Origin of the sequence: Streptomyces sp. AHA2 (genome assembly GCF_036857595.1) — a bacterium.
Lineage (GTDB): Bacteria > Actinomycetota > Actinomycetes > Streptomycetales > Streptomycetaceae > Streptomyces.
Map to the genome: position 1 here is coordinate 111,272 of NZ_JAUQWJ010000001.1, position 227,706 is coordinate 338,977.

A 227,706-nucleotide genomic window follows, 5' to 3' on the forward strand; every position below is an offset into this window, starting at 1 on the left:
GAGCTGCTCCCACTCGTCGAGCAGGCTGGAGTCGACCTGGCGGACCATCTCGCCCAGCCACTCGATGAGGTCCTGCAGGTCCTCGGACTTGAGGTCGTCGGGGACGGTGTGGTCGAGGGCCTTGTAGGCGCTGGCGAGGTAACGCAGCACGATGCCCTCGGTGCGGGCCAGCTCGTAGTGGGAGACCAACTCGGTGAAGGACAGCGCGCGTTCGTACATGTCCCGGATGACGGACTTCGGCGACAGCGGGTGGTCGCCGACCCAGGGGTGGCTCTTGCGATACGTGTTGTACGCGTGGAAGAGCAGCTCCTCCAGGGGCTTGGGGTAGGTGATGTCCTGGAGGCGCTCCATGCGCTCCTCGTACTCGACGCCGTCCGCCTTCATCTGGGCCACGGCCTCGCCGCGTGCCTTGTTCTGCTGGGCGGCGAGGATCTGCCGCGGGTCGTCCAGGGTCGACTCCACGACGGAGACCATGTCGAGCGCGTACGACGGCGACTCGGGGTCGAGCAGTTCGAAGGCGGCGAGCGCGAACGTGGACAGCGGCTGGTTGAGGGCGAAGTCCTGCTGGAGGTCGACCGTGAGACGGACGATGCGCCCCTCCGCGTCCGGCTGGTCGAGCTTCTCGACGATGCCGCCGTCGAGCAGCGAGCGGTAGATGGCGATGGCCCGGCGGATGTGCCGCAGCTGCTGCTTGCGCGGCTCGTGGTTGTCCTCCAGCAGGCGGCGCATGGCCTCGAACGCGTTGCCGGGCCGGGCGATGACCGACAGCAGCATGGTGTGCGTCACGCGGAACCGGGAGGTCAGCGGCTCCGGTTCGGAGGCGATGAGCTTTTCGAAGGTCTGCTCGGACCAGGCGACGAACCCCTCGGGCGCCTTCTTGCGGACGACCTTGCGGCGCTTCTTGGGATCGTCACCGGCCTTGGCGAGGGCCTTCTCGTTCTCCACGACGTGCTCGGGTGCCTGGGCGACCACGAAGCCCTCGGTGTCGAATCCGGCCCGGCCGGCGCGGCCGGCGATCTGGTGGAACTCCCGGGCGCGCAGGGTGCGCACGCGGGTGCCGTCGTACTTGGTGAGGGCCGTGAACAGCACGGTGCGGATGGGGACGTTGACGCCGACGCCGAGGGTGTCGGTGCCGCAGATGACCTTCAGCAGACCGGCCTGCGCGAGCTTCTCCACCAGGCGGCGGTACTTGGGCAGCATGCCGGCGTGGTGGACGCCGATGCCGTGCCGGACGTAACGGGAGAGGTTGCGGCCGAACTTGGTGGTGAAGCGGAAATTGCCGATCAGTTCGGCGATCTGCTCCTTCTCCTCCTTCGAGCACATGTTGATGCTCATGAGCGCCTGCGCCCGCTCCACCGCCTGCGCCTGCGTGAAGTGCACGATGTAGACGGGCGCCTGCCGGGCCTGGAGCAGATCGGTGAGCGTCTCGGTGAGGGGGGTGTAGCGGTACTCGTAGGACAGCGGCACCGGGCGGGTGGCCGAGCGGACCACCGCCGTGGGGCGGCCGGTGCGACGGGTGAGGTCCTTCTCGAAGAAGGAGACGTCACCGAGCGTCGCCGACATCAGCACGAACTGCGCCTGCGGCAGCTCCAGGATCGGGATCTGCCAGGCCCAGCCGCGGTCACCCTCCGCGTAGAAGTGGAACTCGTCCATCACCACCTGGCCGACGTCCGCGTCCTTGCCGTCGCGGAGCGCGATCGACGCCAGGACCTCGGCGGTGCAGCAGATGACGGGGGCGTCGGCGTTGACCGAGGCGTCACCGGTGAGCATGCCGACGTTCTCGGTGCCGAAGATCTTGCACAGCTCGAAGAACTTCTCCGACACCAGTGCCTTGATCGGTGCGGTGTAGAAGGTGACCTCGTCGCGCGCGAGGGCCGCGAAGTGCGCGCCCGCCGCGATCATGCTCTTGCCGGACCCGGTGGGCGTCGACACGATCACGTTCGCGCCGGAGACCACCTCGATCAGCGCCTCCTCCTGGTGGGGGTAGAGGGTGAGCCCCCGCTCGCCGGCCCACGACTCGAAGGCGTCGTACAAGGCGTCGGGGTCGGCGGTCCGCGGCAGCTGATCGATGAGGGTCACGCCCCCATCTTGCCCGGCCCGGTGCCCGATGCGGGAATCGGCTGCCGCCTTGAAGATCACGAACGCTACGCTGGGGCGCCGACCGCACGTCGGCGCCTCCGGTCAACTGGACAGCGGCACACGAGGAATGGGGCGGGCACGGCCATGATGGGACCAGCACACTCACTGTCGGGCGCCGCCGCCTGGCTCGGCGTCGGTGCGGCCGCGGCCGCCGCCGGGCACCCGATGCCCTGGCCGGTCCTCCTGGTCGGCGCGCTGATCTGCGCCGGTGCCGCCCTCGCCCCTGACCTCGACCACAAGGCGGCCACCATCTCCCGGTCCTTCGGGCCGGTGTCGCGCTGGCTGTGCGAGATCGTCGACAAGCTGTCCTACGCCGTCTACAAGGCGACGAAGAAGCAGGGCGACCCGCGACGCTCCGGCGGCCACCGCACGCTCACGCACACCTGGCTGTGGGCGGTGCTGATCGGGGCGGGCACGTCGGTGGCGGCGATCACCGGCGACCGCTGGGGTGTGCTCGCGGTCCTCTTCGTGCACATGGTGCTGGCCATCGAGGGCCTGCTGTGGCGGGCCACCCGGGGATCCAGCAGCGAGGTCCTGGTGTGGCTGCTGGCCGCGACCACCGCGTGGATCCTCGCCGGCGTGCTGGACCAACCGGGCAACGGGGCGGACTGGCTGTTCACCGAGCCGGGACAGGAGTACCTGTGGCTGGGGCTGCCCGTCGTGCTCGGTGCGATCGTGCACGACATCGGCGACTCCCTCACCGTCTCCGGCTGCCCGATCCTGTGGCCCATTCCCGTCGGCCGCAAGCGCTGGTATCCGGTGGGGCCGCCGAAGTTCATGCGGTTCAGGGCGGGCAGCTGGGTCGAGCTGAAGGTGCTGATGCCGGCGTTCATGCTGCTCGGCGGGGTGGGGTGTGCGGCGGCCCTCAACGTGATCTGAACGCCCGGCGGGCGGCGGGTGTCAGCCGCCGCTGCCGTAGCGCCGCTCGAACGCGGCGACGCGGCCCTCCGAGTCCACCGTGCGGGCCTTGCCCGTGTAGAAGGGGTGGCTCTCCGAGGAGATCTCCACGTCCACGACGGGGTAGGTCTCGCCGTCGTCCCACTCGATGGTGTGGTCGCTGGTGGCGGTGGACCGGGTGAGGAACGCGTACCCGGCGGCGCGGTCGCGGAAGACGACGGGGTGGTAGTCGGGGTGCTTGTCCTGCTGCATGGATGCTCCTCGTGCGACTCGTGCGACTCGTGCGACGCGGGCGACGCGGGCGACGCGGCGGCTTGAGGGCGGCCGGCGGGGCGTGGCCCCCGGTCAGCCGGGCAGGGCGTCCTCGTCGACGATGTGCACGGCGGCCTCCTCGGCCGACGCCGCGGCTCCGTCGATGCCCACGTCCAGGGCGACCAGTGCGGCCTCCTCGTCCTCGTGGGCGCCCTCGTCGGGGGCGACCAGCCGGCCGGAGCGGACTGCGCCGACCTCGTTGTCCAGGAGTTCCCCGTCGGTGCCCTCGCAGTCCCCGAGACCGTCGCCGCCGTAGGCCGCGCCGTCCGGGAGCTCCTCCGCGAGGCGTTGGTCGAGCGTCTCGCCGCGCAGCCGCTCGGCCGCCGTGACGCCCAGGTGCTCGACGGCCCAGGGCCGCTCCGGAGGGGACCAGCCCCGGTCGAGGGGATCGTCGACACCGTCGTAGTCCAGGGTGTCCTCGGAGTCGAGCACCCCCGTGTCCTCTCTCTGCTCGTTCTGTTCCGGCTGGTAGACGTCGTCTCCCCAGCCGTCGGAGCTGCTCACGGGTACCTCCAGGGGGTGGGGACGGCCCCGCTCGCACCAGGGCCGCGCCGGCCGCCGCCGCACCGGACGGGACACCGGCCTGTGCCCTCGGCTGAACCGGGGCGCACGGGGCGCCGCCGCTGCCGCGCCCCTTCGGGCTTCCCCGAGCCGGTGCCTGCTTCCAGACTTCCACCGAGCCTCGGGACCGCGCAACGCCAGGGTGTCCGCGTCGGCCGCGCCCGCCGCGTCACCGCTCACCCGTGCCAGGACCGCCACAGGGCCGCGTACGCACCGTCCGCCGCGACCAGCTCGTCGTGGCTGCCCAGTTCGCTGATCCGCCCGTTCTCGACCACGGCGATGACGTCCGCGTCGTGCGCGGTGTGCAGCCGGTGGGCGATGGCGACGACGGTGCGGCCGTCGAGGACCCGGGCCAAGGAGCGTTCCAGGTGGCGGGCGGCGCGCGGGTCGAGCAGGGACGTCGCCTCGTCGAGGACCAAGGTGTGCGGGTCGGCCAGCACCAGGCGGGCCAGCGCGATCTGCTGGGCCTGGGCGGGCGTGAGTGCCAGGCCGCCCGAGCCGACCTCGGTGTCCAGGCCGTCCTCCAGCGCCCGGGCCCAGCCGTCCGCGTCGACCGCGCCCAGCGCGGCCCACAGCTCGGCGTCGAGGGCCCCGGTCCTGGCCAGCCGGAGGTTGTCGCGCAGGGAGCCCACGAAGACGTGGTGCTCCTGGTTGACCAGGGCCACGTGCTCACGGACGCGTTCGGCGGGCATCCGGGACAGCTCCGCCTCGCCCAGGGTGATCCGGCCGTCCCGGGGCGCGTAGATGCCGGCGAGCAGCCGCCCCAGCGTGGACTTGCCCGCGCCCGAGGGACCGACCAGGGCCAGCCGGGTGCCGGGGGAGACCTCGAGGGACACCTTGCGCAGGACGTCCACCCCCTCCAGGTAACCGAAGTGCACCCGGTCGGCGTGCACGTGCCGTCCCTCGGGGGCCACCGTGTGGTCGCCCCGGTCGGGCTCGATGTCCCGCACGCCGACCAGCCGGGCCAGGGACACCTGGGCCACCTGCAGCTCGTCGTACCAGCGCAGGATCAGCCCGACCGGGTCGACGAGCATCTGGGCGATGAGCGCTCCGGTGGTGAGCTGGCCGACGTCGATCCACCCCTGCAGGGCGAACACGCCGCCGATCATCAGCACCGAGGCCAGGACGGTGAAGTGGGTGACGTTGATGACCGGGAAGAGCACCGAGCGCAGCCAGAGCGTGTACCGCTCCCAGGCGGTCCACTCCCGGATCCGGCGCTCCGACAGCGCGATGCGGCGCTCGCCGAGGCGGTGAGCCTCGACGGTGCGCCCGGCGTCGACGGTCTCGGCCAGCGCGGCGGCCACGGCGGCGTACCCGGCGGCCTCCGAACGGTAGGCCGAGGGCGCCCGCCGGAAGTACCAGCGGCAGCCGGCGATCAGCAGCGGCAGGGCGACCAGCACGGCGAGAGCCAGCGGCGGCGCGGTCACGACCAGTCCGCCCATCAGCAGGACCACCCACACCACACCGATCGACAGCTGAGGCACGGCCTCGCGCATCGCGTTGCCCAGCCGGTCGATGTCGGTCGTGATCCGCGACAGCAGATCGCCGGTCCCGGCCCGCTCCAGCACGCCGGGCGGCAGTCCGACCGACCGGACGAGGAAGTCCTCGCGCAGGTCGGCCAGCATCCGCTCGCCCAGCATCGCGCCCCGCAGCCGCACCTGGCGGACGAACAGGGCCTGCACGATCAGCGCGGCCAGGAAGAGACCCGCGGTGAGTTCCAGCCGCAGCTCGCGTGCCCCGTCGGAGACCCGTTCCACGAGCCCGCCCAGCAGCCACGGCCCGGCCATCGAGGCGACGACGGCCACGGTGTTCACGGCGACCAGGGCCGCGAACGCGCGCCGGTGCCGGCGCAGCAGTTCGGTGACGTAGGCGCGGACGGTCGCGGGGGCGCCGACCGGCAGGGTGCTCGCCGTCGTGGGAGCCGCCGGGTCGTGGGCCGGTGGTGCGACGCCGATCATGCCTTCTCCTCGATCTCTTCCAGCTTGCGCATCACGTCCGCCTCGATCAGCTCCGCCCGCAGCACGTCGGCCCGAGGGCCGTCGTCCTGCGCACGGCCGGCCGGCCGTGCGTCCTCCCGGTGCACGTCCGCCGGGACGGCCGAATGCCCGGAGCGGGCCGATCGGCCCGGCGCCGCGCCGTCCGTCTCGCGCGTGACCACCGCCCGGTAGCGGAGTTCGCTGAGCACCAGCTCCCGGTGGGTCCCGGTCGCCGCGACCTCGCCCTCGTGCAGGAAGACGACCCGGTCGGCCCGGTCCAGCAGCAGCGGGGAGGAGGTGAAGACCACCGTCGTGCGCCCCGCGCGCACCTCTCGCAGGCCCGCGGCGATCCGGGCCTCGGTGTGCGAGTCGACGGCCGAGGTCGGCTCGTCCAGCACGAGGACCTGCGGGTCCGTGACCAGTGAACGGGCGAGTGCGAGCCGCTGGCGCTGACCGCCGGACAGGGACCGGCCGCGTTCGGTGATCCGCGCGTCCATGGGGTCGTCGGCGTCCAGCGAGCCCTGCACCAGTGCCGCCAGCACGTCGTCGCACTGCGCGGCCGCCAGGGCCCGCCGGGGCTCGACCTCGCCCGAGGCGGGTACGTCGAGCAGTTCCCGCAGTGTGCCCGACAGCAGCACCGGGTCCTTGTCCTGGACCAGGACGGCCGACCGGGCGTCGTCCAGCGGGAGTTCGTCCAGCGGCACGCCGCCGAGCAGGACGGAAGTGCCCTGCTGCGACGGGTGCCCGCCCAGGCGTTCCGCCAGCCGGCCCGCGATGTCCGGGTCGCCGCACACCACCGCCGTGAGCTGTCCGGCGGGGGCGAGCAGCCCGGTCTGCGGGTCGTGCAGGTCTCCGCAGAGGGCACCGGCCGTCCGCGTGCCCGTGCTGTCCGTCGCCCGCTCCAGCCGCAGCACACCCGCGGCACGCCGTGCGGAGGGCCGGGAGAAGGAGTACGCCATGGCGATCTCCTCGAAGTGGCGCAACGGGTAGCTGAGAATCATCACCGAGCTGTAGACGGTGACCAGTTCACCGACGGTGATCCGGCCCTGGCGCGCCAGGTGCACGCCGTACCAGACGAGGCCGACCAGCAGCAGCCCGGGCAGCAGCACCTGGATCGCGGAGATCAGGGCCCACATGCGGGCGCTGCGCACGGCCGCGTGCCGGACCTCCTGGGAGGCGTCGCGGTAGCGGTCGAGGAACAGTTCCTCGCCGCCGATGCCGCGCAGCACGCGCAGGCCGGCGACGGTGTCGGAGGCCAGCTCGGTCGCGCGGCCCGCCTTCTCGCGCTGCACGTCGGCCCGCCGGGTGGCGCGCGGCAGCAACGGCAGCACGGCCAGGGCCACCACGGGCAGGCCCGCGGCGACGACCACGCCGAGCGCGGGCTGGTGGATCAGCAGCGCGGCGCAGACCAGCACGACGGTGACGACGGCCGCGGTGAACCGGGACAGGGCCTCCACGAACCACCCGATCTTCTCCACGTCGCCCGTGGAGACCGCCACCACCTCGCCGGCGGCCACCCGACGGGTGAGCGCCGAGCCCAGCCGGGCGGCCTTGCGGGCGAGGAGCTGCTGCACCCGGGCCGCCGCCGTGATCCAGTTGGTGACGGCGGCGCGGTGCAGGAAGGTGTCGCCGACCGCGCTTCCGGCGCAGGCCAGCGCCAGCAGGCCGCCCGCCAGGGCGAGTTGCGACCCGGAGCGGTCGACGACGGCCTGCACGGCGACGCCCACGCAGAACGGCAGCGCGGCGACGCAGGTGAAGTGCAGCAGGCCCCAGGCGAGCGCCTTCACCTGCCCGCCCAGCTGGTTCCGGAACAGCCACCACAGGAAGCGTGAACCCGAACGCGTGTCCGGCACGCCCGGGTCGGGATACGGAAGGTCTTGGATCTGCATGACGTCCCAGGGGCTCGTGTCAGGCGGGAGGGGGAGGGGGAGGGTGCGGGCCGAAGGCTGCAAACCGTGACAGGTTCGCGTTGCGACGCGGCCGGAGGCAAACGGTTTTCCCGCCGACGGCCGGATGGACCACGACGGTTGCGGGTGCGACCCGGTCCGCTTCCGCCCGGAGCGCGGTGCGACCATGGAGCGATGCACAGTGGTGGCGTACGACGAGCGGTGACCGCGACGACGGCCCTCGCCGCTTTCCTGACGGCTCTGTCCGCCTGCGGTGGCGCGGGAAGCGGCGGTGGGAGGGACGCCGAGCGCCCGGCGACCCCCACCCACGGGGCCGCGGCCGATCCGACACAGATCCCCGGCGTCGGCGACCGGCTCCAGCGGCGGATCCCGTCCGGCTCCCGCCAGGTCGTCGCGGTCTACGGCGACGGGAAGGACTCCGCCGACTCCACGGTCGTCCTGTACACCAGGCACGGCTCGACCTGGCAGCGGGAGCGCGGCTGGGCCGGGCACAACGGCAAGAAGGGCTGGACCACCGATCACCGGGAGGACGACGACCGCAGCCCGGTGGGAGTGTTCACCCTGAGCGACGCCGGCGGTGTGCTGCCGGACCCGGGCTCCCGGCTCCCGTACACCCGCTCCGCCGCCTTCGCCGCCCCGCGTTGGTGGGCCAAGTCGCACTGGCACGACTTCGACCACGTCATCGCCATCGACTACAACCGCGTCAAGGGCACCCCGCCGAACGATCCGACCCGCCCCGAGGGCCGGCAGAAGGGTGGCGGAATCTGGCTGCACATGGACCACGGCAGCGGCACGTCGGCCTGCGTCAGCGTGCCCAGGTCGGCGATGAGGTATCTGCTGCGCACGCTCGACCCGCGACAACAGCCCGTGGTGGTGATGGGGGACAGGGCGGACCTGGCGGAGCCCGCCTCATTGCGCGGGTGACCGGGCACCCGTGGAGCGGGAGCACCGGGTCGACACCGAGGCACCGCCGGTGAGCGCGACCGGTCGTGGGGTTGGCACGGCTGCCACGACCGCACCCTCGCGACCGAGCAGGGGGTGCTGACCGCAGGCCGCGGCCGGTGCTGACCGGGAGATGCCGTTCGCCCCGCAGCCGCAGGAGCGCCGCGCGCGGTCAGCAGCGTTCCTGCGGCGTCCCGTCGATCAGCGTGTCCAGCAGCTCGCCCAGCGTCCCGCGCTGGTCCTCCGTCAGCGGAGCGAGGATCTCCTCCGCCGCCGACCTGCGCACGGCGTGCAGTTCGCGCAGCGTGGACCGGCCCTCGTCCGTGAGCTCGATGCGGATGACGCGCCGGTTGGCCGGGTCGGGGACCCGCCGCACCTTCCCGCTCGCCTCCAGTCCGTCCACCAGGGTCGTCACGGCGCGCGGCACCACCTCCAGCCGCTCGGCCAGATCGGCCATGCGCGGCGGCGAGCCCCAGTGCGCGAGGGTGCGCAGCAGGCGCGACTGGGCCGGTGTGACGCCCAGTCCGCGCTGCTGCAGATGGCGCTTCTGGATGCGGTGCACCCGGCGGGTGAGCCGCAGCAACTGCTCGGCGAGGAGTCCGTCGGGATCGGGCGTGGTCATGCGGGAACAATATCAGGATGCTGTTCATTGTGAGTTTAGGTAACAATGAACGCGATCCCTCCGCCGGACCCCGGCGGCATCACCCGCGAAGGAGCCCATGCGTCCCGACCACGTCCCCGCCTGGACCCCGCCCGAGGGCATGCAGGAGCAGCCCCGGCAGGTCCGCCGCATCCTCGGTCTATTCCGTCCCTACCGGGGCCGCCTCGCGATCGTCGGCCTGCTGGTCGGCGCCGCGTCGCTCGTCTCGGTCGCCACGCCCTTCCTGCTGAAGGAGATCCTGGACGTCGCGATCCCGCAGGGGCGCACCGGCCTGCTCAGCCTGCTCGCCCTCGGCATGATCCTCAGCGCCGTCCTCACCAGCGTCTTCGGGGTCCTGCAGACCCTGATCTCCACGACCGTCGGCCAGCGTGTCATGCACGACCTGCGCACCGCCGTCTACGGCCGGCTCCAGCGCATGTCCCTGGCGTTCTTCACGCGCACGCGCACGGGTGAGGTGCAGTCGCGCATCGCCAACGACATCGGCGGCATGCAGGCCACCGTCACCTCCACGGCGACCTCCCTGGTCTCCAACCTGACCAGCGTGGTCGCCACGATCGTGGCGATGCTCGCCCTGGACTGGCGGCTGACGATCGTCTCGCTGCTGTTGCTGCCGGTCTTCGTGTGGATCAGCCGCCGCGTCGGCGACGAACGGCGGAAGATCACCACGCAGCGCCAGAAGCAGATGGCGGCCATGGCCGCCACGGTCACCGAGTCGCTCTCCGTCAGCGGCATCCTGCTGGGGCGGACCATGGGCCGCTCCGACTCCCTGACGAGGACCTTCGCCGACGAGTCAGAGGAACTCGTCGACCTGGAAGTGCGCTCGAACATGGCCGGCCGGTGGCGCATGGCCGTCATCACCGTCGTCATGGCCGCCCTGCCCGCCGTCATCTACTGGACCGCCGGCATGGCCCTCCGGCTGGGCGGCCCCGAGGTGTCCATCGGCACGATCGTGGCGTTCGTCTCGCTCCAGCAGGGCCTGTTCCGCCCCGCCGTCAGCCTGCTGTCGACCGGGGTGCAGATCCAGACCTCGCTCGCGCTGTTCCAGCGCATCTTCGAGTACCTCGACCTGCCGATCGACATCACCGAGCGCCCGGACCCGGTCCGCCTCGACCGCGTCGAGGGCGAGATCCGCTTCGAGAACGTCTCGTTCGGCTACGGCGACAAGGGCGGTCCGATCCTGGACGGCGTCGACCTCACCGTGCCGGCCGGCGGCAGCCTCGCCGTGGTCGGCCCGACCGGCGCCGGCAAGTCCACGCTCGGCTACCTGGTGCCCCGCCTGTACGACGTGACCGGCGGCCGCGTCACCCTCGACGGGGTCGACGTGCGCGACCTCGACTTCGGCACCCTGGCGCGGGCGGTCGGCGTCGTCTCGCAGGAGACGTACCTCTTCCACGCCTCGGTCGCCGACAACCTGCGCTTCGCCAAACCCGACGCCACCGACGAGGAGCTCCGGCGGGCGGCGAAGGCGGCGCAGATCCACGACCACATCGCGTCCCTGCCCGACGGCTACGACACGGTCGTCGGCGAGCGCGGACACCGCTTCTCCGGTGGTGAGAAGCAGCGTCTGGCCATCGCCCGCACCATCCTGCGCGACCCGCCGGTCCTCATCCTCGACGAGGCCACCAGCGCGCTGGACACCCGTACCGAGGCGGCCGTCCAGGAGGCGATCGACGCCCTGTCGGCGAACCGCACGACGCTGACCATCGCCCACCGGCTGTCCACGGTGCGGGGCGCCGACCAGATCGTCGTGCTCGACGCGGGGCGCGCGGTCGAACGCGGCAGTCACGAGGAGCTGCTGGAGCAGGACGGCCGGTACGCCGCCCTCGTGCGCCGGGACGCCCGACTGCAGACGACAAAATGAAAATATGCCGGGTTTGTGACGATATGCGGGTTACCGTGCCCGCATGCAGAAGAACACTCCGCCACGGAGCACGATTCGACTGACGCGCCGGGGCCGCATCGCCCTCGTCGTGACCGGAGCCGTCGTGGTCGGTACCGCCGTGGCGGTGCCGCTGCTGACCCTGACGCCCGAGGAGGACCCCCGGCCCACGGCCCTGGTCGTCCCGGAGGGCTGGCGGGCGAGCCAGGTCTACGCGGCCGTCGACAAGGCCCTCGAACTTCCCGCGGGCAGTACGAAGAAGGTCGCCGCGAAGGCCGCGCTGAAGCTGCCGAACGACGCCGACGGCAACCCGGAGGGCTATCTCTTCCCGGCGACGTATCCGCTGGGCGACAAGACGACGCCCGAGAAACTGCTGTCGCTGATGGTCGACACCGCGAACGAGAAGTTCAACGGCGCGCCCATCGCCGCGGGGGCCCAGCGCAACGCCATGAACGTCTACCAGGCCGTCACCATCGCCAGCATCGTCCAGGCGGAGGCGGCCACCAAGGCGGACATGGGCAAGGTCGCCAGGGTCGTCTTCAACCGCCTGGAGCGCGGCATGCCCCTGCAGATGGACTCCACGCTCAACTACGCCCTCGGCCGCTCCACCCTCCGCACGACACTGCGCGACACGCGACTGGACAGCCCCTACAACTCGTACCAGCGCATGGGGCTGCCGCCCACGCCCATCGACAACCCCGGTGAGCAGGCGATGCGCGCGGCCGTCGACCCGCCCCCGGGCGACTGGCTGTACTTCGTCACCGTCCGTCCGGGCGACACCCGCTTCACCGCCGACTACCGGGAACACCAGCGCAACGTGGCCGAGTTCAACGCCCGGCAGAAGAGCGCGCAGGCGCGGGCGGCGGGGTGAGGCGACGGCGGCGCGGCGAGGTGAGGGCGGCCGGCCCGACGCGGCCTCACGCGGCAGCCGGCTCCCGGTCCAGCAGGCGCCGGATGTCGCGGACCGCCGCGCGGCCCGCCCGGTTGGCCCCGATCGTGCTGGCCGAGGGGCCGTAACCGACCAGGTGGATCCGCGGGTCGGCGGCCGTGCGCGTGCCCTCCATGCGGATGCCGCCGCCCGGGCCCCGCAGCCGCAGCGGTGCCAGGTGGTCGATCGCGGCGCGGAAGCCGGTGGCCCAGAGGATGACGTCGGCGTCGACGTGCCGGCCGTCCTTCCACTCCACGCCCGTGGGGGTGATGCGGTCGAACATCGGCTGCCGGTCGAGCACACCTTCCCGAATGCCCCGCCGGATCGTGTCGTCGAGCGGCAGGCCGGTGACCGAGACGACGCTGCGGGGCGGCAGTCCCCGCCGCACGCGTTCCTCGACGAGCGCGACCGCCGCCCGGCCGGCGTTCTCGTCGAAGGGCCCCTCGCGGAACACGGGCGGACGCCGCGTCACCCAGGTGGTGGCCGCCGCGTGACCGGCGATCTCCAGCAGGTGCTGGGTGCCCGAGGCACCCCCGCCCACCACGACGACCCGCTGCCCGGCGAACGCCTCGGGCCCGGGGTACTGCGCCGTGTGCAACTGCCGCCCGCGGAAGAGCTCCTGCCCCGGGTAGCGCGGCCAGAACGGCCGGTCCCAGGTGCCGGTGGCGTTGATCAGGGTCCGCGTCGACCAGTCGCCGTCCGAGGTCTCCACCCGGAGCCGGCCGCCGGCGCCCTCGCGCACGGCCCGCACCTCGACGGGGCGCCTGACCCGCAGGTCGAAGACCCGCTCGTAACGGTCGAAGTACTCGCTGATCACCTCGGCGGACGGCCGCGCGGGGTCGGCGTCCGTGAGCTCCATGCCCGGCAGCGCGTGCATCCCGTGCACCTTGCCGTAGGTGAGCGACGGCCAGCGGAACTGCCAGGCGCCCCCCGGGCCGGGGGAGTGGTCGAGCACGACGAAGTCGCGGTCCGGCTCGAAGCCGGAGCGCCGCAGGTGATAGGCGGCCGCCAAGCCCGCCTGGCCCGCCCCTGTGACGACCGTCTCGACCTCACGCAGGTTGTTCACGCTTCTACCAACGTTGCCGGGGGGCGTGGATCTTCCCACCGGGCGGGGTGACCGGGCGGACGAGGGCGCATGGGCCAGGATGGAGGGCATGTCTGATGCCTTCACCACTCGAGTCCTGAACGTCAGCACCGGATCCACGGAGAGGGTCCTCGACATCACCGGCGACTGCGAGGCCTTCCTGCGCGAGGCCGCCGCCGGGCGCGACGGCCTGCTCAACGTCTTCGTCCCGCACGCCACCGCCGGGATCGCGGTCCTGGAGACAGGCGCCGGCAGCGACGACGACCTGCTGTCCGCGCTGCACACCCTGCTGCCCGCCGACGACCGCTGGCAGCACCGGCACGGCAGTCCCGGCCACGGCCGCGACCACGTCCTGCCCGCGCTCGTCCCGCCCCACGCGACCCTGCCGGTCGTCGACGGCCGGCTGGAGCTGGGCACCTGGCAGTCGGTGTGCCTGGTGGACACCAACAAGGACAACCCGGACCGGAAGGTGCGCCTGAGCTTCCTGGGATGAGCCCGCCGGCGTCCTGGCGCCAACTCGCCCGTGACCGGCGCCCGATGCGTGAAACGAGGGCGGTCTCCGGTACCCCACCCCGTCGCCGCCCGCCGGTTGGGACTCGGGTAGGGTCCCCACCGTTTCCGGTCACCGCCTGACGGTGATCCGGTACAGGGCGTGTTCGAAGGGTGGCAGGGCAGTGGACTCCCAGTGGGACGACGGCGGATCCGTGGACGTGGACGGCACCGGGCTGGAGACCCTGAATCCCGAACCGCTGCTGACCCGGGACTACGAGACGCGCCCCGCACTCGTCTACGAGCGGCTGCGGGAGCGGCACGGCCCGGTCGCCCCCGTCGACCTGCTGGGAGTGCCCGCCTGGCTCGTCCTCGGCTACCGCGAGGCGCTCCAGGTCCTCCAGGACGACGACCGCTGGCCCAAGGGCCTGGAGAACTGGCGCGCCCGCTCCGAGGGCCGGATCCCGGCCGACTGGCCGCTCGGTCCGTCCCTGGAGGTCAACCACGTCCTGATCCAGGGCGGACCCGGCTACCGCCCCCTGCGCACGGCCTGGGACGCCGCCCTCAAACCCTTCCAGGACCCGCGACACCCGCAGGCCAAGCGCCTCAGGTCCGCCGCCACGGCCTACGCGGACGACCTGATCACGCTGATCGCGCAGGGCGGCAGCACCGGCGTGGCCGACCTGTCCGCCCAGTTCTCCCGGCCGTTGCCGCTGATGGTGGCCAGCCACCTGCTCGGCTTCCCCGGATCGCAGGGCGACGACGCCCTGATGGACATGTGGCGGGTGCTGGACGCGGGCCCGGACGCCGAGGCCGCCCTGGAGCGCCTGCTGGCGGCCCTGGCGGAATTGGCCGCGCTGAAGCGGCAGAAGCCGGGCGACGACTTCCCCTCGTACCTGCTGGCCGCGCACCCCGACCTGTCGCTCGACCAGTTGGCCCGTGAGCTGTTCATGCTGCTGGGCATGACCTCCGACCACGTCGGCATCCTGATCTCCAACACGGTCGTCGAGGTCGTCTCGGGCGAGGGCGGGGTGCGGGCCAGCCTGTCCGCCGGGATGGTCCGGGAGACCATGAACCGGGTGGTCATGCGCAAGCCGCCCCTGGTGAACTTCGTGCCGCGCTTCGCCGCCGAGGACACCGGCCTGGGCGCCTACACGATCCGGGCCGGTGACCCGGTGTGGGTCTCCTCGGCCGCCGCGCACGCCGACCCGCTCTTCGCCGGCCACGTCGCCTCCGGCACCGCCGTCAGCACCCGGGCGCACCTGTCGTGGGGCGCCGGCCCCCGCCAGTGCCCGGCCCGGGAGCTGGCGTCGACGGTGGCCGCGGCCGGGGTCGGGTGCCTCGCCGAGCGGTTCGACCACCTCGACCTCGCCCTGCCCGCCGACCAACTGCCGTGGCGCTCCTCACCGTTCATGCGAGGGTTGCGTTCCCTGCCGGTGCGCTACGCGCTCGCCCCGGCACCGCCCGTGCGGCCGGTGGCGGACGAGCCGGTGCCGGGAGCAGCCGCGGAGGACCTGCCCGATCCGTCGGCCCGGCAGCGCTCCTCGCTGTGGCGTTACCTGACCGGTCTCATCCGCGGCGGCCGCTGACACCCGGCCCCGGGGACGAGGACCCGGTTCCGGGCGGGGCGAGCCGAACGCCCATCCCGTACCGGCGTGCCTGCCGGGGCGGGGGGCGACGGCTCCCCGTCGAAGACGTGACAGGCGGTGCTGGTCGGCGGCCTGCCCCCTCTGCCATGCTCGTGGCAGACCCCGGGACCGAGCGCGAGGGCCCGCGGGGGTGGGGCCGGGCAGGTACACCTCGATGACCTGCCCGGCCGCTCCTCGGCCCGGGGGCGTTCAGGGTCGCTCCCGGGCACGCGGGGCCGCAAGGGGCCGGGCGTTCAGACCGAGCCCGACTCGGTGCGCTCCGGACGGCGTCGATGCGGTTGCGGCCGCCCGTCTCGCGTGATCGCGGGCAGGTCGTTGCGGACCGTCGCCACGGACCGGCACAGCCGCCCGGCGATCCCCCGCGACGGCGTGCGTCGGCGGTCAGCCGCAGCACCTCCACCTCGCGCGGGGTCGCCGGATTCCCGCCCGCGTCCGGCGCCGCCGGCGCGAACGCCGGGTCCACGAACCGCCCCCGCGCACCGGTGGGGCGGGACCTTCGGCACCGGCCGACCGGCACCCGGTCACGCCCCGGGCCGGTCGAGTGGTGAGGCCCAGGAGGCGGGCGTACCGTCGAACGGTGGACACCGCAGGCAGCAGCCCGCAGCCGGCCGCACCACAGGCGACCACCACCAGCGAACCCGGTGGTGGTGGAAGCGCGATGGCGCTTCTGGTCATCGCCTCGTGTCAGCTGATGGTGGTTCTCGACATCACGATCGTCAACATCGCGTTGCCGCACATCCAGAGCGACCTCGACTTCTCCACCACGAGCCTGTCGTGGGTGGTGAACGCCTACACGCTCACCTTCGGGGGCCTGTTGCTCCTCGGAGGCCGGGCCGGCGACATCCTGGGCCGGCGGCGCGTGTTCATCTTCGGCGTGCTTCTCTTCGTGTTGGCCTCCCTGCTCGGCGGGTTCGCCCAGAACTCCGGCCAACTCCTCGGCGCACGCGCCCTCCAGGGTGTGGGCGGCGCCATCGCGTCCCCGACCTCCCTCGCGCTGATCAGCACCACCTTCCGCGAGGGACCGGAACGCAACCGCGCCTTCGGGGTGTTCGCCGCGGTCTCGGCGGGCGGCGGCGCGATCGGCCTGCTGGCCGGCGGGATGCTGGTGGAGTGGCTCAACTGGCGCTGGGTGCTGTTCGTCAACGTGCCCATCGGGCTGCTCATCGTGCTCGCCACCCCCAAGTGGATCCGCGAGTCCGAACGCCACCCCGGCCGCTTCGACGTCACCGGAGCCCTCACCTCCACCGCGGGCATGGTGCTGCTCGTCTACGGCTTCATCCGGGCCGCGCAGGACGGCTGGCGGGACCCCCTCACCCTGGCCTCCTTCGCCGGAGCGGTCGTGTTGCTGATCGCCTTCATCCTGGTGGAGCGGCGCTCCAGGCAGCCCATCACGCCGCTGCACATGTTCGCCGACCGCAACCGTGCGGGCACCTACGGCATCATGCTGTGCCTGGCCGCCGCGATCTTCGGGATGTTCTTCTTCCTGACGCTGTTCGTGCAGAACGTGCTGGGCTTCAGCCCCTTGGCCGCCGGTCTCGCCTTCCTGCCGGTCAGCGCGGTCATCGCCGTCGGCGCCGGACTGGCCTCACGGTTCCTGCCCGTCTACGGGCCCAAGCCGTTCATGGTGACGGGCGCGATCCTGGCGGCGGCCGGCCTGGCCTGGCTCACCCTGACCGACGTGCACTCCACCTACGCGGGCAGCGTCCTCGGCCCGATGCTGGTCTTCAGCCTCGGCATGGGCATGGAGTTCGTCTCGCTGACCTTGATGGCCCTGTCCGACGTGCCCGCCCCCGAGACCGGCGCGGCCTCCGGGCTCCTCAACGCCACCCAGCAGGTGGGAGGTTCCCTCGGGCTGTCCATCCTGGTGACGATGTACGGCACGGCCAGCACCGACGAGGCCGGGAAGCAGGTCCCCGACTTCCTGCGCCAGGCGACGCCGGTGGAACGGCTGCGGTTCGAGCGCACCGGGCAGCTCCCCAAACCCTGGTCCGACGAGATCCTCACCGCCGGCGTCTCGTCCGCGTTCGTCATGGCGGCCGTCTTCACCGCCGTGGCCGCGCTGATCGCCCTGGTCGTCATCCAGGTCCGCCCTTCCGACCTGGAACGGCTCAAGGGCGGACCGGCACCCGGTCCCCTGTGAGCCGGCCGGGCCCGGGCGCGGTTTCACCGCCCCGGCCGTGGCGAGGTCCGCAGGGCGTCGGCCAGCCCGGCGGCGTCGGTGCCCAGTTTGCGGTACACCGAGGACAGTTGCCGGCGCACGCCCTCCTCGGTGATCCGCAGTTCCTTCGCCACCGCCGGCGCCGGATGTCCCCGGGCCGTCATCTCGGCGGCCCTGCGCTCGTGAGCCGTGAGCAGGTCGGACTGCGCGTACCGCAGGGGCAGCGGCCGCATCCCCGCCGCCGACAACTCCGCCCTGGCCCGTGCGGCGAGGGCCTCGGCGCCGCAGTGCACCGCCCCCTCCAGGCCCCGGTAGAGCCGGTCGGCCGCCGTCTGCACCCGGCCGTTGCGCGACAGTGCCGCTCCGTGGCCGACCAGGGCGCGGGCGAGTTCGTAGCCCGCGGGCGACCGTTCGAGATGGTCGACGGCCTCGTCGTACAGCGCGAGCGCGGCCGGCCCGCCGGTGACGTCGGCCAGTGTGTGCAGCGCCTGTCCGACGATCGAGGCGGCACCGAAGTCGCGTGCGCGGCGCACGGCCTCCTCGGCGTGGCGGACGGCCTCGTCGGGGGCCGTCGCGGCGAGCGCGGAGGCCAGGTCGAGCTGCCACGGGCACCAGGCGGGGTTCCGCCAGGCCCGCCGGTCCAGCCAGGCGCCGACCCCGGTGAGCAGGGGCACGGCCTCCGCCTGCCGGCCCTCCGCGATGAGCAGCTCCGCGTACACGGTGCGCGGGTCCGGGTAGATCACGGCGTTCGGCACCTCGGTGGCATACCGGGACCCGTCCGCCAGCCGGCGTGCCTCGGTGACGCGCCCGCGGGCCAGCAGCGTCTGGATGAGGACGCCGAGCGCGAACCACCGGGCGGGGACCGCCCCCTCCACCTTCTCGGCGATCCGCAGGCCCTCCCGGACCAGGTTCTCGGCCTCGGCGAGACACCCCCGGCGGTAGCGGATGTAACCCGCCAGGGTCTGCCCCAGGGCCAGGTGGGAGCCGCGCCAGCCCTTGCTCACGCATTCGGCGATGCCCTTGCTGAACAGCTCCTCGGCCCGCCGCGGCCGGTCGCCGTACATGAACACCAGAGCGACGGAGACGGGGACTTCGAAGCCGCGGTTCTCGTCGGTCCAGCTCATGCCGCCGTCGAGCGCCTTCTCGGCGAAGGCGAGGGAGGTCTCCCGCGGTTCGCCGCGCTTCATGGCGTCCCAGGCGCGCAGGCCCAAGATGCAGCGCTCCTCCAGGCTGCGGCCGGGCAGTTGCGCGGCCAGCCGGGTCAGGGCGCGGGAGTGGGCCGGTGAGTCGACGTCGTCCGTGCGGACCATGCTCCACACGAAGTGGTCGGCCTGCATGCGCAGTCGCACGCGGGGGTGGGCGGCCTTGCGCGCCTCCTCGGCGGCGACGGTGGCGGCCTCGGCCAGCTGGTCGGTGTGGGCCAGCGCCTGGGTGAGCGTGTAGACGATGGAGGCGTGCAGGTCGGGGTCGATGCCGGGTTCCGCCAGGGCCTCGCGCAGGTGGCGCACGGTGGCGGTGGGTTCGATCAGGAAGGTGCAGCACGCGAGTTCGTACAGGACCGAGGCCCGGTCCTCCGGCAGCGGAGGCTCCTGCAGCGCGCGGGTGAGCAGGCGTCGCGCGGCCTCGGTGGCGCCCGCGCGCAGGCTCTCGCGGGCGGCCTCGCGCAGACACGCCACCGCCTCGGGTCTGCCCTCGCAGGGCACTTCCAGCAGGTGCCGGGCGGCCGCGGTGGGATTTTCGCCCGCGGTGCGCAGCGACTCCGCGGCGAGGTTGTGCAGAAGGACCCGGAAACCGGAGCGGATGTGCCGGTAGACCGAGGTGGCGACCAGCGGGTGGACGAACTCCAGCTCGCCCTGCGGGCCCTCCCCGTCGGCCAGGATGCGGGCGGCGCGCAGGTCCGCGATCGCCTCGGCCGTGTCCTCCTCGCCGAGCACCGCGATGGCGGCGGCGCGCCGCGGGCAGAAGGGGGAGCCGAGGACGGCGGCGGTCTGCGCGAAGCGGACGGTTCTCGTGTCGAGCCGTTGCAGCCTCTCGTGCAGGCCCGGGCCCTTCACCGTCGCGGCGATCTCCCGCATGGCGGACAGGTCGCGCTCCGTGCCCCGCAGCTTCCGCTCACCCAGCCGGATGGCGAGTTCGACCGCCTCGAAAGGGCTGCCTCCGGTGACCGACCAGCACTCCTTGCAGAAGCGGTCCTCGGCCTCCTGCCCGAGTTCGTCCCTGACGATCCGCGTCACGCCGTCCGCGCTGAGGCGTTCCAGGGTGAAGGAACGTCTGCCGTGCCGTCCGGTGAGCGTGCGGAACGCCGCGCCCTCCGGCGGCAGTTCGTCGGGCCGGTAGGCGGCCACGATCAGCAGGGGCAGATCGTCGACCCGCGGGGCGAACGAGGCGAGCCAGCCCAGGGACTCGGCGTCGGCCCAGTGCAGGTCGTCCAGGAGCAGGACGGCGGGCGCCCGGCGGACGACGAGGCGGGTCATCACCCAGTCCAAACCCTCGCGCACACAACCCGGGTCGGGCAGCCGGGCGGCGCCCCCGGCCTCCAGGCCGAGGGCCGCCGAGACGATGTCGTACCAGCTGCCCAGGGCCTGGCGCAGTGTCTCCGTGTCCAGCGCCGCCAGCGAGGGCTGCACGAGCTGGCGCGCCACGTGGAACGCCAGCTTCTGGTCCTTCTCGCCGCCCCTGCCCGAGAACACGGTGAACCCGCGCGCCACGGCCCGGGCGCGGGCCTGTGTGACCAGCGCCGTCTTGCCGAGCCCCGCCGATCCGGTGAAGGCCAGGAGCCCACTGGTGCGGGGGCGCGGCACACCGTCGACCGCGTACCGCAGTTCCGCCAAGGCAGTGTCGAGGGCCCGCAGTTCGCGCGCACGCTCGAGCAACGGCCGGGTCTCGGGTAAGGGTTGCCCAAGATCCTGCTCCATGTGCCGCACCACTTTCTGTCGTCGGCCTCCGGGAGACAGGGCCGAGCGTATGCCCGTACAGGTGCGGTAATGGCCTGATATGACGGTCGCTGCAACTGGAAAGGATGAATCATGCGGAGGAGCGGCGGCCGGCTTCCCTCCTTCGGGTAATGTCGGTCAACCTTTCTTGCCTTGAGGGGACGGATCCGACCTCAGCGGTTCCGACGCCGCGTCCGCGTAGCGCGGCACGGTGCGGGACCAGTGGTAGCAGCCGCCGATCCAGCCGGTCAGTGCCTCCACGTAGCCGGCCCCGGCGGGGCTCAGCACCGGTGAGACGACGGCCCGCAGCCGCTCGACCTCGCGGATCGTGTCGTTGATCTGCCGTACGGCCAGCAGGACGGCCGCGGGCAGGGAGCACCGCCGGCTGCGCTCGTAGGCGAGCGCCACATTGATGACGCCGCCGGACCGCCGCTCCTTCACCGCCGAGAAGAGGTCGGGTATCCAGACCGCGGCGTCGGCCGACAGCCGGCTCAGCCGCCGCACCGCCGGATGGTGCAGCTCCTCGGGCAGCAGTTCGGCGGGCTGCGCCGCCTCGCACAAGGGGTGGAACGGCTCGACGCCGGCGGTCAGGGACCGTATGGAGCCGCACAGGTCGACCCGGGGCGGACGGGAGCCGGCCTGGGCGACCGCCTCGTACAGCAGTCCGTGCACGTACTCCCGGCTCTTCCAGGCCCAGCGTGCGGCCTGCGCCGGGGTGCAGCGCAGACGGACCTGGTCGAAGAGGTCGGCCAGGGCGGCTCCCAGCGCGGTGACGGGCGGCCGGCCGTCCCGCAGGACGCCGACGCTCTCGGTGAGCATCGGCAGCAGCGACTCCGGTGACTCCCGCCCGATCTCCTCCGCGCGGTCGTCGAACACGAACTGGTACGCGATCTGGTTCGCCGCGATCCGCAGCAGACCGGCGTCCATGTCCGGGCCGTTGTACGAGGCGAGTTGCGCGGGACGGGTCCGCGCGATCATCGCCGCGACCTCCGCTTCGCCGGTCAGCCCGCACTCGGCCAGCCAGAGGTCGACGCCCGCCGCCGCCTCGGCCTCGTAGGGGTTGCGGCGGAACGGGTAGGGCATGTGGAGGTGGGCGTCGATCAGCTCCACCAGGCTGGAGGCACAGGCGTCGCCCGGCTCTCCTACGGAGGTCTCCTCATGCGTGACCGACATGGCCGTCACCCGCCGTCCGTGCGCCCGGAGTATCGGTGGGAACCGCCTGCGCGGGCCGCGGCGCGCGGGCACGCGGCTCACAGGACATCACCAGGTCCCGCTGTCCGAGGGTGATCGCCGGGCGTTGCCGTTCGGCCCGCCCCGGCAGATGCCGAAGGCGCAGGCGGCTCGCGATGGTCGCGAGCACCAGCGTGGCCTCTGTCAGGGAGAACTCGTCGCCCAGGCACTTGCGGCCACCCGCGGAGAACGGCATCCAGGCGCGGCGCTGCTCGGCGGTGGTCCGCCCCGGCAGCCAGCGCTCGGGGAGGAACCGCTCGGGCTCGGGGAAGGTGCCGGGCGCGTGGTGCAGGAGGTAGGGGCTGTACAGCACCGTCGCCCCGCGGGGCAGCCGGCGCCCGGCCAGCTCCGTCCGTCCGGTGGTGACACGGGTGAAGAGCCAGCCCGGCGAGGTGTGGCGCAGCGTCTCGGAGATCACACAACGGGTGTAGGACAGACGCGGCAGATCGGCGGGGGTGGGCCGGGGCCGTCCTTCCAGCACGCTGTCGATCTCCTCGTGCAACCGGTGTTCCGCCTCCGGGTGGCGGCCGAGGAGCGCGAAGGCGTCGGCGAGACACAGGGCGGGCGCCTCGACGCCGGTGAGCAGCAGCGTGACCAGGTGGTCGTGGATCTCCTCCGCGGTGAGGTCCGGTGCACCCTCCTCGCCCCGGGCCGCCAGGAGGGTGCCCAGCACGTCGTTGCGGGGTGCGCCGCCGCTGCGCCCGGCGACGGCCGTGTCGATGATCGCGTGCATGCGCGCCACCGCCCGCCCGTAGCGCCGGTTGGCGGGGAGGGGTAAGCGGAAGAAGGCGTCGACCGGGGCTATCGTGCGGATGAACAGGCCGCGGACGATGACGGTCAGACAGTCCCGCACCTCCGCGGCGGTGGCCTCGTCCAGCGAGTCGGACAGCAGGACGCGGCTGATCACCCTCGTCGTCAACGCCGTCATCTCCGCGCTGACCGCGATGTCCCGCCCCGGCTGCCAGGTGCGGCAGGCGGCCTCCGCCTCCTCGACGATCAGGTCCGCGTACCCGGCGATCCGCGAGGGCCGGAAGGCGGGCTGCAGCATTCTGCGCTTGCCGCGGTGGGTGTCCTGACGGCAGGTCACCAGGCCGTCCCCCATGAGTTTGCCGAGCCTGTCGTACAACGGGCCGCCCTTGTCGAAGGTCCTGGTGTCCATGAGGACCCGGTGGACCAGCTCGGGGTGACACACCATCCAGGCGCGCTGCGGGCCGAGGCGCAACTCGACGAGATCACCGTGCTCGGGCAGGGAATTCAGAAACGCCAGCGGCCGGCGGGCCAAGGCGATACCGTGACTGAGGAAAGGGAATATGCCTGGTGCAGTACCGGCGGTCCACACCCGCTCGGTCTGGGAATCGACGCCGCTCATCGAAAACCACCTGTCCTGGTCGGCCGGCTCATTCGGTGACGGTTTCACCGACTCGATGCTCACCGAGTCCTGCCCAGTCCGCACGGGCCGCCGATCTGGCGAACCCTTTCTGCGAGGGGGCGCACGGATGCAAGAGGAAGCGCTGGGAGATCCATCGTCGAAGCGCGTTCGCGCGGGGATCGCATTCCGTGCGCCAGGTGAATACCCCGATGGCACCGCCCGCCCGGCATCGTGGAATTCGGCGAGGTTCCGAAAACGTTTCGGGCCGGCTGTCACCGGCCGGCCCGGGACCCCTCGGGCTACGCGATCCCGTCCGCGCCGGTCGGCAGGGGCGGCTCCGACTCGATCCGGCTCAGTTCCCCGTCCGTGAGGAGGCGGGAGCGCAGCAGGAAACGGACACCCTCGGGAGCCTCCAGCGAGAAGCCGCCGCCACGGCCCGGGACGACGTCCACGGTGAGGTGGGTGTGCGACCAGTAGCGGAACTGGTCGCCGCTCATCCAGAACGGGGTGTCACCGCCCACCCGGCCCAGCAGGACGTCCGAGGCGCCCACCCGGAACTCACCGCGCGGATAGCACATCGGCGCGCTGCCGTCGCAGCAGCCGCCGGACTGGTGGAACATCACCGGCCCGTGCGCGGCGGTCAGGCGCCGCAGCAACTCCTCCGCCGCGGGCGTCAGTTCGACACGTCCCGTACGCACGGTCATGCGGTCCCTCCCGGACACGGCGGGTGGCCAGTCGTCCAGTATCGGCACGCACGGGTGCGCGTCCGCAAGCCCCGTGCGCCGCCGCGCGCTGGTTGAACGGTGTGCGGCGATGTCGTGGTCGGGCAGGCCCGAGGGGCCCTGGCCACGGTGCCCGGCAGCGAGGCCGTGCGGCGCCCGGTGTCGCAGGGCGACGACCGGCCGCTGTGGCGGGGCCGGGCACACTTCCCCGACGCGCTCGCCGCCTGCGGCGAACGCGCAGTCGGCCGCCACGAGGAGGGGCTCGCCGCGCACGTGCCCGGCCTCGCCGGTGTCGTCTCCCGTACGGTCGACGCGCTGCGGGGCCCCGCCCGGCCGGGCGCACAGCCTCCTGCACCGGGACCTCGTGCCGCCGAACATCCCCGTGGACGCAGCGGGCGGGCCGGTCGCCGTCCTCGACTCCGGCTTCTGCACCACCGCCGGCGACCCCGCCTTCGACGCCGCGGTGACGGCCGCCGCCTGGGACATGCTCAGGTCCCGTCCGCCGACAGCGCCTGCTCGGCCCAGATGGTCTTGCCCGTGGCCGTCTGACGGCTGCCCCAGCGCTCGGCGAGCTGCGCGACGAGCAACAGCCCGCGTCCGCCCTCGTCGAAGACCCGGGCCCGGCGCAGGTGCGGTGCGGTACTGCTGCCGTCCGACACCTCGCAGATCAGGCTCGCGTCGCGGATCAGCCGCAGCTCGATGGGGGCGCCGCCGTACCGCAGCGCGTTGGTGACGAGTTCGCTGACGATCAGCTCGGTCGCGAACTCGGCCTCCAGCAGCCCCCATTCGGCCAGCTGCTCACCCGCCATCTTGCGTGCCCGGGCCACCGCGGCGGGCTCCGGCGGCAGTTGCCAGGTGCGCACCCGCCCGGCGTCGAGCGCGGCCGTGCGGGCCAGCATCAGCACGATGTCGTCGGCGGGCCTGCCGTCCAGCAGGGTGTGCAGAACCCGGTCGCAGGTCTCGTCCAGCGTGCCCGCACGGTCGCCCAGCGCGCGGCACAGCAGGCCGACACCGTTCTCGATGTCGTGCTCCGGAGTCGTGACGAGACCGTCGGTGTAGAGGGCGAGCAGGCTGCCCTCCTCCAGTTGCAGCTCCACGGCCTCGAAGGGCAGACCGCCCAGACCGAGCGGCGGCCCGGCCGGCAGGTCCATCAGCCGCACCGCGCCGCCGGGGGTGACCAGCGCGGGTGGCGGGTGCCCGGCGCGGGCCGCGGTGCAGCGCCGGGAGACCGGGTCGTACACGGCGTACAGGCAGGTGGCGCCCACCTGCCCGGACTGTGCGCCGGACCCGCGCGCATCGGGCCCCTCCTCCCGGTCCAGCCGGATGACCAGGTCGTCCAGCTGGGTGAGCAGCTCGTCGGGCGGGAGGTCGACGTCCGCGAGCGTGCGGACGGCGGTCCGCAACCGGCCCATCGTGGCCGAGGCGTGCACGCCGTGCCCCACCACGTCCCCCACGACCAGGGCGACCCGGGCGCCGGACAGCGGGATGACGTCGAACCAGTCGCCGCCGATGTCCGCGCCGGAGCCGGTCGGCAGATAGCGGTAGGCGACGTCGACGGCCGCCAGCCGCGGCGGTCTCCGCGGCAGCAGGCTGCGCTGGAGCGCCAGTGCCGTGCGGCGTTCGCGGGTGTAGCGGCGGGCGTTGTCCACGCTGACCGCCGCTCGGGTGACGATCTCCTCGGCGAGCAGCAGATCGTCCTCGCTGAACGGCTCCGCCGTGCGGTGCCGCAGGAAGTGGACCAGGCCCAGGGTGACTCCCCGGGCGCGCAGCGGCGCCAGCATCACCGAGTGGATCATGTGCCGGGCCACGCTCTCGGCCCGGGCGGGGGAGGACGCGATCCACTCCCGCAGCTCCGGATCGCCCGGCCGGTGGCGCGTGGCCCGGCCCCCGGCCAGGGTGCGCAGCGGAAGCGTCCCCACCGGGTAGCGGGTGGTGCCGCCGGAGGGGACCACCGACTCCGGGCAGCCCTCCAGCACCGACCGCTGCGCGGTGCGCCGCACCGTCACGGATGTGTCCCGCGGCAGCGGCCCCGGCTCGTCGCCCACGGCGACGGACTCCAGCAGGTCCACGGTGACGAAGTCGGCGAACCCGCCGGCCACGGCGACCTCGGCCAGCTCCTCGGCCGTCCGGGTGACGTCGAGGGTGCTGCCGATCCGGGTGCTGGCCTCGTTGAGCACGACGAGCCGGCGGCGGGCCCAGTACTGCTCCGTCGTGTCGAACACCGTCGCCGACATGCCCCGTACGGCGCCGGTCTCGTCCTTCAGCGGCGACATGAACATCGACCAGGCGTGCCGCCGGATCTCGCCCGGCGCCTTGCTGCGTCTTTCGTGGAAGATCGTCTCGCCGGTGCGCAGGACCTCTCGCTGGAGTCGGTCGTACTCGTCGAAGGGCGGGTTGGGCTCGATCTCCCACAGGGTCAGGCCCTTCATCTCCTCCTCGGTCCGGCCCATGACCTCGGCCATGGCCTCGTTGGCGGCCACCAGCCGGGCGTCCCGGTCGTAGACCGCCACCGGCACCGGCAACTGGGCCAGCGCGAGGTCCCACAGGGGGAGCGTGGCCGGCTCCACCGGACCGGTCCGGTGGACCGGCGCCGTCCCGGTCACGAGCCACAGCCGCCCGCCGTCCGCGTCCAGCAGCGGCGTTCCCTGCAGCCGGACCACGACGCGGTCGCCGTCCCGGTGCCGCAGCGCCACCTCACCGGCCCAGCGGCGCCCGTCGGCCAGATGCCGCCGCGTGGACTTCGGGAGCCCGGCGGCGAGCAGGTCCGTCACGGGCCTGCCCACCACGTCGGCGGAGTCGAAGCCGAGCAGCAGGCGGGCGCCGTCGCTCCACACCATGACCGCCCCGCCGGCGTCGACGACGACCGCCAGGCCCTCCGGTACGCGTCCCTCCACGGTGCCTCCGCTGTGACGCCTCTCGACCGCTCACGGGTTCCTGCCCCGATTGTCGCGCCACCGGCCGCCGCGGGCGCGCTCGCAGCGGGACTCTCCGGCGACCGGCCCGGCGGCGGAACGCGCGGAGGCTCTCCGCGACCGCCGGGCGGCGCACGGCTCAGGACCAGGCGGCCGTCAGGCGCCCGGCCAGCAGGACGGCGCCGATGCCGATCATCAGCACCCCGGAGACCCGGGTGACCGCACGGGCCGCGGCCGGCCGGGCCCGGAGGACCGTACGGGCCAGGACGCCGACGGCCAGGTACACGACGGCGCACACGGTCATGTGCAGCGCGCCCAGCAGACCGGTCTGCCCGGCGACGGGCCAGCCGCCCGCCGGGTCGATGAACTGGGGGAACAGCGAGAAGTACAGCAGCAGGGCCTTGGGATTCAGGCCGCTGGTGCCGGCACCCTTGAGCATCACCCGCAGTGGCGAGGAGCCGTCCGGGCCGCTCGCCTCCCCGGCGGGAGCGGGCGCGGCGGGCTGCCGTAGCTGGCTCGCGCCGAGCCACACCAGATAGCCCGCCCCGGTGACGGTCAGGGCGGTCAGCAGGGTCGCCGACCCGGCCACGACCACCACCAGGCCCGCGACCGCCAGCAGGGTGTACCCGGCGTATCCCGCCACCAGTCCGGCCACCGCGGGAACGACCGTCCGGTCCCTCAGACCGGCGGTGACGGCGTAGGCCCAGTCCGCGCCCGGGGTGAACACCAGCAGCAGATCCATGGCCAGGAAGGCCGCCAGCGTCGTCGTGTCCATGAAGCGTCCCTCTCACGTGCCGTGGTGCGAGAGGAAGGCTAGGCCGGACCGGGCCGAAAGTGTTCCTTTCTTTACTCCTTGATCGCGGGATCTGAGGCAGAATCTTCTCCATGGATGCCCTGGACCGGAAGATTCTCACCGAGCTGCAGCGGGACGGCCGTCTCACCGTCACCGAGCTCGCGGCCCGCGTGCAGCTCAGCGTCTCGCCCTGCCACCGCCGGCTGCGCGATCTGGAGCGCCAGGGTGCGATCCGCGGGTACCGCGCGGTGGTGGACCCCGGGGCCGTGGGCCTGAACTTCGAGGCGCTGGTCTTCGTGACGCTGCGCTGGGAGGACGCCGACACGGTCTCCGCGTTCGAGGAGGGCGTCGCCGCCGTCCCGCACGTCCTCCAGGCACAGCGCCTGTTCGGCGACCCGGACTACCTGCTGCGGGTGGCCACCACCGATCTCGCCGCCTTCCAGCAGCTGTACGACCGTCAACTCGCCCGCCTGCCCGGCGTGCAGCGCCTGAACTCCACGCTCGTCATGAAGCACGTGGTGGACGACCGCCCGTTGCCCGAGTGACCCCGGGCAGGTCACCGGCCGGATGTGCCCCGACGTCCGGGCCGACATCCCGGCGATCGACGTGCCCGCGCTGGCTGCTGTGGACCCACGCCGAGGAGGTCGACGCGGCGGTCCTCGCCTTCCCGGCCGAGTGAGCGACATCCCCCTCGATCCGTTCCCGCACCGCCGCGGCCGGGCCGGGTGACACGGTGGGTTCCAGCAGGTCCGTGTCGTCGGCGACCGCCCCCGGCCCGCTGCCCGCACGAGCTGGTGCCAGGCGGAGGCGGGACCGCGGGGGAGTGGCTCCGGACGCAGCGGCCGGAGGGCGTGATGTCCCGCGAGCGGCCGGGGCGGGCCCGTCCGGCACGGCCGGCGCGATGGCGTGAACCGCGCAATCCCGTGACGCGGAAGGGAACACTTCCGTCCGCCCCCTCGTTTCCCCGGGGCTCACCCTTGCCGCCGACTCGAGGAGCGTCATGCCCCACACCGCGCCCGCCCCGTCCACCCTCCTCCCCGCGCTTCCCGCCCCGAGCGCCCAGGCGGAACGGCTGATCGAGCTGGGAGTGCATGACATCGCCGGACTGGCCGCCGACGCGATCCGCGACTTCGCCGCCCGCGCGGGCACCGAGGGCTCCCTCCTGGCCGTGCACCCCGACCTGGCGCCCGCCTCCGCCCTCGCGCCCCTGCTGCGCCGGGACGGCAAGCAGGGATTCGTGGTGGTCGACATGCCCGACGTGGACGCGTTCACGCCCTGCGCCGTCGAACTGCCCGACGCCGCCCTGTACCTCGTCTCCGGAGTCGACCGGGGCGACCACATGTCCAACTGGAGCCCGGACGAGGCGCTTCCCGCCCTTCAAGCGGAGCACCGCACCCCGCTCGTGCTCACCGAGGGCATCCACTGGATCCTGCAGCGGCCGGAGGTCCTGGAACGCAACCGCTGCTTCATGACCATCGGCTCCCGGCTGCGCAAGGCCGACGGCACCCTGGACGCCCGCACCCCGGCCGTGTGGATCAGCAACGGCACCGGCCGCGACGGCCGCGAGCGCCGCAACGCCCCGAAGGTCGGCTGGTGCTGGTGGAACAACCGCCACACCTGGCTCGGCTTCGCCTCCGCGGCGGGCCGCGACTGAGCCGGTCCGGCCCGGTCCGAACCCGGGGGCGGCCCGCCCGCACGGCAAGTGGATGATCTGTCACCCATGCCTACACTCTTCCCATGGCGGAGACAGTGCGTTGGCTGACGTCCGAGGAGCAGCGCGCGTGGCGCGGCTTCGTCCGCTTGCAGGAGCGGCTCGGCGGGCGCCTGGGACGGCTGCTGCAGTCGGAGTCCAAGATGTCGTCGGCCGACTTCGCGGTGCTGGTCCACCTCACGGACACCCCGGACGGGCGGCGGCGTCACCAGGACCTGGCCCGCGCGCTGGAGTGGGAGAAGAGCCGCATGTCCCACCACATCGCGCGGATGGCCGGGCGCGGCCTGGTCGTCCGGGAGGAGTGCCCCGAGGACGGGCGCGGCGCGTTCGTCGTGATCACCGACGCCGGGCGGGCGGCGATCGAGGCCGCCGCGCCCCGTCACGTGGCGGCCGTGCGCGCCCTCTTCCTGGACCACGTCACCCCGGCCGAACTCCGCGTGCTCGCCGAGCTGTCCGAGCGGGTCCTCGCCGGGATGGACGAGGAGGACGGACGCCGCCGGGCGAACGGGGAGCGCGGACGCCGTCGCGCGGACGGGGAGAGCTGAAGCCGCCGGGGAAACGGGCGGACACTGCCGGGCGACCGGGGGGACGGGCGCCGTCAGGCGCGGCGCACGGGGTGCCCGCTCATGACCGACACGCGGTTGAACGCGCCGATGGTGATCGCCACCCAGATCGCCGCGGAGATCTGCTCCTCGGTCAGCACCTCGCGGGCCGCCGCGTAGGCGGACGTCTGCGCGGCCGTGTCCGTGGGGTCGTTCGTCGCCTCGGCGAGTTCCAGGGCCGCCCGCTCCACGGGAGTGAACACGTCCGTCTCCCGCCAGGCGGGCAGGACCCCCAGCCGCTGTGCGGACTCACCCGCCTCGAGGGCCTTGCGGGTGTGCAGGTCGAGGCAGTAGGCGCAGCCGTTCAGCTGGGAGACGCGGAGATTGACCAGCTCCACGGTCGTGCGGTCCAGCCCCGCCCCGGCGGCCGTCGCCTTGACCGCCTCGGAGGCCCGCACCATCGCCCGGAAGGCCTGGGGACTCTGCTTGTCGACGAAGATCCTCGGATGTGCGGGGCCGGTGGTCCGGTCGCTCACGTCACGCCTCCCTCGGGGTCGCCCGGACGCGGCTGCGCTGTGCCGTGGCCTCCGACCTGCCTGCGTGGCATCATAGTTGATGTGACAACCAGAGCGGGCGAGGGGTGGTCCCGGTGAGCAACGTGGAAGCCGAACCGGTGGCGCTGAAGTGCGGGACGACGGCCCGCGAGGCCGGCGCCGGGCACGGCGCCGCGGTCGAGGTGCTGTCGGCGCGGGAGGTGCCGCTGGGCGGCCCGCGCGCCCTCTTGGTGCGCCGGACCCTGCCGCAGCGCGCCCGCACCCTGATCGGGGCCTGGTGCTTCGCGGACCACTACGGCCCGGTCGACGCCTCCGGCACGGGCATGGACGTGCCGCCGCATCCCCACACCGGGTTGCAGACGGTGAGCTGGCTGTTCAGCGGGGAGATCGAGCACCGCGACTCGATCGGCACGCACGCTTTGGTCCGGCCCGGTGAGATGAACCTGATGACCGGCGGGCACGGCATCGCCCACTCGGAGGTCTCCACCCCCCGCACCACCGTCCTGCACGGTGTGCAGCTCTGGGTGGCCCTGCCCGAGGAGCACCGGCACGCCGCCCGTGACTTCCAGCACCACGTGCCCGAGACGGTGCGCCGCGACGGGGCCGAGATCAAGGTCTTCCTCGGCTCGCTCGCGGGCAGCACGTCACCGGTGCGCACCTTCACACCCCTGCTCGGCGCCGAGATCGTCCTCGGGCCGGGCGCGGCGCTCACCCTCTCCGTCGACCCCGCCTTCGAACACGGCCTGCTCGTGGACAGCGGAGACGTCCGCCTGTCCGGCACGGCGCTGCGCCCCACGGACCTCGGCCACCTTCCCTGCGGCACGGACAGCCTGACCGTGGCGAACGACTCCGCGACCCCGGCGCGCACGGTCCTGCTCGGGGGTCCCCCGTTCGAGGAGGAGATCGTCATGTGGTGGAACTTCATCGGCCGCAGCCACGAGGACATCGTCCGGGCGCGCGAGGACTGGCGGGCGCAGTCCGACCGCTTCGGCAGGGTCGAGGGCTACCCCGGCGGTCGTCTGCCCGCCCCCGCCCTGCCGAACGCCGTCATCACCCCGCGCCGCAACCCCCGGCGCCACTGACCCCGGCCACCGACCTGCGTACGAAAGGCGTTCCATGACCGAGTCGCCCTCCGCCGTCCCCGCCGTGCAGCGGGTGGACGAGCGGCAGCGGTACGAGATCCTCGTCGACGGCCGGCGTGCCGGGCTGACGGCCTACCGCGACCGCGGCGAGCAGCGCGTCTTCTTCCACACCGAGATCGACGACGCCTTCGCCGGCCGCGGTCTGGCCTCGGAACTGGTCGGCCGTGCGCTCGCCGATGTGCGCGCGTCGGGCAAACGGATCGTGCCGGTGTGCCCGTACGTGGCCAAGTACCTGAAGAAGCACGGGGAGTTCGCCGATATCACCGACCCGGTGACACCGGACGTCCTGCAGTGGCTGGACGGCGAACGGCGCTGAGCGCACCGGCTGCGCCGCCGCCGCGGGGGGCGTCCGCGAGGGGCTCGGGCACGGCGTGGCCCTGGTCGGGCAGGACGACCTCCGCCGTGTCGTCCTGCCCGAACGCGACCGGCCGGCCGGGACGCCGCCGACGACGCGGACGCCGGGGTGGGCCCGCGGCGTCCGCGTGTCGGGGCGTGTCCGGTGCGTGCGGCCCCCTCAGCGAGCGGCCGCGGAACGCAGGGTCAGCAGACCCGGGCGGTAGGGCAGGAGGCCGTAGTCGCCGCCCGAGGCCGGGTTGCGGCCCTGGTAGAGCAGTTGCAGGTTGCAGGGATCGACGGTCATGGTCTGGTCGGCGCTGGTGCGGAGCAGTTCACCGTGGCTGATGTCGTTGGTCCAGGTGGCGCCGCTGTTGGCCTTGCCGGCGAAGGGGTTGGTCTCGGTCGCGGCCTGGGGCGTCCAGGAGCCGTTCAGGCTGGTGGCCGTGAACGAGCGGAAGTACCGGCCCTGCGAGCCGATCGCCTCGACGATCATGAGATAGCGGTTCTGCCCCTGCAGCTTGTAGACCTGGGGGGCCTCGAAGAGGTTGTTCGTCGTGTCGCTCATGACCACGGTCGAGGTCGAGCCGAAGCTGCCCGGGAAATTGCCGATGGGCATACTGGCGCGGTAGATCTTGCCGTTGTCGCCGGCGAAGAACAGGTACATGTTCGTGCCGTCACCGATCAGTGTCTGGTCGATGGGCCCCGTTTGGGAACCGGAGATGCTCCCGGAGAAGAGCACCTGCTCGGACGACCAGCCGTTCGGGTTGGTGGGGTCGTTCGACGTCCGGTAGGAGAAGGCGGTCCGGCCCCACTGGTAGGCCAGCACCCAGACGTTCTTCGGTGCGAAGTGGAAGAGCGTGGGTGCGACGGCCGAGTTCGCCATCGCGTTCTGGCCGGCCGAGGCCATCTCCGACCAGTTGCCGAACAGGCCGAAGTTCATCGAACCCCACCGCGTCCCCGTGTCGTGCGTGGTCGCGTAGACGAGCTGCCTGCCGTTGTAGGGCGCGACGGTGAAGTCCTTCAGTGAGACCCATCCCTGCCTGGGCTGCGCCAGCGCGCCCGTCGAGCTCCAGCGGTAGGCCGACGGGAGATCGCACGTGCCGGGTCCGCCGCCGGCACCGACCTTGACGAGCTGCCACTGCTGGTTGGCGCCGCCCCAGTCGTCGTACTGGACGACGTCGGCGTTGTCGGCGGTGGAACCGCCCTGCACTTCGAGGGCCTTGCCGCTGTGGCGCGAGACGAGCCGCACGTGGCCGTCCGAGCTGTCGGCCAGTCGCCACTGCTGGTTGGCGCCGTTCAGGTCGGTCCACTGCACGATCGAACCGCCGTTCGCGGTGGACCGGTTGTGGACATCCAGGACCTTGCCCGAGTGGCGGGACTTGATGCGGTAGTAGCCGCCTCCCGAATCGACGAACTGCCACTGCTGCTGGTTCTGGTCGTTCCTGGTCCACTGGGTGATGCGGGCGCCGTCCTCGGTCGCCAGGTTGTGGACGTCCAGGGCCTTGCCGCTGTTGCGGTTGATCAGCACGTAGGAGGCGCCGGGGTCGACGGTCGCCGCGCCGGCGGGCTGGGCGCCGAGAAAGGTGGCCACGAGAAGCAACGGCGTGAGTACGGCGAGCAGGCGTCCTGTTCGGACCGGTAAAGGATGGCGAAACCACATCGCAGGGCCTCCTCGGGGCGCTGTCGAAACTTTCGATCGATCTCCGAATGTGTGACGCCACAAGCTAGGAATCCGGGGTGCACCGGTCAAGACCTGACGCGGATGTGGCCGCAAACAGCCCCTGCTTACAGGGCTTCGAATGTTTCGGTCGAGAAAGAGAAAGTTTCCCTGTGCCCAGGTGTTGACGAGTCACCGTCAATCGCGCACTCTTCCCACCGAAGACCCGGCCGCAGTCCGAAATGCCGAACATGCGCGGCCGGGCAGTCCTCGCCGGGCGATGTCTTCCCCTGCGCATCCGACATCCCGTGATCTCTACCCTGGAGGCACAGCCATGGGCTTGTACGCCCTACCCGGACCCGCTGTCCGCCGGACGATCCGCCGCCTGCTGCTCGCGCTGGTGGTCGGCGTCCTCTGCGCGGTCGCCGCACTGGTCGCACCCCCGCCCGCGCACGCCGCCGAGAGCACGCTCGGTGCCGCGGCGGCGCAGAGCGGCCGCTACTTCGGCACCGCCATCGCCTCGGGCAAGCTGGGCGACTCCGCGTACACGTCGATCGCGTCGCGCGAGTTCAACTCGGTGACGGCCGAAAACGAGATGAAGATCGACGCCACCGAACCGCAGCGGGGCCAGTTCAACTTCACCGCCGCCGACCGCGTCTACAACTGGGCGGTGCAGAACGGCAAGCAGGTGCGCGGCCACACCCTGGCCTGGCACTCCCAGCAGCCCGGCTGGATGCAGAGCCTCAGCGGCAGCCAGCTGCGCCAGGCGATGATCAACCACATCAACGGGGTGATGGCCCACTACAAGGGCAAGATCGCCCAGTGGGACGTCGTGAACGAGGCCTTCGCCGACGGCAGTTCCGGAGCCCGGCGCGACTCCAACCTGCAGCGCACCGGCAACGACTGGATCGAGGTCGCCTTCCGCACCGCGCGCGCCGCGGACCCGGCCGCCAAGCTCTGCTACAACGACTACAACGTCGAGAACTGGACCTGGGCGAAGACCCAGGCCATGTACGCCATGGTCCGTGACTTCAAACAGCGCGGCGTGCCGATCGACTGCGTGGGCTTCCAGGCGCACTTCAACAGCGGCAGCCCCTACCACAGCAACTTCCGCACCACCCTGCAGAACTTCGCCGCCCTCGGCGTCGACGTGGCCGTGACCGAGCTCGACATCCAGGGCGCCCCCGCCTCGACCTACGCCGCCGTGACCAACGACTGCCTGGCCGTCCCGCGCTGCCTCGGCATCACCGTCTGGGGCGTGCGCGACACCGACTCGTGGCGAGCGGGTGACACGCCGCTGCTGTTCAACGGGGACGGCAGCAAGAAGCCCGCCTACACCGCCGTCCTCAACGCGCTCAACGGCGGCTCCACCACGCCCCCCACGGGCTCCGGGCAGATCAGGAGCGTCGCCTCGGGCCGCTGCCTGGACGTGCCCGGCACCAGCACCACCGACGGCACCCAGCTCCAGCTGTGGGACTGCCACAGCGGCACCAACCAGCAGTGGACCCACACCGACACCGGAGAACTCAGGGTCTACGGCAACAAGTGCCTGGACGCCGCCGGCACCGGCAACGGCGCCAAGGTCCAGATCTACGGCTGCTGGGGCGGCGACAACCAGAAATGGCGCCTGAACTCCGACGGAACCATCGTCGGCGTCCAGTCCGGCCTCTGCCTCGACGCCGCCTCGGCCGGTACGGCCAACGGCACCCTGATCCAGCTGTACACCTGCTCCAACGGCGGCAACCAACGCTGGACCCGCACGTGACGGACCCCGTCCCAGGGCCGCCCGGCGCGCAACGTGCCGCCGGGCGGCCCGACGTCCGGGCTCTAGAAGAAGCTCTAGAAGAAGCCCAGCTTCTTCGGCGAGTACGACACCAGGAGATTCTTCGTCTGCTGGTAGTGGTCCAGCATCATCTTGTGCGTCTCGCGCCCGATGCCCGACTTCTTGTAACCGCCGAACGCCGCGTGCGCCGGGTACGCGTGGTAGCAGTTGGTCCACACGCGGCCCGCCTTGATCCCGCGGCCCAGGCGGTAGGCGGTGTTGCCGTCGCGGGTCCAGACGCCGGCGCCCAGACCGTACAGGGTGTCGTTGGCGATCTCGAGGGCCTCGTCGACCGAGTCGTAGGTCGTGACCGACACGACCGGGCCGAAGATCTCCTCCTGGAAGACGCGCATGTCGTTGGTGCCGCGCAAGACGGTCGGCTCGACGTAGTAGCCGCCCTCCAGGCCCGGCACGGTCCGGGGGTTGCCGCCGGTGACGACCTCGGCGCCCTCCTTCCTGCCGATGTCCAGGTAGGAGAGGATCTTCTCGTACTGGTCGTTGCTCGCCTGCGCCCCGATCATGGTGGCCGGGTCCAGCGGGTCGCCGCCGACGACGGCCTCGGTGCGGGCGACGCAGCGGGCCATGAAGTCGTCGTAGATCGACGAGGGGATCAGCGCACGGGACGGGCAGGTGCAGACCTCGCCCTGGTTGAGGGCGAACATCACGAAGCCCTCGATCGCCTTGTCCAGGAAGTCGTCGTCGGCGGCCATGACGTCGGGCAGGAAGATGTTCGGGCTCTTGCCGCCCAGTTCCAGCGTCACCGGGACGATGTTCTCGCTGGCGTACTGCATGATCAGGCGGCCGGTCGTGGTCTCCCCGGTGAACGCCACCTTCGCCACCCGGGGACTGGAGGCCAGCGGCTTGCCCGCCTCGGCGCCGAAGCCGTTGACGACGTTGAGCACGCCCCGCGGGAGCAGGTCGGCGATCAGGTCGACGACGTAGAGGAGGCTCACCGGCGTCTGCTCGGCCGGTTTGATGACGACGCAGTTCCCGGCGGCCAGCGCGGGCGCCAGCTTCCAGGCGGCCATGAGGACGGGGAAGTTCCAGGGGATGATCTGCCCGACCACGCCCAGCGGTTCGTGGAAGTGGTAGGCGACCGTGTCGGCGTCGATCTCCGCGATGCTGCCCTCCTGGGCGCGGACGACCCCGGCGAAGTACCGGAAGTGGTCGACGGCCAGGGGGATGTCGGCGGCCAGGGTCTCACGGACCGGCTTGCCGTTCTCCCAGGTCTCCGCGACGGCGACCCTCTCCAGGTTCTCCTCGATGCGGTCCGCGATCCGGTTGAGCAGCCTCGCGCGCTCCGCGGTGGAGGTGCGGCCCCACGCGTCGGCCGCCCGGTGCGCCGCGTCCAGGGCGAGGTCGACGTCGGCCGCGGTGGAGCGGGCGACCTCGCAGAACACCTCGCCGGTCACGGGAGTCGGGTTCTCGAAGTAGCGGCCCTCGACGGGGGCTGTCCAGTCGCCGTCGATGAAGTTGTCGTAGCGGCGGGCGAAGGTGACGATGCTGCCGTCCGTTCCGGGCTGCGCGTACACCATGGCGGCTCTCCTCGGTGAAGGACTGGCGACGGCCCCGTGCCGTCGTGACGCCGTTCACTGTGCTCCCGGGAGGTTGGCGCAAGGTTGGTGCGCCGGACACCGGTTGCCGGAGGGACCGTCAGTCGCGCAGGGCCGCCGTCAGCCGGCCCGCAGCGATCGCGCGCCGGGTGTCCCGCGGCCCGAGCAGCCCGAGCGCGTGCTCGTGGACCTCCGTGTCGTACGGGGCCCGTTCGCCGTAGCGCAGGGCGTGCTCCGGGCGGGTGCTCGCCAGCACGGCCTCGCGCACGGCCACCTCCAGGCGGGTGCGCCACTCCTCGATGCCGGGAGCCTCCGAGCGGGGCAGGAGCGGACCGCCGTAACGACGCAGCGCGGCGTCGGTGTCACCGTCCTCCAGCGCGCGCAGCACCTCGACGGCGTCACAGGCGACGGGGACCGTCAGGGCGTAGCGCCGGGCGGACACGCCTCCGCCGAGAGCCCGGCGCAGATGGGAGATCTCCGCCTTGAAGGTGGAGGACGTGACCGGCCGGTCCCCGTAGAGAGCGGCGCGCAGCCGTTCGGCCGAGAAGCCGTCCGGCTCCAGCGCGAGCAGGGCGAGGATCTCCAACTGACGTGGGCGCAGGGCGAGTCGGCGCCCTCCCTGGACGGCGCGTGCGGCACCCAGACAGCTGATCCGCAACCGGCCCGGCCGGTGCGGCTCGGTCGTCAGTCGGGCCTCGACGGTGGACGCCAGGGTCCGTACGGTCGACATCGCCAGCGGGTGCGAGCGGTCCCAGGTGGTGGACAGGTCGAGCACGCCGAGGACCCGGCCGTCGGGAGCGCGCACGGGCGCGCAGTAGCAGACCCAGCCGTGCAGGGCGGACACCAGGTGCTCGGCGGAGAAGACGGAACTGGGGCGGCCCGTGCGCAGCGCGAGGGACAGGGCGTTGGTGCCCATCGCCTGTTCGTCCCAGCGACCGCCCGGGGCGAAGTTGACCCGCTCGGCCCGCCGTCGCATGGTCGGGCCGCCGCAGGTCCACAGGATGGTGCCGGACTCGTCGGTGACGGCCGTGACGAACCCGGCGTCCTCCGCGATGCTGCGCAACTCCCCGGCGAGGCCGGTGACCGGCCCGTACAGCGGTGAGGACGTCCACCGCCGGTGCACCGCCCCGCCCTCGGCGAGCGGGGCGCTGTCCCGGCCCGGGTCGACACTGCTCAGGGAACGCGCCCAGGACTCCGTCACCTCGTGCCGCAGGGCCGCGCTGCCGCCAGGCCGCGCGCCCGGGACGCTCAGCCGCGGCACCCAGCGTGACCACTCGTGCTCCAGCACACTCCTGCGCTGTCGGAGGTCAGGGCGCTGTGACATGGCCTCTCCCTGCCGTCGTACCGTCGTCCCGGCGTCAGGTCAGTGTTACCGGATGCGACCGTCCCGGTCGAGCAGTCCGGCGGGGCGAACAGCCCACGGTCCGGCCGCCTTCCCGCCCGGGCGCGGGCATCACGTCCCGCTCGCACGCCCGGCTCACCGGCGCCTCACCAGCCGTCCCTCACCACCGGCTCCGCGCTGACCGGAGCCAGCACGGCGAGGGTGCGGGTGGCCTCCCGCAGGGCCGCCTCGAGGGTGCCGGGCGGGTGCAGCGCCCCGGAACCGTCCGGCGGGACGAGCCACTCCAGCCGCCCGGCGGGCCGGTACGGCGGGGGCACGGCGATCCAGGAACCCCGCCCCACGTGCCGGACCCCGTCACCGACCCATTCGCTGACCGGGTCGGGCGGCAGGAAGAACCCCACCCTGCGCGCGGCGGAGTCGACCAGCGTCGGGCCGGGCAGACTCAGCGGGTCGCGCCACAGGATGTCCAGCGCGAGCAGTCCCAGCCGGTCGGGAACACTGAGCACGTCCCAGTACCGCCCGGCCTCCACGAGCATCGTGCCCGCGCCGTGGTCCCACTCCCGCTTGCACGCCTGGGGGTCCGTGGCGGCCGCGGCGAGCCACTCGACGGCTTGTTTCCACATGACGCTCCGCATGCTCACCCCGGGCACAGTCGGCGGCGCCGCGTCCGCGGGCACGCGGGACACGGACCGGGAGGTGGGCGGCGTCCGCGTCCCGCCCGGCGTAGCCATGCTGGTAGATATTTCTACGGCCCGGAAGGGGTGGCGCGGCCTGGCGTTCGGGCCGGTCGGGCCGGCGGTCGAAAGCGGACGGCCGAGGGGGCTATCCGTAAGGCACCGGTCAACTCCGTGCGCCCGCGACCACCTCGCGCCCGGCGGCTCACCGGTCCGGACCTCACTGCGACGGCCCCGGCCGGGGGACCGGTCGGGGCCGTACGGGAACGGGCCGGGTCAGCCGCGCTCGGCGTTCTTCTTCTTGATGCGGGCCGCCTCCTTGCGGACCTCCACCTGGGTCGCGCGCTCCCGCTGGAGCCACTCGGGGTTCTCCTGCTTCAGCGCCTCGATCTGGTCGGTCGTGAGCGGCTCGGTGACGCCGCCGCGGGCGAGGCCCGCGATGGAGACGCCCAGCCTGGCGGCCACGACCGGGCGGGGGTGCGGCCCGGTGCGCCGCAGCTCCCGCAGCCACTGCGGCGGGTTCGCCTGAAGCTCGTTCAGCTCGGCGCGTGAGACCACACCCTGCCGGAACTCGGCGGGGGTGGCCTCGAGGTACACACCCAGCTTCTTCGCCGCGGTGGCGGGCTTCATCGTCTGGGTGCTCTGGTGCGACGTCATGCCGTCCAGCGTATCGACCGTGCGGCGCGCCTTCGACCACGGCCACCGCGCGGGGCCGGCCGGCAACGTTCCGCCCGTCACGGCCGCTGACCTGGGCCGGTAACCTGGCCGGGTGACAGACTCGGCAGCATCCCCCTCGTTCCGGCTGGCCTACGTCCCCGGGGTGATGCCCGACAAGTGGGTGCGCGTGTGGAGCGAGCGGCACCCCGGCGTCCCGCTGGCACTCACGCAGCTACCCGCGCCGGACGCGGCCGGGCGACTGCGCGAGGGCGACGCCGACGCGGGCCTCGTCCGGCTGCCCGTGGACCGCGCGGTCTTCAGCGCCATCCCTCTCTACACCGAGCAGACGGTCGTCGTCGTGCCCAAGGACCACCTGGTCACGGCCGTCGACGAGGTCGCGCCGGAGGACCTGTCCGACGACATCGTGCTCCACCCCCTCGACGACGTCCTCGACTGGGAGCACGGCCTGCCCGGACGGCCCGCCCTCGAACGGCCCGCCACCACGGCCGACGCGATCGAGCTGGTCGCGGCCGGCATCGGCGTCCTGGTCGTCCCGCTGTCGCTGGCCCGTCTCCACCACCGCAAGGACCTCACCCACCGCCCCCTGAAGGACGCGCCCGCCTCGCGCGTCGCCCTGGCCTGGCCCGAGGCCGCGAAGACGGACCTGATCGAGGACTTCATCGGCATCGTCCGCGGCCGGACGGTCAACAGCACGCGGGGACGTACGCAGCCCCCGGCCCAGGACACGTCCCGGCGCACGGACCAGGGCGCGGCGCGGCGGAAGCCGGCGGCGGCCGGACGGCCGGGCGCCGACCGCCGCGGGAGCGGCACCGGCGGCACCGCGAAGAGCGGCACCGCGAAGGGCGGCGGGGGTGCGCGGAAGGCCGGCGGAGGCACGGGCAAGGGCGGCGGGGCCGCAGGCAAGGGCGGCAGGCGCGGCAAGCCCCGTCGGCGCTCCTGACGCGGGAGGGGCGGACGGCGCCCCGCGGCGACGGCCGGCCCGGCTGCGTCCCGCCCCGGACCGGGACGCAGCCCGGGCCGATGACCGCGCTTCGGCCCGGCCCCGGGTTCCGCCGCTTTTGATCAGCCCGTCGTGGGAGACGGCTGCGGCTGCGCGAAGGACGGGTTGGGGGCGACCGTCTGGAAGTCCTTCAGGTTCTCGGGGACCGGCAGCACCCGGACCGGCGCACCCGCCTGCGGCGGCGGAGGCGTCGTCTGGTCCTGCGGCAGCTTCGCCGGGGCGGTGATCTGGAAGGCCACCTGCTCGTGATTGACCAGGCCGGTCTTCTCCAGGATCGTGATGTGGTCGAGCACGGTGTCGTTGGTCTGGTCGGCGAGTTCCCGCACGAGGCTGTTCCGGGTGGTCGCCCGGATCTTGGCGATCGTCGGGAAGATGCTCCCGTGCGCGACGCGCATGATCGTCACCGCCGTGGAGTCGAACTCCTTGCCGGAGGCGCTCTCCGCCGTCGCCACGAACTGCTGCTGCTGCGGGGACGGTTCGTTCGGCAGCGTGATGCCCAGGTCCGTGCCGAGCTTGCGGCACGACGCGTCGAGCCGGCCGTGTCCCACCAGCAGGTGCTTGGCGACCTCCTTCATCGCCGGCGTCGTGCCCTTCTCCATCGCCATCTGCCCCAGCGGGTACTCCCACAGCCCGGCCGCACGCACGCGGACCACGAAGTCGCGGTCCGCCTCGGTCAGCGGGCCCCACTGGGTGTTCGCGATGATGCGGTCCTGGCCGGAAGCCGTGTTCTGCACGCCCAGCATGCTGGGATAGGCGAGCGCGGTGAGCGTGAGGATCATCGCACCGCCCACGAACGCGGTTCCTGCCGTGCTGCGCGAGATGCGCATCGTGCCTCCTGGAGATGAACGGCCCAACAGCAGGAGGTACGGACGGCGGAGGCGAAACAATCACCTCCGCCGCAAAAAAGTTCCAACGCCCGCACGGTCCTCAGGAAGAGGCTGCCGTATCCACGAGCCAGTCGTACGCGGTGCGTGCCCTGAAGTCCTTCTGCCCGCCCCGCAGGAGGAGGCCGGCGGTGGCGAACTCCGGGGCATCCGCCTGCGCCGGGACGTACGGCACGGCGATGCAGCGCATGCCGGCCGCGTGCGCGGCGGCGGCGCCCGGCGCCGCGTCCTCCAGGACGACGCAGTCGGCCGGGGACGCACCGAGGCGGCGGGCCGCCTCCAGGAAGACGTCGGGTGCCGGCTTGCCGTGCGCGACCTCGTCGGCGGAGACCACGGTGCGCAGGTGCGCGTCGAGCCCGGTGCCGGCCAGCACCGCCGCGATCGCCTCCGGCGAGGAGCCGGAGGCCACGGCCATCGGCACGTCCTCGGCGGCCAGGAGTTCCACGAAGGCGCGCATCTGCGGGTAGGCGCGGGTGGCCCCGCGGGCCAGTTCCAGGTAGCGCCGGTTCTTCGCGGCGAGCAGCTCCTCCACCGTGGCCGGCAGGGCGTACCGGTCCTTCCAGTCCGCGACCGTCTCCTGCGTGCTGATGCCGACGTACCGCTCGTGGTCCGCCCAGGTGAAGTCCGGCACGCCGTGGGCGGCGAGGGTCTGCCGGCCGGCCTCGTAGTAGTTCGGCTCGCTGTCCACCAGCGTTCCGTCGAGATCGAAGATGACCGAAGTGCCGCGGAGCCTGCTCATGCCGCCATGCTCTCAGAGGTCGTTCGGGAGGTTCGGAGAGGTCATCCGCGGGCCGACCGCCCGATCGACTCGACCAGCGGCAGCAGCCGGTGCGCGACGCGTTCGCGCAGGGCGACCTCCGTGCGGGTGCGCACGACACCGGGCATGCTGATCAGCTTCTGGACGACGTCCTCCAGGTGCGCGTTGTCCCGCGCCACGACCCGCGCCAGCAGATCCCCGCCGCCCGTGATCGAGAACGCCTCGACGATCTCCGGCACGGCCGCCAGCGCGTCCCCCACCTCGTCCAGGTGCCCCTGGGTGACCTCCACGTGCACGAACGCCAGTACCGGATGCCCGAGCGCCGCGGGGGAGAGGGCCGGCGCGGTGCCGGTGATCACACCGGTCCGCTCCAGCCGGTCGAGCCGCGCCTGGAGCGTGCCCCGGGCGACCCCCAGGATCCGGGCGTACTCGCGCACGCTGGTGCGCGGCTGCTCCAGCAGCAGCCGCAGGATGCGGGTGTCGAGCTCGTCCACGGGCATCGCACGTCCTCCTCGTCCGATGGCTCTGCCGTGGCTGCTTCCGTGCCGCCCCGGCTGTGCCAATGGCCCAGTGTAGAAGCGGCGAGTTGAGCCACTGGCGATCGGGATGCTCATATAGGTGAGTCGATGGCGCTGCGGACCCCGTGGCGCCATTTTCATGCTCGCGCGACACGCGGTGACGAAGGGGGCGGTAAGCGGTGCTGAAGAGGGTGTTCACGGCTCCGGATCCGGGGCGGACGCGGTTGCGGTTCGCCGCGCGCGCGGTGCTCGGCATCGCGCTGGCGGTCGCCCTGTGCGGCCTCGCCGGGCACTCCCTCACGGGCGCCGTCACCGGTGGCCTCGCCGCGCTGCTCGCCCTGTTCACCGTCACCGACGCCACCGTCCGCGGCCAGGCCGCCACCACCGCGCTGCTGCCCGCCGTCGGCCTGCCCGTCCTCACGGCGGCGGCCGTGCTCCACGCGTACCCGGTCGCCCGGGACCTCACCTTCCTGGCCGTGGTGGGCGCGGGCGTGTACGCGCGCCGGTGGGGCCCTCGCGGCCACAGCCTCGGCGTCTTCGCCTTCATGAACTTCTTCGTGGCGCAGTTCCTGCACGCCACGACCGGCCAGTTGCCCGAGCTGTACGCCGCCGTCCTGCTGTCCGTCCTGGCCGCCGCCGCGGTGCGCTTCGGCCTGTGGTGCTACGAGCGCCGCCTGCCCCTGCCCGTGCCGCCCGCCCCGCCGGGCGGCACCGGGCTGGCCCGCGTCACCACGCGCCAGGCGGTCCAGGCGACCGCGGGCGCCGGCTTCGCCCTGATCGTGGGGCAGCTGGTGTCCGGTCAGCGCTGGTACTGGGCCGTCGGCGCCACCTGGTGGATCTTCGTCAACACCACCTCGCGCGGCGAGACCCTGGTCCGCGGCTTCCGGCGGCTGCTCGGCACGGTCATCGGCATCGGCCTCGGCCTGCTGGTCGCCGTGCCCGTCCACGGGGACCCGGTCGCCACCGCCCTGCTCGCCGCCGTCTGCGTCTTCGGCATCTTCTACACGGCGGCCGTCTCCTACACCTGGATGATGCTCTGGGTGACGCTGCTCGCCGGGCTGCTGTACGGCCTCCTCGGCGTGCTCGGCCCCGGCCTGCTCGCCCTGCGGCTCGCCGAGACGGGGGTCGGGGCGCTGGGCGCGGTCCTGGCCGTGATCCTCGTCCTGCCGGTCACCACCCACAGCGTCACCGACGCCTGGATCCGGCGGGCCCTGGCGTGCGTGCACGCCTGCGCCGCCGAGACGGCCCGCCGCCTGGCCGGCGTGCCGGAGGCCGACCCCGCCCCGCGGGTGGCGGAACTGGAGCAGCTCCTGGCCCGGGTGCGGCTCTCGGTCGCCCCGCTGGTGCACCCGCTCAACCCGATGCTCGGCCGCAAGCGCCGGGCCCGGCATGTGCTGGACCTCCTCGACGACTGCGCCCGGGAGATCCGCGGCCTGGTCGCCGTCGCCGCGGACCCGGAGGCCTCCCACGACGCCCGCCTGGCCGCGGCCTGCCGGCGTGTGGAGAACGCGGTCGAGGCCCTCACCGAGGGCCGGGACATCGCCCTCGACGCGGACGGGCCGTCCGTCGCGGAGCCCGCGCTGGCCCATCTGCACGGGCTGGAGCGGGCTCTCGCCGAACTCGCCCGGCCCCTGCGCACCCCCTCGGGCTCCCCGCTGGTCGGGGCCTGACCCCTCGCCGGGCACCCTTGACCCGTTGGTCTAGACCGCGCATGATCGGCTGCGCGGTCCTACCGGACGGCTCGGGACGAGAGGGGACAGCGGTGACGGACGGCAGGCGGGCGTACATCGGGACGTTCACGACGGCCGGTGGTCCCGGCATCGTCACCGCGGACGTCGACCCCCACAGCGGCGCACCGACCGTCCTGAGCAGTCTCGACGACGTCCCCGACCCCTCTTACCTGGCCCTCTCGCCGGACGGCGGCACCCTGTACGCCGTCAGCGAGACCTCCGAGGGCGCGGTGGCGGCGTACCGGCTGGGCGGGGACAGGCCGCAGCAGGCCGGGCCTGCCGTCCGGGTCGGCGGCGGGCCGACGCACCTCGGCCTGTTCGCCGGGCACGTCCTCACCGCCGACTACGGCTCCGGAAGCGTCACCGCCGTCCCCCTGCGCCCCGACGGCGCCCTCGCCGGGAACGCGTCCGGCGTGCTCCGGCACACCGGCTCCGGCCCCCGCCCGGACCGCCAGCGGGAACCGCACGCCCACCAGGTGCAGTCCGACCCGAGCGGACGCTGGGCCGTCAGCGTCGACCTGGGCACCGACTCGGTGCGGGTGTGCACCCTGGCCGACGGCTCCCCGGTCCTGCACCGGGAGATCGCCCTCGCGCCCGGCTCAGGACCCCGGCACCTGGCCTTCCACCCGGACGGCACGCGCGCCTACGTCGTCCACGAGCTCAGCCCGACCGTCACCGCCTGCCGCTGGGACGCGGACGGGGGAGCGCTCACCCCCCTCACGGCTGTCGGGGTCCTGCCCGGCGCACCGGCGGGCGACGCCTACCCGTCGGGCGTCGCCGTGTCGTCCGACGGCCGCTTCGTGTGGACCGCCACCCGCGGCGAGGACGTCCTGTCCGTCCTCGCCGTCGAGGAGGAGGGCCTGCGGCTGGTCACCACGGTCGACTGCGGGGGGCACTGGCCGCGCGCCCTCACCGCCCACGGCCGTCACCTGTACGTCGCCAACGAGCGCTCCGGCGACGTCACCTGGTTCACGGTGGACCCGGACACGGGCGTCCCGCAGCGCGCCGGCTCCGTCGAGGTCCCGGCGGCCTCCTGCGTGATCATCGGCTGACCGGCCGCGCCGACGGCGAGGCTCCGCACGCACGGAAGGCCCGCACCTTCACCGAAGGCCCGCACCTGTGGCGAAGGCCCGCACCAGGACGAAGTCCGCCGCAACGGCGAGGCCCGCTCCGGATCGGAGCGGGCCTTCGGCATGCCGTCCTGCGGCGCGTGTCAGCGCGCCGGGGTGCTCTGCGCCGGCTGCGGCGTGATGCCGAGCGCCGTCGTGTACTTGGCGAGGGCCAGCTTCCCGATCGCCGGGTAGGCGCCCAGCGACTCCGCGGCGGAGCACCCCGCCTCCTTCGCGGCCTCCTGGACCAGCCCCGGCTCGATCTCCGGGCCGATCAGGTAGGGCGCGAGGGCCAGCTGCTGGGAGCCGGAGGAACGCAGCTGCTCGGCCACGGACGCGATGGAACCCTCCTGGTCCAGGGCCGCCGCCATCACCGGCACCGCCAGGCGGGCGGCGAGCAGCATGCCGGTGATCCCGGCCGCCTGCACCGCCTCGTCACCGCCCACGGACGCCAGGACGATGCCGTCGGCGGCGGTCGCCACCGTGAACAGCCGGGCCCGGTCGGCACGCGCCAGACCGGCCTCCGACAGCCGCACGTGCAGCGCCTCGGCGAGCAGCGGGTGGGGGCCGAGCACGTCCGTCAGCTCGGCGGCGATACGGCTCTCCATGACGGCCTGACGGACCCGGCGCAGCAGCGCGCTGTCCGGACCGGCGAGCAGCGGCACGACGACGGCGACCGGCCCGTCCGGCTCCCGCACGTCCAGACCCGCGGCGCGTGCCTGCTCGAAGCGGGCGGTGCGCTCCTCGGCGGCGTACGTGAGCACCGACTGCAGCGTCGGGAACTCCTCGTTGTCCCCGTCCAGGTACCCGATGCGGGCGTCCAGGCCGGGCAGCTCGGAGCGCGCGATGCTCACGACCTCCTCGGCGAGCCCACGCGTGGCGCTGCTGGGCGTGCCCGGGACCGCGAGGACGAGCGCGGGCGCGCCCTCGGGAGCCACCAGCGGCTCGGGGCGGCGGTGCCGTCCGGGCTGGCGGGGGCGCGGCATTCGTACTGGCAGGCCGGACGCGGGCCCAGTGGGGGAACTCATGGCGTCGCATGTTACTGGCTTCCTGGGCTCCCCTGTTCGGGGAGGGTGCAGGTGAGCGGTATCCGTCCCGTTTTGTCGGATGAGTTGCGTACGGTTCGGGTGTGATGGGGTCAATCGCCCGTCAGGGTGGTGACGCTGAGCATGGTCCCGTCACCCGGCAGGGCCAGGGAACCGGTGCTCAACTCGCTTGCCAGCCGCACCGCGCCGTGCAGGGGGTCTCCCTCCGCGGGCACCCGGCGCGCCCGCGGCAACCGCCGCGCCAGCTCCTCGTCGAGCGGTCCGAGGAGTGCCTCGCCCAGTTTGAACAGTCCGCCGGTGGCGGCCACGCACGGCTCCCCGCCCGGCGGGCACACGGCCGCCGCGGAGTCGGCCATGTGGCGGGCCGCCGCGCGCAGGATGCCCGCCGCGACCGGGTCCTCGTCCGCGCAGCCCGCCACCCGGGGCGCGAAGGACGCGAGGACGGCGGGCCGGTCGGGACGCGGGTACAGCGCGCCGGGCAGCCCCGGCGCGGGCCCGAAGACCTCCTCGGCGCAGGCCAGCAACCGGGTCGAACCGCCCTCCCGGCCGTCGTGGGCGCGCAGCGCGGCCTCCAGCCCGGCCCGTCCGATCCATGCCCCGCCCCCGCAGTCGCCCAGCAGGTGCCCCCAGCCGTCCGCCCGGCGCCAGCCGGTCAGATCCGTACCGACCGCGATCAGGCCGGTGCCACCGGCGACGACGGCACCCGGACGGGCACCGAGGGCCCCCGCGTACGCCGTCACCGCGTCGGCGGCCAGCGCCACCCGCCGCACGCCCAGCTCCCGCGCCAGAGCGCCCGGCAACCGAGCGCGCAGCGCCTCGCCCAGGGTGGCCAGCCCGGCGGCGCCCACGACGGCGGCGGTCAGCCGGAGTGGACCGGCCTCCGTCGTCGACGCGCGCACGAGGGGGAGGAGTTGCTCCATGAAGTGCTCGGGGTCGATGCCCCCGGCGCCGGTGCGGACGGGCTCGGCGGAAGCCCTCCGGACCAGTGGTCCGCGCTCGGCGGTCCCCACCACCACCCGGAGGCCGGACCCGCCGGAGTCCACGGCGAGGAACGCGCGGTCCACGGGATGCGACACGGCCCCTCCTTCACGGCGGTCCGGCCGCGCCTTCCGCTCGGTCCGGGTCCACGGTCTCGACGGGGAGGAAGACTAGCGGCGCGACCGCGGACGTGGGCGACGACCCGAGGCCGGCGCCCGTGCCCCGTGTCTGCCAGTAGAGTGACGCGTCGTGGCACCACGACCGTTGCACGAACTCGTCGAAGCGGGCTGGGCGAAGGCCCTGGAACCCGCGGCCGAACGCATCGCCGCCATGGGGGACTTCCTCCGCGCCGAGATAGCGGCGGGCCGGACCTACCTGCCGGCCGGCGCCAACGTCCTGCGCGCCTTCCAGCAACCCTTCGACGACGTCCGCGTCCTGATCGTCGGCCAGGATCCCTACCCCACACCGGGGATGGCCATCGGCCTGAGCTTCGCCGTGGCGCCCGAGGTGCGTTCGCTGCCGGGGAGCCTGGAGAACATCTTCCGTGAGATGCACTCCGACCTCGGCCTGCCCCGTCCGTCCAACGGCGACCTGACTCCGTGGACCCGGCAGGGCGTCCTGCTGCTCAACCGCGCCCTCACCACCGCACCGCGCAAACCGGGCGCGCACCGCGGCAAGGGCTGGGAGGAGGTCACCGAGCAGGCGATCCGGGCGCTGGCCGCGCGCGGGAAGCCGCTGGTGTCGATCCTGTGGGGCCGCGACGCCCGTAACCTGCGGCCCCTGCTGGGCGAACTCCCGGCGATCGAGTCGGCCCACCCCTCACCGATGTCCGCGGACCGCGGCTTCTTCGGCTCGCGCCCGTTCAGCCGGGCCAACGACCTGCTGGTGAAGCTGGGTGGCCAGCCGGTCGACTGGCGGCTGCCGTAGCCTGCGGGACCGCCCGCGGCCCTTTCCGGACCGGGGCGGTCCGTCCTCGGCTCAGCCGACGACCGCGGCGCGCACGCACAGCACGTCCGGCAGGTGCGCGGCCAACTGCTGCCAGCTGTCGCCGTCGTCCGCCGAGGCGAACACCTCGCCGTTGCGGTTGCCGAAGTAGACGCCCGCAGGGTCGGCGTCGTCCGTGCACATCGCGTCCCGCAGCACCGTGCCGTAGTGGTCGTCCCGGGGCAGGCCCGCCGACAGCGGTTCCCAGCTCTTGCCCGCGTCCGCCGTCCGGTAGACCCGGCAGCGACGGTCCGCGGGGACCCGGTCGGCGTCGGCGTTGATCGGGAAGACGTACGCGGTGTCGCCCCGGTGCGGGTGGGCCGCCGCCGCGAAGCCGAACGTAGACGGCAGGCCCTCGCCGATGTCCGTCCAGTGCGCGCCGGCGTCGTCGCTGCGGTACACACCCCAGTGGTTCTGCAGGTACAGGCGGTCCGGGTCCGCCGCGTCCCGCGTGACCTTGTGCACGCACTGGCCGAACTCCGGGTTCGGGTCGGGCAGGAACACCGCCGACACACCGGAGTTGGAGGGCGTCCAGCTCGCGCCGCCGTCCAGGGTGCGGAACACCCCGGCGGTCGACACCGCCACCGTCACCGCTCCCGGGTCGCGGGCGTCGGTGAGCACGGTGTGCAGCCCCTCACCGCCCCCGCCCGGCACCCACTTCGAGCGCGTCGGGTGCTCCCACAGCGGCCGCACGAGGCCGAAGGTCTCGCCGCGGTCCTCCGAGCGGTACAGCGCGGCCGGCTCCGTGCCCGCGTACACCACGTCGGGTTCGGCCGCCGCCGGGTGCAACTGCCACACCCGCTCCAGGGACGCGCCGGTGTCCTTGGGGAACTTGACGGCCGGCCGGGCCGGTTCGGTCCAGGTCCGGCCGAGGTCGTCGGAGTGGAACACGGACGGGCCCCAGTGCGCGCTGTCGCCCCCCGCCAGCAGCCGCGGGGACGCGGTGCGGGTGTCGATGGCGACCGAGTACACGGCCTGCGCGTTGAAGTAGGGACTCTCGTCGAACTCCCAGGCCCCGCCGCCCCTGCGGCGCCCGATGAACAGGCCTTTGCGCGTGCCCACGGCGAGCAGTACCTCGGTCATGCCGATCACCTCCGCGGCGTCACCGTCGACGCCTTCTCCTGCGACATCGGCCAGTCTGCACCCCACCACTGACAGTCACCTCCGGACCGGGTTGCGGCGCAGGTCAGCGGGGTGTCGCGGCCCGGGACGCACCGGCCCGGACCGCACGGTCCCCGGCGTCGCACGGCACTGGGAACCGGTCGTTGCACCCGGTGGACGCCCAGCACCGCCGGGGCCTTCGGATCGCGCCGGGAACGCCGGCCGGCGCGCCCCGTCGGCGTGTGGACGGACCTGCCGGGCCGCCAGGTGTCCCGGCCGCTGACCGCGTCCCGGGCGCGCCTCCGCGCGGTGCCGACGGGTGGGACGGCGGGAGTCCGCGCCGCGACCGTCCGCTGCCCCTCGGCGGCGCGTCGGGCCGCCGCCTGGAGCGCCGCCGTTTCGCTTCCGGGACGCCCGGTGGTCCCGCGTCGGCCCGATGCGGGGCCGCACGACGGCGGGGGACGGCCGGTGACGCGCCTCGCCCCCTCCCGGCTCAGCCCCCGCCCCCCAGCGCCTCCCTGCACGACCGCAGCAGCGCCAGGTCCTCGTGGAGGACGTGGCTGCCCGGAAGGTCGGCTCTGTGCCGTCGCGAGGAGGAGAGTTCCGCGCGCAGGAGGTCGTGCAGGGGCGCGCCCCGGGGCCCCAGCGCGGCGGTACACCCCGCGATCACCGGCCGCGTGTGCGGATGGCCGGCCCAGACGGCCCGCAGGACGGGCAGCACCGGGTCCGGTTCACCGGTGCTCCGCCACAGCGCGCACGCCGCCGCCGCACGGTCCGACGGATCACCGGAGCCGGCCATCCGGCGCAGCACCGGCAGGGCCGGGCGGGCCGCCGGACCGAGCCGGGCGAGGACGGCCGCCGCGCGGCGCCGCCGGTCCCTGCCCGGCCCCGCCACCTCCCGCATCAGCGTCGGCACCACCGCGTCCGCGTCGCCCGTGACCGACCACAGCGCCTCGGCGGCGGCGACCGCGGAGCTGGTCCCCAGCAACGTCCTGAGGTCCGGTGCCGCCTCGTGCGCCGCGTCACCGAAGGCACCCAGGACGCGGACCGCCGCGTCCGTCACGGCGTCACGGCCGCGCGTCCGTTCCGGCATGCCGCGCAGCAGCCGCAGCACCGACGGCAGGGACGCGACGTCGCCCAAGGCCCCGAGCGCGGACAGGAGGGGGACGGCCTGCTCGTGGGGGCAGGACCCGTCGAGCGGCACGCGGGCGAGTCGTCGGCGCAGGGCCGGAGCCAGAGGCACGGCCGCCCGGCCCAGGTGGGGGACCACCCGGCCGAGATCGTGGGGCACCACCGGGCCGGCCAGCACCTCCGCCAGCAACGGCGCGGCCCGTACGTCCCCGGCACCGGCCAGGGCCTTGAGCGCACCGCCCAGGGCGGGGGCGCCCCGCTCGCCGTGCCGTACGCGGAACTCGGGGCGGGACGTCACCAGGGCGTGGAGACGGTCGGCGGCGGGCGCGGCGAGGGCGTGGAATCCGGCCAGGGCGGTCACCGCGGCGTCGTGCAACCGCTCCTCGCGAGCGCCGAGTTGGGCGCCGATGAGGGCGACCGGCCGCTCATGGCCGTCGCGCCACTCCCGGACGAACCCGGCCGCCATCCACACCCCGTTGCACCGGTCGAGGGGATCCGGGCTGGTCAACTGGCCGCACAGCAGCTCGACCCGGTCGGCCACGCGGCACCCGAGCGCGGAGTGCAGGGTGCGCAGCAGCCGGGAACCCTCCTCGTCGGAGGGGCGCAGCCGCCGCAGCCGTCCGGCGAGGGTCTCGGGGGCGGGACCGCCGCAGGCGTGTCCGGTCGCGGCCCGCCGAGCGGATCTCTCCCTGAGCAGCCCGACGGCGACCGGGACCAGGCCGGTGGGCAGCCGCTGGGGGGCGCACCCGGCGAGCTGACCGAGTGCCGCGAGCCGGAGGGCCGGACCGTACGGAGGCCCGCTCAGCGCCTCCAGCAGACTCACGGCCTCGGCGGCGTGGCCGGCGCCCCGGCGTGACCGGTGCCGACGGGAGGGCCGGGCCGCCGCCGTGTGCCGGCGGACGAACAGGCCGAGGGCCTCCACCAGGGACGTCAGGACCCGGTCGTCCCGTTCCACGAGGATGCGCTCCCGCAGCAGCGGCAGTACCCGGGCCGGCCCGAGGAACCGCACGAGCGCCCCCGGCACCACGCGGCGCACCCCGCTGTCGGCGTCCCCGGCGAGCCGTACGAACACCTCGGCACGCGCGCGCAGCGCGGCCCGGGCCCGCGCGGCGCGTTCGTCGCCGTCACCGCCGAGGTCGTCGATGCCGATGAGGAGCTCGACCACCCCCGCCCGGTCGGGCACCTCCTCGCGGACGGCGAGCGAGAGGAGGAGCGGGACGCAGGCGAGCACGGCGTCGTGCCCCTCCCCCCGGTGGTGAACCGCTCCGTACATCCCGTCGAGCGCGGTCTCCCGCTCGGCGGGGTCGGCGGAGGCCAGTCCCCGCAGCAGCTCCAGCACGTCGTGCGCACTGCCGTCCGCGTGCCGCAGCGAGGCCCGGCCCGCCTCGTCGATCCCCCTGAACACGGTGTCCTCCCCCAGGCGAAGTGCCCCACTGACGGGGAGTCTGCACCACGGCACCGACAACGAAGGGGGACCGGGGTGTGACTGTGCGCGATCTGTGTGCTGGTTGGCCGACTGTGGGTCAGTCCCCGGGCAGCGCCCGCGCCACGACCGCGTCCAGGGCCGCCCCCTCGGGCAGCGTCCCGAAGGCGTGCCCCCAGTCGCCGCCGAGCCGGGTCGTGCAGAAGGCGTCGGCGACGGCGGGCGGGGCGTGCCGCACCAGCAGGCAGGCCTGGAGGGCCAGGGCCATCTCCTCCACGAGTCGGCGTGCCGTCGTCTGCGTCGCCTCCGGCAGCCGCTGCTTCAGCCGTGCCACGGCCGCGTCCAGCCGCGCGTCCGCCCCGTGCGCGAGGGCGAGTTCGCCGAACAGGGCGTCCGCCGTGCCCGGTTCACGGCTCAGCGCCCGCAGCACGTCGAGTGCGTTGACGTTCCCGGAGCCCTCCCAGATGGACAGCAGGGGAGCCTCGCGGTAGTGCCGGGGCATGCCCGAGTCCTCGACGTAGCCGTTGCCGCCGAGGCACTCCAGGGCCTCCGCCGTGAAGGCCGGACCGCGCTTGGTCACCCAGTACTTGCCCACGGCGGTGGCGATCCGGCGGAACGCGCTCTCGCCCGGGTCCCCGCGCACGGCCCGGTCGGCCGCCCCGGCCAGCCGCAGCGTCAGCGCCGTCGCGGCCTCGGACTCCAGCGCGAGGTCGGCCAGCACGTTGCGCATCAGTGGCTGGTCCACCAGCCGTGCGCCGAAGGCGCTGCGGTGCCGTGTGTGGTGCCCCGCCTCCACGAGGGACTTGCGCATCAGCGCGGCCGACATCGTCACGCAGTCCAGACGGGTGCAGTTGACCATCTCGATGATCGTCCTGACGCCCTGTCCCTCGGGGCCGACCAGCCAGGCGACCGTGCCGTCGAACTCGGGCTCCGAGGAGGCGTTGGACCGGTTGCCCAGCTTGTCCTTCAGGCGCTGGATGCGGAACGTGTTGCGCGTGCCGTCCGGCAGTACCCGCGGCACCAGGAAGCACGACAGCCCGCCCGGGGCCTGGGCCAGCACCAGGAACACGTCGCACATCGGCGCCGAGGTGAACCACTTGTGCCCGCGCAGGGTGTACACCCCGGGCTCGGCCGTGGGTGTGGCCGCCGTGGTGTTCGCGCGCACGTCGGAGCCGCCCTGCTTCTCGGTCATCCCCATACCGGCGAGCAGCCCTCGTTTCTCGGCGGGCTCGCGCAGGGCGGGGTCGTACTCGCGGCTGGTCAGCAGCGGCTCGTAGAGCTCGGCCAGCTCCGGCCGGCGGCGCAGGACGGGGACGGCCGCGTAGGTCATCGAGGTCGGGCAGCCGTGCCCGGCCTCCGTGTGACCCCAGACCAGGCCGCCGGCCGTCCGGGCGACGTGGGCGCCGGGCCGGTCGTCCGCCCAGGGTGCCCCGGCGAGCCCTTCGGCGACGGCCGTGCGCATCAGGTGGTGCCAGCTCGGGTGGAACTCGACCTCGTCCACCCGGTGGCCGTACCGGTCGTGGGTGCGCAGTTCCGGCTCGTGCCGGTTGGCCAGATCGGCCCACTCCTGCGCCTGGACGCTGCCGGCCTGCCGGCCGAGCCGCCGCAGGTCCGCCTCGGCCCACCCGGCGCCCTCCCGCCGCAGCCCCTCCAGCAGGGCCGTGTCGTCCGAGGCGTCGTACGGGGCGAGGGGCGGGGCCTGGTTGGTGACGTCGTGCGTGGCGGGTGAGCCGTACGCCCGCTGTTCCTCGGATGTCGAGACCATGCCCGAGTGTTGCACTTCTGGTGCGACCGCAGCAACGATGCAACGGCGAGGGTGCCGCGTACAGTACGTGACCATGCCCAGGAACGTGCCCGCGCCGGCCGGCGCGCTCGATCTGCGCCCCCTGTCCGCGCGGTCGGTCGTACTGAGCGTGCTGCTCGGAACGCACCCTCCCGAGCTGGCGGCGAGGGAGCTGGTGCTGCTCGTCGAGGGGTTCGGCGTCGGCGGCTCGACCCTGCGCGCCGCGCTCAGCCGGATGGTGGCCGCCGGCGATCTGCGCCGCACGGACGCCGGTTACCGCCTCAGCGACCGGCTCCTGGACCGTCAGCGCCGTCAGGACGACGCCGTGCGGCCGCGCACGCGCGCGTGGGACGGTGACTGGGAGATGGCCGTCGTCACCGCGACCGGCCGGGGACCGGCCGAACGCGCCGCGTTGAGGGCCCGGCTGACCGGCCTCCGGCTGGCCGAGCTGCGCGAGGGCGTCTGGCTCAGGCCCGCCAATCTCACCCGGGACCTCCCCGCGGACCTGGGGGAGGTGATCCAGCGCTACACCTCCCGGCCCGACCGGCCCGCGCGCGAGCTCGCCGCGTCCCTGTGGCCGCTGGACGCCTGGTCCGGCACGGCCCGGGAGCTCCTCGCCCACATCGCCGGGGCGGACCGGCCCGCGGACCGCCTCACCGCCTTCGCGGCGGTCGTCCGGCATCTGCTCGCCGACCCCGTGCTGCCCCCCGAACTGCTCCCCGCCGGCTGGCCCGGAGGTGAACTGCGCGCCGCCTACGCCGCCTATCGGCTGGAGTTGACCGGGGAGGTGCGCGCACGCGTGCACGGCACCTGAAGGGCGCGCGCGTCAGTGCACGAGGCGGGTGGCGTGATCCGGACGACCTGACGGGGACGGCCGTGCGCAGCGCCCGCCGGGACGCTCCGCACGGCCGCCGCCACCGTGGGGGGAGGACCTCCCCGGACTACCGGTAGGTGATGTCCGAGGCCGAGTACAGGCAGTTCTTGCTGTCCGGACCGGACCCGACCGCCGTGTTGTTGTTGTACTTCTGGCAGGGGACGACCTTGCGGGCGGAGTCGTTGCGGATCGTGATGCCGCGCAGGGTCGCCACGTCGTTGCGGTTGACGTTGATGCCGACGAGCCGTGCGGTGGACCCCGTGCCGGTCACGTCGACGGTGTCGAGGTTCACCTTGCGGGTGTACTGCGTGGAGCAGTCGCCGCAGGAGCGGTAGAGCGTCTTGAACTCCTGCACCGCGAAGTCGGAGATGTTGACCGTGCCTCCGCCGTTGTGCTGGAAGACCTTGTCCGCGGCCTTCTTCGCGCCGCCGCCGATCACGTGGTACGTGGCACCGGTCCCGCCGCGGAAGGTGGCGGCGTCCTCGCCGACGTCCTCCCACCAGACGTTCTGCAGCGTGCAACTGCCCTCGCAGTGGATGCCGTCGGCGGCCGGGGCGCCCAGGATGACGTTCTTCAGCACCGCGCCGTCCGCGAGCCGGAAGACGGGGTCCTGGCCCTCCTCCTGGCCGTCACCGGCCAGGTCGCCGGTGCCGTAGAACCGCTTCATCCCGTAGTCCTTGGTGCCGGAGACCGAGATGGTGGCGGAGGTGCCCTGGCTGCCGTTCGGAGTGGGCCAGGTGGCGGCGCTCGCCGTCGGGGCGTTGGTAATCATGATCATGCCAACCGAAAGGCCCAGGGTGGCCAGTGTGCCGGTCAGTGCACGCCTGCGGGCGCGCGGTCGGGTCGCGGAAGTCATGTCCCGATTCCTCCTGTCGTGGGGGCGGATCAGATTCGGGTGCGTCAAGTACATGAACGACGGTCATCCCCTCGTCCGTTGCGGGCTGCGCGTGGGTCCCGGTTGCCGTCCGTCCCGGCCTCAGGGTGCAGTTCCTGGGCCCGGGCAGGCTGGGCGCGCGCCCCGCTGGGGTGCTCCCGGGGTCAACCCGCTGAACGGAACGTAGACGGTAAGCGCTTTCTGGTCAACGCCTCTCGCAGAACACATCCAGCCGGTTGCGACCCGGATCCGCGAAGGGGAGAACGCTGTCGGGCGAAAAGACGAACCGGCCGCGCTCGCGCCCCGGAGGGACGGCGTACGCGGCCGGTCGGCGGCAGGCGGGGGTGGGGGATCAGACGGAGCGGTGGTACTGGTCCGGCACCCTCACCTCGCCGCCGAGCTCCCGCGCCGCGTGCCGCGCCCAGGACGGGTTGCGCAGCAGCTCGCGGCCCAGCAGGACGGCGTCCGCCTCGCCGTTGGCCAGGATCTTCTCCGCCTGCTCCACGTCGGTGATCAGACCGACCGCGGCGACCGGAAGGCCCGACTCGTTGCGCACCCGGGCGGCGAAGGGCACCTGGTAGCCGGGGCCGGTGGGGATGTGCACACCGGAGGCGTTGCCGCCGGTGGAGACGTCCAGCAGGTCCACGCCGTGGGCGCGCAGCTCGGCGGCGAAGCGGACGGTGTCGTCCGCCGTCCAGCCCCCCTCGTCGAGCCAGTCGGTCGCCGAGATGCGGAAGAACAGCGGCTTGTCGTCCGGCCACACCGCGCGCACGGCGTCGACCACCTCGAGCGCGAAGCGGGTGCGGTTCTCCCAGGAGCCGCCGTAGGCGTCGGTGCGGTGGTTGGAGTGCGGCGAGAGGAACTCGTTGATCAGGTAGCCGTGGGCCCCGTGGATCTCGGCGATCTCGAAGCCGGCGGCCAGCGCGCGGCGGGCCGCGGCCGCGAACTGCTCGACGACGTCGCCGATCTGCCCGGCCGTCAGCTCGGCCGGGACCGGGTGCCGCTCGTCGAAGGCCAGCGCGCTCGGGGCGACGGAGCCCCAGCCGTGGGCCTCCGGGCCGACCGGGGCGCCGCCCTTCCAGGGCCGCTCCGTCGACGCCTTGCGGCCCGCGTGGGCCAGCTGGACCGCCGGGACGGTGCCCTGCTCCCTGAGGAAGCGGGTGATCCGGCGGAAGGCCTCCACCTGCCTGTCGTTCCAGATGCCCAGGTCGTAGGGGGAGATGCGGCCCTCGGGGGACACGGCGGTGGCCTCGACGACGATCAGGCCCGTGCCGCCGGTCGCGCGGGCGGCGTAGTGGGCGAAGTGCCAGTCGGTCGGGGCGCCGGCCTCCGGGCCCTCCGGTGCGGCCGAGTACTGGCACATCGGGGGCATCCACACGCGGTTCGGGATCGTCACATCGCGCAGGGTGAAGGGCTCGAAGAGCGCGGTCACGGCACACTCCATTCGTCGTCACGGGGCAGGGGCCTGCTCGTACGATAGACATCGTAGTACGGCGAGTGTCAAACTACGATGGTTCTCGTACCATGGGAACTCTCCGAGGAAGTGAGGCCGCCGTGACGACCCCCGCCGTGAGTAGCCGTGATCTGCCGCATCCCGTGCGGGACGAGGTCCGGCTGGAGGGCGTGCTGCACGCGCTGTCCGACCCCATGCGGCTGCGGATCGTGCGGGAACTCGCCGCCGCGAGCGGGGAGTTGTCCTGCTCCCACTTCGAGCTGCCGGTGACCAAGTCGACGACGACCCACCACTTCCGGGTGCTGCGGGAGAGCGGGGTCATCCGGCAGGTGTACCGCGGGACGGCCAAGATGAACGGACTGCGGCGCGACGACCTGGAGGCTCTGTTCCCCGGCCTCCTGGACGCACTGCTGGAGGCCGCGGCCCGACAGGCCGCCCGGCTCGCCGACTGACGGTTCGAAGGCGTCCGCAGCCTTCCGGCCCGGGCGGGCGACCGCTGCGGCTGCGCTGACAGGGTGCAGTGCGGCGCCCAGGGCGCGTGTCCGATCTGTAGGGAATGTGATCATGCGGTTACGTTCCGTGTGTGCTCGAAGCATCCTTTGTTCATCTTTCTGATCGCTCTCCGGTGGACGGTGCCGTGTCCGTGCGCCCCGCGTGGGAAGTGCGGGAGAGCGAGGGCGCCACGCGCTGGTTCGAGTTCCGTCTGGCCTTCCCGGACGGGGCCCGTGTCGACGCGCTGGCACTGGTGGCCGGCGGAAGCGTCTGCGTCGAGGAGGTGCGGGCCCAGCCCGCGCTGACCCTGGACGACCTGGCGGTGCTCGCCGACTGGATCGAGGAGGCGGTCGCCGGGGCGTGCGCCGCCGGCTCCGGGTCCGGGGGGAGCGGCTCGGGCCGCCGCGCCCGGCCGGTGCGCCCGCGCGGAGCCGAGGGGCGGCAACTCGTCGCGCGGGAGTACCGCGCGGCCCAGCGGGACGGAACCGATCCGGTCCTCGCCGTGATGTCCGCGACCGGTCACGGCCGCCGCACGTCTCTGCGGCTGATCGGCCAGGCCAGGGACGCCGGCCTGCTCCCGGCGCGCCGGACGAGACGCTGACCCGCCCGCACCGGTACGGGAGTTCAGGGCAGGAGCCTCACCGGCCGGGCGCCGGAGGGGCGTTCGGCTTGACGTTCAACCTCACGGGCAGTTCGCGCATACCGTAGGCACGTGACCGATATCGACGCCGAAACCCTCGGGTGGGAGCTCGTCGGCTGGGACGGTGATGAGCGAGCTGCTCATGTCACTGGCCTGACCCGGGTCGAGATCCTGAGTCTCCGGGACCTGTTCCCCCGCCGCGACGACGACTTCCTCGCGACCGCGGTCTACGAGGTTCCGCCCGCGCTGTACCCGGCGATGCGGAGTGCTGTCCCGCACCTGGAGTTCCGTGAGGGGCTGGAGTACCAGATCGCTGGATTCCGCCTGTCCGGCTGAGCTGGGCGACCCGCCGGTGCGTCGGGGTTTCGTGCCGACCTTCTGGTGTGCGGGTCGGCTGTAGGACTCGCCGGTGGCCAGGACTCTGCCCACCTCGTAGCGGGCGGCGGAGGTCGGCGACCAGCGGCCGGGCGGGGCGGAGCTCGGTGTGCGCGGCGATCACCGGCCACGTTCGAGCATGTTCCGCATCCGGGTGATCTCGCTCGTCTGCTGCGCTGTCACCTCGTCGGCCATCTCCTCGACGCGGATGTTGTTGCCCTGCCCCTTCACCTCCGTGGCCATGGTGATCGCGCCCTGGTGATGGGTCGTCATCAGGGTGAGGAAGAGGCGGTCGAACGCGCTCCCCTCGGCCGCGCGGAGCTTGTCCAGCTGGGCCTCGGTCGCCATGCCGGGCATCGCCGCGTGGTCGTGCCGTCCGGCCTCCAGCGGCTTGCCGTACGACTTCAGCCAGCCCTTCATGGCCTCGATCTCGGGTTTCTGCCCGGCCGCGATGCGCTCGGCGATGCGCTCGACGTCCTTCGACCCGGCCCGTCCCGGGACGAGGTCGGTCATCACCAGCGCCTGCGCGTGGTGCTCGATCATCATGCGCACGTAGGAGACGTCGGCGGAGTTGGGGGAGTCGTTCTCCGCACGCCGGTCCGCGGCCTCCTCGGCGGACAGGGTGCGGTTGGCCTCGCCCGGCTCGCCCGGCGCGATCACCGCGGGACCGTCCGACGCCGCCTTCCCGTCCGAACCGGAGTCGCATCCTCCCGTCCCGAGCACGGCCAGGGCGACCAGTCCCGTCGTGACCGCGGACGCGCGGGACGTACGGGACGCACGGCGGAAGAGCACAACGACCTCCTGGGGCGGACGGGTTGGGGCACACCTCGTGGTGCGGACGCGTACTGGCACGCTTCCGCGGGTCATTGATCGCAAAACTTCATTGCGATTTCGTTGCCCCCTATTGGTATGTGCATGGCGAAGACGATACTGCGTGGTGCGTGAACCGTTCCGCAGTGAACGGAACCAGGGAGGAAAACAGTGATCCTGTTGAACGACCGCAGAACACGCCGCAGACGACTGGGAGTCGTCGCAGCCGCCGGTGGACTGCTGGCCGCGCTTCTCACGGCGGCTCCGGCAGGGGCCACCCCCGACCCCGGAGACGCGCCGCCCGCACCGAAGGAGGTCTCCAGGAGCGCCCAGGCCGAGGTGCGCGAAGCCATCCGCAGCGGAGACATGCCCGGCCAGGACGAGATCGTCCACTCCGACAACATCCGGCACCTGGCCCACGTCCCCAAGGACGTGCTGCAGGGCACGAACTCGGACCTCGCCTTCCAGGGCCGGTACGCCTTCGCCGGCAACTACGACGGCTTCCGCATCTTCGACATCAGCAACCCCAAGGCGCCCAGGACCGTCGCCCAGGTCCTGTGCCCCGGCTCGCAGAACGACATCTCCGTCTCCGGTGACCTGCTGTTCCTGTCGACCGACTCCTCGCGCAGCGACAGCAGTTGCTCCAGCACCACCCAGCCGGCGACCGAGAAGTCCTCGTGGGAGGGCATGAAGGTCTTCGACATCAGCGACAAGCGCAACCCGAAGTACGTCGCCGCAGTCGAGACCGCCTGCGGCTCGCACACCCACACGCTGGTGCCCGAGCGCCGCAACGTCTACGTGTACGTCTCCTCGTACTCGCCGAACGCGGCCTACCCCGACTGCCAGCCGCCGCACGACGGCATCTCCGTCATCAAGGTGCCGCGCCACGCCCCCGAGAAGGCCGAGGTCGTCGGCTTCCCCGTGCTGTTCCCCGGTGAGGGGCCGGACGGTGGCGGCAACCCGGGCGGCCCGGTGAACCCGGGCGTCTCCAAGACCACCGGCTGCCACGACATCACGGTGCTGCCGTCGAAGGACCTGGCGGCGGGCGCCTGCATGGGCGACGGCATCCTGTTCTCCATCAAGGACCCGGAACGCCCGAAGGTCATCGACCAGGTGCAGGACAACGTGAACTTCGCGTTCTGGCACTCCGCGACGTTCAACCAGAAGGCCGACAAGGTCGTCTTCACCGACGAACTGGGCGGCGGCGGCGCGGCCACCTGCAACGCCGAGGTCGGACCGGACCGCGGTGCCGACGGCATCTACGACATCGTCGGCAAGGGCGACCAGCGCAAGCTCGTCTTCCGCAGCTACTTCAAGATCCCCCGTCACCAGGCGGACACCGAGAACTGCGTCGCCCACAACGGCTCGCTCATCCCGGTCAAGGGCAGGGACATCATGGTCCAGGCCTGGTACCAGGGCGGCGTCTCCGTCTGGGAGTTCACCGACTCGGACAAGCCGAAGGAGATCGCCTACTTCGACCGCGGTCCGCTGACCACCGACACGATCAAGTCGGGCGGCTCCTGGTCCGCTTACTACTACAACGGCTACATCTACTCGAACGAGTACGCCCGGGGCTTCGACGTCCTGAAGATCGACGACCGGCGCACGGATCCGGCCCGCCGGGTCCATCAGCGTGAACTGAACGTGCAGACCCAGCCCGACTACTTCGACTGATCCGGCGGGCCGCACCGCGGTGCGGCCCCGGTCGCGAAGAACCGCGACAGATCCCCGTCGCCGCTCCCGCCGGAGGCCCCGGCCTCCGGCGGGAGACCCAGCTCCCAGTCGAGCCGGTAGCGCTTGAACAGCTCGGCCCGCAGCACCGGGACCGGCATCGGCGCGCCCGGCACCAGGGCCGCGTACACCGCCCCCATCAGCAGGGCCCGCATCATGGGGTAGTCGCGGTCGACGTCCCTCGAACCGTGCCGCGCCATCGTGTCGCGCAGCAGCTCCGCCAGCCGGCGCTGCTCCGGGCACTGCACGAAGCCCTCGGTGTCCAGGATCCCCGCCATGTGCTGGCGCATCAGCACCGGCCGGTCCCGGGCCAGGCCCAGGATCGCGTCGATGGCCCGGGCCATCCGCTCCCGGCCGTCCTCGGTGCGCGGCTCGCGCTCCAGCGCCTCCTCCAGCGTGCGGTGCATCAGCCGGTGCACGGCGGACTGCACCAGCTGGCGCTTGCCGGGGAAGTAGTACGACACCAGACCGCGCGCCGAACCGGCCCGGTCCGCGATGTCGCCCAGGGTGGTGGCCTCGTAGCCGCGCTCGCCCACGAGTTCGACCGCCGCCTGCAGGAGCCGCTCCCGGGAACGCCGCCGCAACTCTTCATTGACCGAGGCGCTGCGCGGGGACATCCTGGAACTCCTGCGTTGACTGGCTGCCAGCCAACTATACTCGGAAGGCGTCCGGCCAGACCTCCCGGTCTGGGCCGGCGATGCCGTCTGCCTCGGGCGACGCGGGGGATCGTCCGAGGCAGACGTGCGAACGCCCAGGTGGTGGCCCCGGGCTACCAGTTCACGTCGACGGCCGGGCGCGCCTCTTCTGCCGCGCCACTCTCAGCCCACCAGCTCCAGCACCGGCAGCAGTCCGGCGGGCCGGTCGGTCACCGGCAGGTGGTCCACGAAGTGCACCCCGCAGCCCAGGGCGGTGGCGCCGCCGTCCGCCTCGCGGTTGTCCCCGACCATGAGCGTCCTGCGGGGATCGGCGCCCAGCGCCTCGCACGCGGCCGCGAACAGCCGGGGGTCGGGCTTCTGGATGCCGTGCTCGAACGACAGGACGTAGGTGTCCACGTAGCGGTCCAGGCCGTGTTCGCGGAAGACCGGCCGCGGGTCCCAGCCGATGTTGCTGACCACGCCCACCGGGATGCCGCGCTCCCGCAGGACCCGCAGCACCTCCGGCGCGTCCGGGTAGGGGGCCCAGGCGGCCGGGGTCATGTGCCGGTCGTACAGCGCGTCGTGCAGTGCCGGGTCGGGCAGCGGGACCTGGCGGGACAGGCCGGTGTAGGCGGCCCGGTGCAGCGCGGCGCTGCGGTCGCGGATCTTCCAGACGCCGGCCAGTTCCTTTGGGATGCGCGCAGGCTCGCCCCCGCCGGGCAGCGCCCCGACCGCTTCCAGCGCCCGCGCCGCGGCGGTCAGCTCGGCCTCGGAGAGAGGGCTGCGCATCCCCGCCATGACCCCGCGCAACCAGGCGTCGGTGGACTCGACCCGGAAGAGGGTGCCCGAGAAGTCGAACAGCACGGCGTTCATGGGGTGATCCTACGAGGAGCCGCCGCGCGGCCGCCGGTACTTTCGGGAGGCCGAGGGCCGCCCGGTCCGCGGCGGCCGGTGAGGCCACCCGGTGCCGGCCGGGACGGGAGCGGGGAGTCCCTCACCCCTCTCGTCACGGCGGGCCGTCGCCGCAGCGGCCTGCGCAGGCGCGGCACGGGGTGCCGGGCCGGACGCGGCCGGGAGCCGTTCGCGCCCGTGGGTGAGGCCACGTGGTGCCCGGCCCGGCATGCGCCCGGACTCAGTCCCGTTCGTCCGCCCGCCCCGGCTGCCACCGGGTGTGCGCCCACACCGCCAGGGCCACCACCGTCGCCCCCATCAGCCAGCCGCCCACCACGTCCGACGGCCAGTGCACCCCCAGCCAGATCCGGGTCAGGCCGACGCCCACCACGGAGACCACGGCCACGGCCAGGGCGGTACGCCACAGCGCGCGGGTCACGCCGTGGCGGTGCAGCAGCCACAGCAGCAGTCCGCACACCACCGTGGCGGTCATCGCGTGCCCCGAGGGGAAGGCCGCGTAGTGGGCGGAGTCGACCGGGTCGGGCCACACGGGACGGGGCCGGTCCACGGCCGCCTTGACGCCCTGCTGCAGCAGGGTGCCGAACGCCACCGCCACGGCCAGCCACACCGCCGTCCAGCGCGCCGCGAACCGCACCACCAGTGCCACGACGACGACCGCGCACAGCAGCCGCATCGTCCACGGGTCCCAGACCCAGTCGGTCAGGATGCGGCACGCCTGGGTCACGCCGCCCGCGTCGACCGCCCAGTCGTGCGTGGTGGCCGCGATGTCGCCGTCCGCGGTGACCAGCGGACTCCATCTCGCCGCGACGAGGATCAGCAGCAGGGCCGAGCACAGGGCCAGGGCACCGGCGAGCGTCGCGGTGGTGCGGTGCTCCCGACGGGGCGGGGAGTCGACGGACGAGGTGTGCATACAGCGATACTCGCCGGACCCCGGGTTCCGAAACCAGCACGGGACGATCTCCCGTCACCCGGGTGACGGGTCCCGGACACCACCCGTCCATCCGGCCGGGGTGCCGGCCGCGGTCAGCCCAGGGCCCGCAGCCCCGGTACGAACGCCACCAGCACCGGTACCACCGGCACCAGCGCGGCCGCCGCCGTCAGGCGCAGCCGCCGCGAGGGGGAGAGGCGGTCCGGGGGAGTGAGCAACCGGTGCACCCGGGCCGGGACATGGGCGTGCGGTGCCGGGCATGGGCCGAACACGCCACGGTGCTCGTTCAGTTCCACCAGGGCCAGAGCCGTGGTCAGACGGCCGAAGCGCCGCGAGGCCGTGTCGTCCGCGGCGAGTTCGACCAGGCGGTGCATCTCGTCGCGGAACGCGGCGAACACCGGCACCTGCGGGAAGCCGCCCGCCAAGGCCGAGGAGCAGTTCAGCAGCCAGTCGTGCCGGGCGCGGGCGTGACCCTGCTCATGGGCCAGGACGGCGTCCAGTTGCCGGCCCTTCAGCCGGTGCAACGCCGCCGTGGTGACGACCAGTTGCGCCGGAGTGCCGGGCACCCACCAGGCGTCGGGCCGCTCGCTCTCCAGGACGACGAGCCGGCCGGAGACGGCCACCTCGCCCGGCATCAGCGGGGCCCGGACCAGGAGGTCGGCGCGGCGCCGGCGGCGCCGGGCACGCGCCCGGCCGATCTCGCGGGCCAGCATCGCCGCGCTCCACAGCCCGCCGCAGGCCAGCGCCACCGCGGTGCTCGCCGCCCAGGTGCCCGCCGTGCCGAGGGCGTAGGCCTCGACGACCGGGCCGGGCGCCGTCGCGAAGACGTGCCCGCCGACCGCGTGCCAGGCCGCCGCCGCGCTCAGCGTCATCGACAGGGCACAGCACACCAGCACGGCCGCCACCACGCACTGCCAGACCCACAGCGCCACCACCGGCTCGCGGTCGGGCCAGTCCGCCCGGGCGAGCAGCCGCGGAGCGACCACGGCCGTCAGGGCACCGAGCAGCAGCAACGCCGCGGGGAGCATCATGGCCGCAGCCTATGAGCCAAGCGCCTCGCTGCGGTACGGCTCCCGGAGGCAAAGTGACGCAGGCAACGGAATCCCCAGCCGGCCCGCGCCGCTCGAGGAGCGCCGGGCCGACGCCGCCGCCGGTGCACGACCGGGGCCGCCACGCGGGGACGTGGTCTCCCGCGTCGATCGGAACGGCCGTCACACCCCCGTCGGGCGGCCGAAGCCGTGGGCGCGCCCGGCCGCTGCCAAGCCTGAGCACGCCGCGAGGGAGCGCACGCCGCGAGGGGGTGGCGGCACGATGTGGCCACCGCGCTGCCCTCCCGTACCGGCGCGCCCGTCCCGCCTGCGCACCGTGCGCCGTCCCGGTCGACGCGCCGGCGCGTCGATCCGGTGTCACACCGTCAGCAGCATCGCCACCATCGCCATGCCCATGGACAGGCGGCAGGCCCGCGCCAGCTCGGGCCGGTCGCCCCATCCGGCCGCACCCGCGCCCCCGCTCCCGGCCACGGCCGCCACCGGCACCAGCCGCACACCGGCCAGCAGCACGTACCCGGCGAAGTACAGCAGTAGCGCACCCGTCAGCAGCGGGATCCCCGAACCGCCCCCGCCGTGCGCGTGCGCGGGGGAGCCCGCCATGACGAGGGACATGTAGACCATCGCCCCGGCCCCCACCAGATGGTGCAGGTGGTGCGCCCCGGACCGCGCGGCCCACAGCGCGTGCAGGCCCGCCGCCCCGAACACGACCGCGTACGCGGGCCAGGCCCACGCGGGCGGTGTGAACACCGCGGCCGGGACCGCCATCCCGGCCATCCCGAAGCCCATCAGCGCCTCACCGCCCGCGGTCCCGCGTTCCCCCTCGGCTCCACTGCGCATCCGCAGCAGGCAGTAGGCGCCGGTCACCGCGCAGAGCGCCACCAGCAGCCAGCCGGACGATGCCGGTCCGTGCACGCGTACCTCCCCCGTTCGGCAGTCGGTCATTCGATGCCCGGACCGGACGGTGCGCACGCGAGCGCAAGGGTGTACACGGGGAGCACTCCGGGGAGCACGGCAGCCCGGCGGCGGTATTTCACAAGTAAAACACCTGTTAATCTGGATGCTGTGAGCACTGCGCCCCCCACCACCTCCCCCGCCACGGCTCCCCGGCGCCTTCCCCTGGCGGGCGTGCTGCGTCCCGGCCGGCCCTCCGAGATCTGGTTCAAGCCGGCGCTGAGCGTGGTGGTCTCCACGGCTCCGCCCAACCTGACGCTGCTCGCCCTCGGGCGGCTCGACCTGGCGATGTACACCATGGCCGGATCCCTGTGCGCCCTGTACACCCACAACCGGCCCTACGCCGCCCGGGCCCGCGCACTGGTGCGGGTGGTGCTCGGCATGCTCGGCGGTCTCGCCGTCGCCCTGGTCGCCGCCTCGCTCACCGGCAGCGCGGTCGTCCTGGTCACCGTCGGCGCGCTGCTCGCGGCCGCGCAGAAGGTCCTGTGCGACGCCACCCGCGTCGGCCCGCCGGGCAACGTCGTGCTCACCTTCGTCACCTCGGCGTCCCTGTTCGTGCCGCAGAGGCTCGCCCAGGTCCCCGGGCATCTGGCCCTCGCCGCCGCCACGGGGGTCTGGGCCTGGCTGGTCTGCATGGCGCCCGGACTGCTGCGCCCGCACGGCCCGGAGCGCCGTGCCACCGCCGCCGCGCTGAAGGCGGCCGCCGCCTGTGCCGCCGCCGGGACGGACACCGGCCGGGCCCGGGCCCGCGCGGCCGGCTACGCCGCCGTGCAGGCGGCCTGGCAGTCACTGCTGTCCACCCGGGCCCCCTCCCGTACCCGGCGGGCACTGGAGCGGCTCGTCGTCCGCGCCGAGGTGGCCCTCGCCGCCCCGGCGGAGGCGGACGCCGGCCGGCTGCGCGCCCTGGCCGACGAGCTGCGCGGTACCGGGCCCGTGCCCAGAGCCGGTCTCCCGCCCGCCGCCGCCGGGGAACTCCTCGGCGTGGAGGCGACCCGGCCCCTGCGGGCCCGCCCGGGCCCCCTGACCCCGCTGGCGGCCCGCACGGCGCTCGGCTGCGCCCTCGCCGGCTACGCCTCCCTCGCCCTGGGCATCGGCCGCCCGTACTGGGCGCTGGTCACCGCCGCCTCCCTGTACCAGGCCAACATCACCCTCACCTGGGGCCGCGCCGTGCAGCGCGTGGTGGGCAACGTCGCCGGCGTCCTCGTCTTCCTGGCCGTCGTGCCGCTGGCCCACCTCGGCCCGGCGGCCCTCGTGCTGAGCTGCCTGGCGTTCGGCTTCGGCGCGGAGGTGCTGATCAGCCGCAACTACTGGCTGGGCAGCGTCTGCGTGACGCCGATGGCGCTGCTCATCACGGAGTTCGCGGGGTACCGGGCACCGGGGGAGCTGATGAAGGAGCGCGTCGCGGACACCGTCGTCGGTGCGCTGGTCGGGTTCGCCGCCGCACTCGTGGTCACCGACCGCCGCGCGGGCGACCGGGTGGAGCGCGCTCTGGCGGCCGCCGACCGGGCCCGCGCGGACGCCGCCCGTCTGCTGGCCGGGCCGGACCCCGATCCGGCCGCCCTGGAAACGGCCCGCCGCGCACTCGCGGTGGCCCTGGCCGATCTCCGGGCCACCGCCGACGCCGCGGCCGGCGAGTGGTGGCAGAGGGCCCTGCCCCAGGAGAGGGTCGTGCTCACCGAGCAGTCCGGACACCGTACGCTCGCCGCTACGGCACGACGCCAGGGGCTGCTCCCGCAGCGGAGCGCGGGCACGGAGACGGAGGACGCACGGGCATGACGCCGACCGAGGGATCGTCACCCGGAGGGAACGGGCCGGGGGCCGGACCGCGCCGGGGGGTCGGAGGAGACGCGGCCGCGCCCGAACGGCCGTCCGCGGCGGAGCAGGCCGCCGCAAGCCCGCGAAGCGGCTCCGCCGGGGGCCCGGCTTCCGGCAGCGAGCCCGGGGCGGCGCGCCGCGCGGACGACGGGACCGCAGCCGACCCGGCCGCCGGCCGCCGGGGCGACACCGTCGCCGCCGTGGTCCGGCAGTGGCGGTCGGTGCACCCCGAACTCGACACCGGCCCGATGGAGGTCATCGGGCGGATCAACCGGTGCGCCGCGCTCCTCCAGCAGGCCGAGGACGCGCCCCTGCGCCGGGCGGGACTGAGCCGGCCGGAGTTCGATCTGCTGGGCGCGCTGCGCCGGACCGGGCACGAGCTGACCCCCGGGGAGCTGGCCCGGGAGACGTTCTCCTCCGGCGCCGCCGTCACCAAGCGGCTCAAGCAGCTCGCGGAGCGCGGTCTGGTCCAGCGCCGCGGTGACGCCCGTGACCGCCGGGTCGTCCACCTCCGCCTCACCGACGCCGGCCGCGACCTGGTCGACGCCGTCCTGCCCTCCCAACTCGCCTACGAGGCCGCCGCGCTGTCCGGTCTTGGCGCCCCCGAGCAGGGGGAACTGGCGGTGCTGCTCGGGGAGTTGCTCGGCCAGCTGGAGGGCCGCCTGGGCGCACTGCGGCCCTGAGAAGGCCATCGCCCCCGCCTCCCGCGCCAGGTGAAGGCACCGGTGGCAGGCCGCCGCGCCGCCGCGCCCGGACTAGAACCCGTGCTCCGCCGGATACACCCCGAACATCGCCCCCTGCGGATCACGCAGCACCGCGATGCGCGGACCGTCGGGGACGGACGTCGGGACCATCAGGACCGTGCCGTGCCGCTGGACGACGGCGGTCGTCCCGTCCACGTCGGCGACGGCGAAGTAGGGCAGCCAGTGGGGCGGCACCTCCGGCGGGAACTTGTCGTCCATCGTCACCATGCCGCCGAAGTCCGCGCCGTCCAGCCGCCACCGCGTGTAGCGGTCCGAGGCGTTGACGCTCCAGCCGAACACGCGGGCGTAGAACGCCACGGCCTGCTCGGGGTCCCGGGTGAACAGCTCCACCCAGCCCAGCGTGCCGGGCGCGTTGACCAGCCCGGCGCCCGGAAAGGTGCCCGCCTGCCAGAGCTGGAACACCGCGCCGCCCGGGTCGGCGGCCACCACGAGGCGGCCCGCGTCGAACACGTCCACCGGGCCCAGCAGGACCACCCCGTCCGCCTCCGTGACCGCGCGGGCCGCGGCGCCCGCGTCCGTCACCGCGAACGACACGTTCCACGCCACCGGCCGGGAGGGCTGGTGGAGGGGAGCGAGGGCGGCGACGGCCGCGTCCCCGAGGTGGGCCACGGTGTAGCCGCCCGCCTCCCGGCGGGGGTCCGTCTCCGGCCGCCAGCCGAACAGGCGCGTGTAGAACCGCCGGGCCGCCTCCAGGTCGCTGGTGCCCAGCTCCACCCAGCAGGGCCCGCCGGTCACCGGTGCGTCGAGCTTCATGGCGTTCCTTCCGCAGGAGACCCCCTCCAGCACGCTAAGCCGCCGCCGGGAGCGGGTGCCATCCGGGGACGCCGGCGGAGCAGCGGCCCCGTCGCCTCAGATGCCGGGCCGGTAGCGCATCGGATGGTCCGCCGGGACCTCGACCAGCACGATCGGGGTGCCGTCCGGATCGGCGATCCACATCTCGACCAGCCCCCACGGCTCCCGCACCGGGGGACGCACGATCTCCACGCCCTTCGCCCGCAGTTCCTCCTCGGCCGCCGCCGCGTCGGCCACCTGCAGCCACAGCCGTACCGCCGGCTCCGGGCGGGAGGCGGCCCGGCCGGACACCTCCAGGAAGCCGCCGCCGAGGAAGTAGACCGTGCCGCGTTCGGGACCCGTGCCGAACTCCCGGTACACGGCGAGGCCGAGCTGCTCGCCGTAGAAGGCCCGGGACCGCTCGGGATCGGTGGGGTGGAGCAGGATCCGGCTGCTGAGTACATGCACCATGCACGGGAGCCTAGCGGCGGAGCCCGGCGGCGGGGTTACGCTCGTCCCTGCCCGAGCCGCGCCAGGAAGACGGAGACGCACGCCCATGAAGACCGCCGCCACCGCATTGACCTTCCGGGACGCCACGGACGCCGACGTGGACGAACTGGTCGCGCTGATCGAGTCGGCGTACCGGGGCGACGCCAGCCGGGCCGGGTGGACCACCGAGGCGGACATCCTCGCAGGGCAGCGGACCGACCCGCAGGGGGTGCTGGAGGTCATCGAGTCGCCCGGCAGCAGGCTGCTCGCAGTGGAGCGCGACGGCCGGATCGTCGCCTGCTGCCAGCTGGAGCACCGGGGCGGGCACGCCTACTTCGGGATGTTCGCGGTGAGTCCGGCGCTCCAGGGCGGCGGGCTCGGCAAGCTGATCATCGCGGAGGCGGAGCGGCAGGCCCGCGAGGCCTGGGGCGTGACGGAGATGCACATGACCGTGATCTCCGTGCGCGAGGACCTGATCGCCTGGTACGAGCGGCGCGGCTACCGCCGTACGGGCCGGATGACCCCGTTCCCGTACGGCGACGAGCGGTTCGGCGTCCCGCAGCGCGACGACCTGCAGTTCGAACTGCTGGTCAAGCGGCTCGGCTAGCCACCCGGAGCCGTCGGGTCCCGGCCCTACGCCGTGAAACGGCCCGTGCGCTTGATGTCCGGGTGGTCGGTGGTCGCGCCGTCGAGGCCGAACGCCCGGACCAGACGCAGGTGGTCCTGCGTGTTCACCACCCACCCGATGATCCGCAGGTCCGCAGCCCGGGCCAGCTCCACGATCTCCAGGGTGAGCCGTCGGATGTTCAGGCAGACGGTCGCGGCCCCCACCGCCACCGCGCGGTCGACGACGTCGGTGCCGTAGCGGCTGGCCACCAGCGCGGTGCGCACGCCGGGCACCAGGCGGGCGATCTCCGCCACCGCCTCGTCGTGGAAGGAGGACACCTCCACCCGGCCGGCCAGCCCGCGCGCGTTCATCACCCCGGCCAGGGCGCGTGCCGCCCGCACGTCCTTGATCTCCGCCTGGAGGGGCGCCCGCACGGCTTCCAGGACCTCCTCGAAGACCGGCACCCGCTCGCCTCGGCCCGCGTCCAGCGCCCGCAGCTCCGCGAGGGTCTTCTCGGCGATCGGCCCCGTACCGTCGGTGGTGCGGTCCACGGTCGTGTCGTGCATGACGACGAGCGCGCCGTCCTTGCTCAGGTGCAGGTCGAGTTCGATGGCGTCGAGCCCCGCCTCCTGGGCGGCGACGAAGGACCTGAGGGTGTTCTCGGGCTCCACACCCATGACTCCGCGGTGACCGATCGTGAGGAAGTTCACGAAGCAACCCTCTTCCGTCGACAGGCGGCTGTGGGGGCCTGTGGGCCCACCCGACCGTATCGCCTGCACCGGCCCCGTGCGCAGTGGTGCGGGCATGCCCGGCTCGGTGGCGGGCACAAGCATGGTCGACAGGAAAAAGTGCGGTGAAGACCCGGGTGAGGCAGGATAATTTCCCGAGGCGGCCCTTGCTGGACGGAACCTCGTGTGTATACGGTCTGCATACGTGAGATTCTCCCGTGGAGGGTGTGACATGACGGAAATTCTTGTGCAAGTGGGTTCGGAGGAAACGTTTCCTCCCGTGACCAGGGTGGTGGAGCACCCGGCGTGGCCCGTGCTCAAGGATGCCGTGGAGCGGATCCGGCCCTGGCAGTCCAAGGACGGGTCCATCGACTTCGACGCCGAGGGCGCGCCCGACGCCGCCGATGCCGAGCTCGCCGTCCGCCAGGTCGTCGACGCGGTCCTGGAGCTCTCCCCGCTGCTCCCGCACGACCGCGCCTACCACGAGGCCCTGGCCAAGGACCTCACCCGCTGGGCCGACGGCGGTTTCCAGGTGCCGGACTTCCTCGACTCGCTGCTGGCCTTCCAGCCCGCCGCGAACCGGGCGGACGGGCTGCAGCACCTGGTCGTCTTCCCGATGTACACGCAGAACGGCAACCCGGACCGCAACCTGGAAGCGGTCGTGCTGCGCATGGTCTGGCCGGACTGGCTGGCCGAGCTGGAGCGCACCCGTTACGACAACCCGCTGTTCTGCGGCATCAAGTTCGAGGACTTCACGGCCGGCTACGACACCAACTCGGCCGTCCTGTTCCCCGAGACCATCGCCGTGCGCGAGGCCCCGGAGCGGTTCACCTGGGGCGGTATCTTCTGCGACCGCGAGGCGGCCCGCTTCCGGCGCGTCACCGACGCCGCCGTCGACATCCTGGGCCTGGAGCTGCCCGAGGACGTGGCCGCGATGGTCCACGACCAGAAGCGCTGCGAGGAGGCCTTCGTCCTGTGGGACATGGTCCACGACCGCACCCACAGCCACGGCGACCTGCCCTTCGACCCGTTCATGATCAAGCAGCGCCAGCCGTTCTGGATGTACGGCCTGGAGGAGCTGCGCTGCGACCTCACCGCCTTCAAGGAGGCCGTGAAGCTCGACCGGGACGGCGTCCCGCAGGCCCGCGACGTCCAGGTCGCGGTCCTCTTCGACCGCATGTTCCGCTTCCCGGTCACCGGCGAGCGGGTCCGCAACTACGACGGTCTCGGCGGCCAGCTCCTCTTCGCCTACCTGCACAAGCACGACGTCGTCCGCTGGACCGACAACAAGCTCACCATCGACTGGGAGCGCGCCCCGCAGGTCACCAACCAGCTGTGCGGCGAGATAGAGCAGCTCTACCGCGACGGCATCGACCGCCCCAAGCTCGTCCACTGGTTCGCCGGCTACGAGCTCGTCTCGGCCTACGTCTCCCCGCACCCGGGTTCCAAGTGGGCCAAGGGCCCCGACGCCCTGGACCTGACGCAGCCGCCGCGCAGGCTCGTCGATGACGTGCTTCCGGACGAGTTTCCGCTGAGCATGTTCTATGAGGCACTGTCCAAGAAGCTGAAGAACGTGATCGCCTCCACCAAGGGCATCACTGCGGACAGCACCGAGCGGATCGCCGCGTGAGCGATCGGCGTACCGAGAACACTGCTCAGGAGGCGAAGAACATGGCGGGGAACGGGGCGCTCAGCGGTGCGGTGATCGCGGTGGCCGGAGCGGGCGGGCCCGCGGGCCGGGCCGCACTGCTCAGGCTGGCCGAGGCGGGAGCCACCGTCATCGGCTCGGACAACGATCCGGAGCGGCTGGCGGAGGCCGTCGACGCGGCGAGCTACGCCACCGGCGGCGCGACCGTCGCCGGTGACACGGTCGACCTGCTCGACCTGCAGGCCACCCGCGACTGGGCCGACCGCATCGAGAAGGACTTCGGCCGGGTCGACGGCCTGGTCCACCTTGTCGGCGGCTGGCGCGGCAGCGAGACCTTCACCAGGACGAGCCTCGACGACTGGGACTTCCTGGAGATGCTGCTGGTGCGCACTGTGCAGCACACGTCCCTCGCCTTCCACGAGGCGCTGCAGCGCAGCGACCGCGGGCGCTACGTGCTGATCAGCGCCGCGGGGGCGAGCAAGCCCACCGCGGGCAACGCCGCCTACGCCGCGGGCAAGGCCGCGGCGGAGGCGTGGACGCTGGCCATGGCCGACTACTTCCGCAAGGCCGGGGGCCCCGAGGGCCCGACCTCGGCGGCTGCGATCCTGGTGGTGAAGGCGCTGGTGCACGACGCCATGCGCGCCGACCGCCCCAACGCGAAGTTCGCGGGCTTCACCGACGTCAAGGACCTGGCCGAGGCCATCACCGAGGTCTGGGACAAGCCCGCCGCCGAAGTGAACGGAAAACGTCTGTGGCTCACCGAGAAGCCGTGAACCCGCCGAAGACCGACGCCCGGCGCCACCACGACCCCGAGACCCGCGGTTTCGCCAGCGACAACTACGCCGGCGTCCACCCGGAGGTGCTCGCCGCCCTGGCCGTGGCCAACGGCGGGCACCAGGTCGCCTACGGCGAGGACGCGTACACCGAGAACCTGCAGCACCTGGTACGCAGCCACTTCGGCCCCACGGCCGAGGCGTTCCCGGTCTTCAACGGCACCGGCGCCAACGTCGTCGCGCTCCAGGCGGTCACCGACCGCTGGGGCGCGGTGATCTGCGCCGAGAGCGCGCACATCAACGTCGACGAGTGCGGCGCGCCCGAGCGCGTCGGCGGCCTGAAGCTGCTCACCGTCCCCACGCCCGACGGCAAGCTGACCCCCGAGCTGATCGACCGCCAGGCCTACGGCTGGGACGACGAGCACCGCGCGATGCCCCAGGTCGTGTCGATCACCCAGGCCACCGAGCTGGGCACGGTCTACACGCCCGACGAGATACGCGCGCTGTGCGACCACGCCCACGCGCTCGGCATGAAGGTGCACCTGGACGGCTCCCGGCTGGCCAACGCCGCCGCCACCCTGGACGTCCCCATGCGGGCGCTCACCAACGCGGCCGGTGTCGACCTGCTCTCCCTGGGCGGCACGAAGAACGGCGCCCTGTTCGGCGAGGCGGTCGTGGTGATCAACCAGGACGCCGTGAGCCACATGAAGCACCTGCGCAAGCTGTCCATGCAGCTCGCCTCCAAGATGCGGTTCGTGTCGGTGCAGCTGGAGGCCCTGTTCGCCCGGGACCTGTGGCTGCGCAACGCACGGCACGCCAACGAGATGGCCCAGCGCCTCGCCGAGGGCGTGCGCTCGGTGCACGGGGTGGAGATCCTCCACCCCGTGCAGGCCAACGCGGTGTTCGCGCGGCTGCCGCACGACGTGAGCGAGCGCCTGCAGAAGCGGTTCCGGTTCTACTTCTGGGACGAGACCGCGGGCGACGTCCGCTGGATGTGCTCCTTCGACACGACCGAGGACGACGTGGACGCGTTCCTCGCGGCGCTGAAGGAGGAGATGGCCCGCTAGCGGCCCCCGGCGGCATGCGCCGCGCCCAGCATCCACGCGTCCGCCGCGCCTCTCCCTCAGAGGCGCGGCGGACGGCGTCGCGCGGTGGGAGGGGGCCGATGCGCGGCACCGTGCGTCCAGTTCACTGAACTTCCTGGTCCTGTATGCTGCACCGCAGCGCGGTCGCCCTGCGATGCCCTGCGAGCGGCACCCGGCCGGCCCGCCCCGACCGCACCCCCGAGGCAAGGCCCCACCATGACGCTCACCCTGACCGTGTCGGACGGCGTACGCGCCCTCGCGCCCGGCTTCACCCATGTCGCGATCGAGGCGCACGGCCTGCTCAACGGGCCCAGTACGGAGGCGAGTTCGGCCCTGCTGGACGACGCGGCCCGTCGGCTCGCGGCCCGGCTGGGCGGCCGCGCCCCGCACGAGGACCCGCACATGGCCGCCTGGCGCGAGACGTACACGGCCTTCGGCTCGAAGCCGTCCCGCACCCGCAACTCCGCCGAGGCACTGGCCAAGCGGGCCCTGTCGGATACCGGACTGCCCCGCATCAACCTGCTGGTCGACCTCTACAACGCCGTGTCCGTCGCCCGTCTGATCCCCGTCGGCGGCGAGGACCTCGACCGGATCGAGGGCGGGATGCGCCTGATCCGCGCCACGGGCGGGGAGGAGTTCGTGACCGTCGCCGGCGGTGAGGAGAGCGTCGAGCACCCGGACGCGGGCGAGGTCGTCTGGTGCGACGACCGGGGCGTCACCTGCCGGCGCTGGAACTGGCGCCAGGGGCCGCGCACCCGCCTGACCGAGCGGACGACGTCCGGCATCTTCCTGCTGGAGAGCATGGCGCCCCTGCCCGTCGCCGAGGTGCAGGAGGCCGCGGGGGAACTCGCCGAGCTGCTGGCCAAGTTCAGCCCGGGCGCCGAGATCGACGTACGCGCGCCCGAGTCCTGCGCCTGAGCCGGGGCCGCCCGGGCGTCAGTGCGCCTCCGCCTCCCGGACCTGCTCCGGCGTCGGGGCGGTGCCGCCGAGGTGGGCCGGCATCCACCAGGTGTCGTCCGGACCCTTCGGGCGGACGGGGTAGGCGCGCTGGGCGGCCTCCAGCAGCTCCTGCACGCGCTCGCGCAGCTGCCGGGTGAGCGCGCCCGCGTACTTGTCGCGGGAGGCCTCGATCGCCTCGCCCACCCGGATCGTGATCGGAATGTGGCTGCGCTTGAAGTTGCGCGGGTGCCCCTTGGTCCACAGGCGCTGCGTGCCCCACACCGCCATCGGGATGAGCGGCACGCCCGCCTCCTGCGCCAGGCGGGCGGCGCCCGACTTGAAGCTCTTCAGCGTGAACGACGGCGAGATCGTCGCCTCGGGGAACACCCCGACGATCTCGCCCGAGCGCAGCGAGTCCAGGGCGTGCGCGTACGCCGCCTCGCCCTGCTTGCGGTCCACGGGGATGTGCTTCATCCCGCGCATCAGCGGGCCGGAGATCCGGTGCCGGAAGACGGACTCCTTGGCCATGAACCGCACCAGGCGCTTCTGCGGCAGCGCGGCCAGACCGTTGAAGACGAAGTCCAGGTAGCTGATGTGGTTGCTCACCAGCACGGCGCCGCCCGAGCGCGGGATGTTCTCCGAACCCTGACAGTCGATCTTGAGGTCCCACACCTTGAACAGCGTGCGGGCGAAGCCGACGACGGGACGGTAGACGAGCTCTGCCATGGGCGGTTCGGACCCTTCCTGCTCTGCCTGGGAAGGGATTCCCAGCGGACAAGTTACGCAGCCGTAGGTTTACGGCTTGTCGCAGATGGTGCCCCAAGAACGGCCGGGTAGCCAGTCCTCGTGCCCGTGGCCGGAGAGATTCTCGTCACGTCGCCCGTGGATCTCACCTCGTGCTTTTACGTGCGCATTACTCCGCGCGCACCGTCGCGCGCCGCGCGAGCAGGTACAACTCGCAGCCCAGGCAGTACCCGAACGCCGCATTGAGGAAGGCGGCCGCGAGCGCCGCGCCGGTCGCCGCGAGTCCCAGCCACCCGGGTCCCACGGTCAGGCCGACGAGTCCGAGCCCGGCGAAGAGCAGACCGACCGCCTGGGCGAACCGCGGCGGTTCGGGCGCCTCGAACGCGGTCGGCGGCCCGAGCCGGGGCCGCACGAGGCGGGTGAACAGCACGCCGTACGGCGAGCGCCGCACCCCGCCCGCCGCGCCCAGCAGGAACGCCAGCGTCTGCCACGCCAGCAGCCACGCGCTGCCCGCGATCAGGACGGCCGCCAGCACGACGGTCGTGACCACCGCGCCGAAGCGCGGCCCTCTTGCATCGATGTCCATGGGAAGCAAGCATTCCGCAGCCGGGCGCGGTGGTGGGGGCGGGAATCTTTGCGGTCTCGTGAACGCTTGCAGCAGGTGATGACCGGACTGGTGGTGTGCGTGGCGGTGCTCGCGGCGGCGAGCGCCTTCGGGATGCTGCACAAGCGGCGGAGCGGGAGAGTGCGGGTGCGCGGGCGGGACGACGGCAAGCGGCTCGATGCGGCGGACCTGGGCGCGGAGCTGGGGGAGCGGGCGACGCTGGTGCAGTTCTCCAGCGCGTTCTGCGCGCCGTGCCGCGCGACCCGGCGGGTGCTCGGCGAGGTCGCCGGGCTGGTCCCGGGCGTGACCCACGTCGAGATCGACGCCGAGGCCCACCTGGACCTCGTACGCCGGCTCGACGTGGTCAAGACGCCGACCGTGCTGGTCCTGGATGCCGGCGGCCGGGTGGTGCGCAGGGCCGCCGGCCAGCCCCGCAAGGCGGACGTGATCGCCGCGCTGGGCGAGGCGGTGGGTGGGGCGTGAGACCGTCAGTGACTCATCTCCCACCCCACGGAACGAACTTGACTGCGCCGACCATTTATCGTCAGCCTGACCGCATGCCTGCGGACCTCCTGACCACGACCGGCCTGCTGCGCTCGGTCTTCCGGCGGCACGCCGCGGGCGTCGCCGTCGTCACCGCCCGTGGCGAGGAGGGCCCGGTGGGCTTCACCGCGACCTCCCTGACCTCCGTGTCCGCCGAGCCGCCCCTGTTCTCGTTCGGTGTCGGCACCGGCGCCTCAAGCTGGTCCGCGATAGCCGAGGCCGGTCATGTCGGCGTCCACGTGCTGGGCGAGCACCAGCAGGAGCTGGCCGCCACCTTCGCCCGCAGCGGGGCCGACCGCTTCGCCCCGCCCACCGTCTGGCACGAGGGCCCCGAGGGCGTCCCCGTGCTCGACGGCGTGTCCGCCTGGCTGGTGGGCCGGATCGTGGCCCGGGTGCCGGCCGGGGACCACCGGATCGTCATCGCCGAGGTGGTGCACGGGGACGCCACGGGCACCGGCCGCCCCCTGCTTTATCACCAGGGCTCTTTCCACCGGCTCGGCGGCTGAACACCGCTTCCCACCGGGCTGCGCGACCGTCGAGTTCCGGTTACGCTGCGTTGCGAAGGTCACAGTTCAAAGCGCTTGCTTAGCGGGAACGAACTCTGTGTACTGACGAGTAATATTTCGCTCGGAGCGTGGGTCGCCCCGACCGGGATCGGCCGCTTGAGGCGCCTATGCTGCCTGCAAGAGGCAGCCGAGAAATGACGATGCAGTAGGAGAGCCGGCGTGAGCTTGAGGATCGTTGTCACTGTGAAGTACGTGCCCGACGCCACTGGCGACCGGCACTTCGCCGATGACCTGACCGTCGACCGGGACGACGTGGACGGTCTGCTCTCCGAGCTCGACGAGTACGCGGTCGAGCAGGCGCTGCAGATCTCCGAGAACTCCGACGACGACGTGGAGATCACCGTCCTGACGGTGGGCCCCGAGGACGCCAAGGACGCCCTGCGCAAGGCGCTGTCCATGGGCGCCGACAAGGCGATCCACGTCGAGGACGACGACATCCACGGCACCGACGCCATCGGCACCTCCCTGATCCTGGCCAAGGCGATCGAGAAGGCCGGCTACGACCTGGTCATCTCCGGCATGGCCTCCACCGACGGCACCATGGGCGTCGTCCCGGCGCTGCTCGCCGAGCGCCTGGGCGTCCCGCAGGTCACCCTGCTGTCCGAGGTCTCGGTCGAGGACGGCACGGTCAAGGGCCGCCGCGACGGCGACGCCGCCTCCGAGAGCCTGGAGGCCTCCCTGCCGGCGGTCGTCTCCGTGACCGACCAGTCGGGCGAGGCGCGCTACCCGTCCTTCAAGGGCATCATGGCGGCCAAGAAGAAGCCGGTGGAGTCCTGGGACCTGTCCGACCTCGACATCGAGGCCGAGGAGGTCGGTCTGGAGGGCGCCTACACGGTCGTCGACGGTGCGGCCGAGCGCCCGGCCCGTACCGCGGGCACGATCGTCAAGGACGAGGGCGAGGGCGGCAAGCAGCTCGCCGAGTTCCTCGCGGGCCAGAAGTTCATCTGAGCCCGGCATCCGCCGACCGCCCCTCATCTTCCGCAAGCAGGAGAGAAGAAGTCCCATGGCTGAAGTTCTCGTCTACGTCGACCACGTGGACGGTGCCGTCCGCAAGCCCACCCTGGAGCTGCTGACCCTCGCCCGCCGCATCGGCGAGCCGGTCGCCGTCGCGCTGGGCAACGGTGCGGGCGACACCGCCGCCGCCCTCGCCGAGCACGGCGCGGTCAAGGTCCTCACCCACGAGGCCGCCGAGTACGCCGACTACCTGGTCGTGCCGAAGGTGGACGCCCTGCAGGCCGCCCACGAGGCCGTCTCCCCGGCCGCCGTGCTGGTGCCGTCCTCCGCCGAGGGCAAGGAGATCGCCGCCCGCCTGGCGCTGCGCCTGGGCTCCGGCATCATCACCGACGCCGTCGACCTCGAGGCCGGCGACGAGGGCCCGGTGGCCACCCAGTCGGTGTTCGCCGCGTCCTACACCACCAAGTCCCGTGTCTCCAAGGGCACCCCGGTCATCACGGTCAAGCCGAACAGCGCCGCCGTGGAGGCCGCCCCGGCCGCCGGCACCGTCGAGGCGCTCAGCGTGTCCTTCTCCGCCCAGGCCACCGGCACCAAGGTCACCGGCCGCACGCCGCGTGAGTCCACGGGCCGCCCGGAGCTGACGGAGGCCGCGATCGTGGTCTCCGGCGGCCGTGGCGTGAACGGCGCGGAGAACTTCGCGATCATCGAGGCGCTCGCCGACTCCCTCGGCGCGGCTGTCGGAGCCTCGCGTGCCGCGGTGGACGCCGGCTGGTACCCGCACACCAACCAGGTCGGCCAGACCGGCAAGTCGGTCTCGCCGCAGCTGTACATCGCCAACGGCATCTCCGGCGCCATCCAGCACCGTGCCGGTATGCAGACCTCGAAGACGATCGTGGCGATCAACAAGGACGCCGAGGCCCCGATCTTCGACCTCGTCGACTACGGCGTCGTCGGCGACCTGTTCGACGTCGTCCCGGCCCTGACCGAGGAGATCAAGGCCCGCAAGGGCTGATCGCCTCCCGGCGGCAGCAGGGCCCCCGTGACCGGCCGGTCACGGGGGCCCTTCCTCATCCCAGGGTCATCGAGGCCTGTACCGGCAGATGGTCGCTCGGGTACGTCCCGTCCAGGCTGAAGGTGTTCATCCCGGCCCAGTGCGTGGTCACCCCGGGGGTGGTGAGGATCCAGTCGATGCGCCGCCCGCCGGGCACGGGCGCCCGGTAGCCGTGGTAGGTCCCGTACGCGGGACCCCGCGAGGCCGCCGCGTCCCAGGTGTCCACCAGGCCGATCCCCAGCATGAGGTCGTACACCCGGTCGTGGTGGGCGGCCGCGTTGAAGTCGCCGGTGACGATGACGGGCAGCGACCGGTCCCAGCCGGCGACCGTCTCGCCGATGAGCCCCGCGGAGCGTTCCCGGGCGTACTGGCTGACGCTGTCCAGGTGGGTGTTCAGGACGTAGAACTCCCGTCCGCCGTCGGCGAGATCGGCGAAGCGGACCCAGGTCACCATGCGCAGCCAGTCCGCGTTCCACGTGTTCGACGCGATGGTGTACGGGGTGCCGGACAGCCAGAAGTGATCGAACTCGATCGGATCGAGTCTGCGAGTGTCGTAGAAGACCGCCATGAACTCGTCCTTGCTGCCGCCGCCGCGACCGGTGCCGATCCAGTCGTAGTGCTCGCCCAGATCCGTCTCGATCATGCGCACCTGCCGGTAGAGCCCTTCCTGGGTGCCGATGACGTGCGGCCGCTCGCGGCGCAGCAGTTCCCGCATCACCGGCCGGCGCACGGACCAGCGCGGTGTCCCGTCGACGACGGTCGCGAAGCGCACGTTGAACGTCATGACGTCCAGGGCGCCCGCGTGCCCGCCGGCGGTGGCGGACCGGGTGGGGCCCGCGGTGGTGAGCAGCGGTCCTGCGACGGCGGCGGCGGCCGCCGCCTTGAGTCCGCGGCGGCGCGTCACTTGGGCCTCGTTCGGCACGTGGTCCACTCCCTTGCACGTCGGGATGAAGGTTGCCTGCTGAATACGGAAGATGAGGTCGGGACTGCAGCCACTGGGACGCACGGATACGGAATCGCACGTCACGACGGTGTTGACCAGGCCGCAGGTCGGCCGATAGCTTCGCTCTACGGATTGTTGATTCCGCAGAGCGGAAAACGGGAGGGTTCGGGATGGGTCAGGGCCAGCAGGAGAAGGTGGCGACGAGCCTCGCGGGCGCCGTCAGTGAGGAGATCAGCGCCTCCCTCGCGCCGGTCGACGCCGAACTGGAGCGCCGCTACCCCGGAGACCCCGGCACCCGCCAGCCCGTGCACACCGTCTACGTGCCCGGTGACGCCTTCGCCGCCGACACGATCCGCGCCTGGGGCGACCGGGCCCTCGCCGCCCTCGACGAGCACGCCCCCGACCCCGCCTCCTTCGCCGCCGTCCTCGGCATGCCCGAGGAACTGGCCGGGCCCGTCCACGCCCGGGTGCGCGCCAAGCTGGAGCGGGAGCCGATCGAGGACCTCCGCGTCGACTTCGAGGACGGCTACGGCAACCGCCCCGACGCCGAGGAGGACGAGGCAGCCGCCCGCGCCGCCCGGATCGTCGCCGAGGCGGTCGCCGACGGCACCGCCGCCCCGTACACGGGCATCCGCATGAAGTGCATGGAAGCGCCCGTGCGCGCCCGGGGCATCCGCACGCTCGACATCTTCCTCACCGGCCTCATGGAGGCCGGCGGCCTGCCCGCCGGACTGGTCCTCACCCTGCCCAAGGTGACCTACGCCGAGCAGGTCACCGCCATGGCCCGGCTGCTGGACGCCTTCGAGGAGACCCACGGCCTGGAGCCCGGCCGGATCGGCTTCGAGATCCAGATCGAGACCAGCCAGTCCATCCTCGCCGCCGACGGCACCGCGACCGTCGCCCGCATGATCCAGGCCGCCGAGGGCCGCGCCACCGGACTGCACTACGGCACCTTCGACTACAGCGCCTGCCTCGGCGTCTCCGCCGCCCACCAGGCGAGCGACCACCCCGCGGCCGACCACGCCAAGGCCGTCATGCAGGTCGCCGCGGCGGGCACGGGCGTACGGGTCTGCGACGGTTCCACCAACGTCCTGCCCGTCGGCCCCACCGAGAAGGTCCACGCCGCCTGGCGCCTGCATTACGGCCTCACCCGCCGCGCCCTGGCCCGCGCCTACTACCAGGGCTGGGACATGCACCCCGGCCACATCCCTACCCGGTACGCGGCCGTCTTCGCCTTCTACCGCGAGGGCTTCGAGCAGGCCGCCGCCCGTCTCACCCGCTACGCCAACCGCTCCGGCGGCGACGTCATGGACGAGCCCGCCACCGCCAAGGCCCTCAGCGGCTACCTGCTGCGCGGCCTGGACTGCGGCGCCCTCGACATCGGGGAGGTCGCCCGGCTGACCGGTCTGACCCGCGCCGACCTGGAGGCGTACGCGATGCCCCGGCGCGGGGACCTGACGGCGTCCGCCTGAGGACCGGCGGCACCCGTACGTACCGGCCCTGTCACAGCTGCCCGCACCGGCCGGGCCCGCCACCGCCGCCCCGTAATCTGTACGCCACACCGGCGCCACAGCCGGTCCGACGGGTCACGGGAACGGGGCAAGCGGTGTCGACGGGGGAGTACGGGCACGACGAGGGAACCGGCCGCCTGCTGGCGGGCCGCTACCGCGTCACCGGCCGGCTGGGGCGCGGCGGCATGGGGGTCGTGTGGAAGGCGGTCGACGAGGTCCTCGGCCGTGAGGTCGCCGTGAAGGAACTGCGCACCTACACCGACGTCGCCGGTCCCGAACTGGCCGCGCTGCGCCTGCGCATGCAGCGCGAGGCACGTGCGGCGGCCCGGGTCCGCCACCCGGGCGTCGTCGCCGTGCACGACATCGCGGAGGCCGACGGCCGCCCGCTCATCATCATGGAACTGGTCGACGGGCCGTCCCTGGACGACGTCCTGCGCGAGCGCGGCACGCTCGACCCGCGCGAGGCCGCCGGGATCGGCGCCGAGGTCATGGACGCCCTGGCCGCGGCCCACCGGGCGGGCGTGCTGCACCGGGACGTGAAGCCCGGCAACATCCTGCTCGACCGCTCCGGCCGGGTCGTCCTGACCGACTTCGGCATCGCCACCATGGACGACCCGGGCGACGGCTCGGCCACGCACCTGACCCGCAGCGGCGAACTCGTCGGCTCCCTCGACTACTTGGCCCCCGAGCGCGCCCAGGGCGCCGACCCGGGGCCCGCCTGCGACATCTGGGCGCTGGGCGCCACGCTGTACGCGGCGGTGGAGGGCGCCTCGCCCTTCCGCCGGACGTCCACCTTCTCCACCCTCGCCGCGATCGTCAACGAGCCGCTTCCCGAGCCACGCCGGGCCGGTCCGCTCGGTCCCGTCCTGCGGCGGCTGTTGGACAAGCGCCCGGAGTGCCGTCCGGAGGCCGGCCGGGCCCGCGCGCTGCTCGGGTCGGTCGCGGACCCGGGCAGCCCCGACAGGCCGACGTCCACGCTGCGACGCGGTGCGGCAGCCCCGTCCCCGTCCCCCGGGACCGAACGCGGCCTGCCCTCCGTACCGCCCGGCTTCGGCCCGCCGCAGCCCGTCCGGCCGCGGACGTCCCAGCCGGATCAGCCGGTTGATCAGGGGAGTGCGGCGCCGGGCCCCGGGTCCGAACGGTCCGGCGAGGCGACCCGGGGTTCCGGGCCCGGGGTGTCCGGCCGGCAGGAGACGTCCGGGCCGGGGGTGAATCCCGCCGCCTTCGACGTCACCGCAGCGAGCCCGGCAGCCGCCGCCCCTGCCCGGCCGGGGCAGTGGCCCCCGGCCGGGCAGGGGCCCATGCGCTCCGCGCCCCGGCGCCGCAGGTCCCGGGCCCTGCTCGCCGCCGCGGCCGTCACGGCCGTCCTCGCCGCCGCCGGGACCACGGCCGCCCTGCTCGGGGACTGGGACGGCGCCGGGCCGGATGCGCGCGCCGACGCCGCGGCCTCGCAGCCCGGCCGCCCCGACGACGGATCCAACGCCCTCAGGCCGACGGCACAGCCGGACGGCGGCAGGACCGAGCCCGCCGGCAAGGAGGGGTCACGATCTCCCGGGCAGTCCGCAGCGCCGTCGCCCGAAAGGTCGCCGGAGGGCAGGACGCGCGGCGACACCCCGGACGGCGACGACTCCGCCACCTCCACGGCCGGCACCGGCGAGCAGGGCACGACGGGCGGCGGCAGGGAGTCCCAGGCGCCGGCCTGCCACGCCGTCGGCGGCGGCAAGTACAACTGCCACGTCTGGAAGACCGCCGCCTCGTACACCGCCTCGGGCACGAAGGCCGGCATCCTCAACGCGGGCACCAACTACTTCTACTGCCAGCAGAACCTCGGCCGCCGGGAGACCGACGGCCGCTGGACGAACGTCTGGTGGGCGAAGACCGACGACGACAGCGGCAACCGAAACGTGTGGGTCAGCGACGTCTACGTCAAGGGCGGCGACAACGACGCGCCGGTCCCCGGGCTGCCGTACTGCTGAGCGCGCGCCGACCACACCGCCGCGTACCGCTCGAGCCCCGAGGACGTCACCAGCTCCTCCTCGGCGAACAGCCGCGTGCCCCGTTCGCACAGCCGCCGGTCGGCCCGGGCCCGTGCGCAGAACTCCTCGGGCAGTGCGCCGAACAGCCCCCGCAGGCGCGGTAGTTCCGCCAGCAGGCTGCCGAGCAGCTCCCGCTGACCCGGGTGGAGGCGGGGCGCGCCGGTGCCGTCGTGCAGGACGCCGTGCCGGTTGACGTAGGCGAACACCCCGGGCAGGCGGCTGCCGTCGGCGAGTTCGACCCGAACGCCGGGGTCGGGCAGCCACGCCCGGTCGAAGTTGCCGCCCGGCATCGGCACGCCCTCGCTGGCGTCGATCGCCGCGAGCTGCCCCCCGTCGAGCCAGAGGACGAACAACCGCCGTACCGCGCCCGGCGCGAGGACCGGGGAGGCCGAGACGTACCCGGCCAGGCTGACATGGGCCGACACCCCGGCGTCGACGCCGGTGACCCTCGCTCTCACCATCGGCAGCGGCGACGTGGCCCCGGCCGCCCGCAACTTGTGCCGCAGCTGGCCCGGGCAGCCGTTGGAACCGATGGCGAGGACCGGTGTGCGGTCCTCGTGGCGGAGGCGGTCCAGCGGCAGGTACCGCTCGCCGTCGAGCAGTCCGGAGTCGGCGGGCCAGGCGCCGGGATAGAGCAGCGGCTCCTCGCGCGGCACCCCGTCCAGTCCGAGTGCCCGCAGCGTGCGGTCCGCGTCCTCGCCCATCGGCCGCTCAGTCCGCCGGTGGCAGCTCGCCCGAGCCGCGGGTGATCAGACGGGTCGGCAGCTCGATGCGCTCGGGTGGGACCGCGGAGCCGTCGAGCTGCCGGAAGAGGCGTTCCGCGGCGGTGCGGCCGATGGCCGCGGCGTCCTGGGCGACCACCGTGACGCCCGGCTGGAGCAGGTCGGCCAGCTCGATGTCGTCGAACCCGACGAGGGCCACGCGGCGGGAGTGCTCGGCGAGCACCCGGATCACGGTGACCGTCACGCGGTTGTTGCCGGCGAATATCGCGGTGACCGGATCCGGGCCGGCCAGCATCTCCTCGGCGGCCCTGCGCACCCGCTCCGGGTCGGTGACCCCGAGGGACATCCAGGAGTCCGCCACCGGTATGCCGGCGTCCTCCATCGCGGCCCGGTAGCCGCGCAGCCGCTCGGCGGCCGTGTGGATACGGGGCATGTCGCCGACGAAGCCGATCCTGCGGTGGCCGTGGGCGATCAGGTGGGCGACCCCGTCGCGGGCACCGCCGAAGTTGTCCGACAGCACCACGTCGGCGTCGATGTGCCCGGCCGGGCGGTCCACGAACACCGTGGCGACACCCGCCTTCAGCTCCGGCTCCAGGTACCGGTGGTCGTCCCCGGCCGGGATCACCACCAGCCCGTCCACCCGCCGCGCGCACAGGGCCAGCACCAGCTCCTGCTCCCGGTCCGGGTCCTCGGCGCTGGAGCCGTTGATCAGCAGGGCTCCGTGGGCCCGGGCGACTTCCTCCACGGCCCGGCTCAGCGGACCGTAGAACGGGTCGGCGAGGTCCTCCAGGACCAGTCCGATGCTCGCGGTGCGGCCCTTGCGGAGCACCCGCGCGCTGTCGTTGCGGCGGAAACCGAGGGCGTCGATCGCCTCCTGGACCCGTCGCTCCGTCTCCGGCGTCACGCCGGGCTCCCCGTTCACGACCCGGGAGACCGTCTTGAGGCCGACCCCGGCCCGGGCGGCCACGTCCTTCATGGTCGGACGGTTGCCGTAGCGCGTGGCGGATCGGAGGTGGGTCTGGGGCACGGTGCGGTGTCCTGTCCTGTCGTCCACGGGGTGCGTAGGTCCGGGGTTTTGTATGAGGATGTGGCGTCGAGCATAGAGCCTGGACAACGTTGTCAGCCTCGGGAGAGACTGTCCACCGCAATCTCCGGCCCGCCCCGCACCGGGGAGCCGGTACGTGGTTTGCCCTGCTCGATGGCTGTTCTCGGCATTTTTCACATGGTTAACGGGGAGATCCGACACTGATGCACACCGACCTAGTGGCCGCGCTCGACATCGGCGGCACCAAGATCGCGGGCGCTCTCGTGGACGGCGGCGGCCGGATCCTGGTCCGCGCCCAGCGGCCGACGCCCGCCCGCGAGGACGGCGACACCGTGATGCGGGCCGTCGAAGGGGTGCTCGGTGAACTCACCGCCTCGCCGCTGTGGGGTCAGGCCACGGCGGTCGGGATCGGCAGCGCCGGACCCGTGGACGCCTCCGCGGGCACGGTGAGCCCGGTGAACGTCCCCGGCTGGCGCGACTACCCGCTCGTCTCCCGCGTCCGCGCCGCCGCCGGGAACCTGCCGGTGGAGCTGATCGGCGACGGTGTGGCGATCACGGCGGCCGAGCACTGGCAGGGTGCCGCCCGCGGCCACGACAACGCCCTGTGCATGGTGGTCTCCACGGGCGTCGGCGGCGGTCTGGTGCTCGGCGGGCGGCTCCACGCCGGCCCCACGGGCAACGCCGGCCACATCGGTCACATCAGTGTCGACCTCGACGGCGATCCGTGCCCGTGCGGCTCGCACGGCTGCGTGGAGCGCATCGCGAGCGGCCCCAACATCGCCCGGCGCGCCCTGGAGAACGGGTGGCGGCCCGGTCCCGACGGGGACACCTCCGCCGCCGCGGTGGCCGCCGCCGCCCGGTCCGGCGACCCGGTCGCCGTGGCGTCGTTCGAACGGGCCGCACAGGCCCTCGCGGCGGGGATCGCGGCCACGGCCACCCTCGTGGAGATCGACGTCGCCGTGATCGGCGGCGGCGTGGGCAAGGCGGGCGAGATCCTCTTCGACCCGCTGCGCAAGGCCCTGGGCGCCTACGCGACCTTGTCCTTCGTCCGGAACCTGACCGTCGTCCCCGCCCGGACGGGCACCGACGCCGGGCTGGTGGGCGCCGCCGCGGCGGCCCTGGCCAAGCGGACGGACCCGGCGGGCGCGGGCGTCTGAGACCGGGCAGGAACGTTCAGGCGCCCGCTCCGCCCGCGCAGCTCGCGGAAAGACGACCACCACCGCGCCACGGCCTCCCACCCGGCGCGGGCGTCCTCCTGGCGTTGTCCGGGCCGGTCCTCGCGGACGGCCGGTCCGGGCCAGGGATGACGGGTCCGTTCCGGAACACGACCGCATGTCCGTGCGATGTGGCACGATCGCGCGTGTGAGCAGCAGACCCGTCCCGGAGCAGCGCCTGCGCGACCTCGCCCGGCTGCGCCGGGTCAAGGACCGGATCGACCGGGAGTACGCGCAGCCCCTGGACGTGGAGGCGCTGGCCCGGGGCGTGCACATGTCGGCCGGGCACCTCAGCCGCGCGTTCCGGCAGGCCTACGGGGAATCGCCCTACAGCTACCTGATGACCCGGCGCATCGAGCGGGCGATGGCACTGCTGCGCCGCGGCGACCTCGGCGTCACCGAGGTGTGCTTCGCGGTCGGCTGCTCCTCGCTCGGCACCTTCAGCACCCGCTTCGCGGAGCTGGTCGGCATGCCGCCCAGCACCTACCGGCGCGAGGCCGCGCGCGCCACGGCGGGCATCCCGTCGTGCGTGGCCAAGCAGGTCACCAGACCGGTCAGGAATCGAGAAGCGCCCGCAGCGAGCCGAAACTAGCGTGATGGCCATGGACCTCACCATTCACGCCAGCTTCCTCCCGCACGACGACCCCGACGCCTCCCTGGCGTTCTACCGCGACACCCTCGGCTTCGACGTGCGCAACGACGTCGGCTACGGGGGCATGCGCTGGATCACCGTCGGCCCCGCCGGCCAGCCCGACACCGGCATCGTGCTGCACCCCCCGGCCGCCGACCCCGGTGTCACCGAGGAGGAGCGCCGCACCGTCGCCGAGATGATGGCCAAGGGGACCTACGGCGGCATCGTCCTGGCCACCTCCGACGTCGACGGCGTCTTCGAACGGCTGCAGGCCGGCGACGCCGAGGTCGTGCAGGAGCCGGTGGACCAGCCGTACGGCGTCCGCGACTGCGCCTTCCGCGACCCCGCGGGCAACATGATCCGCATCCAGGAGCTGAAGCAGCAGTAGCCACCCCACGGCACGCACCTCCCACCGCGCTCCCGTGGCACCACGGGAGCGCGTACCCCTCGCCCCCTGCCCGCCGGCCCGGCGCGGGGGACGGATCGTCCGAGCGGGGCAGGCCCGCCCGACAGATGGAGACACCATGAGCAAGGCCAGGACGGCGGACGGACAGCCGCCCGAGCCGCACGTCGCCGACAGCCATGACGTGATCCGCGTGCACGGCGCACGCGAGAACAACCTCAAGGACGTCAGCATCGAGATCCCCAAGCGCCGGCTGACGGTCTTCACCGGTGTCTCGGGATCGGGCAAGAGCTCGCTGGTGTTCGACACGATCGCGGCCGAGTCGCAGCGGCTGATCAACGAGACCTACAGCGCCTTCCTGCAGGGCTTCATGCCCAACCGGGCGCGCCCCGAGGTCGACGTGCTCGACGGGCTGACCACCGCCATCGCCGTCGACCAGCAGCGCATGGGCGGCGATCCCCGCTCCACCGTCGGCACGGCCACCGACGCCAACGCCATGCTGCGCATCCTCTTCAGCCGCCTCGCCGAGCCGCACATCGGCCCACCGAGCGCGTACTCGTTCAACACCGCCTCCGTCAGCGCGTCCGGCGGCATCCGCGTCGACCGGGGCGCGGAGAAGACGAAGACGGTCAAGGCGACCTTCTCGCGCACCGGTGGCATGTGCACCCGCTGCGAGGGCCGCGGCAAGGTCTCCGACATCGACCTGACCCAGCTCTACGACGACTCGAAGTCGATCTCCGAGGGCGCCTTCACCATCCCCGGATGGAAGTCGGACAACGTCTGGACCGTCGGCCTGTACGCCCAGTCCGGCTTCCTCGACCCGGACAAGCCGATCCGGCGGTTCACCAAGAAGGAGATGCAGGCCTTCCTCTACGGCGAGCCGACCAAGGTCAAGGTCAACGGCGTCAACCTCACCTACGAGGGCCTGATCCCCAAGATCCAGAAGTCGTTCCTGGCCAAGGACAAGGAGGCGATGCAGCCGCACATCCGGGCCTTCGTGGAACGGGCGGTCACCTTCACCACCTGCCCCGAGTGCGACGGCACCCGGCTCAGCGAGGCCGCCCGGAACTCGAGGATCGGCGAGATCTCCATCGCCGACGCCTGCGCCATGGAGATCAGGGACCTGGCCGAGTGGGTGCGGCGACTGACCGAGCCGTCGGTGGCGCCGCTGCTCACCGCGCTGCAGGGGACGCTCGACTCGTTCGTGGAGATCGGCCTCGGCTACCTCGCGCTCGACCGTCCCGCGGGCACCCTCTCCGGCGGCGAGGCCCAGCGGGTCAAGATGATCCGGCACCTGGGTTCCTCGCTCACCGACGTCACCTACGTCTTCGACGAGCCCACCGTCGGCCTGCACCCGCACGACATCCAGCGCATGAACGACCTGCTGCTGCGGCTGCGCGACAAGGGCAACACGGTGCTCGTCGTGGAGCACAAGCCGGAGGCCATCCAGGTCGCCGACCACGTCGTGGACCTCGGCCCCGGCGCCGGCACGGCCGGAGGCACCGTCTGCTTCGAGGGCACGGTCGAGGGCCTGCGCTCCGCCGACACCGTCACCGGTCGGCACCTCGACGACCGGGCCAGGATCAAGGAGAGCGTCCGCAAACCCACCGGCGCCCTGGAGATCAGGGGAGCCTCCGCCAACAACCTGCAGGACGTCGACGTCGACGTCCCGCTGGGCGTCCTCACGGTCGTCACGGGTGTCGCCGGCTCCGGCAAGAGTTCCCTCCTGCACGGGTCGCTGCCCGCCGACGCCGGTGTGATCGCCGTCGACCAGAGCCCGATCAAGGGCTCCCGGCGCAGCAACCCCGCCACGTACACCGGACTGCTCGACCCCATCCGCAAGGCGTTCGCCAAGGCCAACGGTGTGAAGCCGGCCCTGTTCAGCGCCAACTCCGAGGGCGCCTGCCCCACCTGCAACGGAGCCGGGGTCATCTACGTCGACCTGGGGATGATGGCCGGCGTCGACACACCGTGCGAGGACTGCGAGGGCAAGCGGTTCCAGCCGTCCGTGCTGGAGTACCGCCTCGGTGGCCGGGACATCAGCGAGGTGCTGGCGATGCCGGTGTCCGAGGCCGAGGAGTTCTTCTCCGCCGGAGAGGCCCGCACCCCGGCCGCGCACCGGATCCTGGAGCGGCTCGCCGACGTCGGGCTCGGCTACCTCACCCTCGGCCAGCCGCTCACCACGCTCTCGGGCGGCGAGCGGCAGCGGCTGAAGCTGGCCACGCACATGGCCGACAAGGGCGGCGTCTACGTCCTGGACGAGCCGACCACCGGCCTGCACCTCGCGGACGTGGAGCAACTGCTCGGCCTGCTCGACCGGCTGGTCGACTCCGGCAAGTCGGTCATCGTCATCGAGCACCACCAGGCCGTGATGGCCCACGCCGACTGGATCATCGACCTGGGTCCCGGGGCCGGTCACGACGGCGGCCGGATCGTCTTCGAGGGCACCCCGGCCGACCTGGTCGAGGCCCGCTCCACCCTGACCGGGCAGCACCTCGCGGCGTACGTGGGCGCCTGAGGCGCCGCGGCGGGCCCGGCGGCTCCGGCCGCCGGGCGCGCCGGGCCGCCGCGCAACCTGGCCGGTCTGCGCGGGTTCGGTCGAACGGCCCCCTCCGGAAGGCGCCGGGCGCCGTCCCCGCCGAACCTGGTGGCATGGCTTCCGCGAAACCCGTCGTGGTCTACCCGCCCGCCGCGGACAACGGCAGGCGGGTACGCGTGGACGACCAGTTCCTGGGGATCGCCTACGGGCTGCTGGACGTCGCCGAGTTCCTCCGCCGGGCCGGCATCGAGGACGCCGACGAGGCGTACGTCGCGGCGTCGGGGCTGATCGAGTGGCGCGGCGGCGGACCGGACGCCTGGGACGGTGACTGACCGTCACACCCCCGTCGGATCCCCCGGTCGCGGCGACTGCGTGACCCCGCAGCGGGTCGGGGCGTTGTTCCGGGCATGAAGAAGCGCAGCATGCTCGCCATCGCCTCCCTCGCCACCGGCTTCGTCGTCGCGGCGGTCACCCCGTCGCACGCGCTCGGGGACGGCCTCGGAAACCTGAACGTGGACAAGGCCCTCAAGACCCTCGACGACACCGTCGTCGCCAAGGACAGCCTGTCCCTGGACCGCGAGGACGGTAACCAGGCGAACAAGAAGGGCTGACGAGCCGCCCTCCGGCCCACGGCGCCGGCGCCCCCGCACCGCGGGGCGCCGGCGCCGTCGTCGTGCGCCCTCAACTGGGGCTGGTTTCCGTGGCAGGGTGGAGCGGGCAAGCCTCAGGGGGCCAACAGAAGAGGGGGACCTGTGACCGTCGTCTGGATCAACGGCGCGTTCGGTGCGGGGAAGACGACCACCGCACAGGAACTGATCGAACTGATCCCGAACAGCACGCTCTTCGACCCCGAGGTCATCGGCGGAGCGCTGCGGCACCTGCTGCCGCCCAAACGCCTCGCCGAGGTGGGCGACTTCCAGGACCTGCCGATCTGGCGGCGGCTCGTGATCGACACGGCGGCCGCGATGCTCGCCGAGCTCGGCGGGACACTGGTGGTCCCCATGACCCTGCTGCGCCAGGAGTACCGGGACGAGATCTTCGGCGGTCTGGCCGCCCGCAGGATCGCCGTCAGCCACATCCTGCTCGCCCCGGCCGAAACGATACTGCGCGAGCGGATAACCGGGCGCGAAGTCCCCCCGGGCCCGCCCGACGGCGAGGAGCGCCTACGCCAGTGGTCCTTCGACCGCATCGAGCCCTATCGGGCCGCCCTCGCCTCCTGGCTCACCGCCGACGCCCACCCGGTCGACACCAGCCACCTCACTCCACGACAGGCCGCCGCCCGGATAGCGGAGGCGGTCACCAGCGGTGCGGCGCCGCTGTGCGACATCGTGCAGACGCCCGAGCCCACCGCCGAGACCCTCGCCGCCGGTGTCCTCCTCTTCGACGAGCGCGACCGCGTGCTGCTCGTCGACCCCACCTACAAGGCCGGCTGGGAGTTCCCCGGCGGGGTGGTGGAACCCGGCGAAGCCCCGGCACGCGCCGGGATGCGGGAGGTGACCGAGGAGACCGGCATCCGCCTCGACCAGGCGCCCAGCCTGCTCGTCGTCGACTGGGAACGCCCGAAGCCGCCCGGATACGGCGGTCTGCGGCTGCTGTTCGACGGCGGTCTCCTCGACTCCGCCGACGCCGCCCGGCTGCTGCTGCCCGGCCCGGAGCTGCGCGACTGGCGCTTCGTCACCGAGGAGGAGGCCGCCGGCCTGCTGCCGCCCGTGCGCTTCGAGCGGCTGCGGTGGGCCCTGCGGGCCCGGGAACGGGGAGCGGCGTTCTACCTGGAGGCCGGGGTGCCGGTCGGCTAGTGCCGGTCGGTCAGCGCCCGCCGGCTCCGAGCGCGCCCCCCACCGGAGCCAACTACCCGTCCCCTGCGGGAATTTACGGGTTCGGCGTCGGCGTCCCCGGTCAGGCATTGCTCGCCAGGGGACCCGCCGAGCCGACATACGGCTCCGATCCGGGGGCAGACGCGAGGCGAAGCGTGCAAGGGGAGGCGTGCCCGTCCGTCCGTACGGGCGGACGGGCCTCGCGGGGAGTGGGAGGTGCGGTGTGATCATCGTGATCCTGTGCGTCATGGCGGTCATGGGACTCGTCCAGGTGGTCCGTCCGGACCTGCTGTGGAAAGTCAACCGGCCGCTCCAGAAACCGTTCGTCAAGGACTACGACGCGACGGAGCCCTCGGCCAAGGGCTATCTGCTGATGCGTGTGACCGGCGTGGCGTTCCTGGCCGTCGTGGCCTGGATGATCGTCCAGCAGGTCTCATGAGCTCCTGACGCAGCGCGAGACCCCGTCGGGGCCGCGGCGCGGCCCGGGCCGTCGTGCGGGTGGCGGGCTCGTACCCGCACGACGGCCGGGCGGTCTGCGCCGGGCTCGGGTATCCGGCAGGTCAGAACGTGTACTGCCGTGACAGGGAGCACATACCGGTGGAGCCTCCGGTCGCCACGCCCCAGTCGCCGCCGTCGGACACGGTGACGTTCGCCGAGCCCACCCCGCATTCGAGGTTGGTCGACCACTGGCCGCTCTGAACGTTGCCGGTGTTGGCCCCCATGGTGAACTCCGCACCCGGGCTGCCCCAGCCGAAGTTGACGTAGGGGCGCGCGTTCTGGTTGTCGTCGAGCACGACGCCGCCGCCCACGCACAGGATGAAGCACGCTTCCCCGCCGATCTCGGCGGCGACCGTGCCGGTGGGGTCGATGCGGTTGAGGGGGTCCCCCTCGGCGTAGAGGTAGGGGTTCCTCTCCTGACCGGAGGGGTCGGGCTGGGTGAACCGGCCGATCTGCGGGTCGTAGTAGCGGGCACCGAGGTGGTACAGGCCCGTGGGGTCCTGGTAGCCGCCGGCGAACCGGAAGGGCTGCGGCACCGACTGGGTGGTGCCGGTGCGGGGGAGACCCGAGGGCGTGTACCGGTAGGTGTTCACCTGCTTGCCCGCCTCGTCGACCACGCCGGTGACGGAACCGAGGGCGTCGGTGAGGTAGAAGTAGCTGCGCCCGGCGGTGACCAGGGAGTTGAGCGTCCCGCCCGGCTCACGGACGAACTCGGTGTCCGCGCCCGCGGTCGTCTGCCCGGACAGGCCCAGGGGGCCGTTGTGGAAGACGGTGCCGCCCAGGCGGATGCGCTCGCTGCTGTCCGTACTGGCGTACTGCGCCCCGTACGTGGTGCCCTGCACGGTCAGCGACTTCAGCTGGCTGTGGTCGGTGTACTGCTCCGCTGTGCGGGCGGTGTCCGGGGTCGCGGCCCCCGCGGTCTCGTTGCCGGCCTTGTCGTAGGACCAGCCGGTGGTGATGCCGTTGCGAGCGATGAGCTGCGACGCGTCGTCGTAGGTGTAGGCCGTGGTTCCGGGGCAACCGGGCCTGGTCCCCTGGGAGGTGAGGTTCCCGGCCGGGTCGTGGCAGTACTGCCAGGACCACTTGCGGCCCGACGCCTCGACCTCCTCGGCCAGCGACAGGCGGCCCGCGGAGTCGTAGGCGTAGGTCGTTCGGGCCCGCGTGAGGTCGTCGGTGCGCGAGCGGATCTTGACGCCGTCCAGCGACTCGGCACCGGCTGTGTAACCGTAGGCGTAGGACAGGCTCGAGGTGATGCGGCCGGACGGGGCGATGACCTGGATCTTCTCGGGCCGTCCGGAGTCGTCGACGGTGACGGACTGCACGGTGCCGCCCGGGTAGGCGGTCCGGGTGCGCACGTCGTTGTTGTTGTACTCGTACGTCGTCCTCTTGCCGGTCGGCCCGGTGAGCCAGGTGAGCCGGTTGGCCGCGTCCCACTCGTAGTCGGTGGCACCGCCCGGGTCGGTGTAGGTGTCGACGTTGCCGTCGGCGGTGTAGGCCAGCACGGTCTGTGAACCGTCCTGCAGGGTGCGGATCGTCTCGCGGCTGAGCGCGTCGAAGCGGTAGGTCTGCGTGCCGCTGGGGTCGGTGCGGGACGTGAGGTTGCCGTCCCCGTCGTAGGTGTAGGTCACCGTCGTCTGCGGGGTGGTGACCCGGGTGACCCGGTCGCGTGCGTCGTAGGCGTACACGGCCTTGACACCGCGTCCGTCGGTGGTGGTCGCGGTGCGTCCCAGGGCGTCGTAGGTGAAGGTGGTGGGTGCCTGCGGAGCGGGTGGGGTCGCGGTGACGAGGTTGCCCTGGCCGTCGTAGCGGAAGGTGGTCCTCTTGCCGTTGGCGTCGTCGGCGGAGCAGGGCTGTCCCTGGAAACCCCCGCAGGTGGGCGTGGCCTCGTTGTAGGTGAACGTGCGGGTGCCGCCGCCGGTGCCGGTAGTGGTGACGGTCCGGGTGTTGCCCGCGGAGTCGTACGTGTAGTCCGTCTTCTCACCGTCGGCGGTGGTGTGCGTGGAGGGGACGTCGGCGCCCACGATCGTCTGCCAGCCGACGCTGGCCGTCGCACCGGTGGGCAGCTCGGCGGAGGTGGGGTTGTTGCGCGCGTCCCACCCGTAGACGGTCACGTTGCCGCCCGGGCCGCCGTTGCCGGTCCCCATCGCGTCGGTGGCCGTCTGCACCAGGTGGTCCTTGTAGGTCCTGGACCGCTCGTGCTTCAGCCCGTCGACGGTTCTGGTCACCTCGCCGTCGGCGTTGTGGTGGTACTCGCTGGTGTGCCCCAGGGGGTCGGTGACCGTCGTGACACCCGCCTCGTGGGGGGTGGCACCGGTGTAGGAGTACCGGTAGGTGGGCCCGGAGCCGCCGCCGGTCTCGGAGTAGCGGCGCAGCGAGGTGACGCGGTCCCTCGCGTCGTAGGTGAAGACGGAGGAGCGCTGCTCGGGCGTGGTCACCTTCACCAGCCGGCCGTCGGTGTCGTAGCCGAAGGTCGTCGCCTCGCCCTCGGAGTCCACGGTCCGTACCAGCCTGTGCGACGTGGCGTCGAGTTCGTAGGACGTCGTGCGTCCGGCACTGTCCCTGGCCTGCCACTTGGTGTCGCCGGCGCGCGTGAGGTCGACCCACCGGCCGGAGCGCGTCTCGGTGACCTTGAAGCCGGTGGCGTTGCCGGCGGAGTCGCGGTGCCGGGCGAGGGTGAGGGCACCGTTGTTGCGGTCGGTGACCTTGGTCAGCTCGCCGTCGACGTCGTAGGTGTCCGACGTGCCCGACGAACGATCCGTCAGCGTGTACGTCCCGTCCGCGTTGCGGCGCAGGTCCTTCGAGTATCCGGCCGGGGTCACGAAGGAGCCGTCGGAGTTCTTGCGGTACTCGACCGTCGCGCCGGTGTCGTCGTAGTGGAACACCTGGTCGCTGAAGGAGAGATCGAGCCTGCGCTCGTGACCGAACCACCACTGGGCGCCGACCTGGCCGTACGGGGCCTCGAGGGAGTTGTACGTACGGGTGAGCTGGACGCTCTGGCCGACACCGGCGATGTCGAAGTCGGTGGCGGCCAGCATGAGGTTGCCGGTGGAGTAGTCGATGCGGCCGACCAGCGCGTCGGTGATGCGGAAGTCGCTGATCTGATGCCACGGCACGGCGCCCTGTCCCTGGGGCACGAACCGCTGGACACCCGCTCCCCCGGACTGCCGGGGCGCTGGCCGTTCACCGGCCAGCCGGTCCTTCTCCCGTTGCTGCCAGGCGCGTTCCGCCGCGGAGGGCGCGGCGGAGGCCGAGGAGCGCGGCGGTCTGGTGACCCCGACGCGCACGGGTGGCATCTTCGCCGGCGTGGACGGGCCCCAGTGGGACGAGGAGCCGTCCGGTGGCGGCGCGGCGGGTGCCGCCACCGACGGGGCCGTGCCACCGGCCAGGGTCATCGTGGCCACCACGGCGACGATCGAGAGTCCGGCCCGGACGCGGCCGCGCGGACGCCTCGGGCGTGGCACCGGCGATAACGCCGAATTGGGCGGGATGGGCATGTTTCCCCCTGTGGCAACGCTGCGCAGGTCATCGTCCCGCGGAGCACGGACAAGAGATCACATCCTGACCGAGATATTTCTGGCGGCAACGTTCTCGGAAATGGATGGGCTGACAACTGGCCATTGTTCGCAGCGGTCCTGATCACCTGGCGCAGGTGACGCGAAGGGAAATGCGGAACGAGGCGCGGACGTCCGGGTTCAACAAGGCGCGAAACAGACCCCGGAAGCGCCCGCTCCAGGTGATCGCCGCGCCGGCTCGTCCGAACTCCCGGCGTGATCGGGCCCTGTCCTGCCGGGCTTTCGCCGGTCCGGAACAACATCGTCCGCAGCGATTCCGTTGCTACGGTACGCGGCGCAGCGAAAAATCGAGCAGGAGGTATTCGGATGCGTCACCACGTTTTCGCGGCACTGAGTGTTTCCGTCGCCTTCACCGCGGTGTTGGCCGCCTCGCCCTCGGCGTCGGCGGAACCGAATCCGCCGGGTTGCGAGAAGGGTTACTTCTGCATATACGCCGGTGAGGGGCAGACCGGCCAACTGCTGGTGAAATCCGAGGGGAACTGGTCGGGCAGCGTCAGCGGCAGGTCCGTCTTCAACAACGGTGTCGAGTTCCCCGGTGAGGACCACATCCAGCTCACCTGGACCTACAACGGCGGCACCTACGAGGACTGCCTGCACTACAACCCCGGTCCCGGCGACTACAAGTGGGACTTCACCTCGGGTGTGGTGTTCACCAAGGCGGTCTGGCGCGGCGAGTGCTGACCTGAGGGGCCGTCAGGGATGGCGTGCGGGGCCCTCCTTGCGCATCGGCGTACAGGTGCCGGGTGTGCGGGGAGGGGCTCTCGCGTCGGCGAGGCCAGGGAGCCGCGGCCTCCGGCCGGGTGAGCGGCCGGCATGCCCGTGCGGTGGCCGAAAGGAAGGCCCCCGTCCGCGGACGGGGGCCTTCTGCCGTGAGCAGAGGGGTCAGCTCGCCGCGTAGTTGCGCAGGAACAGCGCCTCCGCCACCGACAGCCGCTGCAACTCGTCGGGGGACACGCTCTCGTTCACCGCGTGGATCTGAGCCTCCGGCTCGCTCAGCCCGATGAGCAGGATCTCCGCCCGCGGGTACAGCCCGGCCAGCGTGTTGCACAGCGGGATGGACCCGCCCTGCCCCGCGTACTGCATCTCCTGGCCCGGGTAGGCGACCGCCATCGCCGCCGCCATCGCCTGGTACGCGGGGCTCGCGGTGTCGGCACGGAACGGCTGTCCCTCACCGATCTGCTCGGTGCTCACCCGCGCCCCCCACGGCGTGTGCGCCTCCAGGTGCGCCTGGAGCAGCTTGGTCGCCTCGCCCGCGTCCATCCCCGGCGGCACGCGCAGACTGATCAGCGCACGGGCGCCGGCCTGCACGGACGGGGTGGCCCCGACGACCGGCGGGCAGTCGATGCCGATGACCGTGACGGCCGGACGCGCCCAGATGCGGTCGGCGACCGTCCCGGACCCGATCAGCTCCACACCGTCCAGCACCTTGGCGTCCTGCCGGAACTGCTCCTCCGCGTACTCCAGACCCTCCCAGGCCGCGCCCGGGGCGAGCCCCTCGACGGTCGTCGAACCGTCTTCGGCGCGCAGCGAGTCCAGCACCCGGATGAGGGCGGCCAGCGCGTCGGGCGCGGCCCCGCCGAACTGGCCCGAGTGCAGGTTGCCGGCGAGCGTGTCGATCCGCACCCGGACCATGGTCATGCCGCGCAGCGTCGTGGTCACGGTCGGCAGACCGGCCCGGAAGTTGCCGGCGTCGCCGATGACGACGGTGTCCGCCTCCAGCAGCTCCGGGTGCTGCTCGGCGTAGCGCTCCAGACCGCCCGTGCCCATCTCCTCGGACCCCTCGGCGATCACCTTCACGTGGACGGGGACGCCGCCGTTGGCCCTCAGCGCACGCAGGGCCAGCAGGTGCATGATCACGCCGCCCTTGCAGTCGGCGGCGCCGCGTCCGTACCAGCGCCCGTCGCGCTCGGTCAGCTCGAACGGCGGCGTCGTCCAGGCCGCCTCGTCCAGCGGGGGCTGCACGTCGTAGTGGGCGTAGAGCAGGACGGTCCTGGCGCCCTCCGGGCCGGGCAGGTAGCCGTAGACCGACTGCGTGCCGTCGGGGGTGTCGAGCAGGGCCACGTCCTGGAAGCCCTCGGCGGTCAGCGCGTCGGCGACCCAGCGGGCGGCGCCCTCGCTCTCGCTGCGCGGGAACTGGTCGAAGTCCGCCACCGACCGGAAGGCCACCAGCTCGGCGAGCTCCTCCTTCGCCCTGGGCATCAGAGAGGCGACGGTCTCGGCGACCGGATTCGACGACATGGGCACGCTCCTCGTGGGTGCGACGTTGTACGGGTGCGTACGACTCGGTACGCGGTGATCGTGCGGTGCGGGCGCTCCCCGTGTAAGGGGCACCCACAGCGCCGATCCTCCCACAGCGGCCTGCGGTGACCGCCGCCGTAGGATGCGGGAGACAGCGGCAGGCGGCTTGATCGGGAGCAGTAGACCATCGTGAGCAGCGAGAACTCTTCGGCGGACGACGTGCAGCAGGTGTGGGACGTCGTCGTGGTGGGCGCGGGACCCGCGGGCGCTTCGGCCGCGTACGCGGCGGCGGTGGCCGGCAGACGCGTGCTGTTGCTGGAGAAGGCCGAGCTGCCGCGGTACAAGACCTGCGGCGGCGGCATCATCGGCCCCTCGCGCGACGCCCTGCCGCCCGGCTTCGAGCTGCCGTTGCGGGACCGGGTCCACGCGGTGACCTTCTCCCACAACGGCCGCTTCACCCGCACCCGCCGCTCCAAGCGCATGCTGTTCGGGCTGATCAACCGGCCCGAGTTCGACCAGCAGCTCGTCGAGCACGCCCAGAAGGCGGGCGCGGAGCTGCGTACGGGGGTCACCGTCCAGCGGGTGGAGCAGCACGGCACGGCCGTCCCGGACCGGCGCACGGTCGCCGTCGTCCTGCAGGGCGGCGAGGTCCTGCTGGCCCACGCGGTCGTCGGCGCCGACGGCAGCGCGAGCCGGATAGGGGCGCACGTGGGCGTCAAGCCGGCCCAGGTGGACCTCGGACTGGAGGCGGAGATCCCGGTGCCGGAGACGGTCGCCGAGGACTGGAAGGGCCGGGTCCTCATCGACTGGGGCCCCATGCCGGGCAGTTACGGCTGGGTCTTCCCCAAGGGCGACACCCTCACGGTCGGGGTCATCTCGGCGCGCGGTGAAGGGGCGGCGACCAAGCGGTACTTGGAGGAGTTCATCGGACGGCTGGGGCTCGCCGGCTTCGAGCCGAGCATCTCCTCCGGCCACCTGACCCGCTGCCGGGCCGACGACTCACCCCTGTCGCGCGGCCGGGTGCTGGTGTGCGGTGACGCCGCCGGGCTGCTGGAGCCGTGGACCCGCGAGGGCATCTCCTTCGCCCTGCGCTCGGGCCGGCTGGCGGGGGAGTGGGCGGTGCGGATCGCCGAGGCGCACGACGCCGTGGACACCCGGCGCCAGGCCCTCAACTACGCCTTCGCGATCAAGGCCGGGCTCGGAGTGGAGATGAGCGTCGGCAAGCGGATGCTGACGGTGTTCGAACGCCGCCCCGGGCTGTTCCACGCCGCGCTGACGGGCTTCCGCCCGGCCTGGAAGGCGTTCCGGGACATCACGCAGGGCTCGACCTCGCTGGGCGAACTCGTGCGCACGCATCCGCTGGCCCAGCGCGCCCTGTCCGCGATGGACCGCCGCCCGGCGGCCGGCGGCGAGGCCGGGGCGGGGGCCGGGGCCGGCGCGTCGGAGTGATCTCGAAGACCGGGTGGCCGGGGGCGATGCGGCGCGGCGGGCCGTCCTCCGCGAGGGCTCCTTCGGGCCTGCGGCAGGCCACCTGACCCACCCGGTGCATCCGCAGCGGGGGACCGGCGCCTCACCGACCGCCCCCCGACAACCGGCGCGCCCCGGCCGTCGTGCGAGGTGGAGCGCGCCGCGTCGATGGCGCGCCGGCGGTACGTCGACCAGGTCCGCGGCATCGAGGGCGAGTACACCCGTCCGTGACGACGGCGGACGCGTGCAGTCCTGTGCGGCGGGAGCACCTGCGTACTCCCCGGGGAGTACGGGTGATCACCGCGTTCGGCGGACGCCGGCGGCCGTGGCCGGCGGCTAGCGTGGCCGGTATGGAACAGCAGCGCGGGCGGGGTGGTCCGCCGCAGTGGTGGCGGTACGGGCCCGCCCGGTGGGACCGGCACGAGGAGCGGGGGCCGCGGTGGCCGTGGCGGTCGACCCTCGTCGTGACCGTCTTCGTGCTGGCCGGTTCGAACTTCGCCGACCGTGCGCAGCACGGCGACCGGGCGGACCTGGACCCGTACGCCCGGCTGCTGCTGCTCGGGGCCGGGGTGCTGCTGCTGTGGCGCAAACGCCACCCGGTGGCGGTGGTGTTCGGCACCGCGGCGGCCGTGATGCTCTACCTGGGTGCCGGATACCCGTACGGGCCGGTGTTCCTGACGGTCGCCGTGGCGTGCTTCGACGCCGTCGTCGCCGGGCACCGCAGGGCGGCGTGGGCCGCGATGGGGACGCTGTGGGCGGGGCACGTCCTGCTGGCGCACTGGCTGTACGAGTGGCTGCCGCCCACGGGGGATTCCGCCGCCTCCTGGAGCGAGGAGATCGTCGTCGCCACGTGGGTGGTGGCGATCGCGGCGGTGTCGGAGCTGGCGCGGGTCCGTCGCGAACAGTGGGCACGGGAGCGGGCCGAGCGGGCCGAGGCCGCGCGGCGCAGGGCCGACGCGGAGCGGCTGCGGATCGCACGGGAGCTGCACGACGTGCTCGCCCACAGCATCTCGGTGATCAACGTGCAGGCGGGGATGGGCCTGGCCCTCCTCGACAGCGACCCGGAGCAGGCCCGGACCGCGCTCACCACGATCAGGGCCAAGAGCAAGGAGGCGCTCGGTGAGGTGCGCCAGGTGCTGGACACCCTGCGGGCCCCCGGGGACGCACCGCGGGCGCCCGCGCCGGGGCTGGACCGGCTGCCGGAACTGGTGGACCAGGCCGCGGGCGCGGGTCTCACGGTCGAGGTCGAGGGGGAGCCGCCCCGGCTCGCGCCCGGCACGGACCTGGCCGCCTTCCGGATCGTCCAGGAGGCGCTGACCAACGTCGTACGGCACTCGGGATCGCGGCACGCACGCGTGCACCTGGCGCACGACGCGACGGCCCTGCGGCTGCGGGTGGACGACGACGGGCCGGCCACCGGGTCGGACGCGGGTGGCAGCGGCAACGGGCTGGCCGGGATGCGGGAGCGGGCCGCCGCGCTGGGTGGCACCATCGAGGCGGGGCCCCGTCCGGGCGGGGGTTTCCGCGTGCTCGCCGTACTGCCCCTGACGACGCCGGACCCCGGTGCGGGAGCGGCGGGGGAGCGGTCCGTGAGCCCCGGCGCGCCACGACCTCGGGAGGACCGGTGATCCGTGTACTGCTCGCCGACGACCAGTCCCTCGTCCGGGCGGGGTTCCGGGCGTTGCTCGACGCGCAGCCGGACATCGAGGTGGCCGGGGAGGCGGCCGACGGCGCGCAGGCCGCGCGCCGGGCCCGGGAACTGCGGCCCGACATCGTCCTGATGGACATCCGCATGCCGGTGCTGGACGGTCTGGCGGCCACCCGCGAGATCACCGGTGACCCGGCACTGGCGGACGTCAGGATCGTCATGCTCACCACCTTCGAGCTCGACGAGTACGTCTTCGAGGCGATCCGCTCGGGCGCCTCCGGGTTCCTGGTGAAGGACACCGAGCCGGACGAACTGCTGCGCGCCGTACGCGCGGTGGTGGCGGGCGACGCCCTGCTGTCACCGGGTGTGACGCGGCGGCTGATCGCGGAGTTCGCGGCCCGGTCCAAGGAGCCCGCCGCGGCCGGTGCCCTCGGCAGGCTCACGGAGCGGGAGCGGGAGGTCATGGCGCTGGTCGGGATCGGCCTGTCCAACGAGGAGATCGCCCGGCGGCTGGTCGTCAGTCCTCTCACCGCCAAGACCCACGTCAGCCGGACGATGGTCAAGCTTGGCGCCCGCGACCGGGCCCAACTGGTGGTCCTCGCCTACGAGTCGGGGCTCGTGCGACCCGGCTGGCTGGGTTGAGCCGACGCCCGGAACCGGAGCAGCACACTGACCACCCGCAGGGCGAACAGCACCGGAGCGAGCACCGTCCCGCCCCGCAGCAGGAGCAGTTCGGCCGTGTCCGGCAGGTCGAAGAGCAGCGCCGGCCCCGCCACCGCCCCGAACACCACGGCGGCCGCGAAGGCCGCGCTGCACAGCGCGTAGCCGATCTCGACGGTGATCGCGTCACGCTCGGCCTGGGTACGCCGTCCCCCGTAAGTGGTCATACGGTGAGTCAAACAGGCGTGTGCCCGGCGGGCAAGGCAGCCCGCCGGGCACACCGCGGAGGCGTTCCCCCCGGTCGCGCTAGTCGCGCACGGCGACGCGCTCCGCCTCCCTCGGGGTGGACTTGGCGACCACGACGGACGTTCCGGCGGCCTGCCGGTTCCGCCGCGGCCGCAGGCCGGTGAGGGTGATCAGCAGCCCGGCCAGGGCGACGACCGCGACGACCACCAGGCCGGGCCGGTAGCTGTCGAGGACGGCCTGCGGCGAGGCGTCACCGTGCTCGGGTGCGTGGGCGGTCACCACCGCGGTCACCACGGCCAGGAAGATCGCGCCGCCCACCTGGACCGAGGTGTTGAGCAGCCCCGAGACCATGCCCTGCTCGTGCTCGTCGACGCCGTTGGTGGCCTGGACGTTGAGGGACGGGAAGGTCAGGGCGAAGCCGGAGCCGACCAGCAGCATCGTCGGCAGGATCACCGCCGCGTAGACCGGGTCGAGGTCGATGCGCAGGAACAGGACGTAGCCGGTGACCATCAGGGCGAAGCCGACCACGATCAGCCGGGCCGTGCCGAACCGGTCGATGACGGCTCCGACCTTCGTCGCGGACAGGGCCACCAGCGCGCCGGCCGGCAGGAACGCCAGGGCCGTGTGCAGCGCGGACCAGCCGAGCAGCTGCTGCATGTACAGCGTGACCAGGAACTGGAAGCCGATGTAACTGCCCACGAACGTCAACGCCCCCAGCTGAGCGCGCACCTGGGGCCCCGAGCGGAGCACGCCGAGCCGTACCAGGGGGCTCGGGCTGCGCCGCTCGACGGTCACGAAGGCGGCCAGCAGGACGGCGACGGCGGCGAAGGAGACGACGGTACGGACCGAACCCCAGCCCACCTCGGGGGCCTCCACCACGGTGAAGACCAGCAGCAGCATCGAGACGGTGCCGAGCACGGCGCCGGGGACGTCGTAACCGCCCCGGCCGCGCTCCCGCTCGGTGCGCGGCAGCAGCTTCAGGCCGGCGAGCAGGGCGATCAGCGCGATGGGAGCGGGCAGCAGCATGGTGAGCCGCCAACCGGCCTCGGTGAGCAGGCCGGAGAAGACCAGACCCATCGAGTATCCGGTGGCGCCGCAGGTCGTGTAGATGGCCAGCGCCCGGTTGCGCAGCGGCCCCTCGGGGAACGTCGTGGTGATGATCGACAGCCCGGCGGGGGCGGTGAAGGCCGCACTGAGGCCCTTGACGAACCGGCTGGCGATGAGCAGCGGCCCGGAGTCGACGAGCCCGCCGAGCAGTGAGGCGAGGGCGAAGACGCCCAGGGCCACCAGGAAGACCTGGCGCCGGCCCAGCAGGTCGGCCGCGCGGCCGCCGAGGAGCAGCAGACCGCCGTAGCCGAGGATGTAGCCGCTGACGATCCACTGCAGCGCCGAGGTGGACAGGCCGAGGTCGGCGCCGATGGACGGCAGCGCCACGCCGACCATGGACACATCGAGGGCGTCCAGGAACATCGCGGCGCACAGCACGAGCAGGGTGCCCCAGAGCCGGGGAGTCCACCGTCCTCCGGACGCCGGGGAGATGAGCGGAGAGGTCATGCGGGAGACACTACATGCGCATGCATGCGATGCAACCGCATTTAATTCCGATGCAACAAACGGGCTTCCCTGTCACCGTGCCGCGCATGGCGGCGACCCGTGCAAAGGGTGCCCTGGATGTGCCCCGAGGAGCCCAGGGGCGTGCGGGTCTCGCTCACCGCAAAGGGGCGCGCCGCACGGGGAGGGGCTTCCCGTGCGGCGCGCGGTGCCGGCCCGGATGCCGGCGGACGACTGAGGTGCAGGAGGCGTACCGCTACGGCAGCGGCGTACCGCCCGTCGCGTTGACGATCTCGGCGGTGATGTACGAGGCGTCCTGCGAGGCCAGGAAGACGTACGCCGGAGCCATCTCGGCCGGCTGCGCGGGGCGCCCGATCGGCGCCTGCTTGCCGAACTCCTGCGTGTCCGGCATGGTCGCCGGGATGAGCGGGGTCCACACCGGCCCCGGCGCGACGGCGTTGACGCGGATGCCGCGCTCGATCAGCATCTGCGCGAGTCCCTGCGTGAAGGTGACGATCGCACCCTTGGTGGTCGCGTAGTCCAGCAGGTGGGGGCTGGGCTTGTAGGCCTGCACCGACGTGGAGTTGATGATGCTGCCGCCCTCCCGCATGTGCGGTACGGCCAGCTTGCACAGCCAGAACATGCCGTACAGGTTGGTGCGCACCACCCGGTCGAACTGCTCGGTGGAGATCGCCTCGATGCCGTCGGGCTGGGACATCTGGTAGGCCGCGTTGTTCACCAGGACGTCGATCCGCCCGAACTCCTCCACGGCGCGGTCGATGAGCGCCCGGCAGTTCTCCTCCTCGCGGATGTCGCACGAGACGGCGACGGCCCGCCGTCCGGCCGACTCGACGAGCCGGACCGTCTCGGCGGCGTCGTCCTTCTCCTCGTCGAGGTGGGTGAAGAGCACGTCGGCTCCCTCACGGGCGAAGGCCAGGGCGACCGCGCGCCCGATGCCGGAGTCACCGCCGGTGATCACGGCCTTGCGGCCCTCCAGCTTGCCGCTGCCGCGGTAGGACTCCTCACCGTGGTCCGGCGGCGGGTCCATGGGCCCGGTCCAGCCGGGGTGCGGCTGGTCCTGGGAGGGGAACTCCGGGTTGGGGTGCTGCTCGCCGGGGTGCTGCTGTTCGGTCACGGTCTTCCTCCTGGTCCATGGCATGCGGCCCGGTGATCACATGGGCCGGGCCCACGGGTACCCAGCTTCGGCGCGATGCGACCGCCGGACCGCGACGGACTTCGCGGCGGGAGTGGCCGTTCACCCGAACGGCGGTGACGACCTCCGCGGTCCGCGGCGGCCCGGGTCAGTCGCCGGGCCGCCGGGTCCTCGCCCCCACCAGCGCACCGACCGCCGCCGCCACCCCCGCCAGCACCGCGACGCTGGTCAGTGCCGTCGGCAGGGTGAACCAGTCGGCCATGAAGCCGATGGCCGGCGGACCGAGCAGCATGCCGCCGTAGCCCAGGGTGGAGGCCGTGGCGACGCCGCCGGCCCCGGCCATCGCGCCCGCGCGCTCCACCGCGACCGGGAAGAGGTTCGCCAGGCCGATGCCCGTGACCGCGTAGCCGAGCAGGGCCGCCCACAGGGACGGCGCGAGGGAGCCCAGCAGCATCCCGGCGGCCGCGGTGGTGCCGCCGGCGACGACGGTCCGGGTCTGCCCCAGCCGTTCCAGCAGTGTGGTGCCGGTCAGCCGGCCCACGGTCATGGCGAGCGCGAAGCAGGAGTAGCCGAGGGCGGCCGCCCCGGAGGAGGCGTCCAGGTCCTGTTCGAGGTGCAGGGCGCCCCAGTCGGCCAGGGCGCCCTCGCCGTACGCGGTGCAGCCGGCGATCAGGCCGAAGACGAGGACCAGGGCCCGGGTGCGGCCGTCCATCCGGCGCGGTGCGCTGCCGTGGACCCGCCGGCGCCCGGCCGGTACCGCCGGCTCGTGCCGCAGGAGGGCGGGGCCCGCCGCGGCCGTCACCAGCAGGCCGGCGACCGTGAGGAGCAGCAGGTGCCGTGTCGGGCTGAGGAACCCGGCGACCAGCCCGCCCAGACCCGCGCCGAGCATGCCGCCCAGACTGAAGGCCGCGTGGAAGGTCGGCATGATCGGCCGCCGCAGGGCGGCCACCAGGTCGACGGCCGCGCTGTTGAAGGCCACGTTGATGCTGCCGTACGCGGCGCCGAACAGCAGCAGGACCAGACCCAGCGCGAGGGCCGAGCGGGTCAGCGGGGGCAGGGCGACGCTGAGGGAGAGCAGGACCGCGCAGACGACGGTGACCCGGTGGTTGCCGTACCGGCGGCACAGGCGCCCGGTGAGGGTCATCGTGACGACGGCCCCGGCCGAGACGCCCAGCAGGGCGAGGCCGAGGTCGCTGGCGGAGGCGTTCGTCTGCTCCTTGATCGCGGGGATCCGGACGACCCAGCCCGCGAAGACGAAGCCGTCGAGGGCGAAGAAGACGGTGAGGGCGATGCGCAGTCGGGTGAGGGAGTGGTCGTGGCCCGGCACGGCGCTGTGCGAACGGGCTTTGTTTATTTGCGGCACAAACTCAGGCTAGGTGGGTGCGGGGGAGAGGACAAGGTGCGACTCTGGGACCAGACAGCATCCGCCGCCGGAGGGCAGGAGGGGCGATGGGACGTGACGTGCCGGCCCTGGTGTTCACACGGGAGGACCGCCGTCGGTACCGGGAGAAGATGCACACCGACCTCGAAGTGCTGGCGCGGATGCTCCGCGAGTCCGGCTTCGAGAGCGAGCGCCCCCAGGTCGGGCTGGAGATCGAGCTGAACCTCGTGGACGACCAGGGGCTCCCGGCGATGCGCAACACCGACGTCCTCCAGTCGATCGCCGACCCGGCCTGGTCGAGCGAGCTGGGCCGCTTCAACCTGGAGATCAACATCCCGCCGCGGGAGCTGACGGCCGGCGGCCCGGGTGCCTGGGAGCAGGCCATCCGGGACGCCCTCAACCACGCCGAGGACGGTGCCGCCGCCGTGGGCGCCCACCTGATCATGGTCGGCATCCTGCCCACCCTGGGGGAGCAGGACGTGAGCGGTGCGGCCCTCTCGGGCGATCCCCGGTACCGGCTGCTCAACGAGCAGATCTTCGCGGCCCGGGGCGAGGACCTGCGCATCAAGGTCGACGGGGTCGAACGCCTCGCGACCTACGCCGACACCATCACCCCCGAAGCCGCCTGCACCAGCACGCAGTTCCACCTCCAGGTCGCGCCGAAGGAGTTCCCGCACTACTGGAACGCGGCGCAGGCCGTCGCGGGGGTGCAGATCGCCCTCGCGGCCAACTCGCCCTACCTGTTCGGCAAGGAGCTGTGGCGCGAGAGCCGCATCCCCCTGTTCGAGCAGGCCACCGACACCCGCCCCGAGGAGATCAAGGCCCAGGGCGTGCGCCCCCGCGTGTGGTTCGGGGAGCGCTGGATCACCAGCGTCTTCGACCTCTTCGAGGAGAACGTGCGCTACTTCCCCGCCCTGTTGCCGCTGTGCGAGGACGAGGACCCCCAGCACGAGCTGGACAACGGACGCGTGCCCGAACTGGGCGAACTGACCCTGCACAACGGCACGATCTACCGCTGGAACCGGCCCATCTACGCGGTCACCGACAGCGGCCCGCACCTGCGCATCGAGAACCGGGTCCTGCCCGCCGGACCCACCGTCGCCGACATCATCGCCAACGGCGCCTTCTACTACGGCCTGACGCGCGCCCTGGTCGACGAGGACCGGCCGGTGTGGACGCGGATGTCGTTCGCCGTGGCCGAGGAGAACCTGCACACCGCGGCCCGCGACGGCATCGACGCCCGCCTGTACTGGCCCGGGGTGGGCGAGGTGCCGGTCACGGAACTGGTGCTGCGGCGCCTGCTCCCCCTGGCCCACCGGGGACTTGAGCTGGCGGGGATGGACGCCCCGTGGCGAGAACCGCTGCTGGGCATCATCGAGCAGCGCTGCGTCACCGGCCGCAACGGCGCGACCTGGCAGACCGAGACGGTCCACCACCTGGAGAAGGCCGGCGTCCCCGACCGGCGTGAGGCGCTGCGGCAGATGACCCGGACGTACATGGACTACATGCACATGAACGCCCCCGTGCACACCTGGCCCGTGGACTGACGGCCCCGCGGACCGGTCCCCCGTGGACCGGTGGTCCTCGCACCACGCCGGGCGAGGCCGGCCGCTGGCGAACTCGGCTCCGCCACCTGCTCGGAGGTGATCTCCGGCATCGTCGCGCACCGCAGCACGAGGTCGGTGCCGGCCGGCTCCGCGGCGTCCCGGGCAGACGCCGGCCGGCTCCTCGATGCGCACGGGCGAATCCGCTGTCCCGCAGGAAGGGCAGGAACAGCTCCGTGGCCTGCACCGGCTCGTGGCCTTCCCGGCCGCCCCGGACCACCGGTGCTCGTCTCCGCGTCATCGTGACTCACCGTGCGCACGACGGCTGCGCTCCGAGAAGAGGGGAGGACCTCACGAAACGTTCGCGGCGGCCCGCGCGGAGATCTCCCAGCAGGCCGCCGTGTAGCGGACCTCGGTGCCCTGCACGAAGGGCTCGAAGGCGGGACGGACCGCCTCGACGACCGCGGCGCGGGTGCGCTCGTCCGCCTGCGGCAGGATCGTGCCGAGGGGGCCCAGCCGGGTGAAGTAGCGCACGAGATCCTCCTCCGGCAGGGTGCAGACCGGGTCGACGGGTCGCAGGGCGACGTCGGACCATCCACCCTCCTCCAGGATGCCGCGCACGCGGTCCGGTTCGGCGAACGCGAACTGCCCGGGCCGGCCGGGCAGGCGGGCGGGCAGGTCCGGGACGAACGGCGCCGCGGCCCGCTCCGCCGTCGTCATGAACGGGTTCTCCTCGGGCCCCCGCCACACCACCAGCCGCAACCCGCCCCCGTCCCGCACGGCGGTGCGGAGGTTGGCGAACGCCCGGACGGGATCGGGGAAGAACATTACGCCGAAACGGGAGACGACGGTGTCGAAGACACCGGGCTCGAAGGCGTGCTCCTGGACGTCGGCGTGCACGAAGGACGCCGGTACCCCCTCCCGTTCGGCGAGTTCCCGGGCGGCCGCGATCATCGGCCCGGAGATGTCCGCGCCGACGCAGTGCCCGGTCCGCCGCGCGACGGCCCGGGTGACGGCGCCGGTGCCGCAACCGACGTCGAGGACCCGAGCCGCCCCCTCCTCCGCAACCGCCCGCACCAGCAACTCCTCGATCGGCCGGAACATCCCGTCCAGCAGCTGCCGGAGATCGACCCAGGCATGACCGGGCGGCCCGTTCCAGCGGGCGGCCTGTTCGTCGTCGTCCCTGCGCGAGGCGTCCATGGTCGTGTCTCCTTCTGCTTGCCTTGGCGGAACCGGGATGACAGCGTTCTACTTCAAGCCGACTTGAGGTCAAGACAGTGACGCACCTGGACATCGCGGAGGTGGCGCGCCGCGCCGCCGTGCCCGCCTCGACGCTGCGGTTCTACGAGGAGAAGGGGCTGATCACCCCGGCCGGCCGCCGGGGGCTGCGCCGCCAGTACGACCCGTCGGTACTGGAGCGGCTGGCCCTGATAGCGCTGGGCAGGACGGCCGGGTTCTCCCTGGACGAGATCGCCGGGATGTTCGCGCCGGACGGCCGACCGCGGATCGACCGGGAGGTGCTGACCGCCAAGGCCGCCGAGCTGGACCGCAGGATCCGTGAACTCGGCGTGCTGCGCGACTCGTTGCGCCATGCCGCGGCCTGCCCCGCGCCCAGTCACCTCGAGTGCCCCACCTTCCGCCGCCTCCTGGACGAGGCGACAGCCCGGGGCCGCCGGTCTCCGCCCGGCGAGCGCCCGGCCGCGTCCCCGCCCGACCGCCGGGCCGGGCGCCGCACCGGGCGCGAACCCTGAGCGGACGAAAAACGTTCCACGGCGGCCACGTTATACTTGCCGCGCCCGAGAAGGCCTTCGTCGTGCCTGGTCGCACGGCTGTGAGTGGGAGGGGGTGGACGCCGTTCCGGCACGCCCCGCCCGCATCCAGGACGTCGCCGCGGCCGCCGGCGTCTCCGTCTCCACGGTCTCCAACGTCCTCAACCGGCCCGAGCGCGTGACCGCCGGCACCGCCGAGCGCGTCCGCGTCGCGGTCGCCGCGCTGGACTACGTCCCCCACCCCGGCGCGGCCGGGCTGCGCACCGGCCACTCCTCGGCGATCGGACTGGTCCTGCCCGACGTGACCAACTCCTTCTACGCGCGCATCGCCCGGGGCGCCGCCGACGCCGCCTACGACCACGGCTACTCCCTCGTCCTCTGCCACAGCGGCGACGACCCGGAGCGTGAACAGGGCTACTTCGGCATGCTCGCCGGGCAGCGGGCCGTCGGTGTCGTCGTCGTGCCGCTCAGCGCCGATCCCGGCCGGCTGGCCCGGCTGCGCGAGCGCGGCATCCCGCTCGTCCTCGCCGACCGTGCGCTGCCCGACCAGCAGGGCTGCTCGGCCTCCGTCGACGACATCGCGGGCGGCCGCATCGCCGTGCAGCACCTTCTCGACAGCGGCGCCCGCGACATCCTCGTGGTCAACGGCGAACGCCGCATACGCCAGTGCGCCGACCGCTACCAGGGAGCGCGGCAGGCCGTGCGCAGCCGCCGCGAGGCGCGGCTGGACCAGGTCGTCGCCGAGCGGATGACCGTCGCGTACGGCACACGGATCGTCCGCGCCCTGACGGACCTGCCCGACGGGGTGTTCTGCACCAACGACTTCTTGGCCGCCGGGGTGTGCCGTGCCCTGACCGAGCGGGGCGTGCGCATCCCCGAGGACGTCCAGGTGGTCGGCTACGGCGACCTCGACGTCGCGACGTTCGGTGCGACGACGCTGACGACGGTCCGCCAGCCGGTGGAGGACCTCGGCCGTGCCGCGGTCGAGATGCTGCTGGACGAGATCGAGGCCCGCGCCGAACACGTCCACGAGACCCGCGTCTTCGCCCCCGGCCTCGTCCTGCGCGACTCCACCCGGGCCCCAGCGGGCGATTAGGGCCCGTCCGACGATGCGCATCGTCGCCCGATGCGGCGAACGGGAACGGCCGGACGGGCCCTAGGCCGGGATGCGCAGCGTCACGGGTCCCCACAGCCCCGACGGCAGTTGCGACGCGAAGGCCCACTCCGTCGGCGTGGCCTCCGCCAGATAGGGCGCCAGCGTGCCCCGGACCGTCACCTCCAGCCGGACGCACCGCCCCGCGACCCCGCGCAACGGGATCCGGTACGGCGGGCAGAACGCCTCCCCGGCGAACTCCCCGTCCACCCGGACGTCCACGCTGCCCCGCACCCGCCCCAGGTCCAGCACCGGGTCCGGCCCGGCCGGCACCTCCACCGTCCGCGCGTAGGCCACACCGCCGCTCCAGCCGCACAGCCCCCGCTCACGCCAGTCACCGAGCGGCAGCGGCGCGGGGACGGTCCGCACCCGCACCGGGCCCCGCCATGCGGAGCCACCGCGCAGGAACACCGTCGGCTCGGTCACGACCTCGACCGTGGCGGGTTCGGACAGCACCTGAGGGAACGACAGGCGCTCCCCTCGCACGGGGACGTGCCCTCCGCCGGGGATCCGCGCCCGTGCGCGCAGCGCCAGGGGCAGGGTCAGTGACCGCGTGCCCGCCGGGACGGTGAAGCGGAAGCGCTGCGGCGCGGGCCGGGCGGTGTCGGTCGCGGTCGTGGGCCACACGGTGCCGGCCGGCTCGGGGTGACCGCACAGCCACGCGGCGGCGGGCAGCGGATGCGGGCGCACGACGGCGTGGCAGTGTCCCAGCTCGCCCCGCCTGCGCCCGTCCTCGACGGTCCGGCCCCGCCACCGCCCCGAGGCGGCCTCCCAGCCCGCCCCGCTCACCAGGGCCGTCATCCCGGCCGCGGAGCGCACCACGAGGTCGACGAACACCGCGTCCCGTGCGCCGCTGCCCCCCGCCACCACCTCGAGCGTGTGCTCGCCGGGGCCGAGCGCGGGTTCGTGACGGAAGTACATCGGCACGGCCCCCCAGTCCGCCTCGTAGTACTCCGCCTTCTCCTGCCGCGCCACGACCTCTCCGTCGAGCAGCACGGTGACCGCCCGGGCGGCGCCCACCACGAGCACCGCCCGCGGGTCCCCGCCCGGCACCCGCAGCCGGGCGCGATAGGTGACCGGGCCGTCCGGCCGGACCCCGTCGGGCGGACGCATGAACCTCGGGCGCGGGCCGAACCCGCCCGGTTCGGTCAGGCAGAAGAAGCTGCCCAGCGGTGTGCCGTCGACGGCCGATATCGCCGAGGGACGGCTCTGTGCCCCGGACAGTTCGTACTCCAGCACGTTGCGGTCCCGCGTCACCGTGATCCGGGTGGAGGCCAGGTACCCCTCGCCGTCCGGAGTCAGTTGCTCGCCGTTCCACCAGACCCGTTTCACGGCCTCCGCGCCGACGTGCAACTCGGCCGGCCCGCGCCGGCCGGTCCCGACGATCGCCCGGACCCGGGCCGCCGTCGCACCGGTGGGCACGGGGACCCGCACGAACTCCTCGTTCACCAGGCCCTTGATCCCCAGCAGCCCGCCCTGCGCGGGCGCCCCCCGGCTCGCGGAGTAGACCGCCGGCTCCCAGCCGGAGTCCGGCGGTGCGAGGGGGTGCGCCCCGGCCAGGACACGCTCCGCGCGGGCGGCGTCCAGCGGCTCGGGCAACCGGTCGGCCCGCACCGGCGGCAGGACCCGGACCCGGTTGCCGTACGTGACCCGGACCGGTTCCCACTCCTCGCCCTCGCTCCACTCCATGGACCAGATCTGCGGCTCGTCCACGGGTGAACCCGGTGGCAGCGCGAGATCGCCCCAGGTGTTGTCCATCGTGGGGACCAACCGCCCCTGCCAGCCGCCCGAGAGGTCGATCACCCGGCACGCGGCCGTCCGGTGGGTACGCGCCGTGGCCGGCCGGCCCTCGCGCCAGACGACGAGCACGGCCGGGGCGCCGTCCAGCGGGACGTCCAGCGTCGACACCCGCCCGTCGCCGCGGACCGTGACCCGCACCGGCTCGCGCGAGCCGGTCGCCGGGTTCCACGCCTCGGCCTCGGCGACGGCCGCGCGCACCGTCACGGTCCGGGTGCCGGGAACCGCCGGCCCGGGGCCGGGACGCAGCGGATGCGCGCCCGACTCGGGAAAGGTCCCCGTGACCAGGGCCACGGCCTCCTCGCCCCGCCGCCGGACCAGCAGCGGCACCGACGCCGTCGCGTACCCGGCGAGGCCGGCCACCGCCGCCGCCCCGGTCTCCGCGTCGGGCACCCGCTCCAGCCGGGGATGGGCCGCCAGGGCCTCGACCACCGCGTCGTCACCGGACCGGCCCGCGGCCGAGGCCGGAGCACGCCCGACCACCACGACCCGGCCTCCGGCGTCGAGCAGTTCCGTCAGCCGGCGTGCCGTGTCCTCCCGGAGCACACTCGCCGACGGCAGCAGCACCGCGCGGTACGCCAGGCCCCGTGTCCGCAGGGCGCCGTCGGCGGCCCGGGCGCGGTGGACCGAGTCGTCGTCGACGATGTCGAAGGAGACGCCGTGCCGGTCCAGCGAACCGGCGTGCGGGGCGAGCCAGTTGTTCGTGCCGCACAGGTCGAGGTAGTGGCGTTGGGTCTCGTCGGCGTCGGCGTGCCCCTCGCCCAGCCGCAGGTCGCCGAAGTGCCGCACCGGCGCGTCGAGGGGGACCAGCGCCTGGATGGTGGCGGTGGGGTGCAGGACCGCCACCTCGGCCGCGTAGGTGCCCCACGACATGATCGAGCAGATCCGCGCCACGGCCCGGGAGAACGCCGGGTACTGCCTCCAGTACGGCTGGCGCCAGTCGGTCGACGGCGGCGCCCACTCGAACCAGCCTCCCGCCGTGCCGAAGTAACTGGCGTGCGGGTTGTAGAGGTTGGCGCCACTGCGCAGGAACGGCAGCAGCCAGTCGTAGGTGTCCGCGAGCGTGCCGCCCCAGCCGGAGGAGTGGAACGCCTCGATCCACACCCGCTCGTGGCCGTAGAGGTGGGCCAGGGACGAGTGGACCTTGGCGTCGCCGTGGTGGTCGCTGCCCGCCGCTCCGTACCAGCGGTGGGTGCGGAAGTAGTCGGTGTAGAGCTGCGTCGACTGGACCGGGAGGCCCGCGCGGGCGGGATGGCTCTGGTCGCTGCCCAGCAGCAGACCACGCTCGCGGTGCCAGGCGGCGAGCGGCCGGAACAGCGCCTCCTCGGTGAGTTCCGCGCGGACCGCGTAGTAGTCGGCGCGGATCTTCGCGTCCTGGGCGCCCGTACCGGTGCCGGAGCCGAACAGGGCCGGCAGGTGGTCGAGCAGGTCGTAGCCGCGCCGGGCGCGGAACTCACCGGCGAAGCGGCGGCTCCAGGCGTTCGTGCGGGGCAGTTCGTCCTGGAAACTTCCCGCGATCACCGTGCCGAGGTACTGGGGGACGCGCCGGTCGAACTCGTGGTGCACCGCGTCCGTCAGCAGGCCGACGGCGTGCGGGTCCAGGTAGTCGAAGGCCGTCGCGACGGTGGTCACGAGCCGTACCCGCGATCCGTCGGCCGCGTCCACGGCCCCGTCCCCGCCCACGTCGAGGCGCCTGCCGTCCGGAGTGTGGGCGGCCAGCGGGGACTCGCCGTCGTCGAGGCGGACCCGGCCGCATGCCACGCGCACGTCGCGGTGGCGCAGGGCGAGGCCGGCCGCCTCGGGGTGACGGCGTGTCACCCCGCCCTGCACGTTGGCTCCGGAGAAACCGATCTGGTCGTAGAACCACAAGCGGGTGCCCAGACCGGCCGCGACCTCGCAGGCGTCGCAGAAGCGTGCCCACCACTCCTCGCCGAACCAGACCGGATCGTCCGCGCGGGCGCCGAACGCCGGTCCGGCCGGAGCCAGGTTGATCACCACGAGGTTGTGGATCCCGCCCTCCGCGAAGGCCCGCATCTGCCAGGCGAGCCGCTCACGGGTGACCTCGGCACCCGACCACCACCACAGGGGAGTGGGGCCGAAGTCGCGGGGCGGGTGGTCGAACAGCTGTCGCAGAGTGGGGGAGAGCACGGAGGTGGTCCTTCCCCTGAAACGTTTTCAGGCCGCTGTCACCGTAGGCGACCTGGAACGGACGCGCCACGGGCAGTTCAAGCCCCGTTCAGGCCCAGGTCCTTCCGTGCCGATGCACGGGATACCTTGTTGCAACGTTTTTCCCGCCCTATATTCGCTGCGACCAGGCCCCGCACCGCGCTCTCACCGGACGACGGAGTCGCCCATGGCCGGTACCCGTCCCATCCCCCCAGCACTGTGGAAGGCCGCCGCCCTGTCCGGCATGGCCTCCTACCTCGACGCCGGGCTGATCGTCGGCATCTCCGTCAACCTGGCGCTCTACCGCGACAGTTACGACATGGGCGTCTGGATGGCCGGGGCGATCAGCGCGATCGTCACCGGCTGCATCGCCGTCGGTTCGCTCGTCGGCGGGCGGCTCGGCGACCTCTTCGGCCGCCGCCGCGTCTACAACTGGGACATCTTCTGCTTCGCCCTCGGCGCCGTCGTCATCACCCTGGCACCGGACGACATCACCCTGCTCGCCGGCGTCCTCGTCGCGGGGCTCGCCGCGGGCGCCGACCTGCCGACGTCCCTGGCCGTCGTCTCCGACGCGGCCCCGGCCTGGGCCCGCGGCAGACTCGTGGCCTTCACGCAGGTCATGTGGATGCTCGGCATCACCGTCGCGGTCTTCCTCGGTTTCGTCCTGTCGACCACCGGCATGACCGGAGCGCGCATCATCACCGGCCAGCTGGCCGTGGCCGCACTCGTCACCTGGGCCCTGCGCTCCCGGCTGAAACTGCCCGAAGCGCCCGCCGCGCGGGAGCCGCAGGACGCGCCGCCGGGAGGCGCGCTGCGGACCGTGTGGACCCGCGCCGCGCTGCTGCCGATGACCGCGACCTTCGTCTTCTACGTGACCTGGGGCCTCGGCGCGAACACCTTCGGCCAGTTCGGCACCTACCTGCTCGTCACCGTCAGCGACGCCTCGCAGAGCCTGGCCACCGGCATCAACCTGGCCTTCATCCCGATCGGCGTACTGCTGACCCTGGCCTTCGTCCGCGTCGCCGACAGCCCCTGGCGGGACCGGCTGTTCCACGTCGCCGCCCTGGTGCAGATCCTCGCCTTCGTCATCGCGTCCCTCACCGCGGGCGCCCTGGCCGGCATGCTCGTCTTCTTCGTGCTCTACCAGCTGTCCAACCCCTTCGCCGGCGAGGCCAACTACAAGGTCTGGTCGCAGCTCACGCTGCCCGCCGACACCCGCGGCACCACCCAGGGCCTCACCTACGCGCTGTCCCGGGGTGTCTTCGCCGTCGCCGCGTTCTTCACCCCGGCGCTCGCCGACCACAGCCCGTCCGTCCTGCTGTGGACGATCACCGCCTGCATGACGGCGGCGGCCGTGGCGGGTGTCTTCATCATCCGCGTCCTGGTCCCGCGCTCCGCCGCGGCCGAGCCGCGCGGAGCGGACCTGCGCGTCCCCAGCACCTGAGCCGCCGACCTCGCGAGGAGCACCGACCATGGCAACGACCGCCGGCCGCACGGCCGCACGCGCCTCCGCACTGCACGACCTCCTCCCGCCGGTCACCCGGCGCCCCGCCCGCGTCGGCCTGGTCGCCGGCGGACTCGGCACCTACTGGCCGCAGTTCCCGGGCCTCCTCCCGCGACTGCGGGAATCCGCCGCCTACGTGGCCGACCGCCTCCGGCACCTCGACGCCGAGGTCACCGACGCGGGATTCGTCTCCGACGCCCGGGAAGGAGCCCGTGCCGCCGAGGAGCTGCGCAGGGCCGACTGCGACCTGATCGTGCTGTTCCTGACGACGTACCTCACCTCGTCGATGGTCCTGCCGATCGCGCAGCGCTCGCACACGCCCGTCCTGGTCGTCGACCTGCAGCCGTCCGAGCGAATGAACCACGCCTCCTTCGACACCGGGGCGTGGCTGGCCTACTGCGGGCAGTGCCCCCTCCCGGAGGTCGGCAACGTCTTCCGGCGTGCCGGCATCCCCTTCCGGTCGGTCTCCGGCTGGCTGCGCCAGGAATCGGCGTGGCGGCGCATCGAGCAGTGGATCCGCGCGGCCCGTGTCCGCGCCGCGCTCCGCCACGCCCGGCACGGCCTGATGGGGCACGCCTACCCCGGCATGCTCGACGTCCAGACCGACCCGACGCTGCTGGCGGCGACCTTCGGCTCGCACGTGGAGGTGCTGGAGTTCGACGACCTGCGCCATCGCGTGGAGCGGGTGACGGAGAAGGAGACCCGGGAGCGGATGGCGCTCGCTAGGCAGGTGTTCACCCTCCACGACAGCGTGGCGGAGGAGGACTTCGCCTGGGGCGCCACCGTCTCCGTCGCCCTCGACCGGCTCGTCCACGACTTCGCACTGGACTCCCTGGCGTACTACCACCGCGGCCTCGACGGGGAACTGCACGAGCGGCTCGGCGCCGGCATGATCCTCGGCGCCTCCCTGCTCACCGCCCGGGGCGTGCCCGCCGCCGGTGAGTACGAACTGCGCACCTCCGTCGCCCAGTTGACCACCCAGAGTGTGGGTGCGGGAGGCTCGTTCACCGAGATCCAGGCCCTCGACTTCCAGGACGGCGTGGTGGAGATGGGCCACGACGGGCCCGCCCACCTCGCCGTGAGCGCCCGTGACCCGCTCCTGCGCGGCCTCGGCGTCTACCACGGCAAGCGTGGCTGGGGCGTGAGCGTCGAGTTCGACGTCCGGCACGGTCCCGTCACCCTGCTCGGGCTGGGCCAGGACGCCGATGGCAGTCTGTGTTTCGTCACCTCCGAGGGCACCGTCGTCCCCGGGCCGCTGCTGGAGATCGGCAACACCACCAGCCGGGTCGACTTCGGCCGCGACCCCGGTGCATGGGTGGACGCCTGGAGCGCCACGGGCGTCGGCCACCACTGGTCCCTGGCGGTCGGCCACCACGCCGCCGACTTCCGTGCGGCGGCGAGCCTGCTGGGAATCGACCACCGGCAGGTGTGACGGGCGGTGATCCGGCCGGTATGGGTGTCGTCGCCACCCGGAGATGGGTGCGGTCACCGATGGCGGCACGGCCGGAGCCGGTGTGAGGCTGTCCACGGACCCGGCGCCGGCGCCCCGTGACGGGCGCGCTCCGGGCCGACCCGACACGACGTCCGGCACATCCCCCGAGGAGAAGCCCATCCACCCTCGTGCGCAGAAACGATCCACCCTCTCGGCCCCCGGGAAGGCGGTGACCCGTGGGACACGCTGACAGCCTGCTCGCCATGGGCGGCGCCTTCCTCGCCGCAGCCTTCCTCGCCCGCCTCGGCGGCCGGATCGGACTCCCCACGATCCCGCTGTTCATGCTCGCGGGCATCCTGCTCGGCCCGCACACCCCGGGCCTGGTCATCGTCGAGGACGCCCACGACTTCGAGATGCTCTCCGCACTCGGACTGGTCCTGCTGCTGTTCTACCTGGGCCTGGAGTTCCACCTCGACGACCTCAGGAGCGGCGGCCGGCGCCTGCTGAGCGCGGGCGGGATCTATCTGCTGCTCAACGTCGGTGCGGGACTCGGCTTCGGATTCGCCCTCGGGTGGGGCGTGCGCGAGGCGCTGGTGCTCGCCGGTGTCCTCGGCATCTCCTCGTCCGCTATCGTCACCAAGATCCTCATCGACCTCGGCCGCATCGGCCGTCCCGAGACGCGCCTCATCCTCGGCGTCATCGTCGTCGAGGACATCTTCCTCGCGCTGTACCTGGCCGCGCTCCAGCCGGTGATCAGCGGCGCCGAGGGCGTGGGCGACGTGGTCCTGCAGGCCGGCAAGGCCTTCGGCTTCCTGCTGCTGCTGGCCGCCGCGGCCCGCTACGGCACGCGTCCGGTCGGGCGTCTGATCCAGACCCGCGACGACGAACTGCTGGTCATCAGCTTCCTCGGCGCGGCCGTCCTGGTGGCGGGGGTCGCCGAGGTCCTCGGAGTGGCCGACGCCATCGGCGCGTTCATGGTGGGGCTCATCCTGGCCGGCACGCCGTCCGGCCCGCGCATACGGGACCTGGTGCATCCGCTGCGCGACGCCTTCGCGGCCATCTTCTTCTTCGCCTTCGGGCTGTCCATCGACCCCGGCGACGTCGTCTCCGTGGTCGGCCCGGTGGCCGCGGCGGCCGCCCTCACCCTGGTGATGAACATCGCCGCCGGACTCCTCGTCGCCCGTCTGTACCGCTACGGCACCGGCACCGCTGCCGACATCGCCACCACCCTGGTCGCCCGGGGGGAGTTCGCGCTGATCCTGGCCGCGATGGCCGCCGGCGCCGGACTCGACGACCGGCTCGCCCCGTTCGTCGCCGGGTACGTCCTCGTCCTCGCGGTCCTCGGCCCCATCGCCGCCGGACGAGCCCACCTGCTCGCCCGTGCGCTCCGGTCCGGCCGTCGCCTCCTGCCCGGCCGCACGGCCGGGACCCACGGACCCGCGGAGCGGGCGGGCGCGGGCGAACCCCGCAGCGTCACGGACGACCACGAGGGCGAACCCCACGGCGGGACCGGCGTCATCGGCGTCCACGTCACCGCGGACAGCGCACCCCGGCCCGCCGGGAGGACCGAGCGCCGGTGAGGCCGGGCCCGGCGCCACGGCGCGGGGCGCCCGGCCCTTCAGGGCTCGACGAGTCCGACGCTCACGGCGCAGCAGTCGGCTCCGGCCGATCCGCCAGGTCCGGATGTCGGCACCTCGGCGATGTCCCACAGGGTGGCCGGGCCCGCAACAGCGGGGTGGGCCGGCGGCCCGAGCACAGCGCGGTGGCCGCGACGAGCCGAAGGCGTCAGCGGGCGGGTCCGCCCAGACGTGGCGGGCACCTTTCAGCCCCCCCGACGCCGTCCCCGGGCCCGTGCGCCACCCGCCCGGCCCTCGCGCGCCATCGGTGGCGGCACCCGTCTTCGTCCGAACGGAGCCCGCGCCGCCGGGCGTTCATGGGGGGCGGCCACCGGGAAGAATGAGGGGCGGGCCTGATGGCGCGCGCCGTCGAAGGGGGGAGAAGCTGAAGCCCTGGTGAGACCGGCCGGCCGGACACCGGCGAACCCGATCCCCGCGCACCCGCCCCGTCCCGAACCCCCACGACGTGCCCTGGCCCCGGTGTGTCCTGCCCGCGGCACCGACGGTTCCGGAGAGGAGAAGCCGTGCCCCCGTCCGAAGACGCGCGCCTCGTGGACCTGCAGACACGTCTGGAGCGGCAGGACCCCCGGTTCGCCCGTGCCATGAGATCCGGCCGGCCCGCGCCGCCCCGCGAGTACCGGCGCACCGGGCCCCGCTGGGGGCTGGCGATCGGGGTGGTCCTCCTCGGCGTGGGCATCGTCCTGCCCCAGGGACTGCTGATCGCGGCCGGGCTGGTCGTCCTCGGCATGGCGGCCCAGCTGATAGACCCGGACCCCGCACGCACGACCCACCGAAGCCCCGGCCACCACTGACACCTCCGGCCCGCCGCCCGCCCGCCGCGCACCGGCCCCACCTCTCGCACACCGGCCCGCCGATCCCTGCGCCGAGTCACCGCCGGCCGATCCGGAACACGCCGGCCACGGCCCTGTGCGCCTCGGCCGGCGGAGAGTCCTTGGCGTCCCCGCGGTGCTGTGGGAGGCGGGCATCGGTGGGGTCGGACCACCCGGCTTCCCGACCCGCTGCCGGGGGCCGGATTCCGCCGACAGGGTGTGGCCGTAACCCGTGTGAACGTCCCGGATGGTGGGAGCGCCCGGCGTGACTGACGGTGGTTCACGTCGAGACCGGGTCTCGTGAGCCGGCGAGGCGCCGGCTGCCCGGTTCGCGACGGAAGGACTCACCGATGCGCTCTGCCCGCATGCTGCTCGCCACGGCCACGGCCACGGCGGCTCTCGCGATCGCCGCCCCCGGCGCCTACGCCCAGGTGATGGGCGACTGGGACGACGACTCCACTTCCTACAGCAAGGAGCACGACAAGCACGACAAGCACGACAAGCCGCACGGCGGAATGCACACGGGTGGCGGAGCGCTGACCGCCGTGACCTCGGACGGCGACGGCGACTCCGGCGACGACGAGGGCAAGCCCGAGGACGAGGCCGGCGAGGAGCAGGGCAAGCCCGAGGACCAGGGCGGCCGCGACGAGCAGGGCAAGGACGAGGAGCAGGGCAAGGACGAGGAGCAGGGCAAGGAGGAGCAGGGCAAGGACGAGGAGCAGGGCAAGCACGACGAGGAGGGCAAGCACGACGAGCACGGCAAGGACGAGGAGCACGGCAGCCACGAGAAGGACGCCTGGCACGGCAAGCACGACAAGCCCCGCGGTGGCATGCACACCGGTGGCGGCGCCCTGGCCCTGGTCAACTCGGACGACTGGGACAAGCAGGAGGGCGGGAGCTACAAGGAGGACAGCGAGGGCGGCTGGTCCGGCAAGCACGAGGACGACTCCTACGGCGACAAGGGCGACGAGGGGTACAGCGGCAAGCACGACAAGGGCTCGTGGGAGGGCAAGCACGACAAGCCGCGCGGTGGCATGCACACCGGTGGCGGCGCGCTGGCCAACACCTCGGGTGTGACCGCCGGCGGTCTCGCGGTGCTGGCGGTCGCCGGTACCGGTCTGTACGCGCTGCGCCGCCGGAAGGCCGCCCAGGGCGCGGCGTGACCGATGCCTGACCTCATACCGGCCGCCGCACGCGCCCCGCGCGTCGCGGCGGCCCGGCTCGTCCCAGCGCGGGCCGTGCCCCCTGCCGTGCCCTGAACGAGGTGGTTCTCGATGGCAGTCAGTCCCCCTGCCCTTCCCGACCCGGAGCCCGCACGGTCCCGGAGACGGCTGCGCACCATAGTGGCGGTGCTGTGGTCGGCGGCCGCACTGGCCCTGGCGCTGAACCTGACGGGCGGCCGGGGCGGTTCCTTCGACGGCGGCCCGCCGCACGCCCCGCCCGCCCTTCCCGCGGCCTCGGCCGCTCCCTACACGCCGCCCGGGGCGTCGGCGTCCCCCTCCGCCGAGGGCCCGCGGCTGCCCCGGTCCCGGCCGGTCCGCCTGCTCATCCCGAAGATCGGCGTCAACGCACCCTTCACCGACCTCGCCATCGGTCCCTCGGGCATGCTCGATCCCCCGCCGGCCGACGACACCAACCTCGTCGGCTGGTACGCCAAGGGCCACTCGCCCGGCGAGCGCGGGACCGCGATCATCGCCGGGCACGTGGACACCAAGACCTCCCCGGCCGTCTTCGCCGGCCTCGGCGAGCTGAAGAAGGGCGACAAGTTCCACGTGATGCGGGCCGACGGCAGCAGGGCCGACTTCGTCGTCGACGGCAAGGAGTCCTTCCGCAAGGACGACTTCCCCAGCGACCGGGTGTACGGCGACACCCCGCAGGCCCAGGTCCGGCTGATCACCTGTGCCGGGGCCTACGACCGCAAGGCCCGGGACTACACCGAGAATCTGGTCGTCTTCGCCCACCTCGTCTGACTTCCGGGTCCCCGGCCTGACTTGGTGTTTTACAGTGACAGCCACCAGTTCAGGCGACTGTGGGACCTGTGAGGTATTCGCGAACCATGACGACCGAAACGTTTGAGTTCCAGGTAGAGGCCCGTCAGCTGCTCCAGCTGATGATCCACTCGGTCTACTCGAACAAGGATGTCTTCCTGCGCGAGCTCGTCTCCAACGCCTCCGACGCGCTCGACAAGCTGCGTCTGGAGAAGTTGCGGGACGACTCGCTGGAGGCCGACGTCTCCGATCTGCACATCGAGATCGACGTCGACAAGGAGGCCCGCACCCTCACCGTGCGGGACAACGGCATCGGCATGTCGTACGACGAGGTCGGCCGCCTCATCGGCACCATCGCCAACTCCGGCACGGCGGCCTTCCTCAAGGAGCTGCGGGAGGCGCAGGACGGGGGCGGCGCCGAAGGGCTCATCGGCCAGTTCGGCGTCGGTTTCTACTCCGGGTTCATGGTGGCCGACGAGGTCACGCTGGTGACCCGGCGCGCCGGCGAGGACCAGGGCACCCGCTGGACGTCCCGGGGCGAGGCCACCTACACGCTGGAGAAGGTCGACGACGCGCCGCAGGGCACCTCCGTCACGCTGCACCTGAAGCCGGCCGACCCCGAGAACCAGCTGCACGACTACACGTCCGAGTGGACGATCCGCGAGATCGTCAAGCGCTACTCGGACTTCATCACCTGGCCGATCCGGATGGTCCCGGACCACGACGGCGGCGACGGAACGCCCGAGCCCGAGACGCTGAACTCGATGAAGGCGCTGTGGGCGCGCTCGCGCGAGGAGGTGTCCGAGGACGAGTACCACGAGCTGTACAAGCACATCAGCCACGACTGGCGCGAGCCGCTGGAGACGATCCGGCTCCAGGCGGAGGGCACCTTCGAGTACCAGTCGCTGCTCTTCATCCCCGCGCACGCCCCGCACGACCTGTTCACGCGGGACTTCAAGCGCGGCGTCCAGCTGTACGTGAAGCGCGTCTTCATCATGGACGACTGCGAGGCGCTGCTGCCGCCGTACCTGCGGTTCGTCAAGGGCGTCGTCGACGCGCAGGACCTCTCGCTGAACGTCTCCCGCGAGATCCTGCAGCAGGACCGGCACATCCGGATGATGCAGCGGCGGCTCACCAAGAAGGTGCTGTCCACGGTCAAGGAACTCATGACCAAGGACGCCGAGCGCTACGCCACCTTCTGGCGGGAGTTCGGGACCGTCCTGAAGGAGGGTCTGGTCACCGACCCCGACAACCGGGAGGCGCTGCTGGCGGTCGCGTCCTTCGCGACCACGCACTCCGACGACGAGCCGACCACGCTCGCCGGGTACGTGGAGCGGATGAAGGACGGCCAGGACGCCGTCTACTACATCACCGGCGAGTCCCGGCAGAGCATCGAGAACTCCCCGCACCTGGAGGCGTTCCGGGCCAAGGGCATCGAGGTGCTGCTGCTCACCGACCCGGTCGACGAGGTGTGGGCCGACGCCGTCGGCGAGTACGAGGGCAGGAAGCTGCGCTCGGTCACCAAGGGCGAGATCGACCTGGACGGCGAGGGCGAGGAGAAGGCCGGCGAGGAGCGGGAGAAGCAGGCCGAGGAGTACGCGGGGCTGCTCGGCTGGATGCGCGAGCAGCTGGACGAGGACATCAAGGAGGTGCGCCTGTCCACGCGGCTCACCGTCTCCCCGGCCTGCGTGGTCTCCGACGCGCACGACCTGACCCCGGCGCTGGAGAACATGTACCGGGCGATGGGTCAGGAGGTGCCGCGCACCAAGCGGATCCTGGAGCTCAACCCCGGTCACCCGCTGGTGAAGGGCCTCAACCAGGCGTACCGCGACCGCGAGGACCGCAGCGAGCTCGCCGAGTCCGCCGAGCTGCTGCACGCCCTCGCGGTGCTCGCCGAGGGCGGACAGCCCAAGGACCCGGCCAAGTTCGTCCGGGCCGTGTCGGAGCGCCTGGAGCGCACGCTGTAGTCAGGGACCGATCAGGGGTGGTCCGGGGCGGCGGCCGGGCGGGAGCCGGGCGCGGTCGGGCCCGTGCCCGGCGGGACGACCTCGCCCCGGACCACCCGCGGCGCGGGCGCCGTGCCGGCTTCCTCGTCCTTGGCGGCACGGGCCTCGGCCTTGAGGATGCGGGCGGCCTTGCCGGCCGAACGGGTCAGCTCGGGAAGCTTCTTGATCCCGATGACGGCTATGACGACGATGAGAATGATCGCCAGCTCGCTCAGTCCGAACATGGTGTCCTGTCCTTTCTCGCCCGGGCCGGGCACGGCGCGAGCGTATCGGGCGGGGAGCACGGCGTGATCGCCGCCTCGGGGTGCGGGAGCAGGTGCCGGCGCAGGTGCGGCAGCATGCCGCGGTCGAGCAGCGCCTGCCGCCAGATCAGCCGGGCGTGCTCCACCTGGTCGGCGGCGGGCGGGACGCGGCGGTCCAGGGCCGTGCGCAGCAGCGCGGCCGCCGCGACCAGGCCGGTCACGGCGGCGACCAGGGCGAGCGTCCAGCCGCTCGTGAGGAGCGAGCCCGGCAGCGGCCCGGGCACCCCGACGGCGTGGAGCGTGCCGCCGAGGGCCAGCAGGGCGAGGGCGGACACCGTGGACACCAGGGGGGTGAGCACTGCGAGGGCGGGCAGCAGGCTCCCCGTGCCGGACGACGGCCGCGGCCGGTGCCGGGCCGCCCGCCGCACCGCGAGATAGTCGCGGTAGGGCTCCCGGGCCGCCGCCGCGATGGCGTCGGCGTGGGCGAGCGCGTCGGCGCGCAGGTGCGCCTCGGCCCGGCCGTCCGGGTCGGGGCCGAGGGCCTCGCGGAATCCGGCGCTGCCGAGGGCCTGGGTCAGGACGGCTTCGAAGTCCGCGCGGTCCTCTGGTCCGAGGCGGTGCGGAGCGGCCACGTGGTCTCCCGGTGGGTCGGTCGGTTGCGGGTGCGGTCGCCGGGCCCGCCCCCGGCGGGTGGGCCGGGCGGCCCGGCCGGCGCGGGTCAGACGCCGACGCCGAAGTCGGAGGCGATGCCGGCCAGTCCGGAGGCGTGACCCTGGCCGACGGCACGGAACTTCCACTCGCTGCCGTGCCGGTACAGCTCGCCGAAGACCATCGCGGTCTCCGTGGAGGCGTCCTCGGACAGGTCGTAGCGTGCGATCTCCTGGCCGTCCGCCTGGTTCACGACCCGGATGAAGGCGTTGCGCACCTGCCCGAAGCTCTGGCCGCGGTTCTCGGCGTCGTGGATGGAGACCGGGAAGACGATCCGGTCGACCTCGGCGGGCACGGCGGCGAGGTCGACCTCGACGGTCTCGTCGTCGCCCTCGCCCTGGCCGGTGAGGTTGTCACCGGTGTGCTCGACCGAACCGTCCGGGCTGCGCGGGTTGTTGTAGAAGACGAAGTGCCGGTCCGAGGGGACCCTCCCGGAGGCGTCGAGGAGGAGGGCCGAGGCGTCGAGGTCGTAGTCGGTGCCGGTGGTCGTGCGCACGTCCCAGCCGAGACCGACCAGGACGGCGGTGAGCCCCGGTGCCTCCTTGCTGAGCGAGACGTTGCCACCCTTGGACAGGGAAACTCCCACGGAACACTCCTTCTCGGCGTTCTCGGCCGGTGCGAACGGACCACAGCGTGAATCTACAACACTGTAGAAGATGACGGAGCGGGTCCCGCCGGTCTATACGATGTCCGCACGGGCAACGCAGGGCGGCATGAAGGAGGCAGGGCCGTGACGGATCCCCGGCAGCGACCCCGGCGGGGGCAGGGCGAGCTGGAGGCGCTGGTGCTGTCGGCACTGCGGGAGGCGGACGGGCCGGCGACGGCCGGCTGGGTGCAGGAACGCCTCGGCGGCGGCCTCGCGTACACCACCGTGATCACGATCCTGACCCGGCTGCTGGGCAAGGGCGCCGTCACCCGGGAGCGGGTGGGCCGGTCCTTCGCCTGGACGCCCGCCTCGGACCAGGCGGGCCTGGCGGCGCGCAAGATGCGCAAGGTGCTGGACGCCGAGAGCGACCGCGAGGCAGTCCTCGCCAGCTTCGTCACGGGACTCGGTCCCGACGACGAACGGCTGCTGCGGGACCTGCTGGAGCAGGAACACGGCGACGGGGAAGACTGACGCCTCATGGGGGTCTTCGTCTTCCTGCCGCTGGTCCTGCCGCTCACGGCCTGGCCGGTCGCTCGTCTGGCCGAGCAGCACCTGCACCCGCGCACCGCGACCCGGCTGCTGACCGTCCTGGCCGCGGTGCTGGCGCTGTGCAGCACGGTGTGCCTGGGCCTGGTCATGGTGGTCGGCACCGCCCAGCTCCCCGGCAACCCGCTGCCCGACGGCTGGTCGGACCCGGAGGTGCGGGCGGCCGTGCCCTTCGACGAGGTGGTCGGCAAGGCCGCCATCCCGGCCCTGTGCGCGGTGGTCGCCGCCTGCGCCCGGGCCCTGTGGCGGCACGGCCGCGTGCGCCGGCAGGCGCACCGCGCGCTGGCCGGACTGCCGGACACGGAGGTGGCCGTCCTGCCGGACGCCGTCCCCTACGCGTACGCGCTGCCGCCCGGCGGGCGGCGGGGCGGTGACGGCGCCGGACGCGGGGGAGCGCGGCGGGACGGCGCGGCCCCCGCCCGGGGCACCGGGCCGGGGCGTACTTCCGGCCGCCTCCGTGGGGCGGGCGGGGGCCGGATCGTGGTGACGACGGCCCTGCTGCAGCGGCTGCGGCCGGCCGAGCGGCGCGCCCTGTTCGCCCACGAGCGGGCCCACCTCGCCGCGCGCCACGACCGGTTCCTGCTCACCGTGCAACTCGCCGCCCGGGCCAATCCGTTCCTGCGTCCGCTGCGCACCGCCGTGGCCTACACGGCCGAGCGGTGGGCGGACGAGGAGGCGGCCCGGGTGGTCGGCAGCCGGCGCACGGTCGCCCGGGCCATCGGCGCGGCCGCCCTGGTCTCGCGGGGCACCCCGGCGCCGACCCTGGCCGGCCTCGCCGCGCCCGGGCCGGTACCGCGCCGGGTGGCGGCCCTGCTCGGTCCGGCGCCCGCCGTGCGCAGCTGGCCCCCGGCGTTCACGGCCGTCGGCCTGGCGGCCTGGGGCGCGGCCGCCGGGACGGCGGTGTCGGCGATGTCGTCGGCCAACTCGGCCGTCACGATGGTCCTCATCCTGCACGCCGCGACACCGCTGTGAGGAACGGGCGCCGGTCACGCGGCGCCCGCACGGTCTCCCGGCCGGACTCAGCCCTCCTCTTCCTCCTCTTCCTCCTCGCCCTCGAAGAAGTCCCCCACTTCGTCGACGACTTCGCTCGCCACCATGCCGCCGACGACACCGACCGCGAGTCCGGCCGCGCCCGCGGCGACGACGGTCCCCATGCCGGGGCCCGGCCGGCGCTCCTCGTGGTGATGTGCCTCGTGGCCGTGGGCCGGCGGGGCGCCGTCGCCGGCCGGCACGCCGTACGGCGCCCGGTGCTCGACCAGGTGGCGCAGCCAGCCGTCGACGACCGCGGGCCAGTCCTGCCGCTCGACCCCGTCGTGGGAGACCGTGAACCGGGTCAGCGCGTCGTGGCCGGGCGCGCGGAAACCGCCCCGCTCGTCCGCCTCCAGCACCACCTCCATGCCGCCCGGCCCGGCCAGGAACGTCACCTCGATCTCGTGGACCTGCTGCGCGTACCGCGGCGGCGGGACCAGCTCGATCTCCTGGTAGAACGGCAGTCGCTGATCCGTGCCACCGATGTGCCCCAGCTCCAGGTCGGCCGAACGGAATCCGAACCCGAGCCCGCCGAAAGCCTCGAGGACCGCCTCCTGCACGGGCAGCGGCGTGACGCTCAGCGGGTCGAGGTCGCCCTTGTCCTTCGCGCCCGCCACGGACAGCTCCGTGCGTACGCCGAGGACGACGCCCAGGCTCTGGCCGTGCAGTTCGGTGACCGGGGTCTCCCACGGCAGGCTCACGCCGAACGGCAGGCTGCGCCGCTCGCCCTCCGCGAGCCGGAACCCGCCGCCCACGGTGAACCGGTCGAAGGCGACCACGCCCTCGCTCTCGCCGTCCTCGCGCTCGGCCTCGACCCGGGCCACCAGCTCCAGGGTGATGTGCTCGATCTCGAAGTCGGCCTTGCCGCCCTCCAGGTGGACCCGGCCGCCGAGTGTGCCGCCGGGCCGGACGGGAGCGGGATCGAGGACCGTGTCGACGGTGGGGCCGCCGACGCCGATCGCGCCGAGCAGTCGTTTGAACACCATGGTGGCGTCCACTCCTTCACGTGCGTGTACGGGCTTGCTTCTACAAGCATGTAGAAGCATAGGGGGTGCAGGCCCGTACCCACCCCGGGACGGCCCCGGTGTGCGGGGATTGGCCGAAAGACGCGGGGCCGGTCGGGGGACGCCCGGGACCCCGAGGCCGGCGGGAGCTCAGTCGCGCGCGGCCGAGGCACGGCACGGGTCCCGGCGGAACGCCCACGCCGTGCCGTGCCCCACCACCCGGCGGAACCGGGAGGCCGGTGCGCCCATGCCGGGTTCGTACCAGCCTCGGAGGACTTCGCCGTGGCGCGGGTGCCGCCCCACCCGGACGGGCGGGCGAGGCGGCACCGGGCCGGGGCGCCGGTCAACTCACGGAGCAGTCGGCGCCGTTCAGCGTGAAGGCCGCCGGGCCGGAGCCGGTGGGCTCCCCGGTGGCCGTGAAACCGAGCGTGACCGACCCTCCGGCGGGGATCGTCGCGGTGTACGGGGCGGCCGTCACGCCGACCCCGGACCCGCTCTGGGTCACCGTGCCGCCCCAGAGGCTGGTGACGCGCCTGCCGTCGGCGAACGTCCAGCGCAGCGTCCAGCCGTCGACCACGGCCGTGCCGGTGTTGCGCACCGTGATCTCCCCCTGGAAGCCACCGGGCCAGCCGGCCGTCACCCGGTAGGCGACGCCGCAGGACGGCGCCGGGCTCCCCGGCGCGGTCGTGACCGTCACCGTCGCCGACCTGGGCGAGCGGTTGCCCGCGGCGTCTCGGGCGTACACGGCGAAGGTGTGAGAGGTGGCGGAGGACAGGCCGGTCAGGGTGATGGTGGTCGCGGTCGTGGAGGCGACCGCCGTCTCGGCGCCGGAGCCGATCCGCACGACGTCGTAGCCGGTGACGCCGGTGGCGTCCGTGGCCGCCGCCCAGCTCAGGGTGACGGACGAGGAGGTCGCACCGGAGGCGGTGGGGGTGCCGGGCGCCGTCGGGGGAGTGGCGTCCTTCCCTCCGGCGGAGTACACGGCGGCCTCCTCGGCGGTCGCGGCGATGCCGTTCTCCCCGTTGAAGAGGCGCTGCCCCCAGGAGGTGAGGCGGTCCGGGTCGAAGCCCTGCACCATGTCCAGGTACCCGACATCACCGCTGTTGCCGCTCCAGGACCAGCCGAGGTACCCGAGCCGCAGTCGCTGGGCGACGGCGAGGATCGTGTCCTCGTCGGGATCGCCGTCCGAGTGGTCGTGCCCGAACTCGCCGACCACCACGGGCAGTTTCGCGCTGACGAACCGGTCGAGATAGGCGGTGATCTCGGCGGCCGTGTCGAAGACGCCGTACATGTGGATCGAGAAGACGGTGTTGGCGTCGGGGTCGGCGGCGAACACCGAGGCGGCGTTGTCGCTCATCGTGAACGCCCAGTCCTGTCCCCAGTTCGGCGCGTCCACCATGATCGTGTGGTCGAAGCCGGCGTCGCGCAGCTTGCCGATCGCCGCCTTGGTGTCGGCCGTCCACGCCGCGTAACCGGTGTTGCCGTACGGCTCGTTGCCGATGTTGACGATGACGTGGTCCTCCTGGCCGGTCAGCGCGCTGCGCACGCTGATCCAGTAGTCGGCTGCGCGGGAGAGCGTGACGGCGCCGCTCTGCTCGCCGTAGCCGGTGGTGTCGTGCACCTCCAGGACGCAGATCAGCCGGTTCCGTTTGCACTGGTCCACGACGTTCGCCACGTCGGCCGTGTCGTTGCGGGTCCAGCGGTCACCGCTGGACAGGACCACACGCACGGTGTTGGCGCCCTTGGCCTTGATGTGGGCCAGGGCGCCGATCCGGTCCGGATACCAGGTATGGGCGTGGTTGACCCCGCGCATCACGAAGTCGTTGCCGCCGGCCTCCAGGAGGCGGCCGTCCCGGACGTGGAAGCCCGTGGGGGCGGCCGCCTGGGCCGGGGAGGCGGTGGTGAGGAGGCAGAGCAGGAGGGTCAGGAAAGTGGCGGCCGCGGCCGCGGCCGCGGTGCGGGGGACGGGGGCTGTGCGGGGTCTCATGAGGGCTCCTGAGGGATGGGGAGTGGGACGGGTGGTGTCCGCCGTGAGTGGGAGCGCTCCCATGCATGAAGCCACCGAGTCCGTGCACCGTCAAGGGCGGGGCGGGGAAGAGGCGCGAAAGGGGCGCGGCTCGACCGAGCCGCACCCCTTTCGCGCGGGCGTCCCCGCGGGCTCAGGCCGCCGTGCGCCCCCGCCGTACCGCCTTCCTCAGCAGCGGCCAGGCCAGCAGCAGCACGATCACCGCGTACACCGTCACCGCGAACGGCGTGCCCACCAGGCCCGCCACGCTGCCGTCGCTGATCTGCAGGGCGCGCCGCAGCTGCTGTTCGGCGTTGGGGCCGAGGATCACACCGATGACGGCGGGCAGCACCGGCAGGCCGTACCTGCGCATGCCGAAGCCGATCAGGCCGATGATCAGCAGGATCACCAGGTCGACCACCTCCCCGCCGACCGCGTAGGCCCCGACCGCCGCGAAGAACATGATCCCGGCGTACAGATACGGCCGCGGGATGCGCAGCAGCTTCGCCCACACCGGCGCCAGCGGCAGGTTGAGCGCGAGCAGGAGCACCATGCCGACGAACAGCGAGGCGATCAGACCCCACACCAGCTCGGGTTCGCGCTCGAACAGCAGTGGACCGGGCTGGATGCCGTACTGCTGGAAGGCGGCCAGCATCACGGCCGCGACCGCCGTGGTCGGCAGGCCCAGGGTCAGCATGGACACCAGGGTGCCCGCCGCCGAGGCCGACGCCGCCGACTCCGGACCGGCGACGCCCTCGATGGCCCCCTTGCCCCACTGGTCCGGGTGCTTGGACAGGCGCTTCTCCGCCACGTACGACAGGAACGTCGGGATCTCCGCGCCACCCGCGGGGATCGCGCCGAACGGGAAGCCGATGAACGGGCCGCGCAGCCACGACCTCCAGGTCCGCCGTACGTCGTCCCGCCCCAGCCAGGGACGCCCCACCGGGATCGGCTCGGGCGGCCGGCGCCGCAGATGGGCGGCGACCCACAGCGCCTCGCCGATCGCGAAGAGACCGACCGCGACGATCACCACGTCGATACCGTCGGCCAGTTGGAGCGAACCGAATGTCAGACGCTGCTGACCGGTCATCCGGTCCAGGCCGACCAGGCCCAGGGTGAGGCCGATCAGCAGGGAGGCCATGCCCCGGATGCGCGACGAACCCAGCACCGAGGTCACCGCGATGAACGCCAGCACCATGATGGCGAAGTAGTCGGGGGCGCCGATGTCCACGGCCAGTTCGGCGACGGTCGGCGCGAGCGCGACCAGCAGCAGCGTGCCGACCATGCCGCCGGCGAAGTGCCCGATCGCGGCCGCCGCCAGGGCCTGGGCGCCGCGCCCCGACTTGGCCATGGGGTTGCCCTCCATGGCCGCCACCACCGCCGCGCTCTCCCCGGGGGTGTTGAGCAGGATGGAGGTCGTGGAGCCGCCGAACATCGCCCCGTAGTAGATGCCGGCGAACATGATGAACGCGCCGGTCGGGTCGAGCCCGTACGTCACCGGCAGCAGCAGGGCGACCGCCATGGCCGGGCCGATGCCGGGCAGTACGCCGATGGCCGTACCCAGCAGGACGCCGACGGCGGCCCAGAGCAGGTTGACCGGTGTGAGGGCCGTACCGAAGCCGTCCAGAAGGGAGTTCAGGGCGTTCATGTCACAGCACTCCCATCAGCGGGCCGCCGGGCAGGGGCACTCCGAGCAGGTTGTTGAAGACGACGTAGGTGAGCAGGGACAGACCGGCCGCGATGAGCGGATCGCGGTCGGTGCTGCGGCTGCCCAGCGCGAAGGCCGCACCCCAGAACAGCAGCGCGCCCGCGACGGGGAATCCGAGCGGCTCGATCAGCACCGCCGCGCCGAGGAACACCCCGGCCAGCAGCGACACCGTGCGCCAGTCGGCGGGTTCGGACAGGTCGACGTCCTCGCCGCCCTCGGCCTGGCCCCGTCCGCCGCGCAGCACGTCCACGGCGAGCAGGGCGGCGATCACCAGCAGACCGGAACCGACGACGACCGGTACGGTCCGCGGGCCGACGGGGCCGCGCTGCGCGATGTCGACGTCCATGGTGAGCGTGTCGGTCAGCACCAGCACACCCAGTGCCAGCAGCAGGACACATACACCGAGTTCGGAGTGCTCCCGCAGCCACAACCCGCGTCCGCCCCGCGCGGTGGTGGGTGCGCCGGTGGTCGGCGTCGTCGTCACAGTCCCAGCTCCTTCAGCACCGACACCACGCGCTTGTCCTCGGCATCGAGGAACGCGCCGAACTTCTCACCCGTGAGGAAGGCGTCGTCCCAGCCGTTCTTCTCCAGGGACTTCCGCCACTCGTCCGAGCCGTGGAGTTCCTCGATCAGCCGCACGAGCTTGTCGCGCTCCGCGTCGTTCAGGCCGGGCGGGGCGACGATGCCGCGCCAGTTGGTGAAGTTCACGTCGTAGCCCGCCTCCGTCAGCGTCGGCGCGTCCAGTCCCTCGACGCGCTCCGGGCCGGTCACCGCGAGCAGGCGCAGCTCGCCCGCCTCGATCTGGTCGAGGTACTCGCCGACCCCCGAGACGCCGAAGGCCACCTTGTTGCCGAGGATGGAGGCCAGCAGCTCGCCGCCGCCGTCGAAGGGGATGTAGTTGACCTGCTTCGGCGGGATCCCGGCGGCCTTCGCCATCAGCATCGGCGCGAGGTGATCGGGCCCGCCGGGCGACGACCCGCCGCCCACCGGCAGTTTGCCCGGATCCTCCTTCCAGGCGCGGATCAGGTCGTCGATCGTCCGGTACGGCGAGTCCTTCGCCACGACCACCACGTCCTGCTCCTCGGTGAGCCGGGCGATGGGCGTGGTGTCGGCGAGCGTCCTCGGGGCGTCGTTGGAGCGGACGGCGCCCACCACCCCGAGACCCATGGACATGGCGAGTTTGCCGTTGCCGTGCTCGCTCACCAGCCGGCTCAGGCCCACGGTGCCGCCCGCGCCCGGCAGGTTGAACACCTCGATGTCGTGGGTCAGTCCGGCGTCCTCGGCGTTCTTCGCGGCCGTGCGGGCCGTGATGTCGTAGCCGCCGCCGGGCGTGTTGGGAACCATGAAGCGCAGGCCCGGGATCCGTGTGCCGGTCTCCGCGCCGCTGCCGGCGGTGAGCAGCGGCGGTCCGGTGAGCACGAGCACGGCGGCCCCGAGCAGGGCGAGGGGGGTGCGCAGGCGCACGAGTGCCACCACCTGTCGGTACGTCGTTGCGGATGGGTGAAGGCCCTGTGGGGGAGGGTGAGGTGGGCCACATGGTGCCCGGACGCCGACGGGCTGTCTCGCTTGCGCAACCAACGGATGTTGTGGTCATTGCGGTCGTGGCGCGAGCCGCCGCACCTGGGCGGGCGGGGAGACGAAAGGGCCCCGGCGCCTGCGCGCCGGGGCCCCTTGCTCGGTCCGAAGCTAGTCCGTGTGCACTTCCAGGGCGGCCCGCACGGCGGACTCCAGGGCACCCTCGATCCACGCCGGCTTCACCGACGTGTGGTCCCCGGCGAAGTGCAACGGCCCCTCGGCCGCCGGGATCGCGGGCAGCAGTTCCGTGTGCTGCCCGGGGAGCAGCACGGACGCCTCTCCGTAGGCGTACGGGTCGCGCAGCCAGCTCTGGGTGCGGCCGGCGCCGGTGTAGAACACCTCGATGCGCCGGCCGTAGACCTGCTGCATCCCGCACAGCGCGTGCGGGTAGCGTGCCTCGTCGTCCAGGGAGTCCCAGCGCAGCGCGTCGTCCGCCCAGCTGTAGGAGGCCAGGACGACGCCCCCCGCGCTGCCCGGGACCGGGTGCGAGGGGTTGAACATGAAGCGGTTGGCGTTGTCCGACACCGAGCCGCCGCCCACCACACCGGCCGCCTCCGGCTGGTCGCGGCCGATCGCGCGGTTGGCCGCGTAGTGGGTGCGCTGTGCCGCCGTGATGTGCCCGCTCGGCACGGAGGGGTGCGCACCCAGCAGGCTGCCGTCCGACGGCGCCCGGCCGGTGCGGTACGCCTCGTACAGGCCCGGCTTCACGGCGTTCAGTTCACGCTTCCAGTCGTCCTCGTCGAACTCCCACCAGCGGCGGCTGAACTCGAGCAGCACCTTGGTCGCGCTGTCGTAATGCAGTTCGCAGACCGCGCGGCGCTTGCGGTACGACAGCGGCGGCTCGATCTGCACGTGGCGCAGCCCGGAGAAGGGCACCGTGACCACGGCCACGTCGGCGGTGAACTGCTCGCGGACGACCGGGCCGTCGCGGCCCTCGGACACGGTGTCCACCCACACGTGCGGCCCCTTGCGCCGCACGTGCCCGCCCTCCGGCGACGGGCGGTCGGGATGGTGGTACTGGATGCGTGTCACCCGGCGGTCGAACCGCACCTCCTTGCGGACCCGTTCGAGCAGGGCGTCCGGCAGGACGGCCGTGCCGCCCTCCAGCTCGTAGAACGGCGTGTCGGGGCTGATGAGGGAGGAGCCGATGAAGCTGTGGATGAAGGACAGCGGCAGGCGTGAGGTGAGGTTCTCCAGGGTGCCGATCAGGTCGACGGTGCGCTCGTCGAGGCCGGCGTGCTCGGTGAGGAAGCGGAACATCGACCAGTCGCCGAAACGCTGCACCACGCGGGCCCAGCCGCGCAGCCGTTCGGGGAGGGGCTTGTCGACGCGCTTGCCGTCCGGGCCGACGCGGCTGAACTCGTCGCGCACCGGGTCGAGGGCGGCGCGCAGGATGGCGGCGGCCGGGGTGTCCCAGTGGGCCTTCGGGACGCCGAACGAGCGGTTCACGCGCCGGGGCGAGCGGGCGTAGTCGGCGCGCCGCACACGGATGCCGTTGACGTGGATCCAGGTGCGCGCGGCGGGGCGTCCCTCGTCGTCGACGTCGACGTAGTGGAAGCGCCGCTTCCTCAGGTCCAGCTGGTCGATGAGCTGCATCACCAGCGGGTGGCTGCCGGGCAGGCGCATCGCGCCCGCCTCGGCGTACTGGCGGGGGTCGGCGAACGGCTGCGCGGCGCCTTCGTGCCCGCCCTTGCGGAAGGTCTTGACGCGCCCGCCCGCCCGGTTGCCGTTGGCCTCCAGGACCGTCACCCGGTGTCCCGCCCGCTTCAGCAGCCAGGCGGTCACCAGCCCCGCGGGGCCGGCGCCGATGACGAGGACGTCCTTGGGACGGGTCCTGCGGGCCGGCAGCCCGTCCCGCAGGACGCGCTGGTAGCGCGGGACGAGTGGGCGGTTGTCGGAGTCGAGGACGAGCAGAGCGCGGGCGACGGCGAGGCTCCGCTCGGGGTCGGCACCGCGGGGGGCGCCGGGGGCGGCCGGCGCGGCCGGCGCGGGCAGGGCCGTGGCGGAACCGCCGGCGAGGGCCGTCGCCACGGTGGCCGTGCCGGCCACCGCCGCGAAGCTCCGCCGGGAGAAGCCGCCGTCGGGTCGCACCACCGCGTGATCATCAGTCATGGCGCTCTTTGTAGCGGCGGCCGTGGCAGGACGCCGCGCTTCGCCCGGGCATTGCCCCCAAGGAGCGAATCCGGGGCGAAACCCGCATGTCCCGGCGGACGTTGCGCTCCCGGCACGCTCGGTGAACCCGAAGGGATGAATGCGCGACGAACCGCGCTCACCGCCCGGCACGAGCCCTCAGACTGCGACATGCGTACTCACACCCGCGCTCTTCGTCCGTCGTGCGCCGCACGCGCACGGCGGTGCCGGCCGGCGCGCGAGGAGGACCGGGGCGACGGAAGGGGAAGGGTGGCGCAGCGGCGCACTTCGTTCGGTGACCGGGCCCGTTACTGGTTCGACAGCACGCTGGCCCGCGGTGCCTCCGCCCTGGTCGGGTGGATGGCGCTGCTGTGCCTGGCCGTCGTCGTCCCGGCCAGCGCGGTGGTGGTGTGGACCGACCCGGACGCGCCCCGGTCCCTGCCGGGCCGGCTCGCGCAGGTGTGGCACCTGACGGGGGAGACGCTGCGGCTGGGCGGTGCGACCGGCACGCCGCTGCGCGTGGCGATGTCGGTGCTGCTCGCCCTGGTCGCGCTGCTGTACGTGTCGACTCTGGTCGGCCTGATCACCACCGCCCTCACGGAACGGCTCACCGCGTTGCGGCGGGGCCGCTCGACCGTGCTGGAACAGGGACACGTCGTGGTCCTGGGGTGGTCGGAGCAGGTGTTCACGGTGGTCGGCGAATTGGTCGCCGCCAACGCCAACCTGCGGCGCGCGGCGGTGGCGGTGCTGGCCGACCGCGACAAGACCGCCATGGAGGAGGCCCTCGGCACGAAGGCCGGGCCCGTCGGGCGTACGCGGCTGATCTGCCGCAGCGGCCCCACCACCGACCCGGCCGTGCTGACTCTGACCAGTCCGGCGACGGCCGGTGTCGTGCTGGTGCTGCCCCGGGACGAGCCGGACGCCGACGCCGAGGTCGTCAAGACGCTGCTGGCGCTGCGGGCGGCCCTGGCCGGGGCGAAGAGCCGGCCGCCCGTCGTCGCCGCCGTCCGTGACGACCGCTACCGGCTGGCCGCCTGCCTCGCCGCCGGGCCGGGCGGAGTCGTCCTGGAGAGCGACACGATCACGGCCCGGCTGATCGCCCAGGCCGCTCGCCGTCCCGGCCTCTCCCTGGTCCACCAGGAGTTGCTGGACTTCGCGGGCGACGAGTTCTACCTGGTCGGCGAGGCGACCCTGACCGGCCGGACCTTCGGCGACGCGTTGCTGTCCTATCCGACGTCCAGCGTGGTGGGACTGGTCCGCGGCGACACCCCGCTGCTCGCCCCGCCGCCGCAGACGGCCATAGCCGCGGACGATCTGCTCATCGTCATCTCCCGTGACGACGACACGGCCTGGCCGGGCGACTGCGGACCGTGGGTCGACAAGGAGGCGATGGCGTCCGGCCCGCCGACACCGGCGCGGCCGGAGCGGGTGCTGATGCTCGGCTGGAACCGCAGGGCGCCGCTCATGGTCGACCAGTTGGGCCGCCGCGCCCTGCCGGGATCGGCCGTCGACGTGGTGGCCGACTGCGACGAGGAGACGGCCCGGCAGGTGCACGAGTCCGGCGCGCACCACGGCACCGGCCCGGCCCTGACCCTGCACCGGGGGGACGTCACCCGGCCCGAGACCCTGCGGCGCCTGGACGTGCACTCCTACGACAGCGTCATCGTCCTCGGCCAGGACCCCTCTCCCGGGCAGAGCGCGGACCACCCCGACAACCGCACGCTCGTCACGCTTCTGCTGCTGCGCCAGCTGGAGGAGGCCACCGGGCGGGAACTGCCGGTCGTCACCGAGCTGGTCGACGACCGCAACCGGGCGCTGGCCCCCATCAGCCCGGGCGCCGACGTGATCATCAGCGGCAAGCTCATCGGCCTGCTCATGGCGCAGATCTCCCAGAACCGGCATCTGGCGGCGGTCTTCGAGGAACTGTTCTCCGCCGACGGCACGAGCATCCGTCTGCGGCCCGCGGGCGACTACGTGCTGCCCGGACGGGAGACGGCCTTCGCCACCGTCGTGGCCGCGGCACGGCAACGGGGTGAATGTGCCATCGGTTACCGCAGCCACGACGAGGCGTCGGCCGGCCCCGGCCACGGCGTGCGCGTCAACCCGCCCAAGGCCGAACGGCGCCGCTGGGCGCCCGGGGACGAGGTGGTCGTGGTCGGCCGCGACTGACGGCCCTCCGCCCGGCCGGATCGGACCGTCTGCCCCTCATCCGCCTGGGAAAACAAAGCAATTCGCCCGCGTGCTCTGTGAAAGGCCGGGCATCAGGAATTGCGGAGGTGGACAACGATGGTTCCTTTGCTTCTCGTCCTGCTGCTGGCCCTGATTCTCTTCAGTGCCGGGTTCGCTCTGAAGGCCCTGTGGTGGCTCGCGGTGATCGTGCTGGTGGTCTGGCTGCTCGGCTTCGTCCTGCGCAGCGCGGACAGTGGTGGCCGAAGGGGCCGCTGGTACCGCTGGTAGACCCGGCGGGCCCGTTTCCCGCGCACGGAACGCCGGAAACGGGGTAAGGGGAGAAGGCCTGATTCTCCGTACGAAAGGGGTTCCTTTTCATGGCCGACACTCACGACGTCGTCGAGCTCATTCTCCAGGACCATCGGCGCATGGAAGAGCTCTTCCGCCAGATGCGCAGCGTCGAAGCCGACCGTGAAGGTGCCCTGCGCGAATTCTCGGACCTGCTGATCGCGCACGCGCTCGCCGAGGAGTCCAAGGTGTACCCGGCGCTGAAGCGGTACAAGAACATCGACGACGAGGAAGTCGAGCACGGCGAGCACGAGCACGAGGAGGGGAACGAGGCTCTCCTCGCCCTCCTCCAGGTGGACGAGGTCGGCTCCGACGAGTGGGACGAAAAGCTCGAGGAACTGGTCGAGGCCGTCACCCACCACGCCGACGAGGAGGAGCGCACCATCCTCAACGGTGCGCGCGAGAACGTGGCGATGGAGCGGCGCGAGGAGCTGGGCGTCGCCTTCCTCCAGGAGCGCGACCGCCAGCTGCAGTCCGGCTGCGGCTCCGTGGACAACGTGCGCAAGATCGTCGAGTCCTGACCCGACGCAGCCGGTCCCGGCGACCGGCCCGAGGGACAGCGGCCGAAGGAGCCCGGACCCGAGAGGGTCCGGGCTCCCGGCGTTCCGGGCGCGGTGAGGGCTGACCGGCGGAGACTGCCGTTCCCTTTTCCGTGGCCCTCGCACCGATCGGGCGACCCCGCCCAGCTGGGGAAACGCGGAGGTGGACCCGGTGAGGACCGACGCAGGGGTTGTCCTTTCCGGCGGGCCGCCGCGCGGCTCGTGCGCGACACGGTGCCCGCCTGGCGCGGCCTGTGGCGGGCCGGCGCCCTCGCCACCGCCGAACGCGCCGCCGCGCAGCTCGACGCGCTGGCCGCCGGCGAGCCCGCCCACCTCGACGAGGCCACCGCGCACGCGAGCACGCCCTGCCGCCCGGGCGGTTCCGGAAGGTGCGGCCGCCGCGACGAGTACGCCCCGCCGGGCGGTACGCCGTCGTGTCGGGAGGAACAGGGCGGGCCCCACCGGACGTGCGGTCGGCCGCCGTTGCCTCTCGATCGACCGATGTTCAAGTGCCGTTGAGACGCGACAGGTGTGAGCGTCCAGGGAAGGTGGTCATCCTCTTGTCATGAACCTGCGGCCCGATGGACGGGTCGCGGCTGATGGAGGTGTGGGATGCACCGAAGACTTGCCACCGGTCTCGCCACGTCGACCCTGGCCCTCGTCACCGTCGTCGGCACCGCCACGACGGCGAGCGCCGCTCCCGCCGACAAGCCCCAGGTGCTCGCGAGCTGGACGCAGACCAGCGCGTCGAGCTACAGCACCTGGGCCGCCGCCCGGGCGAACCAGGGCGCATGGTCCGCGTACGCCTTCGACTGGTCGACCGACTACTGTTCCTCCTCGCCGGACAACCCCTTCGGCTTCCCCTTCTCGATGTCCTGCGCCCGGCACGACTTCGGTTACCGCAACTACAAGGCGGCCGGCACGTTCAGCGCCAACAAGTCCCGTCTCGACAGCGCCTTCTACGAGGACCTCAAGCGGGTCTGCGGCGCCTACGGCGGCGCCACGAAGACCTCCTGCAACAGCACCGCGTGGACGTACTACCAGGCCGTGCGCGCCTTCGGCTGACGAACCGTCAGCACGAGGAGCCGGCGTGGGGCGGCCGGGTGCGAGCGCCCGGCCGCCGCGCCGCTCACCGGCGCAGGGCGACGCCGATGCCGAGGCGCGGCCACGAACGGGCCGCCGCCAGCAGCGCCTGCGTCCGGGTCGACGGAGTGGCCGCGGCCGCAGCCAGGGCCGCCGCGGCGCTGGCGATGCCGAGGACCGCGCCCGCCGCCACGTCGCCCGGGTAGTGGACGCCGGTGTGGACACGCGAGTAGCCGACGGCGCCCGCCAGCGCCCCGAGCGGCACCGCGGCCGGGGGCAGGACCACGCCCACGGCGGTGGCGAACGCGACTGCCGACGCGGTGTGTCCGGACGGGAACGAGGCCGAGGTGGGCATCCGGACGTGCCGGTCCACCGTCACCCGGGCCGCCTCCCGGTCCGGCCGGGCACGGCGCACCAGCCGCTTGCCGAGGAGGTTGGCCGAGGCCGACGCCACGGCGATGGCGCCGACGCCGGCGAGTGCGGCCTTGCGGGGCCGCTTCCCCGCCAGGGCCAGGGCGGCGGCGATGCCGAAGGAGATCTTCGAGTGGTCGGCCGCGTGGGACAGATGGCGCAGCGTCCGGTCGAGCGTGGGGGTCGGGGTGGCGGCCACCGCCGCGTACAGGGCGCCGTCCACGGCCCTGAGATCACTGAGCACGGCCTTCGCGAGCCGTACGGGCGTGCGCGCGGACGGGTCCTCCCCCGGGAGCGGACGGGGGGCGTCCGCGGCGGTGGTCGTCGGATCGGTCATGTGTTTCTCCCCGCAGTGGCCTTCTTCAGCAAGGTACCGGCTCACTCCGGGCGCACACGCGGCGCCCCCGCGGGCCGGTACCCGACGAGTGCCCGCTCGGCGGACGGCCACCCCGGTGACCCGTGGGGCCTCACCGGTCTCACCCCGCCGCCCGGAACGTGCGCAGGCGCAGGGAGTTGCCGACCACGAAGACCGACGAGAAGGCCATGGCCGCTCCGGCGAGCATCGGGGTGAGCAGGCCGGACGCGGCCAGGGGGAGGGCCGCCACGTTGTAGGCGAAGGCCCAGAAGAGGTTGGAGCGGATGGTGCCGAAGGTCCGGCGGGCCAGGCGGATCGCGTCGGCGGCGGCACGCAGGTCGCCGCGCACCAGAGTCAGGTCGCCCGCCTCGATCGCGGCGTCGGTGCCCGTGCCCATGGCCAGCCCGAGGTCGGCCTGCGCGAGCGCCGCCGCGTCGTTGACGCCGTCACCGACCATCGCGACCGACCTGCCCTGCGCCTGCAGCCGCTTGACGACGTCGACCTTGTCCTGCGGCAGTACCTCGGCGACGACCTCGTCGATGCCGACCTCCCGGGCGACGGACCGGGCCACCGCCGCGTTGTCACCGGTCAGCAGGATCGGCCTGAGCCCCAGCGCGCGCAGCCGGGCGACCGCCTCCGCGCTGGTGTCCTTCACCGCGTCGGCGACCTCCAGCACGGCCCGTGCCTCGCCGTCCCAGGCGACCGCGACGGCCGTGCGCCCGGCCTCCTCGGCCGCCGCCCGCGCTGTCGCCAGGCCCGGCGGCAGTTCCATGGCCCACTGCGCCAGCAGCCGCTCCCGGCCGACCAGTACGGCGTGGCCGTCGACGACGCCCTGCACGCCCAGACCGGGCACGTTGGTGAAGTCCTCGGGTGTGGGCAGCGCGCTCAGCCGCTCCAGCGCCGCGTCGGCCACGGCCCGGGCGACGGGGTGCTCGGAGGCGTGCTCCAGCGCCCCGGCCAGCCGCAGCACGTCGGCCTCGTCGGTGCCGTCGGCGGTGTGCACGGCCAGCAGGGTCATGCGGCCGGTGGTGACCGTGCCCGTCTTGTCGAGGACGACGGTGTCCACGCGGCGTGTGGACTCCAGCACCTCGGGGCCCTTGATGAGGATGCCGAGCTGGGCGCCGCGGCCGGTGCCGACCAGCAGCGCGGTCGGGGTGGCCAGGCCCAGCGCGCAGGGGCACGCGATGACGAGGACCGCGACCGCGGCCGTGAAGGCGGCCGTCAGCCCGGCGCCGTTGCCGAGCCAGAACCCCAGGGTGCCGAGCGCCAGGGCGATCACGACCGGCACGAACACCGCGGAGATCCGGTCGGCGAGCCGCTGGGCGGCGGCCTTGCCGTTCTGCGCGTCCTCCACCAGCCGTGCCATGCGCGCCAGTCGGGTGTCGGCACCGATGCGTGTGGCACGCACGACCAGCCGTCCGCCGGCGTTGACCGTGGCGCCGGTGACCGCGTCGCCCGCCTGCACCTCCACGGGCACGGACTCCCCGGTGAGCATCGACGCGTCCACGGCGGAGGATCCCTCCAGGACCGTCCCGTCGGTGGCGATCTTCTCCCCGGGCCGGACCACGAACCGGTCGCCGACCCGCAACCCGGCCACCGGGACGCGCCGTTCACGTCCGTCCCCGCCCAGGACGGTGACGTCCTTGGCGCCCAGTTCCAGCAGGGCCCGCAGCGCCGCACCCGCCCTGCGCTTGGCGCGTGCCTCGAAGTACCGGCCGGCCAGGATGAAGGCCGTCACGCCCGCGGCGGCCTCCAGATAGATGTTCCCGGCGCCGTCCGTGCGCTCGATGGTCAGCTCGAAGGGGTGGGTCATGCCGGGCGTGCCCGCGGTGCCGAGGAACAGGGCCCACACCGACCACAGGAAGGCGGCCGAGACCCCCACCGAGATCAGCGTGTCCATGGTGGCCGCGCCGTGCCGGGCGTTGGTGAACGCTGCCTTGTGGAAGGGCCACGCCGCGTACGTCACGACGGGCGCGGCGAGCGTGAGCGACAGCCACTGCCAGTACTCGAACTGCAGCGCGGGGATCATCGCCAGGGCGACGACGGGCACCGCGAGCACGACGGCGGTGATCAACCGCTCGCTCAGCGGCCGTAGTTCGTCCGGGGCGGCGTCGGGCTCACCGGCCGCGGCGGGTGGCGACGGCTCCCGCGCGGTGTAGCCGGTGGCCTCGACGGCGGCGATCAGGTCGGGCACGGAGACGTCGCCGGTGTAGCTGACCTTCGCCTTCTCCGTCGCGTAGTTGACGGTGGCGGTGACCCCGTCCATGCGGTTGAGCCTCTTCTCGACGCGCGCCGCGCACGAGGCGCAGGTCATGCCGCCGATGGCGAGTTCGACCTCGGCCCCGGTGCCGGTGGTGGCGGTGGTCATGGTCACACCCGCCCGGTCAGCTCGTAGCCGGCCTCGCCGACGGCCCGCGCGACGGCGGCGTCGTCGGGCTCGCGGGGGCCGGTGACGGTGACGTGGCCGGCGTCGAGGTCGACCTCGACGCCGCTGACACCGTCCAGCTCGCCGACGGCCTCGGTCAGCGCGGCCCTGCAGTGGCCGCAGGACATGCCGGAGACGGCATAGGTGGTGGCGGGCATCGGGTGCCTCCTCTGAGAGATCCACGTATACGGGCCGGGGGTATCCCCGAGCCGGGTTCCTGTATACCCCTCAGGGGTATGTGATGCAAGCGCGGGAGTGCCTTGACTTGGTACCCCCTAGGGGTATGGTGAGCTGCATGGAGAGCCCGCAGCAGCGGGAGTGAACCGGTACCCGGAGGAGTCGAGGGCCATGAACACCGGACTGAAGATCACCGCTTTCGCCGTCGCCCTGGCCGCGACGTTCGGCACGGCCTACGGCGTCGGGCAGGGGATCGACCCCGTCGTCGCGGACCCCTCGCCCCGGCACGAGGACGAACACCCCGGCCCCTCGCCCGAGCCCGCGGAGCCGGACGGCGGCCACGCCGGACACGACACGCCTGCGGCCGGCGGACTGCAGGTCTCCGACGGCGGCTACACGCTCGACCTGAAGACCCCGCGGGTCGCTGCGGGCCAGCGCTCCGACCTGCGCTTCACCGTCCGGGACGCGGCAGGGCGCGCGCTCACCGCCTACCGGCGCGAGCACGACAAGGAACTCCACCTGATCGTCGCCTCACGCGATCTGGTCACCTACCGCCACCTGCACCCCACCCGCGCGGCGGACGGCACCTGGAGCGTCCCCGTCGACCTGCCCCGCGCCGGCGGCTACCGCGTCTTCGCCGACTTCACCCCGGCCGCGAAGGGCGCCGCGAACCTGACGCTGGGCGCCGATCTCGCCGCCTCCGGCCCCTACCGGCCGCAGGACCTGCCGGCACCGAAGGACAGGACCACCACCGACGGCTACGAGGTCGAGCTGGCCGGCACGCTGAACCCCGGCCGGGCGGGCGAGCTGAAGCTGAAGGTCTCCCGCGGCGGCAGGCCCGTCACCGACCTCCAGCCCTACCTCGGCGCCTACGGCCACCTGGTCGCCCTGCGCTCCGGCGACCTCGCCTACCTCCACGTCCACCCGCACGGCGAACCCGGCGACGGCTCGACGCGGCCCGGCCCGGACATCTCGTTCACCGCCACCGCCCCGAGCGCCGGTTCCTACCGCCTGTTCCTCGACTTCAAGCACGAGGGACAGGTCCGCACGGCCGCCTTCACCGTCCGGGCCGGGGGAGCGGCACCCGCGACCGGTACCCCCCAGGGGCACGCGGGCGACGGGCACGGGCACTGAGCGTCAGCCGAGGGCCCGGTCCAGGCTGAACGCCGCGCTGATCAGCGCGAGGTGGGTGAAAGCCTGCGGGAAGTTGCCCTGCTGCTCCCCGGTGTGGCTGATCTCCTCGGCGTACAGACCGAGATGGTTGGCGTAGGTCAGCATCTTCTCGAAGGCGAGCCGGGCCTCGTCGATGCGTCCCGCGTGCACCATGGCCTCGACGTACCAGAACGAGCAGATGGAGAACGTGCCCTCATCGCCGCGCAGCCCGTCCGGGCTGGAGCGCGGGTCGTAGCGGTAGACCAGCGAGTCGGACACCAGGTCCTCGGTCAGCGCGTCCAGCGTCGACAGCCACTTCGGATCGCGCGGGGCGATGAACTTCGCCAGCGGCATCATCAGCACGGACGCGTCCAGCACGTCGGCGCCCTCGTACTGGACGAACGCCCGGCGCTCCTCGGACCAGCCCCTGCTCATGATCCGCCGGTAGATGGTGTCGCGGCACTCCCGCCAGCGCGGCAGATCGGCGGGCAGACCGCGCCGGTTGGCCATCCGGACGGCCCGCTCGATGGCCACCCAGCACATCAGCCGCGAGTACAGGAAGTCCTTGCGCCCGCCGCGGGTCTCCCAGATGCCCTCGTCGGGCTGGTCCCAGTGCGCGCACACCCAGTCCACCAGGGAGCACACGTCGTCCCACTGGTCGCTGGAGATCGGCTGCGCCCACTTGTCGTACCGGTAGATGGAGTCGATGAGGGCGCCGTAGATGTCGAGCTGGAGCTGGTCGGCCGCCGCGTTGCCGACCCGGACGGGCGCCGAGCCGTGATGACCCTCCCAGTGGGTCAGCTCCCGCTCCGTCAGATCGGTGCGCCCGTCGATGCCGTACATGATCTGCAGCGGCCCGGACTGCTTGCCGTCGCCCGGGCTGATGTGCCGGCTGACGAATCTCATGAACGCCTCGGCCTCGCCGGAGAAGCCCAGCCGCAGCAGCGCGTAGACACAGAAGGCGGCGTCGCGCACCCACACGTACCGGTAGTCCCAGTTGCGCTCGCCGCCGAGCTCCTCGGGCAGACTCGTGGTCGGCGCGGCCACGATCGCCCCGGTCGGCGCGTAGGTGAGCAGCTTCAGGGTGAGGGCCGAGCGGTGCACCATCTCCCGCCAGCGGCCCTTGTAGCGGGAGCCCGCCAGCCAGCGCCGCCAGTACGCCACGGTCGCCGCGAACTGCTCCTCGGCCTCGGTATGGGCGCAGTGGCGGGGCGTCACCGCGCCGCCGACCTTGTCCAGCGCGAACACCGCAGTCTCGCCCTCGCCGAGCTTGAAGTCCCCGCGCACGTCGGGGCCGTCGGCCTCCAGCGGCACGGTCGCGGTCAGCGCGAGCGAGACGTCCCCGGACTCGAACAGGGCCACCTCGCCGGCCAGCCGCACGGTGTGCGGGCGGGTGCCGTAGTCGAACCGGGGAGCCACCCGGGTCCGGAACGGGACGGAGCCCCGCACGCACACCACCCGGCGGATCAGCCGGTGCCGCTCCGGCTCCGACGACTCCCCGTCGACCGGCATGAAGTCCTGCACCTCGCCGAGACCGTCCTCGGTGTAGAAGCGCGTGATCAGCACGTTGGTGTCGGGGAAGTAGAACTGCTTGGTCCGGGCCGGTACGGCTGCCGCCAGCTCGAAGCAGCCGCCGCGGTCGGCGTCCAGGATCGAGGCGAACACGCTCGGCGCGTCGAAGGCCGGGCAGCAGTACCAGTCGATCGTGCCGTCCGTCCCGACCAGGGCCACGCTGCGCAGATCCCCGATCAGCCCGTGCTCGGCGATCGGCACGTACCGCCGTCCGTCCGCTCCGCCGCCTGCTCCCGCCGTCACGCCCATGATCAGCCTCCCTGGCCCGACAGGCGCCTGGGCACCAGCCTAGAACCCCCGGCCCGAAGCCGCCCTCAGACGGTCACGACGCGCAGCCCGGCCTCCTCGAACTCCCGCACCGTACGCGGGTCGGCGGCCGTGTCGGTGACCAGGGTGCCCACCGCCCCGGCCGCGCAGATCCGGGCGAACGCCCGCTGTCCCAGCTTGCTCGAGTCGGCCGCGACGACCACGCGCTCCGCCCGTTCGCACAGCAGCCGGTTGACCGCGGCCTCCGCCTCGTCGTGCGCCGCGGCCCCGTGCCGGACGTCGAAGGCGACCACGCCGAGCACCGCCACGTCGACCGTGATCTGCCCCAGCACCCCGTCGGCGAGCGGCCCCACCAGCTCGTAGGACTGGGCCCGTGCCACCCCGCCGGTGAGCACGATCTTGAACTGGGGCCGCACGGCCAGCTCGCTCGCGATGTTCAGCGCGTTCGTCACGACGGTCAGGGCCGGGGTACCGGACGCCAGGTCCCCTCGCACGGCCAGCGCCCGGGCAACCTCGGTCGTGGTCGTACCGCCGGTCAGGCCGACCGCCTCACCCGGCGCCACCAGGTCCGCCACGGCCTTGGCGATGCGCTGCTTCTCGGAGGCGCGGCGGGCCGTCTTGTAGCGCAGCGGCAGCTCGTACGACACCCCGTGCACCACCGCCCCGCCCCGGGTGCGCACCAGCATCTGCTGCTCCGCCAGCCGGTCGAAGTCGCGGCGGATCGTCGCCGCCGACACCCCGAGCTCGCCGGCCGCGTCCTCGACGTCCAGCCGGCCGCGCTCCACGAGCAGTTCCAGCAGCGCCTTCCAGCGGGCGTCTCGCGACATCGGCACCTCCACTCCCCGTCTGCGGCGCACTCCCGATCCCCGGCGCACGCTCGGTCTCCGGTGACCTTAGCGCACCGACCCCTCCCTGATGCTTGATGTTGCTCGAAACAAGGCGCTATCTTGCAGGAACAAGCAGACCGGAGGGTGTCGTATGACGCATGTCGAGGACGAGCTGGCCAGCCAGCCGGAGTGCTGGGCCCGCGCCGCGGCACAGGCGCCGGACCACGCACGGGTACTGCCGGCGCCGGGGGAACGGGTCGCGATCGTCGGCTGCGGCACCTCGTACTTCATGGCGCAGGCCGCCGCCGCCCTGCGCGAGGGCGCGGGCCAGGGCGAGACCGACGCCTTCGCCGCCTCGGAGTTCCCGCACGGCCGCGCCTACGACCGGGTCGTCGCCCTGACCCGCTCGGGCACCACCACCGAAGTCCTCGACCTGCTCGGCCGGCTGGCGGGCCGCGTCCGCACCACCGCGATCACCGCGGATCCCGCCACGCCCGTCGCCGACGCCGCCGACGACCTGGCGGTCCTCGACTTCGCGGACGAACACTCGGTCGTGCAGACGAGGTTCGCGACCACCGCCCTCACCCTGCTCCGCGCCCACGTCGGCCGTCACCCGGGCCGGGCGGTGGCCGACGCCCGCACGGCACTGGCCGAGCCGCTGCCCGAAGGGCTCGCGGACTGCGGCCAGTTCACCTTCCTGGGCCGCGGCTGGACCGTCGGTCTGGCCGCCGAGGCCGGCCTGAAGATGCGGGAGGCCGCACTGGCCTGGGCGGAGGCCTATCCGGCCATGGAGTACCGGCACGGCCCGATCAGCGTCAGCACCTCGGGCACGGCGACCTGGATGCTCGGGGACGCGCCGGACGGACTGGCCGAACAGGTCCGCGCCACCGGCGCGAGGTGGATCGCCGGCGGCCTGGACCCGCTCGCCGAACTCGTCCGCGCCCAGCGCCTCGCGGTCGCCGTCGCCGCCGCCAGGGGCCTGGACCCGGACCGCCCGCGCCACCTCACCCGCTCGGTGATCCTCACCCCCTGACCGCCGGACGTCCCGCCTCCCCACCGAGGAGACCCCCGTGCCCCTGACCACCACCGGCGAACTCGTCACCCGCGCCGCGGCGGCCCGTTCGGCCGTCGCCTCGTTCAACGTCATCACGCTGGAGCACGCCGAGGCCGTCGTCGCCGGCGCCGAGTCGGTACGGGCCCCCGTCGTCCTGCAGATCAGCGAGAACGCGGTCACCTACCACGGCGGCCGGCTGCTCCCGCTCGCCCGCGCCGCCGTCACCTGTGCCGAACAGGCCGCCGTACCGGTCGCCCTGCACCTGGACCACGTGCGCAGCGACGCCCTCCTGCACCAGGCCGCCGACGCCGGTTTCAGCTCGGTGATGTACGACGCCGCGCGCCTGCCCTACGACGAGAACCTCGCCGCGACCCGGGCCGCGGTCGACTGGGCCCACTCCAGGAACCTGTGGATCGAGGCGGAGCTCGGCCGGATCGGCGGCAAGAACGGCGGGGCCCCGCTGGACGCCCACGCCCCCGGTGCCCGCACCGACCCCGACGAGGCACGGGTCTTCGTCGCCGACACGGGCGTGGACGCCCTGGCCGTGGCCGTCGGCAGCTCCCACGCCATGACCACCCGCACCGCGGCCCTCGACCACGCCCTGCTCAAGCGCCTGTCCGCCGCCCTGGACGTCCCCCTGGTCCTGCACGGCTCCTCCGGCGTCCCGGACGGGGAACTCACGGCCGCGATCGCCGGCGGCATCACCAAGGTCAACATCGGCACGGCCCTGAACATCGCGCTGACCGGGGCGATCCGCGACTTCCTCGCCGCCCACCCCGAAGCCGTCGACCCGCGCGGCTGCCTGACCGTGGCCCGCGAGGCGATGACCGGCACGGTGGCGAGGACCCTGCGGACCCTCGGCGCCGCTACCGCTTGACGGCCCTCAGCACCACGAACTTCGGGTCGCTCGCGACCAGCGTGCTGTTGCCGAACAGCCTGCGCAGCGTGACGTGGTAGCCCAGATGACGGTTGCCGACCACCCACAGCTCACCGCCCGGCCGCAACGCGCGCCGCGCCCCGGTGAACATCCGCCGGGCGGTGGCGTCCGTCGTCGCCTGGTGGGAGTGGAACGGCGGGTTGTTGAGCACCAGGTCGACACTTTCGGACGGCACCCCTGCCAGCCCGTCGCCGACCCGGAACTCGGCGTGCCCGGGCACGCCGTTGGCCCGGTAGGTGGCCTCCGCCGACGCCACGGCCTGGAACGACTCGTCCACGAACAGCACCTCGGCGCCGGGGTCGGCGAGCGCCACCGCCGTCCCCACGACGCCGTTGCCGCACCCCAGGTCCACCACCCTGCCGCCCCGGCCGGGCGGCAGGTGGCGCAGGAAGAACCGGGTGCCGATGTCCAGCCGGTCGGCGCAGAACACGCCGGCGTGGCTGACCACCGTCCGCCCCGCCACCGGCCCGGCGTCGTCCGGCAGCGTGTACGTGTACGGCCACGGGCCCGCCGGCCGCTCCGGCTTCGGGTCGGGGGTGCAGAAGATCAGGCGCGCCTTCTGCTCGGCCAGGGACGTGCGGGTCGGTCCGAGGGTCCGCTCGAACAACCGGAGCGTGGACGTGTGGATCTCCTTGACCATCCCGGTGCCCACCACGACCGTTTCGGCGTGCACGGCCGGCGCCAGCCGCAGCAGCTGGTCCTCCAGCAGGGCCAGGCTCTTGGGCACCCGCACCAGCAGCACGTCGACCCGCTCGGGCGGCGGATCCTGCGTGGTGAGCAGCCGTACCGCCCCGGGCTCGGCACCGGCCCGGGCGAGGTTCGCCCGCGTCGCCTCCTGCGTCAGGTAGGAGTCGGTGATCTGCACCGGACGGTGCGCCGCGAGCGCCGTGACCAGCGCCCCCCAGCGGTCCCCGACCACCACGACCGTCCCCGACAGCGGCACCCGCTCCCCGGCCAGGTGCCTCAGCAGATACGCGTCGGAGGCGTCCCAGGCGCGCAGCCGGTCACGCGGGTCCTCGGGGAAACGGGTCAGCGCCAGTTCGCCCCACGGGGTCGTCATACGGTCGTTCATCGTGCGACCAGGCTAGCCGAGCCGCAGCTCAGCCCCGGTCGGGCACCATGGAGGGCATGGACGCCGAGCTGTTCCCCCGCGAGCCCGCGCAGATCGCCCCGGGGGCGGTGCACGTGCCCGGCTGGCTGGACGCGCGGCACCAGCGCGAACTGCTGGAGGCCTGCCGCGTCTGGGCCCGGCCGCCCGCCGGGCTGCGCACGGTCCGCACCCCCGGCGGCGGCACCATGAGCGCCCGGCAGGTGTGCCTGGGCTGGCACTGGTACCCCTACCGCTACGCCCGCACCGTCGTGGACGGGGACGGCGCCCCCGTCAAACCCTTCCCCGGGCTGCTGGGCGACCTGGGCCGCCGGGCGGTCCGCGACACCCTCGGCGGGCCGGAACCCGCCTACGACATCGCATTGATCAACTTCTACGACGCCGGCGCCCGCATGGGCATGCACCGCGACAGCGACGAGAGGTCGGACGCCCCCGTGGTGTCGCTGAGCGTCGGCGACGGCTGCGTCTTCCGCTTCGGCAACACCCGGTCGCGCGACCGGCCCTGGACCGACGTCGAGCTGCGCAGCGGCGACCTGTTCGTCTTCGGCGGCCCCGCCCGGCTCGCCCACCACGGGGTGCCCCGCATCCACCCGGGCACGGCACCGCCCGGACTCGGCCTGAGCGGGCGGCTCAACATCACGCTCCGGGTCAGCGGCCTGTAGCCGCCGGTGCGGCGGATCATGGGAGACTCGCCCTCATGAGCGGGAAGGCGGACCCCCGGCCGGGGGACGGGAGCACCACGAGGACGCGGCTGGACCGGGGGCGCGCGGCGCTCGGACCCGCGCTGGAGCTCGTGCACACCGGACGTGCGCCGACCCGGGCCGTGCTCACCGCCGAACTGGGCGTGACCCGCGCGACGGCCGGCGCGGTCGCCGCCGAACTGGAGGCGCTCGGCCTCATCCGGGTCGACGCCCGCCCCGGCGCGGCGGCCGGGTCGCAGGGCAGGCCCTCGCACCGCCTGTCCGTCGCCGAGGACGGACCCGTGGCGCTCGCCGCGCAGGTACACGCCGACGGCTTCCGGGCGGCCCTGGTGGGGCTCGGCGGCCGGATCGTCGCCACCGCGCCCGGCTGCGAGACCGTCGACGCCGACCCGGCGAAGGTGCTGGCCTCCGTCGTCACCGCCGGGGCCGAGCTGCTGCGTGAGACCGGACGGCGGTGCGTGGGCGCGGGGCTGGCCGTGCCGTCCGCCGTCGCCGAACCCGACGGGCTCGCCCTCAACCCCCTGCACCTGGCCTGGCCCCCGGGCGCGCCCGTGCGGGAGATCTTCGCCGAGCAGGTGCGCGCGGCCGGTCTCGAGGGACCCGCGTTCGCCGCGAACGACGTCAACCTCGCCGCGCTCGCCGAGCACCGGCACGGTGCCGGACGCGGCTCCCACGACCTGCTGTGCGTGGCCACCGGGCACCGGGGCGTCGGCGGTGCCCTCGTCCTCGACGGCCGTCTGCACCGCGGCAGTTCGGGTCTCGCCCTGGAGGTCGGCCACCTGACCGTGCACCCCGAGGGCCGCCCCTGCCACTGCGGCAGCCGCGGCTGCCTCGACGTGGAGACCGACCCGCTGGCCTTCCTCACCGAGGCCGGACGCGAACCGGGACCCGAGGTGTCCCTGCTCCAGCAGTCCATCGACCTGATCCGCCACCACTACGACGACCCGGCCGTCCGCACCGCCACCGAGGCCCTCATCGACCGCCTCGGTCTCGGACTGGCGGGGCTGGTCAACATCCTCAACCCGGACCGCATCATCCTCGGCGGCCTGCACCGCACCCTCCTGGACGCCGACCCCGCCCGCCTGCGCGCGGTCGTCGCCGACCGCAGCCTGTGGGGCCAGAGCGGCGGCGTGCCCATCCTGGCCTGCACCCTCGACCACAACAGCCTGGTCGGCGCGGCGGAACTGGCCTGGCAGCCGGTCCTGGACGATCCCCTCGGGGCGCTGGCCCGGCAGGGGTGACGCCGTCCGCCGCGCCCGGCTCGCCGCGTCCCGTGACGCAAGCCGTGCATGATCCCGTCACCGAGGGGACTCGGACACCGCGTGCCGCCCGGCGCGGCCCGCCCGCGCCGCCTGCGCGCACCGTCGCCGCCGAGCGGGCCGGCCGTCCGCGGGCAGCACACCCGACCGCACCACCGAGGAAGCCGACACAATGACCGACCAGCTCACCGTGAGCGTCCTGGGCACCGGCATCATGGGCGCGGCGATGGCCCGCAACCTGGCCCGCTCGGGGCACACCGTCCGCGTCTGGAACCGCACCCGGGCCAAGGCCGAGCCGCTCGCCGCCGAGGGCGCCCACGTCGCCGGCACGCCCGCCGAGGCGGTCCGGGACGCCGACGTGGTCCTCACGATGCTCCACGACGGCCCCGCCACCGAGACGACCGTGCGCGAGGCCGCACCGGGCCTGCGCGGCGGCACCGCGTGGGTGCAGTCCACCACCGCGGGCGTCGACGCCGTCGCCGGTCTGGCCGCCCTCGCCCGCGAGCACGGACTGCTCTTCTACGACGCCCCCGTCCTGGGCACCCGCAAGCCGGCCGAGGACGGGCAGCTGACCGTGCTCGCGGCCGGGCCCGCCGAGGGCCGGGACACGGTGACGCCGGTGTTCGACGCCGTCGGCGCCCGCACCGTGTGGACCGGCGAGGACGGGGCGGCCGGCAGTGCCACGCGGCTCAAACTCGTCGCCAACAGCTGGGTCCTGGCCGTGACGGCCGCCGCCGGGGAGAGCCTGGCACTCGCCAAGGTCCTGGACGTCGATCCGCACGCGTTCTTCGACCTCATCGCCGGCGGACCGCTCGACATGGGCTACCTGCGCGCCAAGTCCGGCCTGATCCTGGAGGACCGGCTCACCCCGCCCCAGTTCGCGGTGGGCACCGCCGCCAAGGACGCCCGCCTCATCGCCCGGGCCGGCGCGGACAACGGCGCCCGCCTGGACGTCGCCGAGGCCGCCGCCGCCCGCCTGGAGCGGGCCGCGGCGCAGGGCCACGCCGACGAGGACATGGCCGCCGCCTACTTCGCCAGCTTCGACCACCACTCCCGCTGAGAGACCCAGGAGGTCCCCGCATGTCCAAGCCGCCGCTGCCGCCCGAGGCCGAGGCCCTGCTCGCCCGGCCCAACCCGTGCGTCATGGCCACGCTGCGTTCCGACGGAGCACCGGTGACCACCGCCACCTGGTACGCCTGGAAGGACGGCCGGGCGCTGATCAACCTCGACGCGGGCCGCGTCCGCCTCAAGCACCTGCGCCGCGACCCGCGCGTCACCCTCACCGTCCTCGCCGCGGACGACTGGTACACGCACGTCACGCTCATCGGCCGCGTCACCGAGATCCACGACGACGAGGACCTGGCCGACATCGACCTCCTCGCCCGGCACTACACCGGCGGGCCCTACCCGGACCGCGACCGGCCGCGGGTCAGCGCCTGGGTGGAGGTCGACCGCTGGCACGGCTGGGGCACGATGAAGGACAGCGACCAGCCCGGCGGCTGAGGCGGACGGGCGCGGTGCTCGGCGCCGCAGCACCGCGAACGCCCGGCCCGGATTCTCCGTGAGCACGGACCCGGCCGGTTCCGCACCGACCGCGCGGACGCCGGGACCGCGCCACGGCGCAGCGGACGGGACGTGCGGGGCCGCCGTCCACCGACTCCGGCGTCCGCGCGGCCCCGCACGACCTCCGGACATCCGCCGGCCGGTGGCGTGGTGCTCGTGTGACGGTCCGTCAAAGGCCGCGTGGTGCCGGGGCGTTGCGGCCTGCCGGTGCACGACGGGCCGCCGCCCGAGCGGCCCGTACGGCGTCCACCGCACGACGGTTGCGCCGCCCTGGTCCCGGAACGCGGTCAGCGCGGCGCGTGCCGCGCACCTGCTGTCCGGGCAGCCGCGGGCCGAGGCACCCGTGGTCACGGGCGTCGCGGGGCCGCAGGCAGGTCGCACGCGCCGGCGGCGCACCCGGCAGGGCGCGTCAACCGATGCCCGGCGTACGCCACCCGGCGGCCGTCGTGCGCACGGTGGTCACCGCCCGGTCAACCGGCAACGGCGGACCGGGCGGGAGCATGGTCGGGCAGGAGCCCGTCGGCGGAGTGCCCGACCTCCGCGAACCTGCGCACCGGTTTCTCCTTGACGGTGTGGCGCGCCCGGCGCGACGGTGCCGTCAGGGCGGCGGGGGCGGTCGGCAGGGTGAACCACACGACCTTGCCGGACTCGCCGTCCGGCCGGACGCCCCAGCTCTCGCTCATGGCGGCGACCATGGCGAGTCCTCGCCCGCAGGTCGCCAGCGGCTCGGCGTCGTCGACCACGGGCATCCGCGGGTCGCCGTCGCGCACGGAGACGGTGAGCCGGTCGAGCAGCAGCTCCATCTCGACCGTGCACGTCTTGTCGGGCTGGGCGTGCCGATGGACGTTGGACAGCAGCTCGGTCACGCCGAGCGAGGCCCGGTCGATCAGAGCGTCCAGATGCCAGTAGCGCAACTGCGCAGATACGATTCTGCGGACCTGGCCGATCCGCGACGGCAGGGCTTGGAGCTCCACCGTGCAGTGCCTGCTCGGAATGCTGATCACGGCTGCGACTCCCCGACGTGAGGTCCGGAAGAACACGGAGTTCGGATCCAGCAGGGCGCCTTCGTGACACTCTCGCCCGCTGTCGTGGCCGGCGGGCTGGTTCGCAGCGTTATCGCCGGTAAACCCAGAGTGACGTGAGACCAGAGTGGCGCAAGGGGTGAGGTACCGCAACTCGCGTGCATCTCAGTCGTCACGCCCCGACGCCCGGCGCACGGCTTCGATGAAGCGCCGCGCGGCCGGCGGCCCCGGCTCGCCCGGGGCGGGGTCGTGATCGCCCAGGGTGAGCAGGTACCGGTTGCCGTTGAGATCCGCCGTGGCCCGGTCATCGGGACCGAACCAGGGTTTGGCTGCGCGGACGGCCTGGACCGGGGCGCTGTCGATCTCGCTGCCGTAACTGGTCAGCAACTCGAGCCGGCCGTCGCTGATCCGGACCTGGCCGGCCCGGGTGAGCGAACGCAGCCGCTTGCCGATCCGCACGCCCGTGGCGCTGAACTCCGGCTCCGCCATGCCACCCGCCCCCTTGTGCGTATCGGCGCACCGCCCCCGCTGCACGCGGAGTGCGGTACGGGCTCGTTCGCGATCCAGTGTGCCCGTCCGGGGCCGTGTCCCCGCCTTGCGGCCGCGGCGCCCCTCGGTGCCGAAGGCGCGCCGTGCCCGGGGACCGCTGTCCGGTGACGCGCCTGCGGCGGGTGTCATGCCCGCCGCCGCCCCGCCCGGAGTCCGGCCCCGCGGTGAAGTCTGCCCCTGCCCGGCGTCGAGCACCAGTGCCCGTGAACACCCGGCCGGGGGGCGTTCGCAGCACACCCGCCGATGCGCCCCCGGGTGCGCGCGCCCCCGTGCACCGGCCCTGCCCCAGGGGGCGCTTTGGGGGGCTCAAAGCTGTGTTTATGCAGGTGAGAAGCGTGCGCCGGGTGCTTATGATCGAGGGGTCGGCCGCGCGACGCGTCGACGGCGCGCAGCGTTAGGAGCACCCTCGTGAGCACCCCCCAGCAGACCCGCACCGGCGTCACCCACGACGTCGACCACAGCGACGCCGCCTACCGCGCATGGCTGAAAGAGGCCGTCCGGAGAGTGCAGGCCGACGCCAACCGCTCGGCCGACACGCACCTGCTGCAGTTCCCCCTGCCCGAGCGGTGGGGCATCGACCTGTATCTGAAGGACGAGTCGACCCACCCCACCGGAAGCCTCAAACACCGGCTGGCCCGCTCCCTGTTCCTGTACGGCCTGTGCAACGGCTGGATCCGGCCGGACCGGCCCGTCATCGAGGCCTCCAGCGGCTCGACCGCCGTCTCCGAGGCGTACTTCGCGAAGCTGATCGGCGTCCCGTTCATCGCCGTCATGCCGCGCACGACGAGCGCCGAGAAGATCCGCCTGATCGAATTCCACGCCGGCCGCTGCCACTTCGTGGACGACCCCCGCACGATGTACGAGGAGTCCGCCCGTCTCGCGGCCGAGACCGGCGGTCACTACATGGACCAGTTCACCTACGCCGAGCGTGCCACCGACTGGCGCGGGAACAACAACATCGCCGAGTCGATCTTCCGCCAGCTGCGCCTGGAGCGGTTCCCCGAACCGGCGTGGATCGTCGCCACGGCGGGCACCGGCGGAACGTCGGCGACCCTGGCGCGCTACGTGCACTACATGCAGTACGACACGCGCGTCTGTGTGGCCGACCCGGAGAACTCGTGCTTCTTCGAGGGCTGGACCACCGGCGACCCGGACGTGACCTGCGACTGCGGCTCACGCATCGAGGGCATCGGCCGGCCCCGGATGGAACCGAGCTTCGTGCCCGGCGCGATCGACCGGATGATGAAGGTGCCCGACGCGGCCAGCGTCGCCGCCGTGCGGGCACTGGAGCGGGCCATCGGCCGCAAGGCGGGAGGCTCCACCGGCACGGGTCTGTGGAGCGCGCTGAAGATCGTCGCGGAGATGGTCTCCGAGGGGCGGCAGGGCAGTGTCGTGACCCTGCTGTGCGACCCGGGGGACCGTTATCTCGACAAGTACTACTCCGACACCTGGCTGGCCGCGCAGGGGCTCGACATCGAGCCGTACAGCGCGGCGATCGACTCGCTGCTGGAGACGGGCGTCTGGCCCTGCTGAGCCCGGGCCGGCTCCCGCGCGGTGCGCCGGGTGACCGGCGGAGGGGCGCACACGGGGCGCACGCCCGTCGTACCGGTCCCGTCACCGGTTGCCCGGACGGACGGGAGGTCCCCGGCTGCGGGACGCGTCAGAGGTCCTCGTCCTCGTCGGGCTCGCCGGCCACCACCAGCCGCCGCAGATGCTCCGTGACCACCCCGCGCGCCTCGTCCGGGAGTCCGGCGTCCGTCACCAGGGTGTCGATCTGCTCCAGCGCGGCGAACGAACTCAGGCCCACCTTGCCCCACTTGGTGTGGTCCGCCACCACCACCACACGCCGGGCCGACTGCACGAGCCGCCGGTTCGTCTCCGCCTCCGCGAGGTTCGGCGTCGACAGCCCGGCCTCCACCGATATGCCGTGCACGCCCAGGAACAGCAGGTCGAAGTGGAGCGCCGCGATGGCCTGATCGGCCACCGGGCCCACCAGCGAGTCCGAGGGCGTGCGCACGCCGCCGGTCAGCACCACCGTCGCCGCGCCCTGCCGCGGGCCCGAGGAGCGCTGCGCCGCGTGGAAGACGTCGGCGACCCGCACCGAGTTGGTGACCACCGTCAGGTCGGGCACGTCCAGCAGCTGCTGCGCCAGCGCGTACGTCGTCGTACCGCCCGACAGCGCGATCGCCGCCCCCGGCGCGACCAGCTTCGCCGCCGCCCGCGCGATGTCCTCCTTGGCGCTGAGCTCCAGACCCGACTTGGCCTCGAAGCCCGGCTCGTGCGTGCTGGCCTCGACCACCGGGACCGCGCCGCCGTGCACCTTCTCCAGCACGCCCTGGCGGGCGAGCGCGTCGAGGTCGCGGCGGACCGTCATGTCCGACACGCCGAGCTTGCGGGTCAGCTCGTTGACCCGGACACCGCCCCGGCGGCGTACCTCGTCGAGGATCAGGGATCGCCGCTGCTCCGCGAGGAGGTTCTGATTCTCGCTCACGTACGCTCCGGTCCTTTCGCCTCGATGCCGTCCGTCGTGTCCCGCGCATCCCCGCCGACCAGGACATTCCCCCGGACTCCGGTGCACGGACGCCCCATCCTCGCACGGAGGGATCCGGACGGCGCCACCGACCACTGGTCGCGTTCACGTCACCGCGAGCACGTCCTTCCCGTCGGCCACGTCACGGATCGGGAAGATTCCGTGACAGCAGGTGTAGGGAGCCGCACGAGTGGAGATCCTGTGCCCGCACGGACAGAGCCGACGGCGGTCACGGGGGAAGTGCGAATCAGTGGAACGTGCGCAGGAACAGGCCTCGCCCGGCGGACCCGGCGGCTCTCCGGGGCGGGCGGGGGAGACCGCCCTGGAACTGCTGGTCCACGGAGTGGGCGGCACCACGCCGCAGGAGATGCTGAACGACCCGCGGACGGTGCGCGTCACCGGCGACGACACGGCCGCCGTCTTCCGGCGTGCCGACGACGTCGACGCGGAGAACACCCCCGGCCGCCGTGACGAACCGGTGCCCGAGGCGTACGTCTGGTGCAACCTCACGTCCGGCAACGGCATCCGCGCCCTGTGGCTCCTGCTGCTGCCGTTCATGGTCGTCAACCTCGCCCACTGGATGCGCCCCACCGCACGCGGCCGCCGCCGCACCGTCCGCCTGTACGGCCTGCTGGTACGGCTCACCGCCCTCACCTTGACGGTGCTGCTCGTCGCGGCGGCCTGCGAGGTCGCCCTGGACCTCGCGGCATGGCAGTGCGCCGGCACCACCGCGTGCGCCGACCGCCACGGCTGGCTCGGCTTCCTCTCACCCACCGTCTCCGACGGCGGCTGGTGGAGCGCACCCGGCCGCCGGCTCGCCCTGGCCGCCGCCGTCCCCACCGCCCTGACCGTCCTGCTGTGGTACCTGTCCCGGCGCACCTGGAACGACTACGAGTCGCACGCGCCCGCCGCGCGCGAGCCCGAGGAGGAGACCGGGCCGACCGCCCTCGCCCGCCCGGGCTTCTGGTACGGACGCCGGCTGGTCGCCCGGCTGCGCGCCGCGCACACCGCCGCCGGGCTCGTGACGGTCGCCGCCGCCGTCGGCAGCGCCGCCGCCCGCCACGACGGCGAGCCCGGCGGCCCGGCCCTGCTGGCCGTGCTCGGCCTTCTGCTGGAGGCGGCCCTGGTCGCGTGCGCCCTCGCCGTGATCTGGGTGGTTTGCCGACGCGGCCGCAGCGAGAACCGCCTCGACCGGGAACTCGACGAGCGCCACGTACGGCGCCTGCCGCTCGTCGCGCTGGTCCTGCTCGCCCTCACCGTGCTGTACGCCGGCTGGGAGCGCCCCGGGTGGAGGTCGGAGGGCAGGCTGCCCGGTGACACCGCCTTCGGCGCGATCGCCCTGGTCCAGGGTCTGCTCGTGATCTCCCTCGCCGTCGTCGCCCACGTCCTGCACCGCACCGACCCCGACCGCCGCGCCGTGCTGCGGGGCCTGGGCGGACCGGCCGTGGCGATGCTGGCCTGCGCCCTGGGCGGGGTGATGTCCGGGGGCGTGTCCCAGCGCGTGGCCGACTGGCTGGACGGCACCGGCGCGGTGATCGCGGGCCCGCCGGTGCTGCTGACCTGGCAGGCGTCCGTCATCCCGCCCCTGCTGGTGGTGCTGCTGGGGCTGTTCGGCTGGCTGGGCCGGCGAGCCTGGCGCCTGGCCCGCGAGGAACGGGACGCCGTGGCGCGGGACTACCCGGACGAGGCCCAGGACCGCGCCCGCACCCGCCGCATCGCCTACACCCGCGCCATGGCCTCGCTCACCGACCGGGGCCCCCGCGTGGTCGCCGTCGTCTCGGGCGTCACCCTGCTGCTCGGCGCGGGGGCCCTGGTGGGCGCGCTCGCCACCGACGAGACGCCGGGCGAGGCCGCGCGGGGCACCTACCCCGTCGTCCACGGCGCCGCCGAGACCTCCGAGGCCCTCGGCTCCTGGCTCATCGGTCTCGGCTTCATACTGTTCGTCACCTGGGGCCGGCGCGCCTACAAGGACGCCGCGGCCCGCCGCACCATCGGCATCCTGTGGGACGTCGGCACCTTCTGGCCGCGCGCCGCCCACCCGTTCGCCCCGCCCTGCTACGCCGAGCGCGCGGTGCCCGACCTCACCTGGCGCATCGCCACCTGGACCCGGGCCACCGGCGGCCGCCTGGTCATCTCGGGGCACTCGCAAGGCAGCGTGCTCGCCGCCGCGGCGGCCTGGCAGCTGTCCCCGTCCACCCGCAGGAGGGTCGCCCTGCTCACCTACGGCTCACCGCTGGAGCGGCTCTACGGCCGCTGGTTCCCGGCCCACTTCGGGCCCGCGGCGCTCGGGTCCCTGCACCGGGAGGTCGACTGCTGGCGCAATCTGTACCGGCTCACCGACCCCATCGGCGGCCCGGTGCGCCTGTCCGGCGACGGCGGCCCCGACGTCGACCACGCCCCGCTGAGGGACCCCCTGGCCTACGGCCGCACCGCACGGCTGCCGCTGCCCGCCCCGATCCTCGGCCACTCCGACTACCGGGCCGACCCGGCCTTCGCGGAGGAACGCCGCAGGCTGCTGGGGCGGCTCACGCCCGCCGTCCCCCCGCCCCGCGACACCCCGGAGCCGCCGGCCGCCTAGGCAGTCTCGTCCGGATCGTCGGGCGGACGGAGGAAGATACCCGGGACGTGGAGTCCGTCCAGCAACGAAAGCGCTGCCGCAACTGCAGGTGGGGCTCGTCGGACGAGATCCGGCCGGTCCGGTCGTTACGGCGTGGAGAACAGACCGGGGCCCGGAGGCGAGGAGCCGTCGGCGCGGACGCCGTTCGTGACCCGCAGGAACTCCAGCCTCTCCGCGTCGACGGAGCCTGCGGCCACCGTGTACACGACGAGGCGGACGTCGCAGCCCGGGACGGTGAGCACGTCGCAGTCGCACGTCACCTCGCCGACCTGAGGGTGAACGATGGTCTTGCGGGCCGAGACGTGCGGACCGACCGCACCCTCGTCCCACAGCCGGGCGAACTCTGCGCTGGTGGAACGCAGTTCCTCGACAAGCCCGATCAGTCCACTGTCTCGGGGGTAGTTGACGAGAGCCGAACGCAGATCGGCGATGAGGGCCGGGCCCAGGGCGTCGCCGTCCTGGAGCACGGGCCAGGCCGCGAGCCCTGAGGGCCCTGTGGTGAAGACCGCCCGCACCAGGTTCCGCTCGACATGTGTCCGTGCGCCGGGGTCGCCCAGCAGCACTGCCCATGCGGGAGTCCAGGACAGCAAGGTCCAGTCGGCACCGAACACGCCCACGGGGAACTCCCCGAGGCGAGCGAGCATCCGTTGGACCCCTGCCGGCACATGCGTGGAGATCATTCCTTCCTGGGGAGGGAGGAGGCCCGCTAGCCGGTAGGCGTGATCGCGCTCCCTGGGCTGCAGCTGCAGCGCCCTGGCGAGGCTCGCGACGACCTGTGCCGAAGGGCTCGTCGCACGGCCCTGCTCCAGCCGCACCACGTAGTCGACCGACAGTCCCGCCAGCTCGGCCAGCTCCTCGCGCCGCAACCCCACCGCGCGTCGTCCGGGCCGCGAAGGCCGCCCGACGTCGAGAGGGGAGAGCCGGTCCCGCCAGCGGCGCAGTGCCGTGCCCAGAGTCTCGTCCACCCGTCCATTGTCTCCGTCGGACAGCCGTTGAGCCTGGTACTGGCCGTCCTACCGTCGCCCGGGGCACTGGTTGTGCTCTCGTCACGAGCCGAGAGTGAACGCATGACAACAACGTTCATCACCGGAGCCAACAAATCCCTCGGGTATGAGACCGCCCGCCGCTTGATCGAGGCCGGCCACACCGTGCTCATCGGGGCTCGCGATCCGGAGCGCGGCCAGGCGGCCGCCGAGGCACTCGGCGCCCGCTTCGTCCAGATCGACGTGACGGATGACGCGTCGGTGGCTGCGGCCGCCGACGACGTCCAAGCACGCGAGGGCGGCATCGACGTTCTGATCAACAACGCCGGCGTCCCCGGGACCCACAAGCCCGCCGACCAGATCACGGCCGCTGACGCCAGCGAGGTGTTCGACGTCAACGTCGTGGGGATCGTCCGGGTGACGCATGCGTTCCTCCCTCTGCTGCGCACGTCCGCGAACCCGGTCATCGTCAACGTCTCCAGTGGCATGGGTTCGTTCGCGGCCACCCACGACCCCGGGCGCGCGGAGGGCCGTCACACCGCGCCGCTCTACACGGCGTCGAAGGCCGCCGTGACCATGCTGACCACGCAGTACGCGAAGTCCTGGCCGGATGTGAAGGTGAACGCGGCCGACCCGGGCTATACCGCGACCGACTTCAACGGGCACAGCGGCACGCAGACGGTGACCGAGGGGACCGACGCGATCGTCGAACTCGCCACCATCGGGGCAGACGGACCGACCGGGACCTTCCGTGACCGTCACGGCGAGATGCCCTGGTGATGCGCCGCTGACACAGATGCCAGTGCCTGTTTCCTGTCTCTGCGGCCTGCACGCCGAGATCTACGAGTACGCGGCTCCGGGCGGAGTCGTGCAAAGGGGCGTTCCGCCCGCTCCGCCCGCTCCGCCCGCTCCGCCCGGCTCAGGCCGCTCAGGCCGTCAGCGTGCCGCCGTCGACGACCGAGACCGTGCCGGTCACGTAGTCCTGGTCCATGAGGGCCAGGAACGCCTTGGCCGCGTCGTCCGGATCCGCCACGCGGCCGAGGGGCAGAGACGCGGCGAGACCGGCGTACATGCCCTCCCGGTCCGCCTCACTCATACCGGACCACAACGGCGAGCGCACGACACCGGGGGCCACGACGTTCACCCGGACCGGCGCCAGTTCCACCGCGAGGCTGCGTGCGGCGGACAGCACCGCCCCGGAGACCGCCGCCCCCAGCGTCCACCCCGGGCCGCCCTTGAAGGCCGCGGTGCCGCTGACGAGGGTGACGGACCCACCCGGTGCGAGGTGCGGCACGGCGAGACGGACGGCGTCGAGTGCGTGGAAGAGACGGAGTCCGAAGAACTCGCTCGCACGGTCGACCGTGTAGTCGGCCAGGGGAAGGCCGGTGAGGTTCTCACCGGCGGTGTAGGCGAAGTGGTCGAACTGGCCGATCTCGTCGAAGAAAGCCGCGACCGCGTCGCTGGAACCGGCGTCCACAGCCCGTCCGACGACACCGGCCGGGAGCTGTCCGAGAGCGCGCTCGACCGACGCCGCCCGGCTCGAGGCGATGGTCACCGCCGCCCCGGTGTCGGCAGCGCGCCGGGCGACGGCGAGACCGATGCCACTGGTTCCACCAAGGACGACGATGCGGGAAGAAGGAGTGATGCTCATGCCTTCAGGGTCGGGGGGCGGCTGCTTCCGCGTCCAAGACCTCTTCCGTCGTGAGTGATGCCCGCAGGGTATGAGCCAGCGTGATGGCGCGGCTCAGAACCGCCGAGTCGCGTCCCGCCGCCCAGGCCACGCCGACCGTGCCGGACGCCAGCCCCGGCACCGGGCGCACGACGACGTCGGGCCGGGTGTAGAACCGAGCCGTCGAGGCCGGGAGGAACGCCACCCCGGACGAGGCGGCCACCCGTTCGAGCTTGATCTCCACCTCGTGCGGGTGATCGCCTTCGGTCGGCACGGGCAGACCGCGCGCGAGGCGGGCCTCACGCCACTCGGGAGCCGCGTCCGGGGCCTGGAGAAGGTCGTACTCGGCGAGGACGTGCGGACTCAGCTCCTCGGCGGCGGCGAGGGGATGCGAAGCCGACAGGACGGCGACCCGCGCTTCCCGGAACAGCGGCTCGACCCGAAGCCCCCGCCGGGGGACGGGCAGGCGCACCAACCCCAGGTCGACGCGACCGTCGAGGATGGCCTCCACCTGGTCGTGCCAGCCCGTGCGGACGAGTTCGATCCGGATCTCGGGGAACGACTGCCGCAGGCCCTGCACGATCGGCGTGACCAGGAGGCCCGGCATGAAGCCGATGGCCAGCCGCTCGATGCCCTGGGCGGCCTGACGGGCACGCCGTTCCAGGGCGCCTGCCGACCTCAGTAGCTGGCGCCCGTCCTCCGCGATGAGTCGACCCGCGTCGGTGAGAGCGGTTCCTCGCGTCGAGCGCTCCAACAGGACGGCACCGAGTTCCCGTTCCAGCAGCGCGATCTGCCGGCTGAGCACGGGCTGGGCGATGTGCAGCTCCTCCGCGGCCCGGCTGAAGCTCAGCGTGTCAGCGACAGCCAGGAAGTACCGCAAACGCCGCAGATTGAGCTCTGACATGAGGAAATCCTACGGCGCGAGGAGCGTCAGGGGCGTGACGAGGAACGTGGGGGTGGGCGTAACCAAGATGAGCCGCCAGAGGATGTCCGCGCAGTTCGCGTTGCGGCCCGTCTGACCGAGCAGCTACGTGAGCGCCCACTGTGCACTGAGGGCAGACGCACCGGCCCAGCCGCGCGGGGAGTGGCGTTCCCGGGTCCGTGGGCCTGGACCAGCACGGGTACCAGCGGCGAGACCTGCCGGTCGAGCACGGCACGGCGACACGAGAGTCGACGGCGGCGGGTCCAGGCGCGGCGCGGGCCCGCTCACAGCACCTCGGGCAGGTCCTCGGCGTACAGCAGCGTCAGGACGTCGGTGGTCGGCTCGGCGACCTGGGCGACCCGGCTCGCGTGCCGCTCCACCATCGCCTCGAACGTCTGCCGGGCGGTACGGCCGTTGCCGAACGCCGGGCCCTTCGGCAGATCGGCGAAGTACTTCAGCAGGGCCTGCGCCGCGCCCGGCGCCAGGCGGTACTCGTGCTCCTCCGCCTGCTGCTCCACGATCCGCAGCAGGTCCTCGGGGCCGTAGTCGCTGAAGGTGATGGTCCGTGAGAAGCGCGAGGCGACACCCGGGTTGACCGACAGGAAGCGCTCCATCTCGGCCGTGTAGCCCGCGACGATCACCACGACCGCGTCCCGGTGGTCCTCCATCAGCTTCACCAGCGTGTCGATGGCCTCCTTGCCGAAGTCGCGGCCCGCGTCCTGCGGGGACAGCGCGTACGCCTCGTCGATGAACAGCACCCCGCCGCGGGCCTTCTCGAACGCCTCCTGCGTGCGGATCGCCGTGGAGCCGATGTGCTCGCCGACCAGGTCGACCCGGGACACCTCGACCAGGTGGCCCTTCTCCAGCACACCGAGGGAGGCGAGGATCTCGCCGTACAGCCGGGCCACGGTCGTCTTGCCGGTGCCGGGGGAGCCGGTGAACACCAGGTGGCGCTTGACGGAGGCGGCCTTCAGGCCGGCCTGCTGCCGCCGCCGGCCCACCTCGATCATGTCGGTGAGCGCCCGCACCTCCCGCTTGACGCTCTCCAGGCCCACCAGCGCGTCCAGTTCACCGAGGACGTCCTTGGAGCTGCGGGCGGGCCGCTCGGCCGGTGCCTCTGCAGCGGGGGCGGGGGGCGCCGGTTCGGTGCGCTGCCCGGGGACCGCGCCGAGCAGAGCGGGGGAGTGGGCCGCCGTCTGCACGGCCGTGTCCGCCGCCGCGGGCGTACGCAGTCCCGCGCTCTCGTCGCTCGTGCAGTCCTCGACCACCGGACCCGCCGCGGACGCCGGGTCTGCGCCGCTGTCGGCGAACTCGTACCCGCCCCGCGCGCACCGCTCGGTGCGGCACTTGCGCAGCGTCGTGCGGCTGCCGTCGATCACGTGGAAGCCGTAGCCGCCGCTGCCGGTCACCCGGCAGTGGACGAAGCTGCCCCGGCCCCCGGCCGAGACGTAGACACCGGCCTCCGCCGGGGAGTCGACCGTGCAGCGCTCCACCGCCGGATCGGCCCCCTTGGTGACGATCACGCCCGTCTGGGTGCCCGACAGCGTGCAGTTGCTGAGGGTCCCGCCGCTGCCGTGGTCGCGGAACCAGGCGCCCGTCGCCGCGTCCCGGATACGGCAGTCGTCGAGCTGCGCCGTCGCGCCGTCGCTCACCGACACGGCCGTGTTGCGCACCTGCGACAGGTCGCTGTCCACGACGTCGGCGCGCGAGCCCCGGTCGAGGACGAACAAGGCGTCCGGCACGTCGTGCACCCGGCAGGACTCCAGGACCGCGGTGGCGCCGTCGCTCACCCACACCGCCGGATAGTCGCCCGTACTGTCGAAGATCTCGCACTGGTTGGCGTCGACACGGGTGCCCGGGTCCCACACCGACAGGCCGTTGCGCCCGAACTGCCGCACCGTCGTGCGGGTCAGCGTCAGCACCGAGCGCGAGCGCAGGTCGACCGCGTTCTCCGGGATGTCGTGGATGCGGCAGTCCGCGAGGGTCAGCACCGCGTCCGTGTCGAGGGTGACGCCGTCGGCCGTCGTGCGGTGCACGTCGCAGTCGGTGAGGTGGGCGGTGGCCCGGCCGGTGATCTGCACGCCGCTGCCGCGGACCTCGTAGATCTCGCAGCCCACCGCCTCCAGCGCGGAGTTCTCCCCGGTCGCCGACAGCCCCGGACCCGAGGCGTGGTGCACCCGGCAGCGCTCCAGGCGGGGGTGGGCACCCCCGCGCACCGCCACCCCGGCCTGGCCGGCCGCGACGACCTCGCACTCCTCGAACACCCCGCCCGCGCCGTCGACCACGGCGATGCCGACGCCCGCGGGGTTGTCGACCGCACAGCGGCGCACCGTCGGCCGGGCACTGCCGCGCACCTCGATCCCGGCCGCCGACCGCGTCACGACCCGTACGTCCCGCAGCTCCGGCGTGCCCTCCTCCACCAGCACGGCCGGAGCGGTGGCGTCCTGGCCCTCCACGTGCAGGTCGTGCACCACCGCGGAGGCGCGCACGGTCAGCGGCACGCCGTCCGCGGGGGCGATGCGCACCGAGCCCGGGGAGTTCTCGGGGCCGCGCAGGGTGATCGCGCGCTGCAGGACGAGGTTCTCCCGGTAGGTGCCGGGGGCGACGGTCAGCACGTCCCCGTCGGCCGCTGCCTCCAGGGCCGCGGCGAGCGATGCGTACTCGCCCGTGCGGCGCCGCCACCGCGACGTACCGGTGTGCGTCACCTGGACCGTGCCCTGTGCCATGGTGTAGCCGTGCCCCCACCTCGGTCGTACTGATGGCTCGTTCGCCCTCGGGACGCTACCCCGGTGCCGCCGCGACCGGGTCCGGGGGCCCGGTCGCGCACGCGGTATCGGCACCGGCGCGTCCTTCCTGCTCCCTCGCGCGCGGGTTGTGCCGAACGGATTCGGCCGGACCACCGTAGCGTGCGCGCGGGTGGTGGGTTGACCAGAGCCGGAAGGCCGTCAGCTGCCGGTGCCCGTCCTGCCCCAGTCCGGGCCCGCCCTGTCCCATGCCTGGTCCCAACGGGCGTACCGGCGGCGGACCATGCGCCACAGGACGAGCCGTCTGCCGGCCTCGACGGCGGCGCCCGTCAGCAGCGCCGCACCCACGCCGGCGAGGACGGCGTGCGTCGACGCCGTCGCGGAGTCGAGGGGGCGGGGCACCGGCCGGCCGTGCCGGTCGGTCCATATCGCGAACCGATCGCCCCGTTCCGGGTCATGGAGGCTCGCCAGGACGGTCCCCCGGTGCCCTGTTCCGTCCGGTGCCGTCCAGTCGGCGAGGACGCGCGTGCGCGGGTTCCGGCCCGAGGAGCTCTCAGGATCGGCGTCCGACGGGAAGCGGTCGAGCGCGCGCACCACGGTGGCCGTCGCCGTGTGCCGGGTCTCGTGCTGGGCGCGGACGGAACGCTGCAGGGCCTCCTGGGCGGCGCCGCCGACGAGGCATCCGGCCACGGGCGCGGCCACGAGGATGAGCAGCAGGGCGGCCGACGCGAGCCGGGCTTCGGCCAGATCGGTGGCGCGGCACAGAGGGTTGCGCCGCCAGCGCCACAGTCCGCTGATCGCTCGCACGGCCCGCGCCCCCTTCCCCCGGCGTGACGATTCCCGTGGTGGGCGTCCCCGCCCGGTCCCGCGAAGCAAGGGGCCCTCCGTCACCTCGCGCGGGGCCCTCTCAAGAATCTCTCACACAGGCCCGGCGCCCGGGCCTGTGTGACCGGTTCCCGCCCGCCGGCCCGATCCGCGCGCGACCGCTACGCGAGGATCCGGACGGGATCGCCGACGCGCAGGGTGCCCCGGGACAGTGGGACGAGGTTCTGCCCGAAGACGAGCCTGCCGTCGAGGCGGCGGAGCAGGCCGAGGGAGTGCAACGGCTCCCGGCCGCGCTCGCCGCTGCCCTGGTCGGTGGTGGTGACCACGCACCGCCCGCAGGGCTTGGCGACCCGGAACTCCACCTCGCCCACGGCCAGTCGGGACCAGCCGTCCTCCGCCCACGCCGGCGTGCCCGCGACGACGACGTTCGGCCGGAAGCGGTTCATCGGCAGCGGGCCCTCGTGCGCGTGCTCCCCTTGCGCGATCGACGTGTTGAGGGCGTCGAGGGAGGAGGTCGTGGTGAGCAGCAGCGGAAAGCCGTCGGCGAAGGAGACGGTGTCGCCGGGCCGCGCGTACTCCGGCGCGACCGGGCGGCGCGTGGCCGGGTCGTCCATGTGCACCATGCGCGCGCCGACTCCGAGGTAGGAGCTCCACCAGGCGTGCGCGTCGGCGCCCTCGGCCGGGACCGCCTCGACCTTGTCGCGGAAGATCTCCATCGGCACCGTGCCCGCCTCCCGCGGGACGGGCACCGTCAGCGGCTCCATACCGGGCGCGGACAGCCGGACGCCGCCACCGGGCAGCAGTTCGGCGGCGGCGAGGGCCAGGCGTGGCAGCCGGCGTTGCGTGAGGACCTTTCCCCCGTCGTCGACCACGGCCCAGCGCCGGTCGCCGGCCAGCCCCCAGGGCTCCACGGCGGCCTCACCGGGCGCGAGGCCCCGGACCGCCTTGACCGGGTGGACGTGGATCGAGTGCAGGTGAGCGTTCCCCATGGGGCCATCGTGCCAGCAGGCGATGACGGCCCCGGGGGCGGCTCAGTACCCGCGGTACTGCTGGCTCTGGTACGGGTCCTGATAGGGCGCCGGGGCCGGCCGGGCAGCCGCGGGGCGCATCGCCTCGTACCCCGTGGGTGCCGCGGGGCGCGGCTGCTGCGGTCCGGGATAGCCGCGCGGAGCGGTCGCCTGCTGCGGGATGTACGCCGCGGGCGCCTGCTGCAGCGGGGCCGGCTGCTGCGCCTGCGGATAGCCGTAGACGGGCTGGGACGGGGCTGCCGGGAGGGCGGGCAGCGCCGAGGGCAGGGCGGGGAGGTTGCCGCCCGGCATGTCGTACTGAGCGGGGACCCGGATCGGGGCGATCTGCGGGGTGCCCCGCTCGGCGACGAGCTTGTCGTAGATCGGGGTGTCCGGGAAGGAGGCGGAGTAGTAGCCGCCGCCATAGGTGGAGCGGGGGGAGGTCATGGCACATAAGTTAAGCCCACGATGTGCTGGTTGGGGAGACCGATAAGAGGGTTGTTTTGCGTGCTCGCAGTGACCCGGGATCCCCAATGCGAGCGAACTCGGCAAAAAAGGGCGCCGGGTGAGGCGTAGATCGTGTAAAGGCCGAGTTCCAGGCGGGTTACCGACGGTTGACCGGCGGTGTTCTCGCCGGTCGTGCATGGGAGTTCACCGCGCGGAGGAATAGGTTGTGCGGACGGAACTCGACGGACGTCCGGGAAGTGCCCGGAGCGATGATCGGCAATGGGGGCGGACATGAACATGACGAAAGGGTCCAACACTCCGGTGCCCACCGGGGCGCTGCGGGTCGAACTGGGCTGGCGCACCGGTCCGGGCGTGCCCGACGCCGACGCCTCCGGCCTCCTTCTGGTCGGCGGGAAGGTCCGCTCGGACGCGGACTTCGTCTTCTACAACCAGCCCGCGCACTCCTCCGGCGCGATCCGGCACGAGGGCAAGCGCGACGCCGGCGGGCAGGTGACGGACACGCTCCTCGTCGACCTCGCGCGCGTGGAGCCCGCCATCGAGACGATCGTCCTCGCCGCCTCCACGGACGGCGGCGCGTTCGGACAGGTCCCGGGCCTGTACATCGAGGTCCGCGACGCCGGGGCGGGCGCCACCGTCGCCCGCTTCGACAATCCGGGCGCCACCACCGAGACCGCCTTCGTGCTGGGGGAGTTCTACCGCCGCCAGGGCGCCTGGAAGTTCCGCGCCGTCGGACAGGGCTACGACAGCGGCCTCGAGGGACTGGCCACGGACTACGGCATCACGGTGGACGAGCCGCAACAGGCGCCCCCGGCCCCCGCCGTCGCTCCGCCCACCGCCGCGCCGCCGGCGACCGCGCGGCCCGTCACTCCGTCCCCGCCCCCCGCACCCCCGGTGACCGCACCCCCGGCGCCCGAGCCCGTGCGCCTCACCAAGGTGACGCTCACCAAGAGCGCCCCCTCCGTCTCGCTCACTAAGCAGGGCGGCACCTCCGGTGCCCTGCACGTGAATCTCAACTGGGAGGTGCGCAAGCAGTTCTCGGGCTGGAGCAGCAAGTTCGGCCGTCCCACCGCGCTGCACTCCGACCTCGACCTCGACCTGTGCGCCCTGTACGAACTCACCGACGGCAGCAAGGGCGTCGTGCAGGCCCTCGGCAACAGCTTCGGATCGCTGCACCGGCCCCCGTACATCCACCTCGACGGCGACGACCGCACCGGCGCGTCGGCGGCCGGTGAGAACCTCACCGTCAACCTCGACCACAAGCACGCCTTCCGGCGCATCCTCGTCTTCGTCACCATCTACGAGGGCGCCCGCTCCTTCGCCGACCTGCACGCCACCGTCACGCTCCGGCCGCAGCACGGGGCGCCCATCGACTTCTCCCTCGACGAGTGCACGGTCCCCTCGCTCGTGTGCGCGCTGGCCCTCATCACCAACACCGGCGGCGACCTCGTCGTCCGGCGGGAGGCGCGCTACCTGGTGCCCGAGCGGGGCGTGAGCCCGCAGCGGACCGTCGACCACGCCTACGGGTGGGGCATGAACTGGACCCCCGGCAGGAAGTGACACGACCGGAAGGCCGTCAGCCCTCGTCCGGGACGGCCTCCGGGCGCGCGTAGGTGCGGCCCTTCCAGGCCGCACCGCGCCCCCGGTGGTGCTGCACCGCCGAGTCGACCGTCATCAGGAGGTAGAGGCACGCGGTGAACGGCAGCAGCGGAGCGAGCCACCACGGCTGCCGGTAGTAACGGAGCATCGGGACGTACGTCCCCGCCATGATCAGCCAGGCGAGACCGCCCGCGACGGCCGCCGCCGCACCGCCCGCCGCCACACCGGCGGCCAGGGTCACCGGCGGCACGAGGTACACCAGGACCAGCCCGGCGACCGTCCCGGCCAGCACCAGCGGGTTGTGCCGCAGCTGCGCGTAGGCACTGCGCGACACCATCCGCCACAGGTCGTGCAGCCGCGGATAGGGCCGCACACTGTCCACCCGGTCGGCCAGCCCCAGCCAGACCCGGCCACCCGCGCCCTTCACGGCCCGCGCGAGCGCCACGTCGTCGATCACCGCGTGCCGGATGGCGTCCGGGATCCGCGCCCGCGCCGCGGCGTCCGCCCGCAGCAGCACGCAACCACCGGCCGCGGCCGCCGTGCGGGAGCCCCGCCCGCCGATCCGGCGGAAGGGATAGAGCTGAGCGAAGAAGTAGACGAACGCCGGCACCACGAGCCGCTCCCAGGCGCTCTCCACCCGCAGGCGCGCCATCTGCGACACGACGTCGAATCCGCCCGAACCGGCCGCCGCCACCAGCTCGCGCAGACTGTCCGGCCGATGCGCGATGTCGGCGTCCGTGAGCAGCAGGTACTCCGGATCACGCGCGCGTGCCAGGGCGATCCCGTGGCGTACCGCCCACAGCTTGCCGGTCCAGCCCGCGGGCGGCTCACCGGGGGAGGCGACCGTCAGCGGCAGCCCGCCGTGCCGCCGCGCCAGTTCCCGCGCCAGCTCCCCGGTGCCGTCCGTGCTGCCGTCGTCGACCAGGAAGACCTCCGCCCGGCCCGGGTACTCCTGCCCCAGCAGCGACGGCAGCGCGTCCGGCAGCACCGCGGCCTCGTCACGGGCCGGGACCACCACGCACACCGGCGGCCACACGTCGGGCTCCCGCCGCCGCGGCAGGCGCACGTCCGTGCGCCAGAAGAAGCCCTGGCCGAGCAGCAGCCACAACCAGGCGAGCAGTGATCCAGCGGCAGTCCACACAACGGCGCTCACGCGCGCAGTCTCCCCCACGGCACCGGCCGGAAGCCGCTCATCGTCTATCGTGATCGGGTGAAGATCGCGCTCATGGACTCCGGAATCGGTCTGCTGGCGGCCACCGCAGCGGTACGGCGGCTTCGCCCCGACGCCGATCTCGTGCTCTCCCTGGACCCCGACGGCATGCCGTGGGGCCCGAGGACGCCGGAGGACCTGACCGGCCGCGCCCTGGCCGTGGCCGAAGCGGCCGCCGCGCGCCGCCCCGACGCCCTCATCGTCGGCTGCAACACCGCGACGGTGCACGCCCTCACCGCCCTGCGCGCCCGCCTCGAACCGCAGCTGCCGGTCATCGGCACCGTGCCCGCGATCAAGCCGGCCGCGGCCGGTGGCGGCCACCTGGCCATCTGGGCCACCCCGGCCACCACCGGCAGCCCCTACCAGCAGAACCTGATCAGGGACTTCGCCGACGGGGTGCCCGTCACCGAGGTGCCCTGCTGGGGCCTGGCCGAGGCCGTGGAGCGCGCGGACGAGGCGGCGATCGACGCCGCCGTCGCCGCTGCCGCCGCCCTCACGCCCGAGGAGGTGACCACGGTCGTCCTGGGCTGCACCCACTACGAACTGGTCGCCGAGCGCATCCGGGCCGCCGTCCAGCGCCCGGGCCACCCGCCCCTGGTGCTGCACGGCTCCGCCGGCGCCGTGGCCGCCCAGGCCCTGCGCCGGCTCGGCGAGCAGCCCGCGCCGGACGCCGCACCCGACGGCACCCTCACCGTGCTGCTGAGCGGACGCGAGGGCGCGCTGCCCGAGCCGGCCCTGGCGTACGCCGAGGGCCGTCTGCTGCAGGCGGTCACGCCCGCGCGGTGAACGCCGCGGCTGGCGGGCGCCGTTCGTCCGACGCGGGCCGTGGGGGCCACGGCGGGCGTCGGCGCGTCGCGCCGGGCGCGACGCACGGCCGGCGCAGTCACCCTCCGCCACGAGGTACCAGCACAGCGAATCCTGAGTAACCTCGATGGCATGAGGGACCACCCCCACGGCGAGAACGCCACCCATCGGTACCCCGACGTCTGGACCGGTCGTGCGACCAACAGGGCCCAGTGGCTGCTGGCGCTCGCGGGCGCCGCCTGTCTGGCCCTGGGCATCGCGCTGGCGGTGGACTCGGCGTGGAAGTCCGGCATCGCCCCGCTCGTGATGGCCGTCGTCGGGTGCATCGCCGCCGGCCTGCTGGTCCTCTTCGGGACGCTCGCCTTCGTGCACGTGGCCCTCCGGGTGGACGAGGACCACCTCGAGGTCCGCTGCGGCCACATGGGCCTGCCGCGCCGGCGCATCCCCCTGTCCCAGGTCGTCGGTGCCACGTACACCTCGCACGTGACCCCGCGGCACTGGGGAGGCTGGGGCTACCGGTGGCGGCCCGAGAAGGGGACGGCGGTGGTCGTGCGGCGCGGCGAGGGCGTGGTCCTGGAACTGTGGGACGGCCACACGTTCACGGTCACCGTCGACGACGCGGAGGCGGCGGTCCGGGTCATCGAGGAGCGGCTGCGGCCCGGCAGGCCGGGAGCCGCCGCGCACTGAAGCGGGTACGGGCGGGCGCGTCCCTTCGCGCTCCGCGCCGCGTGATCCGGAGGCCGCGGCCGCCCCGCCGTCAGGCGGGTGCGTGACCCGCGTTCCGTGACCGCGACTCCTCCGGGGCCCGGCTCGCCGGGCCGGCCGGCAGGGGGCGCGCCGTGGCCATGCCCGCCAGCAGGCCCGCGCCCACCGAGACGGCGGTGAAACTGAGCGCGTTGCCCACCGCCGCGATCAAGGCGAGTGCCGTCAGGGCCGCGCCCGCCGTGAGTGCCACCGGCGTGGGACGCGGACCGCGCCACAGCGCGTACAGGACCCAGCCGAACGCCGCCGCCAGCAGGACCACGCCGACGATGCCCTGCTCGGCCGCCTGCTGCAGCGCCGCGGAATGCGGTTTGCCGTCGGACAGCAGCGCGTGGGCCGACGTCGCGCTCAGTTCCCCGAAGCGGCCGGGCCCCGCGCCCAGGGCCGGCTCCTCGGCCAGCAGACGCCACGCGTCCTGCCACAGATCCACCCGGTGCGGGGTAAGCCGCTCCTCCACCGCGCTGCCCGATCCGCTCGGCACGGCCCGCGCGGCGATCGACCAGGTCAGTCCGGTCACCAGCGCGACGACCGAGGCCAGGACGGCCAGGGCGGTACCGCGGTGCGGGGTGCGACCGGCGGCCAGCGAGCACAGCAGCACGGCCGTGCAGGTCACGCACCCCGTGGGGGAGCCGAGCAGGGCCGCGAGGACGGCGGTGCCGGCGGCGAGCAGCCGCAGGGCGAACCGCAGGGCCGGGGCGGACGCCCCCCAGGCGGCGCAGCACGCGGCCCCGGCCGACAGCGTCAGCACGGCGGCGGTGGCCCCGGCGTGCCCCAGGGGCGCGCCGATCTGGGGGCCCGGGGCCAGGTGCGGCACGGTCAGCGTGAGCGCGATGCCCGCCAGGGCCGCGGCCACGGGAGCGCCGGCCGGCGCCACGGCTCCGCCGATCCGGCCTGCGGCGTACCCGGCCGCGACCGCCAGTACCGCGAGGAGCACCCCCTCGGGCCGGCCGTCGTGCGCGGCCGCCGTGATCAGGGACCAGCCGGCGCAGGCCCCGAGCACCACCACGCCCGCGGCGTCCGCCGCGCTGCGTCCGTCACCGTCCGCGTCCGGACCCGACGCGGACGTCATCCCACTGGAACCCACCCCGCACGCCCCCCGGCGCCCTAGCCCCTGACCTGTGAGGACCCCGGCCGCACGGGCCGCTGCGGGCCGCACGACCAAGGCTTCGGCACACCGTAACGGCTGGTGAAGGTTTTGGGGATGCGCCGTGACGAAACGAACACGAGCGGCCGTGCGGCCCTCCTTGTGGACGGCGTGGGGGGCGGTGGGGCGCGGGGTCGCCCGACGGCACCCGGCCGTCGCGGACGGTGGCGGCGACGACCGGCACCCTCGGCATCCGCAGCACGGGCCCCTGGCCCAGGGGAGCGTGCCCCGGAGAGCGCCGACGGATCGTGCTGTCGGCCCCGACATCACTCGCCGTACACTCCGGGAGTGACCGTCACCGCAACGTCCGTCGGCGAGTCGGACCGGCTGGAGCCGCGTGTCGCACGCGGTGCCCGGACGTGGAGCCACCGGCTCGCACGTCTCGTCCCGGCCGCCGCAGCCGCCCTCGCCGGCCTGCTCCTCTACGTCAGCTTCCCGCCCCGCACCCTGTGGTGGCTGGCCCTGCCGGCCTTCGCCGTCCTCGGCCGGGTGCTGCACGGCCGGGGCTGGAAGGCCGGGTTCGGGCTGGGGTACCTCTTCGGACTCGGCTTCCTGCTGCCGCTGCTGGTGTGGACCGGGGTGGAGGTCGGGCCGGGGCCGTGGCTCGCCCTGGTGGTCATCGAGGCCCTCTTCGTCGGCGCGGCCGGTGCCGGTGTGGCGGCCGTGTCGAAGCTGCCCGGCGCACCCGTGTGGGCCGCCGCCGTGTGGATCGCCGGTGAGGCGGCACGCGCGCGTGTGCCCTTCGAGGGCTTCCCCTGGGGCAAGGTCGCCTTCGGGCAGGCGGACGGGCCGTTCCTGCCGCTCGCCGCGGTGGGCGGCACCCCCGTGCTCGGCTTCGCGGTCGCGCTGTGCGGCTTCGGCCTGTACGACGTCGTCCGGACGGCCGTCGCCCGGCGGCGGACCGGCGAGACGCGGCGCGCCGCGGCTGCCGTGGGCCTGCTCAGCCTGGCCGTCCCCGTCCTGGGAGCCGTGGCGGCCCGGCCGCTGGTCAGCGACAAGGCCGAGGACGGCAGCGTCACCGTGGCCGTGATCCAGGGCAACGTGCCCCGGGCCGGCCTGGAGTTCAACGCCCAGCGGCGCGCCGTGCTCGACTACCACGCCCGCGAGACGCGGCGCCTGGCCGCCGAGGTCCGGGCCGGGAGGACGGCGCGCCCCGACTTCGTGCTGTGGCCGGAGAACTCCTCCGACATCGACCCCTTCGCCAACGCCGACGCCCGGGCGGTCATCGACTCTGCGGCCAAGGCCGTCGGGGTGCCGATCTCGGTCGGCGGCGTCGTCGAACGCGACGGCAAGCTGTACAACGAGCAGATTCTCTGGGACCCGGCCGAGGGACCCGTCGACACCTACGACAAGCGCCAGATCCAGCCCTTCGGCGAGTACCTGCCGCTGCGCCCGCTCATCGGCGCGATCAACAAGAGCTGGACGGAGATGGTCCGCCAGGACTTCACCCGCGGCACCGAACCGGGCGTGTTCACCCTGCACGGCGCCAAGGTCGGCCTGGTCACCTGCTACGAGGCCGCCTTCGACTGGGCCGTGCGCTCCGAGGTCACGGACGGCGCGCAGATGATCTCCGTGCCGTCCAACAACGCCACCTTCGACCGCAGCGAGATGACCTACCAGCAGCTCGCCATGTCCCGCGTCCGCGCGGTGGAGCACAGCCGGACCGTGGCCGTGCCGGTGACCAGCGGCGTCAGCGCCTTCATCATGCCGGACGGCACGATCACCCAGAAGACCGGCATGTTCGTGGCCGACTCGCTCGTGCAGAAGGTACCGCTCCGGTCCTCGCAGACCCCGGCCACCCGGCTCGGCGTCCTCCCGGAGATCGCGCTCGTGCTGGTCGCCGCCGGCGGGCTCGGCTGGGCCGCGGTCACCGCTTCGCGCGGGCGACGCGCCGGTGGCGTGTAGCCGTACGCCCGGCGCACACCGCTCCGAACGGGCCGGGGCGCCGGGGGCGGCCGCTTAGGGTCGGAGCATGGCTACTCCCGACTTCATCCGCACCCTTCGCGCCTCGGCCGGTCATCAGCTGCTCTGGCTCCCCGGCGTCACCGCCCTCGTCTTCGACGACGAGGGCAGGGTGCTGCTCAACCGCCGGGCCGACACCCGCAGGTGGTCCGTGCTCGGCGGCATCCCGGACCCGGGCGAGCAGCCGGCGGCCTGCGCCGTGCGGGAGGTGTACGAGGAGACGGGCGTGCACTGCGTCGCCGAACGGGTCGTCGTGGTCCAGGCGCTGCAGCCCGTCACCTACGACAACGGCGACACCTGCCAGTACATGGACATCACCTTCCGCTGCCGAGCCGTCGGGGGTGAGGCCCGGGTCAACGATGACGAGTCGCTGGACGTGGCCTGGTTCGACATCGATGCCCTGCCCGAGCTGAACGAGTCCGATCTGCTGCGGATCAAGCAAGCCATGTCCGACGGTCCCACATGGTTCGACCCCACCTCCGCGGGCTGAAGTATGGGGCCACACCACATGGGGTGAGGCGAGGGCGCTGCCTAGGGTCGGAGGCATGACCGCGCCTCGTGCCCTCATGGCTCCCCACGCCTCCCCGCTCGACCTGGGCGGCCGCACCGCGCTCGTCACCGGCGCCGCCGGCGGCATCGGCCGTGCCTGCGCGCTGCGGCTCGCGGCCGCCGGAGCCAAGGTGAGAGCCGTCGACCGGGACGCCGCGGGCCTGGAACGGCTTGCCGGGCAGGGCCGCGGACTTCCCGGCACGGTCGAACCGCACGTCTTGGACCTCACCGACCTGGACGCCGCCGAACTCGCCGCCGCCGGTACCGACGTCCTGGTCAACAACGCGGGGCTCCAGCTCGTGCGCCCCCTGGAGGACTTCCCGCCGGACGTCTTCCACACGGTGCTGACCGTGATGCTGGAAGCGCCGTTCCGGCTCATCCGCGGTGCCCTGCCCCACATGTACGGCCAGGGCTGGGGCCGCATCGTCAATGTGTCGTCCGTCCATGGGCTGCGCGCCTCCGCCTACAAGTCGGCCTATGTGGCCGCCAAACACGGGCTGGAGGGGCTCTCCAAGACCGCCGCGCTGGAGGGCGCCGCCCATGGAGTCACCTCGAACTGTGTGAACCCCGGCTATGTGCGCACCCCACTGGTCGAGCAGCAGATCGCCGACCAGGCGCGGGCCCACGGCATCCCGGAGGAGCGGGTGCTGGCCGAGGTGCTGCTGCAGGACAGCGCCGTCAAGCGGCTGATCGAGCCGGAGGAGGTCGCCGAGGCCGTGGCGTACCTGTGCGCGCCGCAGGCGTCCTTCGTGACCGGCACCTCGCTCGTCCTCGACGGCGGCTGGACCGCCCACTGACGGCCGGGGCCCGTCGCCCGGGAGTTGTCCACAGGGCTGACGGGACGGTCTGGTCATGGTGAATCCTGTGGGCATGTCCAGCGATCACGTCCAGCCGGCCGAGCGCCCCACGGGGGCGGCCGCACCGCCGTCGTCCCGGGCCCGGGACTCGACGTCACCGGCCCGTGGCGGGGAGCCGATGGCCGGTGACTCGCGGCCCCCGGTCCGCGCGGAGCCGTCGGCGGGCGCTGCGGTGCCGTCCGCCGGGGCCGGGGTGCCGTCCGCCGGGGCCGGGGTGCCGTCCGCCGGGGCCGGGGTGCCGTCGGCGGAGGCTGCCGTGCCGCCCGCCGGGGCCGGAGTGCCGCCGGCGGGGGTTGCCGTGGCGTCCGCCGGGGCCGGGGTGCCGGCCGCAGGCGCCGCGCGGCCGCCGGGCGGTGTCGGAGTGCCGCCGGGCGGTGCCGGCGTGCCCTTGGAGCGGGCGCAGACGTTCCCGGCCGGTGCCGAGACGCCGTTCCTCGAACTGCTGGCGCGGGGCGCCTCCGCCGACGCCTACGAACAGCCCGAGCTGCTCGCGCGCGCCGAAGGCCGGCCCGCGGAGTGGATCGCCGCGCTCGCGCACGCCAAGCCGCTCGCGCTGCGGGTGCGCGCGGAGCTGGAGGGGCGGCGCCGCCGCGAGGCCGAGCTGTCCGCGCTGTTCGAGACCGCCCACGACCTCGCCGGGCTGCGCGACCTGGACGCCGTGCTGCAGGCGATCGTGCAGCGCGCCCGGTCGCTGCTGGGCACGGACGTCGCCTACCTCAGCCTGAACGACCCGGAGCGCGGCGACACGTACATGCGGGTCACCGAGGGCTCGGTCGCGGCCCGCTTCCAGCAGTTGCGGCTCGGCATGGGGGAGGGCCTCGGCGGCCTGGTCGCCCAGACCGCGCGCCCCTACGTCACCGACGACTACTTCAAGGACGACCGTTTCCAGCACACGCTCACCATTGACGCGGGCGTGCGGGACGAGGGGCTCGTGGCCATCCTCGGCGTGCCGCTGAGCCTCGGGCACCACGTCATCGGCGTGCTGTTCGCGGCGGACCGGCGCGCCCGGGTCTTCGAGCGGGAGCAGATCGCCCTGCTCGGCTCCTTCGCCGCGCTGGCCGCGGCCGCCATCGACACCGCCAACCTGCTCGCCGAGACCCGGTCCGCCCTCGCCGGTCTGGAGCGGGCCAACGAGATCATCCGGGACCGCAGCGGCGTCATCGAACGCGCCTCCGACGTGCACGACCGGCTCGCCGAGCTGGTCCTGCGGGGCGGCGGGGTGCACGACGTGGCCGCCGCTGTCTCCGAGATCCTGGACGGCACGGTCGAGTTCACCGAGGCCGCCGCCGCACCGGCTCGGCCTGTGGAGGCCTCTCGCGCGGAGGGCCACGCGGTGCGGCACGAGGACGACTGGATCGCCGCCGTGGCCGCCGGCGGGGAGCTGCTCGGCGCGCTCGTCCTGCACGGCCAGCCGGGGCTCGACCCCGTGGACCAGCGCACCCTGGAGCGGGCCGCCATGGTCACCTCCCTGCTGCTCCTGGCCCGCAGATCCGCCGCCGACGCCGAACAACGCGTCCGCGGCGAGCTGCTGGACGACCTGCTGGACGCGCGCGACCGGGATCCGCGCCTGCTGCGGGAGCGCGCGGCCCGGCTCGACGCCGACCTCGACGCCGTGCACGTGGTGCTGGCCGCGCGGCTGGAGGACGCCGCTGCCGAGGTCCCGGGCGACGCCGAACAGGAGGCGGACGCCCGCAGACGTCTGGCCGCCGCCGCCTCCCACCTCGCCGCCACCCGTCACGGCCTGGCCGCCGCACGCGACGGCGGCACGGTCCTGCTGTTGCCCCTCGGCCCCGGGGACACCGCCACCGCCGTGGCCCGCCGGGCCGCCCGGCACCTCGGCACGGCGGTCCACGCCCCGGTCACCGTCGGCGCCTCCGCGCCCGCCGCCGAGCTCGCCGCCCGTCCCGACGCCGTGGCCGCGGCCTACGCGGAGGCCGGGCGCTGCCTCGACGCCCTGCGTCTGCTCGGCCGCCGCGGTGACGGTGCCGCCGCCGAGGACTTCGGCTTCCTCGGGTTGCTCCTGGCCGGAGACCGGGACGTCCCGGGCTTCGTCGACCGGACGATCGGCCAGGTCGTCGACTACGACCGGCGGCGCGGGACCGAGCTGCTGCGCACCCTCGACGCGTACTTCGCCAGCGGCATGAGCCCCGCCCGCACCAAGGACGCCCTGCACGTCCACGTGAACACCGTCGCCCAGCGCCTGGAACGCGTCGGCCGCCTCCTCGGCGCCGACTGGCAGAGCCCGGCGCGTGCCCTGGAGATCCAGCTCGCCCTGCGCCTGCACCGGTTGTCGGCACCCGAACGGCCGTGACGCCCCCGCACGCCGGGAGCGTGCGGGGGCGTCACGGCCCTGGGGTTCCTCAGGCGGTACGGGCGTCCTCCGTCGCGGCCTTCGCCGGGACGGAGGTGGCGCCGGTGTCAGGGGCGGCGACGTCCGCCAGGTCCCGCCGGTGGGTCTCCTTGGCCGCCGCCACCGCGACGACCGTCAGGAGCGCGGAGGCGATGACGTACAGGGCGATCGGTGTGGAGCTGCCGTAGTCGGACAGCAGCGCGGTGGCGATCAGCGGCGCGGGCGCGCCCGCCGCGACCGAGGCGAACTGGGCACCGATGGACGCGCCGGAGTACCGCATCCGGGTCGCGAACATCTCGGAGAAGAAGGCGGCCTGGGGCGCGTACATCGCACCGTGCAGCACCAGGCCGACGGTGACGGCCAGGAGCAGACTGCCGAAGCCGCCGGTGTCGATCAGGGCGAAGAACGGGAACATCCACAGCCCGACCCCGACCGCGCCGACGAGATACACCGGGCGGCGGCCGATCCGGTCGGAGAGAGCGCCCCACGCGGGGATGACGGCGAAGTGCACGGCGGAGGCGATCAGCACGGCGTTGAGGGCCGTCTGCTTGGACACGCCGGCCGAGGTGGTGGCGTAGACGAGGATGAAGGCGGTGATCACGTAGTAGCTGATGTTCTCCGCCATGCGGGCGCCCATAGCGACCAGGACGTCACGCCAGTGGTGGCGCAACACGGCGACCAGGGGTGCCTTCTCCGCCTCCGTCGGCACGGCGGCCGCCTTGCGGGCCTCCGCCTGTGCCAGTGCCTCCTTGAAGACGGGTGATTCGTCGACGGACAGGCGAATCCACATACCGACGATCACCAGCAGGCCGGAGAGCAGGAACGGGATGCGCCAGCCCCAGCTGCCGAACGCGGCGTCGGACAGCACGGCGGTGAGCAGCGACAGCACGCCGGTGGCGAGCAACTGGCCGGCCGGGGCGCCGGTCTGCGGCCACGAGGCCCAAAAGCCCCGCCGCCGCGCGTCGCCGTGCTCCGACACGAGCAGCACGGCCCCGCCCCATTCACCGCCCAGTGCGAATCCCTGCACCAGCCGGAGCACGGTGAGCAGGACGGGGGCGGCGCTGCCGATGGTGGCGTGTGTCGGCAGCAGCCCGATCGCGAAGGTCGCCCCGCCCATCAGCAGCAGGCTGAGCACGAGCAGCTTCTTGCGCCCGAGCCGGTCGCCGTAGTGCCCGAACACCAGCGCGCCCAGCGGCCGGGCCGCGAAGCCCACGGCGTAGGTGAGGAACGACAGCAGCGTGCCCACCAGCGGATCGGAGTCCGGGAAGAACAGCTTGTTGAACACGAGCGCGGCGGCGGAGCCGTAGAGGAAGAAGTCGTACCACTCGATGGTGGTGCCGATCAGGCTGGCGGCGACGATGCGCTTGAGGTTGGACGGGGCGGGGGGAGCTGTCGCGGGCGACGACATCGGCACCACTTCCTGGCGTTCTGCGGGGACGGTTGTGTGTCGCCATACCGTAGGAACGGCCAGGTCAGGGGCGTATGTGGTGGGACACCATAGTTAGACACCGGGGTGTAGAGCCGGACCACCCTTGAGGGTCGGCACGGCGCCCGGTGGCGTCGCCGAGGGCAGTCGACGCTCCGCCGACTGCTAAGCGGCCGGCCGTTCCGCGGTACCGCCGCGCAGGGCCTGGTACACCGACCACACCACCGCCACCAGCGGTACGGCCACCACCGCGCCGATCACTCCCGCCGCGACCGCGCCGCCGACGACGGCCAGGGCGACCACGACCGGGTGCAGCCGGACCGCCCAGCTCATCACCAGGGGGTGCAGCAGGTGCCCCTCGATCTGGCCGATGACCACGATCAGCGCGACGACCACCAGGGCGATCAGCGGGCCCTTGGAGGCGAGGGCCACCACCGCCGCCACGGCCAGGGCGATCGGCGAGCCGATCAGCGGGATGAACGCGGCGGCGAACTCCAGCAGCGCCAGGGGCACGGCCAGCGGCACGCCCAGGGCGAACAGGGCGACACCGACGAGGACCGCGTTGGTCGCCGCGACCAGCAGGATGCCGTGCGTGTAACCGGTGAACGTCCGCCAGGCCGCCCCGGCCCCGACCGACCAGCGCGGCCGCGCCCGCTCGGGCAGCTGCTCGCACAGCCACTGCCACTGCCGTTCGCCGGAGTAGGTGAAGAACACCGAGCAGAACAGGGCGAGCGCGAGCACGGTCAGCACCTCCACCAGCCGGCCGGCGCCGGTGAGTGCCGTGCTGATGAGGGTGGTGCGGTGCTCCGACAGCAGCTTGCCGACACGTGACTGGAGGTCGTCGAACATGTGGGCCGGAAGGTGGAACGGTGCCTGCTCCAGCTGCCGCTCGATCCGGTCGACGCCCGCCACGAACTCGCGCTCCAGCCCGCTGCGCTGTTCCGCCACCGTTTCGCCCACCAGCGCCAGCGCCCCGAGGACGAGGACGATGCCGCCGACCAGGACGATGGCGACGGCTGCCGGCCGGGGCATGTGACGGGCGAGGAGACCGGCCGCCGGACGCAGCACCGCCGTGATGACGAGCCCCAGGAAGACCGCGACGGCGATCCGGTGGAACTGGCCGAGCACGGAGAAGGCGACCCGGACGACGATGCCGACCGCGATGAGGCGCCAGGCGTAGGCCGCGGCGGTCCGCAGCACTCGCGGCACGCGCTCCTGCGCGTCGTTCGGGGGAGGCAGCGGCGAGGCGGGCGGATCGGGAGGCGTGGACACCACATGCCCGTACCACCCCGCGCCCTCCCGACCGCGGACCCGGGCGGTAATTCCCCCGAAGGCCGGTAGCCGGCCCCGCCTACCGACGTTCATGAACATGAACATCTCTCAGGTGGGTGTACAGGCCGCCCCCGGTCGTGCGACGCTCGGTCAACTCCGTTCCCACGCCCCACAGTTGGAGGGATCCACATGCGTGTCTCCCGTCGTGCCGTGCTGTCCGCTGCGGCCGGTGCCGCGGCACTGTCCGCCGCCCCGCCGGCCGCGGCGGCCCCGGGTCCCCGCGACGCCGCCGCCGCGGCCCCGGCCCCGGCCGCCGGCAGGGTGCTCGCACCGACCCTGCGCCGGCTCCGTGAGGCCGCCGACTACGCCGTCGAGAAACTGCGCGTCGTCGCCCCGAAGGTCACCGCCTTCCCCGTCGGCACCAGGTTCGAGAAGTGGGTCCACTCGCCGGACGGCGACTGGGTCGGCGGCTTCTGGCCGGGCACGCTCTGGATGGCCTGGCTGCACAGCGGCGACGACACCTTCCGCACCCTGGCCCAGGACTCGGCGCGCAGGCTCGCCCCGCGCCAGTACGACACCGGCACGCACGACCTCGGTTTCCTGTTCTACCCCTCCTGGGTCACCGCCTGGCGGCTGACGGGCGACGAGGCGTGGCGGACGGGCGCCCTGCGCGCCGCCGACTCGCTGACCCGGCGGTACAACCCCCGCGGCCGCTTCATCAGGGCCTGGGGCGCGCTCGACAGCCCCGGCAACGCCGGCCGCGTCATCATCGACACGATGATGAACCTGGACCTGCTGGCCTTCGCGAGCGGCCAGACCGGCGACGGGAAGTACCTGGACATCGCCGTCGAGCACGCGAGAACCACCCGGCGGTACTTCCCGCGGCCGGACGGTTCGACCCCGCACGTGTACGACTTCGACCCCGGCACCGGCGCCCCGATCGGGCCGGACACGGTCCAGGGCTACAGCCCGTCGTCCTGCTGGTCGCGCGGGCAGGCGTGGGGGCTGTACGGGTTCACCACCATGTACCGCAGGACCGGCGAGCGGGACTTCCTCACCACCGCGCGCAGCCTCGCCGACTTCGCGATCGGGGCGCTCACCCCGGACCACGTCCCGGTGTGGGACTACCGTGCGCCGCAGCAGCCGCACGACGTCAAGGACGCGTCCGCCGGAGCCGTCATGGCGTGCGGGCTCCTCGACCTCGCCGCCGTGACCGGTCAGGGGGCCTACCGCGACGTGGCGCTGCGGCTGCTCACCGCCCTGTCGGAGACGTGCCTGACGCGGAACTCGGCCCGGGCGGAGGCGGTGGTCGCCCGCTGCACCCGCAACCGCCCGGCCGAGGACGGCGTCGAGATCTCCCTGCCGTACGCCGACTACTACCTGCTCGAAGGCATCCTGCGGGTGCTGCGGCCGCGGGACGTCGGCCGGGCGATCGACCTCTCCACGGTCTGACCGGTTCCCGTGCGGCCGCACGGCCGCGGCGGGACCGGCCGGACCGCCCTTCCCGCTCAGTCAGCGATCGAGTCGAGCTGTTCCGCCGCCGGGCGCAACGCCCACAGGTCACCGCCCGGCGGCTCCTCCAGCGACGCGACGGCCCGGCGCGCCCGCGGGTCCCCGGCGTCGGCGGCCGCGTGCACGACATCGGTGGCCGCGAAGCGGTGGAACTCCAGCTCCGGGTGCGGCCAGTCGGCGGCCCCCGTCGCGGCGGGCAGCAGATAGCCCACCGCCTTGAACAGGCTCCGGCCCTCCGGACCCCGGTACGCCCACAGGTCCACACCGACCCGGCGGCCGATCGCGGCCAGCCTGGTGTGCGCGACCAGCGTGAACGTCGAGTAGTGCCAGCTTCTGGTCCGGGCCAGTTCCTGGGGCTGGCCGCCGTCGGGCGCGATCTGGGCGGCGACGCGCTTGCCCCGGGCGTCGAGCACCGTGCGCCGGGCCAGGGCCTCGTCACCGGTGGCGTGGGCCAGCCCGGCGAGCAGCATGTCGTAGAAGGTGCCGTGGTTGTTGGTGGCGGCCGCCTCCTGTCTGCCGAAGTCGCCGTCGCGCAGCCAGCCGAGGAAGTCGGTGTTCCAGCGGCTCATGGCGCTGCGGTCCTGCCGGGTCCAGCCCGGGGCACCGGTCTCCAGCAGGGCCAGCGCGTCGAGCACGCTGGTGTAGGACTGGGAGAAGTCGATGATGCCGATGGCACGGCCGTCGTACTTGCACGGGATGAACTGCGCGTGGTCGAGGTTCGGGTTCATCCGGGTCGACGGGTCGACGAACCAGGTGCGCAGCACCTGCCCGGCCTTGAGGGCGTAGCGGCGCTCACCGGTGTAGTACCAGGCCAGGGACAGGTCGTAGGCGGAGTCGAAGGTCTTCTCCAGGTCCTGGCGGTCCGTGCCGGTGTCGACCTCGGGGTTGCGCCGGCCGTCGCGCTGCACGTACGGACAGCCCCAGGGGTTGCCCGCGGTGGGTGTCGTGGTGGGCCACCAGTACGGGGCCTGGCTGAGGTAGTCGTGGACGTCGCCGCCCGGGGCGGGGCGCGGCTTGTCGACGACGGTCCAGGGGCCCTGGCCCAGCCACTTGTCGGCGCGTGCCCGCAACGCCCTCACCGCCTGACGGAGCCGGGGATCGCCGTGCCGGAGGCGGGATCTCGTGTGTTCGAGGCGGGTGCCGTCCAGGACCGTCGTGCGGGGGACGCGTTCGGTGTGTGCCGCGTCCGGCCGGGCCGAGGCGGCGGGGACGGCGCCCGTGAGGATCGCCGCCAGTGCCAGCGCGAGGACCCCCGCGCGTCTTGGTGCGCCCATCGCATGCACTCCTTGTCTGTCCATGAGTATGAACAACGTTCACGACTGTGACGGCGTGAGCATGGCACGGCGGTCCCGGTGCCGGGAAGAGGGGTGCAGGGGATCGGTGGCCGCCGGGCCCGCCTGTCACAAACCGGCGCCCCGTCCTGTCTCCGTGGTGAGTCAGCACTTCGGCGCGCCGCCCAGAGGGAGGCGGGAGTCCGCCGCCGGAGTGGGCCGGGTGCCCGGCTACGGCTAACGCGAGACCAAGGTCGCCCAGGAGAACGCCGTGCGCGACAGCGGCGTGCCCTACAGCCTGGTCCGTGCCGCGCAGTTCTTCGAGTTCGTGGCGCCGGTGATGGACATGTCCACGCAGGGCACCGAGGTACGGCTGCCGTCCACGCGGCTGCGGCCCAGCGCCTCCGCCGACGTCGCCGCGGCCGTCGCCGAGGCGGCGCAGGGCGAACCGTCCCACGGCGTCCGCGACATCGCCGGCCCCGAGGTGTACGGCCTCGACCGGCTCGGTGAACTGACCCTGGCGGTGAAGCCGGACGGCCGCACCGTCGTGACGGACGAGGAGGCCGGCCCGTTCGCGGGCATGCCGGACGTGCTCACCGGTGACGACGACGCGCACCTCGCGGGCACCCGCTACGAGGAGTGGCTGAAGCGGAACTGGCCGGCGCCCTACGGGCGGCGGCCCTCCTGCCTCAGACAGTACGGTCCCGGCGGTCCGCTCACCCGGTGGGGCTCAGTCCGCGTAGCGGGGTGTCCACTGGGCCCGGGCGATCGCCTCGCGCAGCGCGTCCTCGGTCGCCCGCGGGGCCACCCCGTCCTCGACGGCGGCGAGGGCCGCGGCCAGCGCGATCTCGCGGGCGGAGTCCCGCATGCCGGCCAGGGGCGGCAGCAGCGGCACGGGGCCGTTGGACCCGTCCGCCGCCCGCACGGCGCACTCGGCGACGGCCCGGGCCGCCGCCACCAGCATCCGGTCGGTGACCCGGGTGGCCCGGCTCGCGGTGACCGCCAGACCCATGGCCGGGAAGACGTACACGTTGTTCGACTGGGCCACCGGCACCCGGTGCCCGTCCACGGTCAGGGGCGGGAACGGCGAACCGGTGGCGATCAGCGCCCGCCCGTCCGTCCAGCGGGTCAGGTCGGCGGGTTCGGCCTCGGAGTGCGAGGTGGGGTTGGACAGCGGGAAGATCACGGGCCGCTCGCAGCCGGCCGCCATGCCGCGCACGATCTCCTCGCTGAACGCGCCGTGCGCCGTGGACAGCCCGATCAGCGCCGTGGGTCCGACGCGGCGCACCACTTCGGCGAGGGAGGTACCGTCCCAGCCGGCCACCTCGCCGTCGTCACGCGCGAACACCCGCTGCTGAGGGGTCAGTTCGGGCCGGGACCGGACGAGCAGGCCGTCGACGTCGAGGATCCAGAACCGCGCCGTGGCCTCCTGCTGCGACAGACCCTCGTCGGTCATCGCCGTACGGATCATGTCGGCGACGCCGATCGCGGCCGATCCCGCGCCCAGGATCACCACGCGCTGCTCGGCCAGTGGCGTACCGGCCACGTCGGCGGCGGTGGACAGGGCGCCGAGGGTGACCGCCGCGGTGCCCTGGATGTCGTCGTTGAAGGTGAGCAACCGGTCCCGGTAGCGCTCCAGGATCGGGTGCGCGTGGGCCGTGGCGAAGTCCTCCCACTGCAGCAGCGTCCCCGGCAGCTCCGCCTCCACCGCCGACACGAACGCCTCGATCATCTCGTCGTACTCGGCGCCGGTCAGCCGGCGGGCGCGCCGGCCCAGGTAACGCGGGTTGTCCAGCAGGTCCTCGTTGTCCGTGCCGACGTCCAGCAGGACCGGCAGTGTGCGCGCGGGGTGGATGCCACCGATCGCCGTGTAGAGGCTGAGCTTGCCGATCGGGATGCCCATGCCGCCGACACCCTGGTCGCCCAGACCGAGGATGCGCTGCCCGTCGGTGACCACGACGACGTCGACGTCGTGGCCGTGGTGGGGGCGGTTGCGCAGGATGTCCCGGAAGCGGTGCCGGTCCTCCCAGGTGAGGAACAGCCCGCGCGGGCGCCGGTAGATCTCGCTGAACCGCCGGCAGGCCTCGCCCACCGTCGGGGTGTAGACGACCGGCAGCAGCTCCTCCAGGTGCTCGGTGACCAGGCGGTAGAACAGCACCTCGTTGGTGTCCTGCAACTGCCGCAGGTAGATGTGCCGGTTGAGGGGCTTGTCGTAGCCGTGGAACGCCTCGTAGGCCCGGGCGACCTGCTCGTCCAGGCTCTCCACGGCGGGCGGCAGCAGGCCGTCCAGCCCGAGGGCCTCGCGCTCGCGGCGGGTGAAGGCGGTGCCCTTGTTGACCAGCGGGTCGGCCAGTGTGGTGACGGCGGGGCTGGTGGTCGGGCGGGGGAGGTTCTTCGGCTGGTCCATGCCGGACGCCTTCCCGCGCCGGCCCGCCTTCGTGCGGTGACGTGTGCCATCCGGATGAACGGGCACGCCGGCGAACTCGTCCCGCGCGCACCGATGAGTTCCGGCGGACCGGGCCGTCCACCCCTGCGCATGGCTCACCGAGCCCCGACCCCCGGCAGGAGACAGTGACATGACGGTGACGACCTCTCAGACCCCGTCCGCGCGGAGTCGTTCCGCGAGCGACCCCGGCCGTCCGGCCGCCCGTCCCGTGTGGCTCGCCGGACTCCTGGCGACGCTCGCGGGAGCCGTCGTGACCGAGGTGTTCGCGCTGGCCGCCCGCGCCGCCGGCGTCCCCATGGAGGCGGCGAGCCCGGGCGCGAAGGAGGCGGCCCCGATCCCGGTCGGCGGCTTCTTCGGCGGAGTGGTGTTCTGGTCGGTCGCGGGCGTCGTCCTCGCGGTCGCACTCGCCCGCTGGGCCCGGCGGCCCGCCCGTACGTTCACGGTGGCCACCGTCGCGCTCACCGTCCTGTCCCTCGCCGGACCGGCCGTCGCGCCCCACACGGCCGTGTCCACCCAGGTGGTTCTGGCCGTGTCCCATCTGCTGGCCGCCGCGGTGATCATCCCGCCGCTGGCCCGGCGGCTGTCCCGCGTGTGCCGGTGACGGCCCGGCCCCTGCCCGCACCGGCCCGTCGTCTGCGCCGACGGGCCGTCGGCCGTGCCCGCGCCGGCCGGGCCGCGTCACGCGGCCGCGCCCGCCAGAGGCCGGGCCGAACCGGCCGGGACCTTGCGCACGAAGGCGGAGCGCAGCGCGTGGTAGGGAGCCTGCGGGTCGAAGAAGACGGCCCGCATGCGGGCCAGTTCGGCCCGCCGGTACTCGGCCAGGGGCCGCTGGAGCTCGTCCGCGTGACGCGCCGTGGCCTTCGCGGTGATCCGGCGGGCGATGCCGCCGTCGGCCGCCACCTCGGCGGCCAGCCGCTCCACCTCCGCGCCGAACTCCCCGGCCGTCACCGGCACCAGTCGGTCGACCAGGCCCATCCGCTCGGCCGACACCGCGCTCACCGGCAGCGCCTCGCTCGTCAGCCGCTGCGCCGTCTCGGTCCCCACCCGGCGCGGCAGGGAGTACGTCCAGTACTCCGCGCCGTACAGGCCCACGGTCCGGTAGTGCGGGTTCAGGACACCGCCCGTGCGGCACCAGACCTCGTCGGCGGCCAGCGCCAGCATCAGCCCACCGGCCGCCGCGTTGCCCCCGAGAGCCGCGACCACCAGCCGGTCGGTGGTGCGCAGCACGGCTTCGACCAGGTCGTTCAGGGCGGTCAGGTTGGCCCAGGACTCGCCCGCCGGGTCGCCCGCCGCCTCGATGACGTTCAGGTGGATGCCGTTGGAGAAGAAGTCCCGGGCGCCGCCGAGCACCAGCACGGAGGTGGGACGGGTCAGCGCGTACCGGTAGGCGGCGAGCAGCCTGCGGCAGTGGACGGTGCTCATCGCCCCGCCCGGGAAGGAGAAGGACAGGAAGCCCACGTCGCCCTGCTGGCGGTAGCGGATGTCCGTCCAGGTCGTGCGGTCCGCGGGCAGTTCCAGCCGGGCGGCGATCTCCGGCAGCCAGTACGGCCGGTCGTTCGCGCCGGGCATGCCCGGGCCGCTGTCGGGCGGCACGGGGAAGCCGGCGAGCACCGAGGCCGCGGGGCGGCGGAACGGCGCCGGATCGCCGGAGCTCTTGCGGGGGCGCAGTTCCGGGATCCACACGGCGCCGTCCCGGGTCGCCCGGCACAGGGCGCCGGCCCGGGTCGCCAGCAGCTCCCCGGGCCGCCCGCGCAGCCGGTCCTCGGGGTGCCCGCCGTGCAGGAACACCTCGCGCCCGCACAGTTCGTCCAGGACGCCCGGCTGCGAGTCGGCGGCCCGCAGGGCGCGCAGGACCGTTTCGGTGTCGTCGTTCTCCCAGTCCAGGCGCCGCTGCTCCTGGCGGAGGACGTCCCGCCGGACCACCTGGATCCCCGGGTCGCTCTGGGGCCGCGGCTTGAACGCGCCGTCGGCGTAGCGCCGTACGGCCTGCAGGACGGCCGCCGCGGCGGCGTCGGACAGCTCGTTGCGGTACACGTCGCTCTTGGCGGTCGGCGGCACGGTGAACGAACCGTCGGCCCAGATGTCGCCCGCGTCCATCGCGGCCCCGGCCTGGAGCACCGTCACGCCCCATTCGCGGACGCCCTCGGCGACGGCGTGGTCCAGCGACGAGGGCCCGCGGTCGCCGGGCGGTCCGGGGTGGACGACCAGGCAGGTGTGCTCCTGCCAGATGTCCTCCGGCAGGGCGGACGTCAGCATCGGGGCGACGATCAGCTCCGGGCGGAACTCGTGCACGGCGGCCCGGACCGCGTCGGCGCCGTGCGAGGCGAGGACGACGTCCAGACGGTGGCCCTGGTCCGACAGTTCGGCGTACACACGCTGGGACAGGCTGTTGAACGCGCTGGCGACGAGCAAGATGTCCATGACATGGCATGGTGGCCGGTCAGGGGAGGGCCGAGAAGGACCCTTGCGGCGTTTCGCGCCTTTGTTCCGTCTCCGCCCGCTCGGGCACCGCTTGCGTGCGTATCGGTGTCCACCTTCCGCGCGCTCGTCCTGGTCGCCGCCGGCCGCTCCCGACCGCCGGGTCCGTCGCTCCCGCACCTGCCCTCGGGCAGCCCGCCCGCCTGCTCCCTGCGCTACCTGCTGCCCGCGCAGGTTGCGCAGGCGCTCCGCGGGCCTACTCCTCGCGCAGGTCCCTGACCCGCTTGAGCTTGCCGACGGACCGCTCCAGGGTCTCCGGCTCCACGATCGTCACGTCGACCGTGACGCCCACGCCGTCCTTGACGTCCTTGGCGATCGCCCGCGCCGCCGCCTCGCGCGACGCCGGCGGTGTGCCGGGCCGGCTCTCGACCCGGACGGCCATGTGGTCCATGCGGCCGCGGCGGGTCAGCTGGATCTGGAAGTGCGGCGCGACACCGGGGGTGCGCAGCACGATCTCCTCGATCTGGCTCGGGAAGACGTTCACCCCGCGCAGGATGATCATGTCGTCGCAGCGCCCGGTGATCTTCTGGATGCGGCGGAAGGCGGGCCGTGCCGTGCCGGGCAGCAGCCGGGTCAGATCGCGGGTGCGGTAGCGGACGACCGGCAGGGCCTCCTTGGTCAGCGAGGTGAAGACCAGCTCGCCCTCCTCGCCCTCGGGCAGCACCTCGCCGGTGACCGGGTCGACCACCTCCGGGTAGAAGTGGTCCTCCCACACGTGCAGGCCGTCCTTGGTCTCCACGCACTCCTGGGCGACGCCCGGGCCGATCACCTCGGACAGCCCGTAGATGTCCACGGCGTGGATGTCCGTCCGCTCCTCGATCTCCCGGCGCATCTCCTCCGTCCACGGCTCCGCGCCGAAGATGCCGACGCGCAGACTGCCGGCCCGCGGATCGAGGCCCTGCCGCTCGAACTCGTCCAGCAGGGTGAGCATGTAGGACGGGGTGACCATGATGATCTCGGGCCGGAAGTCCTGGATGATCTGCACCTGACGGGCGGTCATGCCGCCGGAGGCCGGGATCACCAGGCAGCCGGCGCGCTCCGCGCCGTAGTGGGCGCCGAGACCGCCGGTGAACAGCCCGTAGCCGTAGGAGATGTGCACCTTGTGCCCCGGGCGGCCGCCGGCAGCGCGGATCGACCGGGCCACCAGGTCCGACCACATCGACAGGTCGTTCTCGGTGTAGCCGACCACCGTGGGGCGGCCGGTGGTGCCGCTGGAGGCGTGCACGCGCCGCACCCGGTCCATGGGGACGGCGAACATGCCGAACGGGTAGGTGTCCCGCAGGTCGGCCTTGGTGGTGAAGGGGAAGCGGGCCAGGTCCTCCAGCGAGCGGCAGTCCTCGGGACGCACCCCCGCCGCGTCGAACTTCTCGCGGTACGTCTCGACGTTGTCGTACGCGTGCCGCAGGCTCCGGCGCAGCCGCTCCAGCTGGAGCGCGCGCAGCTCCTCACGGGTGAGGCGTTCCGCCTCGTCCAGCAGGGCCCGGGGGAGGGGTTCGCCGCGTCGCGGGCCGGCCGCGGCCGGGGCGTCCGGCGTGGTCTGCGTCTGACTGGTCATGCCGCCTCCTCAGGACCTCGTGCTGCGGATGCTGCGGCTGCGGCCCCGGAACTCGGCCACCACCTCGTCGTCCCTCAGGACCGTCACGTCGTACAGGCCGCTGCGGCCGTACCGGGTGCGTTCCTCCGCCCTCGCCACCAGGACGTCGCCCTCGTGCGCCGGGGCGACGAACGAGATGTCCGCCCCCGCCGCGACGGTCACCGGGCCGTGGCTGTTGCAGGCGCAGGCGAACGCCGTGTCGGCGAGCAGGAAGACGTACCCGCCGTGCGCGATGCCGTGGCCGTTCACCATCGACCCGGTCACGGTCATGCGCAGCACCGCGGTGCCCACGCCCTGTTCCAGCACGTCGATCCCCAGGCCCCGGGAGGCCCGGTCCGCGGCGAACATGGCCTCCGCGGGCGTCGTCGCGTCAGCGCTTCCGGTCACTTCTCGCACCACCTTGTAGCCCGACCGACCATTCGGTTAGCTTGGCGCTGCCAAGTAACCAAGCCGCCACGACGCCTGTCAAGGGCCAGGGTCTTACCAAGGGGCGCCACCTTGGCTAGCATGGACCGAACGAATGGTCGGTTGGGAAGTGGGACGGATGGACACGACACACTCCAGCCCCGCGGGGGCGGACGGCGCCGAGCCGGTTCTCCAGCAGCACTTCGAGGCGACGATCGCGCGGGACCAGCGCATCGAGCCGCGCGACTGGATGCCCGAGGGCTACCGGAAGACACTGGTCCGCCAGATCGCGCAGCACGCGCACTCCGAGATCATCGGCATGCAGCCCGAGGGCGAGTGGATCACCCGGGCGCCGTCGCTGCGCCGCAAGGCCATCCTGTTCGCCAAGGTCCAGGACGAGGCCGGGCACGGGCTGTACCTGTACTCGGCGGCGGAGACGCTGGGCGCCGACCGCGCCGATCTGACCGAGCGGCTCATCGAAGGCCGCCAGAAATACTCCTCGATCTTCAACTACCCGACGCTGAGCTTCGCCGACGTCGGCGTGATCGGCTGGTTCGTGGACGGCGCGGCGATCTGCAACCAGGTGCCGCTGTGCCGCTCGTCGTACGGGCCGTACGCGCGCGCCATGGTGCGGATCTGCAAGGAGGAGTCGTTCCACCAGCGGCAGGGCTACGAGCTGCTCATGACGATGATGCGCGGCACCGCCGAGCAGCGCGAGATGGTCCAGGACGCGGTGAACCGCTGGTGGTGGCCGTCGCTGATGATGTTCGGCCCGCCCGACGACGCCTCGCCCAACTCGGCCCGGTCCATGGCCTGGAAGATCAAGCGGCACAGCAACGACGAACTGCGCCAGCGCTTCGTCGACATGACCGTCCCGCAGGCCGAGAAGCTCGGCGTGACGCTCCCGGACCCGGAGCTGCGCTGGAACGAGGAGCGCGGACACCACGACTTCGGCACGCCCGACTGGGACGAGCTGATGCGGGTCATCAAGGGTGACGGACCGTGCAACGAGCAGCGCGTGACCCGGCGCCGCACGGCCCACGAGGAGGGCGCCTGGGTGCGTGAGGCGGCCACCGCCCACGCCGCGAAGCAGGCGTCCCGGACGCGGAAGGGAGCGGTGGCATGACCGCCGGCAAGCAGGACTGGCCGCTGTACGAGGTGTTCGTGCGCGGCAAGCGCGGCCTGAACCACGTCCACGTGGGCTCGCTGCACGCGGCCGACGACCGCATGGCCCTCACCCACGCCCGCGACCTCTACACCCGCCGCAACGAGGGCGTGTCCCTCTGGGTCGTGCGCTCGGAGCACATCGCCGCCTCCACGCGCGACGAGAAGGACCCCTTCTTCGAGCCCAGCGCCGACAAGGTCTACCGCCACCCGACCTTCTACGACATCCCCGACGACGTCCCGCACATCTGAAGGAGAGGGCATGAGCGACGACCACGTCTACCTGACCCTCGCCGAGGGACACGAGGACGACACCCGCTGGGCCTACGGCACCGGCTTCGAGGACCCCCTGCACGGCGTCGACACCACCGTCCCCGACGGCGTCGACCCCGCCGAACTGGCGGACCTCTGCGTCACGTCGGCCGACGACGCCCTGGTCACGGCCCAGCGGCTCGCCGAGTGGACCACCCGCGCCCCCGAGCTGGAGGAGGAGGTGGCCCTCGCCAACATCGGCCTGGACCTGCTCGGCCAGGCCCGCCTGCTCTACTCCCGCGCGGGCCAGGTCGACGGCACCGGCCGCGACGAGGACGCCTTCGCCTACTTCCGCGACGCCGGCGACTTCCGCAACGTACGCCTGGCCGAACTGCCCAACGGGGACTTCGCGTTCTCCATCGTGCGGCTGCTGGTGTTCTCCAGCTGGCGCCTCGCGCACTTCGAGCGGCTCACCGGCCACCGCGACCCGGTGCTCGCGGCGATCGCCGCCAAGGGCGTGAAGGAACTGGCCTACCACCGGCAGTACGCAGCGGAGTGGGCCGTGCGTCTCGGCGACGGCACCGAGGAGTCGCACCGGCGGATGCGCAAGGCGCAGGAACAGGTGGCGCCCTACCTGGGCGAGTTGTTCACGGCGTACGACGTGCGCGACGAGGTCGTCACCGTCCTGCGCCAGGTCACCGAGGCGGCCGGACTGCCGATGCCGGTCTACCGGCCGCTGCCCGGCTCGGGCCGCGCCGGCGAGCACACCGAGCATCTGGCGCCGCTGCTGGCCGAGTTGCAGAGCGTGGCCCGGGCGCACCCGGAGGCGACATGGTGACCACGCTGCTCGACGCCCGGCGGGCACGGCGGATCGCCGAGCGCGTGCCCGACCCGGAGCTGCCCATGCTCACGCTGGCCGACCTCGGCGTGCTGCGCGAGGTGTCGCTCACCGAGGACGGCACGGTCGTCGCGAGCCTGACCCCCACCTACTCGGGCTGCCCGGCCATGGCGGAGATGCGTGCCGGGGTGGCCGCCCGGCTGCGCGACGCCGGGTACGCGCGCGTGCAGATCCGTACCGTCCTGGACCCGCCGTGGACCAGTGACTGGATCACGGACGAGGGCCGCCGCAAGCTCGCCGAGCACGGCATCGCCCCGCCCGGTGCCGCCCCCGTGCGCGCCGCCGGTCCGGTGCCGCTGGTGCTGTCGCCGACCCGCCGCTCGGTGCCCTGCCCCCGCTGCGGCAGCGCCGACACCGAGGAGACCTCCCGCTTCGCCGCCACCTCGTGCAAGGCCCTGTGGCGCTGTCTCGCCTGCCGCGAGCCGTTCGAGTACCTCAAGGAGATCTGATGGAGGACCTGATGGAGCCGGCCCCCGCCCCGGCGGCACGCGCGCGTGCCCGCCGACGCCCGGTCTTCCACGCCCTGCGGGTCGCCGCCGTGCAGCCGCTGTGCGAGGACGCGGCAGCCGTCAGCTTCGACATCCCGGCCGGGCTGGCCGAGGAGTTCGCGTTCGCGCCCGGCCAGTCGCTCACCCTGCGGCGGGAGATCGACGGCCGTGACGAACGCCGCTCCTACTCCATCTGCTCGCCCGCCGGCACGGCGCCGCGCATCGGTGTCCGGGTCGTCCCCGGCGGCCTGTTCTCCGCCTGGCTGGTGCACGAGGTGCGCCCCGGCGACCTGGTCGAGGTGATGGCGCCCACCGGCGCCTTCACCCCGGACCTCACCGTCCCCGGCCACCACGTCCTGATCGCCGCCGGTTCCGGCATCACGCCCATGGTCTCCATCGCCGAATCGGTCCTGGCCGCCGACTCCCGCTCGCGCGTCACCCTCCTCTACGGCAACCGCCGCACCGGCACGGTGATGTTCGCCGACGAACTGGCCGACCTGAAGGACCTCTACCCGACGCGCTTCCAGCTGGCCCACGTCCTGTCCCGCGAGCCCCGCGAGGCCGAGGTGCTCTCCGGGCGCCTGGACGCCGAACGGCTTTCCGCTCTCGTCGGCGCGCTGGTCGACGCCGAGTCCGCCGACCACTGGTGGCTGTGCGGCCCGCACGGCATGGTCCGCTCCGCCCAGCGGGTGCTGACCGGTCTCGGCGTCCCCGCCGACCGCGTCCACCAGGAGCTGTTCTACGCCGGCGACGAACCCGTTCGCGAGGTGCGCCACACCGAGGCGGGTCCCTCCGGCCCGGTCAGCCAGGTCACCATCACCCTGGACGGCCGCTCCACCACATCCGCCCTGCCCCGCGAACGCACCATCCTGGAAGGCGCCCAGCAGACCCGGCCCGATCTGCCCTTCGCCTGCAAGGGCGGCGTCTGCGGCACCTGCCGGGCGCAGGTGACCGACGGCAAGGCGGACATGCGCCGCAACTTCGCCCTGGAGCCCGCCGAGGTCGACGCGGGCTACGTCCTCACCTGCCAGTCGTTCCCGGTCTCGGACGAGCTGACGGTGGACTTCGACACCTGAGCCGTGCGCGCGGCGGCGGTCTCCACCGGAAGGCCGGCGACCGCCGCCGACGGCTCATGAAGGTATGAATGAGTCTTCATGTGTTCCTGTAAGGTGAGGGAGCCACGCGCCCCCGCCCGAAGGACCCCTCATGACCTCCACCCTCACGCCGCGGCCGGCCGAGCGGGCCGAGCCCGCACGCGCCGGGAGCGGACCCCGGCGGCGCACCCGTCTCCTCGCGCTGCCCGAAGCCCGCTGGGCCGCGGCGGCCACCGTCTGCTTCCTGCTCGCGCTGCCCCTGCAGCTGACCGGCACGCCCGCCTGGGCCTGGGGGCCGCTGTACGCGCTGGCGTACGTCACCGGCGGCTGGGAGCCGGGCTGGGAAGGGCTCAAGGCGCTGAAGGAGCGCACCCTGGACGTCGACCTGCTGATGGTCGTCGCCGCCCTGGGCGCGGCCTCCATCGGGCAGGTCATGGACGGCGCCCTCCTCATCGTCATCTTCGCCACCTCCGGCGCCCTGGAGGCGCTGGCCACGGCCCGGACCGCGGACTCCGTCCGCGGACTGCTCGACCTGGCCCCCGCCACCGCGACCCGGATCGCCCCCGACGGCGCCGAAGACACCGTGCCCGTGGCGGAGCTGTCGGTCGGCGACACCGTCCTCGTCCGTCCGGGCGAGCGCGTCGGAGCCGACGGCACGGTCCTCGACGGGGCCGGCGAGGTGGACCAGGCCACTATCACCGGTGAACCGCTGCCCGTGGCGAAGGGCCGGGGGGACGAGGTGTTCGCCGGCACCCTCAACGGCACGGGCGCCCTGCGGATCCGGGTCGAGCGCGACGCGTCCGACTCGGTCATCGCCCGGATCGTCCGCATGGTGCAGGAGGCGTCCGAGACCAAGGCGCCCACGCAACTGTTCATCGAGAAAGTCGAACAGCGCTACTCGCTGGGCATGGTGGCCGCCACCCTGGCCGTCTTCCTGGTGCCCCTGGCCTTCGGCGAGCAGCTCACCGACGCGCTGCTGCGCGCCATGACGTTCATGATCGTGGCGTCTCCGTGCGCGGTCGTCCTGGCCACCATGCCGCCCCTGCTGTCCGCCATCGCCAACGCCGGACGGCACGGCGTGCTGGTGAAGTCCGCCGTGGTCATGGAGCGGCTCGGACAGGTGGACGCGGTCGCGCTCGACAAGACCGGCACGCTCACCGAGGGCAGTCCGCGCGTCACCGAGATCCGCGCACTGCCCGGATCCGGTCTCGGCGAGGGGGAGCTGCTCGCCCTGGCCGCGGCCGCCGAGCAGCCCAGTGAGCACCCGCTGGCCCGGGCGGTCGTCGCGGCCGCCCGCGACCGCGGCCTGGACGTGCCCGGCGCCCGCGACTTCACCTCCGCGCCCGGCATCGGAGTGACCGCCGTCGTCGACGGCCGTACGGTCGCCGTCGGCGCGCCCGCGCGCCTGGCGGACACGGCGGCCGCGACGGCCGCGGAACTGGAGGAGTCCGGCCGTACCGCCGTACTGGTCGTCGTCGACGGCGTTCCCGCCGGGCTGCTCGGCATCGCCGACCGGCTGCGCCCCGACGCCGCCGGCACGGTCGCCTCCCTCACCGCGCTCACCGGTACCGCGCCGATGCTGCTCACCGGCGACAACGCCCGGGCCGCCGCGCGGGTCGCCGCGGAGTCCGGCATCGGCGACGTGCGCGCGGGGTTGCTGCCGCAGGACAAACTGACCGCCGTCCGGGAACTGGAGCGGGCCGGACGCCGCGTGCTGGTCGTCGGGGACGGCGTCAACGACGCACCGGCCCTGGCCGCCGCCCACACGGGGGTCGCCATGGGCCGGGCCGGATCCGACCTGGCCCTCGAGACCGCCGACGCCGTGATCGTGCGCGACGAACTCGCCGCCGTCCCCGCCGTCGTCGCCCTGTCCCGCCGCGCACGCCGGCTGGTCGTGCAGAACCTCGTCATCGCCGGGGTGTTCATCGCGGGGCTCGTCGTCTGGGACCTCGCCGGTGACCTGCCGCTGCCGCTGGGCGTCGCCGGCCACGAGGGATCCACGGTCCTGGTCGGCCTCAACGGCCTGCGGCTGCTCAGGGAATCCGCCTGGCGCCGCGCCGCGGCCGGAGGGCGGGAGTAGGGGCGGCGGCTGCGGGCTTGGGCTCGCGCCACCTGTGCCCGGCCTTCGCGAGCAGCCGCCGGCGGGGCCCCCGAACTCTCGAGATCCGTAAGGATTGCCCCGGAACCCTTCGGGTACGCGAGCAGGAACGCGCCCGGGGCGGATCATGTCCCGGGCGGGACGCACGACCGCCGCTACCAGGGAATCTGCCATGGAGACACCTGCAAACGACCCCACGCCCACGCCCGCCCAGCGGGCTCTGGACGTCCTCGCCGAGAACACGGAGGACGCGGCGGCTCTGGACGCGCTCGCCAACAGCGACGTGCTCATCCCCGTGCCCGACGACGCGACCGACGGCGACGCCGCCAACCCCTCGGCGGTGGCACTGCCCGTGCTGGAACAGCCGGGCGGCGAGCCCGTGGTGCCCGTGTTCACCTCCGAGATGGAGATGGCCGGGCTGCTGCCGTTCGTGTCCCGCTACCGTCTGGTGCCGCTCGGCGCCCTGGCCGCACAATGGCCGGCCGACGACCTGTCGCTCACCATCGACGGCAGTTCGGAGCACCGCCTGACGCTCACCTCGGAGGGAGTGCGCACCCTGCTGGCACGCCCGTAGGGCGGCCGGTCCGTCCGGGCCCGGGCACTACTCGCCCAGGGTCCGGGCCAGTGCGGCCCGCTGCAGCGGCAGCACCTCGGCGTGCAGGGCACGCCCCTTGTCCGTCAGGGACACCCACACCCCGCGCCGGTCCTCCATGCACACGGACCGCGTCACCAGCCCGTCCTTCTCCAGCCGGGCGATCAGCCGGGACAGCGCGCTCTGGCTGAGATGGACCCGGCCCACCAGGTTCTGCACCCGGCACTGCTCGCCCTCCTCGGGCGTCGCGGCCGCGAGCATGTCCAGCACCTCGAAGTCGGACGCGCCGAGTCCGTGCGGATGCAGCGCCCGGTCGATCTCGCACATCGTGCGCGCGTGCGCCGACAGGATGTCCCGCCACCGTTCCTCGAGCCGCACACCGGTCGTTGTCGCTGCCATGGATGCACGGTAACACCGGTCGGCCCGTTCCATGAGTGTGCATGCAGTGCTCGCGCACGGCCCGGAGACGGCCCGGAGGCCGGGCACCTGGAGCGGTCCCGGCCGGCCCGCGCCCAGGGCCGCGGCTTCCCGGGGTCGCGCACCACCCCGATCCCCGCGACGAGCCCGGCGTCGCGACGTCCGGGCCGAGCGGGCCGGTCCCGGTGCGGCGCCGGCAGTCCCCCGACGCGGCGCCGCCGGTCCGGACCCGGCAGGGCCCGGCAGGTGTAGCCGCGGGCACGCCTGATCACGAACTCCGCACCCCGCCACGGCGGTTCGGTATCGGTCAACGATGGCGAGTGCCGGACACGGCCGTTGCCGCTGCGAGACAGTGGGAGGGCGCGGCGAGGACGTAGCCGCGAGGCAGGGGCACGACATGCTGAGGACTCCCACGGACGAGACACGGCTGCGCATCCTGGCCTGGCTCAAGGAGCCCGGACCCGCCGCCGGCGGGGTCACCGCGGAGGCCGTCGCCGAGCGGTTCTCGCTGGCACCGCCGGTCGCCGTCACCCACCTGCGGCTGCTGGAGGCCACGGGCCTGCTGCGCTCGGTACGGGCCGCCGGCGTCGTGCGCTACCACCGCGACGACATGCGGATCGCCGAGGTGGCGCGGATGTTCGAGAAGGGCTGGTGAGGCTCCTGCGGGCGGCCCGCCCTCGACGTGACCCGGTTGCGCGGACGGGGTTAACCTGAACGCGGCCGCGGGCGTCCGCCCCGGCGCGGCGGTGGGGCCCGCCGTACCCGAACCGCGGCATCGACGCCGCCAACGGTCCCTACTTGCGACGGCACGCGCCCGCACACCCAGGGCCCCGGCGAGTAGGAGACGCACACCGTGACAGCCCCGCAGAAGCCCCTGAGCCGCCGGGCCCCCTCCGGCCGCCCGTCCCCTCGGCTCGCCCGGACGCCCGCGGTCGTCGGGGCCGTGGCGCTGGGCGGGGCGGCGGGCGCCGCCGCCCGGTACGCGGCGTCCCTGGCCCGGCCCTCGCCGCCGGGAGCCTTCCCCTGGACGACGCTCTGGGTGAACGTCGCGGGCTGCGCCGTGATCGGGGTCTTCATGGTGCTGGTCACCGAGATCCGGACGGCCCACCCGCTCGTGCGCCCCTTCTTCGGCACCGGCGTCCTCGGCGGCTTCACCACCTTCTCGACCTATGCCGTGGACGTCCAGAAGCTGTTCGACGGCGGCCGGGCGGCGAGCGGACTCGCCTACCTCGCGGCGACCCCGCTCGCCGCCCTCGCGGCGGTGTGGCTCGCCGCGGCGGCGACCCGCTCGGCTGCGAAGGCGGCGACCCGCTCCGCCCGCCCCGACGGGGAGGCGGCCACGACGGCATCGCAGGCCCCTCCACCAGGGCTCGTCGCCCCCGGCGAGTGCGAGGTGATCCGGCACGACGGAGACGGGGACGGCCGCGGCGCACCGGACGCGAAGGGTGAGAAGTCGTCGTGAACTTGCTGCTGGTCGTCTGCGGCGCGATGGTCGGCGCCCCGCTGCGCTACCTCACCGACCGGGCGGTCCAGGCCCGGCACGACTCCGGCTTCCCCTGGGGCACCTTCACGGTGAACATCACGGGCTGCCTGGTCCTCGGACTGCTCACCGGAGCCGGCGCCCAACTGCAGCTCCTGCTGGGTACCGGCCTGTGCGGGGCGCTGACGACGTACTCGACGTTCTCCTACGAGACGCTGCGCCTGGCGGAGACCGGGGCGCGGCTGCAGGCGGCGCTCAACGTGGCCGCGAGTGTGTCGGCCGGTGTGGCCGCGGCCTTCGCGGGGGCGGCGCTGGTGCGTCCGTGAGGCGCCTTGCCATGATCCGTTCTCACCCGGGTGCGGTAGGACGGGCTCCTCCACCCCCGAGCAGAACCGGATCCCATGAGCGTCATCAGCATCGGTCAGGCCGTCGTCCTCGGAGCCGTCGAAGGGGTGACCGAGTTCCTGCCCGTCTCCTCGACCGGTCACCTGAAGATCGTCGAGGGGCTCATGGGCATCCCCGTGGACGACGACGCCGTGGTCGGCTTCTCGGCCGTCGTCCAGGTCGGCGCCATCGCCGCCGTGCTCGTGTACTTCGCCGAGGACATCGTGCGGATCGCCGCCGCCTGGGGGAGGGGTCTGCGCGACCCCGAGCAGCGGTACCACCACGACTACAGGTTCGCCTGGTGGGTCGTCTTCGCGACCCTCCCGGTCGTCGCCGTCGGGCTCGCCGCCGAGCCGCTCCTCAAGGGGCCGCTCGCCTCGCTGTGGGTCGTGGCCGGCTCGCTGATCGCGGGCAGCGGCGTGATGTGGGCGGCGGACCGGGCGGGCCGCCACAAGCGCGGCGAGGACGACACCGGCCTCAGGGACGCCATGCTCGTCGGCGGCTCGCAGATCCTCGCCCTGCTCTTCCCCGGCTTCTCCCGCTCCGGCGCCACGATGTCCACGGCGCTGCTCCTCGACCTGGACCGGGTCGCCGCCACGCGGCTCTCCTTCTTCCTCGGCATCCCGGCCCTGACCGGTGCCGGCCTGTACGAGCTGAAGGACGCCCTGGGCACGGGTGTGGGCGCGGCCCCCCTCGCCGTGGGCACGGCCGTGTCGTTCGCCGTGGCGTACGCGTCCATCGCCTGGCTGCTGAAGTTCGTCGCCAAGCACTCCTTCAACGCCTTCGTGGTCTACCGGATCGTCGTGGGCGTGCTGCTGTTCGGCCTGCTCGGGACGGGTGTGCTGAGCAGCTGAGCGCCGGCCGCCGCGCGCCGACCGCGGCACCGGGGCGAGGAGCACCCGGGTGACCGCGGGGCAGCGCGGGCCGGCTCTTGACAGCGCGAGCCGTCGGCCCGGAGTATCTCTCCCGTGAACCTGTCAGACAGCCGGACAGCCGGACAGCCCGTGCGGCGCGTCAGCGCCATGGAAGCGGTGCTGGCACACCTTCGGGGTGCCATCGAACGGGGCGAGTACGCCATCGGCGACAAGCTGCCCTCCGAGGCCGAGCTGTGCCGCACCCTCGAGGTCTCCCGGCCCGTGCTGCGCGAGGCGCTCCGGGCCCTGCAGACCATGGGCCTGACCGTCTCCCGCACCGGCAAGGGCACCTTCGTCGTCGCCAGCGCCGTCGAGGACCCGACCTTCGGCGACTACTCGGCCAGCGACCTGATGGAGGTGCGCCGCCACGTGGAGATCCCCGTCGCCGGCTACGCGGCCCTGCGCCGCACCCCCGAGAACCTGGACCACCTGGCCCATCTGATGGACCGGATGGAGCGGGAGACGGACACCACCGCCTGGGTCGCGATGGACACGCTGTTCCACCTCGCCGTCGCCGAGGCGGCGCAGAACCCGGTCTTCCGGCGGGTCATCGAGGAGATCCGGGACGCGCTGGCCCGCCAGTCGGCCTTCCTCAACGAACTGGGCGGCCGCCGCGAGCAGTCCAACCGCGAGCACCGCGCGATCGTCGAGGCGCTGACCGACGGCAGCGAGGACGACGCGGTCGCGGCCATGGCCCACCACCTCGACCGCGTCGAGACGACCCTCACCGACATCGTGCGCCCACCGCGCACGCAGGACGCCCCCACGGAAGGCGGAGCCGAGCGTTGAGCGAGCAGTCCCTGCACGACGAGGTGCAGAAACGTTCCAGCCATGTCGACGCCGGTGACGCCGGGTACAGCAAGTCCCTGAAGTCCCGGCACGTCAACATGATCGCCATCGGCGGCGCCATCGGCACGGGCCTCTTCCTCGGCGCCGGCGGCCGCCTCGCCGACGCCGGCCCCTCCCTCTTCATCGCCTACGCGGTCTGCGGACTGTTCGCCTTCCTCGTCGTGCGCGCTCTCGGCGAACTCGTGCTGTACCGGCCCTCCTCCGGCGCGTTCGTCTCCTACGCCCGCGAGTTCCTGGGGGAGAAGGGCGCCTACACCGCGGGCTGGATGTACTTCCTGAACTGGGCGACCACCGGCATCGCCGACATCACCGCCGTCGCCACGTACACCCACTACTGGGGCATGTTCTCCGACATCCCGCAGTGGGTGATCGCCCTGGTCGCGCTCGCCGTGGTGCTCACCGTGAACCTGATCTCCGTGAGGATCTTCGGCGAGCTGGAGTTCTGGTTCGCGATCGTCAAGGTGGGCGCCCTCGTCGTCTTCATGTGCATCGGCATCTTCCTGCTGGTCACCCAGCACCCCGTCGACGGCCACAGCCCGGGCCCGTCCCTGATCGGCGACCACGGCGGGCTCTTCCCGCACGGCCTGCTGCCCATGCTGCTGATCATCCAGGGCGTCGTGTTCGCCTACGCCTCCGTCGAGCTGGTCGGCGTCGCGGCCGGCGAGACCGAGAACCCCGAGAAGATCATGCCGAAGGCGATCAACTCGATCATGTGGCGCGTCGCCCTGTTCTACGTCGGCTCCGTCGTCCTGCTGTCGATGCTGCTGCCCTGGAACAGGTACACCGCCGGGGAGAGCCCCTTCGTCACGGTGCTGTCCAACATCGGGGTCCCGGCGGCCGGCGGCGTGATGAACCTGGTCGTCCTCACCGCCGCCATGTCCTCCCTCAACTCCGGCCTGTACTCCACCGGACGCATCCTGCGCTCCATGGCCATGGCCGGGTCCGCGCCGAAGTTCACCTCCGTGATGAGCCGCAGCCAGGTCCCCTACGGGGGCATCCTGCTCACCAGCGGCGTCTGCGTGCTCGGCGTCGGCCTCAACTTCGTCGTGCCCGCCGAGGCGTTCGAGATCGTGCTGAACTTCGCCGCCCTCGGCATCCTCGCCACCTGGGGCATGATCATGATCTGTCACCTCGTCTTCTGGCGGAAGACCCGCGAGGGCGAGCTGACCCGCCCGGGCTACCGGCTCCCGGGATCCCCCTGGACCGAGATCGTGACGCTGGCCTTCCTCGCCTCCGTCCTGGTCCTCATGTACGCCGACGGCGGCGCCGGACGCACCACCGTGCTGTGCCTGCCGCTGATCGCCGGGGCCCTGGTCGCCGGATGGTTCGCCGTCCGCGGCCGTATCGCCCGCACGTCCACCACCGGATCCGGCACGTGACCGGCGTGCCGTTCCACGAGAAGCAGGCAGTGATGTTCAGCAGTTCCCCCGCGGACGCACCCCTTGTCCGCGAACCCGCCCACGCCCCCGTCGCCCACGTCGTACGCGACGGGATCGTCGAAGGCGTCCACCACGGCTCCGTCGTCGTCCTCGACCCCGGCGGGAAGGCCACGCTCCGGATCGGAGACACGGAGGCCGCCTTCTACCCTCGCTCCGCGATCAAGCCCGTCCAGGCCGTCGCCATGGTGCGGGCCGGACTCCCGCTGGAAGGCGAGCTGCTGTCGCTGGCCGCGGCCAGCCACTCCGGCGAGGAACGCCACCTCGCCGGCGCCCGGCGCATCCTCGAACTCGCCGGACTCACCGAGGACCACCTGCGCAACGTCCCCGACATGCCCTTCGACCCGGCCGTCCGGGACGCCTGGGTGCGCGCGGGCCGGCTGCCCTCACGGCTCGCGCAGAACTGCTCCGGCAAGCACGCCGCCATGCTCTACACCTGCGCCCTCAACGGCTGGCCGCTGGAGACCTACCTCGACCCGGCCCACCCCCTCCAGCAGGCAGTCGCCGAGATCGTCGAGGACCTCACCGGGCAGCGCGTCGCCCGGGTGAGCGTCGACGGCTGCGGCGCGCCCCTGTTCGCCGTCTCCCTGCACGGACTGGCCCGGGCCACCGCCCGGATCGTCACGGCCGCCCCGGGCACGCCCGAGGCCCGCGTCGCCGACGCCATGCGCGAGCACGCCGAGATGGCCTCCGGCTCCGGCCGGGACGTCGCCGCACTGATGCGGGCCGTACCGGGGCTGTTGTCCAAGGACGGTTTCGAGGGCGTCCAGGTCGCCGCTCTGCCCGACGGGCGGGCCCTCGCCGTGAAGATCGCCGACGGGGCGAACCGGGCGCGTGTGCCGGTGACCGCCGCCGCATTGACCCGGGCGGGCGTCGACCCCGAGCTGCTCAAGGGGTTCGAGGGGGAGCCGCTGCTCGGGGGCGGGCGGGAGGTCGGGCGCGTGCGGCCCGTCCCCCTGCTCGAGTCTCCTGCCGGTGCCGCCCGCGCCTGAGCACCTGCCGGCCCCTCCGCCTGGCAGCCGCGCCGCAGCCGCGCGCGCAGTTCCCCGCGCCCCTGACGGGGCGCGCGTCCACCCCCGTTCCTCAGACAAGGGATCCCTCACCCTCATGACCGCCGCCACCCGCTCCGAGCACGACCTGCTCGGCGACCGTGACGTTCCCGCCGACGCCTACTGGGGCGTGCACACCCTGCGGGCCACGGAGAACTTCCCCATCACGGGCACCCCCATCTCCGCCTACCCGCACCTGGTCGACGCGCTGGCCGCGGTGAAGGAGGCCGCCGCCCTCGCCAACGAGGAACTCGGCCTGCTGGAGCCCCGCAAGGCCGCCGCGATCGTCGAGGCGTGCCGGGAGATCCGCGACGGCAAGCTGCACGACCAGTTCGTCGTCGACGTCATCCAGGGCGGCGCCGGCACCTCGACCAACATGAACGCCAACGAGGTCGTGGCCAACCGGGCGCTGGAGCTGCTCGGCCACGCCAAGGGCGACTACCGCCACCTGCACCCCAACGAGGACGTCAACCTCGGCCAGTCCACCAACGACGTCTACCCGACCGCCGTGAAGATCGCCACGGTCTTCGCGGTGCGCGGGCTGCTCGACGCGATGGCGGTCCTGCAGGACACGTTCGCGGCCAAGGCGGCCGAGTTCCGCGACGTGCTGAAGATGGGCCGCACCCAGTTGCAGGACGCGGTCCCCATGACGCTGGGTCAGGAGTTCTCGGCGTACGCCGTCATGCTGGACGAGGACCGGGCCCGGCTCGCCGAGGCCGTCGAGCTGATCCACGAGATCAACCTGGGCGCCACCGCCATCGGCACCGGCCTCAACGCCCCCGCCGGATACGCCGAGTCGGCCCGCCGCCACCTCTCCGCCCTCACCGGCCTGCCCCTGGTCACGGCGGCCAACCTGGTCGAGGCGACACAGGACTGCGGCGCGTTCGTCCAGATGTCCGGGGTGCTCAAGCGCATCGCGGTGAAGCTCTCCAAGAGCTGCAACGACCTGCGGCTGCTGTCCTCCGGGCCGCGCGCCGGACTGGGGGAGATCAACCTGCCGCCGGTGCAGGCCGGTTCCTCGATCATGCCGGGCAAGGTCAACCCGGTGATCCCGGAGGTGGTCAACCAGGTCGCCTTCGAGGTGATCGGCAACGACGTCGCCATCACCATGGCCGCCGAGGCCGGGCAGCTCCAGCTCAACGCGTTCGAGCCGATCATCCTGCACTCCCTGTCGGAGTCCGTCACGCACCTGCGCAACGCCTGCCTGACCCTCGCCGAGCGGTGCGTGGCCGGCATCACCGCCAACACCGAGGCGCTGCGCGCGAGTGTGGAGAACTCCATCGGCCTGGTCACCGCCCTCAACCCGCACATCGGCTACACGGCGGCCACCGGCATCGCCAAGGAGGCGCTCGCCACCGGCCGGGGCGTGGCCGAACTCGTTCTGGAGAAGGGCCTGTTGCCGGCCGACCGGCTCGCGGACCTGCTCCGCCCCGAGGTGCTGGCCGGCAGTGGCCCGGCGCCGGCCTGACCGGCGGACGCGCGAGCGGACCGGCCGGGAGGGACAATGACGATCATGACGTCGCCGACCACCTTCCAGCCGGTCCTGGAGCGCATCGCCGAGGAGATCGAGCGGACGCCCGGCCGCGGCCGGCCCGCGGACTACATCCCGGCGCTCGCCGCCTGCGACCCGCGGCGTTTCGGCATGGCCGTGGCCGAGCCGGACGGAACGGTGTACGGCGTGGGGGACTGGCGCGAGCCGTTCTCCGCGCAGTCGATCACCAAGCTCTTCACCCTCGCCCTGGACCTGGCCCGCGAGGGCGACGCCCTGTGGGAGCACGTGGGCCGCGAGCCGTCCGGCAACCCGTTCAACTCGCTGGTGCAGCTGGAGTACGAGAACGGCATCCCGCGCAACCCCTTCATCAACGCGGGCGCGCTGGTCGTCACCGACCGGCTGCACACCCGCACCGGTGACGCCTCGGGGGAACTGCTGGCGTTCCTGCGGGCGGAGAGCGGCAACCCGGACCTGACCTTCGACCGCGCCGTCGAGGCCTCCGAGTCCGCCCACGGCGACCGCAACGCGGCCCTCGGCCACTTCATGGCGTCCTACGGCAACGTCGACAACCCGGTGCCCACGCTCCTGGAGCAGTACTTCCGCCAGTGCTCGATCGCGGCGTCCTGCGCCGATCTGGCCCTGGCCGCGGGCTTCCTCGCCCGGCACGGCATCCGCGCCGACGGCACCCGACTGCTGACCCGCAGCCAGGCCAAGCAGATCAACGCGATCATGCTGACCTGCGGGACGTACGACGCGGCCGGTGACTTCGCCTACCGGGTGGGCCTGCCCGGCAAGAGCGGCGTGGGTGGCGGCATCGTCGCGGTGGTCCCGGGCCGCTGCACCCTGTGCGTGTGGAGCCCGGGCCTGGACGAGCGGGGCAACTCGGTCGCCGGGGTGGCGGCCCTGGACCGCTTCACGACCCTGACCGGCCTGTCGGTGTTCTGAACCTCCTCCGGCCGGGGTCCCTCCCGCCGGGTGCTCGCGCTGCCCTCGTGGTGCCTGCGGGCCGGCCGAGGGGCCGCCGGGCCGGGGACGGGCGCCTCCCGCCGCCTCCCCGGCCCGCAACCGTGGTCGCCGGCCGGTCAGTTCCGGCTCTTCCTGCGGACGGGGATGCGCAGCACCAGCACGACGACCGCGGCTCCCGTCCCGGCCGCCCCCGCGATGAGGACCGCCGAGGTCCAGGCGGAGCCCGGCTCCTGCGACACGGCGGCGACCACGGCGGGCGCTGTCGTGGCGGCCCGCGCCGCGGGCCGCGGGGCGCCGAGCGAGCCGACGGCCTCCACCCGCCCCGCCGAGCGGAAACCCCAGTCCAGCAGGGTGCGGGCTTCCTCGTAGACGGCCGAGCTGCCACCCTCCTGCGGGTTCATCACCGTCACGACCAGCGTGCGGCCGTCCCGGCGCGCCGCCGCCACCAGGGTGTTGCCGGCCTTGCTGGTATAGCCGTTCTTGATGCCGATCATCCCTCGGTAGGGCTCCACACCGTGGGCGCCGCTCAGCAGCCGGTTGGTGTTGCGGATCGCGTAGGACCCGCCGGCCCCCGGGAACCGGGCCTCCACCGTGGCGCAGTAGCGGGCGAAGTCGGGGTTGCGCAGCCCCGTCCGGCCGAAGAGCGCCAGATCGTACGCGGACGACACCTGGCCCGGGGCGTCGTAACCGTCGGGGGACACCACGCGGGTGTCGAAGGCGCCGAGCGAGCGTGCCTTGGCCTGCATCCGCTGCGCCGTGGCCTGCCAGCCGCCGTTGAGCTCGGCCAGGACGTGCACGGCGTCGTTGCCCGAGTTCAGGAAGACACCGCGCCACAGGTCGTCGACCCGGTACGTGCGCCCCTCGGCGACCCCGACCAGGCTGCTGCCGGCGCCGATGCCCCGCAGCTCCTCCGCGCGGACGGTGTGCCGGACGCCCGCCGGGAGCGAGGGCAGCACCGTGAGGGCGAACAGCGTCTTGAGCGTGCTGGCCGGGGGAAGCCTGCGGTGCGCGTTGTGGGCCGCGAGCACCTCACCGGTCCGGGCGTCGGCCACCAGCCAGGACAGCGCCGAGACCTTCGGCAGGTGGGGCACCCCGGCGCGCGGGCGCACCTGGACACCGGGCCGGTGCAGCAGCGACGGGAGCGGGGCGGCGGCCTTCGGCCCGGCCGGTGGGGCCGTCGGTTGCGCCCGTCCGGTGTCGGCAGCCGCGGCGGGCATCAGGACCATCAGGCCCGCCGCACACAGCGCGCCCGCCGATACGGCCAGCCTCAAGGAGAATCCGATGATCATACGAATCAACGTAGAAACGAACCGGCGCTCCGGGGCGGCCGACGGGGCCGTACGCCCCGTGCCGGCACCCGGATGGAGGCAGCCGGACGGAGGCGACCCGCCAAAAGGAGACCCGTTGCACGGCTGCCGGCGTCACACGGGCAGGGTGGGCCGGATGGGCCGCAGCAAGGCGGCGTTGTCCGGCGTCTCGCGCATCCGCTCCAGAAGGGTCTCCAGGCCGTTTCGCCCGTCACGGTCGCCCAGCACCCGGCGCAGACCCCGCACGGCCGCCAACTCTTCGGGTCCCAGCAGGAGTTCCTCGCGCCGGGTGCCCGAGAGGGTGATGTCGACGGCCGGGAAGAGGCGGTGGGAGGCCGGGTCCCGGCTCAGGCGGAGCTCCATGTTCCCGGTGCTCTCGAGTTCCTCGAAGTAGAAGTCGTCGGCCCGTGAGCCGGTTGCCACCAGCGCGGTGGCCAGGACCGTGAGGGAGCCGCCCTCCTCGGCGGCCCGCGCAGCGCCGAAGAAACGCTTCGGCCCGGTCAGCGCCGAGGCGTCGACTCCGCCGCTGAGGGTGCGGCCACCGGAGGCGGCCGCGTTGTTGTACGCCCTGCACAGCCGGGTCAGCGAGTCGAGCAGCACGACCACGTCCTCGCCGGCCTCGACGCGCCGCTCGGCGCGCTCGATCACCAGCTCCGCGAGCGCGATGTGCTGCCGGGGGCTCCGGTCGAACGTCGAGGCGTAGACCTCGCCCCGTACGGCGCGCCGCATGTCGGTGACCTCCTCGGGCCGCTCGTCGAGCAGCAGCACCATCAGCCGGCACTCGGGGTGGTTGCCGGTGACCGCCGCGGCGACTTGCTGCAGGAGCACCGTCTTGCCGGTCTTCGGCGGGGCCACGAGCAGTCCGCGCCGGCCTCTGCCGACCGGTGCGATCAGGTCGACGACCCGCCCGGCGAGGCCGGCGGCCGGGTGCTCCGAGCGCAACCGCCGGCGAGGCCGGCGGCCGGGTGCTCCGAGGGCAACCGCCGGTGGGGGTGGAGGGGCGTGAGGTCCCGGAAGTGGCGGCGGTCCCGCACGTGTGCCGGTGCGCGGCCGTCGATCCGTACGACGTCGCCTAGGCCCCGGCGGTCGCCGGGGGGACCCTCGACGAAGTCGCCCCTGCGCAGGCCGTACCGGCGGATCAGGGCGGGGGAGACGGCGGGGTCGGCCGGGGCGGGCAGGCAGTCGGGGCCGCGCAGGTGCCCCTTCCCGCCGGAGTCGACGTCGAGGACGCCGGCAACGGTCCGGTTCCCGGGGCGCGGCCGGACGGCCGTGGTGTCGAGTGTGGTCGTCATCGTGGGGTGTCCTTTCACGGACGGACGTCATGAGACATGCGCGAGAGGGGGAGAGGGCCGCGAGGACAGGACGTGGAGCGCCCTCGAGGCGGCGACAGACACAGCACCCGGGCGCATCGGCGCACCTACGGCAGTGCTGCGAAGGAAGGGAGGAGGATGTGAGAACCGCACCGGCGCCCACGAAGAGGGGCGTGCACGAGTGCTGTTCGCAGGCTGCCACCCGGCGGGGCGCCGGGGAGGGGCCGTGGCTCAGCGGACGGCGGACAGCCCGTACAGCAGGGGAATCCGCGGCGCGGGCAGCCGCCACCAGCCGGACTCCGTCCGGACCATCTGCGGCCAGCGCGGCCAGGGCAGTTCCTCGGTCTCGCGCAGCCGCCGCACGGTCAGTCCCGCTGTCGCCAACGCGGTGACGACCTCGCCCGTTCCGTGCATCCACTCGTAGCTGTCGGTGGCGCCCCGGACCGGTGGGCCGTCCGTGTAGGTGTGGGTGGCGTCACGGTGCACGGGCCCGCCGCCCAGGCAGTCGTGGCGCAGCAGCAGCTCCGGGCCCTCGCCGGGCCCGGGTTCGGGACCGAGGGCGTTGAGCAGGGGATGGAACTCGACCACGTACAACAGGCCGCCCGGCCGCAGCAGCCGGGTCACGGTCCGCGCCCACCGCTCCAGGTCGGGCAGGTAGCACAGGGCGCCCTTGCCGGTGTACACCACGTCGAACTGCCGCCCGTCCAGGGCGCCCACGGCGTCGTACACGTTCGCCCGCAGGTACCGCACGTCCGCGCCGGCCCGCTCGGCGATGCCGGTCGCGGCCGCGACGGACGCCTCCGAGAAGTCAAGTCCCACGGTCCGGGCCCCGCGCCGGGCGAAGGCCAGGGTCTCCGTGCCCAGATGGCACTGGAGGTGCAGCACGTCCCGCCCGGCCACGTCACCGAGGTCCTCCCACTCGAACGGGGCGAACCAGCGCTCGGGGTCGAGGTCCTGGTCGAGGCCGTAGAAGCGGCTGGCGAGATGGACGGGTGTGCGGGCGTCCCAGTTCGCCTGGTTGGCCCGCATCAGCCGGTCGTGCTCGGCGGACGTCATGAGGACATCCAACCGCGAACGGGCCGTGCCCGGCGGCCGGACGCGCTGACTCGGCGTACGCGCCCGCTCGTTCACACGGAGCGGGCCCGGGCGTCCTCCGCGATGCGGTCGAACTGCGCGCCCATGGCGGCGGCGAGCGCCTGGGCACCCGACAACGGGCGCACCATCACGGTGAACTCGTCGATGAGACCGTGCTCGTCGACGTGGATGAAGTCGCAGCCCTGGATCTGCCGGTCACCCACCCGCGCGGTGAAGACCAGGGCGTGGTCCCGGCCGTGCTCGTCATTGATCTCCCGCACGTAGCGGAAGTCCTCGAAGACGCCGGAGACCGCGCGCAGGATCGCGGCCGTGATCGCCTTCCCGGCGTAGGGCTTGAACACGACCGGGCTGGTGAACACGACGTCCGGCGCCAGCAGCGCCTCGGCGGCGTCGAGGTCGAGGGCTTCGATCGCCTCACGGAATGCACGCATCTCAAGCCGCCTTGGTCAATTAGTTGATTAGGTGCGTAATAGAGTAGTCAACCCTTGGTACGGTGTCCACATGTCCCTCAAGTACGCCGTCCTGGCCGCCCTGCTGGAGGGCGAGGCGTCCGGTTACGAGCTGTCCAAGCTGTTCGACGTGTCCCTGGCGAACTTCTGGGCCGCCACACCCCAGCAGCTCTACCGGGAACTGGAGCGGCTCGCCCGGGACGGCCTGATCGAGGCACGGGTCGTGCGCCAGGATCGGCGGCCGGACAAGAGGATGTTCACCCTCACCGAGGAAGGCCGCCGGGACCTGCGGGCCTTCTCCGCCACGCCGCCGAGACGGCCCACCGCCATCCGCGACGAACTCCTCATCAAGATCCAGGCCATGGACGACGGCGTGGACCCCGGGGCGACCCGCGCCCTGGTCGAGGAGCGACGGGAGTGGGCCCGCGGCAAGCTGGCCCGCTACCAGCGCGTGCGCGAACGCCTCCTGGCCGGCCGCACCGAGGAGGAGTACCTGCGCGAGGCCGACCGCATCGGCCCCTACCTCACCCTCATGGGAGGCATCTCCTTCGAGGAGGACAACCTCCGCTGGTGCGACCGCGTACTGACCGCCCTGCGGCAGCGCGCTCTCCCGGGCTGAGCCGATGTTCGGCCCCGAAGGTCCCACCCCGCGCGAACTCGCCGTCCAGGCGCTGTCGTCCGTGGAGCGCGGCTACGACCTGCTCGCGCCGAAGTTCGACCACACCCCCTTCCGGACGCCCGACGCGATCCTCGACGCCGTGGCCGCCGCCCTGCGGCGCACCGGGCCCTACGGCACCGGGCTCGACCTGTGCTGCGGCACCGGGGCGGGCGTCGGCGTACTGGCCGAGGTGTGCCGGGAACGCGTCACCGGCGTCGACTTCAGCGCGGGCATGCTGACCGTCGCGCGCGCCCGCACCGGCCCCGCGGGCCCACCGGTGTCCTGGGTCCGCGCCGACGCCCGCGCCCTGCCCTTCGCGGCCGCCTTCGACCTGGTCGTGAGCTTCGGTGCCTTCGGGCACTTCCTGCCGCGCGAACTGCCCGGCCTGTTCACCCAGGTGCGGTCCGTGCTGAGGCCGGGCGGCAGCTTCGCGTTCCCGGTCCTCGCCCCGCCCCGCCCGGGCTCCCTCGGTTACTGGACGCTGCTCGGCTTCGACACGGTGATGCGCGTGCGCAACGCGCTGTGGCGTCCCCCCTTCGTCATGTACTACCGCGCCTTCCGCCTCGGCGACGTGCGCCGCGAACTGAGGCGCGCGGGTTTCGCGGTGGAACTGCGGGCGCTGCCCGGGCTCGGGCGACGACCGGACGGCAGCCCGGGGGCGCGCCTGGTCGTGGCCCGCGCCCCGGGACCGGTCAGCCGCGCAGGAAGTTCAGCAGATCGTCGTTGAAGGCCTTCTCGTAGTCGCCCACCAGGCCGTGCGGGGCGCCCGGGTAGACCTTCAGGGTCGCGTTCTCGACCAGCTTGGCCGTGCGGTGCGCGGCGGCGCCGATCGGCACGATCTGGTCGTCGTCGCCGTGCGCCACGAGCGTCGGGACGTCGATCCGCGCCAGGTCCTCGGTGAAGTCGGTCTCCGAGAACTGCGCGACGCAGTCGTAGGCGCCCTTCAGTCCCACCTGCATGCTCCACAGCCAGAACTGCCGGCGCATGCCCTCCGACACGGCCGCACCGGGCCGGTTGAAGCCGTAGAAGCTCTCGCTCAGGTCCCAGTAGAACTGCGACCGGTCGGACTCCACGCCCGCGCGGATGCCGTCGAAGACGTCCTTCGGCGTGCCCTCCGGGTTGTCCTCCGTGCGCAGCATCAGCGGCGGCACCGCGCCCAGCAGCACGACCTTGGAGACCCGCTCAGTGCCGTGCCGCCCGATGTAGCGGGTCACCTCGCCGCCGCCCGTCGAGTGACCCACCAGGACCGCTTCGCGCAGGTCCAGCGCCTCGATCAGTTCGGCCAGGTCGTCGGCGTACCGGTCCATGTGGTTGCCCTGCCACGGCTGGCCCGAGCGGCCGTGCCCGCGGCGGTCGTGCGCCACCGCGCGGAAGCCGTGCTCGGCGACGAGCCGCGCCTGCCCGTCCCAGGCGTCGGCGTTCAGCGGCCAGCCGTGGCTGAACACCACGGGCCGGCCCGTGCCCCAGTCCTTGTAGTAGATCTCGGTTCCGTCGGAGGTGGTGAACGTGCTCATCGGTGAGGATTCCTCTCGGTGGGGGGCCGGCAACGGGAGCGCGCCGGGCCGGTCGGAGAGCCGTTCCCTCCAGAGTCGCGTCGATCCGGAAATCGTGCGCGCCGTCCGGGAGGCGGGCCGGGGAAGCAGGGACGCCGTCCGGGGGGTGGCCGGGCGGCACGGAGCGCGACCGTCCCCGCCTGCGCGGCGATCACAGGGCGCCGTAGAGGGCTTCGACCAGAGCCCTCTTCCGCGGGTCGTCCACGATGTGCGGCCCCATACGGTTCATCACGTACCCGAGGGCGACTCCGGCCTCCGGATCGGCGAGGCCGCACGAGCCGCCGTAGCCGTCATGGCCGAAGGCCCGCGGGTTGGGCCCGTAGGAGCCCTCCGGGCCGCTCAGCCACAGCCCCAGCCCGGCCTCCGTCTCGCCGCCCAGCCCGGCGCCCAGGACCAGGTCGAGGCACCGGCCCTGCCCCTCCCGCACCCGCTCGGCCGCCTCCGGCGACAGCAGGCGCAGGCCCCGGTGGGCACCCCGCCCCGCGAGGACGGCGTACAGGTCGGCGACCGCACGCGCGGTGCCGTGCCCGTTCGCCGCGGGGATCTCGGCGGCCCGCCAGCCGGGCGAGTTGGCCCCGGCGGCCGACACCGGCGGATTCGCCAGCGCGGCGATCACCACGGGCGCGGGCTGCGCGGAGGCGGTCGCCCGCTCACCGCCCGGTGCCACGGGCGGCTGAACCAGTTCCGCCACCCGCCCGAAGTCCTCGTCCGCCACGCCGATGCGGAAGTCGGCGCCCAGCGGTCCGCTCACCTCCCGCTCCAGGAACACCCCGGGCGACAGCCCCGACACGCGCCGCACGACCTCGCCGACCAGATGCCCGTAGGTCAGCGCGTGATAGCCGGACCGGGTACCCGGCTCCCACCAGGGCTCGGTCGCCGCGAGCCGCTGCGTGGTCAGCTCCCAGTCGCACAGCTGCTCCAGCGAGTGCGGCTCGCGCAGTCCGGCCAGCCCGGCGCGGTGGGACAGCAGGTGCCGTACCAAGACCTTGTCCTTGCCCGCCGCGGCGAACTCGGGCCAGTACGCGGCCACCGGCGCGTCCAGGTCCAGCAGACCGCGGTCGGCGAGGACGTGGGCGCACAGGGCCACCGGTCCCTTGGTCGTGGACCACACGTTCACCAGCGTGTCCCGCTCCCACGGCCGGGTGTGCGCCGCGTCGGCCCAGCCGCCCCACAGATCCACCACCGTCCGGCCCTCCAGGACCACGGCCACGGCGGCGCCCAGCTCCTGCCGCTCGCGGAAGTTCTCCTCGAACGCCCGGCGCACCGCGGCGAACCGCGGCTCGCAGTGGCCGTGCACCGTCGTCCCGCCCCCGGGGCGCTCGTACCCGGACATGAACCCCACCCCTCCACCGGCCCGTCGTCGGACCCGGGCCGGTCCGCCGTGGCCCGGGCCCGATGAACGTACCGACCGGTCGGACCGGGAGGGAAGGGGGAGAGCGGGAAACGGCCCGATCAGATGTACGAGCGCATCCAGCGCAGCTTGGCCGCCTCCTGGAAGGAACCGCCGCCCTCGTGGTCGTTGAAGTCGTAGACCTCGATCGTCCTGTCCTCGTGGGCCCAGGCGTTGAAGGCCGCGAAGACGGTCGAGGGCGGGCAGGTCTGGTCCTCCAGCGCGGCCGAGAAGAGCGCCGGGGCCCGGCCGCGGGAGGCGAAGTGGACGCCGTCGAAGTAGGACAGCGTGCGCAGCACCTGCCCGCTGCGGCCGCGGTGCGTCTGGAGGAAGAGCCCGATCTCCCGGTACGGGTGACGGTCCGTCAGCGTGACCGCGCGCGGGAAGTCGCACAGGAACGGCACGTCCGGCGCGATGCCCGCCAGGTCCGGCACCAGGCCGCCGACCGCGATCGTGATGCCGCCGCCCTGGCTGGATCCGACGGCCACCGTGCGCGCCGGGTCGGTCAGCGGATGCGAACGGGCCGCCTCCACGGCACGCACCGCGTCCGTGAACACCCGGCGGTAGTAGTAGTTCTCGGGTGCGTCGACACCGCGCGTCATGAACCCGGGGTAGGAGGGTCCACCGCCCACCGGATCGGCCGTGCCGCCGCCCCCGCCCCAGCCGCTGCCCTGGCCGCGGGTGTCCATCACGAAGTGCGCCCGGCCCGTGGACGCCCACAGCAGGTGCTCGTGCGGCAGGCCGCGGCCGCCGCCGTAGCCGATGAACTCCACCACCAGGGGCAGCGGTTCGTCCGCCCCGGCGGGCAACGTCAGCCAGCCCTTGACCGGATGGCCGCCGAAGCCCGCGTACGTCACGTCGAAGACCCGCACGGTGGACAGGCCGGTGTCGACCGGTTCGAAGCGGGCGTCCAGGTCGTGGCCGCGCGCCTCCTGGAGGGTCGTGGACCAGAACGCGTCGAAGTCCTCGGGCTCGACGGACGCGCTCCGGTAGGTGCGCAGTTCATCGGCAGGAAGGTCGAACAGGGCCATGCAGGACCACCTAGGGTGAGAACGGCTGCCGGAGCGGTGCGGAAGATCACACTACGGGGGCGGCCGGAGGGGTGGCCAGGTGCTCCTGCGCCGGTGGAGCCGTCACACGGTGCGGTGTGTCCACTGCGGCTCGGTCCGGGCCCACGCCCGGTCCCACTCGGCCAGTCTGCGGCGCAGGGCGACGCGGCGTACGGCGAAATGGCCGAGCAGCACCAGCAGCACCGCGCCGCCCGCGGCACCCGTGCCCATGGTGAGGGTGTGCTGCCACACGGTGGTGCCGTCCAGCGGCGGGCCCACCGGATGCCCCCGGGAATCGAGCCAGACGTCCACGGCCTCGCCCGGATCCGTGCCCGCGGGGACCCGGACGCTCGCGGTGCGGACGCCCCCGCCGTCCTGCGCCCATCGCACGGTCGACCGGTACGCGTGCTGACCGCCTGCCTGTGCCGACGGCAGGGAACCGCCGCTCCTCTCCACGACCTCCGCGCGGACCCGATGCCGGTCGGCGTGCTGCTCCACCGACAGCGACTTCGCCTCGCCGTACGCCCACCGCGCGGTCGCCGCCCCGGCCAGGGGAGCGCCCACGAGGATCAGGAAGGCGACCGCCAGCACCGTCCACGCCTCGACGACGTCGCACCGGCGGAGCAGCGCACTGTGGCGCCGGCGCAGGCCGGGCATCCGGGTTCGCATGTCGCCCTCCTCGCCGTCACCCGCGGGCGTCAGGGCCGGGACCGGCAGGCCGGGGTCAGCCCTGGAAGTGGGTGCCCGGGGGGTCCGCGGCGAAACGCGCCCGCACGGGACCGACTTGAAGCGCCGCACGGAGCCGGCTGGGAAGCGCCGCACGGAGCCGGCTGGGAAGCGCCGCGCGGAGCCGACTCGGCAGGCACAGCACGAGGCCGAGTCGGGGCACCGCAGGGGTCGCGACGTCAGGGGTCGGGCGGCAGGAGCCGGAACGGCAGCGGCCGGGTCGGCGGGGGCGGGCGGGGAGGGCGCGAAGACCGTCCCCGCTCGCCCTCAGCCGAACCGCTCGATCCGGATGCGCTCCACGGGCTGTCCCGCGGCCACGAGCAGCCGGGAGGCGTGCTCGGCGAACGAGTTGGAGCCGCACACATAGGCTTCCCAGCCACCAGGAGGCTGCTCGGCCAGGAGCGGCGCCACATGTGCGGCCGCCATACGGCCCACCGCCACACCTTCCGGCGCGCTCCGGGTGAACACCACGGTGGTCTCCGCGCCCAACTCCCCTGCGTAGATCAGATCTTCGGGACTGCGCACGGACACGACCATGCGCAGCGGCAGGGCCAGGTTCCGCGCTCGGTGATGCCGCACCATCGACATCAGCGGTACGACTCCGGAACCGGCACCGATCAGCAGCGCTGGCCGGTCGCCCGGCCAGGCGAAGAACCCGCTCACGGGCCCCCGCAGCTCGACCCGGTCGCCGGGGCGGGCGACCCGGTGGAACCATCCCGAGACCTCGCCGTCCTCGATGTGGTCGAGGGTCAGCTCCACATGGCCGGAATCGTCCGGCGCCGACGCGATCGAGTAGTGGCGCTGCGCCACATAGCCGTCCGCGGCCGTGAGCCGCACCATCAGGTGCTGGCCCGGCAGATGCCCCGGCCAGCCCGGCACGGCGAACCGGAACGTGGCGGCACGCGGGGTCTCGCGGCGGATCTCCGTCAGGGTGGCGGTCCGCCACTCCGAGGCGGCCTGCTCGTTCACGGCGATCCGCCCGGGCACGGCGAACCGCGTGGGCGGCACGAAGGTCTCAGTCACCGGAGTACCTCTGCTCCTCCCAGGGGTTGCCGCGCTCGTGGTAGCCGTTCGACTCCCAGAACCCCGGCTCGTCGTGGTCGAGGACGCGCAGGCCGGCGATCCACTTCGCGCTCTTCCAGAAGTACAGGTGCGGCACCACCAGCCGGGCCGGGCCGCCGTGCTCTGCAGCGAGCGGCCGGCCGTCGTACTCCCAGACGATCCAGGCGCGCCCGCCGGTCAGGTCGGCGAGCGGGAGGTTCGTGGTGTAGCCGGTGTGCGCGTAGGCGACGGCATGGGTGGCGGATCCATGGGGCCGTACCACTTCGAGGAAGGCGTCCAGGGACACGCCGGAGAACCGCACCCCGAACTTCGACCAGCCGGTCACGCAGTGGATGTCGCCCTCGTAGCCCGAGGCCGGCAGCCGGTGCGCCTCCTCCCAGTCCCAGGTGCGGGGCTCCTCGACCAGCCCGTCGACGCGGAAGGTCCAGTCGGCGGGTGCCAGCTCGGGAGTGACCTCGGCGGACAGGACCGGCCAGTCGTCGCGGGCGTCGTACTGCCCGGGCGGCAGGGCGGGACCGGCGCCGCGCGGGCGGCCGGTGAAGCCTCGGGTGATGTGCATGCGGTGGTGCCTCCGGACCGGTCCGCGGTGCCCCGCCGGGCCGGCGTGCTCGGTGATTGCCTGCCCAACCGTACGTGGTCCGCAGCCCGCCGTGCCGCGCGGCCGTCCGCGGGCCACGGGCCTGTGCGGTGGACGACCGTGGATCACGGGCGGCGGCCGTGTGGAACAGGTGGCCATGTGGGCGCGACCAGCCCCGCCGTCCGGGCACAGGGCCTCGCTCCCGGCCCGCCGAGTCCCCGCCCCCGCCGGGGCCGGTCCGGTAAGGTTGCCGTCCGGCCGGGAACGGACCCGGCCGCCGGAAAGCCGAGGAGGTGAGACCCATTACCGCTGTGTCAGCTCGGGTGCTCTCCTTCCGACCTCGCGCGGATCGCCGGCCGTAGGCGACCGCTGAGCGCCCTTCGGCTCTCGAAAGGCTCCTGGCTTCCATGTCGTCGTCGGCGTCCCCTGCGTCCTCCCCACCCCCCGCGTCCTCCGCGTCCTGCGGCTCCTCCGCGTCCGCCGCGTCCGGCGGCTCACCCGCGTTGCCGGACTCCTCCTCGCGCCCGTCCTCCCACGCGTCCCTGGTCGCCGTCCTGCGCACCGCGGGCTGCGTCTTCGCCGAGGACGAGGCCGAGCTGATCCTCGCCACCGCCCGTACCCCGGCCGAGGCCGCCGCCATGGCCGGGCGCCGCGCCGCGGGGCTGCCCCTCGAGCTGGTCGTCGGCTGGGCCGCGTTCCGCGGACTGCGGATCGCCGTCGCGCCGGGCGTCTTCGTGCCGCGCCGCCGCACCGAGTTCCTCGTCGAGCAGGCGCTGCGGCAGGCACCCGCCGCGCGGGTCGTCGTCGACCTGTGCTGCGGCTCGGGCGCGGTCGCCGCCGCGCTGGCCGCCGGACTGGGCCCCGGCCGAAGGGAACTGCACGCCGCGGACGTGGACCCGGCCGCCGTGCGCTGCGCCCGCGGCAACATCGGCCCCCTCGGCGGACACGTCCACCAGGGCGACCTGTTCGAGGCCCTGCCCGGCGGGCTGCGCGGCCGGGTCGGCATCCTCGCGGCCAACGTGCCCTACGTGCCGAGCGGTGAGATCGGGCTGCTGCCGCAGGAGGCCCGTGACCACGAGCCCAGGGTCGCCCTCGACGGCGGCGGCGACGGCCTGGACGTCCTGCGCCGGGTCGCGGCCGGGGCACCGGACTGGCTCGCCCCGGGCGGTTGCGTCCTCGTGGAGACGAGCCGCGACCAGGCCCCGGACGCCGTCGCGGCCTTCGGCAGCCACGGCCTGGCGGCCCGGCTGGCCGTCTCGCAGGAGCTGTACGCGCACGTGGTGATCGGCGTCAGGCCCTGACCTCCGGGCCGGCCGGGGCTCCGGCGCTCCCGCCCGGGGCCGTTGCCCGGGCGACGAGCAGGGCGACGTCGTCGAAGTTGTCCGGCTCGTGCAGAGTGCGCAGCAGCAGCTCGCAGACTTCCTCCAGCGGGCGGTCGGGGCCCTCCAGCAGGGACAGCAGCGTGCCCAGCCGGTCGTCGAGCGGATCGCGGCGGGTCTCGACGAGACCGTCGGTGTAGAACACCAGCCGGTCGCCCGGGTCGAGGTCCACGGTCGTGGTGGCGAAGGCCACCCCGCCCACGCCCAGCGGGACGCCGGTCGGCAGGTCGAGCAGCTCCGGGGAGCGGCCGGCCCGGACGCGCACCGGTGGCAGGTGCCCGGCGTTGGCGATGCGGCACTGGCGCAGATGCGGGTCGTGGACGGCGTACACGCAGGTGGCGATGGACTGCTCCAGGCCGGCGGTGATGCGGTCGAGGTGCTCCAGCAGCACGTGCGGTTCGAGGCCGAGGGAGGCGAGGGTGTTGGTGGCGGTGCGCAGCCGCCCCATCGCGGCCGCCGCGGGAATGCCGCTGCCCATCACGTCGCCCACCACGAGGGCCGTCTTGCCGCCCTCCAGCTCGATCACGTCGAACCAGTCGCCGCCGACCTCGCTGGTGGCCCCGGCCGGCTGGTAGCGGGAGGCGACCTCCAGGCCGCCGGTCACGGGCGGGTGACTGGGCAGCAGGCTGCGCTGGAGGGTGAGTGCCGTCTCGCGGGCGCTCTGGTACCAGCGCGCGTTGTCGATCTGCACGGCGGCCCGTGCGGCCAGCTCCCGCGCCAGCAGCAGGTCGTCCTCGCTGAACGGCAGCGGGTTGCGCGTGCGCTTGAGGTCGAGGGCGCCCAGCACCTCGCCGCGCGCGATCAGCGGCACCGCCAGGTACGAGTGCACGCCCGCCCGGCGCAGCAGGTCGGCCGCCTCGGGCGACCGCGCGATGCGCACCAGGTCCTCGTCCTTGACCTCCGGCAGCATCACGGGTTCGCCCGTGCGCACACACTCGGTGACCAGGCGGTCGGAGGCGTACCGGGCCACCTGCCCGGGGGTGTCGGCCGCCTCCAGCGCCTCGGCGGAGTCGTACCCCCGCACCGCCAGCGCGCGGATCACCGCGGACTCGGCGGGACCGAGACTGGTCCGCCGGCCCTGCACCACCGCGTCCAGCAGGTCGACGGCCGCGATGTCGGCGAGCTCGGGAACCGCCACCTCGGCGAGTTCGCTGGCCGTGCGCTCCAGGTCCAGCGTGGTACCGATCCGGCCGGAGGCGTCGGCGATCAGGGCCAGCCGCCGCCGCGCGGCCTCCGCCTCGATGCCCGCCTGGTACTGCTCGGTGACGTCGACGATCGAGACGGCCACGCCCAGCACGGTCCCGAAGGCGTTCTCCAGCCGGTACAGCGAGATCGACCAGGCGTGGTCCCGGTGCGGGTCCGCGGGAGTGCGGCCGATCGTGGACTGGTCGACGACCGGCCGGCCGGTCTCCAGCACCCGGCGCGCCGCACTCTCCAGGGCGTCGACGTCCATCCCCGGCACCACCTCGCGGGCGGTGCGGCCCAGGTGTTCCTCGGCGGGGACGCCGTTGATCTCCTCCAGCGCCGGGTTGACCGACACGTACCGCAGGCCGGTGTCGAGCACGGCCAGCCCGGTCGGGGACTGGGCGATCATCCGGGTGGACAGGGCCACCTCCCGCTCCAGCCGGTGCACGGTGCTCTGATCGGCGCACAGTCCCAGCGCGTACACGTCGCCCTGGTCGTCCAGCAGCCGCATGTTGCGGAACTCCACCACCCGTGTGGTGCCGTCCTTGCGGCGGACGGGGAAGGCCCCGGCCCAGCTCTGGCCGGTGCCCATGACGTCGGCGAACAGCTTCACCACGAGGTCGAGGTGCTTCTCGTGGACCATGATCCGGGCGGCGTACTGCCCGAGCGCCTCCCCGGCGTCGTAGCCGAACAGTTCCTCAGCCTGCGGGCTCCACAGCACGATGCGGCCCTCGGAGTCGAGCACGATGGAGGCCACCCGCAGGACGTCGAGCAGTCCGCTGGGCCGTGCCGAGCCGCCTGGTCGTCCGTCGCCCTCGGGAGCCCCGGCTGCACTCATCCCACGCCCCGTTCGCCGTTCCCCGGCGCACGCCGTCGTGCGCCGACACCCCATGTTGTACCGCGTGCGGCCGCTTCCGGGCCGCTCCTTGCGTCACCTTCCACCATCTCCCACCGCGCGCGGAACCGCCGTGCGGACGGCACGGGCGCCGCCGGTAGTGCTCATCGGCCGGTGGTGCTTTGCTGGGGGAGGGGCGGACCGGCTGCGTGGCCGTGGAAGGAGTCGTCACGATGGACCATGAGCGACCGCACCCCCACTCCGTCTCGGTGGAGATCAGCGGGTGCAGCAAGCACGACGCCCGGACCGTGTTCGACGCGCTGTGCTCCTGTTACGAGTCCGACCGGTGCGCCGACGACGTGCCCGAGGAACTGCACGAGACCCGGCCGACCGTCTGGCTGGGCACCTTCGACGTGGCCGACGAGCACGGGCGGGCCACCCCCGTGGCGCTGTCGTCCTCCGTCGAGGCCGATCTGCACGGCGGCTACTGGGCGATCGAGCGGCTGCGCACGACCCTGGACTCGCTGTTCGACGTGCACGACCTGAGCACCGCCTCCGGTGACCAGGAGAAGGAACTGCACGTGCGCCTGCAGAGCAGGTGAGCCCTGTGCCGTGAGCCGGCCGTCGCGTCCCCGGGCGCGGCGGCCGGCCACATGTGTGCCCGAGTGCGGCGGCGGCCGCACGTGCGCGCGGTGATGGGGGCCGGGCACCCGTGGTGGCCCGGAACCGCTGGTCACGGCCCGGTTGTGCCCTCCGTCACCCCTTGTGCAACTAGTTGCACAAACCTGCGGTAGTGCTCTACAACTACTGGCACGACACCGCGCACGGAGGGCCCGATGAGCCGTTACCCGCACCTGCTGAGCCCCCTCGACCTGGGCTTCACCACCCTGCCCAACCGGGTCCTGATGGGCTCGATGCACGTAGGTCTGGAGGAGGCCGAGGGCGGGTTCGCGCGCATGGCCGCCTTCTACGCCGCCCGGGCCCGTGGGGGAGTGGGCCTGATCGTCACCGGCGGCATCGCACCCAACGACGAGGGACGGCCCTACGAGGGCGGCGCCAGGCTCACCACCGAGGAGGAGGCCGAGCAGCACCGGGTCGTCACGGACGCCGTGCACCGCGAGGGCGGGCGGATCGCCCTGCAGATCCTGCACTTCGGCCGCTACGCCTACCACAGGGACCTGGTCGCCCCCAGTCCCCTCCAGGCACCCATCAGCCCCTTCCCGCCGCGCGAGCTCACCGACGCCGACGTCGAGCGGACCGTCGACGACTACGCCCGCACCGCCCGCCTCGCCCGGCAGGCCGGCTACGACGGCGTCGAGATCATGGGCTCCGAGGGCTACCTCATCAACGAGTTCATCGCCCGGCAGACCAACCGGCGCACCGACCGCTGGGGCGGCTCGTACGAGAACCGCATGCGCTTCCCGCTGGAGATCGTGCGCCGGGTGCGCGAGGCGGTCGGCGAGGACTTCATCGTCATCTACCGCCTCTCCATGCTCGACCTCGTGCCGGGCGGCTCCACGCTCGACGAGGTGATCACCCTGGCCAAGGCCGTCGAGACCGCCGGGGCGACCATCATCAACACCGGCATCGGCTGGCACGAGGCCCGCATCCCCACCATCGCGACCTCCGTGCCGCGCGGTGCCTACACCTGGGTGACCAAGCGGCTCATGGGCGAGGTGTCCGTGCCGCTCGTCACCACCAACCGCATCAACACCCCCGAGCTGGCCGAGGAGTTGCTCGCCGACGGCGTGGCCGACATGGTGTCGATGGCCCGTCCGATGCTCGCCGATCCCGACTTCGTCACCAAGGCCGAGGCCGGCCGCCCGGAGGCCATCAACACCTGCATCGGCTGCAACCAGGCCTGCCTCGACCACACCTTCAGCGGCCTGATCACCTCCTGCCTGGTCAACCCGCGCGCCTGTCACGAGACCGAGCTCGTGCTCTCCCCGACCCGGCTGCGCAAGCGCGTCGCGGTCGTCGGCGCGGGCCCGGCCGGACTGGCCTGCGCGGTCTCGGCCGCCGAGCGCGGGCACGAGGTGACGCTGTTCGACGCGGCGGGCGAGATCGGCGGGCAGCTCAACGTCGCCCGCAAGGTGCCCGGGAAGCAGGAGTTCGACGAGACACTGCGCTACTTCCGCACCCAGCTCGACTGGCACGGCGTCGACGTGCGGCTGAACACCCTCGTCACGAGCGCGGACGTCGACGGTTACGACGAGGTCGTCGTCGCCACCGGCGTCACCCCGCGCACCCCCGAGATCCCGGGTGTGGACCACCCGAGCGTCCTCGGCTACCTCGACGTCCTGCGCGACGGCGCACCCGTCGGCGACCGGGTCGCGGTCCTCGGTGCGGGCGGCATCGGCTTCGACGTCGCCGAATACCTCACCGACAGCGGCGACAAGGCCCACGAGGACCCGCGGACGTACTTCCGGCAGTGGGGCGTCGACCTCGACTACCGCGGCCCCGGCGGCCTCGCCGCCCCCGAGCGGCCCGCACCGCCGCGCGCCGTCCACCTGCTGCAGCGCAAGACCTCCAAGGTGGGCGCCGGCCTCGGCAAGACCACCGGCTGGATCCACCGCACCGAACTCAAGCACCGCGGCGTCACCATGGTCCCCGGCGTGCGCTACGACCGGATCGACGACGCCGGACTGCACATCACGGTCGGCGAGGAGAGCACGGTACTGGAGGTCGACACCATCGTGCTGTGCACCGGCCAGGAGCCGCGCCGCGCCCTGTACGAGGAACTGATCGCGGCCGGGCGCAGCGCGCACCTGATCGGCGGCGCCGACGTGGCCGCCGAGCTGGACGCCAAGCGTGCCATCAAGCAGGGCACCGAGCTGGCGGCCGCCCTGTAGGGCGCGACCGCGTCCCTAGGATGAGGCCATGTCACTCCCGCACGCGATCCTCACCGCCCTGCTCGAGAAGCCGTCGTCCGGGCTGGAGCTGACGCGCCGCTTCGACCGGTCGATCGGCTACTTCTGGTCGGCGACGCACCAGCAGATCTACCGCGAGCTGGGGAAGCTGGAGTCCGACGGCCTCATCCGGGCCCTGCCCTCCGAGCAGCCGGCCCGCGGGCAGAAGAAGAGCTACGAGGTCCTGCCCGCGGGCCGCGCCGAACTGGCCCGGTGGACCGCCGCCCCCCAGGATCCCAAGCCGCAGCGCGACACCCTGCTGCTGCGGCTCAGGGCGGCCGCCGTCGTCGGCACGGCCGGGCTCGAGGCCGATCTGCGGCGCCATCTGGAGCTGCACGAGAAGCAGCTTGCGGAGTACCGGGAGATCGAGGAGCGGGACTTCCCGCCCGGCCGGGACGCCACCGAGGACCGGCTGCGGCACCTGGTGCTGCGGGCGGGCATCGACCTGGAGACGTTCTGGACCCAGTGGCTGCGGCGGGCCCTGGCCGACTTTCCCGGACTGCCGGACGGCGCACCGGCCGAGCGCTCCGCCCGGACATGACCGCGGCCCGCCCGACCGGAGCGCTTCGGAAGGGCGGGCCGCCGTACGCACCGGTCAGAGCCGGTGCGGCTTGTTGCGCCGGCGAAGGTACAGCGCCGTACCGAGCACACCGGTGCCGACCAGCGCGCCGCCCGCCACCAGTGTGACGGTGCCGTAGTCCGTCGCGGAGCCGCCCAGGCCGCCCATGACGCCGCGCGACGGCGAGGCCGAGGGGGACGCCGACCGCGAGGGCGAGGGCGCCGTGGACACCACGACGGACTGCGTGCCTGCCGTGGTGCCGTCGGAGCAGACCACGATCACCGTGTACGTGCCCGGCGATACGGCGGACCAGGCGGCGGACTGGCCGGTGGACGTCCCCGACAGGGTCACCTGACGTCCCTGGGCGAAGCTGCCCTGGCTGCTGGTCAGCAGCGAGGCGGTGCCCCAGCTGCCGTTGATCTGGGTGCAGGTGGTGGTCGTGACCGACACGGTCGTCCCCGTGGTGCGCACGGAGACGCCCGGGTCGGCGAAGGCGGGCGCCGCGGCCGGGAAGAGAGGCAGCGCGGCGGCGGCTGCCACGGTCAGGCCGGAGCGGAGAACTGACGATGAGTTGCTCATGTGGACTGCCCTCCGGCGGCACGGTTGGCGGTACATCCCTTTGCGCCGCCGAGGGTCGGGGAACGCCCGTGCTGCCTCGGGTGCCAGCCAAGACGCCCCGCACCCGGGCCGCACGCCGG

201 protein-coding genes and 4 pseudogenes (1 of these 205 running past the window's edge) are annotated in these 227,706 nt (G+C 73.4%); 106 read left to right on the forward strand and 99 right to left on the reverse strand.

The genetic code is table 11. The features are described 5' to 3' along the window. Positions 1–2,079: the 5' portion of a DEAD/DEAH box helicase gene (locus tag Q5694_RS00565; protein WP_333929934.1), read on the reverse strand. It extends 435 nt beyond the left edge of the window; 2,079 of the gene's 2,514 nt are visible here — the first part of the coding sequence; the start codon lies at positions 2,077–2,079; the stop codon falls past the left edge of the window. A gap of 144 nt (positions 2,080–2,223) precedes the next feature. On the opposite strand from Q5694_RS00565, the gene Q5694_RS00570 reads away from it, so the two are divergent. Continuing rightward, positions 2,224–3,018, forward strand: a complete 795-nt coding sequence (locus Q5694_RS00570; protein ID WP_333929935.1) for a metal-dependent hydrolase — start codon at positions 2,224–2,226, stop codon at positions 3,016–3,018. A 21-nt stretch (positions 3,019–3,039) separates the two neighbouring features. On the opposite strand, the gene Q5694_RS00575 is transcribed toward Q5694_RS00570, so the two are convergent. The 4 genes from Q5694_RS00575 to Q5694_RS00590 form a co-directional block, all read right to left on the reverse strand. Further along, on the reverse strand, positions 3,040–3,288 hold the full coding sequence (locus tag Q5694_RS00575) for a type B 50S ribosomal protein L31 (protein WP_333929936.1): 249 nt from the start codon (positions 3,286–3,288) through the stop codon (positions 3,040–3,042). Positions 3,289–3,381: 93 nt separating this feature from the next. Next, entirely contained in the window at positions 3,382–3,852 is a 471-nt protein-coding gene (locus Q5694_RS00580; protein WP_333929937.1) for a DUF5709 domain-containing protein, read from the reverse strand. Positions 3,853–4,085: 233 nt separating this feature from the next. Continuing rightward, positions 4,086–5,867, reverse strand: a complete 1,782-nt coding sequence (locus tag Q5694_RS00585) for an ABC transporter ATP-binding protein (protein ID WP_333929938.1) — start codon at positions 5,865–5,867, stop codon at positions 4,086–4,088. Then, positions 5,864–7,774, reverse strand: a complete 1,911-nt coding sequence (locus Q5694_RS00590) for an ABC transporter ATP-binding protein (RefSeq protein ID WP_333929939.1) — start codon at positions 7,772–7,774, stop codon at positions 5,864–5,866. Before Q5694_RS00590 ends, Q5694_RS00585 begins: the two co-directional genes overlap by 4 nt. 192 nt (positions 7,775–7,966) lie before the next feature. Between Q5694_RS00590 and Q5694_RS00595 the strand changes: the two genes are divergently transcribed. Further along, positions 7,967–8,716 carry a hypothetical protein gene (locus tag Q5694_RS00595; protein ID WP_333929940.1) on the forward strand — a complete coding sequence of 250 codons (750 nt, stop codon included), beginning with the start codon at positions 7,967–7,969 and terminating at the stop codon, positions 8,714–8,716. A gap of 190 nt (positions 8,717–8,906) precedes the next feature. Here the strand turns inward: Q5694_RS00595 and Q5694_RS00600 are convergent, their stop codons facing one another. After that, a complete protein-coding gene (locus tag Q5694_RS00600) occupies positions 8,907–9,356 on the reverse strand; it encodes a MarR family winged helix-turn-helix transcriptional regulator (RefSeq protein ID WP_333929941.1) in 450 nt (149 codons plus the stop codon). Between the two features lie 97 nt (positions 9,357–9,453). On the opposite strand from Q5694_RS00600, the gene Q5694_RS00605 reads away from it, so the two are divergent. Continuing rightward, entirely contained in the window at positions 9,454–11,256 is a 1,803-nt protein-coding gene (locus Q5694_RS00605) for an ABC transporter ATP-binding protein (protein ID WP_333929942.1), read from the forward strand. A gap of 43 nt (positions 11,257–11,299) precedes the next feature. Further along, the gene (gene mltG / locus Q5694_RS00610) at positions 11,300–12,145 is read left to right on the forward strand and encodes an endolytic transglycosylase MltG (protein ID WP_333929943.1); all 846 of its coding nucleotides are present in this window, start codon (positions 11,300–11,302) and stop codon (positions 12,143–12,145) included. A gap of 46 nt (positions 12,146–12,191) precedes the next feature. Here mltG and Q5694_RS00615 read toward each other — a convergent pair whose 3' ends face one another. Further along, positions 12,192–13,268, reverse strand: a complete 1,077-nt coding sequence (locus Q5694_RS00615) for an NAD(P)-binding domain-containing protein (protein WP_333929944.1) — start codon at positions 13,266–13,268, stop codon at positions 12,192–12,194. An 88-nt stretch (positions 13,269–13,356) separates the two neighbouring features. On the opposite strand from Q5694_RS00615, the gene Q5694_RS00620 reads away from it, so the two are divergent. The 3 genes from Q5694_RS00620 (at position 13,357) to Q5694_RS00630 (ending at position 17,564) form a co-directional block, all read left to right on the forward strand. Then, positions 13,357–13,779, forward strand: coding sequence for a secondary thiamine-phosphate synthase enzyme YjbQ (locus tag Q5694_RS00620; protein WP_333929945.1), 423 nt, complete (start codon positions 13,357–13,359; stop codon positions 13,777–13,779). 181 nt (positions 13,780–13,960) lie between these two features. Beyond that, positions 13,961–15,364: a cytochrome gene (locus Q5694_RS00625; protein ID WP_333929946.1), complete on the forward strand. Its 1,404-nt coding sequence runs from the start codon at positions 13,961–13,963 to the stop codon at positions 15,362–15,364. Between the two features lie 718 nt (positions 15,365–16,082). Further along, the gene (locus Q5694_RS00630; protein WP_333930540.1) at positions 16,083–17,564 is read left to right on the forward strand and encodes an MFS transporter; all 1,482 of its coding nucleotides are present in this window, start codon (positions 16,083–16,085) and stop codon (positions 17,562–17,564) included. A 23-nt stretch (positions 17,565–17,587) separates the two neighbouring features. On the opposite strand, the gene Q5694_RS00635 is transcribed toward Q5694_RS00630, so the two are convergent. From Q5694_RS00635 to Q5694_RS00650, 4 genes are all read right to left on the reverse strand, one after another. Then, complete coding sequence (locus tag Q5694_RS00635; RefSeq protein WP_333929947.1) at positions 17,588–20,497, reverse strand: ATP-binding protein; 2,910 nt, start codon at positions 20,495–20,497, stop codon at positions 17,588–17,590. Between the two features lie 156 nt (positions 20,498–20,653). Further along, complete coding sequence (locus Q5694_RS00640; RefSeq protein ID WP_333929948.1) at positions 20,654–21,688, reverse strand: (-)-alpha-amorphene synthase; 1,035 nt, start codon at positions 21,686–21,688, stop codon at positions 20,654–20,656. After that, the gene (locus tag Q5694_RS00645; protein ID WP_333929949.1) at positions 21,672–23,027 is read right to left on the reverse strand and encodes a cytochrome P450; all 1,356 of its coding nucleotides are present in this window, start codon (positions 23,025–23,027) and stop codon (positions 21,672–21,674) included. The genes Q5694_RS00640 and Q5694_RS00645 overlap by 17 nt, the downstream gene beginning before the upstream one ends. 386 nt (positions 23,028–23,413) lie before the next feature. After that, positions 23,414–23,818 carry a DUF779 domain-containing protein gene (locus tag Q5694_RS00650; RefSeq protein WP_333929950.1) on the reverse strand — a complete coding sequence of 135 codons (405 nt, stop codon included), beginning with the start codon at positions 23,816–23,818 and terminating at the stop codon, positions 23,414–23,416. Positions 23,819–23,927: 109 nt separating this feature from the next. On the opposite strand from Q5694_RS00650, the pseudogene Q5694_RS00655 reads away from it, so the two are divergent. Continuing rightward, positions 23,928–24,269, forward strand: a pseudogene (locus tag Q5694_RS00655) (hypothetical protein); the annotation flags it as partial. Positions 24,270–24,324: 55 nt separating this feature from the next. Here Q5694_RS00655 and Q5694_RS00660 read toward each other — a convergent pair. Together Q5694_RS00660 and Q5694_RS00665 are read right to left on the reverse strand one after the other, a co-directional pair. Next, complete coding sequence (locus Q5694_RS00660) at positions 24,325–26,730, reverse strand: SpoIIE family protein phosphatase (RefSeq protein WP_333929951.1); 2,406 nt, start codon at positions 26,728–26,730, stop codon at positions 24,325–24,327. Between the two features lie 157 nt (positions 26,731–26,887). Beyond that, entirely contained in the window at positions 26,888–27,523 is a 636-nt protein-coding gene (locus tag Q5694_RS00665) for a LysE family translocator (RefSeq protein WP_333929952.1), read from the reverse strand. A 110-nt stretch (positions 27,524–27,633) separates the two neighbouring features. On the opposite strand from Q5694_RS00665, the gene Q5694_RS00670 reads away from it, so the two are divergent. The 3 genes from Q5694_RS00670 to Q5694_RS00680 all read left to right on the forward strand — a co-directional run bounded on the left by Q5694_RS00670 (position 27,634) and on the right by Q5694_RS00680 (position 29,797). Next, positions 27,634–28,086 (forward strand): Lrp/AsnC family transcriptional regulator, encoded by a 453-nt coding sequence (locus tag Q5694_RS00670; protein ID WP_333929953.1) that lies wholly within the window; start codon positions 27,634–27,636, stop codon positions 28,084–28,086. 455 nt (positions 28,087–28,541) lie between these two features. Continuing rightward, positions 28,542–29,195: a DUF5701 family protein gene (locus tag Q5694_RS00675; RefSeq protein ID WP_333929954.1), complete on the forward strand. Its 654-nt coding sequence runs from the start codon at positions 28,542–28,544 to the stop codon at positions 29,193–29,195. 83 nt (positions 29,196–29,278) lie between these two features. Further along, on the forward strand, positions 29,279–29,797 hold the full coding sequence (locus Q5694_RS00680) for a MarR family winged helix-turn-helix transcriptional regulator (protein WP_333929955.1): 519 nt from the start codon (positions 29,279–29,281) through the stop codon (positions 29,795–29,797). A gap of 53 nt (positions 29,798–29,850) precedes the next feature. Here Q5694_RS00680 and Q5694_RS00685 read toward each other — a convergent pair whose 3' ends face one another. Then, positions 29,851–30,330 (reverse strand): carboxymuconolactone decarboxylase family protein, encoded by a 480-nt coding sequence (locus Q5694_RS00685; protein ID WP_333929956.1) that lies wholly within the window; start codon positions 30,328–30,330, stop codon positions 29,851–29,853. Positions 30,331–30,443: 113 nt separating this feature from the next. On the opposite strand from Q5694_RS00685, the gene Q5694_RS00690 reads away from it, so the two are divergent. Together Q5694_RS00690 and Q5694_RS00695 are read left to right on the forward strand one after the other, a co-directional pair. Further along, positions 30,444–31,430, forward strand: a complete 987-nt coding sequence (locus Q5694_RS00690) for a pirin family protein (protein WP_333929957.1) — start codon at positions 30,444–30,446, stop codon at positions 31,428–31,430. A 34-nt stretch (positions 31,431–31,464) separates the two neighbouring features. Further along, positions 31,465–31,806 (forward strand): GNAT family N-acetyltransferase, encoded by a 342-nt coding sequence (locus Q5694_RS00695; protein WP_333929958.1) that lies wholly within the window; start codon positions 31,465–31,467, stop codon positions 31,804–31,806. Positions 31,807–32,004: 198 nt separating this feature from the next. Here the strand turns inward: Q5694_RS00695 and Q5694_RS00700 are convergent, their stop codons facing one another. Beyond that, positions 32,005–33,486, reverse strand: coding sequence for a non-reducing end alpha-L-arabinofuranosidase family hydrolase (locus tag Q5694_RS00700; protein WP_333929959.1), 1,482 nt, complete (start codon positions 33,484–33,486; stop codon positions 32,005–32,007). Positions 33,487–33,817: 331 nt separating this feature from the next. Here Q5694_RS00700 and Q5694_RS00705 point away from each other — a divergent pair, with 331 nt between their 5' ends. After that, positions 33,818–35,248 (forward strand): endo-1,4-beta-xylanase, encoded by a 1,431-nt coding sequence (locus Q5694_RS00705; RefSeq protein WP_333929960.1) that lies wholly within the window; start codon positions 33,818–33,820, stop codon positions 35,246–35,248. A 74-nt stretch (positions 35,249–35,322) separates the two neighbouring features. On the opposite strand, the gene adh is transcribed toward Q5694_RS00705, so the two are convergent. From adh to Q5694_RS00725, 4 genes are all read right to left on the reverse strand, one after another. Beyond that, entirely contained in the window at positions 35,323–36,840 is a 1,518-nt protein-coding gene (adh, locus tag Q5694_RS00710) for an aldehyde dehydrogenase (protein WP_333929961.1), read from the reverse strand. Positions 36,841–36,958: 118 nt separating this feature from the next. Then, positions 36,959–38,182, reverse strand: coding sequence for a GAF domain-containing protein (locus tag Q5694_RS00715; RefSeq protein WP_333929962.1), 1,224 nt, complete (start codon positions 38,180–38,182; stop codon positions 36,959–36,961). A 164-nt stretch (positions 38,183–38,346) separates the two neighbouring features. Continuing rightward, entirely contained in the window at positions 38,347–38,835 is a 489-nt protein-coding gene (locus Q5694_RS00720; RefSeq protein WP_333930541.1) for a hypothetical protein, read from the reverse strand. A gap of 315 nt (positions 38,836–39,150) precedes the next feature. Next, a complete protein-coding gene (locus tag Q5694_RS00725; RefSeq protein ID WP_333929963.1) occupies positions 39,151–39,531 on the reverse strand; it encodes a DUF5997 family protein in 381 nt (126 codons plus the stop codon). A 112-nt stretch (positions 39,532–39,643) separates the two neighbouring features. Between Q5694_RS00725 and Q5694_RS00730 the strand changes: the two genes are divergently transcribed. Continuing rightward, complete coding sequence (locus tag Q5694_RS00730) at positions 39,644–40,492, forward strand: LysR family transcriptional regulator substrate-binding protein (protein WP_333929964.1); 849 nt, start codon at positions 39,644–39,646, stop codon at positions 40,490–40,492. Between the two features lie 122 nt (positions 40,493–40,614). Here the strand turns inward: Q5694_RS00730 and Q5694_RS00735 are convergent, their stop codons facing one another. The 3 genes from Q5694_RS00735 to Q5694_RS00745 all read right to left on the reverse strand — a co-directional run bounded on the left by Q5694_RS00735 (position 40,615) and on the right by Q5694_RS00745 (position 42,693). Then, complete coding sequence (locus Q5694_RS00735) at positions 40,615–41,379, reverse strand: DUF4142 domain-containing protein (RefSeq protein WP_333929965.1); 765 nt, start codon at positions 41,377–41,379, stop codon at positions 40,615–40,617. A gap of 100 nt (positions 41,380–41,479) precedes the next feature. After that, positions 41,480–42,175, reverse strand: coding sequence for an HAD family hydrolase (locus Q5694_RS00740; protein ID WP_333929966.1), 696 nt, complete (start codon positions 42,173–42,175; stop codon positions 41,480–41,482). Between the two features lie 41 nt (positions 42,176–42,216). Continuing rightward, positions 42,217–42,693 carry an Lrp/AsnC family transcriptional regulator gene (locus tag Q5694_RS00745; protein WP_333929967.1) on the reverse strand — a complete coding sequence of 159 codons (477 nt, stop codon included), beginning with the start codon at positions 42,691–42,693 and terminating at the stop codon, positions 42,217–42,219. A gap of 197 nt (positions 42,694–42,890) precedes the next feature. Between Q5694_RS00745 and Q5694_RS00750 the strand changes: the two genes are divergently transcribed. Both Q5694_RS00750 and Q5694_RS00755 read left to right on the forward strand, forming a co-directional pair. Beyond that, complete coding sequence (locus Q5694_RS00750) at positions 42,891–44,381, forward strand: FUSC family protein (protein ID WP_333929968.1); 1,491 nt, start codon at positions 42,891–42,893, stop codon at positions 44,379–44,381. Between the two features lie 92 nt (positions 44,382–44,473). Then, a complete protein-coding gene (locus tag Q5694_RS00755; RefSeq protein ID WP_333929969.1) occupies positions 44,474–45,493 on the forward strand; it encodes a lactonase family protein in 1,020 nt (339 codons plus the stop codon). Between the two features lie 161 nt (positions 45,494–45,654). Here Q5694_RS00755 and Q5694_RS00760 read toward each other — a convergent pair whose 3' ends face one another. Together Q5694_RS00760 and Q5694_RS00765 are read right to left on the reverse strand one after the other, a co-directional pair. Beyond that, positions 45,655–46,578, reverse strand: a complete 924-nt coding sequence (locus Q5694_RS00760) for a sirohydrochlorin chelatase (protein ID WP_333929970.1) — start codon at positions 46,576–46,578, stop codon at positions 45,655–45,657. Between the two features lie 110 nt (positions 46,579–46,688). Then, a complete protein-coding gene (locus tag Q5694_RS00765) occupies positions 46,689–47,672 on the reverse strand; it encodes an N-acetylglucosamine kinase (RefSeq protein WP_333929971.1) in 984 nt (327 codons plus the stop codon). A gap of 151 nt (positions 47,673–47,823) precedes the next feature. Here Q5694_RS00765 and Q5694_RS00770 point away from each other — a divergent pair, with 151 nt between their 5' ends. Continuing rightward, positions 47,824–48,501 carry a uracil-DNA glycosylase gene (locus Q5694_RS00770; protein WP_333929972.1) on the forward strand — a complete coding sequence of 226 codons (678 nt, stop codon included), beginning with the start codon at positions 47,824–47,826 and terminating at the stop codon, positions 48,499–48,501. Positions 48,502–48,552: 51 nt separating this feature from the next. On the opposite strand, the gene Q5694_RS00775 is transcribed toward Q5694_RS00770, so the two are convergent. The 3 genes from Q5694_RS00775 to Q5694_RS00785 all read right to left on the reverse strand — a co-directional run bounded on the left by Q5694_RS00775 (position 48,553) and on the right by Q5694_RS00785 (position 53,978). Next, positions 48,553–49,710: a WD40/YVTN/BNR-like repeat-containing protein gene (locus Q5694_RS00775; protein WP_333929973.1), complete on the reverse strand. Its 1,158-nt coding sequence runs from the start codon at positions 49,708–49,710 to the stop codon at positions 48,553–48,555. A 442-nt stretch (positions 49,711–50,152) separates the two neighbouring features. Next, entirely contained in the window at positions 50,153–52,195 is a 2,043-nt protein-coding gene (locus tag Q5694_RS00780; RefSeq protein ID WP_333929974.1) for a HEAT repeat domain-containing protein, read from the reverse strand. A 118-nt stretch (positions 52,196–52,313) separates the two neighbouring features. Next, on the reverse strand, positions 52,314–53,978 hold the full coding sequence (locus tag Q5694_RS00785; protein WP_333929975.1) for an acyl-CoA dehydrogenase family protein: 1,665 nt from the start codon (positions 53,976–53,978) through the stop codon (positions 52,314–52,316). Positions 53,979–54,051: 73 nt separating this feature from the next. On the opposite strand from Q5694_RS00785, the gene Q5694_RS00790 reads away from it, so the two are divergent. Continuing rightward, positions 54,052–54,810, forward strand: coding sequence for a PaaX family transcriptional regulator C-terminal domain-containing protein (locus tag Q5694_RS00790; RefSeq protein ID WP_333929976.1), 759 nt, complete (start codon positions 54,052–54,054; stop codon positions 54,808–54,810). A 127-nt stretch (positions 54,811–54,937) separates the two neighbouring features. On the opposite strand, the gene Q5694_RS00795 is transcribed toward Q5694_RS00790, so the two are convergent. Next, entirely contained in the window at positions 54,938–55,726 is a 789-nt protein-coding gene (locus tag Q5694_RS00795; protein WP_333929977.1) for a pectate lyase, read from the reverse strand. Between the two features lie 370 nt (positions 55,727–56,096). Further along, positions 56,097–57,176, reverse strand: coding sequence for an NADH:flavin oxidoreductase/NADH oxidase (locus tag Q5694_RS00800; RefSeq protein WP_333929978.1), 1,080 nt, complete (start codon positions 57,174–57,176; stop codon positions 56,097–56,099). Between the two features lie 122 nt (positions 57,177–57,298). Here Q5694_RS00800 and Q5694_RS00805 point away from each other — a divergent pair, with 122 nt between their 5' ends. The 3 genes from Q5694_RS00805 to Q5694_RS00815 all read left to right on the forward strand — a co-directional run bounded on the left by Q5694_RS00805 (position 57,299) and on the right by Q5694_RS00815 (position 58,665). Continuing rightward, entirely contained in the window at positions 57,299–57,649 is a 351-nt protein-coding gene (locus Q5694_RS00805) for an ArsR/SmtB family transcription factor (protein ID WP_333929979.1), read from the forward strand. A gap of 185 nt (positions 57,650–57,834) precedes the next feature. After that, entirely contained in the window at positions 57,835–58,290 is a 456-nt protein-coding gene (locus Q5694_RS00810; RefSeq protein WP_333929980.1) for a DUF6214 family protein, read from the forward strand. A 111-nt stretch (positions 58,291–58,401) separates the two neighbouring features. Continuing rightward, a complete protein-coding gene (locus Q5694_RS00815) occupies positions 58,402–58,665 on the forward strand; it encodes a hypothetical protein (protein WP_333929981.1) in 264 nt (87 codons plus the stop codon). A 159-nt stretch (positions 58,666–58,824) separates the two neighbouring features. Here Q5694_RS00815 and Q5694_RS00820 read toward each other — a convergent pair whose 3' ends face one another. Further along, positions 58,825–59,496 carry a DUF305 domain-containing protein gene (locus tag Q5694_RS00820; RefSeq protein WP_333929982.1) on the reverse strand — a complete coding sequence of 224 codons (672 nt, stop codon included), beginning with the start codon at positions 59,494–59,496 and terminating at the stop codon, positions 58,825–58,827. A 189-nt stretch (positions 59,497–59,685) separates the two neighbouring features. On the opposite strand from Q5694_RS00820, the gene Q5694_RS00825 reads away from it, so the two are divergent. Further along, the gene (locus tag Q5694_RS00825) at positions 59,686–61,188 is read left to right on the forward strand and encodes an LVIVD repeat-containing protein (protein ID WP_333929983.1); all 1,503 of its coding nucleotides are present in this window, start codon (positions 59,686–59,688) and stop codon (positions 61,186–61,188) included. On the opposite strand, the gene Q5694_RS00830 is transcribed toward Q5694_RS00825, so the two are convergent. From Q5694_RS00830 to Q5694_RS00850, 5 genes are all read right to left on the reverse strand, one after another. Beyond that, on the reverse strand, positions 61,176–61,862 hold the full coding sequence (locus Q5694_RS00830; RefSeq protein WP_333929984.1) for a TetR/AcrR family transcriptional regulator: 687 nt from the start codon (positions 61,860–61,862) through the stop codon (positions 61,176–61,178). The genes Q5694_RS00825 and Q5694_RS00830 overlap by 13 nt on opposite strands. A 201-nt stretch (positions 61,863–62,063) precedes the next feature. Next, a complete protein-coding gene (locus Q5694_RS00835) occupies positions 62,064–62,753 on the reverse strand; it encodes an HAD family hydrolase (RefSeq protein WP_333929985.1) in 690 nt (229 codons plus the stop codon). A 259-nt stretch (positions 62,754–63,012) separates the two neighbouring features. Then, the gene (locus Q5694_RS00840) at positions 63,013–63,702 is read right to left on the reverse strand and encodes a phosphatase PAP2 family protein (RefSeq protein ID WP_333929986.1); all 690 of its coding nucleotides are present in this window, start codon (positions 63,700–63,702) and stop codon (positions 63,013–63,015) included. 113 nt (positions 63,703–63,815) lie between these two features. Beyond that, positions 63,816–64,751: a M56 family metallopeptidase gene (locus tag Q5694_RS00845; RefSeq protein WP_333929987.1), complete on the reverse strand. Its 936-nt coding sequence runs from the start codon at positions 64,749–64,751 to the stop codon at positions 63,816–63,818. Positions 64,752–65,126: 375 nt separating this feature from the next. Continuing rightward, positions 65,127–65,681 carry a DUF5134 domain-containing protein gene (locus Q5694_RS00850; RefSeq protein ID WP_333929988.1) on the reverse strand — a complete coding sequence of 185 codons (555 nt, stop codon included), beginning with the start codon at positions 65,679–65,681 and terminating at the stop codon, positions 65,127–65,129. 150 nt (positions 65,682–65,831) lie between these two features. Between Q5694_RS00850 and Q5694_RS00855 the strand changes: the two genes are divergently transcribed. Both Q5694_RS00855 and Q5694_RS00860 read left to right on the forward strand, forming a co-directional pair. Continuing rightward, positions 65,832–67,496 (forward strand): FUSC family protein, encoded by a 1,665-nt coding sequence (locus Q5694_RS00855; protein WP_333929989.1) that lies wholly within the window; start codon positions 65,832–65,834, stop codon positions 67,494–67,496. Beyond that, on the forward strand, positions 67,493–68,218 hold the full coding sequence (locus Q5694_RS00860; protein ID WP_443040789.1) for a MarR family winged helix-turn-helix transcriptional regulator: 726 nt from the start codon (positions 67,493–67,495) through the stop codon (positions 68,216–68,218). The genes Q5694_RS00855 and Q5694_RS00860 overlap by 4 nt, the downstream gene beginning before the upstream one ends. Before the next feature lie 72 nt (positions 68,219–68,290). On the opposite strand, the gene Q5694_RS00865 is transcribed toward Q5694_RS00860, so the two are convergent. Together Q5694_RS00865 and Q5694_RS00870 are read right to left on the reverse strand one after the other, a co-directional pair. Further along, positions 68,291–69,052, reverse strand: a complete 762-nt coding sequence (locus Q5694_RS00865; RefSeq protein WP_333929990.1) for a VOC family protein — start codon at positions 69,050–69,052, stop codon at positions 68,291–68,293. 96 nt (positions 69,053–69,148) lie between these two features. Next, on the reverse strand, positions 69,149–69,541 hold the full coding sequence (locus Q5694_RS00870; RefSeq protein WP_333929991.1) for a VOC family protein: 393 nt from the start codon (positions 69,539–69,541) through the stop codon (positions 69,149–69,151). 85 nt (positions 69,542–69,626) lie between these two features. On the opposite strand from Q5694_RS00870, the gene Q5694_RS00875 reads away from it, so the two are divergent. Further along, a complete protein-coding gene (locus tag Q5694_RS00875; protein WP_333929992.1) occupies positions 69,627–70,166 on the forward strand; it encodes a GNAT family N-acetyltransferase in 540 nt (179 codons plus the stop codon). A 26-nt stretch (positions 70,167–70,192) separates the two neighbouring features. Here Q5694_RS00875 and Q5694_RS00880 read toward each other — a convergent pair whose 3' ends face one another. Further along, on the reverse strand, positions 70,193–70,876 hold the full coding sequence (locus tag Q5694_RS00880) for a glycerophosphodiester phosphodiesterase (protein ID WP_333929993.1): 684 nt from the start codon (positions 70,874–70,876) through the stop codon (positions 70,193–70,195). A 250-nt stretch (positions 70,877–71,126) separates the two neighbouring features. On the opposite strand from Q5694_RS00880, the gene Q5694_RS00885 reads away from it, so the two are divergent. The 4 genes from Q5694_RS00885 to Q5694_RS00900 all read left to right on the forward strand — a co-directional run bounded on the left by Q5694_RS00885 (position 71,127) and on the right by Q5694_RS00900 (position 75,318). Next, positions 71,127–72,524, forward strand: a complete 1,398-nt coding sequence (locus tag Q5694_RS00885) for a DUF6421 family protein (protein ID WP_333929994.1) — start codon at positions 71,127–71,129, stop codon at positions 72,522–72,524. Positions 72,525–72,565: 41 nt separating this feature from the next. Continuing rightward, positions 72,566–73,315, forward strand: coding sequence for an SDR family oxidoreductase (locus Q5694_RS00890; protein WP_333930543.1), 750 nt, complete (start codon positions 72,566–72,568; stop codon positions 73,313–73,315). Continuing rightward, on the forward strand, positions 73,312–74,382 hold the full coding sequence (locus Q5694_RS00895) for a threonine aldolase family protein (protein ID WP_333930544.1): 1,071 nt from the start codon (positions 73,312–73,314) through the stop codon (positions 74,380–74,382). The genes Q5694_RS00890 and Q5694_RS00895 overlap by 4 nt, the downstream gene beginning before the upstream one ends. 234 nt (positions 74,383–74,616) lie before the next feature. Further along, positions 74,617–75,318, forward strand: a complete 702-nt coding sequence (locus Q5694_RS00900; RefSeq protein ID WP_333929995.1) for a B3/B4 domain-containing protein — start codon at positions 74,617–74,619, stop codon at positions 75,316–75,318. 18 nt (positions 75,319–75,336) lie between these two features. Here Q5694_RS00900 and Q5694_RS00905 read toward each other — a convergent pair whose 3' ends face one another. Further along, positions 75,337–76,065: a lysophospholipid acyltransferase family protein gene (locus Q5694_RS00905; protein ID WP_333929996.1), complete on the reverse strand. Its 729-nt coding sequence runs from the start codon at positions 76,063–76,065 to the stop codon at positions 75,337–75,339. Positions 76,066–76,252: 187 nt separating this feature from the next. Further along, positions 76,253–76,669 carry a DUF4395 domain-containing protein gene (locus Q5694_RS00910; protein ID WP_333929997.1) on the reverse strand — a complete coding sequence of 139 codons (417 nt, stop codon included), beginning with the start codon at positions 76,667–76,669 and terminating at the stop codon, positions 76,253–76,255. Between the two features lie 78 nt (positions 76,670–76,747). Between Q5694_RS00910 and Q5694_RS00915 the strand changes: the two genes are divergently transcribed. The 4 genes from Q5694_RS00915 (at position 76,748) to Q5694_RS00930 (ending at position 79,762) form a co-directional block, all read left to right on the forward strand. Beyond that, the gene (locus Q5694_RS00915) at positions 76,748–77,170 is read left to right on the forward strand and encodes a TlpA family protein disulfide reductase (protein WP_333930545.1); all 423 of its coding nucleotides are present in this window, start codon (positions 76,748–76,750) and stop codon (positions 77,168–77,170) included. A 74-nt stretch (positions 77,171–77,244) separates the two neighbouring features. Then, complete coding sequence (locus Q5694_RS00920; RefSeq protein ID WP_333929998.1) at positions 77,245–77,736, forward strand: flavin reductase family protein; 492 nt, start codon at positions 77,245–77,247, stop codon at positions 77,734–77,736. Positions 77,737–77,955: 219 nt separating this feature from the next. Further along, on the forward strand, positions 77,956–78,744 hold the full coding sequence (locus tag Q5694_RS00925) for an electron transfer flavoprotein subunit beta/FixA family protein (RefSeq protein ID WP_333929999.1): 789 nt from the start codon (positions 77,956–77,958) through the stop codon (positions 78,742–78,744). 55 nt (positions 78,745–78,799) lie between these two features. After that, a complete protein-coding gene (locus tag Q5694_RS00930) occupies positions 78,800–79,762 on the forward strand; it encodes an electron transfer flavoprotein subunit alpha/FixB family protein (RefSeq protein WP_333930000.1) in 963 nt (320 codons plus the stop codon). A gap of 55 nt (positions 79,763–79,817) precedes the next feature. On the opposite strand, the gene Q5694_RS00935 is transcribed toward Q5694_RS00930, so the two are convergent. Continuing rightward, positions 79,818–80,723 carry an endonuclease/exonuclease/phosphatase family protein gene (locus Q5694_RS00935; RefSeq protein ID WP_333930001.1) on the reverse strand — a complete coding sequence of 302 codons (906 nt, stop codon included), beginning with the start codon at positions 80,721–80,723 and terminating at the stop codon, positions 79,818–79,820. Positions 80,724–80,914: 191 nt separating this feature from the next. On the opposite strand from Q5694_RS00935, the gene Q5694_RS00940 reads away from it, so the two are divergent. Further along, positions 80,915–82,216, forward strand: a complete 1,302-nt coding sequence (locus Q5694_RS00940) for a DUF6986 family protein (RefSeq protein WP_333930002.1) — start codon at positions 80,915–80,917, stop codon at positions 82,214–82,216. A 134-nt stretch (positions 82,217–82,350) separates the two neighbouring features. Further along, positions 82,351–84,231 carry a serine/threonine protein kinase gene (locus Q5694_RS00945; protein WP_333930003.1) on the forward strand — a complete coding sequence of 627 codons (1,881 nt, stop codon included), beginning with the start codon at positions 82,351–82,353 and terminating at the stop codon, positions 84,229–84,231. On the opposite strand, the gene Q5694_RS00950 is transcribed toward Q5694_RS00945, so the two are convergent. Together Q5694_RS00950 and Q5694_RS00955 are read right to left on the reverse strand one after the other, a co-directional pair. Continuing rightward, a complete protein-coding gene (locus tag Q5694_RS00950) occupies positions 84,177–84,995 on the reverse strand; it encodes a hypothetical protein (RefSeq protein WP_333930004.1) in 819 nt (272 codons plus the stop codon). The two genes, Q5694_RS00945 and Q5694_RS00950, sit on opposite strands and share 55 nt — an antisense overlap. Before the next feature lie 7 nt (positions 84,996–85,002). Beyond that, positions 85,003–86,067: a LacI family DNA-binding transcriptional regulator gene (locus Q5694_RS00955; RefSeq protein ID WP_333930005.1), complete on the reverse strand. Its 1,065-nt coding sequence runs from the start codon at positions 86,065–86,067 to the stop codon at positions 85,003–85,005. 194 nt (positions 86,068–86,261) lie between these two features. Here Q5694_RS00955 and Q5694_RS00960 point away from each other — a divergent pair, with 194 nt between their 5' ends. The 8 genes from Q5694_RS00960 to Q5694_RS00995 all read left to right on the forward strand — a co-directional run bounded on the left by Q5694_RS00960 (position 86,262) and on the right by Q5694_RS00995 (position 93,098). Next, positions 86,262–87,215 carry an ROK family protein gene (locus Q5694_RS00960; protein WP_333930006.1) on the forward strand — a complete coding sequence of 318 codons (954 nt, stop codon included), beginning with the start codon at positions 86,262–86,264 and terminating at the stop codon, positions 87,213–87,215. A 175-nt stretch (positions 87,216–87,390) separates the two neighbouring features. Then, positions 87,391–87,864 (forward strand): helix-turn-helix transcriptional regulator, encoded by a 474-nt coding sequence (locus tag Q5694_RS00965; protein ID WP_443040790.1) that lies wholly within the window; start codon positions 87,391–87,393, stop codon positions 87,862–87,864. A gap of 10 nt (positions 87,865–87,874) precedes the next feature. Next, a complete protein-coding gene (locus Q5694_RS00970) occupies positions 87,875–88,291 on the forward strand; it encodes a VOC family protein (protein WP_333930008.1) in 417 nt (138 codons plus the stop codon). Between the two features lie 136 nt (positions 88,292–88,427). Then, positions 88,428–90,824: an excinuclease ABC subunit UvrA gene (locus Q5694_RS00975; protein WP_333930009.1), complete on the forward strand. Its 2,397-nt coding sequence runs from the start codon at positions 88,428–88,430 to the stop codon at positions 90,822–90,824. A 134-nt stretch (positions 90,825–90,958) separates the two neighbouring features. Beyond that, positions 90,959–91,177 (forward strand): hypothetical protein, encoded by a 219-nt coding sequence (locus tag Q5694_RS00980; RefSeq protein WP_333930010.1) that lies wholly within the window; start codon positions 90,959–90,961, stop codon positions 91,175–91,177. Positions 91,178–91,252: 75 nt separating this feature from the next. Next, entirely contained in the window at positions 91,253–91,456 is a 204-nt protein-coding gene (locus Q5694_RS00985; protein WP_333930011.1) for a hypothetical protein, read from the forward strand. A 141-nt stretch (positions 91,457–91,597) separates the two neighbouring features. After that, entirely contained in the window at positions 91,598–92,641 is a 1,044-nt protein-coding gene (locus Q5694_RS00990; RefSeq protein WP_333930012.1) for an NUDIX hydrolase, read from the forward strand. A 241-nt stretch (positions 92,642–92,882) separates the two neighbouring features. Then, positions 92,883–93,098, forward strand: a complete 216-nt coding sequence (locus tag Q5694_RS00995) for a DUF6199 family natural product biosynthesis protein (protein WP_333930013.1) — start codon at positions 92,883–92,885, stop codon at positions 93,096–93,098. A gap of 121 nt (positions 93,099–93,219) precedes the next feature. Here the strand turns inward: Q5694_RS00995 and Q5694_RS01000 are convergent, their stop codons facing one another. Then, on the reverse strand, positions 93,220–96,549 hold the full coding sequence (locus Q5694_RS01000) for an RHS repeat-associated core domain-containing protein (RefSeq protein WP_333930546.1): 3,330 nt from the start codon (positions 96,547–96,549) through the stop codon (positions 93,220–93,222). Positions 96,550–97,035: 486 nt separating this feature from the next. Between Q5694_RS01000 and Q5694_RS01005 the strand changes: the two genes are divergently transcribed. Beyond that, positions 97,036–97,410, forward strand: a complete 375-nt coding sequence (locus Q5694_RS01005) for a peptidase inhibitor family I36 protein (protein WP_333930014.1) — start codon at positions 97,036–97,038, stop codon at positions 97,408–97,410. 201 nt (positions 97,411–97,611) lie between these two features. On the opposite strand, the gene Q5694_RS01010 is transcribed toward Q5694_RS01005, so the two are convergent. Next, positions 97,612–98,967: a dipeptidase gene (locus tag Q5694_RS01010; protein ID WP_333930015.1), complete on the reverse strand. Its 1,356-nt coding sequence runs from the start codon at positions 98,965–98,967 to the stop codon at positions 97,612–97,614. 189 nt (positions 98,968–99,156) lie between these two features. Here Q5694_RS01010 and Q5694_RS01015 point away from each other — a divergent pair, with 189 nt between their 5' ends. The 3 genes from Q5694_RS01015 to Q5694_RS01025 all read left to right on the forward strand — a co-directional run bounded on the left by Q5694_RS01015 (position 99,157) and on the right by Q5694_RS01025 (position 102,724). After that, the gene (locus Q5694_RS01015) at positions 99,157–100,416 is read left to right on the forward strand and encodes a geranylgeranyl reductase family protein (RefSeq protein ID WP_333930016.1); all 1,260 of its coding nucleotides are present in this window, start codon (positions 99,157–99,159) and stop codon (positions 100,414–100,416) included. 368 nt (positions 100,417–100,784) lie between these two features. Continuing rightward, positions 100,785–102,062, forward strand: coding sequence for a sensor histidine kinase (locus Q5694_RS01020; protein WP_333930017.1), 1,278 nt, complete (start codon positions 100,785–100,787; stop codon positions 102,060–102,062). Further along, positions 102,059–102,724 carry a response regulator transcription factor gene (locus Q5694_RS01025; RefSeq protein WP_333930018.1) on the forward strand — a complete coding sequence of 222 codons (666 nt, stop codon included), beginning with the start codon at positions 102,059–102,061 and terminating at the stop codon, positions 102,722–102,724. The genes Q5694_RS01020 and Q5694_RS01025 overlap by 4 nt, the downstream gene beginning before the upstream one ends. On the opposite strand, the gene Q5694_RS01030 is transcribed toward Q5694_RS01025, so the two are convergent. The 4 genes from Q5694_RS01030 to Q5694_RS01045 all read right to left on the reverse strand — a co-directional run bounded on the left by Q5694_RS01030 (position 102,685) and on the right by Q5694_RS01045 (position 107,019). Beyond that, positions 102,685–102,969, reverse strand: a complete 285-nt coding sequence (locus Q5694_RS01030; RefSeq protein ID WP_333930019.1) for a DUF6332 family protein — start codon at positions 102,967–102,969, stop codon at positions 102,685–102,687. The genes Q5694_RS01025 and Q5694_RS01030 overlap by 40 nt on opposite strands. A gap of 79 nt (positions 102,970–103,048) precedes the next feature. Beyond that, positions 103,049–104,542, reverse strand: a complete 1,494-nt coding sequence (locus tag Q5694_RS01035; protein ID WP_333930020.1) for an MFS transporter — start codon at positions 104,540–104,542, stop codon at positions 103,049–103,051. A 253-nt stretch (positions 104,543–104,795) separates the two neighbouring features. Further along, positions 104,796–105,674 (reverse strand): SDR family oxidoreductase, encoded by an 879-nt coding sequence (locus Q5694_RS01040; protein ID WP_333930021.1) that lies wholly within the window; start codon positions 105,672–105,674, stop codon positions 104,796–104,798. Between the two features lie 166 nt (positions 105,675–105,840). Beyond that, positions 105,841–107,019: an MFS transporter gene (locus tag Q5694_RS01045; protein WP_333930547.1), complete on the reverse strand. Its 1,179-nt coding sequence runs from the start codon at positions 107,017–107,019 to the stop codon at positions 105,841–105,843. 122 nt (positions 107,020–107,141) lie between these two features. On the opposite strand from Q5694_RS01045, the gene Q5694_RS01050 reads away from it, so the two are divergent. Next, complete coding sequence (locus Q5694_RS01050) at positions 107,142–108,620, forward strand: glutamate--cysteine ligase (protein WP_333930022.1); 1,479 nt, start codon at positions 107,142–107,144, stop codon at positions 108,618–108,620. 348 nt (positions 108,621–108,968) lie between these two features. Here the strand turns inward: Q5694_RS01050 and Q5694_RS01055 are convergent, their stop codons facing one another. After that, positions 108,969–109,817, reverse strand: a complete 849-nt coding sequence (locus Q5694_RS01055) for a class I SAM-dependent methyltransferase (RefSeq protein WP_333930023.1) — start codon at positions 109,815–109,817, stop codon at positions 108,969–108,971. A gap of 77 nt (positions 109,818–109,894) precedes the next feature. Between Q5694_RS01055 and Q5694_RS01060 the strand changes: the two genes are divergently transcribed. Continuing rightward, complete coding sequence (locus tag Q5694_RS01060) at positions 109,895–110,368, forward strand: helix-turn-helix domain-containing protein (RefSeq protein ID WP_333930024.1); 474 nt, start codon at positions 109,895–109,897, stop codon at positions 110,366–110,368. Between the two features lie 94 nt (positions 110,369–110,462). Continuing rightward, complete coding sequence (locus Q5694_RS01065; RefSeq protein ID WP_333930025.1) at positions 110,463–111,482, forward strand: LacI family DNA-binding transcriptional regulator; 1,020 nt, start codon at positions 110,463–110,465, stop codon at positions 111,480–111,482. Positions 111,483–111,542: 60 nt separating this feature from the next. Here Q5694_RS01065 and Q5694_RS01070 read toward each other — a convergent pair whose 3' ends face one another. After that, on the reverse strand, positions 111,543–115,484 hold the full coding sequence (locus tag Q5694_RS01070) for a glycosyl hydrolase (RefSeq protein WP_333930026.1): 3,942 nt from the start codon (positions 115,482–115,484) through the stop codon (positions 111,543–111,545). 205 nt (positions 115,485–115,689) lie between these two features. Here Q5694_RS01070 and Q5694_RS01075 point away from each other — a divergent pair, with 205 nt between their 5' ends. From Q5694_RS01075 to htpG, 7 genes are all read left to right on the forward strand, one after another. Further along, on the forward strand, positions 115,690–116,946 hold the full coding sequence (locus Q5694_RS01075; protein ID WP_333930027.1) for an MFS transporter: 1,257 nt from the start codon (positions 115,690–115,692) through the stop codon (positions 116,944–116,946). 28 nt (positions 116,947–116,974) lie between these two features. Next, positions 116,975–118,438 (forward strand): L-fucose/L-arabinose isomerase family protein, encoded by a 1,464-nt coding sequence (locus Q5694_RS01080; protein WP_333930028.1) that lies wholly within the window; start codon positions 116,975–116,977, stop codon positions 118,436–118,438. A gap of 236 nt (positions 118,439–118,674) precedes the next feature. Further along, entirely contained in the window at positions 118,675–120,018 is a 1,344-nt protein-coding gene (locus tag Q5694_RS01085) for a cation:proton antiporter (RefSeq protein ID WP_333930029.1), read from the forward strand. Positions 120,019–120,578: 560 nt separating this feature from the next. Continuing rightward, positions 120,579–120,866: a DUF3040 domain-containing protein gene (locus tag Q5694_RS01090; protein WP_333930030.1), complete on the forward strand. Its 288-nt coding sequence runs from the start codon at positions 120,579–120,581 to the stop codon at positions 120,864–120,866. Between the two features lie 368 nt (positions 120,867–121,234). After that, positions 121,235–122,047, forward strand: a complete 813-nt coding sequence (locus tag Q5694_RS01095) for a hypothetical protein (RefSeq protein ID WP_333930031.1) — start codon at positions 121,235–121,237, stop codon at positions 122,045–122,047. 111 nt (positions 122,048–122,158) lie between these two features. After that, on the forward strand, positions 122,159–122,854 hold the full coding sequence (locus Q5694_RS01100) for a class F sortase (RefSeq protein ID WP_333930032.1): 696 nt from the start codon (positions 122,159–122,161) through the stop codon (positions 122,852–122,854). Positions 122,855–122,940: 86 nt separating this feature from the next. Beyond that, positions 122,941–124,839 (forward strand): molecular chaperone HtpG, encoded by a 1,899-nt coding sequence (gene htpG, locus Q5694_RS01105; RefSeq protein WP_333930033.1) that lies wholly within the window; start codon positions 122,941–122,943, stop codon positions 124,837–124,839. Between the two features lie 11 nt (positions 124,840–124,850). On the opposite strand, the gene Q5694_RS01110 is transcribed toward htpG, so the two are convergent. From Q5694_RS01110 to Q5694_RS01120, 3 genes are all read right to left on the reverse strand, one after another. After that, a complete protein-coding gene (locus Q5694_RS01110) occupies positions 124,851–125,102 on the reverse strand; it encodes a twin-arginine translocase TatA/TatE family subunit (protein WP_333930034.1) in 252 nt (83 codons plus the stop codon). Then, positions 125,090–125,752: a hypothetical protein gene (locus tag Q5694_RS01115; RefSeq protein WP_333930035.1), complete on the reverse strand. Its 663-nt coding sequence runs from the start codon at positions 125,750–125,752 to the stop codon at positions 125,090–125,092. The genes Q5694_RS01110 and Q5694_RS01115 overlap by 13 nt, the downstream gene beginning before the upstream one ends. An 86-nt stretch (positions 125,753–125,838) precedes the next feature. Further along, positions 125,839–126,414: a TerD family protein gene (locus Q5694_RS01120; protein WP_333930036.1), complete on the reverse strand. Its 576-nt coding sequence runs from the start codon at positions 126,412–126,414 to the stop codon at positions 125,839–125,841. Between the two features lie 144 nt (positions 126,415–126,558). On the opposite strand from Q5694_RS01120, the gene Q5694_RS01125 reads away from it, so the two are divergent. Next, positions 126,559–126,945 (forward strand): BlaI/MecI/CopY family transcriptional regulator, encoded by a 387-nt coding sequence (locus Q5694_RS01125; RefSeq protein ID WP_333930037.1) that lies wholly within the window; start codon positions 126,559–126,561, stop codon positions 126,943–126,945. A 6-nt stretch (positions 126,946–126,951) separates the two neighbouring features. Beyond that, complete coding sequence (locus Q5694_RS01130; protein WP_333930038.1) at positions 126,952–127,992, forward strand: M56 family metallopeptidase; 1,041 nt, start codon at positions 126,952–126,954, stop codon at positions 127,990–127,992. Positions 127,993–128,039: 47 nt separating this feature from the next. Here the strand turns inward: Q5694_RS01130 and Q5694_RS01135 are convergent, their stop codons facing one another. The 6 genes from Q5694_RS01135 to Q5694_RS01160 all read right to left on the reverse strand — a co-directional run bounded on the left by Q5694_RS01135 (position 128,040) and on the right by Q5694_RS01160 (position 136,453). Beyond that, positions 128,040–129,035 (reverse strand): sporulation protein, encoded by a 996-nt coding sequence (locus tag Q5694_RS01135; protein WP_333930039.1) that lies wholly within the window; start codon positions 129,033–129,035, stop codon positions 128,040–128,042. Between the two features lie 361 nt (positions 129,036–129,396). Beyond that, on the reverse strand, positions 129,397–131,040 hold the full coding sequence (locus Q5694_RS01140; protein WP_333930040.1) for a cellulase family glycosylhydrolase: 1,644 nt from the start codon (positions 131,038–131,040) through the stop codon (positions 129,397–129,399). A 172-nt stretch (positions 131,041–131,212) separates the two neighbouring features. Further along, on the reverse strand, positions 131,213–132,706 hold the full coding sequence (locus Q5694_RS01145; RefSeq protein ID WP_333930041.1) for a tripartite tricarboxylate transporter permease: 1,494 nt from the start codon (positions 132,704–132,706) through the stop codon (positions 131,213–131,215). A gap of 1 nt (position 132,707) precedes the next feature. Beyond that, positions 132,708–133,250, reverse strand: a complete 543-nt coding sequence (locus Q5694_RS01150; protein ID WP_333930042.1) for a tripartite tricarboxylate transporter TctB family protein — start codon at positions 133,248–133,250, stop codon at positions 132,708–132,710. Next, on the reverse strand, positions 133,247–134,230 hold the full coding sequence (locus tag Q5694_RS01155) for a Bug family tripartite tricarboxylate transporter substrate binding protein (RefSeq protein WP_333930548.1): 984 nt from the start codon (positions 134,228–134,230) through the stop codon (positions 133,247–133,249). The genes Q5694_RS01150 and Q5694_RS01155 overlap by 4 nt, the downstream gene beginning before the upstream one ends. 222 nt (positions 134,231–134,452) lie before the next feature. Then, positions 134,453–136,453, reverse strand: a complete 2,001-nt coding sequence (locus Q5694_RS01160; RefSeq protein ID WP_333930043.1) for a flavin monoamine oxidase family protein — start codon at positions 136,451–136,453, stop codon at positions 134,453–134,455. 288 nt (positions 136,454–136,741) lie between these two features. Between Q5694_RS01160 and Q5694_RS01165 the strand changes: the two genes are divergently transcribed. The 5 genes and pseudogenes from Q5694_RS01165 to Q5694_RS01185 all read left to right on the forward strand — a co-directional run bounded on the left by Q5694_RS01165 (position 136,742) and on the right by Q5694_RS01185 (position 140,592). Then, positions 136,742–138,640 carry a CASTOR/POLLUX-related putative ion channel gene (locus tag Q5694_RS01165; protein ID WP_333930044.1) on the forward strand — a complete coding sequence of 633 codons (1,899 nt, stop codon included), beginning with the start codon at positions 136,742–136,744 and terminating at the stop codon, positions 138,638–138,640. Positions 138,641–138,757: 117 nt separating this feature from the next. Further along, positions 138,758–138,928: a hydrophobic protein gene (locus Q5694_RS01170; protein ID WP_333930045.1), complete on the forward strand. Its 171-nt coding sequence runs from the start codon at positions 138,758–138,760 to the stop codon at positions 138,926–138,928. A gap of 89 nt (positions 138,929–139,017) precedes the next feature. Beyond that, positions 139,018–139,509, forward strand: coding sequence for a hemerythrin domain-containing protein (locus tag Q5694_RS01175; protein WP_333930046.1), 492 nt, complete (start codon positions 139,018–139,020; stop codon positions 139,507–139,509). 216 nt (positions 139,510–139,725) lie between these two features. Then, positions 139,726–139,956, forward strand: a pseudogene (locus Q5694_RS01180) (cupin); the annotation flags it as partial. Between the two features lie 183 nt (positions 139,957–140,139). Beyond that, positions 140,140–140,592: a phospholipase gene (locus tag Q5694_RS01185; RefSeq protein WP_333930047.1), complete on the forward strand. Its 453-nt coding sequence runs from the start codon at positions 140,140–140,142 to the stop codon at positions 140,590–140,592. A gap of 64 nt (positions 140,593–140,656) precedes the next feature. On the opposite strand, the gene Q5694_RS01190 is transcribed toward Q5694_RS01185, so the two are convergent. The 3 genes from Q5694_RS01190 to Q5694_RS01200 form a co-directional block, all read right to left on the reverse strand. After that, a complete protein-coding gene (locus Q5694_RS01190; protein ID WP_333930048.1) occupies positions 140,657–141,358 on the reverse strand; it encodes a phosphatase PAP2 family protein in 702 nt (233 codons plus the stop codon). Between the two features lie 139 nt (positions 141,359–141,497). After that, positions 141,498–143,744 (reverse strand): heavy metal translocating P-type ATPase, encoded by a 2,247-nt coding sequence (locus Q5694_RS01195; protein WP_333930049.1) that lies wholly within the window; start codon positions 143,742–143,744, stop codon positions 141,498–141,500. Between the two features lie 2 nt (positions 143,745–143,746). Further along, positions 143,747–143,959 (reverse strand): heavy-metal-associated domain-containing protein, encoded by a 213-nt coding sequence (locus tag Q5694_RS01200; RefSeq protein WP_333930050.1) that lies wholly within the window; start codon positions 143,957–143,959, stop codon positions 143,747–143,749. 190 nt (positions 143,960–144,149) lie between these two features. On the opposite strand from Q5694_RS01200, the gene Q5694_RS01205 reads away from it, so the two are divergent. After that, entirely contained in the window at positions 144,150–145,112 is a 963-nt protein-coding gene (locus Q5694_RS01205; RefSeq protein ID WP_333930051.1) for a hypothetical protein, read from the forward strand. Between the two features lie 3 nt (positions 145,113–145,115). On the opposite strand, the gene Q5694_RS01210 is transcribed toward Q5694_RS01205, so the two are convergent. Both Q5694_RS01210 and Q5694_RS01215 read right to left on the reverse strand, forming a co-directional pair. Continuing rightward, positions 145,116–146,951: a glycoside hydrolase family 15 protein gene (locus tag Q5694_RS01210; RefSeq protein ID WP_333930052.1), complete on the reverse strand. Its 1,836-nt coding sequence runs from the start codon at positions 146,949–146,951 to the stop codon at positions 145,116–145,118. A gap of 65 nt (positions 146,952–147,016) precedes the next feature. Beyond that, positions 147,017–147,796, reverse strand: coding sequence for a DeoR/GlpR family DNA-binding transcription regulator (locus Q5694_RS01215; RefSeq protein ID WP_333930053.1), 780 nt, complete (start codon positions 147,794–147,796; stop codon positions 147,017–147,019). A gap of 151 nt (positions 147,797–147,947) precedes the next feature. Between Q5694_RS01215 and Q5694_RS01220 the strand changes: the two genes are divergently transcribed. Together Q5694_RS01220 and Q5694_RS01225 are read left to right on the forward strand one after the other, a co-directional pair. After that, positions 147,948–148,829 carry an SIS domain-containing protein gene (locus tag Q5694_RS01220; RefSeq protein WP_333930054.1) on the forward strand — a complete coding sequence of 294 codons (882 nt, stop codon included), beginning with the start codon at positions 147,948–147,950 and terminating at the stop codon, positions 148,827–148,829. Positions 148,830–148,866: 37 nt separating this feature from the next. Further along, positions 148,867–149,727: a class II fructose-bisphosphate aldolase gene (locus tag Q5694_RS01225; protein ID WP_333930055.1), complete on the forward strand. Its 861-nt coding sequence runs from the start codon at positions 148,867–148,869 to the stop codon at positions 149,725–149,727. Here the strand turns inward: Q5694_RS01225 and Q5694_RS01230 are convergent. Beyond that, positions 149,717–150,847, reverse strand: a complete 1,131-nt coding sequence (locus Q5694_RS01230) for a methyltransferase (RefSeq protein WP_333930549.1) — start codon at positions 150,845–150,847, stop codon at positions 149,717–149,719. The genes Q5694_RS01225 and Q5694_RS01230 overlap by 11 nt on opposite strands. 68 nt (positions 150,848–150,915) lie before the next feature. Between Q5694_RS01230 and Q5694_RS01235 the strand changes: the two genes are divergently transcribed. The 4 genes from Q5694_RS01235 to Q5694_RS01250 all read left to right on the forward strand — a co-directional run bounded on the left by Q5694_RS01235 (position 150,916) and on the right by Q5694_RS01250 (position 154,358). Continuing rightward, positions 150,916–151,557, forward strand: a complete 642-nt coding sequence (locus Q5694_RS01235; protein WP_333930056.1) for an alpha-ketoglutarate-dependent dioxygenase AlkB family protein — start codon at positions 150,916–150,918, stop codon at positions 151,555–151,557. A 35-nt stretch (positions 151,558–151,592) separates the two neighbouring features. Beyond that, a complete protein-coding gene (locus tag Q5694_RS01240) occupies positions 151,593–152,837 on the forward strand; it encodes an ROK family protein (protein WP_333930057.1) in 1,245 nt (414 codons plus the stop codon). A 190-nt stretch (positions 152,838–153,027) separates the two neighbouring features. Beyond that, a complete protein-coding gene (locus tag Q5694_RS01245) occupies positions 153,028–153,915 on the forward strand; it encodes an NAD(P)-dependent oxidoreductase (RefSeq protein WP_333930058.1) in 888 nt (295 codons plus the stop codon). A gap of 20 nt (positions 153,916–153,935) precedes the next feature. Next, a complete protein-coding gene (locus Q5694_RS01250) occupies positions 153,936–154,358 on the forward strand; it encodes a PPOX class F420-dependent oxidoreductase (protein WP_333930059.1) in 423 nt (140 codons plus the stop codon). Between the two features lie 530 nt (positions 154,359–154,888). Here Q5694_RS01250 and Q5694_RS01255 read toward each other — a convergent pair. Both Q5694_RS01255 and Q5694_RS01260 read right to left on the reverse strand, forming a co-directional pair. After that, complete coding sequence (locus Q5694_RS01255) at positions 154,889–155,422, reverse strand: ATP-binding protein (RefSeq protein WP_333930060.1); 534 nt, start codon at positions 155,420–155,422, stop codon at positions 154,889–154,891. 183 nt (positions 155,423–155,605) lie between these two features. Further along, on the reverse strand, positions 155,606–155,929 hold the full coding sequence (locus Q5694_RS01260; RefSeq protein WP_333930061.1) for a hypothetical protein: 324 nt from the start codon (positions 155,927–155,929) through the stop codon (positions 155,606–155,608). Between the two features lie 468 nt (positions 155,930–156,397). Here Q5694_RS01260 and Q5694_RS01265 point away from each other — a divergent pair, with 468 nt between their 5' ends. Continuing rightward, positions 156,398–157,522, forward strand: a complete 1,125-nt coding sequence (locus tag Q5694_RS01265; protein WP_333930062.1) for a PLP-dependent cysteine synthase family protein — start codon at positions 156,398–156,400, stop codon at positions 157,520–157,522. Positions 157,523–157,649: 127 nt separating this feature from the next. Here the strand turns inward: Q5694_RS01265 and Q5694_RS01270 are convergent, their stop codons facing one another. Next, a complete protein-coding gene (locus Q5694_RS01270) occupies positions 157,650–158,480 on the reverse strand; it encodes a DeoR/GlpR family DNA-binding transcription regulator (protein WP_333930063.1) in 831 nt (276 codons plus the stop codon). Between the two features lie 289 nt (positions 158,481–158,769). Between Q5694_RS01270 and Q5694_RS01275 the strand changes: the two genes are divergently transcribed. Then, positions 158,770–161,097 (forward strand): hypothetical protein, encoded by a 2,328-nt coding sequence (locus Q5694_RS01275; RefSeq protein ID WP_333930064.1) that lies wholly within the window; start codon positions 158,770–158,772, stop codon positions 161,095–161,097. A 125-nt stretch (positions 161,098–161,222) separates the two neighbouring features. Here Q5694_RS01275 and Q5694_RS01280 read toward each other — a convergent pair whose 3' ends face one another. Further along, the gene (locus Q5694_RS01280) at positions 161,223–162,101 is read right to left on the reverse strand and encodes a helix-turn-helix transcriptional regulator (RefSeq protein ID WP_333930065.1); all 879 of its coding nucleotides are present in this window, start codon (positions 162,099–162,101) and stop codon (positions 161,223–161,225) included. 102 nt (positions 162,102–162,203) lie between these two features. On the opposite strand from Q5694_RS01280, the gene Q5694_RS01285 reads away from it, so the two are divergent. Then, the gene (locus Q5694_RS01285) at positions 162,204–162,899 is read left to right on the forward strand and encodes an SDR family NAD(P)-dependent oxidoreductase (RefSeq protein ID WP_333930550.1); all 696 of its coding nucleotides are present in this window, start codon (positions 162,204–162,206) and stop codon (positions 162,897–162,899) included. Between the two features lie 148 nt (positions 162,900–163,047). On the opposite strand, the gene Q5694_RS01290 is transcribed toward Q5694_RS01285, so the two are convergent. The 6 genes from Q5694_RS01290 to Q5694_RS01315 form a co-directional block, all read right to left on the reverse strand. Continuing rightward, complete coding sequence (locus Q5694_RS01290; protein ID WP_333930066.1) at positions 163,048–163,770, reverse strand: SDR family oxidoreductase; 723 nt, start codon at positions 163,768–163,770, stop codon at positions 163,048–163,050. A gap of 4 nt (positions 163,771–163,774) precedes the next feature. Continuing rightward, positions 163,775–164,692 (reverse strand): LysR family transcriptional regulator, encoded by a 918-nt coding sequence (locus Q5694_RS01295; protein WP_333930067.1) that lies wholly within the window; start codon positions 164,690–164,692, stop codon positions 163,775–163,777. Positions 164,693–164,994: 302 nt separating this feature from the next. Then, positions 164,995–167,436: a right-handed parallel beta-helix repeat-containing protein gene (locus Q5694_RS01300; RefSeq protein WP_333930068.1), complete on the reverse strand. Its 2,442-nt coding sequence runs from the start codon at positions 167,434–167,436 to the stop codon at positions 164,995–164,997. 219 nt (positions 167,437–167,655) lie between these two features. Next, entirely contained in the window at positions 167,656–168,261 is a 606-nt protein-coding gene (locus tag Q5694_RS01305) for an Rv1733c family protein (protein WP_333930069.1), read from the reverse strand. Positions 168,262–168,440: 179 nt separating this feature from the next. Next, on the reverse strand, positions 168,441–169,268 hold the full coding sequence (locus Q5694_RS01310; protein WP_333930070.1) for an MOSC domain-containing protein: 828 nt from the start codon (positions 169,266–169,268) through the stop codon (positions 168,441–168,443). 42 nt (positions 169,269–169,310) lie between these two features. Continuing rightward, complete coding sequence (locus Q5694_RS01315; protein WP_333930071.1) at positions 169,311–169,733, reverse strand: DUF6643 family protein; 423 nt, start codon at positions 169,731–169,733, stop codon at positions 169,311–169,313. A gap of 297 nt (positions 169,734–170,030) precedes the next feature. Between Q5694_RS01315 and Q5694_RS01320 the strand changes: the two genes are divergently transcribed. Continuing rightward, positions 170,031–171,311, forward strand: a complete 1,281-nt coding sequence (locus Q5694_RS01320; protein WP_333930551.1) for a TerD family protein — start codon at positions 170,031–170,033, stop codon at positions 171,309–171,311. A gap of 16 nt (positions 171,312–171,327) precedes the next feature. Here Q5694_RS01320 and Q5694_RS01325 read toward each other — a convergent pair whose 3' ends face one another. Further along, positions 171,328–172,521 carry a glycosyltransferase gene (locus tag Q5694_RS01325; protein ID WP_333930072.1) on the reverse strand — a complete coding sequence of 398 codons (1,194 nt, stop codon included), beginning with the start codon at positions 172,519–172,521 and terminating at the stop codon, positions 171,328–171,330. A gap of 39 nt (positions 172,522–172,560) precedes the next feature. On the opposite strand from Q5694_RS01325, the gene Q5694_RS01330 reads away from it, so the two are divergent. Together Q5694_RS01330 and Q5694_RS01335 are read left to right on the forward strand one after the other, a co-directional pair. Next, a complete protein-coding gene (locus Q5694_RS01330) occupies positions 172,561–173,346 on the forward strand; it encodes a glutamate racemase (RefSeq protein ID WP_333930073.1) in 786 nt (261 codons plus the stop codon). A 150-nt stretch (positions 173,347–173,496) separates the two neighbouring features. Continuing rightward, positions 173,497–174,051, forward strand: coding sequence for a hypothetical protein (locus tag Q5694_RS01335; RefSeq protein ID WP_333930074.1), 555 nt, complete (start codon positions 173,497–173,499; stop codon positions 174,049–174,051). Positions 174,052–174,121: 70 nt separating this feature from the next. Here the strand turns inward: Q5694_RS01335 and Q5694_RS01340 are convergent, their stop codons facing one another. Continuing rightward, positions 174,122–175,195, reverse strand: a complete 1,074-nt coding sequence (locus Q5694_RS01340; RefSeq protein WP_333930075.1) for an O-antigen ligase family protein — start codon at positions 175,193–175,195, stop codon at positions 174,122–174,124. Between the two features lie 363 nt (positions 175,196–175,558). On the opposite strand from Q5694_RS01340, the gene lnt reads away from it, so the two are divergent. From lnt to Q5694_RS01360, 4 genes are all read left to right on the forward strand, one after another. Beyond that, entirely contained in the window at positions 175,559–177,175 is a 1,617-nt protein-coding gene (gene lnt / locus Q5694_RS01345) for an apolipoprotein N-acyltransferase (RefSeq protein ID WP_333930076.1), read from the forward strand. Between the two features lie 67 nt (positions 177,176–177,242). Beyond that, positions 177,243–177,722: an NUDIX hydrolase gene (locus Q5694_RS01350; protein ID WP_333930077.1), complete on the forward strand. Its 480-nt coding sequence runs from the start codon at positions 177,243–177,245 to the stop codon at positions 177,720–177,722. Between the two features lie 55 nt (positions 177,723–177,777). Continuing rightward, on the forward strand, positions 177,778–178,578 hold the full coding sequence (locus Q5694_RS01355) for a 3-hydroxybutyrate dehydrogenase (RefSeq protein ID WP_333930078.1): 801 nt from the start codon (positions 177,778–177,780) through the stop codon (positions 178,576–178,578). Positions 178,579–178,633: 55 nt separating this feature from the next. Next, on the forward strand, positions 178,634–180,949 hold the full coding sequence (locus tag Q5694_RS01360) for a GAF domain-containing protein (protein ID WP_333930079.1): 2,316 nt from the start codon (positions 178,634–178,636) through the stop codon (positions 180,947–180,949). Positions 180,950–180,998: 49 nt separating this feature from the next. Here the strand turns inward: Q5694_RS01360 and Q5694_RS01365 are convergent, their stop codons facing one another. Beyond that, the gene (locus Q5694_RS01365) at positions 180,999–182,396 is read right to left on the reverse strand and encodes an MFS transporter (protein WP_333930080.1); all 1,398 of its coding nucleotides are present in this window, start codon (positions 182,394–182,396) and stop codon (positions 180,999–181,001) included. Positions 182,397–182,579: 183 nt separating this feature from the next. Beyond that, the gene (locus tag Q5694_RS01370; RefSeq protein ID WP_333930081.1) at positions 182,580–183,686 is read right to left on the reverse strand and encodes an AI-2E family transporter; all 1,107 of its coding nucleotides are present in this window, start codon (positions 183,684–183,686) and stop codon (positions 182,580–182,582) included. A gap of 189 nt (positions 183,687–183,875) precedes the next feature. Here Q5694_RS01370 and Q5694_RS01375 point away from each other — a divergent pair, with 189 nt between their 5' ends. After that, positions 183,876–185,138 (forward strand): glucuronyl hydrolase, encoded by a 1,263-nt coding sequence (locus tag Q5694_RS01375; protein ID WP_333930082.1) that lies wholly within the window; start codon positions 183,876–183,878, stop codon positions 185,136–185,138. Between the two features lie 56 nt (positions 185,139–185,194). Here Q5694_RS01375 and Q5694_RS01380 read toward each other — a convergent pair whose 3' ends face one another. The 3 genes from Q5694_RS01380 to Q5694_RS01390 form a co-directional block, all read right to left on the reverse strand. After that, the gene (locus Q5694_RS01380) at positions 185,195–186,472 is read right to left on the reverse strand and encodes an alginate lyase family protein (protein ID WP_333930083.1); all 1,278 of its coding nucleotides are present in this window, start codon (positions 186,470–186,472) and stop codon (positions 185,195–185,197) included. Between the two features lie 288 nt (positions 186,473–186,760). Further along, positions 186,761–186,940, reverse strand: a complete 180-nt coding sequence (locus Q5694_RS01385) for a hypothetical protein (RefSeq protein ID WP_333930084.1) — start codon at positions 186,938–186,940, stop codon at positions 186,761–186,763. 259 nt (positions 186,941–187,199) lie between these two features. Next, the gene (locus tag Q5694_RS01390; protein ID WP_333930085.1) at positions 187,200–188,876 is read right to left on the reverse strand and encodes an NAD-dependent malic enzyme; all 1,677 of its coding nucleotides are present in this window, start codon (positions 188,874–188,876) and stop codon (positions 187,200–187,202) included. A 169-nt stretch (positions 188,877–189,045) separates the two neighbouring features. On the opposite strand from Q5694_RS01390, the gene Q5694_RS01395 reads away from it, so the two are divergent. Then, positions 189,046–189,516: a DUF6069 family protein gene (locus tag Q5694_RS01395; protein ID WP_333930086.1), complete on the forward strand. Its 471-nt coding sequence runs from the start codon at positions 189,046–189,048 to the stop codon at positions 189,514–189,516. Between the two features lie 77 nt (positions 189,517–189,593). Here Q5694_RS01395 and Q5694_RS01400 read toward each other — a convergent pair whose 3' ends face one another. From Q5694_RS01400 to paaI, 3 genes are all read right to left on the reverse strand, one after another. Further along, positions 189,594–191,336, reverse strand: a complete 1,743-nt coding sequence (locus Q5694_RS01400) for an enoyl-CoA hydratase-related protein (protein WP_333930087.1) — start codon at positions 191,334–191,336, stop codon at positions 189,594–189,596. Between the two features lie 253 nt (positions 191,337–191,589). Beyond that, on the reverse strand, positions 191,590–192,948 hold the full coding sequence (gene paaK, locus Q5694_RS01405; RefSeq protein ID WP_333930088.1) for a phenylacetate--CoA ligase PaaK: 1,359 nt from the start codon (positions 192,946–192,948) through the stop codon (positions 191,590–191,592). 9 nt (positions 192,949–192,957) lie between these two features. Beyond that, on the reverse strand, positions 192,958–193,335 hold the full coding sequence (gene paaI, locus Q5694_RS01410) for a hydroxyphenylacetyl-CoA thioesterase PaaI (RefSeq protein ID WP_333930552.1): 378 nt from the start codon (positions 193,333–193,335) through the stop codon (positions 192,958–192,960). A gap of 196 nt (positions 193,336–193,531) precedes the next feature. Between paaI and paaA the strand changes: the two genes are divergently transcribed. The 7 genes from paaA to Q5694_RS01445 all read left to right on the forward strand — a co-directional run bounded on the left by paaA (position 193,532) and on the right by Q5694_RS01445 (position 199,960). Continuing rightward, positions 193,532–194,518, forward strand: a complete 987-nt coding sequence (gene paaA, locus Q5694_RS01415) for a 1,2-phenylacetyl-CoA epoxidase subunit PaaA (protein ID WP_333930089.1) — start codon at positions 193,532–193,534, stop codon at positions 194,516–194,518. Next, the gene (gene paaB / locus Q5694_RS01420; protein ID WP_333930090.1) at positions 194,515–194,808 is read left to right on the forward strand and encodes a 1,2-phenylacetyl-CoA epoxidase subunit PaaB; all 294 of its coding nucleotides are present in this window, start codon (positions 194,515–194,517) and stop codon (positions 194,806–194,808) included. The genes paaA and paaB overlap by 4 nt, the downstream gene beginning before the upstream one ends. Before the next feature lie 10 nt (positions 194,809–194,818). After that, a complete protein-coding gene (gene paaC, locus Q5694_RS01425; RefSeq protein WP_333930091.1) occupies positions 194,819–195,646 on the forward strand; it encodes a 1,2-phenylacetyl-CoA epoxidase subunit PaaC in 828 nt (275 codons plus the stop codon). Next, positions 195,640–196,155: a 1,2-phenylacetyl-CoA epoxidase subunit PaaD gene (paaD, locus tag Q5694_RS01430; protein WP_333930092.1), complete on the forward strand. Its 516-nt coding sequence runs from the start codon at positions 195,640–195,642 to the stop codon at positions 196,153–196,155. The genes paaC and paaD overlap by 7 nt, the downstream gene beginning before the upstream one ends. After that, positions 196,155–197,270 carry a 1,2-phenylacetyl-CoA epoxidase subunit PaaE gene (gene paaE / locus Q5694_RS01435; protein ID WP_333930093.1) on the forward strand — a complete coding sequence of 372 codons (1,116 nt, stop codon included), beginning with the start codon at positions 196,155–196,157 and terminating at the stop codon, positions 197,268–197,270. The genes paaD and paaE overlap by 1 nt, the downstream gene beginning before the upstream one ends. A gap of 130 nt (positions 197,271–197,400) precedes the next feature. Then, entirely contained in the window at positions 197,401–199,368 is a 1,968-nt protein-coding gene (locus tag Q5694_RS01440) for a heavy metal translocating P-type ATPase (protein ID WP_333930094.1), read from the forward strand. Between the two features lie 190 nt (positions 199,369–199,558). Continuing rightward, positions 199,559–199,960: an SseB family protein gene (locus tag Q5694_RS01445; RefSeq protein WP_333930095.1), complete on the forward strand. Its 402-nt coding sequence runs from the start codon at positions 199,559–199,561 to the stop codon at positions 199,958–199,960. A 27-nt stretch (positions 199,961–199,987) separates the two neighbouring features. Here Q5694_RS01445 and Q5694_RS01450 read toward each other — a convergent pair whose 3' ends face one another. Further along, on the reverse strand, positions 199,988–200,377 hold the full coding sequence (locus tag Q5694_RS01450; protein ID WP_333930096.1) for a MarR family winged helix-turn-helix transcriptional regulator: 390 nt from the start codon (positions 200,375–200,377) through the stop codon (positions 199,988–199,990). Between the two features lie 415 nt (positions 200,378–200,792). Here Q5694_RS01450 and Q5694_RS01455 point away from each other — a divergent pair, with 415 nt between their 5' ends. From Q5694_RS01455 to Q5694_RS01495, 9 genes and pseudogenes are all read left to right on the forward strand, one after another. Next, positions 200,793–201,050, forward strand: coding sequence for an ArsR/SmtB family transcription factor (locus tag Q5694_RS01455; RefSeq protein WP_333930097.1), 258 nt, complete (start codon positions 200,793–200,795; stop codon positions 201,048–201,050). A 219-nt stretch (positions 201,051–201,269) separates the two neighbouring features. Then, positions 201,270–201,695: pseudogene (crcB, locus tag Q5694_RS01460) on the forward strand (fluoride efflux transporter CrcB); the annotation flags it as partial. 158 nt (positions 201,696–201,853) lie between these two features. Then, entirely contained in the window at positions 201,854–202,201 is a 348-nt protein-coding gene (gene crcB / locus Q5694_RS01465) for a fluoride efflux transporter CrcB (RefSeq protein ID WP_333930098.1), read from the forward strand. A 75-nt stretch (positions 202,202–202,276) separates the two neighbouring features. Continuing rightward, positions 202,277–203,113 carry an undecaprenyl-diphosphate phosphatase gene (locus tag Q5694_RS01470; protein ID WP_333930099.1) on the forward strand — a complete coding sequence of 279 codons (837 nt, stop codon included), beginning with the start codon at positions 202,277–202,279 and terminating at the stop codon, positions 203,111–203,113. A gap of 168 nt (positions 203,114–203,281) precedes the next feature. Next, on the forward strand, positions 203,282–203,962 hold the full coding sequence (locus tag Q5694_RS01475) for a FadR/GntR family transcriptional regulator (protein WP_333930553.1): 681 nt from the start codon (positions 203,282–203,284) through the stop codon (positions 203,960–203,962). Continuing rightward, positions 203,959–205,401: an amino acid permease gene (locus Q5694_RS01480; protein WP_333930100.1), complete on the forward strand. Its 1,443-nt coding sequence runs from the start codon at positions 203,959–203,961 to the stop codon at positions 205,399–205,401. Before Q5694_RS01475 ends, Q5694_RS01480 begins: the two co-directional genes overlap by 4 nt. 32 nt (positions 205,402–205,433) lie before the next feature. After that, a complete protein-coding gene (locus Q5694_RS01485) occupies positions 205,434–206,450 on the forward strand; it encodes an asparaginase (protein WP_333930554.1) in 1,017 nt (338 codons plus the stop codon). A gap of 115 nt (positions 206,451–206,565) precedes the next feature. Then, positions 206,566–207,975, forward strand: coding sequence for an aspartate ammonia-lyase (gene aspA, locus Q5694_RS01490; RefSeq protein WP_333930101.1), 1,410 nt, complete (start codon positions 206,566–206,568; stop codon positions 207,973–207,975). 36 nt (positions 207,976–208,011) lie between these two features. Further along, positions 208,012–208,944 (forward strand): glutaminase, encoded by a 933-nt coding sequence (locus tag Q5694_RS01495; RefSeq protein ID WP_333930102.1) that lies wholly within the window; start codon positions 208,012–208,014, stop codon positions 208,942–208,944. Between the two features lie 137 nt (positions 208,945–209,081). Here the strand turns inward: Q5694_RS01495 and Q5694_RS01500 are convergent, their stop codons facing one another. The 4 genes and pseudogenes from Q5694_RS01500 to Q5694_RS01515 all read right to left on the reverse strand — a co-directional run bounded on the left by Q5694_RS01500 (position 209,082) and on the right by Q5694_RS01515 (position 213,108). Further along, entirely contained in the window at positions 209,082–210,254 is a 1,173-nt protein-coding gene (locus Q5694_RS01500) for a D-alanyl-D-alanine carboxypeptidase family protein (RefSeq protein ID WP_333930103.1), read from the reverse strand. A gap of 132 nt (positions 210,255–210,386) precedes the next feature. Beyond that, positions 210,387–211,564, reverse strand: a pseudogene (rho, locus tag Q5694_RS01505) (transcription termination factor Rho). Between the two features lie 249 nt (positions 211,565–211,813). Further along, positions 211,814–212,638 (reverse strand): class I SAM-dependent methyltransferase, encoded by an 825-nt coding sequence (locus Q5694_RS01510; RefSeq protein WP_333930104.1) that lies wholly within the window; start codon positions 212,636–212,638, stop codon positions 211,814–211,816. A 71-nt stretch (positions 212,639–212,709) separates the two neighbouring features. Beyond that, a complete protein-coding gene (locus Q5694_RS01515; RefSeq protein WP_333930105.1) occupies positions 212,710–213,108 on the reverse strand; it encodes a nuclear transport factor 2 family protein in 399 nt (132 codons plus the stop codon). 70 nt (positions 213,109–213,178) lie between these two features. Here Q5694_RS01515 and Q5694_RS01520 point away from each other — a divergent pair, with 70 nt between their 5' ends. Continuing rightward, entirely contained in the window at positions 213,179–213,745 is a 567-nt protein-coding gene (locus Q5694_RS01520; protein ID WP_333930106.1) for a PadR family transcriptional regulator, read from the forward strand. Positions 213,746–213,749: 4 nt separating this feature from the next. Continuing rightward, positions 213,750–214,511: a class I SAM-dependent methyltransferase gene (locus Q5694_RS01525; protein WP_333930107.1), complete on the forward strand. Its 762-nt coding sequence runs from the start codon at positions 213,750–213,752 to the stop codon at positions 214,509–214,511. Here Q5694_RS01525 and Q5694_RS01530 read toward each other — a convergent pair. The 6 genes from Q5694_RS01530 to Q5694_RS01555 all read right to left on the reverse strand — a co-directional run bounded on the left by Q5694_RS01530 (position 214,477) and on the right by Q5694_RS01555 (position 220,123). Next, positions 214,477–215,298, reverse strand: coding sequence for an alpha/beta fold hydrolase (locus Q5694_RS01530; RefSeq protein ID WP_333930108.1), 822 nt, complete (start codon positions 215,296–215,298; stop codon positions 214,477–214,479). The two genes, Q5694_RS01525 and Q5694_RS01530, sit on opposite strands and share 35 nt — an antisense overlap. Before the next feature lie 190 nt (positions 215,299–215,488). Beyond that, positions 215,489–216,670, reverse strand: coding sequence for a serine hydrolase domain-containing protein (locus Q5694_RS01535; RefSeq protein ID WP_333930109.1), 1,182 nt, complete (start codon positions 216,668–216,670; stop codon positions 215,489–215,491). 119 nt (positions 216,671–216,789) lie between these two features. Continuing rightward, positions 216,790–217,758, reverse strand: coding sequence for an acetylxylan esterase (locus tag Q5694_RS01540; RefSeq protein WP_333930110.1), 969 nt, complete (start codon positions 217,756–217,758; stop codon positions 216,790–216,792). Positions 217,759–217,860: 102 nt separating this feature from the next. Beyond that, on the reverse strand, positions 217,861–218,445 hold the full coding sequence (locus tag Q5694_RS01545) for an Rv1733c family protein (RefSeq protein WP_333930111.1): 585 nt from the start codon (positions 218,443–218,445) through the stop codon (positions 217,861–217,863). 324 nt (positions 218,446–218,769) lie between these two features. Then, positions 218,770–219,525, reverse strand: coding sequence for a ferredoxin reductase (locus tag Q5694_RS01550; protein ID WP_333930112.1), 756 nt, complete (start codon positions 219,523–219,525; stop codon positions 218,770–218,772). Beyond that, a complete protein-coding gene (locus tag Q5694_RS01555) occupies positions 219,518–220,123 on the reverse strand; it encodes a sulfite oxidase-like oxidoreductase (RefSeq protein ID WP_333930113.1) in 606 nt (201 codons plus the stop codon). The genes Q5694_RS01550 and Q5694_RS01555 overlap by 8 nt, the downstream gene beginning before the upstream one ends. Positions 220,124–220,548: 425 nt before the next feature. Here Q5694_RS01555 and Q5694_RS01560 point away from each other — a divergent pair, with 425 nt between their 5' ends. Then, the gene (locus Q5694_RS01560) at positions 220,549–221,442 is read left to right on the forward strand and encodes a putative protein N(5)-glutamine methyltransferase (protein WP_333930114.1); all 894 of its coding nucleotides are present in this window, start codon (positions 220,549–220,551) and stop codon (positions 221,440–221,442) included. Here the strand turns inward: Q5694_RS01560 and Q5694_RS01565 are convergent. Next, positions 221,432–223,543 carry a SpoIIE family protein phosphatase gene (locus tag Q5694_RS01565; RefSeq protein ID WP_333930115.1) on the reverse strand — a complete coding sequence of 704 codons (2,112 nt, stop codon included), beginning with the start codon at positions 223,541–223,543 and terminating at the stop codon, positions 221,432–221,434. The genes Q5694_RS01560 and Q5694_RS01565 overlap by 11 nt on opposite strands. A gap of 230 nt (positions 223,544–223,773) precedes the next feature. On the opposite strand from Q5694_RS01565, the gene Q5694_RS01570 reads away from it, so the two are divergent. The 3 genes from Q5694_RS01570 (at position 223,774) to Q5694_RS01580 (ending at position 226,990) form a co-directional block, all read left to right on the forward strand. Then, positions 223,774–224,142, forward strand: a complete 369-nt coding sequence (locus tag Q5694_RS01570; protein ID WP_333930116.1) for a hypothetical protein — start codon at positions 223,774–223,776, stop codon at positions 224,140–224,142. 234 nt (positions 224,143–224,376) lie between these two features. Beyond that, positions 224,377–226,392 (forward strand): NADPH-dependent 2,4-dienoyl-CoA reductase, encoded by a 2,016-nt coding sequence (locus Q5694_RS01575; protein ID WP_333930117.1) that lies wholly within the window; start codon positions 224,377–224,379, stop codon positions 226,390–226,392. 28 nt (positions 226,393–226,420) lie between these two features. Next, positions 226,421–226,990, forward strand: a complete 570-nt coding sequence (locus tag Q5694_RS01580) for a PadR family transcriptional regulator (protein ID WP_333930118.1) — start codon at positions 226,421–226,423, stop codon at positions 226,988–226,990. A gap of 54 nt (positions 226,991–227,044) precedes the next feature. On the opposite strand, the gene Q5694_RS01585 is transcribed toward Q5694_RS01580, so the two are convergent. Then, positions 227,045–227,587 carry a hypothetical protein gene (locus Q5694_RS01585; protein WP_333930119.1) on the reverse strand — a complete coding sequence of 181 codons (543 nt, stop codon included), beginning with the start codon at positions 227,585–227,587 and terminating at the stop codon, positions 227,045–227,047. Between the last annotated feature and the right edge of the window lie 119 nt (positions 227,588–227,706).

Coding starts and splice junctions, on each gene's coding strand:
- Q5694_RS01240 (WP_333930057.1), top strand. CDS start 151,593: ATGAGCGGGAAGGCGGACCCCCGGCCGGGGGACGGGAGCACCACGAGG.
- Q5694_RS01560 (WP_333930114.1), top strand. CDS start 220,549: ATGTCGTCGTCGGCGTCCCCTGCGTCCTCCCCACCCCCCGCGTCCTCC.
- Q5694_RS01095 (WP_333930031.1), top strand. CDS start 121,235: ATGCGCTCTGCCCGCATGCTGCTCGCCACGGCCACGGCCACGGCGGCT.
- Q5694_RS00890 (WP_333930543.1), top strand. CDS start 72,566: ATGGCGGGGAACGGGGCGCTCAGCGGTGCGGTGATCGCGGTGGCCGGA.
- Q5694_RS01290 (WP_333930066.1), bottom strand. CDS start 163,770: ATGAGCATCACTCCTTCTTCCCGCATCGTCGTCCTTGGTGGAACCAGT.
- Q5694_RS01350 (WP_333930077.1), top strand. CDS start 177,243: ATGGCTACTCCCGACTTCATCCGCACCCTTCGCGCCTCGGCCGGTCAT.
- Q5694_RS01055 (WP_333930023.1), bottom strand. CDS start 109,817: ATGGACGCCTCGCGCAGGGACGACGACGAACAGGCCGCCCGCTGGAAC.
- Q5694_RS01355 (WP_333930078.1), top strand. CDS start 177,778: ATGACCGCGCCTCGTGCCCTCATGGCTCCCCACGCCTCCCCGCTCGAC.
- Q5694_RS01050 (WP_333930022.1), top strand. CDS start 107,142: ATGGGACGTGACGTGCCGGCCCTGGTGTTCACACGGGAGGACCGCCGT.
- Q5694_RS00975 (WP_333930009.1), top strand. CDS start 88,428: ATGAGCAAGGCCAGGACGGCGGACGGACAGCCGCCCGAGCCGCACGTC.
- aspA (WP_333930101.1), top strand. CDS start 206,566: ATGACCGCCGCCACCCGCTCCGAGCACGACCTGCTCGGCGACCGTGAC.
- Q5694_RS01450 (WP_333930096.1), bottom strand. CDS start 200,377: ATGGCAGCGACAACGACCGGTGTGCGGCTCGAGGAACGGTGGCGGGAC.
- Q5694_RS00960 (WP_333930006.1), top strand. CDS start 86,262: ATGCACACCGACCTAGTGGCCGCGCTCGACATCGGCGGCACCAAGATC.
- Q5694_RS01230 (WP_333930549.1), bottom strand. CDS start 150,847: ATGACGACCCCGTGGGGCGAACTGGCGCTGACCCGTTTCCCCGAGGAC.
- Q5694_RS01570 (WP_333930116.1), top strand. CDS start 223,774: ATGGACCATGAGCGACCGCACCCCCACTCCGTCTCGGTGGAGATCAGC.
- Q5694_RS01245 (WP_333930058.1), top strand. CDS start 153,028: ATGACCGACCAGCTCACCGTGAGCGTCCTGGGCACCGGCATCATGGGC.
- Q5694_RS01545 (WP_333930111.1), bottom strand. CDS start 218,445: ATGCGAACCCGGATGCCCGGCCTGCGCCGGCGCCACAGTGCGCTGCTC.
- Q5694_RS00845 (WP_333929987.1), bottom strand. CDS start 64,751: ATGATGCTCCCCGCGGCGTTGCTGCTGCTCGGTGCCCTGACGGCCGTG.
- Q5694_RS00830 (WP_333929984.1), bottom strand. CDS start 61,862: ATGTCCCCGCGCAGCGCCTCGGTCAATGAAGAGTTGCGGCGGCGTTCC.
- Q5694_RS00725 (WP_333929963.1), bottom strand. CDS start 39,531: ATGACGTCGCACCAGAGCACCCAGACGATGAAGCCCGCCACCGCGGCG.
- Q5694_RS00940 (WP_333930002.1), top strand. CDS start 80,915: ATGGGTCAGGGCCAGCAGGAGAAGGTGGCGACGAGCCTCGCGGGCGCC.
- Q5694_RS01195 (WP_333930049.1), bottom strand. CDS start 143,744: ATGACCACCGCCACCACCGGCACCGGGGCCGAGGTCGAACTCGCCATC.
- Q5694_RS01470 (WP_333930099.1), top strand. CDS start 202,277: ATGAGCGTCATCAGCATCGGTCAGGCCGTCGTCCTCGGAGCCGTCGAA.
- Q5694_RS01140 (WP_333930040.1), bottom strand. CDS start 131,040: ATGAGACCCCGCACAGCCCCCGTCCCCCGCACCGCGGCCGCGGCCGCG.
- Q5694_RS01510 (WP_333930104.1), bottom strand. CDS start 212,638: ATGACGTCCGCCGAGCACGACCGGCTGATGCGGGCCAACCAGGCGAAC.
- Q5694_RS00790 (WP_333929976.1), top strand. CDS start 54,052: ATGCCCAGGAACGTGCCCGCGCCGGCCGGCGCGCTCGATCTGCGCCCC.
- Q5694_RS01175 (WP_333930046.1), top strand. CDS start 139,018: ATGGCCGACACTCACGACGTCGTCGAGCTCATTCTCCAGGACCATCGG.
- paaE (WP_333930093.1), top strand. CDS start 196,155: ATGGAGGACCTGATGGAGCCGGCCCCCGCCCCGGCGGCACGCGCGCGT.
- Q5694_RS01160 (WP_333930043.1), bottom strand. CDS start 136,453: ATGACTGATGATCACGCGGTGGTGCGACCCGACGGCGGCTTCTCCCGG.
- Q5694_RS00700 (WP_333929959.1), bottom strand. CDS start 33,486: ATGTGGTTTCGCCATCCTTTACCGGTCCGAACAGGACGCCTGCTCGCC.
- Q5694_RS00650 (WP_333929950.1), bottom strand. CDS start 23,818: ATGACCGTGCGTACGGGACGTGTCGAACTGACGCCCGCGGCGGAGGAG.
- Q5694_RS01585 (WP_333930119.1), bottom strand. CDS start 227,587: ATGAGCAACTCATCGTCAGTTCTCCGCTCCGGCCTGACCGTGGCAGCC.
- Q5694_RS01530 (WP_333930108.1), bottom strand. CDS start 215,298: ATGAGCACGTTCACCACCTCCGACGGAACCGAGATCTACTACAAGGAC.
- paaD (WP_333930092.1), top strand. CDS start 195,640: ATGGTGACCACGCTGCTCGACGCCCGGCGGGCACGGCGGATCGCCGAG.
- Q5694_RS00920 (WP_333929998.1), top strand. CDS start 77,245: ATGCCTGCGGACCTCCTGACCACGACCGGCCTGCTGCGCTCGGTCTTC.
- Q5694_RS01035 (WP_333930020.1), bottom strand. CDS start 104,542: ATGACCTCTCCGCTCATCTCCCCGGCGTCCGGAGGACGGTGGACTCCC.
- htpG (WP_333930033.1), top strand. CDS start 122,941: ATGACGACCGAAACGTTTGAGTTCCAGGTAGAGGCCCGTCAGCTGCTC.
- Q5694_RS01440 (WP_333930094.1), top strand. CDS start 197,401: ATGACCTCCACCCTCACGCCGCGGCCGGCCGAGCGGGCCGAGCCCGCA.
- Q5694_RS00735 (WP_333929965.1), bottom strand. CDS start 41,379: ATGCGCATCTCGCGCAGCACGGCAGGAACCGCGTTCGTGGGCGGTGCG.
- Q5694_RS01235 (WP_333930056.1), top strand. CDS start 150,916: ATGGACGCCGAGCTGTTCCCCCGCGAGCCCGCGCAGATCGCCCCGGGG.
- Q5694_RS01335 (WP_333930074.1), top strand. CDS start 173,497: ATGAGGGACCACCCCCACGGCGAGAACGCCACCCATCGGTACCCCGAC.
- Q5694_RS00595 (WP_333929940.1), top strand. CDS start 7,967: ATGCACAGTGGTGGCGTACGACGAGCGGTGACCGCGACGACGGCCCTC.
- Q5694_RS00835 (WP_333929985.1), bottom strand. CDS start 62,753: ATGAACGCCGTGCTGTTCGACTTCTCGGGCACCCTCTTCCGGGTCGAG.
- Q5694_RS01500 (WP_333930103.1), bottom strand. CDS start 210,254: ATGATCATCGGATTCTCCTTGAGGCTGGCCGTATCGGCGGGCGCGCTG.
- paaI (WP_333930552.1), bottom strand. CDS start 193,335: ATGTTCGCCGCGGACCGGGCCTCCCGGGGCCTGGGGATCGACGTGCTG.
- Q5694_RS00640 (WP_333929948.1), bottom strand. CDS start 21,688: ATGTCGGTCACGCATGAGGAGACCTCCGTAGGAGAGCCGGGCGACGCC.
- Q5694_RS01030 (WP_333930019.1), bottom strand. CDS start 102,969: ATGACCACTTACGGGGGACGGCGTACCCAGGCCGAGCGTGACGCGATC.
- Q5694_RS01475 (WP_333930553.1), top strand. CDS start 203,282: ATGGAAGCGGTGCTGGCACACCTTCGGGGTGCCATCGAACGGGGCGAG.
- Q5694_RS01565 (WP_333930115.1), bottom strand. CDS start 223,543: ATGAGTGCAGCCGGGGCTCCCGAGGGCGACGGACGACCAGGCGGCTCG.
- Q5694_RS00950 (WP_333930004.1), bottom strand. CDS start 84,995: ATGGGCGAGGACGCGGACCGCACGCTGCGGGCACTCGGACTGGACGGG.
- Q5694_RS01000 (WP_333930546.1), bottom strand. CDS start 96,549: ATGACCCTGGCCGGTGGCACGGCCCCGTCGGTGGCGGCACCCGCCGCG.
- Q5694_RS01455 (WP_333930097.1), top strand. CDS start 200,793: ATGCTGAGGACTCCCACGGACGAGACACGGCTGCGCATCCTGGCCTGG.
- Q5694_RS00760 (WP_333929970.1), bottom strand. CDS start 46,578: ATGAGTTCCCCCACTGGGCCCGCGTCCGGCCTGCCAGTACGAATGCCG.
- Q5694_RS01395 (WP_333930086.1), top strand. CDS start 189,046: ATGACGGTGACGACCTCTCAGACCCCGTCCGCGCGGAGTCGTTCCGCG.
- Q5694_RS01205 (WP_333930051.1), top strand. CDS start 144,150: ATGAACACCGGACTGAAGATCACCGCTTTCGCCGTCGCCCTGGCCGCG.
- Q5694_RS00985 (WP_333930011.1), top strand. CDS start 91,253: ATGAAGAAGCGCAGCATGCTCGCCATCGCCTCCCTCGCCACCGGCTTC.
- mltG (WP_333929943.1), top strand. CDS start 11,300: ATGCAGAAGAACACTCCGCCACGGAGCACGATTCGACTGACGCGCCGG.
- Q5694_RS01100 (WP_333930032.1), top strand. CDS start 122,159: ATGGCAGTCAGTCCCCCTGCCCTTCCCGACCCGGAGCCCGCACGGTCC.
- Q5694_RS00605 (WP_333929942.1), top strand. CDS start 9,454: ATGCGTCCCGACCACGTCCCCGCCTGGACCCCGCCCGAGGGCATGCAG.
- Q5694_RS01220 (WP_333930054.1), top strand. CDS start 147,948: ATGACGCATGTCGAGGACGAGCTGGCCAGCCAGCCGGAGTGCTGGGCC.
- Q5694_RS01445 (WP_333930095.1), top strand. CDS start 199,559: ATGGAGACACCTGCAAACGACCCCACGCCCACGCCCGCCCAGCGGGCT.
- Q5694_RS00695 (WP_333929958.1), top strand. CDS start 31,465: ATGACCGAGTCGCCCTCCGCCGTCCCCGCCGTGCAGCGGGTGGACGAG.
- Q5694_RS00865 (WP_333929990.1), bottom strand. CDS start 69,052: ATGAAGCTCGACGCACCGGTGACCGGCGGGCCCTGCTGGGTGGAGCTG.
- Q5694_RS00870 (WP_333929991.1), bottom strand. CDS start 69,541: ATGGTGCATGTACTCAGCAGCCGGATCCTGCTCCACCCCACCGATCCC.
- Q5694_RS00905 (WP_333929996.1), bottom strand. CDS start 76,065: ATGGCAGAGCTCGTCTACCGTCCCGTCGTCGGCTTCGCCCGCACGCTG.
- Q5694_RS01110 (WP_333930034.1), bottom strand. CDS start 125,102: ATGTTCGGACTGAGCGAGCTGGCGATCATTCTCATCGTCGTCATAGCC.
- Q5694_RS01485 (WP_333930554.1), top strand. CDS start 205,434: ATGTTCAGCAGTTCCCCCGCGGACGCACCCCTTGTCCGCGAACCCGCC.
- Q5694_RS01215 (WP_333930053.1), bottom strand. CDS start 147,796: ATGTCGCGAGACGCCCGCTGGAAGGCGCTGCTGGAACTGCTCGTGGAG.
- Q5694_RS00915 (WP_333930545.1), top strand. CDS start 76,748: ATGACCGGACTGGTGGTGTGCGTGGCGGTGCTCGCGGCGGCGAGCGCC.
- Q5694_RS01300 (WP_333930068.1), bottom strand. CDS start 167,436: ATGGCACAGGGCACGGTCCAGGTGACGCACACCGGTACGTCGCGGTGG.
- Q5694_RS01580 (WP_333930118.1), top strand. CDS start 226,421: ATGTCACTCCCGCACGCGATCCTCACCGCCCTGCTCGAGAAGCCGTCG.
- Q5694_RS01185 (WP_333930047.1), top strand. CDS start 140,140: ATGCACCGAAGACTTGCCACCGGTCTCGCCACGTCGACCCTGGCCCTC.
- Q5694_RS00745 (WP_333929967.1), bottom strand. CDS start 42,693: ATGCCCGTGGACGAGCTCGACACCCGCATCCTGCGGCTGCTGCTGGAG.
- Q5694_RS01400 (WP_333930087.1), bottom strand. CDS start 191,336: ATGGACATCTTGCTCGTCGCCAGCGCGTTCAACAGCCTGTCCCAGCGT.
- Q5694_RS00630 (WP_333930540.1), top strand. CDS start 16,083: ATGGCGCTTCTGGTCATCGCCTCGTGTCAGCTGATGGTGGTTCTCGAC.
- Q5694_RS00570 (WP_333929935.1), top strand. CDS start 2,224: ATGATGGGACCAGCACACTCACTGTCGGGCGCCGCCGCCTGGCTCGGC.
- Q5694_RS01285 (WP_333930550.1), top strand. CDS start 162,204: ATGACAACAACGTTCATCACCGGAGCCAACAAATCCCTCGGGTATGAG.
- Q5694_RS01555 (WP_333930113.1), bottom strand. CDS start 220,123: ATGCACATCACCCGAGGCTTCACCGGCCGCCCGCGCGGCGCCGGTCCC.
- Q5694_RS00575 (WP_333929936.1), bottom strand. CDS start 3,288: ATGCAGCAGGACAAGCACCCCGACTACCACCCCGTCGTCTTCCGCGAC.
- Q5694_RS00840 (WP_333929986.1), bottom strand. CDS start 63,702: ATGCACACCTCGTCCGTCGACTCCCCGCCCCGTCGGGAGCACCGCACC.
- Q5694_RS01390 (WP_333930085.1), bottom strand. CDS start 188,876: ATGGACCAGCCGAAGAACCTCCCCCGCCCGACCACCAGCCCCGCCGTC.
- Q5694_RS01190 (WP_333930048.1), bottom strand. CDS start 141,358: ATGACCGATCCGACGACCACCGCCGCGGACGCCCCCCGTCCGCTCCCG.
- Q5694_RS00620 (WP_333929945.1), top strand. CDS start 13,357: ATGTCTGATGCCTTCACCACTCGAGTCCTGAACGTCAGCACCGGATCC.
- Q5694_RS01495 (WP_333930102.1), top strand. CDS start 208,012: ATGACGATCATGACGTCGCCGACCACCTTCCAGCCGGTCCTGGAGCGC.
- Q5694_RS01310 (WP_333930070.1), bottom strand. CDS start 169,268: ATGGGGAACGCTCACCTGCACTCGATCCACGTCCACCCGGTCAAGGCG.
- Q5694_RS00705 (WP_333929960.1), top strand. CDS start 33,818: ATGGGCTTGTACGCCCTACCCGGACCCGCTGTCCGCCGGACGATCCGC.
- Q5694_RS01365 (WP_333930080.1), bottom strand. CDS start 182,396: ATGTCGTCGCCCGCGACAGCTCCCCCCGCCCCGTCCAACCTCAAGCGC.
- Q5694_RS01380 (WP_333930083.1), bottom strand. CDS start 186,472: ATGGGCGCACCAAGACGCGCGGGGGTCCTCGCGCTGGCACTGGCGGCG.
- paaB (WP_333930090.1), top strand. CDS start 194,515: ATGACCGCCGGCAAGCAGGACTGGCCGCTGTACGAGGTGTTCGTGCGC.
- Q5694_RS00860 (WP_443040789.1), top strand. CDS start 67,493: ATGACGCCGACCGAGGGATCGTCACCCGGAGGGAACGGGCCGGGGGCC.
- Q5694_RS00970 (WP_333930008.1), top strand. CDS start 87,875: ATGGACCTCACCATTCACGCCAGCTTCCTCCCGCACGACGACCCCGAC.
- Q5694_RS00930 (WP_333930000.1), top strand. CDS start 78,800: ATGGCTGAAGTTCTCGTCTACGTCGACCACGTGGACGGTGCCGTCCGC.
- Q5694_RS00875 (WP_333929992.1), top strand. CDS start 69,627: ATGAAGACCGCCGCCACCGCATTGACCTTCCGGGACGCCACGGACGCC.
- Q5694_RS00900 (WP_333929995.1), top strand. CDS start 74,617: ATGACGCTCACCCTGACCGTGTCGGACGGCGTACGCGCCCTCGCGCCC.
- Q5694_RS00715 (WP_333929962.1), bottom strand. CDS start 38,182: ATGTCACAGCGCCCTGACCTCCGACAGCGCAGGAGTGTGCTGGAGCAC.
- Q5694_RS01535 (WP_333930109.1), bottom strand. CDS start 216,670: ATGTCCGGGTACGAGCGCCCCGGGGGCGGGACGACGGTGCACGGCCAC.
- Q5694_RS01320 (WP_333930551.1), top strand. CDS start 170,031: ATGACGAAAGGGTCCAACACTCCGGTGCCCACCGGGGCGCTGCGGGTC.
- Q5694_RS01130 (WP_333930038.1), top strand. CDS start 126,952: ATGGGGGTCTTCGTCTTCCTGCCGCTGGTCCTGCCGCTCACGGCCTGG.
- Q5694_RS00635 (WP_333929947.1), bottom strand. CDS start 20,497: ATGGAGCAGGATCTTGGGCAACCCTTACCCGAGACCCGGCCGTTGCTC.
- Q5694_RS00585 (WP_333929938.1), bottom strand. CDS start 5,867: ATGATCGGCGTCGCACCACCGGCCCACGACCCGGCGGCTCCCACGACG.
- Q5694_RS01080 (WP_333930028.1), top strand. CDS start 116,975: ATGGCAACGACCGCCGGCCGCACGGCCGCACGCGCCTCCGCACTGCAC.
- Q5694_RS00965 (WP_443040790.1), top strand. CDS start 87,391: ATGTCCGTGCGATGTGGCACGATCGCGCGTGTGAGCAGCAGACCCGTC.
- Q5694_RS01075 (WP_333930027.1), top strand. CDS start 115,690: ATGGCCGGTACCCGTCCCATCCCCCCAGCACTGTGGAAGGCCGCCGCC.
- Q5694_RS01540 (WP_333930110.1), bottom strand. CDS start 217,758: ATGGCCCTGTTCGACCTTCCTGCCGATGAACTGCGCACCTACCGGAGC.
- Q5694_RS01200 (WP_333930050.1), bottom strand. CDS start 143,959: ATGCCCGCCACCACCTATGCCGTCTCCGGCATGTCCTGCGGCCACTGC.
- Q5694_RS00720 (WP_333930541.1), bottom strand. CDS start 38,835: ATGCGGAGCGTCATGTGGAAACAAGCCGTCGAGTGGCTCGCCGCGGCC.
- Q5694_RS01385 (WP_333930084.1), bottom strand. CDS start 186,940: ATGTCGCGGACGCCGTGGGACGGTTCGCCCTGCGCCGCCTCGGCGACG.
- Q5694_RS00670 (WP_333929953.1), top strand. CDS start 27,634: ATGGATGCCCTGGACCGGAAGATTCTCACCGAGCTGCAGCGGGACGGC.
- Q5694_RS00675 (WP_333929954.1), top strand. CDS start 28,542: ATGCCCCACACCGCGCCCGCCCCGTCCACCCTCCTCCCCGCGCTTCCC.
- Q5694_RS00740 (WP_333929966.1), bottom strand. CDS start 42,175: ATGAGCAGGCTCCGCGGCACTTCGGTCATCTTCGATCTCGACGGAACG.
- Q5694_RS01135 (WP_333930039.1), bottom strand. CDS start 129,035: ATGGTGTTCAAACGACTGCTCGGCGCGATCGGCGTCGGCGGCCCCACC.
- paaA (WP_333930089.1), top strand. CDS start 193,532: ATGGACACGACACACTCCAGCCCCGCGGGGGCGGACGGCGCCGAGCCG.
- Q5694_RS01515 (WP_333930105.1), bottom strand. CDS start 213,108: ATGCGTGCATTCCGTGAGGCGATCGAAGCCCTCGACCTCGACGCCGCC.
- Q5694_RS00910 (WP_333929997.1), bottom strand. CDS start 76,669: ATGGACATCGATGCAAGAGGGCCGCGCTTCGGCGCGGTGGTCACGACC.
- Q5694_RS00665 (WP_333929952.1), bottom strand. CDS start 27,523: ATGGACACGACGACGCTGGCGGCCTTCCTGGCCATGGATCTGCTGCTG.
- Q5694_RS01005 (WP_333930014.1), top strand. CDS start 97,036: ATGCGTCACCACGTTTTCGCGGCACTGAGTGTTTCCGTCGCCTTCACC.
- Q5694_RS01520 (WP_333930106.1), top strand. CDS start 213,179: ATGTCCCTCAAGTACGCCGTCCTGGCCGCCCTGCTGGAGGGCGAGGCG.
- Q5694_RS00785 (WP_333929975.1), bottom strand. CDS start 53,978: ATGGTCTCGACATCCGAGGAACAGCGGGCGTACGGCTCACCCGCCACG.
- Q5694_RS01295 (WP_333930067.1), bottom strand. CDS start 164,692: ATGTCAGAGCTCAATCTGCGGCGTTTGCGGTACTTCCTGGCTGTCGCT.
- Q5694_RS01375 (WP_333930082.1), top strand. CDS start 183,876: ATGCGTGTCTCCCGTCGTGCCGTGCTGTCCGCTGCGGCCGGTGCCGCG.
- paaK (WP_333930088.1), bottom strand. CDS start 192,948: ATGACCAGTCAGACGCAGACCACGCCGGACGCCCCGGCCGCGGCCGGC.
- Q5694_RS00590 (WP_333929939.1), bottom strand. CDS start 7,774: ATGCAGATCCAAGACCTTCCGTATCCCGACCCGGGCGTGCCGGACACG.
- Q5694_RS01575 (WP_333930117.1), top strand. CDS start 224,377: ATGAGCCGTTACCCGCACCTGCTGAGCCCCCTCGACCTGGGCTTCACC.
- Q5694_RS01250 (WP_333930059.1), top strand. CDS start 153,936: ATGTCCAAGCCGCCGCTGCCGCCCGAGGCCGAGGCCCTGCTCGCCCGG.
- Q5694_RS01260 (WP_333930061.1), bottom strand. CDS start 155,929: ATGGCGGAGCCGGAGTTCAGCGCCACGGGCGTGCGGATCGGCAAGCGG.
- Q5694_RS00795 (WP_333929977.1), bottom strand. CDS start 55,726: ATGACTTCCGCGACCCGACCGCGCGCCCGCAGGCGTGCACTGACCGGC.
- Q5694_RS01145 (WP_333930041.1), bottom strand. CDS start 132,706: ATGAACGCCCTGAACTCCCTTCTGGACGGCTTCGGTACGGCCCTCACA.
- Q5694_RS00680 (WP_333929955.1), top strand. CDS start 29,279: ATGGCGGAGACAGTGCGTTGGCTGACGTCCGAGGAGCAGCGCGCGTGG.
- Q5694_RS00980 (WP_333930010.1), top strand. CDS start 90,959: ATGGCTTCCGCGAAACCCGTCGTGGTCTACCCGCCCGCCGCGGACAAC.
- Q5694_RS01340 (WP_333930075.1), bottom strand. CDS start 175,195: ATGACGTCCGCGTCGGGTCCGGACGCGGACGGTGACGGACGCAGCGCG.
- Q5694_RS01210 (WP_333930052.1), bottom strand. CDS start 146,951: ATGGGCGTGACGGCGGGAGCAGGCGGCGGAGCGGACGGACGGCGGTAC.
- Q5694_RS01170 (WP_333930045.1), top strand. CDS start 138,758: ATGGTTCCTTTGCTTCTCGTCCTGCTGCTGGCCCTGATTCTCTTCAGT.
- Q5694_RS01525 (WP_333930107.1), top strand. CDS start 213,750: ATGTTCGGCCCCGAAGGTCCCACCCCGCGCGAACTCGCCGTCCAGGCG.
- Q5694_RS01020 (WP_333930017.1), top strand. CDS start 100,785: ATGGAACAGCAGCGCGGGCGGGGTGGTCCGCCGCAGTGGTGGCGGTAC.
- paaC (WP_333930091.1), top strand. CDS start 194,819: ATGAGCGACGACCACGTCTACCTGACCCTCGCCGAGGGACACGAGGAC.
- Q5694_RS01010 (WP_333930015.1), bottom strand. CDS start 98,967: ATGTCGTCGAATCCGGTCGCCGAGACCGTCGCCTCTCTGATGCCCAGG.
- Q5694_RS00885 (WP_333929994.1), top strand. CDS start 71,127: ATGACGGAAATTCTTGTGCAAGTGGGTTCGGAGGAAACGTTTCCTCCC.
- Q5694_RS01315 (WP_333930071.1), bottom strand. CDS start 169,733: ATGACCTCCCCCCGCTCCACCTATGGCGGCGGCTACTACTCCGCCTCC.
- Q5694_RS01360 (WP_333930079.1), top strand. CDS start 178,634: ATGGTGAATCCTGTGGGCATGTCCAGCGATCACGTCCAGCCGGCCGAG.
- Q5694_RS00600 (WP_333929941.1), bottom strand. CDS start 9,356: ATGACCACGCCCGATCCCGACGGACTCCTCGCCGAGCAGTTGCTGCGG.
- adh (WP_333929961.1), bottom strand. CDS start 36,840: ATGGTGTACGCGCAGCCCGGAACGGACGGCAGCATCGTCACCTTCGCC.